Origin of the sequence: Serratia sp. CY31944, from assembly GCF_052169175.1 — a bacterium.
In the GTDB taxonomy this organism is placed as follows: Bacteria; Pseudomonadota; Gammaproteobacteria; order Enterobacterales; family Enterobacteriaceae; genus Serratia; species Serratia sarumanii.
Genome location: NZ_JBJNLG010000003.1, coordinates 1 through 228,241 on the forward strand (window position 1 = coordinate 1; position 228,241 = coordinate 228,241).

Genomic DNA, 228,241 nt, shown 5'->3' on the forward strand with positions numbered 1-228,241 from the left:
TTATATCCGCTCACGCTTGGTATAACAATTAATGGAAAAGATTTCGATATACCTGGGAATATGCTTTCCCTAAAAAATCTTGAATATTTGTTTCAGGTGGTGAGTGGAGGGAAGAGGAATGTGCCAATAAACATGTATATTAAAATGAATAAGCGGCCTTCACGAGATGTTGTGATAAAAAAAGGGGATGTAATAGCAAAGATTGATATGTGGCAAGTAAATAATCAGGTAGGCTGCCCAGAATGTGCTCCTTATAATTGGTTGTTGATCGCTGATAACGACGCTTATTTCGCGACGACCACCTGTACTATCAATGGTGCCAAACAGATGAACATCGATTTTGGGCCGATCAGTCAGGACAATTTCACTACTGGCGTGGAGAGCGCGGTGATTAAGCAGAATCATAACCTTGATTATTATTGTGAGGATTCTAACGCCAGTCAAGATATCGCGGTTCGTTTAGTCGGAAACGCCAGCGGGTTTAGTTCTGAGGTGATTAAAACCTCGAATGAAAACATTGGTATTGCCATGGTGTACAAAGGAAAGATTGTTAAACCTAATGAAATTTTTAATTCTAAAGTTGTGAACGGTATCGGCAGTGATACGTTGACCTTCGTGCCGATAAAAAAGAACGTTCCTTTTAATGAGATAAATACGGGGCCGTTTACCGGTTCTGCAACGTTAGTGTTCAGCGTGCCTTGACTTCTCTCGTAGGGAAGGGGCTTCTTTTATATTAATAGAGGGTTTGGACACTCATCTTTTATATGAAAGCGCATGAGATTTAAAAGGGGAGAGAATGAGCCCAATAAAAATTCTTATTGATGATGAGAACGACTATTTTGCCGTTGGCCTGCGGCTAATTATCGAGGAATATGCGCAGGAGTACGCGAAACGGGTGATTTTTTTAACCTCGGATGACGAAGAACATCCCGATATCGTTTTTGTCTCATCGGCTTTGCGTATCCAGTATTGGCGGGCGCTATGGCGTTATGGCGCCGCATCGCATATTGTAGCGATCAAGGAGCGAAAGTCCGGCATCCATGAAGACCGATCGCTTGTGCTGTTACGCACATGGGGAAGAGAGGCGCTGAGCGCATTGCTGACGAATCTTTTTGCTAATTGTCATGGAGTGATACGCCCATTGGTGTCTCACCCGTTTACTTACCGTGAATGTCAGGTAATCAGTCATCTCCGAAGAGGGATGGATCAATCGCAGACGGCCAGGGAGATCGGCGTCAGTGTAAAAACGGTACATAGCCATAAACGGTCGGTTATGAAAAAACTGATGCTGAATCGCCACCGAGAATTTATGTATTGGTTAATATCGCAAGATGACTAATCTTTTTTTTGAAAATGATGGCTTACTATTTTATCAGTTTTAGAGCTTTCTTTTTCTAACAAAAGGAACTTAAGTGTTTTTTTTGCTTTCTGCAGCAATACTATTTTTATTTAGCCTGTTGTCTTTTTATAAGCATCTTAAATTAGTCAGGAAAAAACGGCTGATTATTAGCCGTCATAAAATTTTATGGTAGGAGACAACGCGTTAAGTTTTAATAAACGGCGAAGCCGGTTTATTCATCTTGGGCACCGGTAAGAAGCGCCGGGGTATTGCTCATTCACACCTGGAAAGGCATTTCCTCGCCGGCGGCCACTTGCTGATTAACCAACAGAATAGGCTAACCAGAGTGTTTTCCGCCTGATACGAGCCCAGGCTGGTATGCTGCACAACAACCTTTCTGCCATTGATGATTGCCTGGCTGTAACCGACCCTGATCACTATCGCTTAACGCATGGCGTACCTGACAAATAATCGAACGCAGTTCGAGGGAGAGTCCGTACTCCAGAAAGCGAAAAACCCGCCATAGGCGGGTTCTTCTGAATAGGGTGACCGGACTAGGACAACCGGCGCTGGCGCCGCGTTGAACAGCGCTTCAGCGCTGGCCCATAGAGTGAGGCCTTGGGCCGAATAATCGAACGCAGTTCGATGGAGAGTCCGTACTCCAGAAAGCGAAAAACCCGCCATAGGCGGGTTCTTCTGAATAGGGCGACCGGACTCGGACAACCGGCGCCTGCGCCGCGTTGAACAGCGCTTTAGCGCTGGCCCGCAGGGTGAGGCCTTTGGCCGAATAATCGAACGCAGTTCGATGGAGAGTCCGTACCTCGGAAAGCGAAAAACCCGCCTTTTGGGCGGGTTCTCTAAATAGGGCGACCGGACTCGGACAACCGGCGCTGGCGCCGCGTTGAACAGCGCTTTAGCGCTGGCCCGCAGGGTGAGGCCTTTGGCCGAATAATCGAACGCAGTTCGATGGAGAGTCCGTACCCCAGAAAGCGAAAAACCCGCCATGGGCGGGTTCTTCTGAATATGGTGCCCGGACTCGGAATCGAACCAAGGACACGGGGATTTTCAATCCCCTGCTCTACCGACTGAGCTATCCGGGCAACGGGGCGCATTAAACCGTATTGGCCGGATGGCGTCAATCGCTTTCTGTCACAAAGCCGATCGGTTGCTCTATTTTCAGGCAGTGAACCCGGGGGAGTGGGGGATTGGAGGGTATTGCCACTCAATAAATATGCATGTAAAACGTGTATTTATACTGTCGTCAAGATGGGTTTTTATAATTTTTTAATTAAATAACAATGCGTTATTGTAAAATCAATGCGCGTTAAACCAAGGCGATTCTTGCTTGAACCCCGCAACGAATCATGCAATCATTGCGCAAATTTTAGCACTCTCCGTTCCCTGACGGTGTTCCCGCTTCTTATAAGCCAGAGGGTTATTGGCATGACTGGTTTTGTTGCTCAAGCGCTGCTGCGCACCAGACATCTGACGCCGCCACCGTTCCGCCGTTGTTTCCTCCGTACGCCATCCGCCCGAATACGCCTGCCGGCCATGCGGTAAGCCGCCTGATGCTCGCTGTTAGGCATGCGTAAAGCCAGCGCTGCGGCCCTGATTTTACTGATGCCTGTCGGACGCTGCCAAGACCAGTTTTCCCGATAGCCGCCTGATGATCGCCGATCATGAGCCGGTCACGCACGCCGCTTATGCTGCCGTGCCCGGGTATCGCTTTTACCGGGATAACCGCGTTATCTCATTACCGTGCCGGTGGCACACCCTCATCCTTCACCGTTTGAGAGTCAGCATGATGAAAGAATTGAAAATCGCGACCAGCGCCAGCCTGGTCGCCACCATTGAGACGCTGCGTCAGATCGTGCGCGTAGAGCAGACGGACTACACCGACGTGGCGGCGGTGGTGGTGTCGGTCGCCGACGTGAACGCCGGCATTCTGGCGCGCTTGCAGGCGACGGGGTTCGACATCCCTACCTTCGTGGCGGTGGAAGGGGACGAGCATCTCTCGCCGGACTATCTGCCGTTCGTCAGTGGGGTCTTCGCGCTGCTGGCCGGCGCCAGCAAGCCGTTCTACATGGCGCAGCTGGAGGCCGCCGCCGACGCCTACGAGCAGGCGCTGCTGCCGCCGTTCTTCAAAACGCTGAAGACCTACGTCGAGATGGAAAATTCGACCTTCGCCTGCCCGGGGCACCAGGGCGGCGAGTTCTTCCGCAAGCACCCGGCCGGCAGGCAGTTCTTCGATTTCTACGGTGAAACCCTGTTCCGTTCCGACATGTGCAACGCCGACGTCAAGCTGGGCGATCTGCTGATCCACGAAGGATCGGCCAAGGATGCGCAAAAGCACGCGGCGCGGGTGTTCAACGCCGATAAAACCTATTTCGTGCTCAACGGCACCTCGGCGGCCAACAAGGTGGTGACCAACGCGCTGCTGACCCGTGGCGATCTGGTGCTGTTCGATCGCAACAACCACAAATCCAACCACCACGGCGCGCTGATCCAGGCCGGCGCCACGCCGGTCTATCTGGAAACCGCCCGCAACCCGTTCGGCTTTATCGGCGGCATCGACGCGTGCTGCTTCGACGAGCGCTACCTGCGTAAGCAGATCCGCGAAGTGGCGCCGGACAAGGCGGCGGCGGCGCGGCCGTTCCGGCTGGCGATCATTCAGCTCGGCACCTACGACGGCACGATTTACAACGCTCGCCAGGTGATCGACACCATCGGCCATCTGTGCGACTACATCCTGTTTGACTCCGCCTGGGTGGGTTACGAAGGCTTTATTCCGATGCTGAAAGAGTGCTCGCCGCTGCTGCTGGAGCTGGACGAACACGACCCGGGCATTTTCGTCACCCAGTCGGTGCATAAACAGCAGGCGGGGTTCTCGCAGACCTCGCAGATCCACAAGAAAGACGACCATATCAAAGGGCAAAAGCGCCACTGCAACCACAAGCACCTGAACAACGCGTTCATGCTGCATGCGTCGACCAGCCCGTTCTATCCGCTGTTCGCCGCGCTGGACGTCAACGCCAAGATGCACGCCGGCCCCGCCGGGCGCCGCATGTGGATGGACTGCGTCAAGCTGGGCATCGAGACGCGCAAACAGCTGCTCAAGCGCTGCTCGCAGCTGAAGCCGTTTATTCCGCTGCAGGTGGCGGGCAAGGACTGGCAGGATCACGATACTGACCTTATCGCCAACGACGCGCGCTTCTTCACCTTCGTGCCGGGGGAGACGTGGCACGGCTTCGAAGGCTATGCCCAGGATCAGTATTTGGTCGATCCGTGCAAGCTGCTGCTGACCACGCCAGGGATTGACGCCGCGACCGGCCAATACACCGAGTTCGGCGTGCCTGCCACCATTCTGGCCAACTTCCTGCGCGAGAACGGCATCGTGCCGGAGAAGTGCGATCTCAACTCGATCCTGTTCCTGCTGACCCCGGCGGAGAACCCGGCCAAGATGGAACAGCTGGTGGAGATGCTGGCGCAGTTCGAGCGCTATGTTGCAGAGGACGCACCGCTGAGCGTGGTGCTGCCGACGGTGTACCGCAAGAACGAACAGCGCTACCGCGGTTACAGCATTCGCCGGTTGTGTCAGGAGATGCACGATCTGTACGTCAGCTTCGACGTCAAACAGCTGCAAAAGGAGATGTTCCGCCAGGATCATTTCCCGCCGGTGGTGATGAACCCGCAGGACGCCAACGTGGAGTTTATCCGCGATAACGTCGAGCTGGTGCCGATCGGCCAGGCGGAGGGGCGCATCGCGGCGGAAGGGGCCTTGCCGTACCCGCCGGGCGTGCTGTGCGTGGTGCCGGGCGAAGTGTGGGGCGGCGCGGTGCAGCGTTACTTCCTGGCGCTGGAAGAGGGCATCAACCGCCTGCCGGGCTTCTCGCCGGAGCTGCAGGGGGTCTACATCGAGAAAAAAGATCACGGCTGGAAGCGCATCTTCGGCTATATGATCAAGCCATAGAAAAAGGGCCGGTTCGCACCGGCCCTTCTCATTTATCCACGCGGAACGCGTTACTTCCTGCGGTAGCTCTTCTGCGCGGTATTCACTTTCACCAGATAGCGGCGCGACTCGGCGGCCGGGTGCTTGGTGGTCAGCGTCTGATACACGTCGCCCGGCTGCATGGCGTTGATGATGCCCACCGCGCGCGTTCTGTCGCTGGAGAACACCCGCAGCACGCTGCCGGCGCCGCCGTTGTAGGCGGTGATCACCGCATAGCGGCGCGAGGTCGGGTTCTGAATGCCGCCCAGGTAGTTGTTCTGCAGGATCGCCAGGTAGGCGGTGCCGGTGTCGATGTTGTTCTCCGGATCGAACAGGTAGCTGCGGCTCGGGGTGCCCCATTTGCCGCGCATCTGGAACACATCCTTGCCGGCGGTGTGCTGCATCACCTGCATCAGGCCCAGCGCGTCCGAACCGCTCACCGCATACGGGTTGAAGCTCGATTCGGTCTGCATGATAGCCAGGATTAGCGACTCGTCCACGCCGTATTTTTCCGACGCCTTGCGCACCATCGGCAGGTATTTGTGCGCACGTTTGTCCAGGTGGTTCGGCACCAGCTGGATGGTGACCGAGTAGATCACGTGCAGGCCGGAGGTGCGTTTTTGCAGCTTGGTCTGCAGCAGGTAATCGGCGAAGTGCGCCGCGCGCCATTCCCAGCGGATCGGCGCGCCCTTGTTATCCAGCACCTGGCCGTACAGGAACGGCTCTTTGCTGATCTGGATATCGTTGGCGTCGGAATAGAGATCGATGGAGCCCGGATCGTCACCCATCAGCAGCGTGCTGATGATCGCCTGGCGCAGGTGCGCGGCCGGATCGGTGGTGGCGATGGTCTCGATGGTAATGGCGCCGGTGTCGAAGTTGATATGGCTGCGGGTTTGGTATTGGTCGGTATATTTGACGTAGTCTTTCGGCCCGGCGATCAGAACTTCGTTCAGACCCCAGATGTTCTCGATGTTGTGGGCGAATTGGCCCATCAGAATGTCGAAGCCGTTGGTATCTTTGATCCAGGCTTCGTTGATATCTTCACTTTTTTTGCCGGAACAGGAGATCAGCAAAGGCGCTATTACGAGCAAAGCTAAAATTTTCTTCATCTTAAAGCCGTTTGGAAGAAGTATAAGAGGATTGAAGCGGGCCAGCGCCTGGCCCCAACAGCGTTATTCGCTCGGCGGCGTATAGCCTTCGATGTGCACGTCGTGCCCTTCGAACAGGAACTTGATCATTTCCTCTTCCAGCAGCTTGCGGTCGTCCACGTTCATCATGTTCAGCTTCTTCTCGTTGATCAGCATGGTCTGCTTCTTCATCCACTCGCCCCAGGCTTCCTTGGAGATCTCGTTGTAGATGCGCTTGCCGACGTCGCCGGGATAAAGCTGGAAGTCCTGGCCTTCGGCGTCGCGCTGCAGGAAAGTACAAAAAATGGTGCGGCTCATGCTAATTCCTCATCGATGGCGCTATCGCCATATAAGTTTTGTTGGATCGGGGGCTGCTTCGCCAGCTGTTGCAACAGGCGATCCACCGGCGCCGCCAGCCCGACCGACGGCGGCTGCGCTAAGTTATACCAGAGACCCGCGCCCTCATCCATGCCGCTGCCCGCCGCGTCGAGCGACAGCCACATCGGCACGATATCGAGGTGGAAATGGCTGAACGTGTGGCGAAACGCGGTCAGCTGTTCCAGGCGCTTGCCTTTCAGACCGCGCTGCTGCAGCCAGAGTTCCAAATCAACGCGCGCGCTGAACTGCGGGAAGCAGAACAGGCCGCCCCACAGCCCCACCGCCGGGCGCTGTTCCAGCCACACGCGCTCGCCGTGCTGCAGCAATAAGAAGTAGGCGGTTTTTTCCGGCAGGGTCTGTTTGGGTTTCTTGCCGGGGTAGTTGGCCCAGCTGTGGTTGGCGTAAGACAGGCAGCCGACGTTGAGCGGGCAGAGTTCACACTTGGGCTTGGAGCGGGTGCAGACCATGGCGCCCAGATCCATCATCGCCTGGTTGAACTGGCCGACGCCCTGCGCCGGGGTGACCTCTTCGCTGATTTTCCACAGCCGGTTTTCGACCTCTTTCTTGCCCGGCCAGCCCTCCACCGCGTAGCAGCGGGCCAGCACGCGCTTCACGTTGCCGTCGAGGATCGGATAGTGTTGGCCCAGCGCCAACGACAGCACCGCGCCGGCGGTGGAGCGGCCGACGCCCGGTAAATCGGCGATTTCTGCGAAGGTTGTCGGGAACTCGCCGCCGTGCTGTGCGACAATGGTCTGCGCCGCCTTGTGCAGGTTGCGGGCGCGGGCGTAATAGCCGAGGCCGGTCCACAGATGCAGCACTTCGTCCAGTGGGGCTTCCGCCAGCGCACGCACGTTGGGAAAACGGGCCATAAAGCGCTGAAAATAAGGAATGACGGTGGCTACCTGGGTCTGTTGCAACATCACCTCGGAGAGCCATACTTGATAGGCGGTTTTTTCCAGCTGCCACGGCAGGGTCTTGCGGCCGTAGCGCTGATACCAGTCAAGCACCACCTGTGCGAATTGTTGTGCTTGCATCATGAGCAGCGTCGTTATCCGGCAGAAAATGAAGCGAGATTGCAGCATAGAGTCATGGTGCTGTAAACCGGAACTTTCCGACGCCGCACGGCGGGTACAGAAGATGAACACTTGCTAAACCAATGTATCTTTGCATAATGCGCGTTTCCCTAATTGGCAGCCAAACAGACAGAAAGCACTATGATTAATGACGTCATCTCCCCGGAATTTGATGAGAACGGCCGCGCGATGCGCCGTATCCGCAGTTTTGTCCGCCGCCAGGGGCGGCTGACCAAAGGCCAGCAGCACGCGCTGGAGAACTATTGGCCGGTGATGGGCGTGGAGTATCAGGCTGACGCTGTCGATCTCGCCGCGCTGTTCGGCCGCGAAGCGCCGACGGTGCTGGAGATCGGTTTTGGCATGGGCGCCTCGCTGGTGACCATGGCGGGCAACAACCCGCAGCAGAACTTTTTAGGGATTGAGGTGCACTCGCCGGGCGTGGGCGCCTGCCTGGCCGACGCCCACGAGGCGAAGCTGAGCAACCTGCGCGTGATGTGCCACGACGCGGTTGAGGTGCTGGAAAACATGATCCCGGACGGCTCGCTGGACATGGTGCAGCTGTTCTTCCCCGATCCGTGGCACAAGGCGCGCCACAATAAGCGCCGCATCGTGCAAACGCCGTTTGTCGAACTGGTGCTGCGCAAGCTGAAGACCGGCGGCGTCTTCCACATGGCCACCGATTGGCAACCTTATGCGGAACATATGTTAGAGGTTATGAACGGGGTCGCAGGCTACCGTAATCTTTCCAGCGATAATGATTACGTGCCGCGTCCGGATTCGCGCCCACTGACGAAATTTGAATTACGCGGCCAGCGCCTGGGACATGGCGTTTGGGACTTGATGTTTGAGAGGAAAGAATAATGGCTAAGAACCGCAGTCGTCGTTTACGTAAAAAGTTGCACATTGAAGAATTTCAGGAGCTGGGTTTCTCCGTAGCCTGGCGCTTCGCCGAAGGCACGTCGGTGGAAGACATCGACAGCACGCTGGATACCTTCATCGATGAAGTGATCGAGCCGAACGGCCTGGCGTTTGACGGCAGCGGCTACCTGCAGTGGGAAGGTCTGATCTGCCTGCAGAAGATCGGCCACTGCACCGACGAGCATCGCGAGCTGGTGAAAAACTGGCTGGAAGCGCGCAAACTGAGCGACGTTAAGGTCAGCGATCTGTTCGATATCTGGTGGGATTGATCGCGCTTGCCCGATGAGCGCGGCTTCGCGCCGCGCCGTTTTATTGATCTAAGGTGCCTTAACGGCGCCTTTGTTTTGCCCGGAGTGTGACCGAGGTGGTAACAACATTGGATAACGCGTTGCTGGAGGAGATCCTGCAACAGGTGCGCCCGCTGATTGGCCAGGGGAAAGTGGCCGACTACATCCCGGCGTTGGCGGAAGTGCCCGCCGATCGGCTGGCGATCGCCGTCTGCACGGTGGACGGCGAACTGTTCCAGGCCGGCGACGCCGCGGAGCGCTTCTCCATTCAGTCGATCTCCAAGGTGCTGAGCCTGACGCTGGCGCTGACGCGCTATCAGGAGCCTGAGATCTGGCGGCGCGTCGGCAAAGAGCCTTCCGGCCTGCCGTTCAACTCGCTGCTGCAGCTGGAGATGGAACAGGGCAAACCGCGCAATCCGTTTATCAACCCCGGCGCGCTGGTGGTGTGCGACATGCTGCAAACCCGGCTCAGCGCCCCCAAACAGCGGATGCTGGAGGTGGTGCGCCAGCTGGCCGGCGAAGACGACCTGGCCTATGACCTGCGGGTGGCGCGCTCCGAGTTCGAACACTCCGATCGCAATGCGGCCATCGCCTATCTGATGAAGTCGTTCGGCAACTTCGAAAACGACGTGATCACCGTCCTGCAAACCTATTTCCACTACTGCGCGCTGCGCATGAGTTGCGTGGAGCTGGCGCGCAGCTTCGTCTATCTGGCCAATCGCGGCCGCGATCTCAGCGGCGAGGCGGTGATCAGCCCGCTGCAGGCCCGGCAGATCAATGCTCTGATGATGACCTGCGGCATGTACGACGGCGCCGGCGAATTCGCCTATCGGGTGGGGATGCCGGGCAAGTCCGGCGTGGGCGGCGGCATCGTGGCCATCGTACCGGATGAGTTGTCGATCGTCGTCTGGTCGCCGGAGCTGGATGCTTCCGGCAACTCGCTGGCGGGAACTGCGGCGCTGGAACTGTTGTCTCAACGTATCGGTCGTTCGATTTTTTAATCCCAATCTGGATGGGAGTCAGGAGAAGCTATGTTGAAGAAAACCGGGTTAGCCTTACTGCTGCTGGCGGCGACTGCCGCGCAGGCCCACGCCGAGTACCAATGCAGCGTTAAACCCCAGGATGATGTGATCATCAGCCCGCAGAGCGTGCAGGTGAAAGGCGCCAGCGGCGACCTGCAAATTTCGCCGGATGGCGACGTGATCCGCAACGGCCAGGCGCTGAGCCTGAACGACAGCCAGCGGCAGAAAGCCTTCAGTTACCAGAGTGCGCTGCGCAAGCAGCTGCCGTGGATCGACGACGGCGCGCAGCAGCACCTGGAGAAAGCCCGTTCGGCGCTGGATAAGGTGATCGTCAAAGAGCTGGGCAGCAACAGCAACGTGCGCAACCGGCTGACCACCCTGAACGGCCAGCTGAAACAGCAGATGAACCGCATCATCGAGCACCGCAGCGACGGCCTGACCTTCCACCACAAGGCGATTGACCAGGTGGAACAGGACGGCCGCAACATCGTGCAGCAGAGCATGGGCGGCGTGCTGCAGGACAGCCTGAACGAGATGGGCGTCAAACAGGCCGCCAACAGCGGCGGCAACCCGCTGCAGGCGATCATGGGCAACCTGGGCGGCTTGCAGAAGGCGATCCAGAACGAATGGAACAACCAGGAGCAGGACTTCCAGAACTTCGGCCGCGACGTTTGCAACCGCGTCACCGCACTGGAAACCCAGCGCAAGGATCTGCTGAAGGCGTTGAAGTAACGGATAGATATCGCATATCCATATCAGAGACGCTGAGGCGAAGCGAAATTCTGGTTGATACCTATCAGGCATTGTTTTTGGAGGCTTGGCATGAGTACGGCTAAACGCGTCAGCTTTGGGACGCGTTGGACGAGGATGTTTCCGTTGAGGGATTGCTGAAGGGGCGTGGCGACGTGACGCATCGCCCTCATAATGCCGCCTGAACATGAAAAAAAGCGCTGATTATTCAGCGCTTTTTTTTACTCGTCGTCCGCCAGGAACAGTTCCAGCAGCGAGTTGAGGAACAGTTTGCCCTTCTCGGTGATCTGCCAGTGCTCCGCGGTTTCTTCCAGATAGCCTTTGGCCAGCGCTTCGTCCAGCTGTGGGCGAATGACGCTTTCCCCCAGCCCGGTGTAGTTGACGAAGTCGGCGCGCGGCGCGGCTTCCAGCAGGCGGAAGCGGTTCATGAAGAATTCGAACGGCCGATCCGCCGCCGCCACCTCATGTTGCTTGTCCATGTAGTCGCCGCGCATAAAGCCGCGCGGGTGCTTGGTCTTGGCGGTGCGCAGGATGCGCCCGTCGCTGAAGGTCACCTTGCCGTGCGCGCCGCAGCCGATCCCCAGATAGTCGCCGAAGCGCCAGTAGTTGAGGTTGTGCTGGCATTGGTAGCCCGGCTTGGCGTAGGCCGAGGTTTCATATTGCTGATAGCCGGCGGCGCTCAGCAGCTGGTGGCCGCGTTCGAAGATGTCCCACAGCGCGTCGTCGTCCGGCAAGACCGGCGGGCGCGAGCTGAACAGGGTGTTCGGTTCGATGGTCAGCTGATACCACGACAGGTGCGGCGGATTGAGGGCGATAGCCTGACGCAGATCGTCCAGCGCCTCTTCCAGCGACTGATCCGGCAGGCCGTGCATCAGATCGAGGTTGAAGCTGCGCAGGCCGAGGCCGGTCGCCAGCGTCGCCGCGCGCTTGGCCTCTTCCGGGCCGTGGATGCGCCCCAGGCGGGTCAGCTTCTCTGCGCTGAAGCTTTGCACCCCGATGGAGATGCGGTTGACGCCGGCGCGCTGGTAGCCACTGAAGCGATCGGCCTCCACGGTGCCGGGGTTGGCCTCCATGGTGATTTCGGCGTCGTCGGCGACGCGAATGCGCGCCCGCACGCCGTCCAGCAAGGCTTGCATCGCCTCGGCGCTCAGCAGGCTGGGGGTGCCGCCGCCGATGAAGATGGTGCTTATCTCCCGGCCGCCGGCCAGCGGCAGGTCGGCATCCAGATCCGCCAACAGATGATCGACATACTCCTGATGCGGCACGTCACCCTTCAGCGCATGGGAGTTGAAGTCGCAGTACGGGCATTTCTGCACGCACCACGGGATGTGGATGTAGAGACTCAGCGGGGGCAGCTTAAGCATTGCGCATGGCTTCCAACATCAGCTTCAGCGCCTTGCCACGGTGCGAAATCGCCCGCTTCTCGTCGCGGCTCAGCTCGGCGGCGGTGCGGCCCAGCTCCGGCACGTAGAAGACAGGATCGTAACCGAAACCGCCTTCGCCGGCGGCCTGTTCGGTGATTTCGCCGGCCCAGCTGCCGTGGAACACCAGCGGCGTCGGATCCTGCGCATGGCGCAGATAGACCAGCACGCAGTGGAATTGCGCGCCGCGCCGGCCCGGCGCCACGTCTTTCAGCGCCGCCAGCAGCTTGTCGAGGTTCTGCCGATCGTCGGCGTCTTCACCGGCATAGCGTGCGGAGTAGATGCCCGGCGCGCCGCCCAGCGCGTCGACCGCCAGGCCGGAGTCGTCGGCGATCGCCGGCAGGCCGGTGACCTGTGCCGCATGGCGCGCTTTCAGAATGGCGTTTTCGATAAACGTCAGCCCGGTTTCTTCGGCGGATTCAACGCCCAGATCGGTTTGCGCGACCACGTCCAGGCCGAAATCGGCCAACAGGTCGGCGAGTTCGCGCACTTTGCCCGGGTTACCGGTGGCAAGAACGACTTTTTGCATAATGACTACCTTGAAAATTATTCGATGAGCGCCGCGACCACGGCGGGGATCTGTTGCGGATTCACGATGCGTAACTGTTTATGCCGCCCCAGTTCGCCTTTCTCGATGGTGACGTTGCTTTTCGCCACTTTGAACTGCTTGGCGATAAACTTGATCAGATGGGCGTTGGCTTGGCCGTCGACCGGCGGGGCGGTGATGGCGACTTTCAGTTCGTCGCCATGCAAGCCGATAATTTGGTCGCGGCTAGCTTTCGGCTGAATATATAGCCTGATCGCCAGCCCGTCCAGCACCGGAGTGACTGCACTCACAGCAGGAACCAGATCTCGCCGAACAGATCCATGCCCAGGTAATTGATCAGATAGAGGATCAGGATCACCACCATGGCGGAAAAGTCGATGCCGCCCATCGCCGGGATGATGCGACGGATCGGCGCCATCAAGGGTTCGGTAAGCTGGTACATTACATAGTCGATCGGGCTGCGGCCCTGGCTTATCCAGCTCATCAGCGCACGAATGATCATCACCCAGAAGATCAGGTAGCCGGCAGACTTCACCAGCGAGATCAGGCCGAACAGCAGGTTATAGGGGCTGAGCGACATCGCGCCGCCCTGGATCAGCAGCAGCAGCGGGTACTTGATGGTCATCAGCAGGAACGCCAGCAGCAGCGAAGCGCTGTCGATGGGCCCCAGCGACGGGATGATGCGGCGCAGCGGGCCGACCACCGGCTGGGTGATCTTCACCACAAACTGCGAGAACGGGTTGTAAAAATCGGTGCGTGTCCACTGCATCCAAATGCGCAGCAACAGCACCATCACGTACAGATCAATAACGGTCTTGACCAGGAAAGTCAGCGTTAGCATGAAGTGGTCCTTCTCCTTAACTCATGGTTATTTAAAATAATTTTTCCATCTCTTGCGCGCGGGAAACGGCGGCCTGCATCGCTTGCGCCACGGTTTCCGGCAGCTGGCGTTCATTGAACACCCGCAGCGCTTCGGCGGTGGTGCCACCTTTGGAGGTCACCTGCTCGCGCAGCGTGCCCAGCGGCGTATCCGGGTTGGCTTCCACCAGCGCGGCGGCGCCGGAAGCGGCCTGCTGCACCAGATCGCGCGCGGTCTGGCTGTCGAAGCCCATACGTTCGGCCTCTTGTTGCATCGCCTCCATAAACAGGAAGAAATAGGCCGGGGCGCTGCCCGCGGCGGCGATCACGCCGTTGATGCCATTTTCGTCATCGACCCAGCAAACTTTACCGACCGACGCCATTAAATCGCCGGTGTAGTCGCGATCCTGCTGGCTGACCTGCGCCGGCGCGTACAACCCGCTCATGCCCTTGCCGACCAACGACGGGGTGTTGGGCATGATGCGCACGATGTCCAGCTTGTCGCCGAGCAGCTGATAGAAACGGCTGACCTGAATACCGGCGGCGATCGACAGCACCAGTTTGCCGCCGAAATCGACCTGCTCGCGCAGCGGTTGGCAAACGTCGGCCATCAGCTGCGGTTTGACCGCCAGCACCACCACGTCGGCCTCGCGCGCGCAGGCGACGTTGTCGCCGCTGCTGACGATGCCGTAGTCCGCTGCCAGCGCGTCACGGTTTTTCGCCGAAGGGGCGCAGACGCTGATGGATTTGGCCGGATAGCCGCCCGCCACCAGGCCGGCGATGATTGCACGCGCCATGTTGCCGGCGCCGATAAAGGTAATCTTGCGATGTTGCATCAAATCCCTCGTCTGTTTGTCAGGCCTGCGAGTAGTCGCGGGCGCCAAAAATTGCGGTGCCGATGCGCACCAGGGTGCTGCCAGCGGCGATCGCCGCCGCCATGTCGTCCGTCATGCCCATAGATAGCGTATCGGCCTGCGGATAACGCTGACGCAGGGCGAGAAATGCGTCGTTCATCTGGTTGAATACCGCCAGCTGCCGCTGATAATCCGCTTCCGGTGCCGGGATGGCCATCAGGCCGCGCAGCGTCAGGTTCGGCAGCGCAGCGATCGCTTCGGCCAGCGCTGGCAGTTCGCTTAACGCGATGCCGGATTTGCTTTGCTCGTCGCTGATGTTGATTTGAATCAGCACGTTGAGCGGCGGCAGGTCGGCCGGGCGCTGATCGCTCAGGCGCTGGGCGATGCGCAGCCGATCTACGGTATGGCACCAGGCGAAGTGTTCCGCCACCAGCCGACTCTTATTGGATTGCAGCGGGCCGATAAAGTGCCACACCAGCTCGCCGCCCTGCGGCGGCTCGGCGAAATGCCGGATCTTGTCTACCCCTTCCTGCACGTAGTTCTCGCCGAAGGCGCGCTGGCCGGCGGCGATGGCTTCTTCGATCGCCGCCACAGGTTTGGTTTTGCTGACTGCAAGCAGGGCAACTTCTTCTGGCGCCCGCGCGCAGTTTTGCGCGGCGGCCGCGATGCGGTTTCTGACATCCTGCAGGTTCTGTTGGATAGTGCTCATTATTGACCCGGGAGAGTGATATGGATATCGATGAATTCGTGGCCCTTAGTGTAAAGCATAATGCTTCCGATCTGCACCTTTGTGCCGGTCATCCGCCGATGTTGCGCATCGACGGTGAACTGCAGCCGCTGGCGGCGGCGCCAACGCTGACGGCGCAAGGCGTGCAGGCCCTCTGCGACGGATTGCTGAATGCGCAGCAGCGCGAGAGCCTGCGGCGGCTGGGGCAGGTCGATCTGGCGCTGCACCGGCCGGGCGGGGAGCGGCTGCGGGCCAACGTTTTTCAGCAAAGCGCGGGGATGTCTCTCGCATTGCGGCGCATCGCCGGGCAGGCGCCCTCGCTTGCCGAGCTGGCGGCGCCGGCCATCGTCCCGGCGTTGCTGCGGCGCGACGATGGGCTTCTCCTGGTCACCGGCGCCACCGGCAGCGGCAAGTCCACCACGCTGGCGGCGATGATCGACGAGATCAACCGGCACCAGCCGCGGCACATTTTGACGCTGGAGGATCCGATCGAATTCCTGCACCGCAGCCGGCGTTCGCTGATCCAGCAGCGGGAGATCGGCCGCGACAGCCACAGCTTCGATGCGGCGTTGCGCGCCGCGCTGCGCGAAGATCCGGATGTGATCCTGCTGGGCGAACTGCGCGATATTGCCACCATTCGGCTGGCGCTCACCGCGGCGGAGACCGGCCACCTGGTGCTGGCGACGTTGCACACCCGCAGCGCGCCGCAGGCGGTGGAACGGCTGGTGGACGTGTTTCCGGCGGAAGAGAAACCCTATGTGCGCGCCCAGCTGGCCGGCAGCCTGCAGGCGGTGATCGCGCAAAAGCTGATGAGGCGGCCCGGCGGCGGGCGAGTGGCGATCTTTGAGGTGCTGACGGCGACGGCGGCGGTCAGCAACCTGATCCGCGAAGGGAAAACCCATCAGTTGGCGAGCGTGTTGCAAACCGGCGCGCAGTCCGGCATGCAAACCTTTGAGCAAGGTTTGCAGCAGCGGATCGACGCCGGCGTGTTGGGGGAGAGTGCGGAGGAGGGAACGGAGGGTTAACCCAGCTGCCGTTCGAACCAGCTTTCGAGGATCACCACCGCAGAGGCGGAATCCACGCTGCCTTTGTCGAGCGCGCGGAAGCCGCCGCGATCGAACAGGTTGGCGCGCGCTTCCACGGTGCTCAGGCGCTCGTCATGCAGATCGATTTGGATGCCGAAGCGGCCGTGCAGGCGGTTGGCGAACTTGCGCGCCTGGGCGGTCACGGGTTGTTCGGTGCCGTCCATGTTCAGCGGCAGGCCGACCACCACCAGATCCGGCTGCCACTCCTTCAGCAGCTTTTCGATTTTCAGCCAGTCCGGCGAGCCGTCCTGCGCTTTGAAGGCCGGCAGGGCGCGGGCGCTGCCGGTCAACTCCTGGCCGACGGCCGCGCCGATGCTTTTGGTGCCGAAGTCGAAGGCGATAATGGTGCGGTTGCTCATCAGGCGTGTCCTGCGTGGTTGGCGATGCTGCGAATGTCGATACCCAGGAGGTTCCCCGCCTCGCGCCAACGGCTGGCGATCGGCGTGCGGAACAGAATGTCGGTGTTGGCTTCGATGGTCAGCCAGGCGTTCTCCAACACCTCCTGCTCCAGCTGGCCCTTTTCCCAACCTGCATAACCCAGCGCCACCAGCACGTCGTCCGGTTGTTCCGGGGTGCCGAGCGTTTCCAGCACGTCTTTCGAGGTGGTGATCATGGTGTTGGGGGAAATTTGAATGCTGGCGCCGAAGCCGTGGCGCGGCGTATGCAGGATAAACCCGCGATCGTCCGCCAGTGGGCCGCCGGCGAATACAGGCTTGTCCAGGCTGATGGCCGGATCGCGCGCAGGCGGCATGATCTTCAGCTTGCTCAATACCGTGGCTACCGTGAACTGCTCCACCGGTTTATTGATCACCAAACCCATGGCGCCTTCTTCGTTGTGCTCGCAGACGTAAATCACCGAGCGTTTGAAGCGAGGATCCTGCAGGGTGGGCATGGCGATCAGAAAATGGTGCTGTAAATTCATGGCGTTAGTATAAGGTAATCAATGGGTGAGAAAATAAACAGCCGCCAGTATGCGGCTATACCCGCCGCCTTTCAAGCCGCGAAAAGGCGGCTTTGGCGGGCGCGATGCTGGATAGCGGGCGGCAGGCCGCCCGCATGCGCATTACTTCGCCGCCAGGCGCTTTTCAATCGCGTCCATCAGCATGCCGGTAATCGAGATCGGGAATGCCGCCTCAATTTCGCGTGCGCAGGTTGGGCTGGTCACGTTGATCTCGGTCAGGCGATCGCCGATCACGTCCAGGCCGACGAAGATCAGCCCTTTCTCTTTCAGCGTCGGGGCGACGGTGCGGGCGATTTTCCAGTCGCTCTCGCTCAGCGGGCGCGCTTCGCCACGGCCGCCGGCCGCCAGGTTGCCGCGGGTCTCGCCCTGCGCCGGAATGCGCGCCAGGCAGTAAGGCACCGGCTCGCCGTCGACGACCAGGATGCGTTTGTCGCCGTCCTTGATCGCCGGCAGGAAGTTCTGCGCCATGCAGAAACGGCTGCCGTGTTCGGTCAGGGTTTCGATGATCACCGACAGGTTGGGATCGTCCTGCTTCACGCGGAAGATAGACGCGCCGCCCATGCCGTCCAGCGGCTTCAGGATGATGTCGCCGTGCTGCTGGTGGAATTTGCGGATGTGCGCGGCGCTGCGGCTGACCAGCGTGTCCGGCGTCAGCTCAGGGAACCAGGCGGTGAACAGCTTCTCGTTGCAGTCGCGCAGGCTCTGCGGCTTGTTGACCACCAGCGTGCCTTTGACCTCGGCGCGCTCCAGAATGTAGGTCGCGTAGATGTATTCGGTATCGAACGGCGGATCCTTGCGCATCAGGATCACGTCCAGATCGTGCAGCGCCAGATCCTGCTCGCTGCCGAAGCTGAACCAGTTTTCCTTGTCTTCCTTCACGCTCAGCAGGCGGGTGCGGGCGCGCCCGTCACCGGCGTGCAGATAGAGATCGTTCATCTCCATGTAGTGCAATTCGTAACCGCGGCGCTGCGCTTCGAGCAGCATGGCGAAGCTGGTGTCTTTCTTGATGTTGATGGAATCGATAGGATCCATCACGATGCCGAGCTTAATCATCTTTTCTCCTTTAACCCAGGTCGCCGAAGCGGACCTGCAGAGCGGTAATGGCGGTGAGCGCTGTGGTTTCGGTACGCAGCACGCGTGGCCCCAACAGAATATCAGTAAATCCGTGGCCGGTGGTCATGGCGATTTCGTCGGCGGACAAACCGCCTTCCGGGCCGATCAGCAGGCGGACGCGGTCTACCGGCTGCGGCAGGGTGTTGATGCTGTGGCTGGCGCGCGGATGCAGGTTGAGCTTCAGGCTGCCGTCTTGTTCGGCGCACCAGGCTTCCAGCGACATCGCCTCGCGGATTTCGGGAATGCGGTTGCGGCCGCACTGTTCGCAGGCGGCGATGGCGATCTTTTGCCATTGCTGGATTTTCTTCGCCAGACGCTCGCCGTCCAGTTTGACGCCGCAGCGCTCGGAAAACAGCGGGGTAATGACGTTGACGCCCAGCTCGATGGATTTCTGGATGGTGAACTCCATCTTCTCGCCGCGCGAGATCACCTGGCCCAGATGCAGGTTGAGCGGCGATTCGATGTCGTCCACGCGGCCGTCGCTGAGGCGCACCAGCACGCTCTTTTTGTCCACCCGAACTATCTCGGCGTCGAACACCTGGTTGCTGCCGTCGAACAGCTGCAGCGCCTGGCCGGCGCTCATGCGCAGCACGCGGCCGACGTGGTTGGCGGCGTCCTCGCTGAGGGCGATCTCCGCCCGATCGGTCAACGGCTGCGGATGGTAAATGCGGGGTATGCGCATGGGTAGTCTGATCCTGACGAAACGGCGCCGTGGGTTGGCGGCGCCATGAAAGATAAAGGCTATAGTAGGTTAGCTTTTCCGCTGCTGACAAGCCTGTTGAATATAGGGGTTGTGGTTGCCCTGCACCTTGGCGATACGTGCTTCACGCTGACATTCCCATTGGCTCACCGGATATTGCCGGTTCCACACCTCGAACAGCTGGGTTTGCTGGCGTGACAGCCGCAGCTGGTAGCGATCGCGCATGTAGAAGTAGGTGCGGGCGATGGCGCCGCGGGCGCGGGCGGGCGGCTCCGCCTGTTTATTCTTGAAGTCCACCTTCATCGGGCATTGCCCGTACTGGCCGGCGCCGCCGTTCCATTGGCTGTACATGAAGTTATTGCGGTCGCCGTTCACTTCGCCGATCGCCGGCTGCAGGTTGTGCAGATCGGTTTCTATCTGGCGATAGGTGGCGTCCTTGTTGCAGTTTTTGCGCCCGCCGTCCTGCCAGCACTGCAGCTGGTGGCCGAACTGCCAGGCCGGCACCACGTGTTCCCACTCGATACGCTGCGCGCGCTGGGCGTTTTTACGCACCTGATAGCCGCAGCCGGCGAGATCCGGGATGCCCTTCTTGCCTTGCCAATCAATGCGGCAGCCGCAGTAAAAACTGCCCGGCGCATCCTGGTTAATCTTGGCCGCCGCCGCCTTGGCCTGAGAAAAGTTATTGATGCCGTGCGCCTGTACGGCGCCTGCGGCGAAAACCGCGATAAACAAAATTCTGCGAAGCATATTCCAAAACAGCTCAAAATTGGAAAAGCAGGCAGGGTAACGGAACTTGCCGGCAGTGGCAAATGGCGATATTTGCTTGTTTTAACGTATAAATCGTTTAACTAAAGGTTCTCGTTAGCGAGAAATTTCAGTTTTTCGCCGCACCGGCGGCAGCGGTATTCGCTTTCGCCGCGCAGCACGCGATTATGGCGGCGGATGGTGAGCTGATGCTGCCCGCAGCCGCAGCGATAGGGGAAGGTTTTGCTTTGCACCGAGGCGGTTTCGAAGCGGTGGGTGCGGCTGGCGGGGGTCAGCAGCACGCTTTCCATCATCCAGCGCCATTCGCGGCCGTGCGGCGCCACCCGGCCGAATTGGCGAAACACCAGCAGGTGCGCCAACTCGTGCGGCACCACTTCATCGATAAACGGCTGTTGGTTTTCCAGCAGCAGCACCGGATTCAGGCGGATTTCCCAGCTTTGCAGCCAGGCGGTGCCCGCGCTGGTGCCGCGTTGCTGATAGACGATACTGGGTTCGGGGAACTCGACGGCAAAATGCCGGCGGGCCAGCTGCAGCTTTTCTCGCAGGCAGCGCATTACCGCTTGTTGCAGCGCGATGGGGATTCTCGGTTTGTTCATTGCGGCCTAGCTTAAGCAATGGAGCGGCGGCTGACAATACGCCCCGCGTAAATCGCATCCGGCGCTTTTTCGCCACATTGATAAGACGATCGCCGCCGATGGATTGTAATCAATGTGTTAACTGCGGGATAATAAAGCGTGCATGATGAGCCTGTACCCGCAGTTCTCACCGAGCAAGGTTGAAACGCCGCCTGTGGTAATCCCTTACGCAAAGAGCGGTTATTTTGCGATTTGGCGCAATAACTGACTGATTAAAAATACGTAAGGTGGAGGCAGTTTTTTGACAAGGCGCCGAGCCGTGCGCCGCAAGTGTGAATTTAACGCAGCTGATGTTGCAAGTGAGAGATCAATGTCGAATAAACCGTTCCACTATCAAGATCCGTTCCCGCTGAAGAAAGACGATACCGAATACTACCTGCTGAGCCGCGACCACGTTTCCGTGAGCGAATTTGAAGGCCAGGAAATTCTGAAAGTTGCCCCTGAAGCGTTAACCCTGCTTGCCCAGCATGCGTTCCACGACGCCTCGTTCATGCTGCGCCCGGCGCACCAGCAGCAGGTGGCCGATATCCTCAAAGATCCGGACGCCAGTGAAAACGACAAGTACGTTGCGCTGCAATTTCTGCGTAACTCAGAAATCGCCGCCAAGGGTATTTTACCGACCTGCCAGGACACCGGTACGGCGATCATCGTCGGCAAAAAGGGCCAGCGCGTCTGGACCGGCGGCGGCGATGAAGCCGCGCTGTCGCGCGGGGTGTACAACACCTACATCCAAGAGAATTTGCGCTATTCGCAGAACGCCGCGCTGGATATGTACAAAGAGGTCAACACCGGCAGCAACCTGCCAGCGCAGATCGATCTCTACAGCGTGGACGGTGAAGAGTATAAGTTCCTGTGCATCGCCAAGGGAGGCGGTTCCGCCAACAAAACCTATCTGTATCAGGAAACCAAGGCGCTGCTGTCGCCGGGCAAACTGAAAAATTACCTGGTCGACAAGATGCGCACGCTGGGCACCGCGGCTTGCCCGCCGTACCACGTGGCGTTCGTCATCGGCGGCACCTCGGCGGAAGCGACGCTGAAAACCGTCAAGCTGGCTTCGACCAAGTATTACGATGGTCTGCCGACCGAAGGCAACGAGCATGGCCAGGCGTTCCGCGATCTGGAACTTGAAGCGGAATTGCTGCAAGAAGCGCAGAACCTGGGTCTGGGCGCGCAGTTCGGCGGCAAATACTTCGCGCACGATATCCGCGTGGTGCGCCTGCCGCGCCACGGCGCGTCGTGCCCGGTCGGCATGGGCGTCTCCTGCTCCGCGGATCGCAACATCAAAGGCAAGATCAACCGCGACGGCATCTGGCTGGAAAAACTGGAGCACAATCCGGGGAAATTCATTCCTCAGGAGCTGCGCCAGGCCGGGGAGGGCGAGGCGATCAAGGTCGATCTCAACCGTCCGATGGCCGAGATCCTCAAACAGCTGTCGCAGTACCCGGTTTCCACCCGCCTGTCGCTGAGCGGCACCATCATCGTCGGCCGCGATATCGCGCACGCCAAGCTGAAAGAACGCCTGGATCGCGGTGAAGGCCTGCCGCAGTACGTCAAGGATCACCCGATCTACTACGCCGGCCCGGCCAAAACGCCGGAAGGCTACGCGTCCGGTTCGCTGGGGCCAACCACCGCCGGGCGTATGGACTCCTACGTCGATCTGCTGCAATCCCACGGCGGCAGCATGATCATGCTGGCGAAAGGCAACCGCAGCCAGCAGGTAACGGATGCCTGCCACAAGCACGGCGGTTTCTATCTCGGCAGCATCGGCGGCCCGGCGGCGGTGCTGGCGCAGCAGAGCATCAAGAGCCTGGAGTGCGTGGAGTACCCTGAGCTGGGCATGGAAGCGATCTGGAAAATCGAGGTGGAAGATTTCCCGGCGTTTATCCTGGTGGATGACAAAGGCAATGACTTCTTCCAGAAGATCCAGGCTGGTCAGTGCTCCAGCTGCCTGAAATAAGCGCGGCCCCCTTCGCCGCCTGCGGGCGGTGAAGGGGATTGTGTAAAGTCCTGTAGCCTGCTGGACGGCGAGTTTTAACCTGTATACCCTACGCGGACAGCACTAAAATTCGACTAATGGAATATCGGCAACAGAAGGCTCGGCAAGCACATGAGTACGCAGGAAAGTCATATCAAGGAATTGCTGGTCTGGATTGAGGATAATCTGACCAATCCGCTGTCGTTGGATATCGTTTCCGCCAAGTCAGGCTATACGAAATGGTATCTGCAGCGCATGTTCAAGAAGCAGACCGGATTATCGTTAGCTTCGTATATCCGCGCTCGCCGCCTCTATCTCGCCGCCTTCGCCTTGCGTTTCACGCAGAAGAGCATCCTCGATATCTCGGTCGAATACCAATTCGATAACCAGCAGACGTTCTCGCGCTGTTTCAAGAAACACTTCGCCGAATCGCCCAGCGTCTATCGCCATGCCCGCAAGCAGGACTTCAGCAATCTGGTGCGTTCGCTGGCGGCCAGCCAGCCGGGCGATATTCAGGTCGAACGCGTCAGCATCGCCAGCGGGCAATACGCCTTTCACGGCAAGCAGTACGCTTATCACCTGGATATCGAGAAGCTGGACAAGTCGCACCTGCCGCAGCGCAGCGCGCTGCGGGCGCAGTTCTATACCTTATTGGGCGAGCGCCCGACGCAAACCTATTCGTTTACCCAACTGGTGCCGGACGGCGAGCGGGTCAGGGTCGATTATACCCTGGGCGTGACGACGGAATACCCGCTGCGCGAAGGCGTGGTGCTGGAGCCGTTGCCGGAGATCCACGGCGAGTTTTGCCGTTTTCGCTATTCCGGCAAGCCGGTGGCGCTCAATGACCACATCATTCAAATCTACACGCAGGTGCTGCCCGAAATGGGGTTGGCCCGCGGAGAGGGGCCGGACATTACGGTGTTCAGCTATTCGCTGAGCGGGAAAGAGGAGCTGCATCTGGAGTTGCAGCATCTGGTGCCGGTGGTGCCGCTGCATTGAGCTCGTCGGCGGCCGGCAGCCGGTTTTTTTGCTGCACGATCGCCGCCATCACCGCCAGGGCGATCTCCGCCGGGGTTTTGCTGCCCAGCGGCAGGCCGATCGGCGCATGGATGCGTTCCAGCTCCTGCGGGGTGAATTCGGCAATCTGCTGCAAACGCTGGCGCCGCCGCGCGCTGTTTCTGAGCGAGCCCATGGCGCCGATGTAAAACGCCGGGGTGTGGATCGCTTCCATCAGCGTCAGGTCGTCCATGCGCGGATCGTGGGTCAGCGCCACGACGGCGGTATTGGCGTGGCAACCCCCTTCCTCAATGAATTTGGCCGGAAACTGACGCAGCAACGTCACGCCCGGTTTCAGCTCGACGGCAAAGTTATCCAGCGCCTCCGGGCGGTTCTCGCACACCAGCACCTCAAACCCCAACGCCACGGCGAAATCGGCGCAGTACAGCGCCACGCTGGACAGCCCGGCGATCAGCAGGCGCGGCGCGGCCGCGATGTGCAGGGTGATCTGCTCGAGCCGGCGTTCGACCTGGGTGGCGCTGGTGAAGTGGCTCTGCTCGAGGCTGTGGCAGGCGTTGGGCAGCGTCAGGCGTTTGATCAACGCGTGATGCCCTTCCAGCGCGCCGGCGATGCGCCGCAGGTAAGCGATGCTGGCTTCACTCGCCGGCAGGTATTCGATCAGCACGTCCAGCACGCCGCCGCAGGGCAGCGCCACGTTGGGCGTCATGCCGCCTTCGCCGTAGCGAATCACCTGGCTGGCCGCCTGATACTCCCCGGCGGCCATGCGGCGCAAAAAATCCTCCTCCACGCAGCCGCCCGACAGCGAGCCGCTGTAGCGGCCATCGCGGGTCGCCGCCATCAGCGCACCCGGCGAGCGCGGCGAAGAGCCGTAGGTGCTGAGCACGGTACATAACCAGACCGGCTGTTGCTGCAGCCAGCTTATCGCCTGGCTGACCACGGTGACGTCAAGATGTTGCATAGGTGAATTTACTCGCTGGCCGGGAGTTGCGATGGAAGATCAATATCCTGCACGACGCCGGGTTGCTCAAGCGGCAGCAGGTGCACTGCCGCGCCTTGCAGCAGTTCACGCGCGCCATTATCGCCGCGCAGTTGGCAAAGGGGTTTGCGCAATAGAGCGGAAAAGCCGACCGGATGACCGGGCTGTTGCGCATAGCAGGGGCGCACGATCGCGTGCTGCCGTAAGGCATCCGCCACCTGCCGGAAAACATCGGCGCCGACGAACGGCATATCGGCCAGGTGAATCAGCCAGCCCTGCCAGTGCGGCGTGGCCGCAACGCCCGCGGCGATCGAGTCGCCGAGGCCCGCGCTGGCGAGCAGGGTGACCGGCACCTGGTTGGCGGCGCAGGCGGCCAGCACCGGCAGATTATCCGGCCGGGTCACCACCTGTACCGGCAGGCCGGAGGCCAGCGCCTGGCGCAGGGTGTGTTCGAACAGCGATCGCCGCTCGCCCGCCGCATCGGCAAATCCGGCGTTCAATTTGTTGCCCCGGCCGCCGGCCTGAATAAAGCGCTCCCCGCGTCCGGCGGCGGTAATGACAATGCCCGTGGTCATGGTTGAAGTCCGTGTTTGCGCAAATTATTTATTAGCCTACAAACTACCTGTGTTTTGTAAATGTTTTTTTGTTGAAAACAGTCTGTTAATCATCACATAATTTTAGTTATAAGCATATGCTTATGACGTCTACGGCAAGGTCGTCAGCGTTTGCGCAACAACACCGCGAACAAAAACCAATTACAAGAAAGACGTGAAGGACTTATTTATGAGCAATTTCAACCCGTCGCGGCGCCGCTTTATCAAAGGCGCCGTGATTGCGGGGGTGTCCGTGTACCTCGCGCCCCTGTACAGCCGCGCCTACGCCGCGCTGTTCGAGCAAAAAATCCTCCAGTCACCCAACTGGGATCCGCAGACCAAACGCGTCCGTTTCCGTATCGATGGCCGCGCCAAGGTGATGGGGCAGAAGGTGTTCGCGCGCGACATCCGCGCGGTGGACATGCCGCACTGGCCGCAGAAACAGGCGCACGCCTTCATTCTTCGCGTCACTAAAGCCGACCGGCTGTTCGAGGGCGTCGATCTGTCGCTGCTGGGGGACGACCTGCAGCCGGATCGCCTGGTGACGGCGGAAGATCTGGCGCGCGACGGCCTGGCCTTCCCGGCGTTCTACGGCGACGACATGCTGCTGCCGAGCGGCAAAACCCCGGCCTATCTCGGCCAGGCGGTGGCGATACTGATCTATCACGACTTCGCCCGTTTCCGCTTCGCCAAGGACAAGCTGAAATTCCGTGAGGAAACCATCAAATACGGCGCGGTCACCGGCCCGCTGGAGCGCGATCCCTGGGGCAGCTTCCGCTATGTGCGGGTGGGGGGCGATCAACCGTTCGACGACGATCGCTTCTCCAGCCTGAAGGACACGCCGATCTTCCCGGTGTCGATGAAAAAACACCTGCCGGTGTGGCCGGAAGGACGCGAGGGCGGCAAGCTGGATCAGGAAGGCATGCGCTATGCGGGCCTGATCGCCGACGAGATGGCCAATCCGCCGGCCGATTGGCTGGTGATGTCGCGCCGCTACACCACGCAGTCGATCGACACCTCGGCGCTGGAGCCGGACAACGCCAACGGCTGGTTCGATGCCGAGACGCAAACGCTGCATCTGGTGGTGCCGACCCAGTCGCCGCAGGAAGTGGCCGACGAGATGCCGCGCATGCTGGCCAAGCGCAACCCGCCGGTGAAACAGCTTATCCTGCACCCGTGCTACACCGTGGGCTACGGCTCGAAAGATCACTACAACTTCCCGTATTACGGCGCGGTGGCGGCGATGTACGGCGACGGCCACCCGGTGCGCCTGGCCAACGATCGCTTCGAGCAGTTCCAGACGGCGCTGAAGCGCCACGCGTTCGACATGAATTACCGCATCGCGGTGAATAAGCAGACCGGCGTCATGCAGTCGTTCCTCGGCGACATGACCGCGGACGGCGGCGGCCGCAGCAACTTTACCCCTTCGGTGGTGATGGTCGGCGCGACCGCCGCCCAGTCGATTTACTACTTCCCGAAAAGCGATCTGTCGTCGGTCGGGCTGGCCTCACGCGCCATCGACGCCGGCTCGGCGCGCGGTTACGGCACGCTGCAGAGCATGGCCGCCACCGAGATGATGGTGGATGAGCTGGCCGCCGAGCTGAAGATCGACCCGATCGAGTTCCGCCTGCGCAACGTGCTGAAATCCGGCATGAAAAACACCCAGGGGGCGATCCCGGCCGGTGCGATCCGCGCCGATGAAGTGCTGGAGAAGGCGGCGAAGCATGAGATGTGGCTCAAGCGCGCCGAACGCAAGGCCGAGTTTGAGAGCCGCCATCCCGGCAAGCGCTATGGCGTTGGCTTCGGCTGCGTGCAGAAAGACTTCGGCACCGGGGCGGAAACCTCGTTCGCCCGGGTAGAGCTGAGCGAAGACGGCCGCATCACGCTGCATCACAGCGGCGCGGAGATGGGCACCGGCATGTCGACCTCGCAGTCGGTGCTGTGCGCGCAGTGGCTGGGAAAACCGGCCGACGAAGCGCATTTCTCGGTCACTGACTGGTCGGTGCTGCCGATGGTCACCAGCGGCGATCCCTACCTGATGTCGCAGGAGGAGCAGGACAAGCTGCAAACCAACCCTAACTGGACGCCGAGCTACTGTTCGCCGTCCAGCGCCAGCAACTCGGCCTATTACTTCTCGCACAGCACCCGCGAAGCGGCGCGCCTGATCTTCGATCACGGCCTGTGGCCGGCGGCGATGGCGCTGTGGCAGGCCGGCATCGGCGGCGGCCAGGCGGCGCCGCTGGTAGTGCGGTGTGAAGATGCGCGTTGGGTCGAAGGCGGCCTGACGGCGGCGGGCATGTCGGTGCTGAGCCTCGAGCTGCTGGCCAAGACGGCCTATCAGATGGGCGGCGTCACCGGCGCGGCGGTGCACGTCTTCAACCGCTGGCAGTGGGCGGAGGCCGATTTCACGCTGAGCGGCAAAAGCGAACGCCTGCCGATCGACGGCATGGCGCTGCGCAACGCCGGCGGCGAATTCAAACCGCTGGCGCGCGGGCAGGTCTACTACCCGCCAACCCAGCGTAACAATGCGGCGGTCACCTACTACAGCGCCGTCGGCACGCTGGCGGAAGTGGCGGTGGATATCGCCACCGGCCAGGTGGAATTGCTGAATCACCATTCGATCATGGAGTGCGGCAACCTGATCGTGCCGGAACTGGTTTCCGGCCAGCTGCAGGGCGGGCTGGCGATGGGGATCGGCCATGCGCTGCACGAATATTTACCGCTGTACGAAGACGGGCCGGGCAACGGCACCTGGAACTTCAACCGTTACCACCTGCCGCGCGCCAGCGACGTGGCGGTGTGGAAGCAGAGTGGCGACATCCTGCCGGCGCTGTCGGAAACCGATCCGCCGAAAGGCATGGCGGAGGTGGTGATGATCCCGATTGTGGCCGCGCTGGTCAACGCCATCGCCGACGCCACCGGCCACCGTTTCCGTGATTTGCCCGTTCGTGCAGAAAATATTCGTGAGGTATTACAATGAGCATTAAAACCCAGCCGATCTCCCTGACCATCAACCAGAAGCAGTACGGCCCAATCGAGGTGCCGGAAGGCCTGATGATGATCGATTTCCTGCACGAATACCTTGACCTGACCGGCTCGCGCCTCGGCTGCGGGCAGGGCATTTGCCACGCCTGCGTGGCAATCGTCGATCACCCGAGCGGCACCAGCGAAGAGGTGCGCACCTGCATCACCGGCGCGCATTTCTTCAACGGCAAGAAAGTGCGTACCGTCGAAGGCCACGCCAGGGTGGACGAGCAGGGCGAGGTGGTTGAACTGTCGCCGATCCAGCAGGCGTTTCTGGAGCACTACAGCTTCCAGTGCGGCTATTGCACGCCGGGCTTCGTCAATGCCGCCACCATTTTCGTGGAAAAGCTCAAGCGTGAACCTATCGCTCGCGAGCAGCTGGAAAGCGCCATCGAGCAGGCGTTGGACAGCCACATCTGCCGCTGCACCGGCTACGTGCGTTACTACGAAGCGGTGCGCGACGTGGTGCTGAAAACGCCGGGCCTGCTGAAGGAGACGGCGCAATGAAAAAACGTCTCGCAGTATTGATTGTGCTGGTGGCGATCGTGGTGATTGCGCTGCTGTGGTGGCGGGAAAACCGCCGTTACGACGGCCCGGTGCAGCAGGTGACCGCCGGCGCCGAACAGATCGCCCGCGGCCGCTATCTGGCGCAGGCCGCCGACTGCGCCGCCTGTCATACCGCCAGCGGCGGGGCGCCGTTGGCCGGCGGCTATCCGCTGGAAACGCCGTTCGGCACGATTTACGGCAGCAATCTGACGCCGTCGGCCGACCACGGCATCGGGCGCTGGACCAGGGACGACTTCTTCCTGGCGCTGACGCAGGGCGTGGCGCCGGGCGGGCGGCACCTGTACCCGGCGATGCCTTATACCTCGTACAAGGGCATGTCGCGTCAGGACGCTGACGACATCTACGCTTACCTGATGACGCGCCCGGCGGTGGACGCGGCCATTCCGGCCAACGAGATGCCGTTCCCGTTCAACCAGCGCATGGCGCTGATCGGCTGGAACCTGCTGTTCCGCAGCCAGGATCCGCTGCCGGCCAGTTCGCAGGGCAGCTCGCCGCAATGGCAGCGCGGCCGCTATCTGGCCGACGTGCTGGGCCACTGTGGCGAATGCCACACGCCGCGCGGCGCGCTGGGGCAGATGGATCTCGCCAAGCCGATGCAGGGCGGCGATCTCGGCCGCTTCATGGCGCCGGACATTACGCCGCACGGCCTGGCGCAGCGCGGCTGGACGCCGCAGGACATCAGCCGCTTCCTCAGCACCGGCCTCGCGCCGCAGGGTTCCGCCTTCAGCGAGATGCACATGGTGGTGGATCTCAGCACCCGGCATTTAACGCCGGAAGACCATCAGGCGCTGGCGCTGTATCTGATGGGCGAGCAGCCGCCGGCGGCGGTGCCGGTGAAAATGGGCCAGGGCAGTGATGCCGGGCGCATGGCCTATCTGGATCAGTGCGCCGGCTGCCACGCCCGCGAAGGCGAGGGCAAACCGCACGTCGCACCGGCGATGCGCGATAACGCCACGCTGCGCCAGGTGGACGGCAAGAACCTGATCGTGTCGGTGCTGGACGGCCTGCCGGCTCAGCAGTTCCCGAACGGCGAAAGCATGCAGAGCATGCCGGGCTTCGGCGAACGGCTGAGCGATGCCGACGTGGCGGAGCTGGTGAATTATCTGCGCGTGACCTGGGGCGGCTTGCCGGCGGACATCACCGCCGAACAGGTGAAAGCGCTGCGCAAATAAGCGGCGTTCAGGCGAAAAAAATGGCCCGCATCAGCGGGCCATTTTATTGCGCGGTCACGGGGTTCAACGGCTGGTGACACCGTCGACGCGTTGGCTGCGCTGTTTGATGGCGTAACCGACGGCCAGGATCGCCACCCACACCGGGATCAGCAGCACCGAGATTTGAATGCCCGGCGTCAGGTACATGATCACCAGGATGCCGGCCATGAACAGCAGGCACAGGTAGTTGCTGAACGGGTACCAGAACGCTTTGAACTTCGGCACCACACCTTCGCGATTTTTAGCGGCGCGGAACTTCAGGTGCGCCAGGCTGATCATCGCCCAGTTGATCACCAGCGCCGATACCACCAACGCCATCAACAGTTCGAAAGCGCGGCCCGGGATCAGGTAGTTAATCAGCACGCACAGCGCGGTGGCGAGGGCGGAAATGCCGATGGCCACCACCGGCACACCGCGGCCGTCGACCTTCAACAGGCTTTTCGGGCCGTTGCCCTGCTGCGCCAGGCCGTACAGCATGCGGCTGTTACAGTAGACGCAGCTGTTGTACACCGACAGCGCGGCGGTGAGCACCACGATGTTCAGCACGGTCGCCACCAGGTTGCTGTTCAGCGCGTGGAAGATCAGCACGAACGGGCTGCCGCCTTCGACCACTTTGCCCCAAGGGTACAGCGACAGCAGAATGGCCAGCGAACCGATATAGAAGATCAGGATGCGGTAGATCACCTGATTGGTGGCTTTCGGAATGCTCTTTTGCGGGTCGTCGGCTTCGGCGGCGGTGATGCCGACCAGCTCGAGGCCACCGAAGGAGAACATGATCACCGCCATCGCCATCACCAGGCCCATGACGCCGTTCGGGAAGAACCCGCCCTGCGCCCACAGATTGGTAACGGTGGCCTCCGGGCCGCCCATGCCGCTGAACAGCAGGTAGGCGCCGAACACGATCATGCCGATAATCGCCACCACCTTGATGATGGCGAACCAGAACTCCATCTCGCCGTAAACTTTGACGTTGGCCAGGTTGATGGCGTTGATCGCCAGGAAGAATACCGCGGCGGAAACCCAGGTGGGGATCTCCGGCCACCAGTACTGCACGTAGATGCCGACCGCGGTCAGCTCCGCCATCGCCACCAGGACATACAGCACCCAGTAGTTCCAGCCGGAGGCGAAGCCGGCGAAGTTGCCCCAGTATTTGTAGGCGAAGTGGCTGAAGGAACCGGCAACCGGCTCTTCCACCACCATCTCCCCCAGCTGGCGCATGATCAGAAACGCGATGAAGCCGCCGATGGCGTAGCCGAGAAGCACTGACGGGCCGGCCATTTTTATTGTTTGAGCGATACCGAGAAATAACCCGGTGCCGATTGCGCCACCTAAGGCGATGAGCTGAATATGGCGGTTTTTCAGGCCGCGTTTCAGCTGGTCACCATGCTGTTGACCATCCATCAATCAAACCCTCTGTCGTTGTGAATGCCCACATACCTGTAAAGCAGTGGTTACGATGTGTGTTTTGTTTTATTTACGGCGTTATAGCTATTAATTCCACGGCGCCGCTACCGTTTGGCAGAGAATAATGTTATGCGCGTCGGTTTGCACCTGCTTTGTCGTGTGAGTGATTAAGATTGCAGCAGTTTAGGAAACAAAATGCGGGTTGTGTGACGGCGGGAGGGATTCAGTGCATGAAATAAGCAACAAATCACATAATGCGCAAAAATAACGTAGATCCGAGCGGCGGCGCGCGTTCAAATAATGAACGAATCACCGTGGCGCTGCTCGCCAAATAGCCATTCATTAAAGCGTCATAACCATGCAATAAAACTTGGGCAAAAAGTTTGCACTCTTCCTTGCGTAAGGTTTGGTAAAAGTTAAATCCCCAACCCGGCGCGTAAATGGTAATACCATCACGGCGTTACCGGTTTGCAGCGGGGTTTTCAGCGGGGTGTTAAAATGTGCGGGTAACCTGATTTCGATCAAGGCCCGTATGGACAGGAGGTGAATACTTTGTTACTTTACCGTCACGTTTTTGAAATTGGTATTACCAATTGACTCCGCGCCATTCGCAGAGAAGAATTCACTCATGGCCTACAGCAAAATCCGCCAACCCAAGTTGTCAGATGTTATCGAGCAACAGCTCGAATATCTGATCCTCGAGGGGACACTGCGCCCAGGCGAAAAACTGCCTCCGGAGCGCGAGCTGGCGAAACAATTTGATGTCTCCCGTCCTTCTCTGAGAGAGGCCATTCAGCGCCTGGAAGCGAAAGGGCTGCTCCTGCGTCGTCAGGGCGGCGGCACCTTCGTGCAAACTAATCTGTGGCAGAGCTTCAGCGATCCGCTGGCCGAGCTGCTGGCCGACCATCCCGAATCACAGTTCGATCTGCTGGAAACCCGTCACGCGCTGGAAGGCATTGCCGCCTATTACGCGGCGCTGCGCGGCACCGATGAAGATCTGGCGCGCATCCGCGACTGCCACATCGTGATTCAACAGGCTCAAGACAGCGGCGATCTCGACGCCGAAGCCGATGCGGTCATGCAGTATCAAATCGCCGTGACCGAAGCTGCCCACAACGTTGTGTTACTTCACCTGCTACGCTGCATGGGGCCGATGCTGGAACAGAACGTGCGTCAGAACTTTGAATTGCTCTACTCGCGCCGTGAGATGTTGGCAAAAGTGAGCAGCCACCGCGCCGGAATTTTTGAGGCGATTGTGGCACGCGAGCCGGAAAAGGCCCGTGAAGCCTCGCATCGCCACTTGGCGTTTATCGAGGAAATCTTGCTGGATCTCAGCCGGGAGCATACTCGGCGCGAGAGATCGCTACGGCGTCTCCAGCAACGCAAGGATTAAGAGCTGTCCTCTTCAGGGTACACCAGCCTGCGGGGGTTAAGTTCGAGGTACTTAGTTAAGTACTTAAGCGGCAACTAAACTGATGGGCCTGTCTTCGTGTGTTTTTGCACAGAGCACAGGAAGACAGGCTCCAAACAAACCATTAGACAGATAAGGAATACCACCATGTCAGAACGTTTAAACAATGACGTGGATCCGATCGAAACCCGCGACTGGCTGCAGGCGATCGAATCGGTCATCCGTGAAGAGGGTGTTGAGCGAGCTCAGTTTCTGATTGATCAGGTATTGGGAGAAGCCCGCAAAGGCGGCGTTAACGTTGCGGCCGGTGCTGCAGCGCACAACTACGTCAACACCATCGCGGTAGAAGACGAACCGGCCTACCCAGGCAACCTGGATCTGGAACGCCGCATTCGCTCTGCGATCCGTTGGAACGCGGTCATGACCGTTCTGCGCGCATCCAAAAAAGACCTGGAGCTGGGCGGCCACATGGCTTCCTTCCAGTCTTCCGCGACCTTCTATGAAGTCTGCTTTAACCACTTCTTCCGCGCACGCAACGAGAAAGACGGCGGCGACCTGGTGTACTTCCAGGGCCACATTTCTCCGGGCGTTTACGCGCGTGCCTTCCTTGAAGGCCGCCTGACCGAAGAACAAATGAACAACTTCCGTCAGGAAGTGCACGGCAAAGGCCTGTCCTCTTACCCGCATCCTAAACTGATGCCGGAATTCTGGCAGTTCCCGACCGTATCCATGGGCCTGGGCCCAATCAGCGCCATCTATCAGGCGAAGTTCCTGAAATATCTGGAACACCGCGGCCTGAAAGACACCTCTGAGCAGACCGTTTACGCCTTCTTGGGCGACGGCGAGATGGATGAGCCGGAATCCAAAGGCGCCATCACCATCGCGACCCGCGAGAAGCTGGACAACCTGGTGTTCGTCATCAACTGCAACCTGCAGCGCCTGGACGGCCCGGTCACCGGCAACGGCAAGATCATCAACGAACTGGAAGGCATCTTCTCCGGCGCAGGCTGGCAGGTGCTGAAAGTGATCTGGGGCGGCCGTTGGGACGAACTGCTGCGTAAAGACACCAGCGGTAAACTGGTTCAGCTGATGAACGAGACCCTGGACGGCGACTACCAGACCTTCAAATCCAAAGACGGCGCTTACGTGCGCGAGCACTTCTTCGGCCGTTACCCGGAAACCGCGGCGCTGGTCAAAGACATGACCGACGACGAAATCTGGGCGCTGAACCGTGGTGGTCACGATCCGAAGAAAATCTTCGCTGCACTGAAAAAAGCGCAGGACACCAAAGGCAAACCGACCGTTATCCTGGCCCACACCATCAAAGGTTACGGCATGGGTGAAACCGCGGAAGGTAAAAACATCGCTCACCAGGTGAAGAAAATGAACATGGAAGGGGTTCACCACTTCCGCGATCGTTTCAACGTGCCGGTTGCCGATGCTGACATCGAAAAACTGCCGTACATCACCTTCGAGAAAGATTCCGAAGAGTACAAATACCTGCACGAACGTCGCCAGGCGCTGAAAGGCTACGTGCCGACGCGTCTGCCGGAGTTCACCCAGAAGCTGGAAATGCCGGCGCTGGAAGATTTCAGCTCGCTGCTGGAAGAGCAGAACAAAGAGATCTCCACCACTATCGCCTTCGTGCGTGCCCTGAACGTGATGCTGAAGAACAAGTCGATCAAAGATCGCCTGGTGCCAATCATCGCCGACGAAGCGCGTACCTTCGGTATGGAAGGTCTGTTCCGTCAGATCGGTATCTACAGCCCGAACGGCCAGCAGTACACCCCGCAGGACCGTGAGCAGGTGGCTTACTACAAAGAAGACGAGAAAGGCCAAATCCTGCAGGAAGGCATCAACGAACTGGGCGCAGCTTCTTCCTGGCTGGCCGCAGCGACTTCCTACAGCACCAACGATCTGCCGATGATTCCGTTCTACATCTACTACTCGATGTTCGGTTTCCAACGTATCGGCGACCTGTGCTGGGCAGCGGGCGACCAACAGGCGCGCGGCTTCCTGATCGGCGGGACCTCGGGCCGTACTACCCTGAACGGCGAAGGTCTGCAGCACGAAGATGGCCACAGCCACATTCAGTCTCTGACCATCCCTAACTGCATCTCTTACGATCCGGCTTACGCGTACGAAGTGGCGGTGATCATGCACGACGGTCTGGTGCGCATGTATGGTGACAACCCGGAAAACGTGTACTACTACCTGACCACGCTGAACGAAAACTACCACATGCCTGCGATGCCGCAGGGTGCGGAAGAAGGTATCCGCAAGGGTATCTACAAGCTGGAAACGCTGGAAGGCAGCAAAGGCAAGGTACAGCTGCTGGGCTCCGGCGCCATCCTGCGCCACGTGCGCGAAGCTGCGCAGATCCTGGCGAAGGACTACGGCGTGGGTTCCGACACCTACAGCGTGACCTCGTTCACCGAACTGGCGCGCGACGGCCAGGACTGCGAGCGCTGGAACATGCTGCACCCAACCGAAACGCCACGCGTGCCTTACATCGCTCAGGTGATGAGCGACGCGCCGGCGGTAGCTTCTACCGACTACATGAAACTGTTCGCCGAACAGGTTCGTACTTATGTGCCGGCCAGCGACTATCGCGTACTGGGCACCGACGGCTTCGGTCGTTCGGACAGCCGCGAAAACCTGCGTCACCACTTCGAAGTCGATGCATCCTACGTGGTGGTTGCTGCTCTGGGTGAACTGGCTAAACGCGGTGAGATCGAAGCTTCTGTGGTTGCCGATGCAATCAAGAAATTCGACATCAACCCGGAAAAAGTTAACCCGCGTCTGGCCTAAGAGGTACTGAATAATGTCTATCGAAATCAACGTACCGGATATCGGTGCAGATGAAGTCGAAATCACCGAGATTCTGGTGAAGGTCGGCGATAAAGTTGAAGCGGAACAATCGCTGATCACCGTGGAAGGCGACAAGGCTTCCATGGAAGTGCCATCCCCGCAGGCGGGCGTGGTGAAAGAGATCAAAGTGGCGGTCGGCGATAAAACCGAAACCGGCAAACTGATCATGATCTTCGAAGCGGCAGGCGCAGCGGAAGCTGCACCGGCGGCGAAAGCGGAAGAAAAACCGGCGGCAGCAGCAGCTGCCCCGGCTGCCGCTGCGGCCAAAGACGTTGCCGTGCCGGACATCGGCGCCGACGAAGTCGAAGTGACCGAGATCCTGGTGAAAGTGGGCGACAAGGTGGAAGCCGAGCAGTCCCTGATCACCGTGGAAGGCGACAAGGCTTCCATGGAAGTCCCTGCGCCGTTCGCGGGCACCGTGAAAGAGATCAAGATCGCGACCGGCGACAAAGTGAAAACCGGTTCCCTGATCATGGTGTTCGAAGTGGCCGGCGACGCTTCCGCTGCGGCCCCGGCTGCGGTTGAAGCTCCTGCCGCCGCTGCAGCGCCTGCGGCCTCTGCGGCCAAAGACGTCGCCGTGCCGGATATCGGCGGCGACGAAGTCGAAGTGACCGAAGTGATGGTTAAGGTGGGCGACAAGGTTGCCGCCGAGCAGTCTCTGATCACCGTGGAAGGCGACAAGGCCTCCATGGAAGTGCCTGCACCGTTCGCGGGTACCGTGAAAGAGATCAAGATCGCGACCGGCGACAAAGTGAAAACCGGCTCCCTGATCATGGTGTTCGAAGTGGAAGGCGCTGCGCCTGCCGCTGCCGCCGCTCCAGCCGCTAAAGCGGAAGCTGCGCCGGCTCCGGCCGCTGCTAAAGCCGCCGCTCCGGCTGCGAAAGCTGACGACAAAGGCGAGTTCGCCGAGAACGCGGCATACGTGCACGCGACCCCGGTCATTCGTCGTCTGGCGCGTGAATTCGGCGTTAACCTGGCGAAAGTGAAAGGCACCGGTCGTAAAGGCCGCATCCTGCGCGAAGACGTTCAGGCTTACGTGAAAGACGCGGTGAAACGCGCTGAAGCGGCCCCGGCCGCTGCCGGCGGCGGTCTGCCAGGCATGCTGCCATGGCCGAAAGTGGACTTCAGCAAGTTCGGCGAGATCGAAGAAGTCGAAATGGGTCGCATCCAGAAGATCTCTGGCGCGAACCTGAGCCGCAACTGGGTGATGATCCCGCACGTGACTCACTTCGACAAAACCGACATCACCGATCTGGAAGCGTTCCGCAAACAGCAGAACGAAGAAGCGGCCAAGCGCAAGCTGGACGTGAAGTTCACGCCTGTCGTGTTCATCATGAAAGCCGTTGCTGCCGCTCTGGAGCAGATGCCGCGCTTCAACAGCTCGCTGTCCGAAGACGGTCAGAAGCTGACGCTGAAGAAATACATCAACATCGGCGTGGCGGTAGATACCCCGAACGGCCTGGTGGTTCCGGTGTTCAAGGACGTGAACAAGAAGAGCATCACCGAGCTGTCTCGCGAACTGATGACCATCTCCAAGAAAGCGCGCGACGGCAAGCTGACCGCGGGCGAGATGCAGGGCGGCTGCTTCACCATCTCCAGCCTGGGTGGCATCGGGACGACTCACTTCGCGCCGATCGTCAACGCGCCGGAAGTGGCTATCCTGGGCGTCTCCAAGTCTGCGATGGAGCCGGTCTGGAACGGTAAAGAGTTCATGCCGCGCCTGATGATGCCGATGTCGCTGTCCTTCGACCACCGCGTTATCGACGGTGCCGATGGTGCGCGCTTCATCACCATCATCAACAACATGTTGTCCGACATTCGCCGTCTGGTGATGTAATGCAAAAGGGGCGCAGCATGCTGCGCCCCTGACGATTCTGTAGCAGTTTTGTCGGATTTTGCATAACTCGACAAAATTGTTGAGACACGGGTCACTCGAACACGCTTTGCAGATTATTAACAATTCTGTAAACTGCTCGCGGTGTAAGCGTCCCGGTGGATGAAGGGCGTTATGAGATCGATTAGCAATAAAAATGACGTCTGACCCGCCGGACAATCAATTAAGAGGTCATGATGAGTACTGAAATTAAAACTCAGGTCGTGGTACTTGGGGCGGGCCCGGCAGGTTACTCTGCAGCCTTTCGTTGCGCTGACTTAGGTCTTGAAACCGTTCTGGTTGAACGTTATTCCACTCTGGGCGGGGTTTGCCTGAACGTGGGATGTATCCCTTCCAAAGCACTGCTGCACGTTGCCAAAGTGATCGAAGAAGCCAAAGCGCTGGCCGAACACGGCATCGTTTTCGGCGAGCCGAAAACCGACATCGACAAAGTGCGCGTCTGGAAAGAAAAAGTCATCACTCAGCTGACCGGCGGTCTGGCTGGCATGGCGAAAGGCCGTAAAGTGAAAGTGGTCAACGGCCTGGGCAAGTTCACCGGCGCTAACACCCTGGTTGTTGAAGGCGAAAACGGCCCAACCACCATCAACTTCGACAACGCCATCATCGCTGCAGGTTCTCGTCCGATCCAACTGCCATTCATTCCTCATGAAGATCCACGCGTGTGGGATTCCACCGATGCGCTGGAACTGAAAACCGTCCCAGAGCGTCTGCTGGTTATGGGCGGCGGCATCATCGGCCTGGAAATGGGCACCGTATACCATGCGCTGGGTTCACAGATCGACGTCGTTGAGATGTTCGATCAGGTTATCCCGGCGGCAGATAAAGACGTGGTGAAAGTCTTCACCAAACGTATCAGCAAGCAGTTCAACCTGATGCTGGAAACCAAAGTGACCGCGGTAGAAGCCAAAGAAGACGGCATCTACGTCACGATGGAAGGTAAAAAAGCGCCGGCAGAACCACAGCGTTACGACGCGGTGCTGGTGGCGATCGGCCGCGTGCCGAACGGCAAACTGCTGGATGCCGGCAAAGCCGGTGTTGAAGTTGACGAGCGTGGCTTCATCAACGTCGACAAACAGCTGCGCACCAACGTGCCGCACATCTTCGCTATCGGCGACATCGTCGGTCAGCCGATGCTGGCGCACAAAGGCGTGCACGAAGGCCACGTTGCCGCAGAAGTTATCGCCGGCATGAAGCACTACTTCGATCCGAAAGTGATCCCATCCATCGCTTACACCGAGCCGGAAGTGGCATGGGTGGGTCTGACCGAGAAAGAAGCGAAAGAGAAAGGCATCAGCTACGAAACCTCCACCTTCCCGTGGGCGGCTTCCGGCCGTGCGATCGCTTCCGACTGTGCAGACGGCATGACCAAACTGATCTTCGACAAAGAAACTCACCGCATCATCGGTGGCGCGATTGTCGGCACCAACGGCGGCGAACTGCTGGGTGAAATCGGTCTGGCTATCGAGATGGGCTGCGACGCGGAAGACATCGCGCTGACCATCCACGCTCACCCGACCCTGCACGAATCCGTGGGCCTGGCGGCGGAGATCTACGAAGGCAGCATCACCGACCTGCCTAACCCGAAAGCCAAGAAGAAGTAATTCTGCTGGTTTGACCGGTTAACAAGCGGCTCCTGACAAGGAGCCGTTTTTTTGCCCAAACTCAGAAAGCGGTTTTTTTGTGGCCGCTGCGCCAAATTCCGATCCCCCTGCTTATATCCATTCTAATTATATGGATATAATGCCCTGCTAGTCCGGCAGCCGATTACGCTGCGCTCAACGATTCAGCAAAGATTTAATGTTGCTTTTATGTGAACGAATTAACAACCGTTTCAAATCCTGATATGCTGGCTGAGCGGAACCGGGCACTGTACCTTACAGTCCAGGACATCGACAGCAGTGCCCCGTCAGGATAGATGGCATCAATATCGCCGTGCGCTCTACCCATCAGTCTTTCATGCTGTAACGCTGTTTGACCGTGTCTGTTTGCCCCAATCACCGTTTCGGGGCCTTTACGGGCCGATCGCCTAGCCACAGAGTGAAACCCCAAGGGTATAAACTCGGTTTGCATATACGCCAGGCACAATAAATGACAATGAGAGCGAGGAGAACGTCGTGCTAGAAGAATACCGTAAGCACGTAGCCGAGCGTGCTGCTGAGGGCATCGCCCCTAAGCCGCTAGACGCCACCCAAATGGCCGCGCTGGTCGAACTACTGAAGAATCCGCCAAAAGGCGAAGAAGAATTCCTGTTAGACCTGCTGATTAACCGTGTTCCACCGGGCGTCGACGAAGCCGCCTACGTCAAAGCAGGTTTCCTGGCGGCCATCGCCAAAGGTGAAGCGACATCCCCCCTGGTTACCCCCGAGAAAGCCATTGAACTGTTAGGCACCATGCAGGGCGGCTATAACATTCACCCGCTGATCGAAGCGCTGGATAACGAAACGCTGGCGCCTATCGCCGCGAAAGCGCTGTCCCACACGCTGCTGATGTTCGACAACTTCTACGACGTGGAAGAGAAGGCCAAGGCCGGTAACCCGCACGCCAAGCAGATCATGCAGTCCTGGGCCGACGCCGAATGGTACCTGTCGCGCCCTGAGCTGGCGGAAAAGATCACCGTCACCGTGTTCAAAGTCACCGGCGAAACCAACACCGATGACCTTTCTCCGGCGCCGGACGCCTGGTCGCGCCCGGATATCCCGCTGCACGCGCTGGCGATGCTGAAAAACGAACGTGAAGGCATCGTGCCGGATCAGCCGGGCAGCGTCGGCCCGATCAAACAGATCGAGCTGCTGAACAAAAAAGGCTTCCCGCTGGCCTACGTCGGCGACGTGGTCGGCACCGGTTCTTCCCGTAAATCCGCCACCAACTCCGTGCTGTGGTTTATGGGCGACGACATCCCGCACGTGCCGAACAAGCGCGGCGGCGGCGTGGTGCTGGGCGGCAAGATTGCGCCTATCTTCTTCAACACCATGGAAGATGCCGGCGCCTTGCCGATCGAAGTGGACGTGTCCGAGCTGAACATGGGCGACGTGATCGACGTTTACCCATACAAAGGTGAAGTGCGCAACCACGAAACCGGCGCGCTGATCGCCAACTTCGAGCTGAAAACCGACGTGCTGCTGGATGAAGTGCGCGCCGGCGGCCGTATCCCGCTGATCATCGGCCGCGGCCTGACCACCAAGGCGCGCGAAGCGCTGGGTCTGCCGCACAGCGATGTGTTCCGTATCGCCAAACCGGTCGCCGCCAGCAGCAAAGGCTTCTCGCTGGCGCAGAAAATGGTCGGCCGCGCCTGCGGCGTCGCCGGCATTCGCCCTGGCGAATACTGCGAACCGAAGATGACCTCCGTCGGTTCTCAGGACACCACCGGCCCGATGACCCGCGATGAGCTGAAAGACCTGGCCTGCCTCGGCTTCTCCGCCGATCTGGTCATGCAGTCATTCTGCCACACCGCCGCGTACCCGAAACCGGTCGACGTGACCACGCACCACACGCTGCCTGACTTCATCATGAACCGCGGCGGCGTCTCGCTGCGTCCGGGCGACGGCGTGATCCACTCCTGGCTGAACCGTATGCTGCTGCCTGACACCGTCGGCACCGGCGGCGATTCCCACACCCGCTTCCCGATCGGCATCTCCTTCCCGGCCGGTTCCGGCCTGGTGGCGTTTGCCGCCGCGACCGGCGTAATGCCGCTGGATATGCCTGAGTCGGTGCTGGTGCGCTTCAAAGGCAAAATGCAGCCGGGCATCACCCTGCGCGATCTGGTGCACGCCATCCCTTACTACGCGATCCAGCAAGGCTTGCTGACCGTCGAGAAGAAGGGCAAGAAAAACATCTTCTCCGGCCGCATCCTGGAGATCGAAGGCCTGCCGGATCTGAAGGTCGAGCAGGCGTTTGAGCTGACCGATGCGTCCGCCGAACGTTCCGCCGCCGGTTGTACCATCAAGCTGGACAAGGCGCCGATCGAAGAGTACCTGAACTCCAACATCGTGCTGCTGAAGTGGATGATCTCCGAAGGTTACGGCGATCGCCGTACGCTGGAGCGCCGTATTCAGGGCATGGAAAAATGGCTGGCGGATCCGCAGCTGCTGGAAGGCGATGCGGATGCGGAATACGCGGCGGTGATCGACATCGATCTGAACGAGATCAAAGAGCCGATCCTGTGCGCGCCGAACGATCCTGACGATGCGCGCCTGCTGTCCGACGTGGCCAACAGCAAAATCGATGAAGTGTTCATCGGTTCTTGCATGACCAACATCGGCCACTTCCGCGCGGCCGGCAAGCTGCTGGATCAGCACAAGGGCCAGCTGCCGACCCGCTTGTGGGTGGCGCCGCCAACCAAGATGGACGCGGCTCAGCTGACCGAAGAAGGCTACTACAGCGTGTTCGGCAAGAGCGGCGCGCGTATCGAGATCCCGGGCTGCTCGCTGTGCATGGGCAACCAGGCGCGCGTGGCGGACGGTGCGACGGTGGTCTCCACCTCGACCCGTAACTTCCCGAACCGTCTGGGCACCGGTGCCAACGTCTATCTGGCGTCAGCCGAACTGGCTGCGGTTGCGTCCCTGCTGGGCCGCCTGCCGACGCCGGACGAGTACCAGACCTATATGGCGCAGGTCGATAAGACGGCGGCGGATACCTACCGCTACCTGAACTTTGACCAGCTGGGGCAGTACACCGAAAAAGCCGACGGCGTGATCTTCCAAACCGCCGTGTAAGCCGCTATATTGCGCAACTGTTTAACGGGAGGCCTTGGCCTCCCGTTTTATTTTGCTCAGTTGCCAACTTTGCGAGCGCTCACTGAGTTAGTCCGCCATTTATGTTTACACTAAGAAAAAGGGCTCAGGAGGGCATGCTATGGATTACGAATTTCTGCGTGACGTCACCGGTCAGGTGATCGTCAGATTTTCGATGGGGCATGAAGCGATTGGCCACTGGATCAACGAAGAAGTCAAAGGCGATTTCAACCTGCTGGACCGGATTGAAGCCGGTGCGGCCGAGGTCAAAGGCAGTGAACGTCAATGGCAGCTGGAAGGCCATGAATATACGCTGCTGATGGATGGTGAAGAAGTGATGATCCGCGCCAATCAGCTGGAGTTCGAGGGCGATGAAATGGAAGAGGGGATGAATTACTACGACGAAGAAAGCCTCTCATTCTGCGGCGTTGAGGACTTCCTGTTGGTGTTGAAGGCCTATCGTTCTTTCATGCTGAAATACTAAGCATCAGGGCGCGGCGTGCCGCGCCCTTTCCATCACAGATGCGGAATATTGCGGCCGTAATAGATTTCCTGCATCTCTTTCCATAACAGATCGGTGATCTGCTTGCGTTCGGCGGCGCTCAGCGCCTCCGGTTCCGCGTTGAACAGGTAGTGCTTCAGATCGAAATCTTTCAGCAACATCTTGGTATGGAAGATATTTTCCTGGTAAACGTTCACGTCCATCATGTGATACAGCGCCTTGATGTCTTCCGACATAAAGTTCTGGATCGAATTGATCTCATGATCGATGTAATGTTTCACGCCGTTCACGTCGCGGGTAAAACCGCGCACGCGATAGTCCATGGTGACGATGTCGGATTCCAGCTGGTGAATTAAGTAGTTCAGCGCCTTGAGGGGCGAAATGACGCCGCAGGTCGAAACCTCGATATCGGCGCGGAAGGTGCATAGCCCGCCTTCCGGATGGCTTTCCGGGTAGGTGTGTACGCAGATATGGCTCTTGTCCAGGTGCGCAACGACCGTGTTCGGCAGCGGGCCGGGATGCTCCGACGTATCGACGTCTTTCGGATCGATCGGCTCTTCGCTGACCAGGATAGTGACGCTGGCGCCCTGCGGCTCGTAGTCCTGACGCGCGATGTTCAGAATATTGGCGCCGATGATCGAGCAGGTTTCGCTCAGGATCTCGGTCAGCCGGTTGGCGTTATATTGTTCGTCAATGTAGGCGATATAGCCGTCGCGGTCGTCCGCGGTCTTGGCGTAACAAATATCGTAAATACAAAAACTCAGGCTCTTGGTCAGGTTGTTGAAGCCGTGCAGTTTTAGCTTATGCAATTTGGGCCACCTCCTTTATCTTCTCGCTTAACGTGTTACGTTCAGGGCATTGAGCAAATATTGCGGCAGGGCAAAACTGCCGACGTGAATTGCCGGGTTGTAATAACGACAGTGTAGGCCGCTTTGGTTAAAGCGCTGTTGCAGAGTAGGCAGATCGCGCTGGCGCAGCGCCGGGTTCTGGCTCGCCCAGGCAAAGGTCATGATGCCGCCGTAATAGGTCGGGATCGCCGCCTGATAGAAGCTGACGTCGGTAAAGTAGCGGCTCAGTTTGGCGTGGCTGTTGACCGCCTCGTCCTGTTGCAGGAAGCAGACGCCGTTCTGCGCGACGAAAATGCCGCCCTCATTCAGGCAGCGGGCGCAGCCTTCATAAAACGCCGAAGTGAACAGGCTTTCGCCGGGGCCGATCGGATCGGTGCAGTCGGAGATGATCACATCGAAGGTTTCGTCGGTTTGGTTCACGAAGTTGACGCCGTCGTCGATCACCAGCTTGAAGCGCGGATCGTCATAGGCGCCGGCGCTGTGGTTGGGCAGGTACTGGCGGCAGAACTCGACGACACCGGCGTCGATCTCGACCATGGTGATCTGCTCCACGCCAGGGTGCCGGCTGACTTCGCGCAGCATGCCGCCGTCGCCGCCGCCGATGATCAGCACTTTCTTCGCCGCGCCGTGCGCCAGCAGCGGCACGTGGGTCAGCATTTCGTGATAGATGAACTCGTCACGCTCGGTGGTTTGCACCACGCCGTCGAGCGCCATCACGCGCCCCAGCACCGGGTTCTCGAAGATCACCAGATCCTGGTGATCGGTCTTCTCGCGGTACAGCACCTTCTCTACCGAGAAATACTGGCCGAAGCCCGTATGCAGCGTTTCGTACCAAATTTCTTTCTGGGTCATGTGCGGGAAACTCCGTAATAACAGCCATGAAAAATCGGCGCAACATCATAGCTAACTCTGCCTGGCGATGCACGGTTGAATTTCAGACAGAGAGAGCGTTAGGCGGGCGGGAAAGGGGAAGGAATTAGTTGGCGTAGGCCAGCAGGCTCAAAGAGTCGCGCGCCAGCGATTTGCACTTCTTGGGCGTTGGAATGGCGATGCCGCTGAGATCGCGATAGCTGTCTTCGCCCAGCGCCTTCATATTGAAGCTGTTGTAGTTGCTCAAATCCCAGCGGTTTTGTTGCGCGAAATAGACGATGGCGCGTTTGATTTGCGCGTTTGGCAAATCGTTGTAGCCGCAATCATTTTTCAAATAAATAAATACCGCCGTCAGATCGGCCAGATCTTCCGCCTCGGATTCATTCAGCGCCAGACTGGCGTTGGAGAAGCCCAGCATCGCCAGCAACAGCATCGATAACGTTGTTTTTTTCATCATGAAATAGGCCTGTTTGTCGTTTGCTGACGTTACCACACTTGCCTGTAAAGGCACCAAATTTTATTGCTGCCGGGCCGGCGTTGCGTTTGCCAGCCATATTCTCTTGATTGTGAGGCATAGCTTAAAATACCGCCAGGAAAGGCTTGACCTTCCGCCAGGGGGAAGGTTTAGGCTGGCGGCATTGAGTTATGTCACTGAGAAAAGGGAGTCAGCGATGTTACGCCGTGATTTTATTAAATTAACCGCCGCACTGGGCGCTGCGAGCGCATTGCCGTTATGGAGCCGGGCCGCCTGGGCGGCCGATCGGCCGGCCCTGCCGGTGCCGCCGTTGTTGACGCCGGACGCGCAGGGAAAAATTGCGCTGGCGCTGCAGGCGGGGGAAACCCGCTGGTTGCCCGGCGCCGCCACCAAAACCTGGGGATTCAACGGCGCGCTGCTCGGGCCGGCGGTGAAGCTGCAGCGTGGGCAGCCGGTGACGGTCGATATCAAAAACGGCCTGGCGGAGGCCAGCACCGTCCACTGGCACGGCCTGGAAATTCCCGGCGACGTCGATGGCGGCCCGCAGGCATTGATCCATCCCGGCGCGACGCGCACGGTGAATTTCACCGTCGATCAACCGGCGGCCACCTGCTGGTTCCACCCGCATACCCACGGTAAAACCGGCAGCCAGGTGATGATGGGGCTGGCGGGGCTGGTGCTGCTGGAAGATGAGGAGAGCGCCAAACTGCCGCTGCCGAAAACCTGGGGGCAGGATGATATTCCGGTGATCCTGCAAGATAAGCGGTTGGGCAAAGACGCACAAATCGAATACCGCCTGGACGTGATGAGCGCGGCGGTGGGCTGGTTTGGCGATCGCATGTTCACCAACGGCGCGCAGTATCCGCAACATTTGGCGCCGCGCGGCTGGCTGCGTCTGCGCTTCCTCAACGGCTGCAACGCCCGCTCGCTGAATCTGGCGGCCAGTGACAACCGTCCGCTGTATGTCATCGCCAGCGACGGCGGTTTCCTGGCGGAGCCGGTGAAACTGACCGAGCTGCCGATGCTGATGGGCGAACGTTTTGAAGTGCTGGTGGATGCCTCCGACGGGAAAGCGTTCGACATCGTGACGCTGCCGGTGAAGCAGATGGGTATGACGCTGGCGCCGTTCGATCAACCGCTGCCGGTGTTGCGCATTCAGCCGTCGCTGGCGCAGGGCATCAAAACCATGCCGGACAGCCTGGTGAAGCTGCCGACATTACCCGCTACCACCGGTATCCAGGAGCGTTGGCTGCAGCTGATGATGGATCCGCAGCTGGATATGCTCGGCATGCAGGCGCTGATGGATCGTTATGGTCACCAGGCGATGGCCGGCATGAGCATGAATCATGGCGCGATGGGCGGTGGAGACATGAAAGGCATGGACCACGGCAACATGAAAGGCATGGAAAAGGGCGGCATGCAGGGCATGGACCACGGCAACATGAAGGGCATGGATCATGGCAGTATGGCCGGGATGGATCACGGCGGCGCGCAGGGTAAAGCCAAACCGTTCGACTTCAGCCACGGCAACATGATCAACGGCAAGGCCTTCGACATGACCAAGCCGATGTTCGCCGCCAAACGGGGCCAGTATGAGAAGTGGACCATTTCCGGCGAGGGCGACATGATGTTGCACCCGTTCCATATTCACGGCACCCAGTTCCGTATCCTGTCGGAAAATGGCAAACCGCCGGCGGCGCATCGCAGCGGCTGGAAGGACACGGTGCGCGTCGAAGGGTGGCGCAGCGAAGTGCTGGTGCGCTTCGACCATCCGGCCAGCAGCGAACATGCGTACATGGCCCACTGCCACCTGCTGGAGCACGAAGATACCGGCATGATGATGGGCTTCACCGTCGGCGAATGATCGCGGCCCGTCGCTCAGGTGGCGGCGCGCTCGCGTCGCCACCGGCGAAAGGCTATGCTAAACTCTGCGCCTTTCTTCCGGCAACTGACCTGAATACTATGAAACACACTGTAGACGTAATGATTTCCGAGCAGGAAGTTAAGACCCGTATCGCCGAACTTGGCCGCCAGATCACCGAACATTACCGCGACAGCGGCAGCGACATGGTGCTGGTCGGGCTGCTGCGCGGCTCCTTCATGTTCATGGCCGATCTCTGCCGCGCCATCGACGTGCCGCACGAAGTCGACTTTATGACCGCCTCCAGCTACGGCAGCGGCATGTCCACTACTCGCGACGTGAAGATCCTCAAGGATCTGGACGAAGACATTCGCGGCAAAGACGTGCTGATCGTGGAAGACATCATCGATTCCGGCAACACGCTGAACAAAGTGCGCGAGATTTTGGCGCTGCGCGGGCCGAAATCGCTGGCGATTTGCACCTTGCTGGACAAGCCTGAGCGCCGTGAAGTGCAGGTGCCGGTCGAATATGTCGGCTTCTCGATCCCGGATGAGTTCGTGGTGGGGTATGGCATCGACTACGCTCAGCGCTACCGTCACCTGCCGTACGTCGGCAAAGTGGTGCTGCTGGACGAGTAATTAATGTGGGGCGCGGCCAGCCGCGCCCGCGGCGGGGTTATATGCCTTTATCCTGCTTCAGTTTGGCTATCGCTTTGCGGTAGCCCATCTCCAGGCTCTCGCGGCTGGTCGCCAGCACTTCCATATCGCGCAGGCGGCCGTCCTGAATGCCGTACACCCAACCGTGGATCATCACCTTCTGGCCGCGCTTCCACGCGGACTGCATGATGGTGGAGTGGCCCAGGTTGTATACCTGCTCAATGACGTTGATCTCGCACAGCATGTCGAAACGCTGCTCCGGCGGCAGCTCGCCCAGCAGCGAGCTGTGCTTGTACCACAGATCGCGAATGTGCAGCAGCCAGTTGTCGATCAACCCCAGCTCCGGGTTTTCCACCGCCGCCTGCACGCCGCCGCAGCCCAGATGGCCGCAAATGATGATGTGTTCGACTTCCAGCACATCTACCGCATACTGCACCACCGACAGGCAGTTAAGATCGGTGTGGATAACGAGGTTCGCCACGTTGCGATGGACGAACAGTTCACCCGGCTCGAGGCCGGTCAGGCGTTCTGCGGGAACGCGGCTGTCAGAGCAACCAATCCATAAGAAGCGGGGCTTTTGCGCCTGGGCTAAACGTTCAAAAAATTCCGGGTCTTCCTGGCTGATGTTGGCCGACCAGGCCTGGTTGTTGGCGATAAGCTCTTCGATTTCTTTCATGGAGGTGATTGACCCGTAACGGACAGATTGCGTTGGGGTAATATAGGGTAAGCGTCACACTTTGGAAATCGGAACAGTGGTGCAGCCTCATTTTCCGCACGGATTCGACTCAGTGAAAACGTCGCCGATGCTAGGATTATCGTTAGTGTTTCAAGCCTCGCAAACAGGGGCGCGGCGGCATACTCATCGTCATAAGGTACTATTTTACATATGAATTATGCACTGGAATTAGCGCAGCTGACCAAGACTTACGCCGGTGGCGTCAAGGCGCTGCGCGGTATCGACCTGAGCGTCGAAGCGGGGGATTTTTATGCCCTGCTGGGGCCAAACGGCGCCGGAAAATCCACCACCATCGGCATCATCAGCTCGCTGGTGAACAAAACGGCCGGCAGCGTGCGGGTGTTCGGTTACGACATCGATAAAGACATCGTCAACGCCAAGCGCCAGCTCGGCCTGGTGCCGCAGGAGTTCAACTTCAACCCGTTCGAGACCGTGTTGCAGATCGTGGTGAACCAGGCGGGTTACTACGGCGTCACGCGGCGTGAAGCGATGGCGCGCGCTGAAAAATACCTCAATCAGCTGGATCTGTGGGGCAAGCGCAACGAGCGCGCCCGCATGCTGTCCGGCGGCATGAAGCGCCGCCTGATGATCGCCCGCGCGTTGATGCATCAGCCGAAGCTGCTGATCCTCGATGAGCCGACCGCCGGGGTGGACATCGAGCTGCGTCGCTCGATGTGGGGCTTCCTGAAAGAGCTGAACGCCCAGGGCACCACCATTATCCTCACCACCCACTATCTGGAAGAGGCGGAGATGCTGTGCCGCAATATCGGCATCATCCAGAACGGGGAGCTGGTGGAAAACACCTCGATGAAGGGGCTACTGGCCAAGCTGAAGTCGGAAACCTTCATCCTCGATTTGGCGGCGAAGAGCCCGTTGCCGAAGCTGGACGGTTACCACAGCCGCCTGACGGATACCTCAACGCTGGAAGTGGAAGTGATGCGCGAGCAGGGGCTGAACGGGCTGTTCACCCAACTGAGCGCGCAGGGCGTGCAGGTGCTGAGCATGCGCAACAAGGCGAACCGCCTGGAAGAACTGTTTGTCACCCTGGTTAACGGCAATGGAGAAAAAGCATGACGCGTTTGTATTGGGTGGCCTTGCAGAGCATCTGGGCCAAAGAGGTGAACCGGTTCGCGCGCATCTGGATCCAGACCCTGGTGCCGCCGGTGATCACCATGACGCTGTACTTCATCATCTTCGGCAATCTGATCGGCTCGCGCATTGGCGATATGCACGGCTTCAGCTACATGCAGTTCATCGTGCCTGGCCTGATCATGATGGCGGTGATCACCAACTCCTATGCCAACGTTGCCTCGTCGTTCTTCAGCGCCAAATTCCAGCGCAACATTGAGGAACTGCTGGTGGCGCCGGTGCCGACCCACGTGGTGATCGCCGGCTATGTCGGCGGCGGCGTGGCGCGCGGCATCTGCGTCGGCGTGCTGGTGACCATCATCTCGCTGTTCTTTGTGCCGCTGCAGGTGCACGCCTGGTGGGTGATTGCGCTGACGCTGCTGCTGACGGCGATCCTGTTCTCGCTGGCGGGGCTGATCAATGCGGTGTTCGCCACCACCTTCGACGATATCAGCCTGATCCCGACCTTCGTGCTGACGCCGCTGACCTACCTGGGCGGGGTGTTCTACTCGCTGTCGCTGCTGCCGCCATTCTGGCAGGCGGTGTCCAAGCTGAACCCCATCGTCTATATGATCAGCGGTTTCCGCTACGGTTTCCTCGGCATCAACGACGTGCCGCTGGCGTTCACCATGGCGGTGCTGCTGGCGTTTATCGCGGTGTTTTACCTGCTGTCCTGGTACCTGATCGAGCGCGGCCGCGGCCTGCGCAGCTGATGGTATCGCGCCCCCACTTTTCCGGTGGGGGCGCTTTTCTTGATTTGGCGCAGGCGGCGCGTAAATCAATAGAATTGCTCAAATAACCGCTAGTTCCCCGTTGTTCAAATCGTGCTATGCTGGCGCTCCACATTTCCTTCACTTTAGTCATTACGCACTCGTAAGTAGAACATCATCATGCGGCCTCAATACACGTTAGCGGCTGGTTTCCTCGGCATTCTGATGTCGTTGGTTTCCCCTGTGAGCCTGGCGAATCTGCTGTCGGAAGACGGCGCGGTAAAATCTGAATACATGGAAGCGCAGCGCGATAGCGAAGTCTATGCGTTGGTGGGCGAGCATGTGATCCCGGTAGGAGAAGTGAAGCGCGGGCAGCTGATCCAGGTGTTCCCGGCGGATGCGGAATACTACGAATTCAAATTCGGGCACGGTACCGGCTTTATCGATAAAGATGACGTGCGCGAACTGAAGAAGTCGCGCAAGGTACAAGACGATCTGGGCGAGCTGAATAAACCGCTGACCAACCAGAATCTGATCACCCAAAAAACGATCGACGTTTATACCGCGGCGGACAAGGACAGCGAGGTCTTGGGCACGCTGGAAGGCAACCTGCGCTATCCGATCATCGGCAAGCTGAAGGATCGCCTGAACAACACCTGGTACGAGGTCAACATCGGCGAGCGGCTGGGGTTTGTCAATGAGCTGGACTGCGAGATAGATAGCGGCATACCGGTGCTGACCTATCATCATCTGCTGAAAAACGAAGAGAACAAGCGCTTTCGCCACACCTCGACCACCACCTCAGACGTGGCGTTCAGCAACCAGATGACCTACCTGAAGCAAGCGGGCTACGACACCATTTCGCTGTATCAGCTGGAAGCCTACCTGAAGAACCAGATCAACCTGCCGGGCAAGGCGATCGTGCTGACCTTCGACGACGGGCTGAAATCGGTTTATCGCTACGCTTACCCGGTGCTGAAGGATTACGGTTTCCGCGCCACGGCGTTCATCATCTCTTCGCGCATCAAACGCCACCCGCAGAAATGGAACCCGGACTCGCTGCAGTTTATGAGCGTCTCGGAGCTGAAGCAGATTCAGGACGTGTTCGACGTGCAGTCGCACACTCACTTCCTGCACCGCACCGACGGCAATCGCCAGCCGATTTTGCTGAGCCGTTCGCTGCACAATATCGAGTTCGATTTTGAGCGCTCGCGCCGCGCGCTGTCGCAGTTTAACCCGCACGTGCTGTATCTGTCCTACCCGTTCGGCGGCTATAACCAGCGGGCGATCCAGGCGGCGCAGGACGCCGGTTTCCATTTGGCGGTGACCACGGTGCAGGGCAAGGTGAAGCCGGGGGATAACCCCTATACGCTGAAGCGGCTGTATATTCTGCGCACCGACTCGATCCAGACCATGGCGGATCGGATAGCCAACAAGCCGGGCACGGTGGTGGTGCAGTAAGGAAGAACGGGCGCGCAAGGCGCCCGTTTTAGTGTCAGGCGACCTGAACCGGCACGGCTTTCGCCTTGCGCTGCAGGTTGTTGTCACCTTCGAAATAGGCGACTTTCGGGTGGTGTTGGCGGGCGTCGGCGTCGGTCATTTGCACATAGGAGCAGATGATCAGTTTGTCGCCCACGCAGGCGCAGCGCGCGGCGGCACCGTTAACCGAAATGATGCGCGAACCGCGCTCGGCGGCGATGGCGTAGGTGGAGAAGCGCTGGCCGTTATCCACGTTGTAAATATCGATCGCTTCATATTCCAGAATGCCGGCGGCCTCCAGGAAATCCTGGTCGATGGCGCAGGACCCTTCATAGTGCAAGTCAGCCTGAGTGACTTTGACGCGATGCAGCTTGCCTTGCAGCATAGTACGTATCATAGCTTTACCTAACTGAATATCGGCCTTCACAGGCGCTGGGGTTGAACATCTCTCCTGCATCCCTGCAATCTCTATCGTCACCGATTGCTCCGCCATTGTCTACCAATGGTCAGCGGCCAAGGGTGACGACAGTATAAAAAACGGCTTACAGCGTCAGGTCGACCTGCTGGTTGTCGATAAGACGCGCCTTGCCCAGCCAGGCGGCCATCAGCACCACCGCCCGTTGGCTGTCCACCGTCAGCGGCTGCAGGCTGTCGGCGTCGCGAATAAACAGTTCATCCGGCGTAAAGCCGGCGGCGCGCAGCTGCTCGGCGGTCTGTTCCAGCAGCGTTTCGATATGGCGCTCGCCATTGGCCAACTGCTGCGCCAGCGCGTTCATGATCTTGCTCAGCTGCGGCGCGACCTTGCGCTCTTCGGCGGTCAGGTAGCCGTTGCGCGAGCTGAGGGCCAGGCCGTCTTTGGCGCGCACGGTCGGCACGCCAACGATGTCGATGTCGTAACCCATGTCCGCCACCATTTTGCGGATCAGCGCCAGCTGTTGGTAATCTTTCTCGCCGAAGCAGGCCAAGTCAGGTTGCACCAGGTTAAACAGCTTGCTGACGATGGTGGAAACGCCGCGGAAGTGGCCCGGCCGGCTTGCGCCTTCCAGGATGCTGGAGATGCCCGGCACGTCGACGTAAGTCTGCTGCTCCAGCCCCTGCGGATAGACTGCAGCCGGGGCTGGCGCGAACACCAGATCGACGCCGCGGCGGGTCAGCTTCTCGCTGTCTTCCTGCAGCGTGCGCGGGTAGCGCGCCAGATCGTCCGGCCGATCGAACTGCATCGGGTTGACGAAGATGCTCACCACCACCACGTCGGCGCGGGCGCGCGCTTCATCGACCAGCGTCATATGGCCGTCGTGCAGGTTGCCCATGGTCGGCACCAGCGCGATGCGTTTGCCTTCCTGGCGCCAGCGGCGGATCTGCTGACGCAGCATCGGCAGGGTTTCGATAATAATCATTGGGTGACTCCTGGAACCATCGCTTAGTTAAAAGAGTGTTCAGCCGCCGGGTAGAGGCCTTGTTCCACTTCCTGAATGTAGTGCTGCACCGCCGTGCGGATATCGCCGCTCTGCGCCAGGAAGTTCTTGGCGAACTTCGGCGTGTGGCCGCCGGTGATGCCGAAGGCGTCGTGCATCACCAGGATCTGGCCGTCGGTGCCGTTGCCGGCGCCGATGCCGATGACCGGAATGGACAGCGCTTCGGTGATCTGGCGCGCCAGCTCGGTCGGCACACATTCCAGCACCAGCAACTGAATGCCGGCCAGCTCCAGATTCTGCGCATCCTGCAGCAGCTGTTTGGCGGCCAGTTCGTCGCGCCCTTGCACCTTATAGCCGCCGAACACGTTGACCGACTGCGGCGTCAGGCCCAGGTGGCCGCACACCGGCACCGCGCGCTCGGCAAGCATTTTCACCGTGTCGCACAACCAACTGCCGCCTTCCAGTTTCACCATGTTGGCGCCGGCGCGCATCAGCTCGGCGGCGTTGGCGAAGGTCTGCTCCGGGGTGGCGTAACTCATGAACGGCAGATCGGCCAGCAGCAGGCAGGCCGGCGCGCCGCGGCGCACGGCGCGCGTGTGGTAGGCTACGTCGGCGACGGTGACCGGCAGCGTGGAGTCGTGGCCCTGCAGCGTCATGCCCAGCGAATCGCCCACCAACAGGACTTTGATGCCTTGCTCTTCAAACAGTTTGGCAAAGCTGGCATCGTAGGCGGTAAGGGTAGCAAACTTGCGTTGCTCCTGTTTGCACTGGCGCAAGTGGGTCACGGTGGTGGGTTTCATCACAACGTCTCCTGAAACGGGGCGTGCGGCTTGCGCAGGCCCAGGCTGCAAAAAAGTGCAGCCATTCTACTGTAACCCGATCGGGGTGGGTAGCGCGGATCGCCATGCTTAAGCGGTTCTTAAGAACCTTGTGGTGCAATGGCGCAATGACTGAAAAGGGATACTCATGCGAATTCTGCTGATCGAAGATGACAAACTGATCGGGGACGGCATCAAGGCCGGGCTGACCAAACTCGGCTTCAATCTGGACTGGTTCACCGACGGCGCCGTCGGCAAAAATGCGCTGGACAGCGCGCCGTACGACGCGGTGATCCTCGATCTCAGCCTGCCGGGCCTCGATGGCCTGGATCTGCTGCGCCAGTGGCGCCAGGCCGGGCAGGACGTGCCGGTGCTGATCCTCACCGCCCGCGATGCGCTGGAGCAGCGGGTCAGCGGTCTGCAAAGCGGCGCCGACGATTATCTGTGCAAGCCGTTCGCGCTGGCCGAAGTGGCGGCGCGCCTGCAGGCGCTGATCCGCCGTCGCCACGGCCAACTGATGCCGCAGCTGACGCACGGCAACGTGGTGTTTGACAGCGCCACCCGCAGCGTGAGCTGCAACGGCGAGCCGGTGACGCTGACGCCGCGCGAGTTGGCGGTGCTGGAGCTGTTTCTGCACAACAAGGGGCGGGTGCTGGCGCGGCCGTTGATTCAGGAGAAGCTGTACAACTGGGACGACGAGGTGAGCAGCAACGCGGTGGAGGTGCATATTCACCACCTGCGGCGCAAGCTGGGCAACGGCTTCATCCGCACCATTCACGGCGTGGGTTACACGCTAGGGGATGCGCCGTGAAGCGTCTCAGCCTGCGGCTGCGTTTGATCCTGATCTTCAGCCTGTTGGCGCTGATGACCTGGTGCACCGCCAGCGTGGTGGCCTGGCTGATGTCGCGCAACACCATCAATGAAGTGTTCGACACCCAGCAGATGCTGTTCGCCAAACGGCTGGCGACCGCCAACCTCGGCGATCTGCTGGCCGATGAAAGCGCGCGCAGCCTGCCGAAAACCAAGAAGCTGGTGCATCACGGCAAGCGTGGCGATCAGGACGACGACGCGCTGGCGTTCGCCATCTTCGATCGCCAAGGCAAGATGCTGCTCAACGACGGCGAGAATGGCGCCGATTTCCTGTTTGACGGGGAGCGTGAAGGTTTTACCGACGGCGAGCGCAAAGGCGATGACGACAGCTGGCGCCTGCTGTGGCTGACCAGCCCGGATGGGCGCTATCGCATCGTGGTCGGCCAGGAGTGGGATTACCGGCGCGATATGGCGCTGGGCATGGTGACTGGCCAGCTGGTGCCCTGGCTGGCGACGCTGCCGGTGCTGATGCTGCTGATCGCGCTGATGGTCGGGCGCGAGCTGCGGCCGCTGCGCGCGGTGGCGGCCGGTTTGCGCCGGCGCGCGCCCGATGACGCGACGCCGTTGGACGCGCGCCAGGTGCCGACCGAGGTGCGTCCGCTGGTGGATGCGCTCAATGCGCTGTTCGCTCGCATCAACGCGTTGCTGGTGCGGGAGCGGCGTTTCACCTCCGATGCCGCGCACGAGTTGCGCAGCCCGCTGGCGGCGCTGCGGGTGCAGACCGAAGTGGTTCAACTGGCGGGGGACGATGCGCCGATGCGCGAGCACGCGCTGGACAATCTTACGGTCGGCATCGATCGCGCCACCCGGCTGGTGGATCAGCTACTGACGCTGTCGCGGCTGGATTCGCTGTCGGATCTGGCCGAACTGGCGCCGATCGACTGGAACGAACTGGTGACGATGACCCTGGCGGAGCAGGATCGGCAGGCCCATGCGGCGGGCGTGACGCTGCGCTATGAACATCAGGGAACGCCGCCGCCGCGTCAGGGGGAAACCTTGCTGCTGTCGCTGCTATTGCGCAACTTGCTGGACAACGCGGTGCGCTATACCCCGCAGGGCGGCGTCGTCACCGTGACGCTGAGCGAACGCTCGCTGACGGTGGAGGACGACGGTCCGGGGGTCACCACGGAGCATCTGGCGCGGCTCGGAGAACGTTTCTATCGCCCGCCGGGGCAGGAGCAAACCGGCAGCGGGCTGGGCCTCTCGATCGTGCAGCGTATCGCCGGATTGCATGGTTTACAGATCGGCTTTGCCAATCGCCCGCCGGGCGGGTTCGTTGCGCGGCTGACGCTGTAGGCGGGTCAGGACTTGGGCTGTGGTTGATGCCACAGCGCCATGCCGTTTTCCGGCACGCGCTTGAGGCAGCTGGCGAGCGGCTCGCCATCGGGGAAAATCAGATCGGGAGCGATTTCCGCCAGCGGGTAGAGCATGAATTCGCGCTCTTTCAGGCCGTAATGCGGCACCGTCAGGCGCTCGGTATGGATCACCTTGTCGCCGTACAGCATGATGTCCAGATCGAGCGTGCGCGGCCCCCAGCGTTCATCCTTGCGCACGCGCCCCTGATTGCGTTCTATCGCCTGGGTATGGTCGAGCAGCTGTTCGGGCGGCAACAGGGTATCCAGCGCCACCACCGCGTTGAGAAAGTCCGGCTGGTTTTGCGGCCCCAGCGGCTTGGTGCGGTAAAACGAAGAACAGGTGACCAGCCGGGTGCGCGGGAGATGCTCCAGCGCCTCCAGTGCGGCTTTAACCTGTTGCAGCGGCTGCGCCAGGTTGCTGCCCAGCGCGATATAAACGCGGATCATTATGCCCCTTCTTTACGCGGTGCCCGGCGGCGAGGGCGGCGTTGACGCGCGCGGCGCGGCGCCGGATCGTCCCCCAGGGTGCTCAGCATGGTTTTCTGCCGCGCCGGCGTGGCGTCCTGGAACTCGCCCCACCACTCGGCCAGACGCAGCATCTCCTGATTGTCTTCCACTTCCGCACGCAGCGCCAGCAGATCATAGGCGGCGCGGAATTTCGGGTGTTCCATCAACTTGTGCGCGCGTTTGCCCTGGCGGCGGGACAGGCGCAGCTGCAGCTGCCAGATATCGCGTACCAGCGTGGTGATGCGTTTCGGGATGGCCAGCGAGCGGCACTGCTCGTCGAGTACGTCGTTCATCGCCAGCGCGAAGGCGTCGTAGTAGGCCAGGCCGCTTTCCTGCGCCAGCTTCTGCGCGTGCTCCAGCAGCGGGTACCACAGCATGGCGGCAAACAGGAACGCCGGGTTGACGCGCATGTTGTTCTGCAGGCGGTGATCGGTGTTCTTCAACACCTGCACCAGAATGCGCTCCATCGGCGTATCGTGGTTCGGCGTGAAGTTGCGGGCGATCAGCGGGAACAGCGGTTGGAACAGCTGGTATTCGCACAGCTTCAGGTAGGTCTGGAAACCGTAACCGGCCTGCAGCAGCTTGAGGGATTCTTCGAACAGGCGCGCCGGCGGGATCTCATGCAGCAGCGAGGCCAGGCGCGGGATCGGCTCGGCGGTCTCTTCGCTGATGCGCATATCCAGCTTGGCGGCGAAGCGCACCGCGCGCAGCATGCGCACCGGATCTTCGCGGTAGCGGGTTTCCGGATCGCCGATCAGGCGAATCACGCCCTGTTTCAGATCGTTCAGGCCGCCGACGTAATCGCGCAGGGTGAAATCCGCCACGCCGTAGTACAGGCTGTTGATGGTGAAGTCACGGCGCTGGGCGTCTTCCTCGATCGAACCGAAGATGTTGTCGCGCAGCAGCATGCCGTTTTGCGCCTGCTGAGACGAGTTCTTGTCGGATTCCGGGTTCTGTTCGTGGTGGCCGCGGAAGGTGGCCACTTCGATGATTTCCGGCCCGAACATCACGTGTGCCAGGCGGAAGCGCCGGCCGACCAGGCGGCAGTTGCGGAACAACTTGCGCACTTGCTCCGGCGTGGCGTTGGTGGTGATGTCGAAGTCTTTCGGCTTTTTGCCGAGCAATAGATCGCGCACGCCGCCGCCGACCAGATAGGCTTCGTAGCCGGACTTGTTCAGGCGGTAAAGCACTTTCAGCGCATTTTCGCTGATGTCTTTGCGGGAAATCGAGTGCTGTTCGCGCGGGATCACGGTCATCGAGTCGTTGCTCTCGGCGATAGGAAAAGGCGGACGCTTGCGCGGCGTTGAGCGGCGGGCAGGGGCGTTGCTGCCGTTATCGGCGGCGCGCGGCTGCGGCGCAGGGCGGCTTGGCGCCGCGGCACGCTCTTCGCGGACTACGTTTTTATCGCCGGCCGCCGCGTCGTCGCGGGGCAGCTTGTCATCGCGGGTCAGTACCTTACGACAGAAGTTGGCTACTCGGGTAAAAATGGTACACCTCGATAGTGACTGATAAAAATGGAGCTAACAAAAAATAGCGGCTAATCATAGCTCACCATGGCTCCTTTGAGAATGCCGGCGTGTTTTCATCCAGAGGGATAGCCTCCTGACGCGGCACGTTTTCCAACCGCCAATGTGCGACCGCCCAGCTCAATAATAATGGCAGGTCAAGATCTTGCCAGCTTTCCGGCAGCGGTTGGCGCAGAAATTTCAGCGCGGCGATCAGCACCGGGCGCGGATCGCCTACGGGCAACGCCGGCGCATGGTTTTGCTTCGACAGCTTGATGCCGTTGGCGCCCAGCGCCAGCGGCAGATGCACATAGGTAGGCACCGGCGTCTGCAGCTGGCGATAGAGGGCAATTTGGCGCACCGTCGGTTCGATCAGGTCGGCGCCGCGCACAATCTCGGTCACGCCCTGAAAATGGTCGTCGATCACTACCGCCAGGTTGTAGGCGAACAGCCCGTCGCGACGGCGAATGATAAAGTCTTCCCCCGCCAGCGCCGGATCGGCGTGCAATTCTCCCTGCAGGCGATCGTGGAACCCGTAAACGGGCGCGGTCTGGCGCAAGCGGATGGCGGCGCCCTGCGGGCCGAGCTGCAAGTCGCGGCAGTGGCCGTCGTACAATCCGCCGATCTGCTGGATGCGGCTGCGGGTGCAGGTGCAGTAATAGCTGAGCCCCTGACGCTGCAACAGATCCAGCGCGGCGCGATAGGCGTCGTGACGTTGGGATTGATAGATGACCTGGCCGTCCCAGTGGAGACCATAATGTTCCAGCGCGGACAGGATGCGAGCGGCGGCGCCGGGGACTTCGCGCGGCGGGTCGATATCTTCGATGCGAACCAGCCACTGCCCGCGTTGGGCGCGAGCCTGAAGGTAGCTTCCCAGAGCGGCAATCAGCGAACCGAAATGCAGATCCCCGGAAGGCGATGGGGCAAAGCGCCCCACATAATGACTTTCTTGCATATCAGAGGGGAGTGGTTCCCTTTTCTCTGTGCGGCGCACGCGGGTGCGCACGCCGCAGCGGTAACAACGGTATTAGCCGGCCATCTGCTTTTCGCGGATCTCAGCCAGCGTCTTGCAGTCGATGCACAGATCGGCGGTCGGACGCGCTTCGAGGCGACGAATGCCGATCTCCACGCCGCAAGATTCGCAGTAGCCGAAATCATCGTCTTCCACTTTCTTCAGCGTTTTCTCGATCTTTTTGATCAGTTTGCGTTCACGGTCACGGTTACGCAGTTCAAGGCTGAACTCTTCTTCCTGAGTAGCACGGTCGGCCGGATCAGGGAAGTTGGCTGCCTCTTCTTGCATATGCGATACAGTACGGTCCACTTCGTCCCTGAGCTGGTTGCGCCACGCTTCAAGAATGCGCTTGAAATGCGACAACTGGGCGTCGTTCATGTACTCTTCGCCCGGCTTCTCTTGGTACGGCTCCACCCCAGCGATGGCGAGAATGCTCAAGGACGAGGTTTTACGGTTTTGCCCTTCTTGCATGTTGCTTCTCCTACATACACACGCACTATCGAATCCCCAATGCGGGGGAAAAACAGGCCGCTATAAATAACAGAAGGAAGGTAGGTTGGCAATTATTCCTGTCGCCCGCTTGACAATCGTGTGAAGGAGGGCGTATTTGGCGATCGTGCTGGCCGGTTGTCTATTTATAGGGACCCGACCGCGCTAATCGATAAAAAACGGCAGCTTATCGCAGAGATAAATACCGTCAGGTGATAACTTTGCCCCGTAGCAAACCACTTCCACTCCCAACTGCCGGACCTGTGCCAACAGCGCCGCATAGCGCTCATCTATATGATGTGCCGGTGCGACCTGCTCAATACCGCTGTGTAACACGGCAAAGAACAACACCGCCCGTTGCCCGCTTTCAACCACGCTGAGCAACTCACGCAGGTGCTTTTGCCCTCTGAGCGTTACCGCATCAGGAAAGTAACCACGTTGTTGTTGCAGTAATGTGACTGACTTAACTTCAATATAGCAGTTAACCCGATTTTCTGCCTGTAATAACAAATCGATACGGCTGTTTTCACCGCCGTATTTCACTTCGCCGCTGATTTTACTGTAACCGGATAATTCATTGATTAAATTGTGTTCAATTGCCTCGCGCACCAGCGCGTTGGCGCGCAGGGTGTTGACGCAGATCCAGTGCCCCTGTTGGGTATGGGTCAGTTCCCAGCTGTGGGCGTATTTGCGCTTGGGGTTGTCCGACGTGGAGTACCAAACGGTGTCGCCGGGCGTGGCGCAGCCGGTCATGGCGCCGGTATTGGCGCAGTGCAGCGTAAAGGTTTCCCCTTCCGGGGTGATCACGTCCGCCAGAAAGCGTTTGTAACGTTTTATCAGCGTGGCGGAACGCAGCGGTGGAGAGAAAATCATGCGGATGCCTGCGTGGCCAGCGGCCACTGTTCGAGGTGTTGGTAACGGGTGCGCCCGTTTTCGAACACCGACTCATACAAGGAAAAGGCGTCGGCGCTGAACGCCCAGCCCGGCGTCGCCGGCGGGATCGCCACCGGCTGGGTGGCGGCGCGCAGCAGCGTGATGTGCGGATGGAACGGCAACGCGCTTTGATGGCAGCCGCTGCGGGCGGCCTGCGAACGCAGCAGTTCGGCCAGCTGCAATAGCCCGCGCGGCGCGCGGCGGGTGCCGAGCCAGACCACGCCGGGGCGCGGCCAATGGCCGAGATCGTCGAGCCGCATGCTGAAGCCGGGTTGCACGATGCGGCCGGCAAGTTTGCGCAGCGCCAGCTCTTTCTGCGCGGTGACTTCGCCGAGAAACGCCAGCGTCAGGTGCAAATTAGCCGCCGCCACCGGCCGGCCGGCCTCCGGCGCAAACGCCTCGGCGCGCCAGCGGATCACCTGCTGTTGCAGGGCATCAGGCAAGGACAGGGCGAAAAACAGGCGGCGCGAATTGGACATGGGGGCTCGGTAAATAATGACAAATCCGTCAGGAACAGATTTGAATGCGGCTTGCAGCGGCCTCGCGCGAAGCGGGACGCCTGGACGAGCTCCGTACTATAGCTAACGGCGCCGCAGTTTGAAAGGCTACGGGGGCAAAGCTAATGCTACACTGTACGCCGTTTAACGTTAACCACCACGGAGAGTTCAGTGTCTTCATTGCCCGTCAGCGCGGTGCTTGATGAGTTGCTGGCTGCGTTGCAGTCCGCTCCTCAGGTACTGTTGCACGCCCCGACCGGCGCCGGTAAATCCACCTGGTTGCCGCTGCAGATCCTGGCTAAGGCCGGGTTGCCGGGGCGCATTATCATGCTGGAGCCGCGGCGGCTGGCGGCGAAAAACGTCGCTTATCGCCTGGCGCAGCAACTGGGGGAGGAGCCCGGCCAGACCGTGGGCTACCGCATGCGCGCCGAGAGTAAAAGCGGGCCGCAGACCCGGCTGGAAGTGGTGACGGAAGGCATTCTCACCCGCATGCTGCAGCAGGACGCCGAACTGCAGGGCGTGTCGCTGGTGATCCTCGATGAGTTCCACGAACGCAGCCTGCAGGCCGATTTGGCGCTGGCGCTGCTGCTCGACGTGCAGCAAGGGCTGCGCGACGATCTGAAACTGCTGATCATGTCGGCCACCCTGGACAACGCGCGCCTGTCGCAGCTGCTGCCGGCAGCGCCGGTGGTGGTGTCCGAGGGGCGCAGCTTCCCGGTTGAACGTTTATATCAGCCGTTAGCCAGCCATCAGCGGCTGGAGGATGGTGTAGCGGCGGCGGTGAAGCGCCTGCTGGCCGAACAGCCGGGGTCTTTGCTGCTGTTCCTGCCGGGCGTGGCGGAGATCAATCGGGTGCTGGAGCGATTGACCGGCGAGGTGGCGAGCGATACCGATCTTTGCCCGCTGTATGGCGCGCTGCCTCTGGCGCAGCAGCAAAAAGCGATTCAGCCGGCGGCGGTTGGCCGCCGCAAGGTGGTGCTGGCGACCAACATCGCTGAAACCAGCCTGACGATCGAGGGCATTCGGCTGGTGGTGGACAGCGGCCTGGAACGCGTGGCGCGTTACGACGTGCGCAACGGTTTGACGCGGCTGGCGACGCAGCGCATCAGTCAGGCCTCGATGGTGCAGCGCGCCGGGCGCGCCGGGCGTCTGGAGCCGGGCATTTGCTGGCATCTGTTCGCCAAAGAACAGGCGGAGCGCGCGGCGGAACACGCCGAACCGGACATTTTACAGAGCGATCTCACCGGCTTTTGGCTCGAGTTGCTGCAGTGGGGTTGCCACGACCCGGCGCAGCTGACCTGGCTGGATGCGCCTCCTGCCGCCGCATTGGCGGCGGCCAGGGCGCTGTTGCACCGGCTGGGGGCCACGGATGACGGTGGCAAACTTACCGCACCGGGGCGCCAGATGGCCGCGCTGGGATGCGAGCCGCGGCTGGCGGCGATGCTGACCGCCGGCGCGGCGCTAAGTGCCGACGGCCTGGCGACGGCGGCGTTGCTGGCGGCATTGCTGGAAGAACCGCCGCGCGGCGGGCAGATGGATATCGGCTACTGGCTGAGCCGCCCGCAACCGAACTGGCGGCAGCGTGCCGCGCAGTTGGCCAAACGCCTGCCGCAACGTGCGGGGCAAGTCGACGTCGATCTGGCCCCGCGGCTGTTGGCGCCGGCGTTTACCGATCGCATCGCCCAGCGCCGAGGCCAGGACGGCCGCTACCTGCTGGCCAACGGCATGGGGGCGGCGATGAATCAGGACGAGGCGCTGTCGCGCGCGCCCTGGCTCATCGTCCCCAGCCTGTTGCAGGGCCACAATAGCCCCGATGCGCGTATCCTGTTGGCGTTGCCGGTGGATATCGACGCGCTGGCGGCGCAGCTGCCGGCGATCGTCATGCAGCGCACGGCGGTGGAGTGGGATGAAGAGAAGGGCACGCTGCGCGCCTGGAAGCGCCAGCAGATCGGCCGTCTGACGCTGCGCGCCCAGCCGCTGGCCAAACCGGCGGACGAAGAGCTGCAGCAGGCGCTGCTCGATTGGGTGCGTGCGCAGGGGCTGGCGGTGCTCAACTGGGAGGGCGCCGCCGAACAATTGCGGGTGCGCCTGCAGTGCGCGCAAGCCTGGTTGCCGGAGGCGGAATGGCCGGCGATGGATGAAGAGCCGCTGCTGGCGGCGCTGGAGCAGTGGCTGTTGCCGTCGCTGAACGGCGTGCGCGATCTGCGCGGCTTGAAGCAGGTCAACATCGCCGAGGCGCTGTCCCGCCTGCTGGACTGGCAGCAAAAGCAGCGGCTGGATAATGCGCTACCCACTCATTACACTGTGCCGACCGGCAGCCGCCTGCCGATCCGTTATGAGGCCGGCAAACCGCCGGCGTTGGCGGTGCGTTTGCAGGAGGTGTTCGGCGAGCAGCGCAGCCCGATGTTGGCGGAGGGTCGCATCCCGGTGGTGCTTGAGTTACTCTCACCGGCGCACCGGCCGTTGCAAATCACCGGCGATCTGGCGGCCTTCTGGCAAGGCGCCTACCGCGAGGTGCAAAAAGAGATGAAGGGCCGCTACCCGAAACACGTTTGGCCGGACGATCCGGCCACGGCGGTACCGACGCGCCGAACGAAGAAATATCAGTAGGCCGCGATCATTCAAGGTTTGGAATTCAGATGTTTCTTCTGGTCAGCGCTGCGGCGTAGGCACAGATTAAGCGACTAATCATGGCCGGCAGTGTCGGCAAGCTCGGAGAACAACAGCCATGGCTGGGGATGACCGCGAGCCCATCGGGCGCAAAGGAAAACAACCAAAAAACACCGCGTCGCGCAAGCCGCCGCGCCGTCGCCGAGACGACGATTATGACGATTACGAAGAAGACGAGTATGACGATGATGAGTATGAAAAGGAGGAGGAACGCATGCCGCGTAAGGTAAAAGCGACTCCGCCGCGTAAAAAACGCCGCTGGCTCGGCCTGATTATCAAACTGATCCTGGTGATCGCCGTCCTGTTGGCGATCTACGGCGTCTATCTGGATTCCCAGATCCGCAGCCGCATCGACGGCAAAGTCTGGCAGCTGCCGGCGGCAGTGTACGGCCGCATGGTCAACCTGGAACCGGGCATGCCGTACAGCAAGAAGGAAATGGTCAACCTGCTGGAAGGTATGCAGTATCGCCAGGTCAGCCGCATGACGCGTCCGGGCGAGTTTACCGTGCAGGCTAACAGCATCGAGATGCTGCGCCGCCCGTTCGATTTCCCGGATGGTAAAGAAGGGCAGATCCGCGCCCGTCTCGATTTCCAGAACAACCGTCTGGCTAAGATCGAAAACCTGGACAGCGGCCGCAGCTTCGGCTTCTTCCGCCTCGATCCGCGCCTGATCACCATGCTGCAGTCGCCAAACGGTGAACAGCGTCTGTTCGTGCCGCGCGCCGGTTTCCCGGATCTGTTGGTGGATACGCTGATCGCCACGGAAGACCGCCACTTCTATGAGCATGACGGCATCAGCCCGTATTCCATCGGCCGTGCGGTGCTGGCCAACCTGACCGCCGGCCGTGCGGTGCAGGGTGGCAGTACCCTGACGCAGCAGCTGGTGAAGAACCTGTTCCTGACCAACGAACGCTCGCTGTGGCGTAAGGCCAACGAAGCCTATATGGCGCTGCTGGTCGATTACCGTTACAGCAAGGACCGCATTTTGGAGCTGTATCTGAACGAGGTGTACCTCGGCCAGAGCGGCAGCGACCAGATCCGCGGTTTCCCGTTGGCCAGCCTGTACTACTTCGGCCGTCCGGTGGACGAGCTGAGCCTCGATCAGCAGGCGCTGCTGGTCGGCATGGTCAAGGGCGCGTCGCTGTATAACCCGTGGCGTAACCCGAAACTGGCGCTGGAACGCCGCAATCTGGTGCTCAAGCTGCTGCAGAACCAGGGCGTGATCGACGGCGAGCTGTATGACATGCTGAGCGCGCGTCCGCTGGGCGTGCAGCCGAAAGGCGGCGTCATTACGCCACAGCCGGCCTTTATGCAGATGGTGCGTCAGGAGCTGCAGACCAGGCTGGGCGATAAGGTGAATGATCTGTCCGGCGTGAAGATTTTCACCACGCTGGATCCGGTGTCGCAAGACGCGGCGGAAAAAGCGGTCGAAGACGGCATCCCGGCGCTGCGCGCCGCGCGTCACGTGCAGGATCTGGAAGCGGCGATGGTGATCGTCGATCGCTTCAGCGGTGAAGTGCGCGCCATGGTCGGCGGCGCCAATCCGCAGTTCGCCGGTTTCAACCGCGCCATGCAGGCGCGCCGCCTGGTCGGCTCGCTGGCCAAGCCGCCGACGTACCTGACCGCGCTGTCCGAACCGGATAAATACCGCCTCAACACCTGGCTGGCGGATGCGCCGCTGTCGCTGAAACAGCCGAACGGCGCCGTCTGGCAGCCGAACAACTATGATCGCAAATTCCGCGGTCAGGTGATGCTGGTGGATGCGTTGGCCAACTCGCTGAACGTGCCGACGGTGAACCTCGGCCTGTCGGTGGGGCTGGATCAGATCAGCGCCACGCTGCAACGTCTGGGCATCCCGAAAGCGGAGATCAACCCGGTGCCTTCGATGCTGCTGGGCGCGATCGGCCTGACGCCGATGGAAGTCGCGCAGGAGTACCAGACCATCGCCAGCGGCGGTAACCGTGCGCCGCTGTCGGCGGTGCGTTCGGTGATCGCCGAAGACGGCACGGTGCTGTACCAGAGTTTCCCGCAGGCCGAACGCATGGTGCCGGCGCAGGCCGCTTACCTGACGCTGTACGCGATGCAGCAAGGCGTGGCGCGCGGGACGTCCCGCTCGCTGTCGGTGAAGTTCCCGAACTACAACCTGGCGGCGAAAACCGGTACCACCAACGATCTGCGCGACAGCTGGTTCGCCGGCATCGACGGCAAGGAAGTGGCGATCGCCTGGGTGGGGCGCGACAACAACGGCCCGGCCAAGCTGACCGGCGCCAACGGCGCGTTGACCCTGTATCGTCGTTATCTGGAAAACCAGACGCCGCTGCCGCTGATGCTGCAGCCGCCGGAAGGCATTAACCAGATGAGCATCGACTCTGCCGGCAACTTTATCTGCGGCGGCGGCAGCTGGCGCACCATCCCGGTTTGGACCGACAATCCGCAGGGATTGTGCCAGGCCAGCCAGGCGGCGGTGCAGCAACAGCAGCAACCGGCGGCGGGTGAGCAAAAAGATGGCGATGGCGTCGCCGGCTGGATCAAGGATATGTTCGGCCAGTAATCGCTACCGGGGCGTCGGCCCCGGTGAAAATTTTTTCTTTGTTATTAAGCCCGTAACCTTGGTTGCGGGCTTTTTTTATTTTTCCGCTCGTTTTATTCCCCTGTGAATTGCATGGCTAAGCGCCTAATCCTTAACCTATTTGCCCCATGAATTCGGCTTGCAGTTTAATTTGGCTTCTGCATAAAATGCGACGCTTATAATAATTATTATCGTTTACATTCTTCATTTAATAATTCATCAGAGAAATCAACTATGCCGACCAAGCGTCTTTCGTCATCCGCGGCCAAGCAGGGCCGTACCCCCGTCAGCGCGTTAGCGATCACCGTCGCTGCGGCGTTGGGCATGCTGGCGATGCCGGCTTTTTCCGCTGACGCCAAGTCGGCCGCCAAGGAAGACACGATTACCGTTGTGGGCGGCAGCAATACCGCCCAGCAGGAAAGCGCCTGGGGGCCGGTCGGCACCTATGTCGCCAAACGCAGCGCCACCGGCACCAAAACCGATACGCAGTTGGTAAAAACACCGCAATCAGTGTCGGTTGTGACACGTGAGCAGATGGACATTTTACAGCCAACCTCCGTCAAGGAAGCTCTGGGGTACACACCTGGGGTGATGGTCGGTAGCCGCGGTAGTTCCAACGTATATGATGCAGTCTACATTCGCGGTTTTGGTTCAGTTAACCAGAATGAATATCTGGATGGATTGAAGCTGCAGGGGGACTACTTTAACGAAGCCTCTATTGATCCCTATTTCCTGGAGCGTGCAGAAGTTTTACGTGGCCCTTCTTCTGTGTTGTATGGTAAGAGCAGCCCTGGCGGAATCGTTTCTCTAGTGAGTAAGCGTCCAACGAATGAGCCTATTCGTGAAGTGCAGTTTAAAATGGGCACTGACAGTCTGTTCCAAACTGGTTTCGACTTCAGCGATGCGTTAGATGAAGAGGGTAAATATGCGTTCCGTCTGACTGGATTGGCGAAAGATGCTAATGACCAGCAGAACATGGCTAAAGTAAAACGCTATGCTGTTGCTCCATCATTCAGTTGGCAGCCAGATGATCATACTAATTTAACCTTATATTCTTACCTGCAAAACGATCCTAATATGGGCTACTACGGTTGGCTGCCAATGCAAGGAACGGTGCAACCTGCACCTTATGGCAAGCTGCCCGCTAATTTCAATGAGGGTGAGAAGAGCAACTTTTATTCCCGCCAGACGCGAATGTTTGGTTACAGTTTCTATCATGACTTAAATGATACTTGGACTGTGCGTCAAAACTTACGGTATATGCAACTGCATACCAATCAAAATAATGTCTATGGTAATGGAGTTGCAGCCGATAACGTCACTTTAAACCGTAACTATATCGTTTCTAATGAGCGGCTGAACAACTTCAGTGTGGATACTCAAGCTCAGGCTAAGTTCGCTACAGGCCAGGTGGAACATACGTTACTGAGTGGCGTAGATTTCATGCGCATGAGCAATGATATTGAGGGCGGTTGGGGTATTGCAAGTACGCTTAACCTTGCCAACCCACAATTCGGTAATTATACAAAAGGTGCATTGAATCGTACTAGTAAAGTCGATGGGCAACAGCAAATCGGTATTTACATGCAAGAGCAGGCCGAATGGAATAATTGGATTCTGACAGCCGGCACTCGTTACGATTGGGCCAAAAGTACGGTCGAAGATCGTGTTGCAGACAGTTACAGTAAGCAAAAAGATCACCAGTCTACAAATCGTATTGGTCTTAACTATCTATTCGATAATGGCATTTCTCCATATGTCAGCTATGCACAGTCCTTCGAGCCAAACGTGGGGGCTGCATATGGCGGTAAAGCTTTTGTTCCATCCAAAGGGGAGCAATATGAAGCTGGTTTGAAGTTCATGCCTAAAGATAAACCAGTTTCTGCAACCATCGCGATCTATCAACTGACTAAGTCGAACAATCTGGTAACGGACGTTCAACACGCCAATGAAGGCTGGTATCAGCAGCAAACGGGGAAAATTCGTTCACGGGGCCTTGAGTTGGAAGGCAAAGCTGCATTGAATGCCAACGTTAACCTATTGGCTTCATATACTTATACCAATGCAGAGTATACTGAGGACACCACGAATAAAGGTAATACGCCAGCTATCATTCCTAAACATATGGCATCTCTGTGGGGAGATTATACTTTCCATGAGACGGCGTTGAGTGGTCTAACCTTTGGTGCGGGTGTTCGTTATACGGGGTCATCATTCGGTGATGAAGCCAATACTTTTAAAGTGCCGGCTTCTACCGTGTGGAATACCGTACTTAAGTATGACTTGGCTCGTTTTAACTTGCCGGGTTCTTCGATCGCTCTTAACGTGAACAACCTGTTTGATAAGCAATATGTGTCCAGTTGCTTTGCTACATATGGTTGTTTCTGGGGCGCAGAACGCCAGGTGGTCGCCACCGCAACCTTCCGTTTCTAACCGGATAGCCGGGGCGGCACTGCGTCGCCCCGGACAAAGCAGGATCTATGCAGGACAAACTTCTTAATCCCGGCGCGACCTTCGCGCTGGATAACGCCAGCTTCGCCGTCCCCGGCCGGGTGCTGTTGCAACCGCTGTCGCTCAGTTTTCCCCAGGGCAAAGTCTGCGGCCTGATCGGCCATAACGGTTCCGGTAAATCCACCCTGTTGAAACTGCTCGGGCGGCATCATGCGCCCAGCGGCGGTCAGGTCTTGCTCAATCGGCAGCCGTTGGCGCAGTGGGACAGCAAATCCTTCGCCCGCCAGGTGGCCTACCTGCCGCAGCAGTTGCCGGCGGCGGAAGGCATGACGGTGCGCGAGCTGGTGGCCGTCGGCCGCTATCCGTGGCACGGCGCGCTGGGGCGTTTTGGCGCCAACGATCGCCAATTGGTGGAGGAGGCCATCGCGCTGGTGGGGCTGAAGCCGTTCGCCAGCCGCTTGGTGGACAGCCTCTCCGGCGGCGAGCGCCAACGCGCCTGGCTGGCGATGATGGTGGCGCAGGACAGCCGCTGCCTGCTGCTTGACGAACCGACCTCGGCGCTGGACATCGCGCACCAGGTCGAGGTGCTGGCGCTGATCCAGCGCCTGAGCCGCGAACGCGATCTCACGGTGATCGCCGTGCTGCACGACATCAACATGGCGGCACGCTACTGCGACCATCTGGTGGCGCTGCGCGGCGGTGAAATGATCGCCCAGGGCGGCCCGCTGGAACTGATGCAGGGGCCGGTGCTGGAACAAATTTACGGTATTCCTATGGGCACGTTGCCGCACCCGAGCGGCGGCGCGCCGGTGAGTTTTGTCTACTGATGTTCTCTGCATTCACTTCTTCTCACGATCCGCTGCGCCGCCGTTTGTTGATGGCGCTGGCGCTGTCGCCGCTGTTGGGCTCGTTGCCCGGCCGAGCGGCGGATGCGCCGCCGGATATCGCCCGCGTTGCGGCGCTGGAATGGCTGCCGATCGAACTGCTGTTGGCATTGGGCGTGACGCCGCTGGCGGTGGCCGATGTGCATAACTACAACCTGTGGGTGGCGGAGCCGAAGCTGCCGGCGACGGTGGTCGACGTCGGCCAGCGCACCGAACCTAACCTCGAACTGCTGCAGCAGCTTCAGCCTTCGCTGGTGTTACTGTCGCAAGGCTATGGCCCAACGCCGCAAAAAATCCAACCCATCGCGCCAACCATGAGCTTTGGCTTCAACGACGGCAGCGGCAAACCGCTGACCGTCGCCCGCCAGTCGCTGATGGCGCTGGGGCAACGATTGGGCATAGAAAGCCGCGCGGTACAGCACCTGGCGCAGTTTGACCGCTTTATGCAGGACGCGCGTCAGCGCCTGCAAAGCTACACCCGGCAACCGCTGCTGCTGTTTTCGCTGATCGACACGCGCCATGCGTTGATCATCGGCCAGAAAAGCCTGTTCCAGGAGGCGATGGATCAACTGGGCATCCGCAACGCCTGGCAGGAAGAAACCAATTTCTGGGGCACGGCGGTGGTGGGCATTGAACGGTTGGCCACGGTGCGTAATGCCCGGGTCATCTATCTCGATCACGGTAATCAGGCGATGATGGACAAGGTCAGCGCGACGCCGCTGTGGCAGTCGTTGCCCTTCGTGCGGCAAAACCAGCTGCGGCAGGTGCCGGCGGTGTGGTTCTATGGCGCTACGCTGTCGACGATGCGGTTTTGCCGCCTGCTGGCGCAGGCTCAGGAGAGTGCGTCATGAGTTCGGGCATCCGGAAATTGCCGCTGACGCTGATCCTGCTGTTGCTGGCGGCGGCAGGTGGCCTGACGATATACAACCTGGCGCAGCAGCTGCCGCCGGCGCAATGGGCGCGGGCGCTCAGCGCGCCGGACATCGACGACGTGCGGCAAATGCTGTTCCATTACAGCCTGTTGCCGCGGTTGACGGTGTCGCTGTTGGCCGGCGCCGGTCTGGGGTTGGTCGGCGTGCTGTTCCAGCAGGTGTTGCGCAATCCGTTGGCGGAGCCGCCGACGCTCGGCGTCGCCGCCGGCGCGCAGCTTGGCCTGACCATCGCCACGCTGTGGGTGCTGCCGGGAGGTGAGTTTACCCGCCAGTTGGCCGCTATGGTGGGCGCGATTGTGGTGGGCGGGCTGGTGTTCGGCGTCGCCTGGGGCAAACGGATGTCGCCGGTCACGCTGATTCTGGCCGGGCTGGTACTGGGGCTGTACTGCGGCGCGGTCAACAGCCTGTTGGCGCTGTTTAATTACGATCAGCTGCAGGGCATGTTCCTGTGGGGCACCGGCGCGTTGAACCAACAGGACTGGAGCGCCGTGCAGTTCCTCCTGCCGCGTTTGCTGGTGGCTGGCCTGTTAGCGGCGCTGTTGCTGCGCCCGCTGACGCTGCTGGGGCTGGACGACGGTGTGGCGCGCAACCTGGGGTTAGGGCTGTCGATGGCGCGCTTCTGTGCTTTGGGGGTGGCCATCATCTTCAGCGCCATGTTGGTGAGCGCGGTGGGCGTTATCGGCTTTATCGGCCTGTTTGCACCGCTGATGGCGAAGATGTTGGGGGCTCGCCGCCTGGCGCACCGCATGATGCTGGCGCCGCTGCTGGGGGCGCTGTTGCTGTGGCTGACCGATCAGGTGATGCTCGGGGTAACGCAGGTGTGGCACGAGATCCCGACCGGCGCGGCCACCGCGCTGTTCGGCGCGCCGCTGCTGCTGTGGCTGCTGCCGCGTTTGCGCAGCGCCGCCACGCCGCCGCCGATGAACCTCGGCGACAAGGTGCCTGCCGAACGCGGGAATCTGCCCGGCTGGATCCTGGTGGGCGGCCTCGTGTTGCTGATCGGCCTGGCGCTGGCGCTGATGCTGGGCAAAAATGCCGGCGGCTGGCACTGGAGCCTGGGCGTGGAACTGGACGCTCTGCTGCCGTGGCGCTGGCCGCGGGTGTTGTCGGCGCTGGCGGCGGGCATGATGCTGGCGGTCGCCGGCACGCTGATCCAGAAGTTGACCGGCAATCCGATGGCCAGCCCGGAAGTGTTGGGCATCAGCTCCGGCGCCGCTTTTGGCGTCGTGATGATGCTGTTTATGGTGCCGGGCGACGCCTTCGTGTGGCTGCTGCCCGCCGGCAGTCTGGGAGCGGCCGCCACGTTGCTGATCATCATGATCGCCGCAGGCCGCGGCGGTTTCTCGACCGAACGCATGCTGCTGGCCGGTATCGCGCTCAGCACAGCCTTTACCACCGTCATCTTCCTGCTGTTGGCCAGCGGCGATCCGCGTATGGGGGGCTTGCTGACCTGGCTCTCCGGTTCGACCTATTCGGTGGAACCGGCGCAGGCGCTGCGCACCGCGCTGATCGCCGCCGGATTGCTGGTATTGGCGCCGCTGTGCCGCCGTTGGCTGACCATCCTGCCGCTCGGCGGCGCCACCGCCCGTTCGGTGGGCATTGCGCTGGCGCCGGCGCGGTTGAGCATTCTGTTGCTGGCTGCCACCCTGACCGCGATGGCGACTCTGACCGTAGGGCCGCTGAGCTTTGTCGGGCTGATGGCGCCGCATATGGCGCGCATGCTGGGCTTCCGCCGCGCGCTGCCGCAAATGGTGATCGCCGCGCTGCTGGGCGGCTTGCTGATGGTGTTTGCCGACTGGTGCGGACGGATGCTGCTGTTCCCGTATCAGATCCCCGCCGGGTTATTGGCGACCTTTATCGGTGCACCGTACTTCGTGTATCTGTTGCGTAAGCAGACCTCGTAAGCGGCGTCTCGGCTGCGTTTTCTCTGTCATCAAAGGCTCAGCGTTGCTGGGCCTTTTTTTATTTTTCATGATGTTGCAAGGCGCTGCGAACGGATGCGCAAAAACGATATTGCGTGCGAAAAGGAACGCGAGGCGTGGCGGTGAGATGAATATACTGCGGGCGGGTGCTCTGGATCTTTGTCTCTGGAGCTTCTGCGAAAGGTACAAAGAGAAAAGCCCCGAGTCGATATCCATCAACCCGAGGCCTACTCTAACGCGTCACAACGTTAAGTTAGCCTCTTACCCGCCGCGAGGCAAGGAGAAGAAGGCATGATGCCGAACAAACGCAGCCCGTTAAAACTGGTGATTATTTGTGTCACTGTAATATCACTGGCATGGATAACCCGCAGCACGCTGTGTGAGCTGCGGATCCGAGCGGGCACTACGGAGGTTGCGGCCATTTTGGCTTACGAATCCGAACGGTAAGGCAACCCGGCGGCGGGGGCTTTGCCTCCGCTTGCCGGCAGTCGATGCGTTGATCCAAGAGCACCCATCCGCTCAAAAAAAAACGGCGAGCCAGGGCTCGCCGTTTTCATGTTGATGTCGGGGCTTATTTCAGGCCGGCGGCATCGCGCAGCAGCGCGGCTTTGTCGGTCGCTTCCCACGGGAAGTGCTCGCGGCCGAAGTGGCCGTAGGCAGCGGTTTCGCGGTAGATCGGCTGCAGCAGATCCATCATCTGGATCAGGCCATATGGGCGCAGATCGAAGAATTCGCGCACCAGCAGCGTCAGCTGTTCGGTTGGCACTTTCTCGGTACCGAAGGTTTCCACCATGATGGAGGTCGGTTCCGCTACGCCGATAGCGTAAGACACCTGGATTTCGCAACGATCGGCCAGGCCGGCGGCAACGATGTTTTTCGCCACGTAGCGTGCCGCGTAGGCCGCGGAACGGTCAACCTTGGACGGATCCTTACCGGAGAAGGCGCCGCCGCCGTGGCGCGCCATGCCACCGTAGGTGTCGACGATGATCTTACGGCCGGTCAGGCCGCAGTCGCCCATTGGGCCGCCGATAACGAAACGGCCGGTCGGGTTGATGTGGTATTTGGTGCCCGCCGTCAGCCATTCCGCCGGCAGGACCGGTTTGATGATCTCTTCCATCACCGCTTCTTGCAGATCTTTCAGCGCGATGTCTTCGGAATGCTGGGTGGACAGCACCACGGCGTCGATGCCGACGATTTTGCCGTCGTCGTACTGGAAGGTCACCTGGCTCTTCGCGTCCGGACGCAGCCACGGCAGGGTGCCGTTTTTACGCACTTCGGACTGGCGCTGCACCAGACGGTGCGCGTAGGTCACCGGGGCCGGCATCAGCACGTCGGTTTCGTTGGTGGCGTAGCCAAACATCAAGCCCTGATCGCCGGCGCCCTGCTCGAGAGGATCGGTACGGTCAACGCCCTGATTGATATCAGGGGATTGTTTGCCGATGGCGCTCAATACTGCGCAGGAGTTGGCGTCAAAGCCCATGTCCGAATGAACGTAGCCGATCTCGCGCACGGTCTTGCGGGTGATCTCTTCGATATCGACCCAGGCGCTGGTGGTGATTTCACCGCCGACCAGCACCATGCCGGTTTTCACGTAGGTTTCGCAGGCGACGCGCGCCTTCGGATCTTGTTCCAGGATGGCGTCGAGGACGGCATCGGAGATCTGATCGGCGATTTTATCGGGATGTCCTTCGGAGACGGATTCGGACGTGAAGAGGTGTTTAGCCATTGTGTTCTTTACCTTGCATAAGACGGGTTAGAAATTACTGCACAGCGCTGGAGATCCGGCATCAAAGCGAAGGGTCTTCCGCTGATGGCGCGAGATGCATCCTGCAACGCCCCTCAGGCAAAGCCGTTAAGCAGTTTATCAGTTAACCAGTATAGATGGATTAACATCTGGACGTCTATTTTAGGTCAGGGTTTAGCCAGATTGCCAGTAATTTTTTGCGCTTTCGCTCTTTTGCGCAAACGGGTTGGCGCCATTTTCATCGCTTGAAACAGTTTTCGGCGAATTTTCATTTTGCTTTTTCACCTGCTTATCGGTATAAACTGCGCGCGCGGTTCATTTGCTGCACAGTACGGCGGTCTTGAGTGGGGGAAGGCGCGATAAACTTCCGCTTTGCATTCGCCGCCGTTGCGCTATTATCCGTCGCAGGCGTTCGCCGTGAGCGCCGCCGCTTCATCGAACGGTCACGTTCTTACACTATTTTAGAGGCTTGGTCGTTCACTCCGAACGGCGCGCGTGGAGGTGGTTGGATTAATGATCCGTTGTCTACCGGTTGTTGGTTCCCAACAGCAGTGCCGTTCTGGCGCACATTCTTCTGCTATTTCCCGTCTTGTCTCTTTGTCACTTACCAGGTGCGATAAACACTTGGCCGCTACTCAGGATTCTCGGGCCGGCTAACGGTCGTCTGAAGAACTGAACAAGGGTAGCCTGCAGCCTTCCTGTGGGATGTTTCTTGGCCCGATTCACGAGGTTTGAACAGGGTGTCTTACAATTATATGAGTGATAAACCGATCGCTGACCGCGAACGGCGGTTCTCTTCGCTGCCGCCAGCGCGGCTTGTTGGGTTGTTCTCGCGGGTGGTAGCTGCGATAGTGGCTGACGGTTTCGTCAGTGCGGAATGTGAGGCGAACCATGTCTGATGATCTGTTGATTCACCGCCCGCCGGTTGCGGGCGAGTCTTTATCTTTGCGCTCCATGCAGGAGGTTGCCATGAATGATCGTAATGCCAGCAAGATGCTGCGTACTTATAACGTCGCCTACTGGGGCAACAATTACTATGACGTCAACGAGCTGGGCCATATCAGCGTGTGCCCGGACCCGGATGTCCCGCAGGCGCGCGTCGATCTGGCAGAACTGGTGAAAACGCGCCAGCAAGACGGCCAACGTTTGCCTGCGCTGTTCTGCTTCCCGCAGATCCTTCAGCATCGCTTGCGTTCGATCAACGCCGCGTTCAAACGCGCGCGTGAGTCTTTCGGTTACCAGGGCGGCTATTTCCTGGTGTATCCGATCAAGGTGAACCAACATCGCCGCGTGATTGAGTCGCTGGTGAACTCCGGCGAACCGCTGGGGCTGGAAGCCGGCTCCAAGGCCGAGCTGATGGCGGTGCTGGCGCATGCCGGCATGACCCGCTCGGTGATCGTCTGTAACGGCTATAAAGATCGTGAATATATTCGCCTGGCGCTGATCGGAGAAAAACTGGGGCACAAGGTGTACCTGGTGATCGAGAAGATGTCCGAGATCAACCTGGTGCTGGAAGAGGCTGAGCGGCTGAACGTGGTGCCGCGCCTGGGCGTGCGTGCGCGCCTGGCGTCGCAGGGCTCCGGCAAATGGCAGTCGAGCGGCGGCGAAAAATCCAAGTTCGGTCTGGCGGCGGTGCAGGTGCTGAAGCTGGTGGAGACCCTGCGCGAAGCGGGCCGTCTCGACAGCCTGCAACTGCTGCATTTCCACTTGGGCTCGCAGCTGGCCAACATTCGCGATATCGCCACCGGCGTGCGCGAATCGGCGCGCTTTTACGTTGAACTGCACAAGCTGGGCGTAAACATTCAGTGCTTCGACGTGGGCGGCGGCTTGGGCGTCGACTACGAAGGCACCCGCTCGCAGTCCGACTGCTCGGTGAACTACGGCCTGAACGAATACGCCAACAACGTGATTTGGGGTATCGGCGATGCCTGTAACGAACACGGCCTGCCGCACCCGACGGTGATCACCGAGTCCGGCCGCGCCGTGACCGCTCACCATACGGTGCTGGTTTCCAACGTGATCGGCGTCGAGCGCAACGAATTCAGCGAACCGTTGCCGCCGGAAGCCGACGCGCCGCGCGCGCTGGAAAGCATGTGGGAAACCTGGCTGGAAATGAACGAGCCGGAGAACCGCCGCTCGCTGCGCGAATGGCTGCACGACAGCCAGATGGATCTGCACGACGTGCATACCCAATACGCGCACGGCATGCTGGATCTGACCAAGCGCGCCTGGGCCGAGCAGCTGTATCTGAACATCTGCAACAAGATCCAGCAGCAGCTCGATCCGAGCAATCGCGCGCACCGTCCAATCATCGACGAGCTGCAAGAGCGCATGGCGGACAAGTTCTACGTCAACTTCTCGCTGTTCCAGTCGATGCCGGATGCCTGGGGTATCGATCAGCTGTTCCCGGTGCTGCCGCTGGAAGGGCTGGATAAGCCGCCGGAAGGCCGTGCGGTGCTGCTCGACATCACCTGCGATTCCGACGGCACTATCGACCATTACGTCGACGGCGACGGCGTGGCGACCACCATGCCGATGCCGCCGTACGATCCGGAGAACCCGCCGGCGCTGGGCTTCTTCATGGTCGGCGCGTACCAGGAGATCCTCGGCAACATGCACAACCTGTTCGGCGACACCGCCTCGGTTGACGTGTACGTGTTCCCGGACGGCAGCGTCGAGACCGAGTTGTCCGACGAGGGCGACACCGTGGCGGACATGCTGGAGTACGTGCAGCTCGATCCGGGTGCGCTGCTGGCCAAGTTCCGCGATCAGGTCAAAGAAACCGATCTGGACAGCGAGCTGCAGGCGCAATTCCTGGAAGAGTTTGAAGCCGGCCTGTACGGCTACACGTATCTGGAAGACGAGTAACTGCCCTCTTCAGGGGGGCGATATCGGCCCCCTTGAAGCATGGATAAAATGCGGCCATAATCAGCCGTATCGGTAGCACCGAAACAAACATCGAACAAATCCCTTTCTCGTCGGGCTAACGACGCGGGAGGGATTTTTTTTTGTAACGGCCCGGCGTCTGCGCCCGGCAACTTGTTGAACTACGAGGGTTTACTATGAGCACCTTAGGCCATCAGTCCGATAATTCATTAGTGTCCAACGCCTTTGGTTTCCTGCGCTTTCCGCTGAACTTCATGCCTTACGACAGCGATGCAGAGTGGGTCATCACCGGCATTCCGTTTGACATGGCGACCTCCGGTCGCGCTGGCGGCCGTCACGGCCCGGCGGCTATTCGTCAGGTGTCCACCAACCTGGCCTGGGAAGGCAACCGCTGGCCGTGGAGCTTCGATCTGCGCGATCGGCTGAACGTGGTTGACTGCGGCGATATCGTGTTCAACTTCGGCGACGCGCAAGACATGAGCGACAAGCTGCAGGCGCACGCGGAGAAACTGCTGAAGGCCGGTAAGCGCATGCTCTCGTTCGGCGGCGACCACTTCGTGACCCTGCCGCTGCTGCGCGCGCACGCCAAGCATTTCGGCAAGCTGGCGCTGGTGCACTTCGACGCCCACACCGATACCTACGCCAACGGCAGCAAGTTCGACCACGGCACCATGTTCTACCATGCCCCGAACGAAGGCTTGATCGATCCGCATCACTCGGTGCAGATTGGCATCCGTACCGAGTTCGATCATGACAACGGTTTTACCGTGCTGGACGCCGCGCAGGTGAACGATCGCAGCGTGGACGACCTGCTGACCCAGATCAAGGGCATCGTCGGCGATATGCCGGTGTATCTGACCTTCGACATTGACTGCCTGGATCCGGCGTTCGCACCGGGCACCGGCACGCCGGTGATCGGCGGCCTGACCTCCGATCGCGCGCTGAAGCTGGTGCGCGGCATGCAGTCGCTGAACATCGTCGGCATGGACGTGGTGGAAGTGGCGCCGGCTTATGACCAGTCCGAGATCACCGCGCTGGCCGCGGCGACCCTGGGCCTGGAGATGCTGTACCTGCAGGCGGCCAAGAAACACGCCTGACGCCAGGCCACTCTTCGCTGAAAAAGCGGCTCCCATCGTATGGAGCCGCTTTTTTTATTTCATTTGTCGCCATCCGCGCTGCCCTTTTCAGTCCGTTGCAACGCCTTTGCGCAATCCTGCGCAGAAATGAAACTGAGTCAGAGAAAAGGAAACGGGACAACGGAGAGGATGAATATACTGCGCGCGGGTGCTCTGGATCTTTGTATCTGGAGCCTGCGTGAAAGGTACAAAGAGAAAAGCCCCGAGTCGATATCCATCAACCCGAGGCCAACTCTAACGCCAGACAACGTTAAGTTAGCCTCTTACCCGCCGCGAGGCAAGGAGAAGAAGGCATGATGCCGAACAAACGGAGCCTGTTAAAATTGGTGGTTATTTGTGCCACGGTAATATCACTGGCATGGATAACTCGCAGCACGCTGTGTGAGCTGCGGATCCGATCGGGCAATACGGAGGTTGCGGCCATTTTGGCTTACGAATCCGAACGGTAAGGCAACCCGGCGACGGGGATGTTCCCCGTCTGCTGGCTGTTGGCGTCCAGATCCACGAGCACCCTCTCAACGCTTTCGGTTTTCCGCCGCACAGGGCAGAGAAACGGGTTTATGCCCGCTTCATCTGCTGTGCCAGCAACATGCGGCCAAACAGCGCGCCGCCCGCCAGCAGCGTCAGCAGCTGCGAGGCGATCAGCACTGCAAAGCCTGAAGACACCTTGCCCTGGCTGGCCATCACCATGCCCATCGCCATCGGCACAAACGCCGAGAACAGATTGCCGATGCCGTTGATCAGCCCATAGGCGCTGCCGACCGCCTCCGGCCGCGCATAATGTTGCAGCAGCGTGGGTATCGCCGCGCCCTGCGCCCCCCAACAGGCGTTGGCCGCCAGCAGGAAGAAGGCGATCCAGCCAAGCTGATGGCTGTGCATCACGCCATAAATGCACAGCGCGGTCGCTGCGCCGCCGCAGACGAAGATCAGCGGCGCCTGATAAGGGCGGATACGATCGAGCAATACGCCACCGAGGTATTTGGAGGCGATGCTGACGATGAAAGGCAGCGCGGCCATCCAGCCCATCTGTTTGATGGAAAAACCCTTTTCATCGGTCAGATACGCCGGCAGCCAGGCGCTGGAGCCCCACAGGTAGCTGAGCGTGGCGATCTCGATCAGCAGGATCCAGCAGAGCATCGGCGTGCGCCAGGCCAGTGCAAAGGTGCGCCAGACGCGGCTCAGCACCGGTTGCGGATCGGCAGGGCGTGAAGATGAGGATAAGGGGAGCGGGTGAACGAACAGCCGCACCAGCGCCAGCCCCAGCAGCAGGTTGAGCAGCGCCAGCAGGTGAAACGACATCGCCCAACCGAAGTGCGCCATCAGAAAACTCACCAGCGGAAAGCCGAGCACCAGCCCCAACGAAACGCCCAGCGCGCTGACCGCGTTGGGCTTGCCGCGCTCGTCGGCGGCGAAATGGTCGCCGATGTACATGGTCTTCAGCGAGAACAGCGGCCCTTCGCTGACGCCAAGCAGCGCGCGCACCACGCACAGCAGCATCAGCGACCCCGCCAGCGGCGAGGCGGCGGTGAGCAGCGCCCACAGCACCACGCTCAGCGTCAGCGCGCGGCGGTAGCCCATCAGCGTTTCCAGAAACGGCGTCAGCAACATGGCGGACAGCCCGTAGCCGAGCAAAAACACCGTCATCAGCGTGCCCTGGTGAGCGCGGTCACCGCCAAGTTGGAAGTGTTGCAGGAAGTCGGGATTGACCAACATCACGGCGATATTGACCCGATCCGCATAGGCGATAACGATCAGAAACAGCAGGGCGATCACTCCAAACCAGCGTTGACGTTGTTGCACGGCGCGTTCCTCAGTGCGAGCGGTTGACGAATTCAGGCAGCAGCAAACTCACCCGAGGATGCCAGTTAGCGCAAACGCGGGGGATGAGGCTGATTGATGTAAATTTATTGTTATCAAATAGGGTGTGAAAGACAGAGAGAAAACACTTTTACGCGCAATGCGTCGTCGGAATCAACGCGTTTTTTGCCATAAATTAGCAGGGGAGCGCACAACTGACATAGGTTTTTCATATCGGTGCATTATTTCGTGATCCTTCCCGCATTTGTCATTTTTAAACAACCTTTCATTAACATTTGCCGTTCCGCTCGCTTGACGAAAGTTTCGCCATACTTATAGTGAATGTATTAAATAAGAAACTGAGTTTCATATATGAAACAATCAGATAGAGGATAAAAGCAATGAGCTGGAAGAATGTGTGCGAAGTGTCTCAGGTGAAAGAAGATTTTCCTTTTTCCGGCAAAGTGGAAGGAAAAGAGATCGGGGTATACCTGCTCGACGGTAACTACTACGCGCTGGAAGACGTCTGCCCGCATGCCTATGCCTTGCTCAGCCAGGGGTTTGTAGACGACGGCAAGGTTGAGTGCCCGCTGCACGAAGCGCTGTTTGACGTGCGCACCGGCCAGTGCCTGCGCGAGCCGGGCGGCCGCGATCTGCAAACCTATCCCACCCGGGTGGTCGACAACCAAATCCAGATCACCTTTATCGCGGAGGAGTAATCATGCAGCACATCACCGATTTCAATCCCTGGCTGCCGGACACCCAACAGGTGACGCCGGCCCGCGAAGGCGGCAACGGTCAAATCCATCAGCCGGGCCAGTTCCGCAATGTCATCTGGCAAAACCGCGCCCGGGTGCCGGACGGTTTCGAAACCGCCCTGGTGGCGGCGCTGGAAACGATCTTCGATCAGGGCGCGGAAGAGCTGGAGCAGATCGTCAGCGCGTTGAATCAGCGCCGCCTGTTCGATCGCAGCGGCCAACCGTGGAATGAGGCGACGTTCCGCGAATTCCTTCACGTTAACGGTTTCTGAGCCACATCCGGGAGAAGACAATGACAGCAAATACAACATCCTCCGAACAGAGCTTGCAGGACTATCTTGACCAGGGGCTGCGCGGCATGTGGTATCCGGTGCTGGCCAGCTGGGAAGTGGGCAACAATCCGGTCGGTATCACCCGTCTGGAGCAGCAAATCGTGGTGTGGCGCGACGGTGAAGGCCAGATCCACGCGCTGGAAGACCGCTGCCCGCACCGCGGCGCGCGGCTTTCCATGGGGTGGAACCTCGGCGATCGCATCGCCTGCTGGTATCACGGGGTGGAGGTCGGCGGCGACGGCACGGTGAAAGACGTGCCGGCGGTGGATCGTTGCCCGCTGGTGGGGCAAAAATGCCTGCGGTCTTACCCGGCCAAAGAAGCCTACGGCGCGGTGTTCCTTTATTTCGGCGTGACGGCGGATGAAGCGCCGGCGGAGCTGACTTTCCCGCAAGAGCTGGCGGACGAAGCGTCGTACAGCAATTTCCTGTGCACCGCCAGCTGGAACTGCAACTACCAATACGCCCTGGAAAACGTGATGGATCCGATGCACGGCACCTACCTGCACTCCTCCTCGCACTCGATGGCGGAAGGGGACCGCAAGGCGGATATGGGGCTGGAGCCGACCGACAGCGGGTTTATCTTCAAGAAAAACGGCCAGATTGGCGTCAACTTCGACTGGGTGGAGTTCGGCAACAGCGGCGCGTATTGGATGCGCCTGTCGATCCCGTACAAAAAGCGCTTCGGGCCGGGTGGTCACTTCTGGATCATCGGCATGGTGGTGCCGGAAGACAAGGATCACTGCCGGGTATTCTTCTGGCGCATCCGTAAGGTCAAAGACTGGCAGCGCGACATGTGGCGCTTCATGTACCGCAACCGCCTGGAATCGTTGCATTGGGACGTGCTCGAGCAGGATCGCATCGTGCTTGAAAATATGGCGCCTAACGCCCGCGGCCGCGAATACCTGTACCAGCACGACGTCGGCCTTTCGCGCCTGCGCCGCCTGATGCAAAAAGAGGCGCAGAAACAGCTGGCGACGCTGCGCGAGCGGGAGGCGGCGCAGTGAACGGCCTGTTGAACGGCAAACGCATCGTGGTCACCGGGGCAGCGCGCGGCCTGGGCTACAGCTTCGCCGCCGCCATCGCCGCCGCCGGCGCGCAGGTGGTGATGTGCGACATTCTGGCGGATGAGCTGGCGGCGAGCGGCGCCGCGCTGCGTGAGCAGGGCGCTCAGGTGGAAATGCAGACCATCGATCTAGCGTCACCGGATTCGATCCGTTCGGCGTTCGAGAAGATCGCCGCAGGCGGCGGAATCGACGGCCTGGTGAACAACGCGGCGTTGGCGACCGGCGTCGGCGGCAAAACCATGATGGAATACGATATCGATCTGTGGGATCGGGTGATGCAGGTCAACGTGCGCGGCACCTGGCTGGTGAGCCAGGCGGCGGTGCCGCTGCTGGCGCGCAGCCCGCACGCCAAGATCGTCAACGTGGCGTCGGACACTGCGCTGTGGGGCGCGCCGCGCCTGATGGCCTATGTCGCCAGTAAAGGCGCGCTGATCGCGATGACCCGCTCGATGGCGCGCGAGCTGGGCCCGCAGGGGATCTGCGTCAACGCCATCGCACCGGGCCTGACGCGGGTGGAAGCCACCGAGTATGTGCCCGCCGAGCGCCATCAGCTGTACGAGCAGGGGCGCGCGCTGGCCGGGGCGCAGCACCCGGACGATGTGAACGGTACGGTGCTTTATCTGCTGTCGCCGCTGGCGGATTTCGTCACCGGCCAACTGCTGCCGGTCAACGGCGGCTTTGTATTCAACTGACGGCCCGCAGGGCTGGCGCACAGCGCAGGAGCGAGAGATGGCGGACGAGCAAGCATGTAAGTATCTGATCCCGGGGCTGGATCGCGGGTTGCAGTTGCTGCTGGCGTTTGGCGAGCAGCATAAGGAAATGACCTTCGCCGAGTTGCATCGCCTGGTCGATATGCCGAAGGCCACCGCCTACCGCGTGGTGCAGACGCTTGAGCACCTGGGCTTTCTGGAGCGCAATCCGCGCACCAACACCTTTGCGCTCGGCATCAAGGTGCTGCGCCTCGGCTTTGAATACATCGCGTCGCTGGACGTGGCGCAGGCCGGCCAGCCGGTGATTGAGCAGCTGCGCGATCGCAGCCAGTGCAGCAGTCATCTGGCGATCCGCGATGGGCGCGACGTTATCTACATCGCCCGCGTCAGCGCCGCCGGTTCGCAGATCAATCAGGTCAGCGTCGGCACCCGCTTGCCGGTGCACCAAACCTCGCTCGGCCGCATGCTGTTGACCAGCGCCACCCGCAGCGAGTTCGAACAACTTTATCCGGACGCGCAGCTGCCGGGCAATGCGCCGGGCACCCCGGCGGATCGCGAAACGCTGTGGCAGATGGTGCAGCAAGACAAAGCGCGCGGCTATGTGATCGGCGAATCGTTCTTCCGCCACGGCATCTCCTCGATCGTCTACCCGATCTTCAACCGCGAGCAGCGGGTCGAGGCGGTGGTCAGCATCATGGTGCCGTCCGATGAGATCCCGAAAGCGGATCGCGAGCGGCTGCGCATGGAAGTGCGCGACGCGGCGGAGAAAATTTCCGGCTTCCTCGGCGCGCCGCCGCAGGCCAACGTCGGCTAACCGACAGGACCGACTCTTTTACTCAGGCAGGGATAAGGCCCGTAGCAAACAGGGGCCGGGGTTCACTCATGCCTGAAAACCGTATGCAGCGAGAACGTGAGGCTGAACAATGAGCGTAATCGGAATCGAAAAACTGGAGTTTGGCGTCGAAGATCTGCCAACCTGCGAAAAATTCATGCAAGACTTCGGCCTGCAGCCCGCCACGCAACATTGGGGCGAACCGCAGCGCGAATTCACCACCCTGAGCGGGGCGCGTGTCGTCCTGTATCCGTTGCAAAGCGCGGCGCTGCCTGCGGCGTTTGAGGGCGGTTCTACCCTGCGCCGCATGACCTGGGGCGTGGCCTCGCCCGCCGAGCTGGCGCGCCTGCAGCCGCGTTTGGCGTTGATGCCCGGCTTCCGGCAGGTGGGAGAAGAGCTGGAATGCCTCGATCCCAACGGCATGACGCTGCGCTTCGTCGTCAGCCGCCAGCAGGCGGTCGAGGTGCCGGTCACGCCGATCAACCAATGGGGTGACGTGCGCCGCATCGATCAACCCAGCCCGGTCTATGCGCAGGCGCAGCCGATCAACATCGGCCACGTGGTGTTCTTCGTTGAGGATCTGGCGGCGACCGAGCGCTTCTACCGCGAGCTGTTGGATTTCCAGGTTTCCGATCGCTATATCGATCGCGCCGTCTTCCTGCGTACCCAGGCGCGCGGCGGCCACCATAACCTGTTCCTGCTGAAGCTGCCGAACCGCCCACGCGGCCTGAACCACGTGGCGTTCACCGTGCGCGATATCCACGAAGTGATCGGCGGCGGCATCGCCATGAACAAGGAGAAGTGGAGCACCTTTATCGGCCCCGGCCGCCACCCGATCTCCTCGGCTTATTTCTGGTACGTCAACAGCCCGACCGGCGGGGCGTTCGAGTACTACACCAACGACGATTATCTGACGGAAAACTGGCAGCCGCGCGAGCTGGAGCATTCGTTGGTCTCCTTCACCGAATGGGCGGTAGAGGGCGGCATCGATCACGACACGCGCCGTCAGCATAAAAAGGCGGAGGCGTTATGAACCGGCCGGAACACGCGGGCATCGTCATCGTCGGCGGCGGCCAGGCCGGGGGCTGGGCGGCCAAGACGCTGCGCGATCGCGGTTACAGCGGCCGGCTGACGGTTGTCAGCGACGAACCCTACGATTTTTACGAGCGGCCGCCGCTGTCGAAAGCGGCGCTGCTGAATGCCGAGGCTTCCCTCAGCCGACTGTTCAGCGAACAGGCGGTGGCGGAGCTGAATATCGACTGGCGTCGCCCGCTGCGCGCCGAGTCCATCGATGCAGAACAGCAAATCGTTACGCTCAGCGACGGGCAACGGCTGCAGTTTGAGCAGTTGCTGATCGCCACCGGCGGTCGGCCGCGTTTGCCGGGCGCCGCCTGGGCGCAGCACCCGCGTGTGATGACGCTGCGTTCCTGGGACGATGCGGCTCGGTTGCGGCAGGGCCTGCAGGGTTGCCGCCGCCTGGCGATCGTTGGCGGCGGTTGGATCGGGCTGGAGATCGCCGCTTCCGCGCGCCGTCTCGGCGCCGAGGTGACGGTGTTTGAACGCCAGCCCGCGCTGTGCATGCGCAGCGTCGGCGCCGACGTTTCACAGGCGTTGCTCGAACTGCATCGCCGGCAGGGCGTCACGGTGCTGTGCGGCTGCGGCGAGATCTCGCTGGAAGATCGCGACGGCGCCGCCTGGATCGGCAGCGAAGTCAGCGATCCGCAGGCCTTCGACCTGGTGGTGGTGGGGATCGGCGTCGAGCTGAATCTCGAACTGGCGCGCAGCGCCGGGCTGGCGATCGAGTCCGGCATCGTGGTCGACGGCCAGGGGCGCACCAGCCATCCGGCGATCTTCGCCGCCGGCGACGTGGCGCGCCACCCGACGCTTGGCCTGTGCCTGCAGTCCTGGGCCTACGCGCAAAATCAGGCCATCAGCACCGCCTGCGCGATGCTCGACGCCTTCGCCGCACCGTATGACGACGTGGCCTGGCTTTGGTCGGATCAATACGACGCCAATATCCAGATCCTCGGCGTGCCGAGCGGCGGCGTGCACCATGTGGTGCGCCGCACGCCGCAGTCGCAGGTGTTCTTCACGCTGAACGCCGATCGGCAGCTGGTGCAGATGGTGGCGTTCAACGATGCGCGCACCATCAAGCTCGGCAAGCGTTGGCTGGCGAGCGGCCGGGTGCTGGATCCGCAGCAGCTGGCGGATGCGGAGTTTTCTTTGATGGCGTTGAAATAACGCCCGAACCTCGGGAGCGTTTTATGACTACGCAAGACATTGACGCCCGCGCTGGACGGGCGGGGGAAGCCGTTGCCGAAAATCCGCAGCAGCGGGTGCGCTGGTCGGTGCCGATCGCGCTGTTCGCCTGCGTGCTGCTGGCGTTTTTCGACAAGATCAGCATCGCGGCGCTGTTTTCCGATAGTGAGTTTCAGCAGGCGTTGGGCATCGGGTTTGACCCGGCGCGGCTGGGTTTGCTGATGAGCGCGTTTCTGTTCTCCTACGGCATTTCCTCGATGCTGCTCAGCGGCATCGGCGATCGGCTTAATCCGGTCAAGGTATTGATTGGCATGATGGTGGTGTGGGGCGTGCTGATGGTGTTGATGGGGATGACGCGTTCCTACCACGCCATGATGACGCTGCGCATTCTGCTCGGCATCGCCGAAGGGCCGCTGCTGCCGATGGCCTACGCCATTATTCGTCAGGCCTTCCCGCCGCAGCTGCAGGCGCGCGCCACCATGCTGTGGCTGCTCGGCACGCCGCTGGGCGCCGCGCTTGGCTTCCCGGTCACCCTGTACATCCTCAATACCTTCGACTGGCAGGCCACCTTCTTCTTTATGGCGTTTCTGACGCTGCCGGTGATGTTGCTGGTGCTGTTCGGCATGCGCCACCTGAACGTCGCGCGCCCGGCGGCAGCAACCAAGCCGGCGGTGTCCGAACGCAAACAGCATCGCCGCGAGCTGCTGCGCAGCCCGCACTTTTGGATGATCTGCCTGTTCAACATCGCCTTCCTGACCTACCTGTGGGGCATGAACGGCTGGTTGCCGAGCTATCTGATCAAGGGGAAAGGCATTCATCTGGAGCATGCCGGTTACCTCTCTTCGCTGCCGTTCATCGCCATGCTGCTCGGCGAAGTGCTGGGCGCCTGGCTGTCGGACAAGCTGGATCGGCGCGCGCTGGCCTGTTTCCTGTCGCTGTGCGGCGCCGGCCTCGGTCTGGCGGTGGTGCTGCACCTGCAGGGCACCTACAGCGTAATCGCCGCCATGGCCTTCAGCACCTTTATGTGGGGCGCCGGCGCGCCGAATATTTTCGCGCTGTTGGCGAAGGCGACCAGCAGCAAGGTCAGCGCCACCGCCGGCGGCATCTTCAACGGGTTGGGCAATTTTGCCGGCGCGCTGGCGCCGGTGCTGATGGGGGCGTTGATCGCCGCTACCGGCAATATGGATAACGGCCTGCTGTTCCTGGTGGTGATGGCTTTCGTCGGCTGCCTCATTCTGCTGCCGTTACTGAGAAAGTACTGATTAATCAATCGATTCAACAGAGGAGTGACAACATGTCTCAGGTTGAGAACAAAGCCGGCGTTAAGCCGCAGGATCTGTCGATGGAAAACTGGGTGGAGTCGCGCATCGCCCGTTTCGAAGGCCGTAAATACGACTGGAACGCGCTGAAATTCCAGGCCGACTTTGACCCGAAATACCGCCGCGCGCAGATGCGCTACATCGGTACCGGCGCTACCGGCGTGGCCAGCGACGCCAACACCATTCCGGCGGGCAACTTCACCTTCTCCACCATGGTGCTGCCGTCGAAGTGCGAGGGCCCGCTGCACCTGCACGACGACGTGGAGGAAGTGTTCTTCATGCTGAAAGGCAGCATCACGCTGATGATTCAGGATGGGGAAGAGTATTACGAGACCAGGCTGAAAGAGCGCGATCTGATCTCGGTGCCGGCGGGGGTATATCGCGGCCTGTTCAACCACGGTGAGGAAGAGGCGCTGATGTGCGTGATGCTCGGCACCGCCAAGCCGGAGATCCCAACCTATCCGGCGGATCATCCGCTATCCAAAGTGAAGCGCAACTGATGAATGGCCTGGCGCAACGCCAACGGGCGCGCTGCGGGGCGTATACCCTGAGCTGGCGCGAGGCCGGGCAGGGGCGGCCGGTGGTGTTGCTGCACGGCATCAGCTCCGGATCGGCCTCGTGGGTCAAGCAGCTCAACGATAGCGGCCTGACGGATGGCCACCGTCTGTTGGCGTGGGACGCGCCGGGCTACGGCGGCAGCCTGCCGTTGGCGGATCCGCAGGCCGATGCCGCCGGTTATGCGGCGGCGTTGGCGGCGCTGATAGATGAGCTGCAGCTGGCGCAGCCGCTGATCGTCGGCCATTCGCTGGGGGCGCTGATCGGCAGCGCCTATGCCGCCGGCTATCCGGACGGGTTATGCGGATTGGCGTTGGCGGATCCGGCGCAGGGCTATGCCGCGGCGCCGGAGGAAAAACGCCGGCAGGTCTATGGCCAGCGCCAACAGATGATAGAGACGCTGGGGCCGGTGGGCTACGGCGAGCAGCGGGCGGCGGCCTTGCTGCGTGAAGGGGCGGATCCGCAGAACATCGCCTGGGTGCGCAACGGCATGCAGCAGCTCGATCCCGACGGCTTTCTGAGAGCCGCCTGGATGCTGGCCAACGACGAGATCGGCCGCTATCTGGCGCGCTATCGCGGCCCGCTGGAAGTCTGGTGCGGTGAGCAGGATCGCATTACGCCGCCGGAGAAGGCGGCCGAGCTGGCGCGTGAGCAGGACGCGACGCTGCGTTTGATCGCCGCCGCCGGCCATGCCAGCTACCTCGACGCGCCGGCGTGTTTCAACCGCTATCTGCGGGACTTTACGGGAGCAATCCAACGATGAATTTTCAGCTTGAAAACCGGGTGGCGGTGGTGACCGGCGGCTCGTCGGGCATCGGTTTCGAAACCCTGAAGCTGCTGCTGGCCGAAGGGGCGAAGGTGGCGTTCTGCGGCCGCGATCCGGACAAACTGGCCGGCGCGGAGGCCAGCCTGCGTGCGGACTTCCCGCAGGCGGAGATCCTGGCGCTGCGCTGCGACGTGCTGGACGCGCAGCAGGTGGCGCAGTTCGCCGCTCAGGTGACGGCGCATTTCGGCGGCGTGGATCTGCTGATCAACAATGCCGGTCAGGGCTTCGTCGCCCATTTTGACCAGACGCCGCGCGAAGCCTGGCTGCATGAGGCCGAGCTGAAGCTGTTCGGCGTGATCAACCCGGTGCAGGCGTTCTTACCGGCGCTGGAACGGTCGGCGATCGCGTCTATCACCTGCGTGAACTCGCTGCTGGCGCTGCAGCCGGAAGAACACATGATCGCCACCTCGGCGGCGCGCGCCGCGCTGCTCAACATGACGCTGACGCTGTCGAAAGAGCTGGTGGGCAAAGGCATTCGCGTTAACTCGATCTTGCTGGGGATGGTGGAGTCAGGCCAGTGGCGCCGCCGTTTCGACGAGCGCAGCGATAAAGATCAAAGCTGGGAACAGTGGACGGCGGCGATCGCCGAACGGCGCGGCATCCCGATGAAGCGCCTGGGCAAGCCGCAGGAGCCGGCGCAGGCGCTGCTGTTCCTCGCTTCGCCGCTGGCTTCCTTTACCACCGGCGCGGCGCTGGACGTATCCGGCGGCTTTAACCGCCATGTGTAGCAGGGGCCGATGAAGATGAAGAAGATCATGATGATTGGCTACGGCGCGATGGCGAAGGAAGTGATCGCGCGTTTGCCGGAAGGCGTGGAGGTCGGTTGGATCCTGGCGCGCGCGGCTCATCATGCGGCGATCGCCGCGGCCTTTGGCGGGCGGGTGCAGGCGCTGACCCATCCCGAGCAGTGTTTGCAGCGGCCGGATCTGGTGCTGGAGTGCGCCAGCCAGCAGGCGGTGGCGGAGTTCGGCGAAGCGGTGCTGCAGCGCGGTTGGCCGCTGGCGCTGATCTCGACCGGCGCGCTGGCGGACGCCGCATTGCAACAGCGGCTGCAGCAGGTTTGCCGCCGCCATCACGGGCAGCTAATCGTGCTGTCCGGTGCGGTGGCGGGGATGGATGGGCTGGCGTCGGCGCGCGAAGGCGGGCTGGAGAGCGTGACCTATCAGGCCAGCAAAAGCCCGGCCAGCTGGCGAGGCAGCCCGGCGGAGCAGCTGATCGACCTCGATGCGGTGAGCGAAGCGCAGGTATTTTTTGAAGGCTCGGCGCGCGAAGCGGCGCGTTTGTTTCCGGCCAATGCCAACGTGGCGGCCACCATTGCGCTCAACGGCTTGGGGATGGACGCCACCCGGGTGCGCCTGCAGGTCGATCCCGCCACCCGGCGCAATACCCATCGTCTGCAGGTATGCGGCGACTTTGGCGAATTTCACATCGAGCTGAGCGGTACCCCGCTGGCGAGCAATCCCAAAACATCAACCCTGGCGGCGCTGAGCGCGGTACAAGCCTGCCGCCGTCTGGTGGACGGCGGTTTTATTGCCTGAACGGCAGGAGCGGAGCATGGAACGATTGAATATTTTTGTCGCCGGGCGCTGGCGTGAAGGGCGTGGCGAAGAGATGGCTTCGGTATTCCCGGCCGACGGCAGCGTCAACGCGCGGTTGCGCGCCGCCAACGTCGAGGACGTGAACGAGGCGGTGGAAGCGGCGGAGCGCGCCTGGCGCGCGCCGGAATGGCGCGGGCTGGTGCCGCATCAACGCGCCTCGATCCTCTACCGCGTCAGCAACCTGATCCTGGCGCAGCAGGAGCAGTTGGCCGAGCTGCAAACCCGCGATAACGGCAAGCCGCTGGCCGAGACCCGTGGGCTGGTGGCCAGCGCGGCGGCGACCGCGCGCTACTTTGCCGCCGCCTGCGAGGTGTTGGAAGGCGAGTTGCCGACCCCGCGCAGCGCTGAGGTGATGACGCTCAGCCAGTACCAACCGATGGGGGTGATCGCCGCCATTACGCCGTGGAACTCGCCGATCGCCAGCGAAATGCAGAAGGTGGCGCCGGCGCTGGCGGCGGGCAACGCGGTGGTGCTTAAACCGGCCGAAGCCACGCCGTTGATGGCGCTGAAGCTGGCCGAGCTGTTCGAACAGGCGGGCCTGCCGGCCGGGCTGCTCAGCGTGTTGCCGGGCAAAGGTTCGGTGATCGGCGAGGCGTTGGCGCGCCATCCGCTGGTGAAAAAGATCGCCTTTACCGGCGGGACCAGTACCGGGCGCCATTTGGCGCACATCGCCGCCGACAAGCTGATCCCCACCTCGCTGGAGCTGGGGGGCAAATCGCCGACCATCGTGCTGGAGGACGCCGATCTGGAACAGGCGGCGCGCGGCATCTGCTACGGCATCTTCAGCTCCGCCGGCCAGGCGTGCATCGCCGGTTCGCGGCTGTTCGTGCATCGTTCGCTGTATCAGCCGCTGCTGGCGCGTTTGACCGAACTGACGGCGGGGCTGCGCATCGGCAACCCGCTGGTGCCGGGCGTGCATCTCGGCCCGCTGATCAGCGCCAAACATCGGCAAAGCGTGGCGGACTACGTGGCGCTGGCGCGGCAGGAGGGCGGCCGGGTGATCATCGGCGGCGAAGCGCCGGCCGATCCGCTACTGGCGAGCGGCAGCTATTACCTGCCGACCATTATCGAAGGCTTGAACAACGACGCCCGCGTTTGCCAGGAAGAGATCTTCGGCCCGGTGCTGGTGGCGCTGCCGTTCGACGACGAACAACAGCTGACTGAACAGGCCAATGACTCGGTGTACGGCCTGGCGGCCGGCATCTGGAGCCGCGACTTCCCTCGTGCGATGGCGCTGGCGGAGCGGCTGGAAACCGGCACCGTCTGGGTCAACACCTACAAAACGTTCTCGATTTCCACGCCGTTCGGCGGCTTCAAGGAGAGCGGGCTGGGCCGCGAAAAAGGCCTGAACGGCATCAAGGCCTACATGCAGCAGAAAAGCGTGTATCTGGCGCTGAGCCATCAGGTGAATCGCTGGAGCGACTAGGCCGACACCTCTACGCATAACCCTAATAACGACTACCCTAAGAAGGCAGATGATGAGCGATAAAATCACGGTTGGCGAGGCGATAGCCCGGACTCTGGAACAGTACGCGGTGTCGGCGATGTACGGCATCATTTCGATTCATAATCTGCCGATCGCCGATGCGGTGGGGCAGCGCGATAAAATTCGCTTCGTGCCGGCGCGCGGCGAAGCGGGGGCGGTCACCATGGCCGACGCGCACGGGCGCTTCTCCGGCCTGGGCGTGGCGTTGACCAGCACCGGCGCCGGCGCCGGCAACGCGGTGGGGGCGATGATTGAGGCGCTCAACGCCAACACGCCGCTGCTGCATATCACCGGCCAGGTGGAAAAAGCCTATCTGGACGCCGACGCCGGTTTTATTCATGAAACCCGCGATCAGCTCGGCTTCCTGCGCGCCTGCTCCAAACGCGCTTACCGGGTCAATTCGCCGGAGCAGGCGGTGGCGGTGATCCAGCGGGCGATCCTGGATGCGCAAACCGTGCCGTGCGGCCCGGTGGCGGTCGAGATCCCGATCGATATTCAAAGCAGCCTGGTTTCCCGTTCGGTGCTGACCGAGCCGTTGGCGCCGGCGCCGCTGCCGAAGGCGGACGATGCGGCGGTGGAACGGCTGCATCAGCGGCTGAAACAGGCCAAGCGTCCGCTGCTGTGGTTGGGGGGCGGCGCCTTGGCCTGCGGCGACGCGGTGCGCAAGCTGGCGGACGCTGGCGTAGCGGTGATCTCCAGCACCCACGGGCGCGGCATTCTGCCGGACAGCCATCCGCGCAGCCTGCGGGCGTTCCATAACTCACCGAGCATCGAAGCGATCCTGACGCAGTGCGATCTGACGCTGGTGGCCGGTTCGCGCCTGCGCAGTAATGAAACCCGCACCTGGACGCTGCCGCTGCCGCGCCCGCTGGTGCAGATTGACATCGATCCGGCGGCGGCCAACCGCAACTATCTGGCCGATGAACAGATCAACGGCGACTGTGCGGCGCTGCTGGCGGCGCTGGCGGCGCGGCTGAGCCCCGGCGAGAAGGTCAACGCCGAGTGGGATGCCGAGATCGCGGGGGCGGTGCAGCAGGCGGAGAGCGCGCTGCGCCAGCAGTCCGGCGAATACGCCAAACTCAACGATGCCATCGACGCCGCGCTGCCGCAGGACGGGTTGCTGGTACGCGATATCACCGTTTCCGGCAGCGTCTGGGGCAGCCGTCTGTTCCGTGCCATCTCGCCGCTGTGCAACATTCACTCGCTGGCGGGCGCCATCGGTATGGGGCTGCCGATGGCTATCGGCACCGCGATCGCCAACCCGCAGCGCAAGGTGGTGGGGCTGGTGGGCGACGGTGGTCTGGCGCTGGGCCTGGGCGAGCTGGCGACCATGGCGCAGGAACAGGTGAACATCACCCTGATTATCATGAACGACGGCGGTTATGGCGTGATGCGCGGCATTCAGGACAAGTACTTCGCCGGGCGTCAGTATTACAACGAGCTGCATACGCCGGCCTTTACCCAGATCGCCGAAGCGATGGGGTTGAAAGCCTGGAAGGTGGACGCGGCGTCGCAGTTCAACGGCGTGCTGGCCGAGGCGATCAACTACCCGGGGCCGTCGGTGGTCGAGGTGGACATGAAGCAGGTCGGGCCGCTGACCTTCGCCGGGCCGCCGCAGAAGACGCTGTATTGAGACGATAAAAAACGCCCGGCGATTGCCGGGCGTTCTCGTGGTTATTTCTCTGCCGCGATGCGATCGCGAATGTGCTGAGCGCGCGCTTGGGAAGACGGGTGATCGTCGAACATGCTGCTCTGACGGCCGGCTTCCATCTGGGCCAGTTTTTCGAAGCTGGTGGCCAGGCCATTCGGATCGATGCCGCGCTTTTTCAGCAGATCGAACGAGTAATCATCCGCTTCGCTTTCCTGCTTCTGCGAGAACTGGGCGCTGACCAGCTTTTCGCCGATGTCTGCCAGCTGCGACTGCGACAGCGAGCCGATGACGCCCCCGGCGGAGGACGCCGCGGTGCGCAGCGCCACGGTGCCGTAAGCCACCTGCATCGCCTTGCGGGTGTGGCCCAGCGCCACGTGGCCCATTTCATGGCCCAGCACGCCTTCGACTTCGTTGTCGTTCATCATGTCCATCAGGCCGCTGTAGACGCGGATGCAGCCGTTGGCCATCGCCCAGGCGTTGACGTCTTTGGTCACGTAGACCTTGTAGTTGGCCGGGGTGCCGTTGATGTTGTCGCCCAGCGCTGCGGCGATTTTGTTGAGACGCTTGGCGTAGGTGCTGTCGGCCGGCGCGATTTGTGCCTTGCTGTCCATCTCGGCGCAGGATTTATCACTCAGGGCCTTAACGTCGTCGTTGCTCAGGGTCGCCGCCTGGAACGCCTGCGCGCCGGACTGCATCAAGGTTTCGGTATTCAGGTTTTGACAGCCGGTTGCCAGGGTGGCAATGCCCAACGCAATCAAAGAGGTACGGATCTTCATAACGCCATCTTCCTGTGAAGGTAACAAGGTAAAAAAGTCATTTTGCTTGGAGGAAATCTTGTTGCAAGAGCCTAGTGTACGCCAGCCGGGGCGAGAATAGTGTTATTCCGAAAAAGCGTCCAATCGTGCTAATAAGTGGTGAACTCGCTCTCATTTGGCATTAGGGATTGCCGTTGTGATGTGGAGTCTGAGAAAATAGGGAACTTGACTGCTTTTTTTATCCGACCTGGAGTAAAACATGTCCTCTCGTAAAGAGCTTGCCAACGCCATCCGCGCACTCAGCATGGACGCCGTACAAAAAGCCAATTCCGGCCACCCCGGTGCCCCTATGGGCATGGCGGACATCGCCGAAGTCCTGTGGCGTGACTACCTCAACCACAACCCGACTAACCCGCACTGGGCTGACCGCGACCGTTTCGTGCTCTCCAACGGCCACGGCTCCATGTTGATTTACAGCCTCCTGCACCTCACCGGCTATGACCTGCCGATGCGCGAGCTGGAAAACTTCCGTCAGCTGCACTCCAAAACCCCGGGCCACCCGGAGTATGGCTACACCCCGGGCGTTGAGACCACCACCGGCCCGCTGGGCCAGGGCATCGCCAACGCCGTCGGCTTCGCCATCGCCGAACGCACCCTGGCGGCGCAGTTCAACCGCCCGGGCCACGACATCGTTGACCACCACACCTACGCCTTCATGGGCGACGGCTGCATGATGGAAGGCATCTCGCACGAAGTCTGCTCTCTGGCCGGTACCCTCAAGCTCGGCAAGCTGACCGCTTTCTACGATGACAACGGCATCTCCATCGACGGCCACGTCGACGGCTGGTTCACCGACGACACCGCCCTGCGCTTTGAAGCCTACGGCTGGCACGTGGTGCGCAACGTCGACGGCCACAACCCGGACGCCATCAAGGCCGCGATTGAAGAAGCCCGCAAGGTGACCGACAAGCCGTCGCTGCTGATGTGCAAGACCGTTATCGGCTTCGGTTCGCCGAACAAGGCCGGCACCCATGACGTGCACGGCGCCGCGCTGGGCGCCGCCGAAGTGGCCGCCACCCGCGAAGCGCTGGGCTGGAAATACGCCGCCTTTGAAATCCCGCAGGACATCTACGCCCAGTGGGACGCCAAAGAAGCCGGTCAGGCCAAAGAAGCGGCCTGGAACGACAAATTCGCCGCCTACGCCAGGGCCTTCCCGGAGCAGGCTGCCGAGTTCAAGCGCCGCATGAACGGCGAGCTGCCGGCCGACTGGAAAGCCGACGCCAAGGCGTTCGTGGAAAAACTGCAGGCCAACCCGGCCAACATCGCCAGCCGCAAGGCGTCGCAGAACGCGCTGGAAGCGTTCGGCAAGGTGCTGCCGGAGTTCCTGGGCGGCTCTGCCGACCTGGCGCCGAGCAACCTGACCATGTGGTCAGGCTCGAAAGCGCTGAACGTTGACCCGGCGGGCAACTACATTCATTACGGCGTGCGCGAGTTCGGCATGACCGCCATCACCAACGGCATCGCGCTGCACGGCGGCTTCCTGCCGTACTCGGCGACTTTCCTGATGTTCGTGGAATACGCCCGCAACGCGGTGCGCATGGCGGCGCTGATGAAGCTGCGCAACGTGTTCGTCTACACCCACGACTCCATCGGTCTGGGCGAAGACGGCCCGACCCACCAGCCGGTGGAGCAGCTGGCGAGCCTGCGCGTGACCCCGAACATGAGCACCTGGCGCCCGTGTGACCAGGTGGAATCGGCGGTGGCGTGGCAGTACGGCATCGAGCGCAACGACGGCCCGACCACGCTGGTGTTCTCGCGCCAGAACCTGACCCAGCAGCCGCGCACCGCAGAGCAGCTGGCGAACGTGTACCGCGGCGGCTACGTGCTGAAAGACTGCGCGGGCACGCCGGACGTCATCCTGATTGCCACCGGCTCCGAAGTGGGCATCACGGTGGAAGCGGCGGACAAGCTGACCGCGGCGGGCCGCAAGGTGCGCGTGGTGTCGATGCCGTCGACCGACGCGTTCGACAAGCAGGATGCGGCGTACCGCGAGTCGGTGCTGCCGGCGGCGGTAACGGCGCGCGTGGCGGTGGAAGCGGGTATCGCGGACTACTGGTACAAGTACGTGGGGCTGAACGGCGCCATCGTGGGCATGACCACCTTCGGTGAGTCGGCACCGGCGGAGCAGCTGTTCGCCGAGTTCGGCTTCACCGTGGACAACGTGGTGGCCAAGGCGCAGGCGCTGCTGAAGTAAGCGGCCTGGCGCCAGCCGATAAGAAAGCCGGTCATCGTGACCGGCTTTTTTTATGGGCGTAACCCGCGGTTACGACGCGGCGTTGGCGCTTTCGACGCTGCGCAACCGGTCGTAAGCCGCCGCCAGCAACAGCACCAGCAGCGTAGGCTGCAGCCAGACCAGACCTTGTTCGGCCAGCGGCAGCTTATCGAACCAGGCGGGCAGCAGGCCGCTGAAGCTGGAGGCCTTCAGGCCGTCGGCGAGGCCAAACACCAGGCTGGTGGCGATCACCGGCGCGAAGACGCGCTTGGCGCTGCGCCAGCGGTTCTGGCTGAAGCTGAGTAACACCAGCGCGATGCAGGGCGGGTAGATCGCCGTCAGCACCGGCAGCGAGACGCGGATCAGATTGGCCAGCCCCATGTTGGAGACCAACATGGCGAAGAGGGCGAGGATAACCACCAGCGTGCGGTAAGAGAGCGGCAGGTAGCGGGAGAAAAAGTCCGCACAGGCGCAGGTCATGCCGACCGCCGTCACCAGGCAGGCGATGAACATCAGTACCGCCATAAAGACGCTGCCCAGATCGCCAAAGGTGTGTTGCACATAGGCGTGCAGGATCGCCGCGCCATCCTGAGCGCCACTCTCGACCAGGCCGCCGCTGCCGGCGCCGAGCTTGAACATGCAGATATAGACCAGCGTCAGGCCGACGCCGGCGATCAGGCTGGCCCACAGGGTGTAGCGCAGCAGCAGGCCGCTGTCGCTGACGCCGCGCGAGCGGGCGGCAGTGACGATAATCGAGCCGAACATCAGCGCCGACAGCGTGTCCATGGTTTGATACCCCTGCACGAAGCCGGTGGAAAACGCCGCTGCCTGATAGCTGCCGACGGCGGAGACCGGTTCACCGGCGGGCCAAACCAGGGCGGCGATGCCGAGCGCGGCCAACGCCAGAATTTTCAGCGGCGCCAGAATATGGCCGACGTTATCGAGCAAGCGGCCGGGATACAGCGAGACGATCATCGCCAGGGTAAAGAACAGCAGGCTGTAGATGAACTGCGGCAGGGCGCCGTCGCCGGTGAAGGGCGCGATGCCGAGGGCGAAAGAGACATTGGCGGTTCGCGGCGTGGCGAACAGCGGGCCGAGCGCCAGATAGCAGACGGTCGCCAACAGCAGGCCGGCGGTGCGGCCGATGGGGCCGGTCAGCAGGCTGATGCTGCCGCCGACGCGCGCCAGCGCGATCACGGCGATCACCGGCAAGGCGACGGCGGTCACCATAAACCCGAGGGCGGCCGGCCACAGATGCTCGCCGGACTGCAGTCCCACCAGCGGGGGGAAAATGATGTTGCCGGCGCCGACAAACAGGGCGAAGGTCATAAAGCCCAGGGCGATAATGTCTTTCGGGGATAAATTCTTGGTCATAACGGTATGGCACTGCCTGTATTCATGAAATAAACGGCCTGGCTGCGGATGGAGAACCGCAGAAGGGCAGGCGCAGGGGGCCGCGAGCGCCCGCAAAATTTTCGTCCGGCAGGATATAATAATTCGGCGACAAAAACCTGATTAATCCAGCGCTGTTTATCCTGGCGTGAACCGGCCGCATAGAGGGATCATGGCGGCCGGCCCGGCAGGGCTTTAGCTTGCGCGCGCCACCCTGTTTATCGACAGGGGGATTTCGATATGCGGTTTGAAAGAGTCATAGGCGAAAGAGACATGGCCGTCTTCGACCGGTTTGCGGGTGAAAAAGATCGGCATATCGCGGGTTGAATGCCGGCGTTTGTCCTGAAGCTTCCAAGATCGCCATCGTACAGCGAATTCGCCTGCTGCGGCGCTCTCGCCTGGCCGAATAGTCTGCAACAGAAAGTGCCGTAAAGCCCGCGCTGCCGGGCTTTTTTGTTGGCTAAAAAACGCCCAGCCTCACAAAATCGAAAGATAACAAAGCAACGCCGTTGCCTCGTTGTAGTTATTAACTATATGTTAATTTTTGGTTTATTAAATGTGATCATGGGATGGATGATGATGAAAAAAATCAGCGCGACCGTAGCTGCAATCACCTTACTGGGCTCCGTTTCCGCCTATGCGGCCTTCCCGGCGGGCTACCCCGCCGACTATCAGAAATGGGTCGACGGCGCGAAGAAAGAAGGCAAGGTGGTGATTTACTCGACCACCGACACCAAGGCGGCGGCGCCGCTGATCCAGGGGTTCGAGGCGTTGTATCCGGGCATCAAGGTGGAATACAACGACATGAACAGCACCGAACTCTATAACCGCTTCATCAGCGAGCAGGCGGCCGGCGGCACCAGCGGCGACGTGGTGTGGAGCTCGTCGATGGACACCATTTTGAAACTGGCGGGCGATTACGCGCAGGAGTATGCCTCCCCTGAGCAGGCCCAGCTGCCGAAATGGGCGGTATGGCAAGATAAAGTGTATGGCACCACCTATGAGCCGGTGGTGTTTATCTATAACAAACGCCTGATCCCGCAAGGCGATGTGCCGGATTCGCACGCGGCTCTGGCCAAGCTGATCGCCGGCCAGACGGACAAATTCAAGAAGAAAGTCACCACGTACGACATCGAAAAATCCGGCGTCGGCTTCATGCTGTCGGTGCAGGACTTCAAGGCCGATCCCAACTACTTAAAAACGCTGGCCGACGTGGCCAAGGGCGGGTTGGCGGTGCAATCCTCCACCGGCACCATGATGGAGCGCGTCTCCTCCGGTGAAAACCTGATCGGCTTCAATATCCTCGGTTCGTACGCCGAGGCCCGCGCCAAGAGCGACCCGTCGCTCGGCATCGTCTATCCGAAAGACTATACCCTGGTGCTGTCGCGCGTGAGCTTCATCAGCAAAGAGGCCGGCAACCCTAACGCCGCCAAGCTGTGGTTCGACTACGTGCTGTCGGAGAAAGGGCAAAGTATTCTCGCCAATCAGGCGGATATCCCCTCGATCCGCAACGACATCGAAGGCAAGAACGACATCGACGGCATGACCAAGCTGTTGGGTAACGCGCTCAAGCCGATCCCGGTCGACGACAGCCTGCTGGAATATCTGCAGCCGGCCAAACGCCTCGACTACATCAAACAGTGGCGCGCCGCCGCGGCGAAATAACAGGGACTGCATTCGGACGCGCGCCTGTCGCAGGGGTGCGCGCCCTTTGGTCGTCGTTTACAACCATAGGGAGCATTTATGCAAGCATGGCGCAGAAAGTGGCAGAGCCTGCCGCGCGGCCTGGTGGTGTTGATAACCGCGCTGGTTATCTATGTCCCCCTGTCGTTTATCATCATTCAAAGCTTCCTTTCGGCACCGTTTTTCTCTCCCTCCAAGGTCTTCAGCCTGGAGGCCTTCGAGTTCATCTTTACCGATCCGGATTTCTACAAGGCGCTGAAAAGCGGCTTTATTCTGGCATTCGGCCTGGTGATCATCGCCATCCCCCTCGGCGGCATTTTGGCTTTCCTGATGGTGCGCACCGATCTGCCGGGGCGGCGGATCATCGAACCGCTGATTCTGGTGCCGATCTTCGTGTCGCCGATGGTGCTGGGTTTCGGTTACGTGGTGGCGGCGGGGCCGGTGGGTTTCTTCTCGCTGTGGGCGCAGGCGCTGCTGGGCTTTGTGCCGTGGAACATCTATTCGATGGCCAGCATCGTGGTGATTGCCGGATTGACGCACGTGCCCCACGCGTATCTGTACATCTCCTCGGCGCTGCGCAGCGTGGGCTCCGACGTTGAAGAAGCGGCGCGCACCGCCGGCGCCACGCCGCTGCAGGTGATGACCGCCGTCAGCCTGCCGATGGTGCGGCCGTCTATCCTGTACGCCGGGGTGCTGCTGTTCTTCCTCGGGCTAGAAGTGTTCGGCCTGATGCTGGTGCTGGGGGATCCGGAGGGCAATCTGGTGCTGGCGACCTACCTGTACCAGTTGACCAACAAGCTGGGCACGCCGTCTTACCACCTGATGGCGGCGGTGGCGGTGGTGCTGATCTGCATCACCATTCCGCTGGTGATGCTGCAGCGCCGGCTGATGCGCACCGCCAACCGCTTCGTTACCGTCAAGGGCAAAGCCTCGCAGGCCCGCGCGCTGCCGCTGGGCAAATGGCGCTGGGTGGCCGGCGCGGTGGTGGTGTTCTGGCTGACCGTGACCATCGGCGTGCCGCTGATCGGCGTGGTGCTGCGCGCCTTTATCTCCAACTGGGGCGTGGGCGTGTCAGTCTGGGACGAGCTGTCGATCAACACCTTCCGCACCATCTGGGCGCAGCCCAACCTGCTGCGCGCCATCGTCAACTCAATGGCGATTGGGGTGATTGGCGGGGCGCTGGCGGTGGCGTGCTACCTGTTCATCGGCATCGCCATGCACCGCAAGCCGGATGGCGCCACGCGCTTCCTCGATTACAGCGTGCTGGTGCCGCGCGCTGTGCCGGGGCTGCTGGCCGGTCTGGCATTCCTGTGGGTGTTTCTGTTCCTGCCGATGTGGCTGGACAAATCGCTCAAGGAGGGCTGGCTGTCGGCGCTGCCGATGGCCGAGTGGCTGCGTGCTAACTGGATTGTCTGGCTGCGTTCGCTGCGCAGCACCATCTTCAGCGTCTGGCTGGCGTACACCGTGGTGTGGATGGCTTACGGCCTGCGGCTGATCTCTTCCACGCTGCTGCAGGTGGGGCCGGAACTGGAGGAGGCGGCGCGCAGCGCCGGCGCCAGCCGTGGCCAGATCACCCGCCACGTCACCATTCCGCTGTCGCGCTACGGCCTGATTGGCTCCTGGCTGCTGATGTTCCTGATTTTTGAACGCGAATATTCTACCGGGGTGTATCTGCTGTCTCCGGGCACGGAAACCATCGGCTCGATGCTGGTTTCCCTGTGGGCCGCGGGCGCTATCGATATCGTCGCCGCGCTGTCGTTCATCAATATCCTGCTGGTGGTGCTGGGGCTGGGGATTGCCTTGCGCTTTGGAGTGAAATTACATGATTGAACTTTCGGTAGAGAATCTGCATTTGACCTATGGCGACAACCCGGTGTTGAAAGGGGTGTCGATGGATCTGAAACGGGGCGAAGTGGTCTCGCTGCTGGGCCCGTCGGGCAGCGGCAAAACCACGCTGCTGCGGGCGGTGGCCGGGCTGGAGAAACCGAGCCAGGGGCGGATCGTCATCGGCAACAGCGCGGTGTACAACGGCAGCGCGCGCAGCGAAATTCCCGCCGAAGAGCGCAACCTGGGGCTGGTGTTTCAGTCCTACGCGCTGTGGCCGCATAAAACGGTGTTTGAGAACGTCGCTTACCCGCTGAAGCTGCGTAAGATCGCCTCGGCGGAAATCACCCAGCGGGTGCAGGCGGTGCTGGATCAGCTCGGGTTGGGGCATCTGGCCAAGCGCCATCCGCACCAGCTATCCGGCGGCCAGCAGCAGCGCGTGGCGATTGGGCGTGCGCTGGTCTACAACCCGCCGGTGATCCTGCTGGACGAGCCGCTGTCCAACCTTGACGCCAAGCTGCGCGAAGAGGCGCGGGTATTCCTGCGCGAGTTGATCATCAAGCTTGGCCTGTCGGCGCTGATGGTGACCCACGATCAGAACGAGGCGATGGCCATCTCCGATCGCATCCTGCTGCTCAATAACGGCAAAATCGAACAGCAGGGCACGCCGCAGGAGATGTACGGTTCGCCCACCACGCTGTTCACCGCCGAGTTCATGGGCAGCAACAACCGCTTGCCGGGCAAGGTTGTCGCGCTGGAAGGCGACCGGGCGCGCATCGAAGGCAAGGATTGGGCGCTGTGGGGCAAAGCGGGCGCAGGCGTGCAGGTCGGCCAGGAGGGCTCGGCGGTGATCCGCGTGGAGCGCGTGCGGTTGGGCGAAGATCCGCAGGGCAACCAGCTTGAGCTGCCGCTGCTGACCAGCATGTATCTCGGCGATCGCTGGGAATACCTGTTCCGCACCGTGGCCGAGGATTTCGTGGTGCGCGCCTATGGCCACGAAGCGCGCGATCGGGCGCTGTGCCGGCTCTCCCTGCCGGCCGAGCATCTGTGGATATTCCCGAAAGCCTAATCAGGACGCCCGCAGGCGCGGGCGTTCCGTTTACAGATCCAGCACCAGCCGGCTGCCTTTGGCGCGCGAGCAGCAGATCAACAGGGTTTGCTGCGCCGCGCGCTCTTCGTCGCTGAGATACTGATCGCGGTGATCGGCTTCCCCCTCGACGATGCGGGTTTCGCAGGTGCCGCAAATGCCTTCGCGGCACAGGCACTCGACCCTGGCCGCCTTGCTGTTTTCCAGCGCCTGCAGGATGGTCATGTCTTCCGCCACTTCAAGCTCAATACCTGAGCGGGCCAGCACCAGCGTAAAGGCACCGCCCGCCGTGTCTTCAGCGGCGAAGGCTTCGCTGTGCAAGCGAGCGGCGTCGATGCCCAGTTCGGCGGCGGTCCGGTAAACCGCTTCGTTCAGCGCCGCCGGGCCGCAGACGTAGATATGGGCGCCGGGCTCCACGTCGGCCAGCGTGCGCGCCAGATCCAACCGGCCGTTAAGACTGGAGACATGGCAACTGACGTTGTCGGTGAACGGTGCTTGCGTCAGCTGTTGCTGGAAGGCGTTGTGTTCCTCGCTGTGGAAGCAGTAGTGAAGATGATAGCGTTGCCCGCTGCGCTGCAGCTCGTGCAGATGGGCCATAAACGGCGTGATGCCTATGCCGCCGGCGATCAGCACGTGATGCTGCACCTCGGGCGCCAGCGCGAACAGGTTATTGGGGGTGCTGATGGTCAGCGTATCGCCGATCGCCAGCCGATCGTGCATGAAGTCGGAACCGCCTTTGGAAGGGGACTCACGGCGCACGGCGATCTGGTAACGGTCGAGCTCGAACGGTGAGCTCAGCAGCGAATAGGCATTGCTGTAACGCTGCTCGCCGTCCTGCATTTGCACGATGATGTGGCTGCCGCCGCTGAAGGCGGGCAGCGGCCGGCCCTGAGGATCCGCCAGGGTAAAGCGCTTGACCTGCGCGGTGACGGGGTCGATGTCGACGACGCGAACATCAAGCATCTGATAGCTGGTCATTTATTGGCTCCAAAGCGCGGGCGTCCCCGCGCATGAAAAAGTTATACCGCCTGGCACAGGTATTTGAGCTCCAGATAGTCTTCGATGCCGTATTCGGAGCCTTCACGCCCCAGACCCGACTGCTTCACCCCGCCGAACGGGGCTACCTCGTTGGAGATAAGGCCGGTATTGATGCCGACCATGCCGTACTCCAGCCGCTCCGAAACGCGCCAGATGCGCGCCGCATCGCGGGTGTAGAAGTAGGCGGCCAAGCCGTAGATGGTGTCGTTGGCCTGGCGGATCGCCTCGGCTTCGTCATCGAACGCCACCAGCGGCGCGACCGGGCCGAAGATCTCTTCTTCCAGCAGCAGCGAGCCGGGCTGCACGTCGCCCAGCACCGTCGGCGTGAAGAAATTGCCGCCCAGCGCGTGCGGCGTGGCGCCGGTCAGCACCCGAGCGCCTTTGCTCAGCGCGTCATCGAGCAGCTCCAGCACCTTGTCGCGCGCCTTGCGGTTGATCAGCGGGCCGATCTGCACGCCGGGCTCGAAGCCGTTGCCGACCTGCAGTGCCGCCACCCGGGCGACAAACTTCTCGGCGAACTGCGGGTAAACGCCGCGCTGCACGTAGAACCGGTTGACGCAGACGCAGGTCTGCCCGGCGTTGCGGTATTTGGCGATCAGCGCGCCCTCCACCGCGGCATCGATGTCCGCATCGTCAAACACGATGAACGGCGCGTTGCCGCCCAGCTCCAGCGACACTTTCTTGATGGTGTCCGCGCTCTGGCGCATCAGCAGCCTGCCCACCGGCGTGGAGCCGGTAAAGCTCAGTTTGCGCACCTGCGGGTGGCGGGTCAGCTCGGCGCCGATCGCCTGCGAGTTGCCGGTCACCACGTTGAATACCCCGGCGGGAATGCCGGCGCGCTCAGCCAGCTCGGCCATCGCCAGCGCCGAGTAAGGGGTTTCGTTAGCGGGTTTGACCACCAGCGTGCAGCCGGCCGCCAGCGACGGCGCGGCCTTGCGGGTGATCATCGCCGCCGGGAAGTTCCAGGGGGTGATCGCCGCGCACACGCCAATGCCCTGCTTCAGCACCATCAGGCGTTTATCGCCGCTCGGCGAGGGAATGATGTCTCCATTGGTGCGTTTGGCCTGTTCGGCGAACCATTCGATAAAGGAGGCGGCGTAGCGGATCTCGCCCAGCGATTCCGCCAGTGGCTTGCCTTGCTCCAGCGTCATCAGGCTGGCCAGATCCTGCTGGTGTTCCAGCATCAGTTCGAACCAGCGGCGCAGCAGCTGCGCGCGCTGTTGTGCCGGCAGCGCGCGCCAGCCTTCCAGCGCCTGCTGGGCGGCGTCGATCGCCCGTTGGGTTTCGGCCGTCGCCATGTTGGGCACGCTGCCGATGCGTTGGCCGGTGGCGGGATCGCTCACCGGCAGGATTTCCTGGTTGTCGGCGTCGCGCCATTGGCCGTTGATGTAGGCCTGTTGGCGGAATAGCGCCCGATCGGAAATATTCACGAGAACCTCACAAGTCAGGGGGAGGGGGCTCGTGGGCCCCGTCGCATCAGGGTTGATAAACCTGCGCCAGCAGGTTGTGGAAGTGGGCGATGCCGTGCTCGCTGACGCCGCTGCCGGCGCCGTCGGCCATGATGCGCCCCTGGCCGCGATAGCCGCGCGATTTGAGGCCTTTTTGCACGCTCTCCACCAGCCGCAGATCTTCCGGGCGGAACACGTCGCGGTACCAGTCGATCAGTTTGAGCTGTTCGTCGCTCAAATCGGCGTTGGTGAAGTAAATGTCGTAGTGCTGCAGGGTGGTTTCCGCATCGACCGGGAACTCATAGATCACCGTCATCATGCCTTCCAGCGGCGGCATGTTGAACATGGTGCACGGCCACAGCCAGATGCCGTGGAAGCTGGCTTCTTTACCCTCTTCAAACTTGAACGACTGCTCGGAAGGGCGGGCGTAGCCGAACTGCAGCGTCCAGTTGCCGTGCAGGGTGTGCCAGTAGCGGTCGACCTGCACCGAGTCGGCGAAACCGGGGTGTGCCGGGCCGCAGTGGTAGCACTCGAGGTAGTTGTCGACGATGTTCTTCCAGTTGGCCGGGGTACGGGTGACGAAGCGCGCCGCCAGTTTGAGATCGTCTACCTGCGGGCAGGCTTCGCGCACTTTGGCGCCGAGGCCCGGCAGCTGGTCTTCCACCGTGCCGGCCTGCGAGTCCAGATTGACGTAAATAAACCCGGCGTACTCTTCGACCCGCACCGGCATCAGGTGCGAGTTTTCCTTATCGAAGTTCTGCACGTTTTCGCAGTTGCGCGCGTGCGCCAGTTCGCCGTCCAGCTTGAACGCCCAGGCGTGATAAGGGCAGGTGATGACGTTTTTCGCCCGGCCGTCGCCCGCCAGCAGCTGGTGGCCGCGGTGCGGGCAGACGTTGTAAAAGGCGCGCAGCACGTTGTCGCGGCCGCGCACCACCAGAATGTTTTCACCGATGATCTCGCGGGTGATGTAGTCGTTCGGTTCGGCGAGCTCGCTGCGGTGCGCCACGCAGATCCAACTGGTGGCGAACACCTGCTCTTTTTCGTGCTCGAACGCCGCCTGGTGGGTATAGAACCGGGCCGGAATGGTGTAAGCCTCGCGGGCGTCGGCGCAGAAATCTTTCGGTAAGGTAAATTCAGGGATCAGAGTGCTCATAAGTTAACCTTCCTCTTTTCTTATTGTCATTTCGCCATAGGGCGCGGTTGATACGACGATGGAGCGGAGAGTTCGGCGGCCGGCGGCACCTCGGGCAGCGCCGGCGCGCTGCTTTCGATCAGGTGCGCCGGGATGGCCGCGTAGTCCTGCTTCAGCCAGCGGGTGAAGCCGTAGGTTTTCACCAGCAGCACCAGCAGGAACGGCAGCGCGGTCAGGATCACCGTGGTTTTCATGGTGTCCAGCGAGGCGCCGGTGAACAGGATCGACAGCGGGATCAGGGTGATCACCACGCACCAGAACAGGCGCAGCATCGGGCTGGGATCTTGCCCCTCCTGCAGGTTGCGGGTGCTGGTGGCGGCCATGGTGTAGGCCACCGCGTCCATGTGCGAGGCCAGGAAAATGATCATGATGAACAGATAGGCGGCCAGGAACAGCTTGCCGAGCGGCAGCGCCGTCAGCAGCATCTGCACGGCGGTTTCGCCGCCTTGGGTGCTGAGGATCTCCGGCACGTTGAGCTGCCCGCTGATGAACTGGTGCATGGCGTAGCTTTCCAGCGAACCGAAGAAGAACCAGCAACCGAGGGTGCTGCCGAGCAGCAGCGCCCAGATCACCTCTTTAATCTTGCGGCCGCGCGAGACGCGGGTGACGAACATCGCCACGCCCGGGGTGTAAGAGATCCACCACAGCCAGTAGAACACCGTCCAGCTGCGGCTGAAGCTGCCGTCGCCCATCGGATCGGTGAACAGGCTCATCTGCAGGAAGTTTTGCGCCGTCAGGCCGATGGCGTTGATGGTGTTGTTGATGGTGAACTCGGTGGGGCCGACCAGCAGCACCAGCCCGGCGAAGGCGAATGCGCCCCAGCCGACCATTTTGCTCAGGCGCTGCATGCCGCCGTCGATGCCGATGTAGGAGCTGAGGCAGAAGATCACCGCCGCCAGCAGGATCACCGTCGCCTGCACCGCGAAATTGTCAGGGATGCCGGTCAGCGCCGTCAGCCCGCGGGTAAAGGTGGAGGCGGTCAGCACCAGCGAAATGGTGAGGGCGCCGACGGTGGCGACTAGGAAAATCAGATCCACCATCCGCCCGATCGGGCCGTTGGCGCGCACGCCGGTGATGGCGGAAATGATCCCCGACAGGCTGAGCCCTTTGTTCTTACGCACGTGGAAATGGTAGGCCATGATCAGCGAGGCGAGGGCGTAGGTCGCCCAGGCGCTCAGGCCCCAGTGGAAAAAGGAGTAGCTGATGCTGTATTCCAGCGCCTTCGGGGTACGCGGCGCGATGTTCAGCCCCGGCGTCTGGTAGTAATACGCCCATTCCATCACCCCCCAATACAGGGTGGACGAGCCCAGGCCGGCGCAGATGAACATGAACAGCCAGGCCAGCGTGGAGTATTGCGGTTTGCCTTCGCCGAGGCGGATGTTGCCGTATTTGCTCAACGCCAGATACAGCACCACCAGCAGGGCGATCAGCACCAGGATTTGAATGGTTGAACCGAACAGCCGGGTGACGCCGTTGAAAATGGTGTTGGCGATAAGCGCGGATTGAGCCGGAAAGAGCATCAGGCAAATGGCGATCAGCGCAATACTGCACAGGCTGATGGCGATGAGCGTGACATCCTTTTTAGGGTTGCTCTGCATGGGAGTGAACTCCTGTTATCGGTGGTGGGCCGGTGCGCGAAGCGTAGGGTGCGCCCGGGCCTTATTGGTTTGAACCCTTTGTTTTGTTACACCGCGAGGAGTAAACGCCCCGGCAGAACGCCGCCGAGAATATTTACTCTTCATTAACATTTTCGAGTGTGCACAAATTACAGGAGGGCCACAATTGGGGCATCTGTAAAAGGATAAAACACAGTATGTAAACAATTTGTTGTGATCTTGGCCGGGGTATTGGCGTGCTTTCTGCGGTGGTTTTCAGCGGATTTGCGGCGGCGATCGAAGCGGAAAAACGGACGTGGCAAAGCAGGGCGCGAAAGGGCGCCCTGCGCAGGAAAACCGGCGATGCTTAGCGTTGCAGCAGGGCGGCGATCGCCTGGCCAACTTGCTGGGTGGAGGCATCGCCGCGCATGTCAGGCGTGCGCGGCCCGTCGGCGATGATGCGCTCGATCGCCTGCAGGATGCCGTCGTGCGCCTGGCGGTAACGGGCATCGCCGTCGCCGAGGAAGTCCAGCATCATCGCGCCGCTCCAGATCATGGCGATCGGGTTGGCGATGTTCTTGCCGAAAATGTCCGGCGCCGAGCCGTGCACCGGTTCGAACAGCGACGGGAAGTTGCGCTCCGGATTCAGGTTGGCCGACGGCGCAATGCCGATGGTGCCGGTGCAGGCCGGGCCGAGATCCGACAGAATATCGCCGAACAGGTTGGAGGCCACCACCACGTCGAAGCGTTCGGGGTTCAGCACGAAGCGCGCGCACAGAATATCGATGTGCTGTTTGTCCCAGGCGATGTCGGGGTACTGGCGCGCCATTTCCGCCACGCGCTCGTCCCAGTACGGCATGCTGATGGCCATGCCGTTGGACTTGGTGGCGGCGGTCAGGCGTTTGCGCGGGCGCTGCTGCGCCAGCTCAAAGGCGTACTTCAGGATGCGGTCCACGCCCTGGCGGGTGAAGACTGATTCCTGGATCACCATTTCGCGCTCGGTGCCTTCGAACATCCGCCCGCCGAGCGAGGAGTATTCCCCTTCGGTATTTTCGCGCACCACGTAGAAATCGATGTCGCCCGGCTGCTTGTTTGCCAGCGGGCAGGGCACGCCGGGAAACAGCCGCACCGGGCGCAGGTTGACGTACTGCTCGAAGTCGCGGCGGAATTTCAGCAGCGAACCCCACAGCGAAATGTGATCGGGCACCGTATCCGGCCAGCCGACGGCGCCGAAATAGATGGCGTCGAAGCCCTTGAGCTGCTCAAACCAATCGTCCGGCATCATCTGGCCGTGGTGCTGGTAGTAGTCGCAGCTGGCCCACTCGAAGGTGGCGAACTCCAGCGACAGATCCCAGCGCGCCGCCGCCGCCTGCAATACCCGTATGCCTTCCGGCAACACTTCCCGCCCGATACCGTCCCCGGGGATAGCGGCAATCTTGTAAGTTTTGCTCATACAGAGGTCTCATTTGTAGGTAGGGGAGATTGACAACACTCTTATCCTATAATTGACTAACTGTTAATCAATCTCGAAAACGGTGAAACATAAAACACGAATCATGAACAATATGCCGATCCTGAGTGACCTGCGGGTGTTCGTGCTGGTAGCGCGCCGCGCCGGGTTTGCCGCCGCCGCCGAAGAGCTGGGCGTGTCGCCGGCCTTTATCAGCAAACGCATTGCGTTGCTGGAGAAGGCGCTGGACGTGTCGCTGCTGCATCGCACCACGCGGCGAGTGGCGATCACCGAGGACGGCGAGCGCATCTACGAATGGGCGCAGCGCATTCTCAACGATGTCGATCAGATGATGGATGAACTGTCCGAGGTGCGTCAGGCGCCGCAGGGCATGCTGCGCGTGGTCAGCAGCTTCGGCTTCGGCCGACGCTTCGTGGCCCCGGCGCTGTCGGCGCTGGCGCGGGAGTATCCGCAGCTGGAGCTGCGGCTCGACGTGTCCGATCGGTTGGTGGATCTGGTCAGCGAAGGGTTCGATCTGGATATCCGCATCGGCGACGATATCGCCCCCAATTTGATCGCGCGCAAGCTGGCGGACAACCAGCGCATCCTGTGCGCTTCGCCGGCGTATCTACAGCGCCACGGCGTGCCGAAAAGCGTGGCGGAGCTGGCGGGCCGCACCTGCCTGGTGATCAAGGAGCGCGATCACCCGTTCGGGCTGTGGCGGCTGCAGGGGCCGGGCGGCGAAGAGACGGTGAAAGTGACGGGGGCGCTGGCGTCGAACCACGGCGAAATCGTGCATCAGTGGTGCCTGGACGGGCAGGGCGTCGCGCTGCGTTCCGCCTGGGACGTGAAAGAGAACATCGACAGCGGCCGGTTGGTGCACATTCTGCCGGAGTATTTTCAGCCGGCCAACATCTGGGCGGTGTACGTTTCCCGGCTGGCAACGTCGGCGAAAGTGCGGGTGACGGTCGAATTTTTGCGCGACTATTTCCGCGAGCACTACGGCGAAACGGGGCCAGCGAGTGAAAATCCGCCGCGGCCTTGAGGCCAAAAACGTGCGCCAGATCATCTTATGCTCGTAAAACTCCCCTCCGTTACTTGTGGAACTGTTGCACCTGTTCCTTTTGCCAAAACTTTGGTTTATGCTCAGCTGAAGCGTTTCAGTTGAAGCACTCTTCGACAGAAATGCCGATGTGACGGCGGCGAAAAGCCGCTGAAGCGCAGGAATAATGCAAACGCGGCGATTCACAGCGGGCGGTGCGATCCACTACTCTATGCGGGTTAGTGAGACAACCAGTCAGCGCCGGCCCGGCGCCGGTGAGTCAGCCCGGCGGGACGGCCCTTTTTCAGGAGCAGCATGACCATCCGCATAGCGATAAACGGCTTTGGCCGCATCGGCCGCAGCGTATTGCGCGCACTGTACGAATCGGGACGACGGGCGGAAATCTCCGTGGTGGCGATCAACGAGCTGGCGAACGCCGAGGGCATGGCTCATCTGCTGAAGTACGATTCCAGCCACGGCCGCTTCGCCTGGGATGTGCGGCAAGAGTGCGACACGCTGAGCGTCGGGGACGACGCGATTCGCCTGTTGCATCAGCCGGCGGTGGAGCAGTTGCCCTGGGGCGAGCTGGGCGTCGACGTGGTGCTGGACTGCAGCGGCGTGTACGGCAGCCGGGCGGATGGCGAAGCCCATCTGGCGGCGGGGGCGAAGAAAGTGCTGTTCGCCCATCCGGGCGGCAACGATCTGGACGCCACCATCGTGTTCGGCGTCAACCATCAGACGCTGTTGGCGGAACATCGCATCGTGTCCAACGCCTCGTGCACCACCAACTGCATTATTCCGGTGATCAAGCTGCTGGACGACGCCTACAGCATCGAATCCGGCACCGTGACCACCATTCACTCGGCGATGAACGATCAGCCGGTGATCGACGCGTATCACGCGGATTTGCGGCGCACCCGCGCGGCGAGCCAGTCGATCATTCCGGTCGACACCAAGCTGGCCGCGGGCATCACCCGTATCTTCCCGCAGTTTTGCGATCGCTTCGAGGCGATCTCGGTGCGCGTGCCGACCATCAACGTGACGGCTATCGATCTCAGCGTCAGCGTGAGCGCCGCGGTGAAGGTGGCGGAGGTCAACCAGCTGTTGCAAAAGGCCGCACGGGAATCATTTCGTGGTATAGTTGACTACACGGAATTACCATTGGTCTCGATCGATTTTAACCATGACCCGCACAGCGCTATCGTCGACGGTACGCAGACCCGGGTCAGCGGGCAGCACCTGATAAAGACCTTGGTCTGGTGCGACAATGAATGGGGCTTTGCCAATCGGATGTTGGATACAACACGGGCAATGGCCGCCAGCGGTTTCTAGTACGGCGGCGCCGGCGTGATTGGCGCGCTGCTCAGGCAATTTTATAGAGATTCAATAAAGAGGGTTCACCATGTCTGTAATTAAGATGACCGATCTGGATCTGGCGGGTAAACGCGTACTGATCCGCTCCGATCTGAACGTGCCGGTAAAAGACGGTAAAGTGACTTCCGACGCGCGTATCCGCGCTTCCCTGCCGACTATCGAAGCTGCGCTGAAGCAAGGCGCCCGCGTGATGGTAACCTCCCACCTGGGTCGTCCTACCGAAGGCGAGTACAACGAAGAATTCTCCCTGCTGCCTGTTGTTAACTACCTGAAAGATCACCTGAAATCCCCAGTGCGTCTGGCGAAGGATTATCTGGATGGCGTCGACGTCGCCGAAGGCGAACTGGTGGTGCTGGAAAACGTCCGTTTCAACAAGGGCGAGAAGAAAGATGACGAAACCCTGTCCAAGAAATACGCGGCGCTGTGCGACGTGTACGTGATGGACGCGTTCGGTACCGCGCACCGCGCGCAGGCTTCCACCCACGGCGTGGGCAAGTTCGCGCCTGTCGCCTGTGCCGGCCCGCTGCTGTCCGCCGAGCTGGAAGCGCTGGGCAAGGCCCTGGGCAACCCGGCCCGTCCGATGGTCGCCATCGTGGGCGGTTCTAAAGTCTCCACCAAACTGACCGTGCTGGATTCCCTGTCCAAAATCGCCGATCAGCTGATCGTCGGCGGCGGCATCGCCAACACCTTCGTGGCGGCGCAGGGCAACAACGTGGGCCAGTCCCTGTACGAACCTGACCTGATCCCGAACGCGCAGAAACTGCTGGAAACCTGCGACATCCCGGTTCCGACCGACGTGCGCGTCGCGACAGAGTTCTCCGAAACCGCGACCGCGACCGTGAAGCAGGCCAACGAGATCCAGGACAACGAGCAAATTCTGGATATGGGCGACGTCTCTGCCGAGCGTTTGGCCGTTATCCTGAAGAACGCCAAGACCATTCTGTGGAATGGCCCGGTTGGCGTATTCGAGTTCCCTAACTTCCGTAAGGGCACCGAAATTGTCGCCCGCGCGATCGCCGATAGCGACGCTTTCTCTATCGCTGGCGGCGGCGACACTCTGGCAGCCATCGATCTGTTCGGTATCGCTGACAAAATTTCCTACATCTCCACCGGCGGTGGCGCATTCCTGGAATTCGTTGAAGGGAAACCGCTGCCTGCAGTCGTGATGCTGGAAGAGCGCGCTAAGCAGTAATTCAGACAACGGGAGGCGAAAGCCGCCCGTTTGTTTTATACCGCGCGGCTCACGCTGCGCGGCGTGAAAACATCGATTTACATCCATCTACGGCCGACGAAACAGGACAAAGTAACATGTCTAAAATTTTTGATTTCGTAAAACCGGGTGTCATCACGGGTGATGACGTTCAGAAAGTCTTCGCAGTTGCTAAAGAGAACAACTTTGCGCTGCCAGCGGTAAACTGCGTGGGTACCGACTCCATTAACGCAGTGCTGGAAGCCGCGGCTAAAGTGCGCGCGCCGGTCATCGTTCAGTTCTCCAACGGCGGCGCCGCGTTCATCGCCGGCAAAGGCGTGAAGACCGATGTGCCTCAGGGCGCAGCGATTCTGGGTGCCATCTCCGGCGCACACCACGTTCACCAGATGGCTGAACACTACGGCGTGCCGGTGATCCTGCACACCGACCACTGCGCGAAGAAACTGCTGCCATGGCTGGACGGCCTGCTGGACGCTGGCGAGAAGCACTTCGCCGCTACCGGCAAACCGCTGTTCTCTTCTCACATGATCGATCTGTCTGAAGAGTCTCTGGAAGAAAACATCGAGATCTGCAGCGCCTACCTGAAGCGCATGGCCAAAATCGGCATGACGCTGGAAATCGAACTGGGCTGCACCGGCGGTGAAGAAGATGGCGTGGACAACAGCCATATGGACGCTTCCGCACTGTACACCCAGCCGGAAGACGTGGCTTACGCGTACGAAAAACTGAACGCCATCAGCCCGCGCTTCACCATCGCTGCCTCCTTCGGTAACGTGCACGGCGTGTACAAGCCAGGCAACGTCAAGCTGACCCCGACCATCCTGCGTGATTCTCAGGACTACGTGTCCAAGAAATTCAACCTGCCGCACAACAGCCTGAACTTCGTGTTCCACGGCGGTTCCGGTTCTACCGACGCAGAGATCAAAGAGTCTGTGGGTTACGGCGTGATCAAGATGAACATCGACACCGACACCCAATGGGCGACCTGGGACGGCATCCTGCAGTACTACAAAGCGAACGAAGCTTACCTGCAGGGCCAGCTGGGCAACCCGAAAGGCGCCGATCAGCCGAACAAGAAATACTACGATCCACGCGTATGGCTGCGCGCAGCGCAGACCAGCATGGTGACGCGTCTGGAGCAGGCCTTCAAAGATCTGAACGCGGTAGACGTTCTGTAATCTTCGGCACCTGTTGCACGATGCAAAAGGCTCCCTGCGGGGAGCCTTTTTCGTTTTCAGCCCAGCAGGCCGGCGCCGACGTTGATAGACAGGCCCAGGATCAGCATGTTGAACACGAACGAAATAACCGACTGTACGAGCGCGATTTTACGCACCTCCGCGGCGCCGACCGCCACGTCGGCGGTTTGCGACGCGACCGCGATGGTGAAAGAGAAGTAGGCGAAGTCCAGATAGGTCGGCTCGGTGAGATTGCCGGGAAACAGCAGCGGCAAAGGCTCCTGCTGCGCACCCTGGCGATAAAATTGATGGGCGTAGTGCATGGTGAAGGCGGTCGGCAGCAGCAGCCAGGAGACCGCCAGCGTTCCGCCGGTTAACGCCAGATGCAGGGTTTTCAGCGAGTCGCTGGCCTGTTTGGCGCTGCTCAATTCGAACAGGATCGCCAGAATGCTCACCAGACAACCGAAACTGACCAGCGCCAACACCGTGCTGGCGCTTTCATCCTGCCGCCGGGCGATCTGGCGAATGTGCTGCGGCGTGCTGACCAGCATCAGTCGCCAGAGAAACAGCAGGTAGAGCCAGGCCAGCGTATTCCAGCCGATCATCAAGCGCTGCAGCAACGAGAGCTGGGCGGGCAGCAGCAGAAAGCACAACAGCCCGGCGCCGACGGAAAACAGCAGCCTGGGCCGCACTTGCCAATAATGTTTGAGCGAAGAGCGAATGTGCATGAAGAACGGATCCCTTGTCGTGAAATGGCCAAAGCGCTGTTTTCAGCATAGAAGAAGCGGCGAGCGGTTTCGGCTATTTTTAACGCTGACGGTTGGCATGAGCCTTTAATGTTGGTTACCCTTAGGCGGTGGTTTCCGACTGGCTGCCGAGGCCAGTGTATTTTTGCGAGTTTCTCCCGTTAGGGACTGAGTTAGGACGACACGAATGAAAGATTTGAATGTAGTAGACGGCATCAACGGTGCCGGCAACTGGTTGGTGAAGAACCAGGATCTGTTGATCCAGTACGCGGTGAATATCGTCGCCGCCATCGTTATCCTGATCATCGGTTCGATCGTGGCCCGCGTGGTCGGTAATGCGCTGAACCGCGTGATGAAGCTGCGCGGCATCGACGCCACGGTGGCAGACTTCCTGGCGGCGATCGTGCGCTACGGTGTGCTGGCGTTCACCTTCATCGCCGTGCTGGGGCGTGTCGGCGTGCAGACCACCTCGGTGATCGCCGTGCTGGGCGCCGCCGGTTTGGCCGTCGGCCTGGCGCTGCAAGGTTCGCTGTCCAACTTCGCCGCCGGCGTGCTGCTGGTGATCTTCCGTCCGCTGCGCGTGGGGGAATATGTCGATCTGGGCGGCGTGGCCGGTACCGTCGATCAGGTGCAGATTTTCTCCACCACCCTGCGTACCGCAGACAACAAAACCATCGTGGTGCCGAACGGTAAAATCATCGCCGGCAACATCATCAACTATTCTCGCGAGCCGAACCGCCGCGTGGATATCGTGGTAGGCGTGGCCTACAACGCCGATATCGACGTGGTGAAGAAGGTGCTGGGCGATGTGATCGCCGCCGACAAGCGCATCATGCACGCCAAAGGCGTGACCGTGCGTCTGAACGAGATGGCGCCGTCTTCCCTGAACTTTGTCACCCGTTCCTGGACCACCAACGCGGAATACTGGAACGTGTACTTCGATCTGATGGAAAACTTCAAGCGCGCGCTGGATGCCCACAACATCGGCATTCCGTTCCCGCAGATGGACGTGCACCTGTATCGCACCGAAGACGCTTCCGCCAAGGCGGAATAACAGAGAAGGGGGCCTTGGCCCCCTTTTTCATTACAGGCCGAGACGTCTCCAAGGGCGTCTCGGCCTTTTCTTTTCCGCGAGTTCAGGCGCCGGCGACCGGCTTGGCGAGCGGTGCGCGGCGGCGCAGGCTGAGGCGATAGAGCAGGAAGATGGCGCCCGCGCCCAGCAGCGCCGGCAGCGCCAGCCAGAGGAAGAACACTTCCGCCGAGCCGGCGGCGGTCATCATCCAGGCGCCGAGCATCGAGCCGACGATCGAGCCGAAGCGGCCATTGGCCATGGCCCAGCTGACGCCGGTGACGCGGGCCGCGGTCGGATAAAGGGTGGCGGAAACCAGATTCAGGCCGTTCTGCGCGCCGGCCACGCCGAAGCCTATCAGGAACACGACGGCGGCCAGCGTGTAGACGTCGCCCATCAGATACCCGGTCGCGCCGATCACCAGCGCGGCCCCCAGGTAGGAGACGGCCAGCACGCGGTAGGGCCCGATCCGGTCCATCAGCAGCGCCATCAGGATGGCGCCCAGGGTGCCGCCGAGCGGCACCATCGCCCCGATGCGCGAGGCGTGGACGATATCGTAACCGGCGTCTTTAAGTATCGTCGGCAGCCAACTGGTAAGCAGGTAGAACACGAACAGCGAGCAGAAGAACGCCGCCCACAGCAGCAGGGTGCGCGCGGCGCGCCCTTCGATAAACAGGTGCGAGATCGGCGACTTGGCCTGTGCCGGGCGCTCGTCATCGACAATGGTTATCCCCGTCCAACGTTGGCCGGTGATACGCTCGACCACCCGGCGCAGCCGATCGGCATGCCTGGCGCTGGCGGCCATAAAGCGCACCGATTCGGGCATCTGCCAGGCCAGCAGCGGCAGCAGCGCCAATGGCGCGATGCCGCCGACCAGCAGCACTCCGCGCCAGCCAAATGCAGGAATGATCTGCCCGGCCAGCAGGCCGCCCAGGGCCAAGCCGGCGGTAAAGCCGCTCCAGCTCAGGGTGACCATTAGCATGCGGCGGCGCGCCGGTGAGTACTCCGAGCTGAGGGTGATGCAGGTCGGTATCGCGCCCCCGAGGCCAATGCCGGTGATGAAGCGCAACAGGGTCAGGGATTCGATCGAATGCGTATAGGCCGAAGCCAGGGTGCAGCCGCCAAATACCAGCACCGCGACGAGCAGCACGCGTTTGCGGCCGATGGCGTCGGCGATCGGCCCGAACAGCAGGCTGCCGATCAGCAGGCCGAACAACCCCGCGCCGAAGGCGGGGGAGAGCTGCGAGGGCTGCAGGCCCCACTCTTCGCGCAGCGCCGGGGCGATATAGCCGATGATGGCGGTATCGAACCCGTCCAGCAGGGCGATCAGGAAACACAGGGTGAGGATGAGGATTTGATAAGGCGAGATCCTGGCGCGATCGATAATTTCGCTGATGCGAGCGGTATCTGGGCTCATGAGGGTTCCACTGTTATTAAGCTGGTGTGGGCTGGCTGAGGGGCCGTTCAGGCCGCTGTGGCTGGCATCGCGTAGAAATCCGAGTATACACCAGAGCGGGGGCGTTGCGGGGAGGGGGAGTCGATGATCATCGTCCGCCGCAGGAGGCTACTGCGGCGGGCGATGGCGCGATTATTTGGCCAGCAGTTCTCGGCGCACGATCTCGGCGCCGGCACTCAAGGCATTCAGCTTGCCGCTGGCGACCTGACGAGGCAGGGGAGCCATGCCGCAGTTGGTCGACGGATAGAGCTTGTCGGCATCGACAAACTGCAGCGCTTTGCGCAGCGTAGCGGCCACTTCCTCCGGCGTCTCAACGGTATGATTCGCCACATCAATGGCGCCGACCATCACTTTTTTGCCGCGAATCAGTTCCAGCAGATCCATCGGGACGTGCGAGTTATGACACTCGAGCGAGATAATATCGATGGTAGACGTTTGCAGCTTAGGAAACGCCTCTTCATATTGCCGCCACTCTGAGCCCAGCGTCTTTTTCCAGTCGGTATTGGCCTTAATGCCGTATCCATAGCAGATATGCACCGCCGTTTCACACTTAAGCCCTTCAACGGCCCTTTCCAGGGCGGCGATGCCCCAGTCATTCACCTCGTCAAAGAACACGTTAAATGCGGGCTCATCAAACTGAATAATGTCGACGCCGACGGCCTCGAGCTCTTTGGCTTCCTGATTGAGGATCTTGGCGAACTCCCAGGCCAATTTTTCGCGGCTTTTATAGTGGTTGTCATAGAGCGTGTCGATCATGGTCATCGGCCCCGGCAGGGCCCATTTAATCGGCTGCTTGGTCAGCTGGCGTAAAAATTTGGCGTCTTCAACGAAAACGGGCTTTTGGCGCGCCACCGCACCCACGACGCTCGGCACGCTCGCCTCATAGCGATTGCGGATTTTAACCACTTCGCGTTTCTCGAAATCGACGCCGCTGAGGTGCTCGATAAACGTCGTGACGAAGTGTTGGCGCGTTTGCTCGCCATCGCTGACGATATCGATGCCAGCCTGTTGTTGTTCAGCCAGCGACAAACGCAAGGCGTCCTGTTTTCCTTCGATTAATTCTTCATTTTGCAATTTCCAGGGCGACCACAGGGTTTCCGGTTGGGCCAGCCAGGAAGGTTTAGGCAAGCTGCCGGCGGTCGAGGTAGGGAGCAATATTTTCATAATAGATGACCTGTATTTGAGTGAATCAAAGCGCGTAGTGAGCAGACCATTGCTCAAGAATGGGCTTGTAGGGTTTGATAAATTGCTCTTCCGTAAATTTCCCCTGCTCAATCGCTAACTGGCTACGCTCTTCGCGATCGTAAACAATCTTGGTTAATGAATAGTCCTGGTTATTCAGGCTTGGCTGATAGCATTGCCCCGCCGCCGAGTTGGCATTGTAAATTTCAGGCCGATAGATTTTTTGGAAGGTCTCCATCGTGCTGATGGTGCCGATCAGCTCCAGATCGGTGTAATCGCTCAGCAAATCCCCGGGGAAATAAAACGCCAGGGGCGCGACGCTATTTTTCGGCATGAAATAGCGCACCTGCAGGCCCATTTTTTTAAAATACCGGTCGGTCAGCGAAGCGCCGTCTTGCCGATACTCGTCGCCCAACACCGGATGTTGATTGCCCGTCCGATGATAGGTGTCTTTGCTGGACACGCTGAGGCAGATCACCGGCGGTTTGCTGAAATTCTCATGGTATTCGTTTGAATTGACGAAGTGCTTAAAGATATTGCCGTGCAAATCGCCGAAATCATTCGGGATAGTGAATTCCGCCGTGTTTTTATTGTGCGCCGGCAGCAAGACGCTAAAGTCATAATCGCGCACGTAAGACGAGAAATTGTTCCCGACGATGCCCTCAATTCGCTTTTGCGTTTTTTTATCGATGATGTTGGTTTTCAGGATTTCGATCACCGGGAAGCTGGCGCCCTGATCTTCAACGCGCATCTCCACCGAAATGATGTCAAGCTCAACCGAATAGCGGTCGGCCTTGGGGTTATCCCAATGCGCCAACGAATTGAAGCGATTGTTAATCATCACCAGCGTGTTGCGCAGGTTCTCCCGGCGGTTTTCCCCTCTGGCCAAATTGGCGAAGTTGGTGGTGATACGCGTACTTTCAGAAGGGTTATAGTCTTCATCGAAAGAACTGCTCTTAATCGTAAAGGCAAAGTCTCTATTCATCGTCTTATAGCATCCTGTTATATGATATGAAGGCTGGATTTATCCATTTCTTTCAATGGGTTGTTTTTCTCTTTTTTTATTCAGCCGATTTCATATTGTCTGTCGTTAATGAGGTCTATTTTTGCCAGAGTCCCGGTGGGAGTGAAAGAGACTTAATTTCATTACCACATGAGCGCTATTCATGATCTGGCGTTCGGGCCGGTTGGCCGCCGTCGCCCTGCGGCGCAAACCGCCAACGTACCGGGCCGGCAACCTGGTGCAGCCTGAAAAATTACGGGTATAATCCCCCCATGATCCCACGGCTTCAGACACGAACATGACAAAACTCACCTTACAAGAGCAGATGCTCAAAGCGGGCTTGGTAACCAGCAAGAAAATGGCCAAAGTCCAAAGAACGGCTAAAAAATCACGCGTTCAGGCCCGCGAGGCCAGAGAGGCGGTGGAAGAGAATAAAAAGGCGCAGCTTGAGCGCGATAAGCAGCTGAGCGAGCAGCAAAAGCAGGCCGCGCTGTCCAAAGAGTACAAGGCGCAGGTGAAACAGCTGATCGAAATGAACCGCATCGTTCTGGCGAAAGGCGATATCGGTTTCAACTTCACCGACGGTAACCTGATCAAGAAAATCCTGGTGGATAAGGCGACGCAAACCCAGCTGATCAATGGCCGCCTCGCCATTGCACGCCTGGTGGTCGAGAACCGGGAAGAGTGTGAATACGCGATTATCCCCGCGAGCGTCGCCGATAAAATCGCGCAGCGTGATGCGGCCAGCATTGTGCTGCACAGCGCGCTGAGTCAGGAAGAACAGGATGAAGACGATCCGTACGCCGACTTTAAAGTGCCCGACGATTTGATGTGGTAAGCCGCGTTCAGAACGGCGCGGCGTGACGAGCGGCGATCCGCTCCCCGCTAATGGGGTGCACAAAGTCCAGCTCGCTGGCGTGCAGCATCAGCCGCGGCGTCTGTTCGGTACCTGGCAGCCGTCGCCCGCCATACAGATCGCAGCCTAAAATAGGGTGGCCCAACTGCCGGCTGTGAATACGCAGCTGGTGGGTGCGCCCGGTCTCCGGGATGAGCTGCACCCGCGTCAGCGGCAGCGAGATCCCGTCCTCCGCTTCACGATAAAAACGCTCGACGACCCGATAGCGGGAGCGGGCGGGCTTGCCGTGGAGGGCGCAAATCGACATCAGCGGGAACAGCGCCGGATCTTTGGCGATCGCCGCGTCTATTACCCCTTCGTTATCCGCCAGATGGCCGCACAGCAGCGCGCTGTACACTTTGCCGACGGTGCGCTCGCTGAACTGCCGGCAGAGTGCGGCGTTGACGGCCTTGTTGCGGGCCACCACCATCAAGCCGGACGTGCCGAAATCCAGGCGGTGCACCAGGGTGCAGCCGGGGAAGGTCTGTACCAGCCGATGGTGTACCGAATCGAGATTCTGCGGATTCTTGCCCGACAGGCTGAGCAGCCCGGCCGGCTTATTGATCAGCACCAGATGATCGTCCTGATAGAGGATCTCTATTTGGTCATGGCATGGTGGGGCGATAAAGGTATCGGTGACAGTAGACATCGGGCGGCCGGCTGGAAGGTGGGTGCGGATGATAGCGAATTTTTCGCCGATGGGCGAATGCGGTTATCGTTATCACTGCGCCTCATGCCCGCTGGCACCCGATGCGGCAAAGCATCGGGCGCAACGGTTATGGCCCCGGCGCTCTACTGCCCGTAGTAGGCGTTTTGGCCGTGTTTGCGCAGGTAGTGTTTGTCCAGCAGTTCGCGCTGCATGCTGTGGATGCCCGGCGTCAGCTGGCGTGAGAAAATGCCCATGTAGGCAATTTCTTCCAGCACCACCGCATTATGCACCGCATTGTGGGCGTCTTTGCCCCAGGCGAAGGGGCCGTGGGCGTTGACCAGTACCGCTGGGATAGCGTTGGGATTGATATCGCGCCGGCGGAAGGTTTCGATAATCACCTTGCCGGTTTCCAGTTCGTAATCGTGCTCAATTTCATCCTGGGTCATCAGGCGCGTGCAGGGGATGGCGCCATAAAAATAGTCGGCGTGGGTGGTTCCCCAGGCGGGGATGTCCAGCCCGGCCTGCGCCCAGATGGTGGCGTGGCGGGAATGGGTGTGGACGATGCCGCCGATATCGGCAAATTCGCGGTACAGCGCCAGATGGGTGGCGGTGTCCGACGACGGTTTCTTTGCCCCTTCGACGGTGCGGCCGCTGGCCAGATCGACCACCACCATATCCTCCGCCGTCATATGCTCGTATTCAACGCCGGAAGGCTTGATCACCACCAGGCCGCGTTCGCGATCCACCGCGCTGACGTTGCCCCAGGTAAAGGTCACCAGCTTATGGCGCGGCAGATCGAGATTGGCCTCCAGCACCTGTTGTTTTAACTGAGTCAGCATGTCATGCCCCCTTGTTGCATTTTCTGTTCGATCCAGCGGCGGGCCTGAACGATCTCGGCCACCGGCTCCTCGGCTTTTTCTGTCCACATCTCAATCAGGAATGCGCCGCGGTAATTGAGGCGCTGTAGCGTGCGAAACACCTCGACGAAGTCGACGCAGCCTTCGCCAAACGGCACGTCACGGAATTGCCCCGGCGAAGCGGCGGTGACCGGGTAGGTGTCTTTCAGGTGAATGGCGGCGATGCGATCGATGCCCAGCTCCAGCTCGCGCGGCACGTCGTTGCCCCAGGCGCTGAGGTTGCCAACGTCTGGATACACCGTGAACCACGGCGAGGCCAGCAGGGCGTCCCAGGCTTTCCATTTACCGATCGAGTTCATAAAGGCGGTATCCATAATTTCCACCGCCAGCATCACCTGGGCGGCGGCGGCACGTTCTACCGCCCACTGCATGCCTTCGCTAAAGCGCGCCAGCGTCCCCTCGTCCTGCTCTTCGTAATACACGTCGTAGCCGGCCAGCTGGATGGTGCGGATACCGACGTCTTGGGCCAGCTTAATGGCCTGTTCCATCACGTCGAAGGCGCGCTGGCGCAGCGCCGGATCGTGGCTGCCAAACGGAAAGCGCCGGTGGCCGGAGAGGCACATCGACGGGATGCGGATGCCGGTTTCCAGCATGGCGTCCACCAGCGCCAGGCGCTGCGCTTTGCTCCAGCTCAGGCGCGCCAGGCGTTCATCGCTTTCGTCCACCGACATTTCGACGAAGTCGAAGCCGCAGGCCTTGACCAGCGCCAGGCGTTCGGGCCAGCTCAGGTGTTTCGGCAGCGCTTTCTCGTAAATCCCCAACGGGTGCTGACGCATATCATGATCTCCAGATGTCATCGATGGCGGTGCGGAACTGCCTGGCGGCCGCCGGCGGATCCCCGGCTTCGGCCAGCGCGCGGCCGGCGATAAAGGCGGTGACGGCGATCTCTTTAAACAGCGGCAGGTCGGCGGGCGTAATGCCGCCGGTCACCGACAGTTCGATGCCCAGATCGGACAGCGCCTTCATCCGATCCAGATCCTGCCGGCCCCAGGTTTGCCCGCTGGCCTGCGCGTCGCGGCCGCGGTGATAGATCGCCTGGCGAATGCCGAGGCCGCGCCATTGCCGTGCATCCTCCAATGTCCAGCGGCCGAACAGTTCGATCTGGATTTCACCGCCGTGACGCTCGGCGACCTCCCGCGCGCTGGCCATGGTGGCCAACGGCGCGGCGCAGATCACCGTCATCCAGTCCGCGCCCTGGCCGAAAGCCTGCTCGGCCAGCGTCGCGCCGGCGTCGGCCACCTTGAGATCGGCCACCAGCGTGTGCTGCGGGCAGCGCTCGCGCAGCGCGCTAACCGCCTGAATGCCGGCGCTGATGCACAAAATGGTACCGGCCTCGATGATGTCCACATGGGGGCTGAGGGTCTCGGCGGTGCGCAGCGCCGTATCCAAACGGGTTTGATCGAGCGCCAACTGCAGGCGCGGTTTCGTGCTCATGGAGCCTCCTTGTTGGCGGGCTGCAGATTTTGCAATGCAGCAATCAGTGCCTGATAACGTTGGTGTTTGTTGTCGTAAGCTTCAGCGGCGGCCGCATCTGGCAGCAGCCGCTCGATACGCGGCGCCAGCCGGTGCTGGGCGGCGGTGAAATCGTTGAAGGCGCCGCTGCCGACCATGGCCGCCATCGCCGCGCCCAGACAGCCGGTTTCTTCCACCTGCGGCAGCTCTACCGGCAGGCCGCTGACGTCGGCGAACATTTGCATCCAGGGGAGGGATTTGGCGGGGCCGCCGGTCACGCGCAGCGCCTGCGTCTCAGGGAAACGCCGGCGCATGCGGTTAAGGTGCGTCATGTGGCAGAACACCACGCCCTCGTAGATCGCCTGCACCAGGTGCTCGCGCTGGTGGAAGGCCTGCAGGCCGTAGAAGCTGGCGCTCAGCCCCAGGCCGGCGTTGGATCCATACAGGAAAGGGGCGAACAGCAGATCGCCGGCGGCTTTCGGCAGGGCGGCGACCCAGCGGTTAAGCTGGCCGTAGTCCTGCAGCCCCCATTGGCGACAGAACCATTCCAGGTTGGCGGCGGACGTGGGGCTGGCTTCATGCACGATGTATTGGCCGCTTTCGGCGTGGCGGCCATAGACAAAGGGATGATCGAAACCCTCGACGATGGCGTCGGTGATGCCGCTGGTGACTGACCAGGTTCCCATCACCGCATTGAGCCGGGTTTCGTCCTGCAGGCCGGCGCACAGCGCGGTGGACACCACGTCGAACAGCCCACCGACCACCGGGGTGCCGGTTTGCAGGCCGGTGATGGCCGCGGCGTTTGCCGCGACGCGCCCGGCGATATCGGCCGAACCGACAATCGTCGGCAGGGCGGGCATGATGTCGCCGATACCCAGCAGCTGCGCCAGCGCCGGGTCATAGTGTCCGCTGCGCATCTGATACAGGTTGGATTCGGAGATATTGGTTTCTTCGCAGGCCAGCTCGCCGGTCAGGCAATAGCGCAGGTAGTCGTGCGCCATCAGCACGCTGCCGATGCGGGCGTAACGTTCCGGCTGATGCCGCTTCAGCCAGCGCAGCAGCGAGACCGGGTGCCCGGTCCACAGCGTTTGGCGCGTTTGCGGATACAGCGCCTGCGGCACGCCCTGTCGCTGCCATTCCTGCACCAGCGCCAGCGCGCGCTGATCGGAAGAGAGCATGGCGTTGCCCAGCGGCTGCCCCTGCTTATCCAGCAGAAATGCGCCCTTGCCCTGCGCCGAGATGCCGATGGCCTGGATGGCGCCGGCGGCGACGCCGCTGGCGGACAGCACTTCACGGATCACGTCGGCGGCGGTGCGCCACAGCGATGCCATATCGCGCTCGGCCCAGCCGGGCTGCGGCGCGACGATCGCCAGATTGCGCCGCGCAACGCCGTGTTCATGGCCCCGGCGGTCGTATAATCCCGCCTTGATGAAGGTGCCGCCGCAGTCGAGCCCCAGCCAATATTCCATCATTCGTTCCTCGTGCCGTGGTCGCATTTATTGGGCAGCATCAACGCCAGCACGGAGGCGAACGCCAACGAGGCCGCCAGGCTGTAGACGCCGACATCCTTACTGAACAGGCTGATCAGGACGCCGACCATATACGGGCCGCAAAAGCCGCCGAGGTTGCCCAGCGCATTGATCACGCCGCGCGCGCCGCCGGCCACTTCGGCGTTGAACAATTTGGGCGGGATGGTCCAGAACACCCCGGCTGCCGCCTGAATAAACACGCCGCAGCCGACCAGCGCAGCGTAAGACCACCAGACGTGATCCTTCAGCAGCACCGACAGCGCCATGCAGGCGGCAAAGCAGGCCAACGGCAGGGCGACGAAGACTTTGCGCTTGCCGGTGCGATCGGAGAGGGTGGAGATGATCAGCATGCCGAAGATGGCGCCGATATAGGGCAGGATAGCGAGCAGGCCCACTTGCTCCATATCGCCGTGGGTCAGCCCTTTCAAAATGGTCGGCAGCCACAGGGTGTAGCCGTAGATACCGGTCTGGTAGAAGAAATTCACCAGGATCAACTGCCACATGATCCGGTCGCCCAGCACCCGGCGCAGCGAGGCGTTGCGCACCGTTTTTCCTTTGATCAGCAGCTGTTCGTCGTGCAGGGTCTTCACCAGATATTCTTTTTCCGCCTGCGAGATCCATTTGGCCTCTTGGGGCCGGTTGCTGATGGTGAAGTACCACAGCGCCATCACCACCAGCGACAGAGCCCCCTCCACCAGGAACAGCATGCGCCAGTCCCAGGCGGTGATGATCCAACCCGACAGCGGGGCGGTGAGGATGCCGGCGATCGGTACGAACATGATGACGATGGCGTTGGCGCGGCCGCGCTCCTTATCCGGGAACCAGTTGCTGATCATGGTCAGCACCACCGGCAGCATGCCGCCTTCGGAAACGCCGAGGGCGAAGCGCAGGAACAGCAGCTGGTATTGGTTGGTGACCAGGCCGGTCAGCACCGAGATCACCGCCCAGGCCAACAGTGACCAGCCGATGAATTTCTTGCCGTTGCCGTATACCGCCAGCTTGCCGCCGGGCACCTGCAGAAACAGGTAACCGATGAAGAAAATGCCGCCGGCCAGCCCGGCCATCGAGGCGGTGATGCCGAGTTCGTCATCCATGCCGCCGGGCATGGCGAAGGCGATATTGACCCGGTCCATGTAAGAAATGATGCAGGTGATGAGGATCGGCGGCACGATCCTCAGCCAGCGGAGCTTGGGTATCGCCTGGCTTTGGCTGACGGAAACGGAGGCTGTATTCATAAGGACCTCTTTCGATGTTCGCTTTTTTGTAGGGTCGGGCGTTATTGTTTTGCTTGGTTTGAGCGCAAGGGCGCCCGCACAGGCCCCATGGACCGGTGTTGTTATCGTTACGGGTGTTGCGGCCGATCAGGCGCTAAACGACGCCAGCGGTATCTTCACCACCACCTTGCGTATCGCGCAGGGGCGCTGGTTAATGCAGGCCGGGCGATGCACGTCCTGCGGAAAAAATACCGCGAAGTTGCCGGGTTGCATCGTGAGCCAGGATTCGTCGGCCACGTCCTGATAAAACAGGATGTCGCGCTGCGCCAGCAGCTCCTGATGAACGACGTTGTCGCCGCTGTCCGCCGCTACGCCGATAAGCTCGGTGCCGCTGACCAGAAACTGCACGTCGACGTTTTGCCTATGCACTTCCGGGCGCAGCGCATCCGGTGGTTGGGTATGCAGATCCAGCACTTGCACCACGTAGCCGGTGGCGGGATCTTCATAACGCCCTGCGGGCAAGACGCTGAAATCGGTGCGTTGCAGATAGGCGACGGCGTTGGCGACCGGCGTCGGATACTGCTCGGGCGCGGTGTTGGCGATGTGGCCGAATATCATGATGATCCTCCCGTTACAGCGCCTGAATGCGCGCCCAGACTCGTTCGTCAATCGGAATGCCGTCGCGCAGGTTTTCTTCCAGAATGCGCGGGAAGTTGTGGCCCGGCAGGCGAATGGCGACGTCGGGGTTGTCCCTTTCGGCGCTGGTGACGTAGTCCATGATGCGCTGCAGTTTTTGATCGCGGCTGTCGCCGTCGATCAACCGGTCTATCTCAATCGCGATGAACACCTGCGAGACGCCGTATTCGTCGTGGTGATCTTCCGTCACTTCCGCCACCGAGGCGCCGCCGGACAGCAGGGTAGCGATCATGTCCAGCACGATCGACAGCGCCGATCCTTTCCAATACCCCATCGGCAAAATGCGCCGGTTCTCTTCGATGGTGGCCGGATCGCGTGTCAGGCGGCCGTCGTTGTCGAAGCCGCCGTCCACCGGCAGGGTTTTGCCCGCCAGCCGGTTCAGCTCCAGCGCGCCGTAGGAAAACATCGACATCGACATATCCACCATGGTGATCGGGTTGCCGGGCACGGCGACGATCAGCGGGTTGGTGCCGATACGGCACGTTTTGGCGCCCCACGGCGGCATCACGGCGATCGAGTTGGTCCAGCAAATGCCGATATAGCCTTTCTCCGCCGCCTGCCAGCCGTAACCGCCGCCGCGCATCCAGTGGTTGGCGTTGCGCAGCGCCACCAGGCCGATGCCATGATCGTCGGCTAATTGCATGGCGCGATCCATCATGCGGCGGGCGGTAAGGTTGCCGATGCCCTGGTGCGCATCCCATTGCTCGATCGCCCCCAGAGACAACAGTTTGCTGGGTTCGGCGTCCGGCACGATATCGCCGGCGTCCAACTGCTGAATAAAGCGCGGAAAGCGGTTAACGCCGTGGGAGTAAACGCCGCTGGCGGTGGTGTCGGCGAACATGCCGGCGCAGTCGTCGGCGGTGTGTTCCGCCACGCCGCGCGCCAGCAGCACGCGTTTGAATTGCTGTTTTAACTCGCTGTAACTCACTCTCATGCCGGTTCTCCGCCTGTGCGAATCGTCTGTTTTTGGTTCGCTAAATTTCAGTATGCGAAATTGCATTTCAAATAAATGCTATCCCGGCGGTTCAGGGAAGTCAAAGCAAGGGGGAGTAAAATTATTCATGAAAAACATGACGTTAAAATTGAATGGTGATTTTGTGATCGCCGCCACGTTTTGGTGGGAATGACGTGCTTCAGACGCGACAAAGCAGGGCGGATCGAAACCCACCCTGCGTCTTGCGAGGCCCCGGCTAACCGCGGGTGTTCAGCATCATGCGGTAGAGCGAGGTCGTGGCGGTGATATAGAGCTCATCGCCGTTCGGGCCGCCGAAGGTACAATTGGAGACGCGTTCCGGCACGCTGATTTTGTCGATCTGTCGCCCCTGTGGATCAAAGACCAGCACGCCGTCGGCGCAGCTGCAAAACAGATTGCCGGCCCGATCGACGCAGAAGCCGTCCGGGAAACCGGGCTCCACCGTCGCGAAACGGCGGCCGGCTTCCAGCTCGCGGCCGTTGACCGCATAGACGCGCAGCTCGCGGCGGCCCAGCGTCGGAAAATCCACAATCGACATGTCCGCAACGTACAGCCATTTTTCATCCGGTGAAAACGCCAGGCCGTTCGGGCGCTGCAGGTCGCAGGCGGCGATGGTCAGCGAACCGTCGCGCGGATCGAAGCTGTAGAGATAACAGCCGATCACTTGGCTTTCCGATTTGTAACCCTCTTCGTCGCCGATGATGCCGTAGGGCGGATCGGTGAACCATAGGGTGCCGTCGGAGCGCACCGCCACGTCGTTCGGCGAATTAAAGCGCTTGCCGTCGACGCGATCGATTAACAAGTGCACCTCGCCATTGCTTTCGGTGCGGCTAATGCCGCGCCGCCCGTGTTCGCAGCTGATCACGCGCCCCTCGCCGTCGCGCGCATTGCCGTTGGCGTAGTGAGACGGCGAGCGGTATAGGCTTAGCTCACCCCGGCGCGACCAGCGGAACATGCGATTGCCTTTCACGTCGCTGAACACCACCGCATCCTCCTGCGGCAGCCACACTGGCCCCTCGGCCCAAATCGCCGGTGAGCACAAACGCTCGAGCCGGGCGTGCGTGCGCAATGAATCGCCGTTCACTTCACGCCCCAGATTGCTTTGTAATGGCCCTGATAACCGTTTTGCGGGTCATACAGGTTATTGGCGCCGCCGTCGGCGGCGATATTGTCGCGGGTGACCAGATGCGCCGGGGTGACGTAGCCGGAAGGCGGCTGCTTGGCGAAGGCGCGGTTGAATTCGTCCAGCAGTTGCCAACCGTGCAGCTTCAAGGGTTCCGGCACCGTCGCCGACTGGCTATCGCCCGAGCGGATACGCTGGTAGGCGGAGATTGAACCGTCGCCGGCCGACACGTTGTAAGGCGCGTTCTTGCCGCCTTTGCCGGCGGTCTTCAGCGCCGGCGCCATAAAGTCGAAGTACAGATCGTTGATCGCCAGCGCATATTGGAATTTGTCGCCGTACTTCTGCAGCAGGCTGAAGGTCATCGCCGGCATGCGGTTGGCGGTATCGGCCAGCGGCGTGTCGATGAATTCCAGCAGCGTGCAGCCGCTGCATTTGGCGATCTCTTCTTTCATGACGTTGGCCTTGTCCAAGGCGATTTGGTACAGCGAGTCGGTGAAGATCAGCACGCTCGCCTTGCCGCCGGACTGCACCACCGCGTATTGCGCGGCGATGCGCGCCACTTCGTTGGAGTCCGACGTGACGTTATAGAACACGTTGTATTTGGCGATGGGGCCCGGTTCCGGCACCGCATGCCAGGCGGTCAGCACGATACCCTGCTGCACGGCCTTTTTCAGTGGGATCTTGGCGACGTTAGGGTTCCAGCCGCCGATCACGATGCCGTCCGGCTTTTGGGCGATGGCCTGATTGAGCGATGCCAGCTGATCTTTCACCGAGCCGCCGCCGTCGAGCGTTTCCAGCTTCCAGCCGGCGGCTTTCGCCGCTTCGCTCAACCCCTGTTGCACCCCTTGCACGCCGCCGTTCTTCATGTCGGAGGCGATAAAAATGATCTTCTTGTTGGCCTGCAGCTGCGGGCCGCTGGTGGGGCCGTCCCACTGGGTGGCGCTGGCGGTGGCCTTCGCGACGGCGGCGGTGGCCTGATCGAGATAGGCGTCGGCCCAGGCCGGCGATGCGGCGAGCAAGAATGTGGTGAACCCCGGTAACAGCCAAATGCGTTTCATGGTGTGCTCCTGGTTTAAGGGTGGGTCGCTGTCTGATTGTTGTTGTCAGCCGGCGTCGCCTGGCTGCGTTGTACCGCTTTCTGATTGAGCAGCCGGCGGCGTTGGGCATAGCCGGCCAGGGTGATCGACAGCAACAGCGTCGCGCCGTTGAACAGCGGCTCGACCCAGAATTCACCGCCGAACTGCTGAATGCCGGCGATGCCGATAGCCAGAATGGCGATGCCGACCACGGTGCCCCAGACATTGACGCGCCCAGGGCGAATGGTGGTGCTGCCGAGGAAGGCGCCGACCAGCGCCGGCAGCAGATAGTCCATGCCGACGCTGGCCTGGCCGACGCCCTGTTCGGCGGCGATCAACACGCCGCTGAAACCGGTGAGCACGCTGGAGGCGATGAAAGCGCCGATGGTGAAGCTGTTGACCGAGATGCCGTTCAGGCGTGCCGCCGCCGGGTTGCCGCCCACCGCATACATGCAGCGGCCGAGCGGGGTATGTTCGGTGATGAGCCACAGCACCACCGCGACGATCAGCACGTAAAACGCCACGATCGGAATGCCGGCGATCTCGGTGTGGTGCAGCGCGATAAAGGCATCCGGCAAGTCGCCGACGATCTGCCGCCCGCCGGAGTGCCACAGGGCAATGGCGTACAGCACGGTGCCGGAGCCGAGAGTGGCGACGAAGCTGTCGATATCGGCCAGCGCCACCAGAATGCCGTTCAGCAACCCGTACAGCGCCGAGATCGCCAGCACCGTCAGCACCGCCATCTGCCAGGAGAAGCCGTATTCCACCTGCAGCGTGATCGCCAGGATATGCCACAGCACAATGCCGAAACCGACGTTAAGATCGATCTTGCCCACGATCATCGGGATGGTCGCCGCCAGCGCCAACAGGGCGATTTTGGCCTTGCTCGACAGGATCGCCTGCAGCGTCAGCATCGACGCGAAAGAGGGAGTGATCAGTGAGAACAGCACGACCAGCGCGACGCACAGCAGCAGCAGGCCATAGCGGGTGAGAACCTGCATCAGCCAGGGGCCGGCGCCGTCCTGCGCCAGACTGACGCGCTGCTCCAGCGCGGTTGATTTAACGGATGTTTTAGACATGGCCTACCTCGGATTCTGACGTGATTGCGACGCTTTCCCCGGTGCTGGCAGAGGCCAGCTCCAATAAATTGGCGAATGACACCTGCTGATTTTTCAGCTCGCCGACCACTTTCCCGCGGTTGAACACCAGCGCGCGGTTGCAAATATGGGCGATCTCCTCGAAATCGTTGGAGATCACCAGCACCGCCACGCCTTCCGCCAGGGATTTATTCAGCAGGTGGTAGATTTCCGCTCGCGCGCCGACGTCCACGCCGGCGGTGGGATCTTCCAGGATCAGCAGCGGCGCCCCCAGGTGCATCCAGCGCGCCATCACCACCTTTTGCTGGTTGCCGCCGGACAGCGCGCTGATATCGATATTGACGTCCTTGGGGCGCACGTCGAACAGCTGCACTTTCCACCAACTGGCGCCGATCTCCGCTCGCCGCCCGTAGCGGGAGAGCAGCCGGTGGCCGCTGGCGCAGGGGTTGATAAACAGGTTTTCACGCACGCTCATCGACATCACCAGGCTTTCGCCGGTGCGATCGCCCGCCACCAGCGAAACGCCGCACGCCATCGCCTGCTGCGGGGAGCTCGCCTGATAGGGCCGATCGCGAAACCGAATCGCGCCGCCGTCGGCCTGGCGCAACCCGAACAGCAGCCGGCCAATCTCTTCTTGCCCGGCCCCGCGCAGGCCGGCCAGTGCCAGCATCTCGCCCGGCTGCAAATCGAAGCTCACCGGGCCGATGTCGCCTACCGTGACGCTATCGAGCTGCAGCACCGGCGGACGATGTTCCGGTAGCGGTTCGCGCTGATCGTCCGCCATCGCTTCACCGACGATGGTTTGCACCAGATCGCGCAGCGAGTAGTCGGCGGTGCGGCCGCCGGCGACATAGCGCCCGTCGCGCATTACGCAGACCCGATCGGCGATTTCGATCACTTCGTCCAGGCGGTGGGTGACATAAATCATGCCGACCTTTTTGGCGCGCAGCCGGTTGATCACGGCGAACAGATGGCGCACGTCGTTGGCGGGCAGGGAGGCGGTCGGTTCATCCAGCACCAGCAGCTCGGCGTTGACCGCCACCGCGCGGGCGATCGCCAGCAGCGATTTTTCGGTGCGCGACAGTTCGAAGACGCGCGCATCGGGATCGAGCGCGATACCGACGTCTTGCAGCGCCTGCGCCGCCCGGCGGCGAATGGCGCGCCAGTCGATCAACCCAAAGCGGCGGGGAAACCCCATCACCAGCGCCATGTTCTCCGCCACCGTCATCCATTCAATCAGGCCGAGATCCTGATGAATAAAGGCGATCGGCTGGCGGCTGGCGCTTTTTATCGCGGCGGCGGAGGCGATGCTTGCGCCCTGAAAACGAATATCGCCGCCGTCGCGCGGGTAGACGCCCGCCAGCACTTTGATCAGCGTCGATTTGCCGGCGCCGTTTTCGCCCAGTAGCGCCAGAACCTCGCCCGGCATCACCTGCAGGCTGACGTCGTTGACCGCCACGTTGCCGCCAAATCGCTTGACGATGTGGCTGAGGGTAAGGATGGGTTGTGCCGCATTATCGATAGTCATGTGATGCGCCCCTGGTGTTGTGCCCATGCGACGATGCCGGGCAAATCAGCTAAACCGCTGGTGAGTATCTGGTCTTTAAATTTCAATATACGAAATTCAATTTCAAAAATAATATGACGTTCGTTGCGCTAAATCAAAGGCGATTAGGTTTTAATTGTTTTTATTAAACAATGGGTTATTTTTTGCTTTGCGGAAGTGTGACCGATGGCTCACTTCAATGCGGGGGAAATATTGCGGATTTTTGGCCCGCTGCGGACAATGAAACGGCGTTCCGTCTTCACGTGATGCAGGCCTTGGGGTAACATGCCCGGCAAAGAGCCTGCTGACTTCGCCGCAGCGCCGGTTGGCGGTTCGACACTGGAGAGATTTTCGCTATGAGCCTGAAAGCCGTCGACGAGAAAGATGACAAGAAAGACAAACCGCTGGGCAGCCAAAGCCTGTTCCGCGGTTTGCAGTTGATTGAGATCCTGAGCAATTTCCCCAATGGATGCCCACTGGCGCATCTGTCCGAGCTGGCCGGCATGAACAAGAGCACGGTGCACCGCTTGCTGCAGGGGTTACACACCAGCGGCTATGTGACCCAGGCGCCGTCGCCGGGCAGCTACCGCCTGACCACCAAGTTCATTTCCATCGGCCAGAAGGCGCTGTCGTCACTCAATATCATTCACGTGGCCGCGCCGCATTTGGAACAGCTGAACCTGGAAGTGGGGGAGACGGTCAACTTCTCCAGCCGCGAAGACGACCACGTCATCCTGATCTACAAGCTGGAGCCGACCACCGGCATGATGCGCACCCGCGCCTATATCGGCCAGCATATGCCGCTGTACTGTTCGGCGATGGGTAAAATCTTCATGGCCTACGGCAACGACGATTACCCGGCCCACTACTGGCAGAGCCATCAGCAGGAGATTCAGACGCTGACGCGCAATACCATCACCGAGCTGCCGAAAATGTATGAGGAACTGGCCGATATTCGCCAGCGCGGTATGGCGATGGATCGCGAAGAAAACGAGCTGGGGGTCTCCTGCGTGGCGGCGCCGGTATTCGATATTCAACAGCGCGTGCCCTATGCGGTGTCTGTTTCTCTGCCGACCGCCAAGCTGCAGCAAATCGGCGTCAAAAGCCTGATTAAACCGGTGCTGGCCACTGCGCAACGCATCTCGCAGGAGCTGGGGTTCGTCACACCGATTTAAGTATTAGCATCTCTGATACTGGATTAGAAACATCAATTTCACCTAATGATCGCTTCCTCGTATGATGCGCGTGTTGACCGACACGCGCCCTCGTCCGGCGCCTTTTATCATTCGAGGAATCTCCCATGTTAGCCGTCTTCCTGCAGGGTTTTGCCCTGAGCGCCGCCATGATCTTGCCGCTGGGCCCGCAGAACGTATTCGTGATGAATCAGGGCATTCGCCGCCAGTATCATTTGATGATCGCCTCGCTGTGCGCGTTGAGCGATATCGTGCTGATCTGCGCCGGTATTTTCGGCGGCAGCGCGTTGCTGACCCGCTCGCCGCTGCTGCTGGCGCTGGTCACCTGGGGCGGGGTGGCGTTTCTGCTGTGGTACGGCTGGGGCGCGTTCCGTTCCGCCTTCAGCCCGCAACCGGCGCAGGCCGCGGCGCAGGAGCTGGCGCAGAGCCGCTGGCGCCTCGTGGTCACCATGCTGGCGGTTACCTGGCTGAACCCGCACGTTTATCTGGATACCTTTGTGGTGCTCGGCAGCCTGGGCGGGCAGCTGACGGCGGACGTGCGCTCCTGGTTCGCGCTCGGCGCGGTCAGCGCGTCGGCGGTGTGGTTCTTCGGGCTGGCGCTGCTGGCCTCCTGGCTGGCGCCGTGGCTGAACACCCAGCGGGCGCAGCGCATCATCAACGCGCTGGTCGGGCTGGTGATGTGGGGCATCGCGCTGCAGCTGGCCTGGCAGGGGGCAAATTTATAAGAATTTGCCACTAATCCGAATTCAAAACGCCGCGCGATATGCTACGTTTGATGCCAGGAATCCGGCGGTTCTCACAGGGAAAAGCCGGCGATCAGAGACAGCCTGTCATTAAGGAGACACTGTGAAGCTAAAAGCATTGGCTATGGCCGCAATGGTCGGATTAGGGACGTTACCGATGGCGCTGCAGGCGGCTGAAGTGCCTGAAGGGCCGCACGTCGTCACCTCCGGCACCGCCAGCGTGGACGCCACGCCGGATATCGCCACCCTGGCGATCGAAGTGAGCGTTTCCTCCAAAGACGCCGCCCAGGCGAAGAAGCAGGTAGACGAGCGCGTAGCGCAGTACTTTGATTTCCTGCAGAAAAATAACATCGAGAAGAAAGACATCAGCGCCGCCAACCTGCGCACCCAGCCGGAGTACGACTACCTGAAAACCGGCGAGTCGGTGCTGAAGGGCTACCGGGCGGTGCGTCAGGTGCAGGTAACCCTGCGTCAGTTGGACAAGCTGAACGAGCTGCTGGACGGCGCGCTGAAATCCGGCCTGAACGAGATCCGCGCGGTGGAGCTGGGCGTCGCCAAGCCGGACGTGTATCGCGAGCAGGCGCGGCAAAAAGCGATCGAGAACGCGACTCAGCAGGCCGAATCCCTGGCCAAAGGCTTCCACGCCAAGCTGGGGCCGGTGTACAGCATTCGCTACCGGGTCGCCAACTACCAACCGATGCCGGTGGCGCGGATGTATAAGGCGGCGGGTGCGGCGGCGGAAAGCGACGCGGCGCAAACCTATGAGCAGCAAAGCATTCACTTCGACGATCAGGTGGATGTGGTGTTCGAGCTGCAGCGCAACGCCGCGCAGTAAGGTGTTCGTGTTGAAGAAAAGGTTCGCCGCGGCGAACCTTTTTTCGTTTTAATCCTGGCGCAGCACCTGGTGGCCGTGTTCCAGCAGCGCGTCGGTCACTTTGCGCATCATGCGGCTTTCCGGCGCGAAGCGGTGCCAGTACAGCATGCGGCGCTGATACAGGCCCGGCGTCAGATCGATCAGCTCACCGGATGCCAGCTCCTTTTCGATCTGCAGATGCGGGATCATACAGCAGGTGGTGCCCTGACGCGCCAGCTGCACGAAGGCTTCCGACGAGTTCACGATATGGCAGGGCACGCTGCCCGGCGACAGATCGAAGTTCTGCTGCAGGAATGCCTGGTGCATGTCGTCGAGATGGTCGAAGGCCACCGCCGGCGCTTTCAGCAGCGCGGAGCGGGTGACGCCGCTCGGGAAATAGCGCTCGGCGAAGGCGCTGGAGGCCACGAACAGGTAATCCAGCGCCCCCAACCGATCCACCAGGCAGCTCGGCAGCGGCTGCGGCTGAATACTTACCGCGCCCACCACCTCACCGCGGCGCAGCCGCTCCTGGGTGCGGGTTTCATCTTCCACCTGCAGATTCAGGCGAATGGGGGAATCCGCCAGCACCGGCTTCAGCGCCGGCAGCAGCCAGGTTGCCAGACTGTCGGCGTTGACCGCCAGCGACAGCAGCAGCGGCGTATCGACGCCGGTGTCGTTGCCCAGCCACTCTTCTTCCAGCAATTCCACCTGATGCAGCAGCGCCAGCAGCTTTTGCCCTTGTTCGGTCGGGCGCGGCGGCACGGTACGGACCAGCAGCGGTTGGCCGAACAGGTTTTCCAACTGTTTGATGCGTTGGGATACCGCCGATTGCGTGATGCAGAGTTTTTGAGCGGCGCGCTCGAAGCCGCGCTCACGGATCACCGCGTCCAGCGCTTGCAGCGTACGATAGTCTGGGCGTTTCATCGGAAAGATATCCCTTAAATTAGAATGATACCGGCACTATGCCACATTTTGCGCGCGGCGCAGGTGGAAAAATCACGCCCCCGTCTCGCCGCTAAGCGGCTAAAAATGCGGGCTGCGGCAAATAAGTGTGATCCTGCCGGCGTGAAAAACAGCGTTTTACCCTATAATACGCACACGTTTTCGTACAGAGGCAAGGGACATATTATGACGCAGGATGAACTGAAAAAAGCGGTGGGCTGGGCAGCGCTGGAATACGTGACGCCGGGCACCATCGTCGGGGTCGGCACCGGTTCTACCGCCGCCCACTTTATTGACGCGCTGGGCTCCATCAAGCACCAGATCGAAGGCGCGGTATCGAGCTCCGACGCCTCCACCGCCAAGCTGAAAAGCCTCGGCATCCATGTGTTCGACAGCAATGAAGTGGACTCGCTCGATATTTATGTAGACGGCGCGGACGAAATCAACGGCCATATGCAGATGATCAAAGGCGGTGGCGCGGCGCTGACGCGCGAGAAGATCATCGCCGCCATCGCCAAGAAATTTATCTGCATCGTCGACGCCAGCAAGCAAGTGGACGTGCTGGGCAAGTTCCCGCTGCCGGTGGAAGTGATCCCGATGGCTCGCTCTTACGTGGCGCGTGAGCTGGTGAAACTCGGCGGCCTGCCGGAGTATCGCCAAAACGTGGTGACCGACAACGGCAACGTGATCCTCGATGTGCATAACTTGAGCATCACCGACGCCATCGCGCTGGAGAACAAGATCAACGGCATCGCCGGCGTGGTGACCGTGGGGCTGTTCGCCAACCGCGGCGCGGACGTGGCGCTGGTCGGCACCCCGGAAGGCGTGAAAGTGGTCAAATAAACCTCCGCCGTTTGTGGCCCGGTAGTGCCGGGCCGCATAATTCTTCGGTTAAAATATCTTTTCTGAAAAACGGCAAATTTGGTGACTTATGTCACATTGTGAAAACTGACTCCCCAAAGCTTCTGCCGAAAACTTTCCCTATGGCATTTTCTGCCGTAAACCGCCATCAACGCTGCGCCTTGTCCTGCCGGGCAGGCAATCGTTTGTATTGCCGCCCGCGTTATTTTTGTTATGTTGGATGGGAGCTGTGTCGTCACAGCCGCTTCTGAAGTCTGAACATAGGGTCGGGTAAATGGCAAAAGTATCATTGGAGAAAGACAGGATTAAATTCCTGTTGGTGGAAGGGGTTCATCAGAGCACGGTCGATAATTTACGTGCCGCCGGTTATACCAACATCGAATACCACAAGGGTGCGTTAGACACCGAATCGCTGAAGGCATCCATCCGCGATGCGCACTTCGTCGGCATCCGATCGCGTACGCATCTGACCGAAGAGGTGTTCGCCGCCGCAGAAAAACTGGTGGCGGTGGGCTGCTTCTGCATCGGCACCAACCAGGTTGATCTGAAAGCGGCGACCAAGCGCGGTATTCCGGTCTTCAACGCCCCGTTCTCCAATACCCGATCCGTGGCCGAAATGGTGCTGGGCGAGCTGCTGTTGATGCTGCGCGGCATTCCGGCCGCCAACGCCAAGGCGCACCGCGGCGTGTGGCACAAACTGGCCGTGGGCTCCTACGAGGCGCGCGGCAAAAAGCTGGGCATCATCGGCTACGGCCACATCGGCACCCAGCTGGGCATTCTGGCCGAAGGGCTGGGCATGAAGGTGTTCTTCTACGACATCGAGAACAAGCTGCCGTTAGGTAACGCGCAGCAGGTGCGCCATCTGTCCGATCTGCTCAATATGAGCGACGTGGTGACGCTGCACGTGCCGGAAACGCTGGCCACCAAGAACATGATGGGGGCGGAAGAGCTGGCGCTGATGAAACCGGGCGCCATTCTGATCAACGCCTCGCGCGGCACCGTGGTGGATATTCCCGCGTTGTGCGACGCGCTGGCCAGCAATCACCTGGCGGGCGCGGCGATCGACGTCTTCCCGGAAGAGCCGGCGACCAACAGCGATCCGTTCAACTCGCCGCTGTGTGAGTTCGACAACGTGCTGCTGACGCCGCACATCGGCGGTTCTACGCAGGAAGCGCAGGAGAATATCGGCGACGAAGTGGCCGGCAAGCTGGCGAAATACTCCGACAACGGATCGACTCTGTCTGCCGTCAACTTCCCGGAAGTGTCGCTGCCGGCGCATGGCCCGAACGCCAGCCGCCTGCTGCACATCCACGAAAACCGCCCGGGCGTGCTGACGCAGATTAACCAGATCTTCGCCGAAGAGGGGGTTAACATCGCCGCACAGTATCTGCAAACCGGGCCGGAAATCGGCTACGTGGTGATCGACATCGAAGCGGAAACCGCACGCGCCGACGCCGCGCTGCAGCGCATGAAGGCCATCGACGGCACCATTCGCGCCCGTCTGCTGTTCTGATTCGGCGGCTCGCCGCAACGAAAAAGGCCGGAGCGATCCGGCCTTTTGCTATTTGGGCTCGTGCCACGCCCAGCTGCAGAGCGGGGTGAGGATTTCCGGCAGCGGGATATCCCAGTGCTCGGTCGGCAGGTGCTCCACCTGCTGGCAATCATGGGCCAGGCCGATAGGATAGGGGCCGCCGCTGCGCCAGTTTTGCAGGGTGCGATCGTAAAAGCCGCCGCCCATGCCCAGACGCTGCCCGGTATGATCGAACGCCACCAGCGGCGTCAGCACGACGTCCAGCTCGCCCAGCGGCAGCACCTGGCGCACATCGAGGCGCGGTTCGAGAATATTGAAGCGATTGCGCACCAGCGGCGTTTCCGGCGCATAGCGCAGGAACAGCAGGTGGCCAGGGCTGAACGGGTGCAGCACCGGCAGGTAAACCCGTTTGCCGAGCGTCCACAGTTGCTCGATCAGCGGCCCGGTGTCGAGTTCACCGTCAAACGACAGGAATACCGCGATGCTGTGCGCCGCCTTAATGTGCGTATGCGCGACGAGGCGCTCGGCTATCTTGTCTGCGGCAAAGCGTTGCTGGCCCGGCGTAAGCTCGCGCCGACGTTGGCGTATGAGTTGACGAATGGCTTGGCGCTGCTGCGCGAATTGGGGTTGAAAAGGCATCGTATCAGGCTTGCTCAGTGTGGCGTTCAGCACACATAAACCGCTGAGAAGGGGAATCTCCGAGATGCCGTCGCAGGCTGTAACCCTTGAACCCATGGTTCAAGGTGAACATGCCGTCGCAATCTTAAGGCTTCTCGGCGCACCGAGCGTGCTCACCGATCGCGGAGCAACACATTCTGTTTGTACTAAATATCGGCTCAGGGGACTGGCCCGCTGGCGAACATCTCAGAGAAATTTTGTACTCGTTGCCGAAACTGTGATTTCAACAACTTAAGTTATTCGAATTGTGCATCCTGACGTTCAGAGATGCGACCTTGTTCAAGCAACGCTTGTTCAATGGTCTGCTGCAGCATCCGTATGCGTTGTTCCATATTGGACGCATAGTCACGGGTTTTCAACCGTTCTTGAGCAAGTTCGTGACAGACGTTCAATGCCGCGATGAAAACCAGTTGCTCAGTATTGGAGACTCTAGTGCGAACTTTAAGATCTTGCAACCGTTGGTTAAGATCGTCCGCCGCCATATTCAACGCATCTTGTTGTTCTGGCGGGCAATTGACTCTTAACGAGCGGCCAAAAATTTGAATATCTACCGGTTGTGCAGACATGCCACCTTCCTGCCTAAATTTCGCGCCAGCCTTGTCCGCCCTGGCCGGGCCGTCAAAGCGGGCGCCACTATATATACCTCGGTACCAAGATACAACCCCTTTTTCAGTACCTGGTTGTAATCTACTGTGGCGCACATTGCCAGTCAAAAAAGGGTTTCAAAATGCGTATTTACCGCACTTTCGTCACCCGCCGGCGCAGTGTGAAACCTGCCACATCGCGATTATAACTAGCCACTGAGGTGTCGCGCTTATCTGGTATAGCGACGGACCTTGGTGGTAGCATAACACGAACTTATCCTGCCAACGATGACGAATGCGCATGTCTATACAGAATACATTTCCAAGTTACCAATCTTTGACCGTGGCCCTCAACCAGCAGTCGGTGGCGCTGACCGCGGCAGAAATGCACGGCCTGATCAGCGGCCTGCTGTGCGGCGGCAGCCGTGATGCCGGCTGGCAGGCGCTGGTGCACGATCTGACCAACGAAGGCGTCGCCTTCCCGCAGGCGCTCAGCCAACCGCTGCAACAGCTGTATGAAGTGACACGCGAAACGCTGGAAGACGACGAATTCCTGTTCCAACTGATGTTGCCGGAAGGGGAAGCCGTCAGCGTGTTCGATCGCGCCGACGCGCTGGCCGGTTGGGTCAACCACTTCCTGCTCGGGCTGGGCATGATGCAGCCCAAGCTGGCCCAGGTGAAAGACGAAGTCGGTGAAGCGATCGACGATCTGCGCAACATCGCGCAGCTGGGCTACGACGAAGACGAAGATCAGGAAGAATTGGAGCAGTCGCTGGAAGAAGTGGCGGAGTATGTGCGGGTTGCCGCCATCATGTGCTACGGCGAATTCACCCGTCACAAGCCAACGGCGCCGGAAAACATCAAACCGACGTTGCACTAAACGTCCTATCGGCCCTCCGCCGGCGATGCGGATGGCATGATTTCAGGAGAAGGTAATGACTCAGCAGGAATTCAACAACCGCCGTCAGGCGCTGTTGGCGAAAATGGCGCCGGCCAGCGCGGCGGTTATTTTCTCTGCGCCGGAAACGACGCGCAGTGCAGATTCAGACTATCCCTATCGGCAGAACAGCGACTTTTGGTACCTGACCGGCTTCAATGAGCCGGAAGCGGTGCTGGTGCTGATCAAAAGCGACGAAACGCACAACCACAGCGTGCTGTTCAACCGGGTGCGCGATCTGACGGCGGAAATCTGGTTTGGCCGCCGCCTGGGGCAAGACGCCGCGCCGGCGAAGCTGGGCGTGGATCGCGCGCTGCCGTTCGATGAAATCAATGACCAGCTGCACCTGCTGCTCAACGGCCTGGACGTGGTCTACCACGCGCAGGGCGAATACGCCTATGCCGATCAGATCCTGTTCGGCGCGTTGGACAAGCTGCGCAAGGGGTTCCGCCAGAATCTGCAGGCGCCGGCCACCGTGACCGACTGGCGGCCGTGGCTGCATGACATGCGCCTGTTCAAATCGCCGGAAGAGCTGGCGGTGATGCGTCGCGCCGGTGAGATCAGCGCGCTGGCGCACACCCGCGCGATGGAAAAATGCCGCCCGGGCATGTTCGAATACCAGCTGGAAGCGGAAATTCACCATGAATTCACCCGCCTCGGCGCCCGCTACCCGTCTTACAACACCATCGTCGGCAGCGGCGAAAACGGCTGTATCCTGCACTACACCGAGAACGAGAGCCAGATGCGCGACGGCGATCTGGTGCTGATCGACGCCGGTTGTGAGTACCAGGGGTATGCCGGCGACATCACCCGCACCTTCCCGGTCAACGGCAAGTTCAGCAAGCCGCAGCGCGCGGTGTACGACATCGTGCTGGCGTCGCTGCAGCGCGCTTTGGAACTGTTTAAACCCGGCACCAGCATCCGCGAAGTCAACGACGAAGTGGTGCGCATCATGGTGGTCGGGCTGGTGGAACTGGGCGTATTGAAAGGTGAAGTCGATCAGTTGATCGCCGAGCAGGCGCACCGGCAGTTCTTCATGCACGGGCTGAGCCACTGGCTGGGCCTCGACGTGCACGACGTCGGCCACTACGGCACGCCGAGCCGCGATCGGCTGCTGGAGCCGGGCATGGTGCTGACCGTGGAACCGGGGCTGTACATTGCGCCGGATGCGGACGTGCCGGCGGAATACCGCGGCATCGGCATCCGCATCGAGGACGACATCGTGATCACCGCCGACGGCAATGAAAATCTGACCGCTACCGTGGTGAAAGACGCCGATGCCATCGAAGCGTTGATGGCGGCGGCAAGGTCATAAAATGAGCGTAATTATCGTTGGTGGCGGTATGGCGGGCGCGACGCTGGCGCTGGCTATCTCGTCGCTTACTCAGGGAAGAATGGCGGTGGATCTGGTCGAGGCGACTCGGCCGGATGACCGCAGCCATCCGGGCTTTGACGCCCGCGCCATCGCACTGGCGCAGGGCACTTGCCAACAGCTGGCGCGCATCGGCGTTTGGCCGGCGCTGCGCGACTGCGTTACGCCGATCGCTCAGGTGCACGTCAGCGATCGCGGCCACGCCGGTTTCGTGAATCTGCAGGCGCAGGATTATCAGGTCGATGCGCTTGGCCAGGTGATCGAACTGCATGACGCCGGGCAGCGGCTGTTTGCGCTGCTGGCGAAGGCGCCGGGCGTTACGCTGCACTGCCCCGCGCGGGTGGTGGACGTGATTCGCACCGCCGAGCGGGCGGAAGTACAACTGGATACCGGTTTGCGCCTGCGCGGGCAACTGCTGGTAGCGGCCGACGGTTCGCGTTCGGCGCTGGCGCAGGCCTGCAACGTGCAGTGGCGGCAGGAGGACTATCCGCAGTTCGCCACCATCGCCAACGTCACCACGGCGGAAGATCCGCAGGGGCGCGCCTTCGAGCGTTTTACCCGCTACGGGCCGCTGGCGCTGCTGCCGATGTCGCAGGGGCGCAGTTCTTTGGTGTGGTGCCATGCGCGCGAAGATCGCGCCCGGGTGGATGCCTGGGACGACGAGCGTTTTATCGCCGAGCTGCAACAGGCCTTCGGCTGGCGGCTGGGGCGCATCCTCAAGGCCGGTAAACGGCACAGCTATCCGCTCAGCCTGCTGACCGCCGATCGCCATGTCAGCCATCGTCTGGCGCTGGTGGGCAACGCGGCGCAGACGCTGCATCCGATCGCCGGGCAGGGGTTCAACCTCGGTCTGCGCGACGTGATGTCGCTGGCGGAAACGCTGGCAGAAGCGGTGAACAGCGGCGAAGACGCCGGTGGTTATGCGCTGCTTAGCCGCTATCAGCAGCGGCGGCAAAACGATCAGCAGGCGACGATCGGCGTGACCGACGGATTGATCCGCCTGTTCGCCAACCGGTATGCCCCGCTGGTGGTCGGCCGCAACCTGGGGCTGATGGCGATGGAGCGTTTGCCGGCGGTGCGCGACGCCTTCGCCAAGCGTACGCTGGGCTGGGTGGAACGTTAGACACAGAATCGGGCGCCCTGTGGCGCGCCCAAAACGCGGCGCGGCAAGGCGTCGCGCGTTATTTAAGGAAATCGAGCAGCATGCAATCATTTGACGTGATTATCGCCGGTGGCGGTATGGTGGGGCTGGCGTTGGCCTGCGGCCTGCAGGGCAGCGGGCTGCGCGTGGCGGTGCTGGAGCAGCGCCAGCCGGATATGGCGCCGCCGTCGGAGCAGCCTGCGCTGCGGGTCTCCGCCATCAATGCCGCCAGCGAGCGTTTGCTGCAGCACATCGGCGTGTGGGACGACATTCTCCAGCTGCGCGCCAGCGCCTACAACGCGATGGAAGTGTGGGATCGCGACAGCTTCGGCAAAATCGCCTTCCGCGGCGACGAGTGCGGCTTCAGCCATCTTGGCCACATCATCGAAAACTCGGTGATCCAGCAGGCGCTGTGGAAACGCGCCGAAAGCCTGTCGGACATCACGCTGATTACCCCGGCCGCGCTCAAGCAGGTGGCGTGGGGCGAGAACGACGCTTTCGTCACGCTGGAGGATGGCCGCATGCTGACCGCCCGCCTGGTGATCGGCGCCGACGGCGCCCAGTCGTGGCTGCGCCAGCACGCCGACATTCCGCTTACCTTCTGGGATTACCGCCACCATGCGCTGGTCGCCACCATTCGCACCGAAGAGCCGCATCAGGCGACGGCGCGGCAAATTTTCCACGGCGACGGCATTCTGGCGTTCCTGCCGTTCAACGATCCGCATTTGAGCTCCATCGTCTGGTCGGTGACGCCGGAAGACGCCGAGCGGCTCAAGCAGCTGGAACCGGCGCAGTTCAACCGCGAACTGGCGATGGCCTTCGACATGCGCCTGGGGGCTTGCAGCCTGGAAAGCGAACGGCTGGCGTTCCCGTTGACCGGCCGCTATGCGCGCAGTTTCGCCGCGCACCGCCTGGCGCTGGTGGGCGATGCGGCGCATACCGTGCATCCGTTGGCCGGGCAGGGCGTGAATCTGGGCTTTATGGACGCCGCCGAGCTGATTTCCGAACTGCGCCGCCTGCAGCGGCAGGGCAAGGATATCGGCCAGCACCTCTATCTGCGCCGCTATGAGCGCCGCCGCAAACATGGCGCGGCGGTAATGCTGGCCAGCATGCAGGGGTTCCGCGAACTGTTCGACGGCAACCACCCGGCCAAAAAGCTGCTGCGCGACGTGGGCCTGCGGCTGGCGGATAGCCTGCCGGGCGTCAAGCCGAAGCTGGTGCGTCAGGCGATGGGCCTGAACGATCTGCCCGAGTGGCTTGCTTGACATCCTGCCTTCTGCGAGCCCTCCGCGGGCTCGCGCTTCTCGCCTTATGCCATCGTCTTTCCTTATATAACCCTTCATTTGAAATAATCTAATTTCAGCCGCTTTTTATCATTACTTTTTCTAATTCCATGTTCGGTTATCAAAAGTCGGAATCTCATGTACGGCCGCCGGTTTGTTATATAACTTCGGAGTTTTGCCGCTTTAATTGTTAATTTTGTGCCTTAAAGCGCATTTTTCCAGTGAAAAACTCTGCACACTAACCCGGCATTTTACCGCCCCGGAACGGCGATGAGCCTATTTTAACTTATGGTTAATGTGGTCGTTCGGTGATAAGTTCGAGGGAAAGGTATCGTTTGCGTCACGGCGGTTGCACGCGGTTTTCGCCCGTCCCGGCGCAGCATTTGTGTTGAGCAGTCAGTGCGCCATGGCGATCGGGCCGCGAGCCAGGCTCCGCCGCATTGCGTGGCAGCACCCTAACTTCTAGCGACGAGTGGAAAGAGGGAAAAGATGGCAAAGCAAACCCCACTGTACGACCAGCACGTGGCGTGCGGTGCGCGCATGGTAGACTTTCACGGCTGGATGATGCCGCTGCACTACGGCTCGCAGCTTGATGAGCACCACGCGGTGCGTCAGGATACAGGCATGTTCGACGTGTCTCACATGACCATCGTGGATCTGCACGGCGCCCGCACCCGCGAGTTCCTGCGCTACCTGCTGGCGAACGACGTCGCCAAACTGACCCAACCCGGCAAAGCGCTGTACACCGGCATGCTGAATGCCTCCGGCGGCGTGATTGACGACCTGATCGTTTATTTCCTCACTGAAGACTATTTCCGCCTGGTGGTGAACTCCGCCACCCGCGACAAAGACCTGGCCTGGATCGAAGAGCACGCTGCGCCGTATGGCGTCGCGCTGACGGTGCGCGACGATCTGGCGCTGATCGCGGTGCAGGGCCCGCAGGCCAAAGAGCGCGCCGGCACGCTGTTCACCCCGGAACAAAAAAGCGCGGTTGAAGGCATGAAGCCATTCTTCGGCGTACAGGCCGGCGAGCTGTTCATCGCCACCACCGGTTACACCGGCGAGGCCGGTTATGAGATCGCGCTGCCGAAAGCGCAGGCGGCGGATTTCTGGCAAAAATTGCTGGCCGCGGGCGTCAAGCCGGCCGGTCTGGGCGCGCGCGACACGCTGCGTCTGGAAGCGGGCATGAACCTCTACGGGCAAGAGATGGACGAAGGCGTTTCACCGCTGGCCGCCAACATGGGCTGGACCATCGCCTGGCAGCCGGAAGATCGCCGTTTCATCGGCCGCGAAGCGCTGGAACAACAGCGCGAGCAGGGTACCGAGCAACTGGTCGGCTTGATCATGACGGAAAAAGGCGTATTACGTAATGAGCTGCCGGTGCGTTTCACCGACGCGGCGGGGCAAACCCACGAAGGCGTGATCACCAGCGGTTCGTTCTCTCCGACGCTGGGCTTCAGCATCGCGCTGGCGCGCGTGCCGGCGGGCATCGGCGAGCAGGCCATCGTGCAGATCCGCAACCGTGAAATGCCGGTCAAAGTGACCAAGCCCGGTTTCGTCCGCGCCGGCAAGCCGCTGACAAATTGATTTTTTATTGATTGATTCTTTTATTTCTTCGAAGGAGTAACCGGCGATGAGCAATGTGCCAACAGAATTGAAATACGCATCCTCCCACGAGTGGGTTCGTGCAGAAGGTAACGGCGTTTACACCGTAGGCATCACCGAACACGCGCAGGAACTGCTGGGCGATATGGTGTTTGTCGATCTGCCGGAAGTGGGCCGCCGCGTCGCCGCCGGTGAAGATTGCGCTGTGGCGGAGTCCGTCAAGGCGGCGTCGGACATTTACGCGCCAATCAGCGGCGAAATCGTGGCGGTGAACGGCGAGCTGGAAAGCTCCCCGGAGCTGGTCAACAGCGAACCTTACGGTGACGGCTTCCTGTTCCAGATTAAAGCCACCGACGAAGGCGAGCTGGCGAACCTGCTGGACGCCGCGGCTTATCAGGCCTCGATCGACGAGTAATCGTGACCACGCCCCAGGCCTTTCGGCCGGGGCGTTTTAGTTACCGTTCAAGCTATATCCCGTATCACGCAAGCATTCAGGAATTTGTAGCAATGACCCAGACACTCAGCCAACTCGAACACAGCGAAGCGTTCATCGAACGCCACATCGGCTCTTCTGCGGAACAACGCCAGGAGTTGCTGGCAGCGGTGGGCGCTCGCTCGCTCAGCGCGCTGATCCAACAGATCGTGCCGGCGGACATTCAGCTGCCGGGGCCGCCGCCGGTCGGCGACGCGGCGACCGAACACCAGGCGCTGGCTGAGCTGAAGGCGATCGCCTCGCAGAATCAGCGCTACAAATCCTATATCGGCATGGGCTACAGCGCCGTGCTGACGCCGCCGGTGATCCTGCGCAACATGCTGGAAAATCCGGGCTGGTACACCGCTTACACCCCTTATCAGCCGGAAGTGTCGCAGGGCCGTCTGGAAGCGCTGCTGAACTTCCAGACCGTGACCCTCGATCTGACCGGCCTGGATCTGGCTTCCGCTTCGCTGCTGGATGAAGCTACCGCCGCCGCCGAAGCGATGGCCTTGGCCAAACGCGCCAGCAAGCTGAAAGACGCCAACCGCTTCTTCGTGGCTGACGACGTGCATCCGCAGACGCTGGACGTGGTGCGCACCCGCGCCGAAACCTTCGGCTTCGACGTCATCGTCGATAAAGCGGAAAAAGTGCTGGAGCTGGACGGCGTGTTCGGCGTGCTGCTGCAACAGGTGGGCACCACCGGCGAGCTGCACGACTACAGCGCGCTGCTGGCCGAACTGAAATCGCGCAAAATCATCACCAGCGTGGCCGCCGACATCATGGCCCTGGTGCTGCTGACAGCGCCGGGCAAGCAGGGCGCCGACGTGGTGTTCGGCTCCGCGCAGCGCTTCGGCGTGCCGATGGGCTACGGCGGCCCGCACGCCGCCTTCTTCGCCTGCCGCGACGAGTTCAAGCGCTCGATGCCGGGCCGCATCATCGGCGTTTCCCGCGATGCCGCCGGCAACACCGCGCTGCGCATGGCGATGCAGACCCGCGAGCAGCATATCCGCCGCGAGAAGGCCAACTCGAATATCTGTACCTCGCAGGTGCTGTTGGCCAACATCGCCAGCCTGTATGCGGTATATCACGGCCCGCAAGGGCTGCAGCGCATCGCCGGGCGTATCCATCGCCTGACCGACATTCTGGCTGCCGGGCTGCAGAAGGCCGGCCTGACGCTGCGCCACAACACCTGGTTCGACACCCTGACCGTTGAAGTGAAAGACAAAGCGGCGGTGCTGGAACGCGCGCTGAGCTTCGGCATCAACCTGCGTACCGATATCCACGGCGCCGTAGGCATCACGCTGGACGAAGCCACCTCGCGCGAAGACGTGCAGACGCTGTTCGCACTGCTGGCCGGCGACAACCACGGCCTGGACATCGACGCGCTGGACGCGGCGGTGAGCAAGAGCAGTCAATCGATCCCGGCCGCCATGCTGCGTCAGGATCCGATCCTGACCCACCCGGTATTCAACCGCTATCACAGCGAAACCGAGATGATGCGCTATATGCATCGCCTGGAGCGCAAAGATCTGGCGCTGAACCAGGCGATGATCCCGCTGGGCTCTTGCACCATGAAATTGAACGCCGCGGCGGAAATGATCCCGATCACCTGGCCTGAATTCTCCGAGCTGCACCCGTTCTGCCCGCCGGAGCAGGCTGCCGGCTACCAGCAGATGATCGGCCAACTGTCTCAGTGGCTGGTGCAGCTGACCGGCTATGACGCGGTGTGCATGCAGCCGAACTCCGGCGCGCAGGGCGAATACGCCGGCCTGCTGGCGATCCGCCGCTACCACGAAAGCCGCAACGAAGCGGGCCGCCACGTCTGCCTGATCCCGAGCTCCGCGCACGGCACCAACCCGGCATCCGCCCAGATGGCGGGCATGAGCGTGGTGGTGGTCGCCTGCGACAAGAACGGCAACATCGATCTGCACGATCTGCGCGTCAAGGCGGAGCAGGCGGGCGAAGAGCTCTCTTGCATCATGGTGACCTACCCGTCGACCCACGGCGTGTATGAAGAAACCATCCGCGAAGTGTGCCAGATCGTGCATCAGTTCGGCGGCCAGGTGTATCTGGACGGCGCCAACATGAACGCCCAGGTGGGCATCACCACGCCAGGCTATATCGGCGCGGACGTTTCGCACCTCAACCTGCATAAAACCTTCTGCATCCCGCACGGCGGCGGCGGCCCGGGCATGGGCCCGATCGGCGTGAAAGCGCACCTGGCGCCGTTTGTGCCGGGCCACAGCGTCGTGCAGATCGACGGCGTAACCACCCAGCAGGGCGCGGTCTCCGCGGCGCCGTTCGGCAGCGCCTCCATCCTGCCTATCAGCTGGATGTACATCCGCATGATGGGCGCGGAAGGCCTGAAGCAGGCCAGCCAGATGGCGATCCTGAACGCCAACTACATCGCTACCCGCCTGAAAGACGCCTATCCGATTCTGTATACCGGCCGCGATCACCGCGTGGCGCACGAATGTATCCTCGATATTCGTCCGCTGAAGGAAGAGACCGGCATCAGCGAAATGGACATCGCCAAGCGCCTGATCGACTTCGGCTTCCACGCGCCGACCATGTCGTTCCCGGTGGCGGGCACGCTGATGGTCGAGCCGACCGAGTCGGAAAGCAAAGTGGAGCTGGATCGCTTTATCGATGCGATGCTGGCGATCCGCAGCGAGATCGACCGCGTCGCCAAAGGCGAATGGCCGCTGGAAGACAACCCGCTGGTGAATGCGCCGCACGTGCAGGCTGAGCTGGTTAACGACTGGCAGCATCCGTACAGCCGTGAGCTGGCGGTGTTCCCGGTGGCCGGTGTGCGCGAGAACAAGTACTGGCCGAGCGTTAAGCGTCTGGATGACGTGTACGGCGACCGTAACCTGTTCTGCTCTTGCGTGCCGATGAGCGACTACGAATAACACGTTCGGCAAAGTTTGTGTTCGGGGGACACCGCATCATGCGGTGTCCCTTTTTATTTTATTGCGGCCTATTCTTTCCCGTACGTTCCCACGATTTGAGGAGTCACCATGCAAGCGGCAATCGTAACAGCGCTGGGGCAAGCCCCGGTTTTCGGCACCTTTGAGGAGCCTCAGGCGCAGGCGAATGAAGTGCCGATCGACGTTCTGGCGGCCGGCATCAAACAGCTGGATCGCGCCACCGTCGCCGGCACCCATTACTCCAGCCCGAAGCAGTTGCCGATCGTACCCGGCACCGACGGCGTGGGCCGGACGGCCGACGGGCAACGGGTGTATTTCGCCTCCTTCCGCCGCCCTTACGGCGCGATGGCTGAGCGCAGCGTCGCGTCATGGACGGTGCCGGTGCCGGAGGCGGTGGACGACGCCACGGCGGCGGCGCTGATCAATCCGGCCTTCGCCGCCTGGCTGCCGCTGCGCTGGCGGGCGGATCTGCAGCCCGGTGAAACGGTGCTGATCATCGGCGCTACCGGCACCTCGGGCAAACTGGCGGTCGCCGCGGCGCGTCAGGCGGGAGCCGGGCGCATCGTTGCCGCCGGCCGTCGGCTGAGCGTGCTGGAAGCGTTGGGCGTGGATGCCACGGTGGATCTGAGCCTGCAGGGCGAGGCGCTGACGCAGGCCTTCGCGGCGGCGGCGGGGCCGGGCGGTTATCAGGTGATCGTCGATTATATCTGGGGCCCGGCGACCGAAGCGCTGCTCGCGACGCTCAATAATCACGATCTCTCGTCTTACGCCGGCGGGCGCGGCATTCGCTTGGTCAACGTCGGCTCGATGGCCGCGCCGGACATCCGGCTGCCGGCGGCGGTGCTGCGCAGCAATCAGCTGCAGATCCTCGGCAGCGGCACCGGCAACTTCCCGCCGATCCCGGAGATGCAGCGCTACGCGACCGAAATTCTGGCGCTGGCGGCAACGGGCGCGCTCACTATCGAGACGCAGGAGCACGGGCTGGCGGAGATCGCCGAGGTATGGGATCTGAACAAGAAAAGCGACGTGCGTTCGGTGATACGCATCGCCCGCTAAGTTCCTGCCGCTAGCAAGGGGCAGACCAGGTGAATATCCTCCGGCTCGCGGGCGAACAGCTCGGCATCCGGGCGCTCGATGAGCCGGCACCCTTGCGCCAGATAGAAGTCTACGGTGCTTTTGTTGGGGATGGAGGAGACGTACAGCCCGGCGGCGCCTTCTTGCGCCGCCTGACGCAGGCAGAGCTGGAACAGCTGCTTGCCTAACCCCTGGCCGCGTTTGTGCGCGCTGACATAAAAGAACAGCAGCTGGCGCAGATCCCGCTGCGGGCCGCGCGGCTCGGTGTCCAGTGCCGCCGCCGCCACGATCTCCTCGCCTTCGAAGCGCGCGAAAAACGCGCCGCCGCGATCGAAGCAGGCTTCGTGGATCGGCGTATAGGTTTCCCGGTCGTGCGGATCCCAACCGCGCACGTCGTAGTAGTCCGGGTAGGCTTGCAGCTTACCGTCCTGCAGGCGATACAGGGTGTCGATGATTTCGCTGCGGTCAATATCCCATAGTCGGTCGAGTTGCTGCCGTTGCAGCAGGACAGGGGCGCTCATGATCGTTGTTCACTCTCAGTCTGTGGCCGGTAACTTTCCGGCAAATCGATAATAAAACCGATGCCGCGATCGTCGAGGCCTTCGGTGACGCGCAGCTGCGCGCCGATCTTGTCGGCCAGGTTCCGGGCGATGGCCAATCCCAGTCCGCTGCCGGTCTGCTGCGTGCCGGGCACGCGGTAAAAGCGTTCAAACAGGCGCGGAAGGTGCTCTTCGCTCACTCCGGGGCCGTTGTCGCGCAACGTAATATAGCAGCCGAGCGGTGCCAGCGAACGGATATGGGCTTCGATGCGGCTGCCGGGCGGCGCGTACTTGAGTGCGTTGTCCAGCAGGTTGGTGAAGATGGCGATCAGCGCATGGCGATCGGTGGTTACCACCACGTCCTCGCTGCCGTCGAGCGAGAGTTCCACATCCTTTTCCAGCGCATAGGGGACGTGCTGCGCGATGCATTTTCCGATCTCTGCGTAGATGTCCACCGCCTCGATTTTCAGCGGAAAATCTTCCGCCTCCAGCTTGGCCAGGTTGATCAGCTGGCGCGACAGCGACGCCGCGCGATCCAGCCCCTGCTGCATGTCGCCGATGATCTCCCGGCGCTCCTGCTGCTCGCTGACCTGGGTCAGCAGATGCAGCTGCGCCAGCACGGCGGCGATCGGCGTGCGCAGTTCGTGCGCCGCATCGGCCATAAAGCGTTTCTCGCGCTGATTGGCGGCGTCGATGCGTGCCATCAGTTTGTTGACCTCCACCACCACCGGCCGGATTTCCTGATACTGCTCGCTGACATTGATCGGCGATAGGTTGCCCGGCTGGCGATCGGAGATGGTGCGGGCGATCTGGCGCAGCGGCCGCAGGCTGAAATAGGCGGTAAATAACAAGGTGACGATGATGGCTGCCAGAATGCCCAGCAGCGGTACGGCGGTGCTTTCCGCCGGATTGCCGAACTGCGTGGTGCGATCGTTGAACGATTCGCCGACGATGACCCGATACTGACGCTTTTCGCTCCAACTGCCGGCGAGATGCCAGTTGGCGCCGGCGTATTTAACGGAGCCGGACAGCACCGAAGGCGGCAGGCGCAGCGGTTCTCCCTGCGTCAGCGAACTGTAAAGCATCCGGTTGTCCCGATCGTAAACCACGAACAGCGGGTGATAGTCGATTTGATCCTGCATGCCATTATTGATGGAATCAATGTACATGCCTTCAATGGTCTTGATGATGCCGAGATAATCGATATTGTCAGTGCCGGTTTCATCGAGAATATTGGCGATGCCTGCGGCGACGATACGTTGCTGATTATCGAAATATTTCTCCATGTCGGGGTAATACCAATATTTCACCCAGGCGACGAGGAGCCCCCACAATAATAAAATGGCCAGCACCTGGAAAATAATGGTGCGCATAAAGAAGGATTTAAAACCGATCATGCCGCTACTCTTTCTTCAGCAAATAACCAATGCCGCGTACGGTAATAATCCTTTCTTTACCGATCTTGCGCCGTAAATTATGCATGTGCACTTCCAGCGAGTTGCTTTCCACACTGTCGCCGTGGCCGAACAGCCGCTGCTCCAACACCGCTTTGCGCACCACGGTGCCGGCGCAGCGCATCAGTTCGTGCAACAGGTGATACTCTTTTTTCGACAGCATCAGCAGCTCGTTATCCAGCGTCACCTGATGGTTGACCGGATCGAGATACAGCGTGCCGAGGCTCCAGGTTTGCGAAGCAAAGCCGGCCATACGCCGGTTGACCGCCTTGACGCGCGAGATGAGTTCGAGTAGCGCAAAGGGTTTGGCCAGAAAGTCGTCCGCGCCGGAGTCCAGGCTGTTCACCAGGCTTTCGATGCGGTCGCGAGCGGTCAGGATGATGATCGGGATATTTTGCCCGGCGGCCCGCCAGGCGATCAGCTTCTGCAAACCGTCGCCGTCCGGCAGCGTGAGATCCAACAGCATCAAATCGAACCCGCCGGATGAAAGTTTATTTTCCGCGTCGGCGAGCAGGCGCACCCAGCATAAATTAAAGCCGGCCAGCTCCAATGCGCGGCACAGCGCCTTGCCTAATTGCAGGTCGTCTTCCACCAACAGTATGTTCACGTTTTTTCCGCTGAGATCTTTGAGTCGCGCTTATCTAACTATAACGTTGACGGGAAGACAACGGGGAAACCTGCACTGCCTGCACGTTCTTAAGCAAACCTTAATCTGGCTTTAATCTCGCGTTAAGGGAGCAAGAGGGAATTTCAGTTATTTTGCTGCCATTCGATACCACAACAGAAGGAGCGAAACATGCTGACTGACGGTTCCCCGCCCGCGGGCACCTCGCGGCGGCTGATATATGCAGGCGTGGCGGCCGTGCTCGTTCTGTTGATGCTGTCTTTTCGCGGCGACACACAGAGCCATGGCCATAGCGGCCTGCATGCTGCCGGCTTGCAACGGATGCATCAGGTGACGACGCCGGACGCCTACGGCTGCGTCAAAGCGCGCATTAAAAAGCAGCTGCGGCGCCTGGCTCAGCTTTAAAGCGTTTTTTAGAGCGCGGCTCTATACTCTGACGGGCAAACGGGGCGCCTGCGCGCAGGCCGCTGTGTTGATATCGCCAACCAGAGAAAAACAATATGACGACAGTGGCATTGGTCACAGGCGCGAGCCGGGGAATTGGTCGCGCGACCGCTTTGCTGCTGGCCCGGCAGGGCTATGCGGTGGGTGTGAATTACCTGCGCGACGAAAGCGCGGCGCGGCAGGTGGTGGCGGAGATTGAGGCGCAGGGCGGCAAGGCGCTGGCGTTGCAGGCCGACGTGGCCGACGAGGCGCAGGTGATGGCGATGTTCGCTACGCTGGACGCCGGGCTGGGCACGCTCAGCGCGCTGGTCAACAATGCCGGGATTCTGTTCCAGCAGGCGAACATTGAACAGTTGACCGCCGAGCGCATCAATCAGGTGCTCGGCACCAACGTGACCGGTTACTTCCTGTGTTGCCGCGAGGCGGTGAAGCGCATGGCGCTGCGCCATGGCGGGCAGGGCGGCGCTATCGTCAACGTTTCCTCCGCGGCGTCCCGGTTGGGGGCCGCGGGGGAATACGTCGATTACGCCGCCTCGAAAGGCGCCGTCGATACCCTGACCATCGGGTTATCGCGCGAGGTGGCGGCGCAGGGCATCCGCGTCAACGGCGTACGGCCCGGATTCATCTATACCGAGATGCACGCCAGCGGCGGCGAGCCCGGCCGGGTGGATCGCGTGAAGGACAGTTTACCGATGCAGCGCGGCGGGCAGCCGCAGGAAGTGGCGGAGGCGATCGCTTGGCTGCTGTCTGACGCTGCGTCTTACGTGACCGGCACTTTTATCGAGGCAGCAGGCGGGCGTTGAATGCATGAGGGGGTTTTGACATCCCGTCGTGCGGAGTGTATTTTGATTAAATAACAATCAAAATGTAGTTACAAAAATGTATTTTTATTTTGAATGGAATCAGGATAAAAATCACAGCAACCAGCGTAAACACCGCGTCAGTTTTGAGATTGCGCAACGGGTTTTTCTGGATCCCAACCATTTGGCCGTGCTGGAAAGGATTGAGGATGGAGAAGAACGCTGGCAAACGCTCGGTATGGTCGGCTCCTGTTTGTTGCTGCTGGTGGCACATACGACGACCGAAACGGATGTCGAAGGCGATGCCGTAGAGATCGTGCGCATCATTTCAGCACGCAAGGCCGATGCCAAAGAGAGGGGAAGATATGAAGCGCAAAAATTCAGCCAAAAATCTGGCGCATAGCGTACTCCCTCCGTTGACGGAGGAGCAGAAAGCGCAAATTGCTTCACTGAGCGCGCTGCCGGATGAGGATATCGATTATACCGATGCCCCGGCCCTGGGTGAGGAGAAGTGGCAGGCTGCGGTTCAGGGGCGTTTTTATAAACCGATGAAAGTATCGAAAACCATCCGAATCGATGCGGATGTGTTGGCCTGGCTTCAGCGGCCAGGCAAGGGCTATCAGAAACGCCTGAACGCTGTGCTGCGTGAGGCGATGTTGAAAGAGCATGAGCACGAGGAATAATTTGTGTCAGGTGGTGGCTAACGGTCCGGTGAGATTCTCACCGGATTTTTTTGCTGTTTTTTAAGGCAACGTCTACCAACGTCGGCCACCTCTCGACGGAGCTCGGTCAAAACTATAAAACGGTCATTCCGTGGAACGTGAAATGTGACCGTTTATCTCCTGCTCATCGGCAGAACAGGGTCATCATAACTATTCCCGGTAATATCCTGCGCCGCGGGGTTACCCGTCGTGCAGCAGCGCGCTGCGGAATGACAAGATATGCGCCTGCGCGGCCTCGGCGGCGGCGGCGCTGTCTTGTGCGGCCAACGCGGCGATAATTGCCCGGTGTTCGTCGATCACTTCGCGCATATGCCCTTCCCGCGACAGGGTGCTGGCCCAAAAACGCTGCGCCCTGGCGTGCAGCACACTCAGGATATCCGCCAGCATGTTATTGCCGGCGATCTGCGCCAGCTCCTGGTGAAACTCATGATCGAGTGTCATCATTCGCACTCTATCTCGCTCCTGGCTCGCGGCTTCGATTTGCCGATTGAGTTCGGTCAGCGTCGCGATTTGCCTCTCGGTAATCCTCTGGCTCGCCAGCTGCATGCACAGCATCTCGTTAGCCAGCCTTACTTCGATCAATTCCAACGCATCGTCCATCGACAACGGTGAAACCATCACGCCTTTGCGCGGGATGACCTGCAGTAACCCCTCGTTGGCCAAGCGGTGGATTGCCTGATTGATCGGCGTTCTGCCCATATCCAGATCGTTCATCACCTGCGCGGTATTGAGATATTCGCCCGGCTTGTAGCTGAGTGTGACCAGCGCCTGTTTGAAGCGCCGGTAGGCCAGCTCGTTCAGTGAGACGCCGGCTTCTTCCGTCATCGGGCGCTGCGGGCTTTCTGCGTCAACAGTCTTCACGTTTTGCTCCTGCAAGAAGAAAGTTTTTAGACATAGTACACAAAAACATGGCATGAAAATCGCTTATTTGGTAACTAAAGATATAGTGAAATTTCACAGTGTTTTAACAAGAGGGACGAAACTGCCATGAGACTGACCTTCACTTTACCTGAATCCCGCGGCGCGGCGACGTTGAATGTTGAGATTGATCATCTGGTGATCGCCGGTTGGACCGGGCGCGATCGCGAAGCGATCTTGCACCATATTCGTGAATTGGCCGAGCTGGGCGTGCCCCAGCCCAGTGCAATCCCCCTGTTTTACCGCGTTGCCGCCAATCAGTTGAGCCAGCAAGAGACCATTGAAGTCATTGGCAACGCGACGTCCGGCGAAGCGGAGCCGCTGATTTTTGCCCATCGCGGCGAGCTGTTCGTGTCATTGGCGTCCGATCACACCGATCGTCAACTCGAAGCGCACAGCGTGGCGCTGTCGAAACAGATTTGCGTTAAACCGGTGGCGCGAGCCGCCTGGCCGCTGCAGGAGGTGCTGGAACATTGGGACAGTTTGATCTTGCGTTCGTGGATCAAGGAAGAGGGCGAATGGCGATTGTATCAACAGGGCAGCCTTGCCGCGCTGCGTACGCCCGGTGATTTGCTGGAGCGTTACTTCACCGGTATGCAGCCGCCGGAGTGCGGGCTGGCGCAACCGCAAACGCCCGACGGGTTGGCGATGACTTGCGGCACGGTAGCGGCGATCGGCGGCATTCGACCGGCCGGCGAGTTTCGCATGGAACTGGTGGACGATGTGCTTGGGCGCACCATCAGTCACGGTTATCGCAGCATTGAACTGCCGGTGGTGGCGTGATGAAAAAGCTGACGTTGATGCAGGCCAGCGCCGGCCTGGCTAGCGGTGAGTTCACCGCAGCGCAGCTGACCGCCGCCGCTTTGGCGCAGATCGCCGATGAGCGGGGAGAGGGGGCGCGCGCGTTTACGCGAACCTACGCCGAGTGGGCGCAACGGCAAGCGCAGGCCTCCGATCGGCGGCGTGCCGCCGGCTCGCCGCTGTCGGCGCTGGATGGCGTGCCTGTCTCAATCAAGGATCTGTTTGACGTGGTCGGTGAGGTGACCACGGCGGGCTCGCGCGTGTTAGCCGACGCGCCGCCCGCGGAAAAGCACGCTGCGGTAGTGGAACGGCTGTTGCAAGCCGGCGCGGTGGTGGTGGGCAAAACGACGATGACGGAATTTGCCTATTCCGGGCTGGGCATCAACCCGCATTACGGGACGCCGGCCAATCCCTGGGAGCGCCAGGCGGCACGCATTCCCGGCGGCTCCTCTTCAGGTGCGGCGGTGGCGGTGGCCGACGGCATGTGCCTGGGCGCGATTGGCAGCGATACCGGCGGGTCGGTACGCATTCCCGCCGCGCTGTGCGGGTTGACCGGGTATAAACCCACTGCACGGCGCATCAATGACGCGGGCTTATTGCCGCTGTCGCCTTCGCTGGATTCGATCGGCGTGATTGCTCATGACGTCGCCAGCTGTATTGCGCTGGACGCACTGATTGCCGACAGCCCGCTGCGGGTGCCGCAAAAAAGCTTGGCGCAGGCGCATTTTGCCGTGCCGCAAACGGTGGTGCTGGATGAACTGCAGCCGGCGGTTGCCGAGGCATTCCAGCGCAGCCTGCAATGCCTGTCTCAGGCGGGGGCGCAGATTGAATTCATTCCCGCTACGGCGTTCGCCGAACTGGCCGCATTCAATGCCAACGGTGGTTTCACCGCGTTGGAGTCCTGGCGCTGGCATCGGGCACTGATCGGTGAACGGGGCGATGGCTATGACCCGCGGGTGCTGTCGCGCATTCGCCGCGGCGCATCCCTGGGCGACGCCGATCTGCAGCTGTTGCAGCGGCAACGCGCCGACTGGCAGCGGCGGGTTACGGCGGAGCTGCAGAGGTTTGACGCTCTGCTGATGCCGACCGTGCCGATGGTTGCGCCAACTATCGGCGAGCTGGCGGCGGATGATGCCTACTTCCGTTGCAACGGACTGATGCTGCGCAATCCCGCGATCGTCAATTTCCTCGACGGCTGTGCGCTGTCCTTGCCCTGCCAGCGGCCGGGCGCCGCGCCGATCGGCCTGATGCTGGCGGGCTTGCCGATGTGTGATGAGGCGCTGCTGGGATGGGCGCTGGCAATCGAACGCCGTCTTGCCGAGGCGTGATTTTCCGGTGGGCGCAGGCCTGCCTTTTGAGATGACCAGGAGAATATCCATGAACGATTCCCCGAACGGAATGCTGTTTGTCGCGACGGATGTCGCCACGCAGGATGATGCGGATTTCAATCGCTGGTATGACCGCGAACACGTGGAGGAGCGGGTGCGGGTGCCCGGCTTTTTATCCGGCACACGCTATCGGGCATTGCAGGGCGGGCGTCAATATTTGGGGCTGTATAAAACCGAATCGTTGGCCAGTTTTACCTCCGAAGCCTATCGCGCCGCGTTTCAACACCAAACGCCTTGGTCGGTGGCCAGCCTGGAGAAAATGCGTGATCCAATGCGCCGGGTGTGTGCGGTGGAGGCGGTCACCGGCCAAGGGTGCGGCAGTCATCTCTGTATCTTCGTGCTGCCGTCGGCGGCATCGGAAGCGCTGCATGCCCGCATCTTGCAACTGGGCGCGCGGCTGGCTGAACAGCCTGGCTTTGTGCGCAGCAGCCTGTTAACGCCGGATGCCGAACTCAGTTCCCCGCTGCCGAAAGAATCGCGAGAAAACCGCCGAATGCTGCCGATGCTATTGATCGAAAGCAGCGACGCCGAAGCCGGCCTGCGTTTAAGCGAGCAGGCCGCTGAAGCGCTGAACATGCCCGCCGCCGATGCCTGGCACTATGCCCTTGGCTGGCAACTGACCGCACAGGAGCTGACATTATGAACGCATACACCACTGAAACGGCACAGGCTGCCGCGCCGGCCGCAGAAAGTGCCGCCGCACCGCCCAATACCGGCAAGCTGGCGGCGGCCAGCTCGATCGGCACGGCGTTGGAATGGTACGATTTCACCGTCTACAACATCATGGCCGCGTTGATTTTCAACCATGTATTCTTCCCATCGTTCGATCCGCTGGTGGGCACGATTCTGGCGTTCTCCACTTACGCGGTGGGTTATGTTTCCCGGCCGATCGGTGGCATCGTGTTCGGCCACCTTGGCGATGTGTTGGGGCGGCGCTTTGTGCTGGTCACCACGCTGGTGATCATGGGCGTGACCACGGCGCTGATGGGATTGTTGCCCGGCTATGCCAGCTGGGGGATTTGGAGCCCGTTGCTGCTGGTGACGCTGCGCTTTATTCAGGGCATTGCGCTGGGCGGAGAATGGGCGGGGGCGGTGCTGTTGTCGATGGAACACGGTAAGCCGCATCAGCGCGGGCGCAACGCGTCCTTTGCTCAGGTAGGGCCGTCCTGCGGTTCGCTGATCGGCACCGGCCTGATTACGCTGGTGACGTTGGCGATGTCGGCGGACGATTTCCAGCAATGGGGCTGGCGGATCCCGTTCCTGCTGAGCCTGGTGCTGGTCATCTTCGGTTTGTGGCTGCGTCGGGGGGTGGGTGAGACGCCGGCATTTTTGCAACTGGAGGCGTCGAAAGATGTTACGCAGTCGCCGATCCGCGAAGTCTTCACGCAGCACATGCGTCCACTGCTGATCGCCGGCGGATCGCGTATCGGCTCTGACGTGCTCTATGCGTTGGTGGTCGTGTTCACGTTGACCTACGTCACCACCGTGCTGAATCTGCCGCGCCCGCTGGCGCTGGGCGCCACCATGCTGGGGGCGATAGGCAACGCCGTCGCGGTACCGCTGTTTGGCGCATTGTCGGATCGCTTCGGCCGTCGCCCGGTGTATATCGGCGGTGCATTGGCGGCGATCGCGTGGGCGTTTGCATTCTTCGTCCTGCTCGACAGCAGTCAACCGGTGTTGATCTGCACGGCAGTAGTGATCGGGCTGTTGATCCATGCGGCGATGTATGGGCCACAGGCGGCCTTCATCACGGAACAGTTCCCGACACGGGTGCGTTATGCCGGATCGTCGTTAGCCTATACCTTGGCGGGGATTATCGGTGGCGGCTTTGCCCCGCTGATCATCACTTCGTTGTTTAAATCTTACGACAGCACGCTGGCGATTTCCGCCTATGTCGCGTTGGCTCTGCTTATCACGCTTTGGGCGGTATGGGCGGCGCGGGAAACGGTGCATAAGCCGCTGTAAATAGAATGCCGGGCTACTTTAGGCCCGGCGTTCGGTCAAAACCACAAAAACGGTCATTAACGGTCATGTTGCGGAACGTGGAATTGTGACCGCTTACCGTTTCTCTCCTGTCTGCCTAAGACGCACACACATCATAACTGCCTGTTACTCCACACTTTCGTAATTATTCATTTCATTTCCTTCCCGATTTTTTTGACAACTATCACACCGCGATCGTTGACCGGTCGCGGGGCGATACGCTTTGCGTCTGCGCGCAAAACGCGGCGCGGCAAATCGATATCGTAATCATCGTCCTGGAGGAGAAAAGAAACATGCTGCCTGTAGAACGTCATCGCTTTATCACCGAAGTCTTGAGCCAGCGCGGCCGCGTGATGGTGCAGGAGGTGGCGCAGCTGTGCCACATCTCTATCGAGACGGCGCGGCGTGATCTGGCCTTGCTGGAACGGCGCGGCCTGCTGCTGCGCAGCCACGGCGGCGCGGTGTTCGTCGAGCCGCCGGCGGTGGAGAAAACCTATGTGCCCGCCGAGATAGACCAGGGGGAATCTTTCCGCCAGCGCAGCAACGAGGCGCCGGAGCAGAAAACGCGCATCGCCAAACGCGCGCTGGAATTTATCGCGCCGGGGGATTGTCTGCTGCTGGACAGCAGCTCCACCAGCTGGTTTTTGGCGCGCCAACTGCCGGATATCTCGCTGGTGGTATTGACCAACTCGCTGCACATCATCCAGACGCTGGCCTGCAAGGCCAACGTGCGCACCATCGGACTGGGGGGCGAGTATTCCGCCAAGTATGAGGATTTTATCGGCGTGCTGGCGGAGCAGATGCTGAAGGAGTTCGTGATCAACAAGCTGTTCTTCTCCTGCCACGGCATCTGCCAGGACGGCGGCATCCGCGAGAGCAACGAGCACCATGCGCGGCTGAAGCAGCAGATGCTGCTGGCGTCGGAGCGCAAGTTCCTGCTGGTGGACAGCAACAAGTTCGGCCGCCGCTCGTTCGCGCGCATCTGCCACTACCGGGAGATAGATACCTTAATCACCGATCGGCTCAGCGACGACGAATTTCGTCAGGAACTGGCCTGGAACAACGTCGACGTGATTGAAGTTTCACCCGCCGCGAAAAGGGCGGCGCGATAACAACAACGAAACCCCCTTATTTACAGCCAACACTTGTGGAGAGAGAACAATGAAAAAATCCGTACTGGTCGGTCTGTTTGCCTCGCTGCTGCTGTCGCTATCCGCGCAGGCGGCGGACAAGCTGAAAATGGGCGTGGTGGTGAAGATCGGCGGCATTCCGTGGTTCAACGCCATGGAGGCCGGCATCAAAAGCGAAGGCGCCAAACGCGGCATCGACGCCTGGATGGTCGGGCCGACGGCGGCGGATCCGGCGCTGCAGGTGCGCGCCATCGAAGATCTGATCGCGCAGAAGGTGGACATCATCGGCGTGGTGCCGAACGACGCCCGGGTGCTGGAGCCGGTGCTCAAGCGCGCGCAGGAGGCGGGCATCAAGGTGATCGTGCACGAATCCCCCGGCCAGAAGTACGCCGACTGGGACTTTGAGCTGGTGGACGCCTCGCAGCACGGGGTCAACCACATGAAAGCGTTGGCCACCTGCATGAAAGAGCAGGGCAAGTACGCGGTGTACGTCGGCAGCCTGACGGTGCCGCTGCATATCACCTGGTCGGACTCGGCCATCAACTACCAGAAGCAGCACTACCCGAACATGCAGCTGGTGGGCGACAAGTTCGGCGTGGGGGAATCGCTGGATGACAGCGTGCGCACCACCAACGATTTGATGGCCAAATATCCCGATCTGAAAGGCGTGCTGGCGTTCGGATCGCAGGGGCCGATCGGCGCCGGGCGCGCGGTGCTCAACCGCGGCAAAAGCAACGATATCTGCGTCATCGGGCCGTTCAGCCCGGGCCAGGGCGCTTCGCTGGTCAATCGCGGCGCCATCAAGGGCGGTTACATCTGGAACCCGATGGTGGCGGGCGAAGTGTTCGTGCGCATCGCCGACATGATGCACAAGGGAGAAAAGATCACCGACGGCATGACCATCGAAGGCATGGGCAAGGTGCAGGTGGATGCACAGCAGCACACCATTCTCGGCAACGCCACCGAAAGCCTGGATAAGCAAAACCTGCCGAAGCTGGTGAAGATGGGGCTGTAATCATGGCGATTTCCGGCAATACGGCAACCCAGGGCGCGCCGCTGATCGCGCTGCAACAGCTGTCGATGACCTTTGGCGGGCAGCGTGCGCTGAACGCTATCTCGCTGGCGCTGATGCCGGGGGAAGTGCACTGCCTGGCCGGCACCAACGGCTGCGGCAAGAGTACGTTGATCAAGGCGATCGCCGGCGTGTATCAACCGGACGACGGCAGCCGCATCACCATCGACGGGCAAACCTTCGGTCGGTTGTCGCCGGATCAGGCGCGCGCCTTCGGCATTCAGGTGATCTACCAGGATCTGTCGCTGTTTCCCAACCTGACGGTGGCGGAAAACATCGCCTTCGAGCACAACCTGCATGGTTTGCTGGGGTGGCATCGCCCGGCGCGGCTGCGGCGCACCGCCGAGCGCCTGCTGCAGGAGCTGAGTTTCCATCTGGATCTCGACAAACGGGTGGCGGAGCTGCCGATCGCCCAGCGCCAGCAGGTGGCGATCTGCCGCGCGCTGGTGGCGGAGGCGCGGCTGGTGATCATGGATGAACCGACCGCCTCGCTGACCCGCACCGAGGTCAATCAGCTGCTGCGCACGGTGGATTACCTGAAAGCGAAAGGCATCTGCGTGGTGTTCGTCAGCCACCGGCTGGACGAGGTGCTGGAGATTTCGGATCGCGTCACGGTGATCCGCGACGGCAACAAGATCGGCACCTGGCCGGCGGCGGAGATCACCGGCGATCGTCTGACCGAGTTGATGACCGGTCTGAAGCTGGACTATCGCCTGAAGTCACCGAGCATGAATAAGGATCGGGTGCTGCTGGAGGCGGATCGCCTCAGCCGCACCGGGCAGTACCAGGACGTGAGCTTCCGGCTGCATCAGGGCGAGGTGCTCGGTCTATGCGGGCTGCTCGGCTCCGGGCGCACCGAGCTGGCGCTGAGCCTGTTCGGCATGACTCGGCCGGACAGCGGCAAGCTCTACCTCGACAGCAAACCGGTGCGCTTTCGCGGCCATGAGGACGCGATCAAGGCCGGCATCGGCTACGTCTCGGAGGATCGCCTGACGCTCGGCCTGGTGCAGCAACAGTCGGTGGCGGACAACGCGGTGCTGACCATTCTCGATAAGCTGCGCGGGCGTTTTCGCCTGATTGACGACTACCGCAAGAATCGCATCGTCGCGGAGTGGATCGCCAAACTCGGCGTGCGGGTGGCGGATCCGGAGCAGGCGGTTTCGACGCTGTCCGGCGGCAATCAGCAAAAGATCGTGTTGGCCAAGTGGGTGCTGACCCAGCCGCGGATCCTGATCCTCGACTCGCCGACCGTCGGCGTCGACGTCGGCGCCAAGGCCAGCATCTACCAACTGATCCATCTGCTGGCGCAGGAGGGGATCGCCATTTTGCTGATCTCCGACGAAGTGCCGGAGGTGTATTACAACTGCGATCGGGTGCTGCACTTCAGCGGCGGCAGCGTGATCGGCGAGTACCTGCCGGGGCAGGTGAGCCAGCAACAGCTGGCGGAGGCGGTCAATGCGTAGATTCAGCCTGAAACCGCGCGGCAACGAAGGCTACCTGGCCTGGGTACTGCTGCTGACGGTCATCGTCTTTTCGCTGCTCAGCGAGCAGTTTTTAACGGTGCAAAACCTGCTCGATCTCTGCGAAAGCTATGCGGTGAGCGGCATCTTCGCCCTCGGCCTGTTCGTGGTGCTGGTGACCGGCGGCATCGATATCTCCTTCGCTGCGGTGGCCTCGGTGGTGCAGTACCTGATCGCCACGCTGGCGACCCATTACGGCCTGGCCAGCCCGGCGGGCAGCATTCTGCTGGCGTTGGCGATCGGCGCCGCGCTGGGCATGGTTAACGCGCTGCTGATCTACTGCCTGCGCATCGTCTCGATCATCGTCACCATCAGCATGCAGGCGTTGTTGTTCGGCATGCTGATGTGGCTGACCAACGGCCGCAGTCTGTACGCGCTGCCGGACTGGTGGACGCTGCCGCGCAGCGTGCTGCCGTTCCAGCTGGGTGAACAGAGCTATCAGCTCGGTTTGCCGACGCTGGTGATGCTGGCGGTGGCGCTGCTGACCTGGCTGCTGCTGAACAAGACGCACCTCGGGCGCCAGCTGTTTGCCGTCGGCGGCGATGCTGAATCGGCGCGGCGCATCGGCATTCGCGTCGGCCTGCTGCACCTGTTCGCCTACGGCTATCTGGGCGTGATGGCGGCGATCGGCGGCCTGGTGCAGGTGTACCGCATGGGCGAAGTGGTGCCCAACGCGCTGGTGGGCGGTGAGCTCGACGTACTGGCGGCGGCGGTGCTGGGCGGCGCCAGCCTGAACGGCGGCAAGGGCAGCGTGATCGGCACGCTGATGGGCGTATTCCTGATCGGCGTGCTGAAAAACGGCCTCAACCTGATCGGCGTGTCCAGCTACTTCATGAACGTGGTGATCGGCCTGGTGATCGTCGCGGCGATCACCGTCACTCACTACAAGAAACGCAAAGAAACCGACGTCGGTTTCGCCTGAGGAGCGCCTGATGGGCAACTACCTGAAATTTCGTCCGGACGGCACCGCCGTCGGCCTGTTGGCGCTGCTGCTGGCGGTGGTGCTGGCCTTCAGCCTGCTGATGCCGGGGCGCTTCTTCAGCGGCGCCACCTTCACCAGCGTGGCGTTCCAGCTGCCGGAGCTGGGCCTGCTGACCCTGGCGATGTTCATCCCGATCCTCAGCGGCGGCCTGAACCTGTGCATTATCGCCAGCGCCAACCTGACCAGCCTGCTGATGGCCTGGCTGTTCATCAGCTATCTGCCGCCGGACGCCGGGCTGGGGCTGCAGGCGCTGTGGCTGGTGTTGGCGCTGGCGGCGGCGATGCTGCTGGCCGTGACGATCGGCGCGGCGACCGGCGCGTTGGTGGCCTACGTCGGCGCGCATCCGATTCTGGTGACGCTGGCGACCATGACTACGGTCAACGGCATCGGCATCTACCTGACGCGCGGCGCGGCCCTGAGCGGCATGCCGGAGATCGTGCGGTTTATCGGCGCCGAGCGCGTGCTGGGCGTGCCGGTGCCGCTGTGGATCTTTCTGGCGGTTGCCGTGCTGCTGGCGCTGTTCTTGCAGAAAACCCGGCTCGGCAAATGCATCTACATGAGCGGCAGCAACATCAACGCCACCCACTTCAGCGGCGTGAATACCCATCGGGTGCTGATCGCCATTTACACCCTCTCCAGCCTGCTGTGCGTCATTGCCGGGCTGGTGATGATGGCGCGCTTCAACTCGGCGCGCATGGGCTACGGCGACTCTTATCTGCTGCTGACGGTGCTGGCGATCATTCTGGGCGGCACCGATCCGTTCGGCGGTTTTGGCCGGGTCAGCGGCGTGGTGCTGGCGCTGATCGTGCTGCAGGTGATCGCCACCGGTTTGAACCTGATGAACGTCAGCCCGCACTTCAGTCTGGCGATGTGGGGCGCGGTACTGATTGCGGTGCTGGCGCTGAAGTTTTTCCGCCATCGCTATCGGCAGCGGCGGGCGATGCGCCGCAGCGCGGCCCAGGCCAGAGCCGCGGCAGGCCACTGATCCTTTTTCCCTTTTGCGCAGGATAACGCTAATGAAATACCAGATTTCACCTTCACTGATGTGCATGAACCTGATGGATATCCGGCAGCAATTGGCGGTGCTGAACCGCCGCGCCGATATGCTGCATATCGACATCATGGATGGGCACTACGTTAAAAACATCACGCTGTCGCCGTTCTTTATCGAACAGATCCGCCCGCACACCTCGTTGCTGCTGGACGTGCATCTGATGGTGGAGAACCCGACCGATTTTATCGACCCGATCGCCCGCGCCGGCGCGGACTTTATCTGCCCGCACGCTGAAACCATCAACCGCGACGCGTTCCGGGTGATCAACCAGATCCGCGCGCTGGGCAAAAAAGTGGGTGTGGTGCTGAACCCGGCTACGCCAGTGGAGTTTATCCGCCACTACCTTCATCTGCTGGATAAGATCACCGTGATGACCGTCGATCCGGGCTATGCCGGGCAGCCGTTCATTCCCGAAATGCTGGAAAAGATCCGCCAGTTGCGCGATCTGAAACGCCAACAAAACCTGAGCTATCTGATCGAGATCGACGGATCCTGCAATCAGCGCACCTACCGCGATCTGATGGGCGCCGGCGCGGAAGTGTTGATCGTCGGCAGCTCCGGGCTGTTCAACCTCGATCCGGATCTGGAGACGGCATGGGAAAAAATGCTGGATCAGATGCGGCAGGCGGCCTGAGGCGGGGGACATGATGCGGCATTTTCTTGGCGTTGACGTCGGCGGCACCAACACCCGCCTGCTGTTGATGGATGATGACGGCGAGTTCAGCGGGTACCGCAAGATAGCGACCGCCGATTGGGCACGGCAGGCCGATCCGCTGGTGGCGTTGGGCCGCCTGATCGCCGGGCATTGCCAGGATCGTCAGGTGGCGCAGGTGATGCTCGGGCTGCCGGGGATCCTCAGCCGCGATCGCTCGCGGGTGCTGTCGCTGCCGTTCATTCCGGCGCTGGATGCCCAGCCGGTGGCGGCGCTGTTGGCCGATTTGCTGGCGCTGCCGGTGCGGATGGATAAAGACGTCAATCACCTGCTGTGGTGGGACTTGCAGCAGCTGCCGGCGCTGCCGCAGGTGGCGGTGGGGCTGTATTTGGGCACCGGCATGGGCAATAGCCTGTGGCTGAACGGCGATTTTTACCACGGGGCGCACGGCGCCGCCGGCGAGCTGGGGCACATTCCCTGGCCGGGCCATCAGGGCGAGTGCCCGTGCGGTAAACGGGGCTGCGTCGAGAGCCTGACCTCCGGCCACTGGCTGACCGGCTGGGCGCGCGCCAACGCGGCGCAAACGCCGTTCGAACGGCTGTTCGAACGCCACGGCGATCATCCGGATCTGCGGCGCTTCGTCGAACGATTGGCGCAGACCATCGCCATCGAAATGAACGTGCTCGATCCAGAGCGACTGATGCTGGGCGGCGGCGTGATCGCCATGAGCGGTTTCCCGTTGGCGCAGCTGGAGCACGAGATCCGCCGCCATCTGCGCGGGCCGCAGCCGGCGCAGGGGCTGGCGATCTCCGTCAGCCGCCTGACCGATGAAACCGGCAGTAAAGGCGCCTGCCTGGCCGCCTGGCGCCATTTCCAATTGAGCAGGGAGTACCCGCAATGAAAGGCAAAGTCTGCGTGTTCGGTTCGTTCAACCTGGATATCGTCGCCGGCATGGCGCGCTTTCCGCAGCCCGGCGAATCGCTGATCGCCCGCAACAGCATGATGGGGGCGGGCGGTAAGGGGGCCAACCAGGCCACCGCCGCGCTGCGCGCCGGGGCGCGGGTGCATTATATCGGCAAGGTGGGGCGCGACGACTTCGGCACCTTTGCCCGGCGCCATCTCGCCGCCGCCGGTTTCGATGCGGTGACGCTGTTCTCGACCGGCGATTGCCCGACCGGCAATGCGCTTATCTATGTTGCCGGCGAGGAGGCGGAGAACATGATCGCCGTCGATCCTGGCGCCAACCTGACGGTCAGCGAAGATGAGGTGCGCCAGTGCCGGCCGGCGATCGCGGCGGCGGATATTCTGTTGACCCAGCTGGAGAACAATCTGCCGGCGATTGAGCAGGTGATCGCCATCGCCCGCGAGGCGCAGACGTTCATCATTCTCAACCCGGCGCCGTTTCAGCCGGTGCCGGACAGCCTGTTGGCACAGGTCGATATGCTGACGCCCAACGCCACCGAGTGTACGTTGCTGACCGGCGTGCCGGTGCGGGATGTGGCTTCGGCGCGCCAGGCGGCGCAGGTGCTGCATGCCAAAGGCATTCGCTTACTGATCGTGACCTTGGGCACGCAGGGGGCGTTGTTCTCGGACGGGGAAAACAGCGAGCTGATCCCGGCGTTTCCGGCGCAGCCGAAAGACACCACCGGCGCGGGCGATGCGTTTAACGGCGCCCTGGCGGCGCAGCTGGCGAATCAGGTGCCGTTAGCCGATGCGGTGCGCTTCGCCGCCGCTTACGCGGCGATCTGCGTGGAGCGCGCCGGGGCGGCGGGATCGATGCCGAGCTATGAGGAGGCGTTGGAACGCCAGCGGGCGTTCGCTTGACGTTGACGGGCTGCGGCGAAGAGGCGGCAGCCCGGTTCACTTACTTCAACCAGCCTTTGCGCTGCGCATCCCGCAGGTGTTGCTCCATGTGGTGCCACAGCTCGGGGTGCACGTCGGCGATCGATGCATTGCGCGCCAGCACCTGCTCCAGGCTGATGCCGTTTTCCACCCAGCTCTGGCCTTCATTGTGCAGGTTCATCAGCATCGGCATGGTGCGATCCAGCAGCAAGGCGAAGCGTGCATCGGCGCTTTCGCCATCTTCATATTCTTGCCATAAAGCGGTGAAATACTCGCGCTGAGCCTCCGGCAACATGCCGAACAGGCGGCGCGCCGCCGCCACTTCCTGATCGTGGATCGCCGCGCGGGCCGCCAGATCGTAGACCAGCACGTCGCCGGCGTCGATTTCCACAATGTCATGCAGCAGTGCCATCTGGATCACGCGCTGAATGTCTACGTCAGCACCGGCGTAGGGCGCCAGGCTCATGGCGGCGATGGCGAAGTGCCAACTGTGTTCGGCGGAGTTTTCCTGGCGCTGGGTGCCCAGCACTTTGGTGCGGCGTTGCACGCCTTTCAACTTATCGATTTCCATCAGGAACTGGATGACCTGGGTCATTGTGCCGAAATCTAACGCGGGTACAGCGGATGACATGGTGTAAACCTCAAGGTGGGTGGGGTAAAGCCTGACGATTGTAGACCACCGGGCGGGCGATTTCGATGGTTACACGCGTTCACATTTTTATTTTAGCGTACACGTGTACACTGGAATTATTCTCAGTTAAGCTGCTTTGCGTTAATTTCGCACAAAGCAGGGCATTTTGAGGGGTTGCGCGTTATGGGGAAAACGGACGTAGTGAAAGCCGGGAGCAATAAGATTGTCGCTGCGGCTTATCCGTGGGCGGAAGAGATCGCCAACAGCATCAGCCACGGCATCGGGCTGGTGTTCGGTATCGTCGGCCTGGTGTTGCTGCTGGTGCAGGCGGTGAATACCGGCGCCGATGCGACGGCCATCACCAGTTATAGCCTGTACGGCGGCAGCATGATCCTGCTGTTTCTCGCTTCCACGCTGTACCATGCGATCCCGCATCAGAAGGCCAAGCATTGGCTGAAAAAATTTGACCACTGCGCCATTTATCTCCTGATTGCCGGGACTTACACCCCGTTTTTGCTGGTGGGGCTGGATTCGCCGCTGGCGAAGGGCCTGATGGCGGTAATCTGGGGGTTGGCGCTGCTCGGCGTGTTGTTCAAACTGGCCTTCGCCCACCGTTTTGAAGCCCTGTCGCTGGTGACCTACCTGACGATGGGCTGGCTGTCGCTGATTGTGATTTATCAGCTGATTACGCGGCTGGAGGCCGGCGGCGTCACGCTGCTGGCGATTGGCGGGGTGGTCTACACCCTGGGGGTGATTTTCTACGCCTCCAAGCGCATTCGCTTTGGCCACGCCATCTGGCACGCCTTCGTGCTCGGCGGCAGCGCCTGCCATTTCATGGCGATCTACCTCTACGTCTAAACGTTATCGCTACGTCTGAATGCGTATTGAACGGGCGCCTCTTTTGTTTTAAAAAAGAGGCGCTTGCTTCTTTCGGGTATCCAGCAAGCCCGTTCTTTCATTTCTGAGCCCGCATACTCTTTCTCTAAACTTTGTTCAGGACTCATCACGATGATCGTTCGCTTATCCAAAGCGCTGCTGGTCTGCGCTATCGCTTTGTTCGCTTCGCTGGTGGCCTTCGGCAATATCACCGATTACGGCTCCAACTTCGCCTTCGTGCGCCACGTCTTTATGATGGACACCATTTTCCCCGACGCCACCATCGGCTACCGTTCGATACAAACGCCGTGGCTGCATCACGCCGGCTATATCTTCATCATTGCGCTGGAGAGCCTGACCGCGCTGCTGTGCTGGATCGGCGGCCTGCGCTTGCTGTGCGGCCTGAAACTGCCCGCTAAAGCTTTCAACGGCCGGAAAAAGCTGGCGGTAGTGGGGCTGACGCTGGGCTTCCTCACCTGGCAGGTCGGCTTTATGTCGATTGGGGGCGAGTGGTTTGGCATGTGGATGTCGAAACAGTGGAACGGCGTGCCCGATGCGTTTCGCTTCTTCGTCACCATCATTCTGGTGCTGATTTATCTGGTGCAGCGCGACGGGGAGTTGGACGAGTAACGAAGACGGCCGCAGGCAGGGCGCCTGCGGCCGACAGATTATTTCTCTTCGGCCAGCGAATACGGCAGCGGTTTGATCGCCAGCTGGCTGGCGGCATCCTCGCGCACCCGCAGCTTGCTGTCGGCGTCCAAATCGTTGTTCATCACCACCTGTACCCACAGCGTGCCGTCGGCCAGTTGGCTTGACGCCAGCACGGTGCCGGTGCGGCGCCAGTTTTCACCCAGCTGCAGCTCCAAATCTTCCGCCGCCTGCGGGGCGCGGGCGGCCTTACCTTCCAGCCAGTAGAGCGCACGCTTGTTGGCGCCGCGGAATTTGGCGCGCGCCACCATCTCCTGACCGGTATAGCAGCCTTTGCTGAAGCTGATGCCTTCCAGCGCCTGCAGGTTGGTGGCCTGCGGGATCAGCTGCGCGCTGTTGGCGGCGTCGATAACCGGATAACCGGCCTCGATCTCCAGCGCAAGCCACTGGCCGCTGTCATTCAGTTCCGCCTGGTCATGCAGTTTGCCGATCAGCTGTTCGGCCACGGCGGGGCGGGTCACCAGCAGAAAACGTTCCGCCGGCGCATTGAAGTGCAGAATCGTGGTCTCGCCGTCCTGCACCACCGGGTGCTCGGCGCTCGGCAGCGTGGCGAACAGATCCGCCAGCGCGGCGCGCGCCTGGAAACCGGCGACGCCCAGCAACACCGCGTCGTTATCGGCGGCGATGGTGACTTTGGAGAACACCGCGTATTTTTTGATTTCCGCCAGCTGGCTGTCCAGCACGCTGCGGCGTTCCAGATAGGCGAAGCCTTCGCCACGGTGGAACAGACGCAGGTTGCTCCACATTTTGCCCTTGGCGTCGCAGTGGGCGCACAGCACGTGTTGATCGGCCGCCAGCGCGTCGATGTCCGCCGTCACCTGACCCTGGAGATATTTCACCGTGTCCGGCCCGTTCAGCGTCACCAGCGCCCAATCTTCCAGCGAGATCAGCGTCAGGGGCAGATGGGTGGAAGCGGAGGGCTGACGGGGTGGGAATGGAATGTTATGCGCCATAGTAAGTTCCTGCTCAACGTTTAGCTTACCTGAAGGGTATTGAACCCATGGTAAAAGAGGCGGCGGGCTTTGCAAACTGTTATTCGCGCCGCGGCGCCGGGGTGCGCTTTTTTTGGCATTTTGCGCTTTATTACGCTTTCCGCAGCAAAGCGCCTTCCCGGCGTGTATGTCAAATTGTTACTCTATAGGCTTGCGGCCAGGGCACCCTTGCAGACAGATCCCCGGCTGATGGAATTATATTGCGACGGCGTTGCCATACAGTGTGTCATTTGAACCCTGCGCTGGCGCTGCCGCGCTGAAAAGAGGTGAGTCATAACAACATGGATATTAACAACAAAGCACGTATTCACTGGGCTTGCCGCCGTGGCATGCGCGAGCTGGACATCTCCATCATGCCGTTCTTCGAGTACGAATACGACAGCCTGAATGACGCGGACAAGGCGCTGTTTATCCGCCTGCTGGAGTGCGACGATCCCGATTTGTTCAACTGGCTGATGAATCATGGCGCGCCGCAGGACGGCGAGCTGCAGAGAATGGTGACCCTGATCCAAACGCGAAATAAAGACCGTGGCCCAGTGGCGATGTGATATCCGCATTTCCTGGCGCACCCAGCTGTTTTCACTGTTGACCCACGGCGTGTTGATCCTGCTGATCCTGATTTCGCCCTGGCCGGAAGGTTTTGGCCCGCTCTGGCTGGTGCTGCTGACGCTGGTGGTGTTTCAGTGCATTCGCAGCCAGAAGCGCATCGCCGCGGCGCAGGGCGAGCTGCGGCTGCTGGCGGACCGGCGCTTCAGCTGGCACGGCCGCGAGTGGCGGCTGGCGAAAAAACCGTGGATGCCGGGTTACGGCATGCTGCTGACGCTGCTGCCGATGGAGGGCAAAAAGCGCCGCCGGCTGTGGCTGGCTTCCGACTGCATGAGCAAAGAGGAGTGGCGCCACCTGCGGCAGCTGTTGCTGTATCCGCCGGCGGGTGACGGCGAGGATCCCTGATGAAACCCGTACTCTGGTTGGTGGAGGATGAACCCAGCATTGCCGATACGCTGGTTTACACGCTGGAGAGCGAAGGCTTCGAGGTGCGCTGGTTCGAACGCGCGGAACCGGCGTTGCAGGCGCTGGCGCAAGGCGCGCCCGCGCTCGCTATCCTCGATGTCGGTTTGCCGGACATCAACGGCTTTGAATTGTGTCGCCGCCTGCTGGCTCAGGCGGCCGACCTGTCGATTCTGTTTCTCACCGCCCGCAGTGATGAAGTGGATCGCCTGATCGGGCTGGAGATCGGCGCTGACGACTATGTCGCCAAGCCGTTCTCTCCTCGCGAGGTCAGCGCGCGGGTGCGCACCATTTTGCGTCGCCTGCACAAGCAGCAGCGCCTGCAGCAGAGCGCGCCCTACCATTTCGGCGCTTTCGCGCTCGACGAAGACGCGGCCACCATCTCCTACCATCAGCGGCCGCTGCCGCTGACCCGTTACGAATACCTGCTGCTGAAGACGCTGCTGTTGGCGCCCGGACGGGTGTTCTCGCGGCAGCAACTGATGGAAAGCGTTTGGGCGCAGGCGGAAGAAAGCCTGGATCGCACCGTCGATACCCACATCAAAACACTGCGCGCCAAGCTGCGTGCGGTTGAACCCGGTGAACCGCCGATCCACACCCACCGCGGATTGGGCTACAGCGTGAGCCGCCAGCCATGAAAATTGGCCTGCGCCTGCTGCTGGGGTACTTTCTGATCGTAGCGGTGGCCGGGTACTTCGTGCTGAGCATTTTCGTCCAGGAAGTGAAGCCCGGCGTGCGGCGCGCTACCGAAGGCACGCTGGTGGACACCGCCAACCTGCTGGCGCAGATCGCCCGTCAGGACATGCAGCGCGGCGATGCGGCGCATGGCCAACTGGCGCAGGCGTTTACGCAGCTGAATCAGCGGCCGATCGGCGCCAACATTTCCGGCATCCGCAAGGACCGCAGTGAATACCACGTCTATCTTACCGATGCCCAGGGCCGGGTCATCTTCGATTCCGCCGGCCGCGCGCAGGGGCAGGATTATTCGCGCTGGAATGACGTTTATCGAACGCTGCGCGGCCAGTACGGCGCCCGCAGCACCCGCAGCGACCCGCAGGATGAAAACAGTTCGGTGATGTATGTGGCCGCGCCGGTGATAGAACAAGGGCGCATTATCGGCGTGCTCACCGTGGGTAAACCCAACAGCACCATGGCGCCGGTGATCAAGCGCAGCGAACGGCGCATTCTGTGGGCCGGCGCGTTGCTGCTGGGGATCGCTCTGCTGATCGGGGCGGTGTTCGTCTGGTGGATCAACCGGTCGATAGGCCGGCTGGTGCGTTATGCCGATGGGGTGGCGCAGGGCGAAAATGCGCCATTGCCCAAAGTGGGCGGCCGGGAACTGACCCAGCTGGCGCAGGCGCTGGAGAGCATGCGCCTGAAGCTGGAAGGCAAAGCCTATATCGAACAATATGCGCATGCCCTGACGCATGAGCTGAAAAGCCCGCTGGCGGCGATCAGAGGCGCGGCGGAGCTGTTGCAGGAGTTGCCGCCGCCGGAAACCGCTCGGCGTTTTCTCACCAACATTGAGCAGCAAAGCGCGCGCATCCAACAACTGGTGGATAAACTGCTGGTGCAGGCGCGGCTGGAGAGTCGGCCAGAAATGGAGACGGCGCCCATCGCGATCGCGGCGTTGATCGACCAGACGGTGGTGGGCAAAGAGGCGCAGGCGACGCAGCGCGGCGTCAGGTTGCGGCTGGAGGCGCTGGCGGAGGTGACGCTGAACGGCGATGCGTTGCTGATCAGCCAGGCGCTGACCAACCTGCTGGACAACGCGATCGACTTTACCCCGCCGGGCGGTTGCGTCAGCGTGCGAGGCGAACGGCGGGAACAGCATTACTGCATCAGCGTTTGCGACGACGGCAGCGGCATTCCTGACTATGCGTTCGATAAGGTGTTCGAACGTTTTTATTCGTTGCCGCGCGCCGAACGGCCAAAAAGCAGCGGGCTGGGGCTGAACTTCGTGCAGGAGGTCGCCCGTCTGCATCATGGCGGCATTCACCTGCGCAACCGCCGGCCGCACGGGGTGGAAGCGACGTTCATGTTATCGCTGTGACTTCACCTTCCCTTCACATAACCACATTCTGATTTCACCTGCGGGTTTTATCGTGGCCTCATTACCTACGAGGAGCGAGCATGATGAAATCGGTACTTTTCTGGAAAATAACCACGCTGCTGGGATTGATGGTGGTGATGTTGATCCCCATCGCCCAACTGATGAGCGTGATCGACGAACGCAGCGGCTATCGGCAAAGCGTGGTCGGGCAGGTGAGCGAAAGCACCAGCGGGGCGCAGCGCGTGCTCGGCCCGTTGATTGTCATTCCTTATGTTGAACGAGAAGAAAAAAAAGACGAGAAAGGACAAACGGTGGTGCAGCGGGTGCAGCATCACCGCTATTTGCTGCCGGAGTCGCTTCAGGTGCAGGGGGCGCCGAATGTGGAAGTGCGCAAGTTGGGCATTTATCAGACGCAGGTTTACCAGGGGCCGCTGAATTTCAAGGTGCGTTTCGGCCAGCCGGAGCTGGCGGATTTGCAACGCGCCAACGTGACCGTCGGCCAGCCGTTCCTGCTGGTGGCACTGAGCGATTCTCGCGGCATCAAGAGCATTTCCCCGCTGGCAACGCCGCAGCCGGTGGCGTTTGAGCCGGGCACCGGCGTGGGATCGTTGCGCCAGGGGATCCACGCACCGCTGACGCTGGCGGCGCTGCAACAAAAAGCGGGGCTGAGCGCCGACTTCACCCTGACGCTGGCGGGCACCAGCAGCCTGTCGCTGGTGCCGCTGGGGCGCAGCAGCGAGCTGCAGCTGCAAAGCAACTGGCCGCACCCGAATTTCCTCGGCAACTTCCTGCCGGACGAACGCAAGGTGACGGAGCAAGGGTTTAGCGCTCGCTGGCGCAGCACCTGGTTCGCCAACAACATCAACAGTGCGTTCCATTACGATGATGGCATTATCGACGAGGACAAGCTGCCGGCCTTCAGCGCCAGCCTGGTTGAACCGGTCGATCACTATCAGTTGACCGAGCGCGCGGTCAAATACGCGCTGCTGTTTATCGGGCTGACATTTATGGCGTTTTTCCTGTTCGAAACCCTGACCGGGCTGCGGGTGCACCCGATTCAATACCTGCTGGTCGGCGCGGCGCTGGTGTTGTTCTACCTGATTCTGCTGGCCTTCTCCGAACACCTGGGATTCGCTCTCGCTTACCTGGCGGCCAGCATCGCCTGCAGCGGACTGATCGGCTTCTACCTGAGCGCCGTGCTGCGCGGCAAGCTGCGCGGTGCGCTGTTCGCCGCGAGCCTATTGCTGTTGTACGGCGTGCTCTATTTGCTGCTGCAGTCGGAGGACAATGCGTTGGTGCTGGGGGCGGGGCTGCTGTTCGCCATTCTGGCGGGCATTATGCTGTTGACGCGCAAGTTGGACTGGTATCAGGTGGCCGATCCGGCGCGTCTGGCAAAGGAAACGCCGGCCGGCGAAGACGAGCCACGCTTCCGTCTGTGGAAATAAGCGGGGGAAATCGGGCGCGTTGAGCGCCCGATAGCGGCTACAGCAGCGGCTCCATTTCCAGCAGGATCTGTTCGCACCATTGCTGCAGGCGCTCTTCGCTCAGATCGTATTGATTGACCTCATCGAGCGCCAGGCCGACGAAGTGTTTGCCGTCGGCGCTCAGCGGTTTGGGGCTGGTGAACTCGAAGCCCTCAGTTGGCCAGAAGCCGATGAACTGCACGCCCAGCGGCGCGATGTGATCGTGCAGCATGCCCAGCGCGTCAAGGAACCACTCACCGTACCCGAGCTGATCGCCCATGCCGTACATGGCGACGATTTTGCCTTTCAGATCCAGCGCCGGCAGCTGCGGCCAGATCGCTTCCCAGTCTTCCTGCAGTTCGCCGAAATCCCAGGTCGGGATGCCGAGGATCAGTATGGAATAGTCCTCCATCAGCTTGGGAGAGACGTCTTTCAGGTTGTGCAGGTCGACCAGGTCTTCACCCAGAATCTCACGGATTTTTTCTGCCGCCATCTCGGTGTAGCAGGTGCTGGAGCCGTAAAACAGACCAATCTTCATGTGTAAACCGTTACGTTGCCGTTTAGAGAATTGCAGCGAGTATACCTGATTTGCGTCGGCTTAAGGCATAATGGCGCGGGTGGAAATGCAACAAAGAGAGGACCGCGTGCAACAGCAAGACCATGCGCTGATTGAACAATTCCTGGATGCGCTGTGGCTTGAGCGCAATCTGGCGGAAAATACGCTGGCCTCCTACCGGCTGGATTTGCAGGCGCTGGGCACCTGGCTTGGCCAGCAAAACACCGCCTTGCTGCAGGCGCAGGCGTTGGATCTGCAGGCGTTTCTCGCCGAGCGGGTGGACGGCGGCTACAAGGCCACCAGCTCCGCGCGTTTGCTGAGCGCCATGCGCCGCCTGTTTCAGTACCTGTACCGCGAAAAGCTGCGCGCCGACGATCCCACCGCGCAGCTGGCGTCTCCCAAGCTGCCGCAGCGTTTGCCGAAGGATTTGAGCGAGGCGCAGGTCGATGCGCTGCTGCAGGCGCCCTGCGTCGATCAGCCGCTGGAACTGCGCGACAAGGCGATGCTCGAAGTGTTGTACGCCACCGGGCTGCGGGTTTCCGAACTGGTGGGGCTGAGCATCAGCGACGTCAGCCTGCGGCAGGGCGTGGTGCGGGTGATCGGCAAGGGCAACAAGGAGCGGCTGGTACCGCTGGGCGAAGAGGCGGTCTACTGGATCGAAAATTATCTGGAGCACGGCCGCCCGTGGCTGGTCAACGGCCAGACGCTGGATGTGCTGTTCCCCAGCACCCGCTGCCAGCAAATGACCCGACAGACGTTCTGGCATCGCATCAAACACTATGCCATCCTTGCGGGCATCGACAGCGAGCGTCTGTCGCCGCACGTGTTGCGGCACGCGTTCGCCACCCATTTGCTGAACCATGGGGCCGATCTCCGTGTCGTACAGATGTTGTTAGGGCACAGCGATCTCTCGACCACGCAAATTTATACTCATGTAGCGACCGAACGACTGAAACAGCTACATCAACAGCATCACCCGCGCGCCTGAGCGGCGGGTTCGAAAGGATTGGAACAATGAAAAAAGGTTTAATGCTGCTCTCTCTGCTGGTGGCTTCGGTGACCGGCGCCGCCCATGCCGATGACGCGGCGATCAAAAAAGCGCTCGCCAGCCTGGGCATCCAGCAGGCGGACGTGCAGCCTTCACCGGTCAACGGCCTGAAAACCGTGCTGACCGACAGCGGCGTGCTGTACGCCTCCGAAGACGGCAAGCACATTCTGCAGGGCCCGCTGTTCGACGTCAGCGGCAAAGAGCCGGTCAACGTGACCAACCAACTGCTGGGCAGCAAGATGGACGCGCTGAAAGATCAGATGATCGTCTACAAGGCGCCGAAAGAGAAACACGTGATCACCGTGTTCACCGACATCACCTGCGGTTACTGCCACAAGCTGCATCAGCAGATGAAAGAGTACAACGATCTGGGCATTACCGTGCGTTACCTGGCATTCCCGCGCCAGGGGTTGGCTTCCCAGGCTGAAAAAGACATGCAGTCTATCTGGTGCACCGCCGACAAGGCCAAGGCGTTCGACGCCGCCATGAAGGGCGATGCCGTTTCTCCGGCGACCTGCAAAACCGACATCAGCAAGCATTACGAGCTGGGCGTGCAGTTCGGCATTCAGGGCACGCCGGCGATCATCCTGGAAAACGGCATGATGATCCCGGGCTATCAGGGGCCGAAAGAGATGGCCGCTATGCTGGATGCGCACCAGGCCGCCACCAAAGCCGGTGGTTAATCGCCGGTGAGTATCAAAACGCAACTACGTCGCCGCCCGGCGGCGGACGACACGCATCTGCCCGCCAGTTTGCCGCCGCTGCTGCGCCGGCTTTACGCCCTGCGCGGCGTGCAGGCTGAGCAAGAGCTGGAACGCGGCGTCAAGGGCATGCTGCCATGGCAACAGCTGGACGGCATCGACGACGCCGTCAGCCTGCTGCAACAGGCGCTGGCCGACGGCCGCCGCATCATGGTGGTGGGCGATTTCGACGCCGACGGCGCCACCAGCACCGCACTGACGGTGCTGGCACTGCGCAGCATGGGCGGCGCCAGCGTCGACTACCTGGTGCCGAACCGCTTCGAAGACGGCTACGGCCTGAGCCCAGAAGTGGTGGAGCAGGCGGCGGCGCGCGGCGCGGAGCTGATCGTCACCGTCGATAACGGCATCTCCTCCCACGCCGGCGTCGACGTGGCGCACGGCAAGGGCATGCAGGTGTTGGTGACCGATCACCACCTGCCGGGTGAGACCCTGCCGGCGGCCGAAGCGATCGTCAATCCTAATTTGCGCGGCTGCGGTTTCCCGTCCAAATCGCTGGCCGGGGTGGGCGTCGCGTTCTACCTGATGCTGGCGCTGCGCGCCCGGCTGCGGGACAGCGGCTGGTTCGAACAGCGCGCGCTGGCGATGCCCAATCTGGCGGAACTGTTGGATCTGGTGGCGCTCGGCACCGTGGCCGACGTGGTGCCGCTGGACGCCAACAACCGCATTCTGGTGTATCAGGGGTTAAACCGCATCCGTGCCGGCAAATGCCGTCCGGGCATCCGCGCGCTGCTTGAGGTGGCCAACCGCGATGCCCGCCAGCTGGCGGCCAACGATCTCGGTTTCGCTCTCGGCCCGCGTCTTAACGCCGCCGGCAGGCTGGACGACATGTCGATCGGCGTGGCGCTGCTGCTGAGCGATGACATCGCGCAGGCGCGTATGCTGGCCAACGATCTCGACGCGCTGAACCAGACGCGACGCGAGATAGAGCAGGGCATGCAGGTGGAAGCCCTGCAGCTGTGCGACCAGTTGGAGCGCACCAGTACCGAGCTGCCTTACGGGCTGGCGATGTATCACCCGGAATGGCACCAGGGCGTGGTGGGTATCCTCGCCTCACGTATCAAAGAGCGTTTCCACCGCCCGGTGATCGCGTTCGCGCCTGCGGGCGACGGCATCCTGAAAGGTTCCGGCCGTTCGGTGCCTGGCCTGCACATGCGCGACGCGCTGGAGCGGCTGGATATGCTGAACCCCGGGCTGATGATGAAGTTCGGCGGCCACGCGATGGCGGCCGGGCTGTCGCTGGAAGAGGCTAGGTTCGACGAGTTCCGCCAGCGCTTCGGCGAGCTGGTGGGGGAATGGCTCGATCCGGCGATGCTGGAAGGGGTGATCTGGTCTGACGGCGAGCTGGCGATGCAGGAGCTGTCGCTGACGACGGCGGAGCTGCTGCGCGAGGGCGGCCCGTGGGGCCAGGCGTTCCCGGAACCGACCTTCGACGGCAAATTCCGCATCCTGCAGCAGCGGCTGGTGGGCGAGAAACACCTGAAGCTGATGGTGGAGCCGCTCGGCGGCGGCCCGCTGCTCGACGGCATCGCATTCAACGTGGACACCACGCTGTGGCCGGACAGCAGCGTGCGCGAGGTCGAACTGGCCTACAAGCTCGACGTCAACGAGTTCCGCGGCAACCGCAACGTGCAGCTGCTGATCCAGCATCTTTGGCCGCGCTGAGGCGAAATTGAACACAATTCGGGGATTGGGCTCTCCAATCCCCCGCATCCTTCCCGATCGCCACAAAAACTGACCAACTCGCTATAAACTGCCGCCCGGATCCGTTAGAATTAGCGGTTCCAATGGCATTCCGCCATCGACGACATCAACGTAAAAGAACGAAACCATGTTTGAAATTAACCCGGTAAAAAACCGAATTCAGGACCTGTCCGAGCGGACTGCGGTTCTTAGGGGGTATCTTTGACTATGATGCCAAGAAGGAACGCCTAGAAGAAGTCAACGCCGAGCTGGAGCAGCCGGACGTTTGGAACGAGCCGGAGCGCGCACAGGCGCTCGGCAAAGAGCGCGCCGCGCTGGAAGCCATCGTTGAAACCATCGATCAGCTGGAGCAGGGCGGCGAAGACGTCGGCGGGCTGCTGGAACTGGCGGTGGAAGCCGACGATGAAGAGACCTTCAACGAAGCGGTCGCCGAGCTGGATCAGCTGATGAGCAAGCTGGATCAGTTGGAATTCCGCCGCATGTTCTCCGGCGAATACGACAGCGCCGACTGCTACCTGGATATCCAGGCCGGCTCCGGCGGCACCGAAGCGCAGGACTGGGCCAGCATGCTGCTGCGCATGTACCTGCGCTGGGCCGAAGCCAAGGGCTTCAAGACCGAAGTGATCGAAGAGTCCGACGGCGACGTCGCGGGCCTGAAATCTGCCACCATCAAGATCATCGGCGACTACGCGTTCGGCTGGTTGCGCACTGAAACCGGCGTTCACCGCCTGGTGCGCAAGAGCCCGTTCGACTCCGGCGGCCGTCGCCACACCTCGTTCAGCTCGGTGTTCATCTACCCGGAAGTCGACGACGATATCGATATCGAAATCAACCCGGCGGATCTGCGTATCGACGTGTACCGCGCCTCCGGTGCGGGCGGTCAGCACGTTAACAAAACCGAATCCGCCGTACGTATTACTCACCTGCCAACCAACATCGTGGTGCAGTGCCAGAACGATCGTTCTCAGCATAAGAACAAGGATCAAGCGTTTAAACAGCTGCGAGCCAAGCTGTACGAGTTTGAGATGCAAAAGAAAAATGCTGATAAGCAGACGATGGAAGACAACAAGTCCGACATCGGCTGGGGCAGCCAAATCCGTTCTTACGTGCTGGATGACTCCCGCATCAAGGATTTGCGCACCAACGTCGAAACGCGTAACACGCAGGCCGTACTGGATGGCGACCTGGATAAATTCATTGAGGCAAGTTTGAAAGCCGGGTTATGAGGAATAGAAATGTCTGAACAACAAGTACAGGGCGCCGATCAGGCGCTGGATCTCAATAACGAACTGCAGTCCCGCCGCGAGAAACTGGCCGGCCTGCGCGAGAACGGCATTGCGTTCCCGAATGACTTCCGTCGCGACTCCACCTCCGACAAACTGCACGCCGCGTACGGCGATAAAGACAACGAAGAGCTGGAAGCGCTGGGCGTAGAAGTGACCGTCGCCGGCCGCATGATGACCCGCCGCATTATGGGCAAGGCATCCTTCGTCACGCTGCAGGACGTGGGCGGCCGCATTCAGCTGTACGTCGCGCGCGACGATCTGGCTGAAGGCGTGTACAACGACCAGTTCAAGAAGTGGGACCTGGGCGATATTCTCGGCGCACGCGGCAAGCTGTTCAAAACCAAGACCGGCGAACTGTCGATCCACTGCACCGAGCTGCGTCTGCTGACCAAAGCGCTGCGCCCGCTGCCGGACAAATTCCACGGCCTGGCGGATCAGGAAACCCGTTACCGCCAGCGTTACCTGGACCTGATCGCCAACGAAGAATCGCGCAACACCTTCAAGGTGCGTTCGCAGGTGATGTCGGCTATCCGTAACTTCATGGTGGAACGCGGCTTCATGGAAGTCGAAACCCCGATGATGCAGGTGATCCCGGGCGGCGCGTCCGCGCGTCCGTTCATCACCCACCACAATGCGCTGGATATCGACATGTACCTGCGCATCGCGCCGGAACTGTATCTGAAGCGTCTGGTGGTTGGTGGCTTTGAGCGCGTATTCGAAATCAACCGCAACTTCCGCAACGAAGGCGTTTCTCCGCGTCACAACCCAGAGTTCACCATGATGGAACTCTACATGGCTTACGCGGATTACAAAGACCTGATCGAGCTGACCGAGACGCTGTTCCGCACCCTGACCGAGAAAGTGCTGGGCACCTCTCAGGTGCAGTACGGCGACGAAGTGTTCGACTTCGGCAAGCCGTTCGAAAAGCTGACCATGACCGAGGCGATCAAGAAATACCGCCCGGAAACCGATCTGGCTGACCTGGCCGACATGGGTAAAGCGGTGGCCATCGCCGAATCCATCGGCATCAAGGTTGAGAAAAGCTGGGGCCTGGGCCGCGTCGTGACCGAGATCTTCGAAGAAGTGGCGGAAAGCCATCTGATTCAGCCGACCTTCATCACCGAGTACCCGGCTGAAGTGTCGCCGCTGGCGCGCCGCAACGACGTTAACCCGGAAATCACCGACCGCTTCGAGTTCTTCATCGGTGGCCGTGAAATCGGCAACGGTTTCTCCGAGCTGAACGACGCCGAAGACCAGGCACAGCGCTTTGCCGATCAGGTGAACGCCAAAGACGCCGGCGACGACGAAGCGATGTTCTACGACGAAGACTACGTCACCGCACTGGAGCACGGCCTGCCGCCGACCGCCGGTCTGGGCATCGGTATCGACCGCATGGTGATGCTGTTCACCAACAGCCACACCATCCGCGACGTGATTCTGTTCCCGGCGATGCGCCCACAGAAATAATTCCGTTTAGCGTGAAACCACCGGTGCAGGCAACTGCGCCGGTTTTTTTCGCCCACCGGACTTAACCGCTTAAAACATCGACAGTTACGCGCCATCTCCGCTTGCCCGCCGCCGATAACCGGTTATAATGCCTGTCGCACACCGATGCGGGTGTAGTTCAATGGTAGAACGGCAGCTTCCCAAGCTGCATACGAGGGTTCGATTCCCTTCACCCGCTCCAGCACTCCCTCTTGAAAACATCCTGATTCTTCGAAACGTTATCCCGAACCAATCCTTTGCTCATAAAGCGCTGTTTCTGTTTGTCCGCCATTCCAACCGCATCATCAGCACTGTGGTGAAGAAAGCGGGGCAAAAAAATGCCGCCCCTGGGGACGGCATGTCGCTCTTTAGCGCACCAGATGCAAGAAATGCAGGTGTTTCTCGTACTGGTCAAGAATATCGTTGATCAACTGCTCCTGATTCCAGCCCATGACATCGTAGTTCTGGCCGCCTTCTTTCAGGTAGATCTCCGCGCGATAATACTTGTGCTGCTCGGCTTGCTGTTCATCGTTATCCAGCCCGGCGAGGGCGAACGTCGGCGAACTGTAGCCGCGCAGTCTGACTTCATAGATAAAGTTAAGCTCATCGCCCAAATCGACCTCGAAACGAATGCGGTCTTCCGCGGTGGCGTTGATGCTGCTGAGCGTGTTTTGTTTACTCAGCTCTTCCTGCACCAGCGTCATGGCCGGTTGGATGACCTCGTCCATAAAGCGCTTAACCAGCGAGCGTTTTGGCAGATAGGCGATATTGCGCAGCCTGCGCTGCCAGGGAATGGGGTTGCGGGCGGCGGTGGGGGCGATGGTGGCCATATTTTGGCTGTCGCGCTTGGTCAGGTCGCGGCGCAGGGCCTTAAGCAAGCCGTAAATGGAGACCAGCAAGATGGCCGAGAACGGCAATGCGCTGGCGATGGTGACGGTTTGCAGCGCGCTGAGCCCCCCGGCGATCAGCAAGGCGATGGCGACGATGCCCATCAGCGACGCCCAGAAAATGCGTTGCCAAACCGGCGTGTTGCTGGAGCCGCCCGAAGCCAGCGTATCCACGACCATGGCGCCGGAATCGGCGGAGGTGACGAAAAAGACGATAACCATCGCCATGGCGATAAACGAAAGCACGCTGGAGAACGGGAAATGCTCCAGGAAGTTAAACAACGCCAGCGCCACGTCTTGTTGTACCGTAGCGGCGAGGTCTGTCGCGCCCTTTTCCATGATGAGGTAAATGGCGCTGTTGCCGAACACCGTCATCCACATGAGGGTGAAGCCGGCCGGGACGAACAGCACGCCCGTGACAAATTCGCGGATGGTTCGGCCGCGGGAAACTCGTGCGATGAACATACCGACGAAAGGCGACCAGGAGAGCCACCACCCCCAATAGAGCAGCGTCCATCCGCCTAACCAGTTGCTGGATTTCGGCTCATAGGCATACAGGTTGAACGTCTTGCTGACCAACTCGGACAGATAGCCGCCGGTATTTTCCACAAAGGATTTCAACAGCAGAACGGTTGGCCCCAACAGCAAGACCAAGGCCAGGAGCAACAGCGCCAGGCCAAGGTTCAGCTCCGACAGAAAGCGTATGCCTTTCTCCAGCCCTGAAACCACGGAAATGGTGGCCAGCCCGGTAATCACCACGATCAATATCACCTGAACGGTTTCGTTGATCGGCACGCCAAACAGGTGGTTAAGCCCGGCGTTGACCTGCAACACGCCATAACCCAGCGAGGTCGCGACCCCGAATACGGTGCCGATGACCGCGAAGATATCGACGGCGTGGCCGATAGGGCCATAAATGCGGTCGCCGATGATCGGATAAAGCGCAGAGCGCAGGGTCAACGGCAGGCCATGCCGATAGCTGAAGAAGGCCAGAATCAACGCCACGATGGCGTAGATCGCCCAGGCGTGCAGCCCCCAGTGGAAAAAGGTCAGGCGCATGGCCTGTTTGGCCGCCTCGACGCTCTCGGGCGTGCCGACCGGCGGCGAAAGATAGTGCATAACCGGTTCTGCCACGCCGAAGAACATCAGGCCGATGCCCATCCCCGCTGAAAACAGCATGGCAAACCATGAGTGGTAGCGAAAATCGGGTTGCGCATGATCGGGGCCGAGTTTGATGTCGCCGTAGCGGGAAAGCCCCAGAAACGTCACGCTGAGCAAAATCAGCGCCACGGCCAAAATATAAAACCAGCTGGCGTTGGTGAAGATTTGTTGCTGCAGAAGTTTGAAGTTCTTGTCAGCGACGTCGGGGAAAAAGGCGGCGAACGCGACCAGAAGAAAAATGAGGACTGCAGAGGTGAAGAATACCGCTTTGTTGATATGGCTTTGCGGATTTTTTAGGGGGGTGTCTTTCTCACTCATAAATTAATTTATTCCATTTGTTTGATTATCGCCCTGAATGGAGGAGAGGTGTAACCTGTTATATCGTAGCAAAATAGTCAGGCTGTCGGTGTCGGTCAATAGGGCGGAATTACCGCTGCCTGAGTGCGGTAATTCCGAGTTATTCCGTGTTGCCGTTAGTTAAATAAAAATGCCAATAACCCCGTCACCTTATTTTTATTTTCCCATCCTTCCAATTTCATGCAGGCATTAACGTGTTCTGTTCTGCGCATTGCATTGCTGTCCGAGGGAAAGGCGCCGCCACCGGCGTTGGGGATCTCCGTGCCGTTGATAGTCATGGAGGAGAAGGCCGGTGAGCTGGCGTGCAAAGACAGGCTGACGGGATAGCGCTGTTCAGCTGCTTGCCGGCAGCTGGCTCTGGCTGCTTCCAGGGGCGTCGGGGTTGCCGTTTGCGCTTCCCATTTCTCCGGCGTGGCGCAGGAAGACATCATCAACGCGGCGGCGATAACTGCATATTTTCGCAAAGTAAAAATCCATTTCTAAAATAAAACCCCCTGGATTCTACCCCCGGCGTTGCGCGATGGGCAGCGTTGGTGAAGGCGTCTGTTGTTTGACCGATATGGCCTGCGAAAGATGTGGCACTGTGCGGCCCGCTCAATAAGCTGAGCGGGCCGATGTGGCGAGTTAACTGAGGATATCTTCGGCGATCACCTTAAACAGCGTGTCTATTTCGCCCTGGGTGTTGTAGTGCATCATGCCGATGCGCAGCACGCCGCCGTCCTGTAACCCCAACTGCTGGATCAGGCCCAGCGCATAGAAATGCCCGCTGCCGGCGCAGATGTTGTGCTGCCCGAGATGACGGGCGATTGCGTCAGGCGTCTGGCCGCTGAAGGTCAGGGCGAAGGTTGGCGTGCGGCGCGCGCTGTCCGCCTGTGAATGGCCGTAGAGCCGCACGCCGTCGAGTTGCTGCAGCCGTTGCAAAAAGTGGCGGCACAGCGCCTCTTCATGCTGGTGGTAGGCGGCGAAACTCTCCTGCAAGCGCAGCCTTAACGGCGCGCCGGGCGTGCCCCACTGCGCCAGATAGTCGATCGCCGCCGCGACGCCGGCCAGCGCCTCGAAGCTTTGCGTGCCGGTCTCGAAACGGCCGGGGCCGACGTCGGTGGCCGGCTCGACTTTATATGGCCGCAGGCGTTGCAGCCACTGCGGCGCAAGGTAGGCCATGCCGACGTGCGGGCCAAAGAACTTGTAGGCGGAGCATACCAGGAAATCACAGCCCAGCGCCTGCACGTCGATCAGGTTGTGCGGCGCATAGTGCACGGCGTCGATATACACCTGCGCGCCGACCCGATGCGCGGCTTCGATGATGGTTTTGATATCGACGATGCTGCCGGTGACGTTGGAGGCGTAGCTGACCGCCACCAGGCGAGTGTTGGCGTTGATGCGTTCACACACCTTTGCGGCGTCGAGAGAACAGTCTGCGCTCTCCAGCGGTATCTGATGCACCACGGCTCCTTTGTCGGCGGCAGCCTGCTGCCAGCTGGAGACGTTGGCGTAGTGATCGAGCGCGGTGACGATGACCTCATCGCCGGCCTGCCAGTCGCGGCTGATGATGCGGCTGAGATGGAAAGTCAGCGTGGTCATGTTCATGCCGAAGACAATGTTGTCGGGCGACGGCGCATTTAACAAGGCGCGCACCGATTCTCGCGCCTGGCCCATCACCTCGCCGGTGACCCGGCTGGAGAAGTAGTGGCCGCCCAGGTTGGCGTTGTATTTCCCCAGGTAGTCCGTCATTTTTTCCAGCACGCCCCGTGAAACCTGCGCTCCACCGGGGCCGTCGAAAAAGATCGCCGGTTTGCCGTCGATTTGCTGAGACAGGGCGCTGAACTGGCGTCGGGCGAGCTCGGGCGTAAAGGTCATGCTTTCTCTCCCCGCGCGGTGAGGACGAAGAGATCCAAATGGCCTTCCTCAGTTGGGTTCACGGCGTTGATCGGCGTGGCGTTGTGCCACAGTTTGCTGTCCGCCAGCAGCACGGCCTCACCGTCCGCCAGCGCTTTTTTAAAGAAGGGATCGTGGTGGCTGTCGTCGTACAGCATGATTTCACCGCCAACGATGTTGTGCCGGTGAATGGCGATCATCGCGATATGGTCGAAACCGTCCTGGTGAATGCCTTCCGGCGCCACCTGGGTGTCTTTCTCGATGGCGACCACGCGCATCTGATGGATCTCAATCTCGGCGCCTTCCGGCAGCTCGTTGCTTTCTGCAAACAGGTTGCACATCTCCGCCATGCCGGCGCTCTGCAGTACGGCGCTGTCGATAGGCTCGAAGCGGCGCACCACGTTGCCCTGGAAGTGGTTGATCTGATCGGACTGCATGAAGGTGCGTGGCCCCACTTCGGCGACGTTGGGGTTGAGGTATTTAACGACCGAATAACGGCGCAGGCGATATTTGCCGTCGGCGTGTTGCGTGTGGGGCAAGGAGGAAAACGAAGGCATCAGTTGTTGGGTGGCTTGCGGGCTTAGTACAGTCATACTTATTACGTTTTCGTGTTTCTGTAACATAATCACCTCTAATAATAATAATTTCTGATGTTGTAGGGGGTAATTCGATTGAATTGTAGACGACTCTATAACCAACGCAATTTGGCGGTGGCGAGGTGTGACGGCGGTCGTAAAGTGGGGTGAACGCGGAGAGATAAAGTAGCGAAAAGTCGGCGGGCTCTACGATGAAACGGCGCGGCAGCTTGCCCGCACCGACAGGTATGAAGCGATGAGCGCGCGGCCCTTATGTTTAGAACGTCTCGAAATACAGCTCGCGCAGCAGCCAGGATATTTCGTTATTGGTGCGGTTCAGGACGTCTATTCTGTGAACCCCTATCGCTTCTGCGCGCAGGTCGAGCAGCAAGTTGCGAATCTGCCGGAATAACGGGGTTTGCGGGTTGGGTCTGGCCAACTGTTGACCACACAGTTTGATACCGGCGTCGCAGCCGGTGGCGATGTCCGTCAGGCAGCATGGACAGGTGGTTTTTTGGCGCGCCATATTGCGGCATTGTTGCCCGATTACCTGATTGAAGTGGCGTAATTGCAGGCAGACTTCCCGCGAGTTCAACGGGTTGGAATGGGTTGTCATCGGTTTCAGCTCCCTTGTCTGCGCCTATATTGGCACTTACCGATGAAGATAACCACGGACAAGCAGAGGGGGTATCGCCTTGTTTTATCTGCAAACAACCAAAGCGATGAGGCCCGCGGCGGCGGGCCGGTAACGTCAGGCGCGTTTAAACAGATTCGCCGCCTGGAACAGCGCAAAGGAGCTGACCAGCATCTCGATGCCGACGATCGCCGTCACCAGCGTGACCGACGCCGCCGGGCCTGAGCCGATCAGCATCCAGGCGATGATCAAATCGAGCACGCCGATAACGAACTGCAGCCAGTTGCCCGGCAGCCCGCGGCGCATGTAGCCCGCCGCCAGGCGCGCGATACCGCCGAGCGCGAACAGCACGGCGAGGTACACCGCCAGCGCCAGAATGCCCGCCAGCGGGCTGGCGATGAACACATAGCCGATAATCAGGTAGGCCACACCCAGCAAAATGCCGCCGATCATCGGCCAGGTATTCTGCGCCCGGTTGGCGATCATGGCGATAATCAGCCCGGCGCCGCTCAACAGCAGCAGGATGCCGACTACGATGCTCAGCGCCGCGCCGGAGGCGAAAGGATTGACCAGGCACAGTATGCCGCCCGCCAGCAGCAGGAAGGCGATGATCAGCAGGGTAGTGCGTTGCTTTTTGAGCAGTTCTTCGCTCAGGAGGGGCAGATTATTGCGGTCGAGGTTCAACATGATAGTTCTCCATTTTGCGTATTACGATCCTGAAATCTATGACTGTCGATTACTAGCATAGTCGCCATTGGGGATATAAGAGAAAATGCCGCGGCAGTAATGGGTCGAAAAATCGCCTGCTATCCATTGAATTCATCAACAATGAAATCAATTAATACTCTGACAGCGGGAGGCAGGCCTTGTCGGGTGGGGTAAATGGCGACAATTTTATGCGCCTCCACAGACCAATCGTCGAAAACGGTTTTCAGGCTTCCTGCCATCAACTCTTGCTCCGCCAGCGCCAGCGGCAAAAAACCAACGCCGACGCCGCCCACCAAGGCATCTTTTATCAGGCGAATATCGTCGCACACCAGGCATGGATCGCTGTTGATTTTGATCTCGCGCTTGGCTTGACGAAATGTCCAGGTAGCCTGGATGTGTGAAGACAGCCAGCCAAGCGTGGGCACTTTCGATAAATCCGCAGGTTTGCTTAAAGCATATTTGTCGAATGCTGATGCGCTCACCATAAATGCAGAAGGTATGGTGCAAATGGTCCGCATAACCAGATTGCTGTTTTTGGGCACGTCGGTGACAATTTTTAATGAGATATCATACCCTTCGGCAATGATATCAACATCTCTGTTGAATATCTTTACATGCAGACTGACCTCGGGGTACTGCAACATGAACTTGGTTAAAATAGCTGGCAAGCCAAGATCAATAAGCATGTTTGAACATGTTATCCTTATTTTTCCCGTGGGTTTTTCGATTTTATTAATAATGAAATTATCCGCCTCTTCAGCGGCGGTGAGCATTTTTATACAGTAGCGATAATATTCCTTTCCGATATCGGTAATCATTATTTTTCGGGTTGAACGTTGAATTAACCTGACGTTAAGCCTCTTTTCAAGATTGGATATCTTTCTGGACAGCATGGATTTTGATATGCCGAATTTCTTGCTGGCGGCAAGAAAACCACCACATTCAACCACTTTGGCAAACATAAACATTTCATTGAAATCTATCATACAAATCTGATCTTCCCATTGGTGAAATACTCATTCCCAATTTTCTTACTGTTTATCCTGTCGATTCATTGCTAGTTTGAAAAGTGAAGATTTCATTGCATGGTAAATATTTGAAATGCTTCAAACCATCAGAATTTGATGATATGGCGCCGGGCGCGTTGAAATATCTCTGGTCGTTACGACGAGTTAGCCGCCGACCGGCGCTTAAAAAATCGCCACAAGGTTTCAGGATGAATAAGTGAGGATATATGAGCTCTCCAGCCAACTTTAATAATCAACGCCCGGTGATTAACCCTGCCGATGCGGCAATGCTGCTTATCGACCATCAAAGCGGTTTGTTTCAAACGATCGGTGATATGCCGATGCCTGATCTGCGCCGCTATGCGACAGCGCTCGCCAAAATCGCCACTCTGGTGAAAATGCCTGTCATTACTACCGCTTCCGTGCCGCAGGGGCCAAATGGGCCATTGATTCCGGAAATCCACGAAAGTGCGCCCCATGCGCAGTATGTCGCTCGCACCGGACAGATAAACGCCTGGGATAACCCGGATTTCGTTGCGGCGGTGAAAGCCACGGGCAAAAAACAGTTGATCATCGCAGGTACGATCACCAGCGTTTGTATGGCTTTCCCGGCGATCAGCGCAATTGACGCCGGTTATCAGGTGTTTGCCGTGGTTGATGCCTCCGGCACCTATTCCAAGATGGCTCAGGAAATCACCTTGGCTCGCGTGGTGCAAGCCGGGGCGGTGCCGATGGATACCGCCGCCGTCGCGTCGGAAATTCAGCAAACCTGGAATCGCGCGGATGCGGCTGAATGGGCAGACGTTTACACCTTAATCTTCCCGAACTATCGCTTGCTGATTGAAAGCTACAACAAAGCGCAGGATGTGATTAAGAAAAACGAGATCCTGGACTCGCAGCGTTGAAACGTCCTTTGCCTGCTCGTTTTTCGCTTGGCGCCTGAGGGCGCCATTTTCGTGCTGTTTATCTCCCCCCTTTATCCCCCTTTTTTGACTGACCCGGCGCAAATGTTACACTGTGCGGCTGACGCGTATCAGAACCGAAACGACGACTGGGGACAGGATTTGAGCACAGGAAGCAAACTGGCAGGGTGGCGCCGCGTGGCGGTGTGTTTGGCATTGGGGCTGCTGTTGGCCGGGTGTTCGGGCAAAAACACCTATAACCGCGACTATGACAAACTGCCGAAGGGCAGTTATTCCGGCAAAACCTATACCGTCAAACGGGGCGATACGCTGTATTACATCGCCTGGATCACCGACAGTGAAGTCAGCGAGCTGGCCAGAATCAACAAAATTCGTCCGCCTTATAGCCTCGAGGTGGGGCAGAAACTGCGGCTGAGCGGCAGCGCGCCGGCCAAAACCGCCGCTACGCGCCGTAAAAAGTCGTCTTCCGCCGCAATCGTCAAACAAACGCCGCCGCCGGGCGCTTCCCGCTGCTGGCGCTGGCCGACCAGCGGTCGGATCGTGCAGGCATACTCCAATTCCGACGGCGGCAATAAGGGCATCGATATCGCCGGCAAGCGCGGCCAGCCGATCTACGCTTCCGCCAAGGGCAAAGTGGTGTACGTCGGCAATCAGCTGCGCGGCTACGGCAATCTGATCATGATTAAGCACGGTGAGGACTTCATTACCGCCTATGCGCACAACGACACCACGCTGGTGCGCAACGGTCAGGATGTGAAAGCGGGGCAGAAGATCGGCACCATGGGCAGCACCGGCACCGATTCGGTATTCCTGCACTTCCAGATCCGCTACCGCGCCACTGCGCTCGATCCGCAGCGTTATCTGCCGCCGCAGGGATCGTCGCCGTCCTGTTGACGTCAGTCAGGCTCCGTGAGGAGCCTGACTTTTGTTACTTCAGCGGCAGGTAAAGATCGGTCACCAGTTCATATTCCGCCACCTCGTGCACAAAGTTGTGGTAGTGGAAATAGAGCGGAAAATCGCGCGGTTCCTCGCCGCTGTTCGGCAACCACTCGCTGTAGAGATAACGAGCGCTTTCAGACAGCCCATCCAGCGAGCCGTGATGGCGCAGCACCGCGCAGCGTCCGGCCGGCAGCGTGCTGTTCACCACGCCGAAGGCGTTGTCTTCGGGGATCGGCGCAGTGACCTCGCCGCAAATGAAGAAGCGGAAGTCCTGCGCTTCGGTGGTGGCCGGATCGTGCGGTGCGATGCCGTAAGTGCGGCTGCTTCTGACCGGCGACAGGCCGCTGGTTTTGCGCCACTCGATAAAGCGTGCGGCGGTTTCGTTGACCAGCGCGGACGGGCCGCGATGTTCGATCATCGCCACCGGCGTGGCCGGGAAGTCGACAATGTCTACCTTCATGGGTTGTTTCCTTGTGTGTTTCGGCTCGGGAAAGCGCTGCTGCCAATCGATCCAGGCCGGCCGTTTGCGAAACTGGCTTGGCGTTTGGCTGAACGCCTGTTTGAAGGCGCGGCTGAAGGACTCCGGGTTTTGAAAACCGGCGTCCAGCGCGATGTCAATCACCGGCTCCAGCGGGTTATACGCCAGGCGGTACGAGGCGCGTTTGAGCCTCATCCACTGGATATAACGCCACACCGAGATGCCGCAATACGCGCTAAACTGGCGTTGAAAGTGAAAGCGCGAAAAGTGGGCCACTTCGCTCAGTTTTTCGACGGTGAGCGCCTCGTCCAGGTGGCGGTCGATATAGTCAAAGACCTGCGCAAAGCGCTTTGCATACGTCTGGGTCATGTGATTGTCTCCTCCATGCCTGAACTTTGCCCGAGCCGCCGCCGCTTCTCCTGACGGATGATGCTGAGTTGCCGCCGCAGGAAAACGGGATGGCTGCGGCGTTCGCCGCCGGCCAGGCCAAACTCATAACCCCCGCGCGGCCGTGCGCCGCGATCCCGACCGAGAAGATGAATATTACATGATGGATCGTTCCCGTTTGCTGAAATTCCTGCTGCCCTACCTGTGGCCGAAAGACAACCCGCGGCTGCGCGCGTATCTGGTGGTGGCCTTCGTGTTCATGGTGGCGGCCAAGGTCAGCACCACGCTGGTGCCGCTGGCCTACAAAGCGATGGTCGATGCGCTGAGCGGTGAGACGGCGAAAATGCTGGCGGTGCCGCTGGGGCTGATCGTCGCCTACGGCGTGGCGCGGGTGGGCGGCGCGCTGTTTGAGGAACTGCGCAACGTGATGTTCATTCACGTCAGCCAGAACGCCACGCGCCTGCTGGGCGTGCGGGTGTTTCGCCAGCTGCATGCGCTGAGCCTGCGCTTCCATCTGGAGCGCCAGACCGGCGGGCTGTCGTTGTCCATCGAGCGCGGCACCCAAGCGGTGTCCACGGTGCTGTCGCGGCTGCTGTTCTCCATCGTGCCTATCCTGTTCGAGCTCTCGCTGGTCACGGCGATCATGTGGCACATGCTGAACGGCTGGTTCGCGCTGGCGATCCTGACGACGGTCGGCTGCTACATCCTGTTTACCGTGCTGGCGGTCAGCTGGCGCACCCGCTTTCGCCGCGAGCTCAACAAGGCCAACGCCGACGCCAACAGTAAATCCATCGACAGCCTGCTGAACTATGAGACCGTGAAGTACTTCGGCAATGAAGAGTTCGAGGCCGAGCGTTTCGACCTGTCGCGCCGGCTGTACGAATACGCCGCCATCAAGAACCAATTCAGTTTTACGGCGATCAACCTGGGGCAAACCGCCATTATTTCGATCGGGCTGATCGTGATGATGGCCATGGCGGCGCAGGGCATTACCCAGGGGAGGATGACGGTCGGCGACTTCGTGCTGGTCAACGCCTATCTGCTGCAGCTGTATCAGCCGCTGAACTTCTTCGGCTTTATTTATTCCGAGGTGCGCCAGGCGCTGATCGACATGGAGAACATGTTCGATCTGCTGCAAGAAAAGCGTGAGATCGTCGATAGCCCGGATGCGCAGCCGCTGCGTCTCGATCGCGGCGAAGTGCGGTTCGACGCGGTCAGCTTCGGTTACGACACGCGGCGGCCGATCCTCAAGCAGGTGAGTTTTACCATTCCGGCGGGCCACACGGTGGCGGTGGTTGGCGCCTCCGGCGCGGGCAAGTCCACGCTGTCGCGCCTGCTGTTCCGTTTCTACGACGTGCAGGGCGGCGCCATTACCCTCGACGGCCAGGACATTCGCCAACTGACCCAGGCCAGCCTGCGGCAGGCGATCGGCATCGTGCCGCAGGATACGGTGCTGTTCAACGATACGCTGCGCTACAACATCGGCTACGGCAAAACCGACTCCAGCGATGAAGAAATCGAGCGGGCGGCGCGGCTGGCGCATATCCATGATTTTATCGTCGGTTTGCCCGACGGTTACGACACCCGGGTGGGCGAGCGCGGGCTGAAGCTGTCGGGCGGTGAAAAGCAGCGGGTGGCGATCGCGCGCACCATTCTGAAAAATCCGGCCATCCTGGTGTTCGACGAGGCGACCAGCGCGCTGGATACCCAGACCGAGCGCGAAATCCAGGGGCACCTGCGCGAGGTAAGCCGCAACCACACCACGCTGGTGATCGCCCACCGGCTCTCCACCGTGGTGGACGCCGATGAAATCATCGTGCTGGAGGCGGGGGAGATCGTCGAGCGCGGGGGGCACGAGGCGCTGCTGGCGGCGAACGGCCGCTACGCCGCGATGTGGCAAACCCAGTACAGCGAAGAGCAGGAGCCACACTGACGGAGGCGGTCACGCCGCCGATGGCGCGGCCTTGAGCCGTTGTATCACGTAGTCGCAGGCGATACGGCAGTCCTGCTTCAGGTCCGTCTCGTCGCCGGCCAGGCTGCCGCGCAGCCAGAGCCCATCGATCATCGCCGCCAGCCCGCGCGCCGCGTCGCGCGCCTGCGGCAGCGGCAGCTCGCGGCGGAACTGGCTGCAAATATTGGAATAGAGCCGCCGATCGTTGGCGCGCTGCAGGCGGCGCAGCACCGGCTGATGCATGCTGGCGGCCCAGAAGTCGAGCCAGGCGCGCATGGACACGGCATTGGTTTGGCTGGGGTGGAAGTTGCCCTGGATAATGGCGAACAGCTGTGACTGGCTGTCGCTTGCCGCCTGCGCGCGGCACTCGGCCACCGCATCGCGCAGGTCGCGCAGGATTTTGCGCATGGTGGCGCTCAGCAGCCCCTCTTTATCGCCAAAATAGTGGCTGACGATGCCGGTCGACAGCCCGGCTTCTTTCGCCACCTGAGACAGGGTGACGCCGGCCAGCCCGACGACGTTAATGGTCTCGAAGGCGGCGTTAATCAACTGCTCCTTACGCTGTTCCGGAATGTCTCTTCGGTACATATTTTCCTCAACTGATAGGCCAATCACACTTTGGATTTGATTGATTGAACGGTCAATCAATACTCTATATGCTGCGAAAATGTCAAATAAATGGCGATAATATGTTAACTAAAAGTTGCATTGAAATCGTCTGTCTTTCGCATCATGGAAGCCTGCCAATGACAACAAAAACTCCCCCATCGCTTGACGAAGAACCTGTCAGATTGAATGTTCCGGTATTTTTCGGCTCGGCGGCGGTGATCCTGCTGCTGGGAACGCTGGTCGTTCTGTTCCCCTCCGCCAGCAAACTGTGGCTAAACGCCGCGCAAAGCTGGGTCGCCGACGTATTCGGCTGGTACTACATGTTATTGATGGTCGCCTGCATGGCATTCGTGTTCTGGCTGGCGCTGTCGCGCTTTGGCCATATTCGCCTCAGCCAGGATGACGAGCCGCCGCAGTTCAGCTATCCCTCGTGGGTGGCGATGCTGTTCTCGTCGGGCATCGGCATTGCGCTGGTGTACTACGGCGCCTATGAGCCGCTGGATCACTTTCTGTCGCCACCGGAAGGCAGCGGCGGCACCGTGCAGGCGGCGCGACAGGCGATGGCGCTGACCTTTTTGCACTGGGGGCTGCACGGCTGGGCGCTGTATGCGCTGATCGCCACCGCGCTGGCCTATTTCGCCTATTGCCGCGGCCTGCCGCTGGCGCTGCGTTCTGCGCTATACCCGATCTTCGGCGAGCGCACCCACGGTTGTGTCGGTCATCTGGTGGACAGCTTCGGCATTCTGGTGACGGTGATTTCGATGGTGACCAACCTGGGGATCGGCGCGTTGCTGGTGAACTCCGGGCTGTTTTATCTGTTCGACATCCCGCAAAGCACCGGCGTGCTGCTGGCGCTGATCGTGGTGATGATGGTGGTGGCCACGCTGGCGGCGGTCACCGGCGTCGAGAAGGGCATCGCCATGCTGTCGAACATCAACGTCGGCTTCCTGTGCCTGCTGCTGCTGTTCGTGTTTTTGGCCGGGCCGACGCTGAACCTGCTGAACGGCATGTTGCAGAACCTCGGCGATTATCTTACCTCGCTGGTCAGCCGCAGCTTCGATATGTATCTGTACGGCAAGGCGCGCCAGTGGCAGGGCGCCTGGACGCTGTTCTACTGGGCCTGGTGGGTGGCGTGGGCGCCGTTCGTCGGGCTGTTCATCGCGCGCATCTCCAAAGGGCGCACTATTCGCGAACTGATTTTCGGCGTGCTGCTGATCCCGCTGGGCTTCACGCTGGCGTGGCTGTCGATCTTCGGCAATACCGCCATCAGTCTGGTGCTGGAAGGCGGGCAGGCGATCCTGGGGCAGGTGGCGCAAAGCGATCCGCCGATGGCGGTGTTCAAGCTGTTCGAATACTTGCCCTATACCCAACTGACCGCCGGCTTTGTGGTGGTGATCAGCTTCGTGCTGTTCCTGACGCCGGTCGATTCCGGCACGCTGATGATAGCCAACCTCTCCTGCCAGGGCGGCTCCGCCCATGATGACGCGCCGGCCTGGCTGCGCGTGTTCTGGGCAGCGGTCACCACGTTGGTATGCGCCGGCTTGCTGTACGCCGGCAGTTTCAGCGCGATGCAGACCGCGGTGGTGCTGTGCGGCCTGCCGTTCTCGGCGGTGATCGTGCTGTACATGATCAGCTTGCGCAAGGATCTGCGCCGGTACGCCATGAAGCCGGCGCTGCCCTGAGGCGGTTTATTCGCCCGCGCGCGGCCGGTGATGCACGTACTCGACAATCGTGCCGTCCGGCAGGCGCGCATTGAAACAGGCGCCGGTGGGCACCTCCACCGGGCCGAAGAAAATCTCGGCGCCGGCGGCCAGCAGCCGCTGGTGGTAGGGATAAATGTCATCGACCAGCAGCGTGCCGACGGTGCTGCGGAAAAGGCGCAACTGCTCTTCCGCCCCTTCCAGGATCAGAAACGGCCCCACCGCCGCCAATACCAGCCGATGCTCGGGAAAATCGAAGCGCATGTCCGCCGTTACGCCGTGCAACTGCTCGTAAAACGCGATGGCGCGGTCGATTTCGCCTTCGCCAACGTAGACCCGAATCAGCACGCGCGGCTCACGCAGCGATGAAGAGTCGGCGGTTTTGCGCCAGAAACCGGCTTTTGTCAGTGCTGTCGTCATGTTCATCTCCTTGCTCGTTGCCTGCCGCTTATCATGCCGTTGTTTTCCCATCCGGGGTTGGATCGAGTTGGCATAAGCTAGCCGCGCCGGTAATAACCCGCTACCAGGGCGTTAAGGGGCGGTCTGTTTGTGATTCCTGTCACGGCCTGCGCTTTTATTATTATTCAGCATTGATAATGTCATTGCGTGATTATTGATTAACACAATGGAGTTAATGGTTCTCGTTATAGCCGCTATAAAGCAAACGGATTCAAATAATAAAGAGGGCGGGGTAATGCGGCTGATGAAAAGGGAAATGCCGTCCATTTATAAGCAGGAGTTAAGTTTTATTTATTAACCTGTTTATAAATCAGCGCGTTTTGGCTTTTTCGATAAAAGTAAAAAGTGCCGCTTAATTTTATTTAAATCAGTAAAAACAGAATGTTGATTTATTTTCATGTCATTCGCGTTCTGTGAAAAATACCTGAATTGCCTCTCCGTCACCGTTTTCAACGGCTGTTTGACATGCCCGTAGCTTGAGATAAGTTTATATCATTAACATGTTAATGAGTTGTTATCGTGACCGATGGCCAATATCTCTCTTGGCCGAGCGCTCAACCGACTTATGCCATGGCCGCTCGCCATTTATAAGTTAACTTATGGACCAATGACGCTATGAATAATTCGCCAGGACAGCGCTCGCGATTGAGCGAAGAGAACCGATTGCTGATCATTTTGTTTTTCGTTTTCGGCTGCGTGTTCGTCGATCGTCTGACCATCTCTTTTCTGTTTCCGATGATTGCCGCCGATTTGAAGCTGAGCAACGTGCATCTTGGCACGCTGTCGGCGGTGCTGGCATTGACCTGGGCGCTATCTGGCGCGGGGCTGGGGGCGATTGCCGATCGCTTTAATATCCGCAAACCGATGCTGATCCTGTCGATCCTGGTGTTTTCACTGTTCTCCGCGCTGTCGGGGCTGGTCAGCGGCTTTGCCATGTTATTGATCTTCCGCGCGCTGATGGGGATCGCCGAAGGGCCGGTGCTGCCGATCGCGCAATCGCTGATGGTGGAAAAATCGCAGCCGCAGCGCCGCGGCTTCAATATGGGGCTGATCCAGGGGGCGGCGCCGGGATTGTTGGGCGGTATTATCGCGCCGCCGCTGATCATCTATCTGGCGCAGAAGTGGGGCTGGAGCATGGCGTTTCACCTGACCGCCGTGCCGGGCATCATTCTGGCGTGGCTGATCTATCGTTATGTGAACGGCAAGAAGGATCCCGCTTTCAGCGCCGCGCCGGCGGCCGACAAGGCGGCGAACAAAGGCGCTTACGGCGAGCTGTTTAAAATCAAGAACGTAGCGCTGTGCATTCTGATCTCCTGCGTGTTCGTCACCTGGTTCATGATCATCATTACCTTCACCCCCAACTTTTTGGTGACCGACCGTGGCTTCAGCGAGGGCACGATGGGCGGCATCATGAGCGCCATCGGCGCTGCCTGGGTGTTTTGGGGCGTGGCGGTGCCGGCGATTTCCGATCGCCTTGGCCGCAAGCCGACGCTGATCTTCTTTTCGCTGCTGGCGGTGTGCTGCCCGCTGTTCCTCAGCTACGTCGATAACCCGTGGCTGCTGGGCGTGCTGGTGTTCCTGTCTTATACCGGCCTTGGCTGCTTCACGCTGTTTATGGCTACCATCCCGTCTGAAACGGTGTCGCCGGCCCGCATCGCGACCGCGTTGGGGCTGGTGATGGGGATTGGCGAGGTGATTGGCGGCTGTCTGGCGCCGTTTATCGCCGGGCTGATCGCCGATCGCTATGGGCTGGTCAGCGTGATGTGGCTGGCGGCTACCGGCGCCGTGTGCGCCGGCGTACTGAGTTGTTTTCTCGATGAAACTGCACCTGCGGTGGTGAGTCGCAGAGCGGTGAAACCGGCGGGCGTCGCCGACGTTTGAGGCGGTTTTCATCCCATTCAATCAAGGAGAGCGAAGATGTCAGCAGAACAATCCGTACTGAATCAGAATGCCGAACCGGACTGGAAGAATTACGACGATTTTGCGCGCGGTATCGACACTAACCGACTGCCGGGCACCCAGGATTGGCGCGGCAAAACGCTGCAGATCGCTTTTGAAAGCAGCGGGGAAATCACGTTGCGCTTCAGCGCCGATCGGCAGCGGGTGCTGTGGGCCTGGGGCGGGGAGAACGGCGAGGACGCTTACGAAGAGGTGCAAACCTCCGCCGCGCGCTATTTCTTCAATATTCCGCTGCAGTCGCCGGGCAACGAGTGCCTGACGCTGGTACTCAATCGTGACAGCGGCCGGGCGCTGCTGGTGCGCAGCACGCTGTTGCCGGAACAGACGGTGGAAAAGAGGTCCCGCCTCAAGCAAAGCTTCCACGTCGGCCGGATTGTCGGCGCCACGCCGGGTGGCGTCGCGCCCCATCTGACTCGCGAGCTGATCGGCTATCGCACGCTGAACGTCTACAGCCCCAACCACTATTACGAACATTTCTATGTCAACACCGAGCGCTACGCCTGGCAAAACCTGCGCGGCGAACAATTCGGCCACGGCGACATGGACTACGCCACCTACTACAAGTTTGAGGACGAGATGTTCCTGTTCACCTTCCGGGAAAAGATCATCCCGGTGTGCTCGGTGTTCTTCTTCGACTTTATTTCCGGGCGCTGCACTGGCACCTTCCTCGGGCTGGACGCCGCCGGCCGGGTGTTGGTGTCACCGGCCGGTGCCTTCATCAGCAAGATGAGCTATAACGCCTACCCGGAAGGCGTGCAGCCGCTTTGATTCAGGCGTTTCTGACCAGCGATCCGGCGTTGATATCCGCGATGGTTTTCGCGCCGGTGAGCGTCATGGCGACGCGCATTTCCTTGTCGATCAGATCCAGCAAGTTAGCCACCCCGGCTTCGCCGGCCGCCGCCAGCGCATAGACGAAGGCGCGCCCCAGCAGCACGGTGTCGGCGCCCAGCGCGATCATGCGCACTACGTCCAGGCCGCTGCGGATGCCGGAGTCGGCCAGCAGGGTAATGTCGCCTTTCACCGCGTCGGCGATCGCCGGCATGGCGCGCGCGGTCGACAGCACGCCGTCCAGCTGGCGGCCGCCGTGGTTGGAGACGATGATGCCGTCGGCGCCGAAGCGCACCGCGTCTTTGGCGTCTTCCGGATCGAGAATGCCTTTGATGATCATCGGGCCGTCCCAGAATTCACGGATCCACTCCAGATCTTTCCAGGAAATCGACGGATCGAAGTTGGCGCCCAGCCAGCCGATGTAGTCTTCCAGGCTGGTCGGTTTGCCGCGGTAGGCCGAGACGTTGCCCAGATCGTGCGGCTTGCCGAGCAGGCCGACATCCCAGGCCCACTGCGGATGCGCAAACGCCTGCAGCACGCGGCGCAGGGCGGCGTTAGGGCCGCTCATCCCCGAGTGGGCGTCGCGGTAACGGGCGCCGGGCACCGGCATGTCGACGGTGAACACCAGCGTTTTCACGCCGGCGGCCTTGGCGCGCTCCAGCGCATTGCGCATAAAGCCGCGATCTTTCAGCACGTAGAGCTGGAACCACATCGGCCGATCGATCGCCGGCGCCACCTCTTCGATCGGGCAGACCGACACGGTGGACAGCGTGAACGGAATGCCTTTTTTGGCCGCGGCGCGCGCGGCCTGCACTTCGCCGCGGCGGGCGTACATGCCGGTCAACCCTACCGGTCCCAGCGCCACCGGCATCGCCAGCTGCTCGCCGAACAGCGTGGTCTGCAGGCTGAGTTCGGACATATTGCGCAGCACGCGCTGGCGCAGGGCAATATCGGCCAGATCTGCGGTATTGCGCTTCAGCGTATGCTCCGCGTAGGCCCCGCCGTCGATGTAGTGAAACAGAAACGGCGGCAGTTTGGCCTGGGCGGCGGCCCGGTAGTCGGTTGACGCGGAGATGATCATAGTGTTTACCTTCTTGTCTTGCTTGCGATAACGAGTGGTTAGTCAGAGCGTGAGGATCGCCGCCATACCGGCCGCAATCCCGCCGTACGCCAGCATCGGCAGTACGGTCTTTCTGATGATTTTGCCTTCGGCGTTACCGATCCCGAGGATCGAACAGACCGCGATAATGTTGTTCAGGCACACCATATTGCCCATGGCGCCGCCGACGGACTGCAAGGCCAGCGTCAGGTTGACGTCAAGGCCACTGCTCTGGGCGATCGATTGCTGAATGCCGCCGAACGTCAGGTTCGAAACGGTATTGGAACCGGAGAAGAACGATCCCAGCGCGCCGAGGAACGAAGAGAACAGCAGCCAGCTCTCGCCGGTCAGCGCCGCCAGTGCTTTACCGATCAGGATCACCGGCGCGTTGTCGCCGCCCTGCATCATCAGGTTGACCATCACCAGCGCGCCGAACAGGGCGATAAAGGGCCGCGCGATGCGCCCGCCGGTTTCGCTGAACATTTGCCGCACCTGGCCGCCATTCAGACGGAACAGCGGAATACACAGCAGCACCACCAGCAGGAACGGGATCAGCGCCGGGACATACAGCGTTTTGTAGCCGGCGGCGGCGGAGGTGCCCAGCACCTGCTGCAGTTCGACGATCAGCGCCCGGCTGATGCGCAGCTCCCCGAGCCAGCCGAGGTTTTCCTGCCACAGCAGCGCGGTGTTGTTGAGCAAGGCTTTAAGGCCCAGCTGGTGGACGCGCGTCACTATCAGGATAGCAATCAGCAGCAGGGTTGGGGTCATGGCCTTGACCACCTGCATGAACGGCACCGCCTGCCCGGCGCTCTGCGGTTTGTCGCTGCGGGCGAGGCCGATGCCGCCGCGTGCCAGCAGCACCGACAGCGCCAGGCCGATGGCGCCGCCGACCAGCGCCGGGAATTCATAGTTCACCTGGGCCAGCAGCAGATAGGGCAGGGTGCAGCTCAGCACGCTGAGCAGGATAAACGGCAGGTTGCGGCGGATATCCTGCCAGGAAACGATAAAGCGCAGCGCCAGCAGAGGAATGACGAAGCCGGCGACAAAATGGATCAGCGCGGTCTGCCGGCCGATCTCCAGCAGGCTGGCGTCCGACAGGCCGAGGTTGGCAAAGCCGAACCAGGTGGGGGTGCCCACGGCGCCGAAGGAGACCGGCACCGAGTTCATCACCAGTGTCAGCAGGGCGACGCGCAGCGGGTTGAAGCCCAGCCCGACCAGAATCGGCGCGGCGATGGCGGCCGGGGTGCCGAAGCCGCTGGCGCCCTCAATCATAAAGGCGAACGCCCAGCCGATAATCATCAGCTGGGCCACGGGATTGGGGCTGATGGTTTCCAGCCAGCGGCGCACCACGTTCTCCGCGCCGCTTACCTGCATCAGTTTGTTGAGCAGGATGGCGCCGGCGATGATGGTGATCGGCGTCAGCGTCGATACCAGCGCGGTGATGATATTGGCATGCAGCAGCCGCAGCGAGGCATCGAACCACAGGAGCTGTACGGCGTAGACCACGGCGGCCGTCAGCGGCAGGGCGAGATAAGAGGGCACGCCATTCCTTTTGGTCATCATCCAAATCAGCAGGACGATGGGCGCAATACTGAAAAACAGGGGCATAAGATCCTCAGGGTTATTATTTTTATGGGCAGAGATATGTAGCTGAAAGGTTAATTAGCGCAACATTTTCATTCTAATCACAACGTCGACGACGATGCCATGCGGTATTTTTTTAACATCGGCGAACGGCGCCGGCGGTGGAAAATTGGCCGGTAGAAGGGGATGAATTAACTGCTTAAAAATCAGATTGATAGAAAGTATTATTGTGTGATGAATGCGCAGGCTCACATTAATTAAGCGGTAATGTTCAATAGATTATGTCCAAAAATGCCGTAATCTCCGCGGCCTTTTGCGGCCGCGGGGAAATAATCAGCGAGGAAAATTCAAAAATAGTGGCTGATATTTTGGTAGGAACCGATGATATGCTCGATCAGCAGACGGGTTTTTAACGGCAGATTGCGGGTGTAAGGATAGACGGCGTAAATGCCCAATACCTTGCCGCAGTGGCCGGCCAGGATCTCCGTCAGTTTGCCGTCCTGCAAATCTTCATACACCATGCAGCGTGGCACCATGGCGATGCCGTGGCCGCCGATCACCGCTTTGCGGATCGCCCGCGCATTGTTGGCCGACAGGTTGCCGTTAACCTGCAGCTCGTAGATGTCGTTGCGCCCCGGCCGCTTCATCAGCCAGTTGGCGGTGCCGCTCTCCTGATAGGTGTAGGTCAGACAGTTGTGGCCGAGCAGGTCTTCGGCGCAGCGCGGTTCCGGGTGGCTTTCCAGATACCCCGGCGAGCAGACGATCACCCAGCGGGAATCGAAGATCGGCCGGGCAATCAGGCTCGAATCCGGCATGGTGCCGGTGCGGATCGCCAGATCGATGCCTTCTTCCACCAGATCGGCAAAGCGATTTTCCAGCCGCATCTCGACTTTCAGGCTGGGATGCAGAGCGCAAAATTCCGCCACGCTCTCGCTCAGCAGCAGCTCGCCCGAAATGGTCGGCACCGACATGCGAATGGTGCCGGTCAACTCTTCGCTCTTTTCGCTGACGGCGTACAGCGCCTCCTGCACTTTGGCGCCAATCTCTTTGGCCTGCTGGTAGAGCGCCTGGCCGCTTTCGGTCAGCGTCAGGCTGCGCGTGGTGCGGTACAGCAGACGGGCGCCCAGCGATTTTTCCAGCCGCCCGATGCGTTTACTGACCACCGAGCTGGTGATGCCGGCGCTCTCCGCGGCCTTGCTGAACGAGCCGCAGTCGACGATCAGGGCGAACAGAATCAGGTCGTTGGCGTATTCGTGGGTGGCGAGCATGGGCATCCTGTAGAGTGAGAGTCCTTTTGTCCCAGTGTAAATCCGGCGCGCCAGGAAGCAATCTTTTCAGCGTGTCGCACGTCGTCACCAACTGGTCGGATCTGAATTTTTCTTATTTGTTTTTTCATTTTACTGAGAATTATCCTTTTTTATTTTTCTTGCTGTAACCGGTTTTAGTCTACTTTTCTTGTTTTTAGTCTTATTTAAATTGGAATAGTCCTGTAATCGAGCGTTACTTATTCGATTAACTTTAACTTGCAGTGTAAATAATTGTATTGATCTGCTCGTTTGGGATGGCTATGCTTTTTCCCGAAGCGCTCTCATTGTTATTGGTTAAATAGTTTTGAAACGTATTGAAGGATTGCTCTGTCTGCCGACAGGGTAATGGGTAGTGTGTTTATGTTTTAATATAAATAAGGATATTGTAATGAAAAAAATCAATCTGTCAGAAGCGGAAAACATCGTCGGCGGTACTTTTGTTTGTACCAAGGAATTTGCCTGGGTGGGCAGCGGCAACAACCGCACCTGCCAGCTGGTGAAAACCTGTGCGAACAAATTCGGTGGCGTACAGAAGTCTTATTACCCGGCGCCGGTAGCAAGCTGCCCGTCTAACCCAACCACGCCAAGCTGATGCGGGTTGACCCCCTGCATTTAGATTAGCGGTGGGCAGGCGGGCAGCGTTCGCGCTGTCCCGCCTGATACCGGCGAAAAAGTCGTCTTACGTTCTCATTATTTACGGCATTAACTCTTTTTCATGTATTCACTCTGCTGGGTGAATATTAATATATGCGCAGGATGCGTCCGTTATGTATAAACGTCCCTTGCTTTTTATCGGCTACACGCTCGTTATTATTTTTGCCTCTTCTTTTTTGACCGCATTTTATTTTCAACATTACGTCATGCAACCGGCGGAGGCGGAAAGCCTGAGTTTTATCTCCCCGGAAAAAATCGAACAAAGCCCGTTGCAAGACGATAATACCATTGTCGAAGTCTTCTCTTACGCCTGCCACTATTGTGAAGTCAACGAAAGCGGCGTGGCAGAGCTGGAAAAACGTTTGCCGGCGGGCGCCAAATTGGTGCGCTTGCACCTCAGTGACGACAGTCAAGCCGGCATGGCGGCCTTTGCGCCCCTGTTCGCCACGCTGACGATCATGGGGATCGAAGCACAGCATCGCCCCGCCGCTTATCGCGCCATTATCAAAGAAAACCTCAACCTGGCGGACGACAAGCAGCTCAGCGCCTGGCTGACGGCCAACGGTATCGATGAGGCTGCCTATCGGCAGGCCAGAGAGTCAGAGCGGGTCAAGGCGTTGTTGGCGCATATGACGGCGGTGAGCCGCTATTACCAGATCAACGCGACCCCCAGTTTTATCGTCAATCGCAAATGGCTGGCGCTGCAAGATCGCGAGTTTTCCGCTTTCAGCCGGCAGTTGCTGTCGCTGTTGCAGCACGATAAACCGCTGGCCCCCTGATGCGCCTGCTCGCGGTTCGGGGGTATTTGGCCTGGCGCAACGGCCTGGACGCGATGGCCCGCTTATCGGCTGCCGGTGCCGGGATGGGCAACCGCCTGACGTGTGCCCTGCTGCGGCGCGTGGACTATCGCCTGTGGCTGGCGGTGCGCCGGCGGTTGAGGGGAAGCAGGCCGCAGCGCCGCTTTCGCCACCGGCATGCGGTAGCGCTGGCGAACCGCCAAAGCCTGTTGGGTGAAGGCAAGCTGGACTTCGCCTGGCTGATGCAGCGGCGGCAGTGGCTGGACATGGCGGCGGTCTCTGCCCGCAATGCGGCGTTGATGAGCCATTTGGCGCACTGTTCCGCGCAGCTTGATCAGGTCGTGGAACCGCTGCATCGCGCGGGCGTGCCGGTGCTGCTGGCGCCGATGCATACGGTCTCCGACGTGTTGGCGACGCTGGTCGGCGCGGGCGTTTATCCCGGGCGGGCCACGGTGATCGTTTCCGGCGATGTGCAGGCGTTTGCGCAGCGATCGCCGGAAGACGAATGGCGGCAGCGGCTCGACTATTGCTCGATTCACGACGATCCGCGGCACATCGCCGGCACCTTGTCGCAGGCGATGCTGGAAGCGGCGGAACATAGGCGCAACATCATCCTCTTCCCCGATATCACGCCGGATTACACCCTGCACAGCAATCAGGATGTGGCGGCCAAATTGGCCTGCCATCTGTTCGGCCGGCCGGCGCATTTGCACAGCGGCATCGTTCGGCTGTCCCGGGCGTTGCGGGCTCAGGTGGTGTTCTATTCGCTTTATTTCGATCGCGGCATCCGCATTCACATTGAAGAACCTGTCGCCGCAGATCGGGTCGGCCGCGCCATGCCGGCGATCGTCGAGCGAACCCTCCGGCGGCATGCGGATGATTGGTTGCTATGGCATTCGCACTCTTTATTTTTTATTAACGAATAAGTCAGGGATATCACAACGTATGGAAAACACCCTTCCTACGCCGGTCTTGCAGAGCGAAATCAATGAGTGCGGGCTGGCCTGCATCGCCATGCTGGCGGAAACTCAGGGCATTCGCGCACCGTTGACGGAGCTGCGGGAGCGTTATCCCGCTTCGCAGCACGGCACTTCGCTGGCGACGCTGTGCGCCATTTTGGGAGAGCTGGCGCTACCGGCTTATCCGGTGGCGTTCGAGCACCGGGATCTGGCGGCGCTGCCGTTACCGGCCATTTTGCATTACGGCGCGGGCCACTATGTGTTATTGGCGTATCGCCAGGGGGGGTACGTGTGCGTAATGAACCCGGCGTTGGGGCAGCAGCTGCTGCCGTATGCTGCCCTGAAAGCGGAAATCAGCGGTTATGCGTTGGTGCTGGATCGCGATGATTTGCCGGCCACCGTCCCGGCCCGGCGCAGCCACCGCCGCCGCGCTTTCGCCAGCTTAAGCCTGAAGGATACCGCCGGCATCGCCGGCATCTATCGCCTGGCGGCGATGACGTTTTTTATCTCACTGACGCTGTTCATCATGCCGATGATGGTCGCCAGCGCGATCAATCAGGTGTTCGCCATGGCCGGCGAGGTCGCGTTCCCCTACGCCTATTATCTGCTGGCGTTTGTGGCGTCCACGGCGTTGGCGCTGATTGCGCGCACCCTCACCGAACGCTTCATCAAAAATTTCGTGTTGTTGCACGGCGCCGCCGGTTTTTCTCGCCTGCTGGAAAACTCACTCAATTTCTTCAGCAAGCGCGCCCCCGGCGAGATCTTCAGCCGTTTCACCAGTTGGCAGATGGCCGCCGGCCAGAAAATCGAACTGGACAACGGCCTGCGCACCGACTGGATCATCGGCGCTATCGCGCTGGCGGTGATGTGCTACCTGAGCCCGATGCTGGCGCTGGTGCCGGTTGTCGGCGTGCTGCTGATGGGGGCGGTCAGCGTATGGGCCATCTACCGCGATCGGCATTACACCCAGCAGCTGCAGGTGCGAGGCGCGGTGCAAAATGACTTCATCCTGGAAACCATCCAGGGGTTTTCGACCATCAAATCAGCCGGCCTGGCCGGCCAGCGGCAGGAAGGGTTCGCCGAACATGCCCGCTCGCTGTTCAATTGCCTGCAGCAGCAAAAGATCTATGAACAGATAAAAGGCAGCATTTACCAGCTGATCGGCAGTCTGGAGATGGTGTTGTTCATGCTGCTGGCGTTGCCGCTGCTCAAGGAGGGCGAGCTCAGTCTGGGGGCATTCTTCGCCTACAGCTTTTTGCGCGAAATCTTTACTTCGTACAGCAGCAAGATCTTTTTTGCCGTTTTGCAGAAAAACCAGCTGCACGTCATCGATGAACGCGCGCGGGATCTGTTTCCTGCGGTATCCGCTCGGGCCCAGTCTGCGGACGAAAGCGTGAGCCATTTTGACGCGCGGTTGGCGTATCGGGGGGTGGCCTTCGCTTACGACGCTGGTCAACCGGTGTTGCGCGATTTGTCGCTGACGCTGGAGCGTGGCGAGTGCATCGCCATTTGCGGCGGTTCCGGCGCGGGCAAGAGCACGTTGCTGAAGGTGCTCGCCTGCCTGCTGACGCCGCAGCAGGGGGAGCTGACGCTGGATGGGCGCGTACTGGCAAGTGCCGCCGCGCAGCGGCTGTTCTTCCTGCAAAGCCAGGAGGACATTCTGTTCAACGCCTCGGTGTTGCAGAACATCACGCTGTTCGCGCCGTCGGCGCCGGGCCAGCAACGGCAGGTGGAACAGGCGTTGCGCAGTTTGGGGCTGGCGGACGCGGTGGCGCAGCTGCCGGGGGGCGTGAACGCCCTGGTGCGGGAGAGCCATGCCGGGCTGTCGCTGGGGCAGCGGCAGCGTCTGTTGCTGGCGCGCGCCATGTACAGCCGTTGCCCGGTGTTGGTGCTGGACGAACCGACGGCGAATCTGGATGAAAAGACCGCGGCGGCGGTGATGTCGGCTCTGGTGGCGCATTGCCGTGAAAACCGTAAAACCCTGGTGACGGTCACCCATAATCCGCGGCTGTTGCCGTTATTCGATCGGGTCTTGCGCATGTCGCAGGGGCGGCTGGTGCCTGAATCCACCGACGACGCCAGGAAGAATGATTGTGCAGAGGTGGAGTGAGGTGCCCGGAAAGAGACGCTGGCGGCGAGTGGCGTTGGCGATGGTCGTTTTGGCGGCGTTGCTTGGCTGGCTGTCGTTGCTGAATCGGCCCCCTGACACGCAACCACCGCAAACGGCGCGCGTCGAGCGCGGGGACATCGAAAAAAGCGTGTTGGCGACCGGGATTCTGAAACCGCTTCGGCAGGTGAACGTGGGCGCGCAGGTCAACGGGCAGTTGAAAAAACTGTATGTCAAACAGGGTGACAGAGTGATCCAGGGGCAGCTGTTGGCCGAGATCGATCCGACGCTGCAGCTTAACGAGCTGCGCAAGTCACAGGCTGAATTACGCAGCGCGCAGGCGCAGAAACTGGCGAGCCAGGCACAGCTGAAGCAGTATCAGCTGGAGCTGAAGCGGCAAAGAGCGCTGGCGCGAGACCGCGCCGGCGTGGCCAGCGATTTGGAAAAAGCGCAGGCGCAGCACGACGCGCAACTGGCGCAGTTGAAAGTGAACGAGTCGCAGATCGTCCAGGCCGAAGTGGCGCAGGAAACCGCCAGGGCCAATCTGGCTTTTACCCGTATTACCGCCCCTATCGACGGCGAGGTGCTGGGCATCGTTACCCAGGAAGGGCAAACCATCGTCTCGTCGCAAAGCGCGCCGACCATTTTGGTGATGGCAGACGTGGATACCATGATGGTGCATACCCGCATATCGGAAAATGACATCTTGCAGGTGAAGACGGGGCAGCCGCTGTGGTTTTACGTCGCCGCCGATCCCAGCCGCCGATATGAGGGGGCCATGGGGGCGATACAGCAGGCGCCGGCGGAGGCGCTGGAAACCGACCCGCTGGGCAGGAACTCAAGCCAGCAAACGGCGGCGGTGTATTACAACGGCGTGTTTGCCGTCGCCAACGGCGAGCGTCGATTGCGCACCTCGATGACGGCGCAGGTATTCATCATGACCGAACGCGCACAGGGGGTGGTGCGGGTACCGATGGCTGCGCTGGGCGCGGCATTGGATGAAGGAAGCTATCAGGTCAAGGTGCTGGAAGGCGGGCAAACGGTGGTGCGCCGCGTGCGTATCGGTACCCGCGATCGCCGCTATGCCGAAGTGTTGGAAGGGCTGAACGCAGGAGAGCAGGTGCTGCTGGAGCAACAGCCTGATGTGGAGGAGGGCGCTGATGTCAGTTAACACCGCTCCCATCATTGCGTTGGATAACGTCTCGCGCGAGTTTCAGGCGGGGGAGCAGAAAATTGCGGTCCTCAAGCGCATTTCCCTGAGCATTCAACGGGGGGAAATGGTCGCTATCGTCGGCGCCTCCGGTTCCGGGAAATCGACGTTGATGAACATCATCGGCTGTCTGGACAAACCTTCTCAGGGCGACGTGCACATCAACGGGGTGGCTATTGGGCAAGCCGACGCCGATCGCCTGGCGCAGCTTCGCAGTCGGCATATCGGCTTTATCTTCCAGCGCTATCACCTGATGCCCTATCTGACCGCCGGTGAGAATGTGGCGATCCCGGCGTTGTATACCGCCATGCCGGCCGCCGAACGCCGCCTGCGGGCAGCGCATTTGCTGGCCCGGCTCGGGTTGGCGCAGCGCGGCGGTCATCGTCCGGCGCAGCTTTCCGGTGGGCAACAGCAGCGGGTCAGTATTGCTCGCGCCCTGATGAACGGCGCGGAAATTATTTTGGCCGACGAACCGACAGGTGCGCTGGATAGCGCCAGCGGTCAGGCGTTAATGACCATTTTGCACGAGCTGAACGCTATCGGGCATACCGTCGTCATCGTGACACACGATCGGCGGATCGCCGAACAGGCGCGGCGGATCATTGAGATCGGCGACGGCGAGATCGTGGCGGATCGTCGCCATGAAGCCTCCCGACATCTTTCTACGTTCGAGCGACCGCTGGCGGCGCCGCTGAAACGCATGGCGCCGGGCGCGGCGTTGAAAGAGGCCGTCGGCATGGCCTGGCGGGCATTGCTGGGGCACCGGGTCCGGGCATTGCTATCGATGCTCGGCATCATTATCGGCATTGCGGCGGTGGTCTCCGCCATCGCCATCGGAGAAGGCACGCGGCGTAATATTCTCAAGGAAATCAGCCAGCTTGGCACCAGCACGCTGGAGATTCGCCCAGGCCTCGGGTGGGAGAAACCGCGGCCCGACCTTGCGCGCTCGCTGAGCGAGTGGGATGCCGCATTATTGGCGGCGCTGCCTTACGTCGACAGCGTTTCGCCGGTGATCGGCACCCAACTGCTGGCCGTTCGCGAAGGCAAACAGGTGCCGCTTGCCGTGATGGGCGTCGGCGAAGGGTATTTCCGCACGCAGGGCATTCGCCTGCTTTCCGGCGGCCTGTTTACCGCGCAGGATCTGAGTGAGCGCGCACCGGTAGCGGTGATTGATCCCTTGCTGAAACAGGCGCTGTTTGCTTCCCGGCAAGACCCTATAGGCGCGGTAGTGCTGATCGCGGGCGTGCCTTATCGGGTGATCGGCGTCGCGCAGCGCCGCGGCGCTCAATACGCCGGCTCTCAACCGCTTGCCTGGCTGCCCTATACCTCCCTGACCGGCCGCATCGCCGGCGATATGCCGCTGGAATCCATTGTGATGCGAGTGAATGAAAAACTGACGCTGGAAGAGGCAGGACGGGATGCGACCCGGCGTTTGATCGTAGAACACGGGCGGCGTGATTTCTTCACGTTGACCGACGATCAGCTGACGCAATCCATTCAGCGCGCCTCAGGCTCCATGCAACTGTTGATTACCGCGATTGCCGCCATCTCGCTGCTGGTGGGCGGTGTGGGGGTGATGAACATCATGCTGGTCTCGGTGACGGAACGGACCCATGAGATCGGTATTCGAATGGCGGTGGGCGCCGCCGAGAAGGACATTATGCGGCAGTTTTTGATTGAGGCGGTGGTGATCTGCAGCCTGGGAGGCATGTTGGGGATCGCCTGCGCCGCGCTGGTCAAAGGGGTTCTGAGCGGATTGGCGCCGCAGGTGACGATGATCTTTACCTGGCCGCCGTTGCTCCTGGCCTGCGGATTTTCGGCGTTGATCGGTGTCGGGTTCGGGTTCTTACCGGCTCGCACCGCCGCGCGCCTGCAGCCGGTGGAGGCGCTGGCGCGAGAATGAGCCGACTTTGGGTTTACGGGCTGGTGATGCTGTCGCTGAGCGCCTGCGGAGGGCGGCCGATCGACGCCACGGCGCCACCGTCGTTGCCGCCGCAGTGGCGCGTGGTCGATGAGCGTTCCGGTTCGCTGCGGGCGGGCGTCGCCTGGTGGGAAAACTTCAATGATCCGCAACTCTCCTCGCTGATCGATGGCGTGCTGATCGCGAATCAGGATTTGGCGCTGGCCGGATTGCAGTGGCGCGAGGCCATGTTGGAGGCCGGATTAACGGAGGGCAACTTGACGCCGGATTTCACCGCCAGCCTGAGCGGCCGCAATACCCGAGCGTTGCGGGGCGCGTCTACGCCGCAGGAAAGCTACCGTGCAGGGCTTTCTCTGAGCTATGAACTGGATTTATGGGGCAAGCTGGCGCGCATTCGCGAACAGGCCGAATGGCTGGCCGTCGCCTCGGAGTTGGATCGGCGCAATACCGCGTTGACCTTGATCGGTGCTACCGCGCGCGGGTACTGGCAGATTGCCGACTTGAATCAGCAAGTCCTCCATCAGCAACAGGCGCTGGCGATCGCGCGTGAAACTTTGCGGCTGGTGGCGGCACGTCACACCGCCGGCGACGTTGGCCGATTCGAGCTGTTGCAGGCGGAGCAAAGCTTGTTGGCGCGAGAGAATCAGCTGCATGAGCTGGAGCGGCAGCGGGAAGATGCGCGTAACTCGTTGGCACTGTTGTTCGGGCGATCGCCGCTGCTGCGCTATAGCGAACGGCGTTCGTTGCCGCTTGACGAGGTAGCTGTCGCGCAGCGTCAGCCGGCGTGGGTGATTGCGCGCCGGCCGGATGTTCAGGCGGCAGAACGCCGTCTGAGAGCGGCGCTGGCCGGTGCCGAGGCGGCAAGATTGAGTTTTTATCCGGCGCTGAGCCTGGTGGCCGGGTTGGATGCCGGCAGCGGACTTTTCCGCCAGTGGTTCAGTGAACCTTCTCGCTCGCTGGGCGCCACGTTGACGCTGCCGTTTATCGAATGGCGCAAGATGCGCTTGTCCAGCGACAAAGCGGCGTTGCAGGCGCAGCGGGCGGAGATTCAATTTCGCGATGCGGTCTACCGTGCGCTGGCCGATGTGGACAACGCCATGCGACAACGCCTGGAAGCACAGCGGCAAATCGGCAATCAGCGGTGGCATCTGGCGATGAGCCGACAAGCCGTGGCGTTGGCGCGACATCAATACCAGGCTGGTTCCGTTGCGCTGCAAACGCTGCTGGATGCGCAAGAGGCGGTGTTGGCCAGCGAGAATTCGCTGTCGGCACTGCAATTCCGCTATCTGAACGCCACGATGCAACTCTGGCTGGCGCTGGGCGGCAACGAGGCTTTCGCATCCGGGCAAGGAGAATAAGCATGGAGAAAACAAGACGCGTAGTGGTTACCGGTTACGGTGCCGTCACCGCGCTGGGGGGCAATGCGCAGCAAAGCTGGCAGGCTATCATGGCCAGCCGTCTGGCCTATCGTTATCACGATAAATCGGCGGCGGGGATCCACGCGCGCTTTTTTGCTTTGCTGGAGGCCGAACCGCCGCTGGAGGGCGTTGCCGCGCGGGTAAGCCGCCGCTTGCCCAGATTCGCCAGACTGGCGCTTGCCGCCGCCGCGGAGGCGATCGAAATGGCGTTTTCATCCAGTTTTGTGGGGCCCGCGCACTTTTATTCGTCGTTGGAGTGCGGAGCGATTATCGGCAGCGGCTGGGGCGGCCAGGATGAGATCATGCAAAACAATGCGGACTATCTGCAATCCGGGCTGGGGCAGCTGTTTGGCTGTTTTCACGCGATGCCGAATATCGCGACCGCCATATGCGGCCAGCATTGGTTGCTACGGGGCTATCAAGGCTCGCCGGCGGCGGCCTGCGCGACCGGCGGCATCGCGATTGGCGATGCGTTTGAGGTGATACGCTGCGGCCGCGCTTCAATGATGCTGGCCGGTGCCTCGGAGTCGCTGCGCGGCAACGGCGCGATCTGGAATATGGATGCGTTGCGTTTGTTGAGCCGGGAGCAAAAGGATATCACCAAAGCCAGTTGCCCGTTTAGCCGGGAACGCAACGGTTTCGTCCTGGCGGAAGGGGCCGCCGTATTATGCCTTGAGGAACGGGAAGCGGCTTTAGCGCGCGGTGCGACGATTTTGGGCGAAATCAAAGGATACGGCAACTTTTCAGACGCTTTTGATCTTACCGCGCCGTCGAAGGATCCTCAGGCCAAGGTGAAAACCCTACGACGGGCTTTGGAGCAGGCGGGGCTCGGCAGCCATGAAATCGACTATATCAATGCGCATGGCACGTCTACGTTGCAAAACGACGTGAACGAAACCGAGGCGATCAAGGCGGCGCTGGGGCGCGATGCCTATCGCACACCGATTTCCAGCACGAAATCTTATACCGGGCACCTGCTTGGCGCATCCGGCAGCTTTGAGGCGATCGTCTGCCTGCAAGCGTTACAGCAGCAAATGATGCCGGCAACCTGCCATTTGCACGAAACCGATCCCGCATGCGATCTCGATTATATTCGCGAAGGACATCGGCATGGTCGTCTGCGTAATGTCATGAGCCTCAGTTTCGGTTTCGGCGGCGCCAATGCGGCGCTGGTATTTGGCAATCACTATGAATAACGGTAGAACGTATGGAAAAATATCATCGGTTATATGAGACGATTTGCGGCATGTTGCATGAAGCCCGAGGGCTGGAGAGAACGTTGCTGTCGGCAGACATGCCGCTACAGCAGCTTGGGCTGGACAGCCTGGATTATATGGAGCTGATGTTGTTGGTTCGGCGAGAATTCGGCATTACGCTCACTGCGGAAATGCTTATCGAGCATCCTGAATTGACCCTCGGCGAATTGTGCCACCTGATAACCCGTCAATAATTTCATCCCCCCAGGCGATCGCTTGCTAGGGTCTGGCCTGGGTTTTTCGTCTGTCGTAACGTCCATTTCATTCTTTTCGCATCCTGCTTCACTCAGTTATCGATATCCATAAATATTAATGCTTATCCGTCAGGTTAATATGGCCAGAGATGGCGTTTTTTTATTCAATCTTTGGCGGTGTTATGAATGATGAGTGTTAATTATGTGGCGATGTTTTTTAGGAATATTCTTTGTTTTGCCGGTTAATTTATCAATCTCACTCTACATCGCGCTTGTAAGTGATAATGCAAGCTAAAGAAAATAGGGGCAGTGCGGCCTCATTATTTATGATACGGCCGGAATGCTGCGCAGATTATTCACGATAGCGATTCTTAGGGGCGATTGATGGCCGCGAGAATAACGGTTGTCGCGCTGTTCGCATTCGGCAAATCCGCTATACTCCGCGCTGGATGCAGGAACCTATCCATATGTCAGGGGCTGCCCTGAGTGTCCATTGTGGTGATGTAAAAGGAAAATGACAGCCACATTTTTCCTATCAAAGTAATGAGGTTGTATGTCTAATCGTAAACATCTGACGCCTTCTGAAGTGGAGAGACTGCTTGAGGTCACGCTGCATGGAAAGAATCCAGAACGCGATTATTGTTTGATTTATATGTGTTTTATTCATGGGTGCCGCGCCAGTGAAATAGGGGGATGGCGTTTGTCGGATATCGATCTGGAAGGCGGTAATATCTATGTGCATCGGTTGAAAAATGGTTTTTCCACCGTGCATCCGCTTTATCTGCGCGAAAGACAATGTTTGCGGCGCTGGTTGGATAAACGTCAGCGGCACCGCTGGGCCGATCAGGAGTGGCTGTTTCTTTCCAATCGCGGCGGCCGCCTGTCGCGTCAACGTATTTACGGGTTGATTCGCCATTACAGCAAGGTGGCTAAATTGGAGGTCAATGCGCACCCGCACATGCTGCGGCATGGCTGCGGATTTGCATTGGCGGATCGCGGTGTCGACACCCGTTTAATTCAGGATTACCTCGGGCACCGAAATATCCAGAATACGGTGATTTATACCGCCAGCAATGCGCAGCGCTTCAAGGAAATTTGGTAAGTGTGATTTAAGTTAATAACGTTAAGGAGTCACTTTGAACTAAACTGAAACATACTGTAAGGACGCGTAAAAACAATGTCAATATTCCCATGCCTTCTTTCCAGGATAAAGATAAATATCATTTAAAAACAATGTGTTGTGTTTTTTTTGCATGCTGTGTCATCCCTGAAAATCTAAGTAAAATCCTACTCAAAACCCCACGAGTTTAAATCACTGCGTTATCACCTCGGTTTTTTAGTCTGATTTATCAGTTATTCATCAATTGGTTGGTTTTAAATTCCAACAAATGTCTGTTTATTGGTTTAAAAATCCAAAGGAGTCACTTTAGTTCAAAATGAATCGTTTGGGTGAATAAGCCAGAATCCATCAATCAACTTGGCTTAAGACGTTTCCCATTCATGGAACTAAATAAAAGGAATGACATTAAGGATATGTCGGAAATAAACCCATGCACATTTTGCATAATTTTAAGGAAAGTAGGATGAAAAAGAATCTGTTGGCTGTAGCTATATTGACCGCGTCCGCATTTACCACTTCTGCATTTGCCGCCGACGGCGCGCTGAATATTACTGGCACCATCACCGATCAGTCTTGCACCGTCGATGCGGATTCCAAAAACAAGCAGGTCGCTCTGGGCAAGATCGCCAAAGAAGCGTTCACCCTGTCTAAAACTGCCGGCGCCAAGGCGTTCAATCTGGTGCTGAAAAATTGCCCGGCCACCGTCACCGGCGCCACCGTGCGTTTTGACGGCACTCAGGTGCAGGGGCAGTCCGGGCTGCTGCAACTGACCGGCGCCGGCACCGCCGGGGTCGCGGGCGGCATTGGCGTGCAACTGCTGGACGACGGCAGCAACGTGTTAAATATCGGCAACGATTCCCGCGTCTATACCCTGGCAGAGAACAAAGACAACGTTCTGGGCTTTGTTGCGCGCTATTTCGCTTATGACAACGTTTCCGTCGGTAGCGCCAACGCTACGGCCAACTTCACCATCGTTTATCAGTAAGGCCATGCCGTTACGGCGGCGGAACAGTTAGAAAAATGAGCCAGAGAGCGTGTTCTCTGGCTCTTATTCATCGGTGATGGAAACGGGAAGAAAGAGAATGAAAGCGGGATACTTTGTGCTGACGGCGGCGTTGCTGATGACGCTTTGGACTCCGGTACGGGCCGGTGTAGTAGTGGGGGGAACGCGCCTGATCTACGACGGCGGCAAAAAAGAGTCTGCTCTGAATATCAGTAATCCGGATGCGATGCCTTATCTGATCCAATCCTGGGTCGATGCGCAAGAAGGCGATAGCGCGAAAGCGCCTTTTATCATTACACCGCCGCTATTTCGTTTGGATGGCGGCCAAAATAACCTGCTGCGCGTGGTACGTGCGGGCGGCAATTTACCGACGGACAGAGAGTCGCTGTATTGGCTGAATGTGAAGGCGATCCCCTCGGTGGAAAAGAAAGAAAATACCCTGCAAATCGCCATCAAGACCCGTATCAAGTTGATTTACCGCCCGCAGGGGCTCACCGGCAATCTGGAGGAGGCGGCCGGTAAAGTGACGTGGCGGCGCAGTGGCGATCGTCTGCAGGTGACCAACCCTTCACCCTACTATCTCACCTTTTTCAATTTGAAGCTGAATGGCCGCGCCATTACCGGCAACACCATGGTAGCACCGCAGGCAAGCGCCAGTTTCCCGTTGCCGACGGCGAATGGCGCAGGAGGCGGTCTGAGCTGGCAAATCATCAATGACTATGGCGGCACCGGCCAGACCTTCACCAGCACATTATAACCGGGCTGCGGTACGTGTTTTTTGCTCCGGAATAACGCTGGAGCAGGTGTTCGGCTTACCTGGCTTTTCGTCGGGCCGAGCCAATCGGGACAGGGAGTTAAAAGGATGAATAACCCGAATTGCATTGGTTTACCAGGGGCGCGATCGGTTCTTGCCGGCCTGATATCTTGCCAGGTGGCGCTGCTGAGCCCGATCGGCACGGCTTATGCGCGCGATTATTTCAACCCGGCGTTGCTGGAAATCGATAATCCGGCGCTGCGCGGCGCCGATCTCTCCGTATTTGAGGAGAACAGCAGCCAGGCGCCCGGGAACTATCGGGTCGATCTTTACCTGAACGGCGAACAGATAGACAGCCTCGACGTCGAGTTCCGGCTTATGCCAGGGGCCGGCGGTAAACAAACGCTGCAACCTTGTTTCAGTACTGAGAAATTGGCTGAATTGGGCGTGAGGGTTGCCATGTTTCCGGCGATGGTGCCTGGGGAGAGTTGCGTCAATTTGGCGCTGGCCATTCCACAAGCCTCTTCGACATTCCTGTTCAATCAGTTGAGGCTGAATTTGAGCATCCCGCAGGCGGCGCTGCGCTTGAATGCGCGCGACTACGTTTCCCCGGATAAATGGGATTCCGGCATACCGGCGCTGTTGGTCAATTACAATTTCAGCGGCGCCAATAGCCAGATGCGCGCCAGCGAACGGCAAAACAACAATAACTATTACCTCAATCTGCGCTCGGGCATCAACTGGGGCGCCTGGCGCCTGCGTAACTATTCGATCTGGAATCATTACTCCGGTGGTTCTTCTTCCTGGCGCTCAATCAATACCTACCTGCAGCGCGATATCGTTGCGTTGCAAAGCCGCCTGACCCTGGGTGACAGCACAACATCCAGCGATGTGTTCGATAGCGTGCAGTTCCGCGGCGGGCAGTTGGCCTCTGAGGACGATATCCTGCCGGACAGCATGAAAGGGTACTCGCCGGTAGTGCGCGGGATCGCACGCACGAATGCGCAAATCATAATCCGGCAAAACGGCTACGTGATTTATCAAAGCTATGTGCCGCCGGGGGCGTTTGAAATTTCCGATCTGTATCCCACGGGTGGCAGCGGCGACCTGAATGTAAACGTGCGTGAGGCAGACGGCCAGGAGCAGCATTTTGTGGTGCCGTACGCCGTGGTGCCGGTATTGCAGCGCGAAGGGCGGTTTAAATACAGCCTGACCAGCGGGAAATACCGGTCATACAGCGGCGGCGTTGATGAACGCCCGTTCAGCCAGGCAACCGGGATCTACGGTTTGCCTTGGGGGGCCACGTTGTATGGCGGCGTGCAGGCGGCCAGTAAATATCAGTCTTTGGCGCTGGGATGGGGGCAGAACATGGGGGCGGTAGGCGCGCTGTCTGCCGATGTCACCCAAGCCTGGACCAAGCAGGAAACCCGGCCGAAGGAACAGGGGCAATCATGGCGTCTGCGTTACGGTAAAAACTTCATTGAAACCGGCACCAACTTTAGTTTGGCCAGTTACCGCTACTCCACGCGCGGCTTTTATAGCCTGCAGGAGGCGCTGGAGAGCTATGGCGGCAACAGCGCCGTCTATAGCGATCACAAGAAGAGCCGCGCCGAGCTGACGATGAGCCAAAGCCTGTGGGAGCGGGGAGGAACGCTGTCGCTCAGCCTGTTTAACGAAGACTACTGGGATAACAATCGCCGTTCGCAGTCTGTCAGCCTCAGCTACAACAACAGCTGGGAAGCGGTCAGTTACGGGCTGAATTACACGTTCAACCAGAACGGTTACGACAGTAACGGCAATCGCAGCAGTATTCGTGACCATATCGTGGCTTTCAACGTCAGCGTACCGCTCAGCAAATGGCTGCCGGGCAGCTACGCCACCTACAGTATGAACGCCAGTCGCAATGGTGCCACCAGCAACAACCTTGGGTTGAGCGGTACGGCGTTGCCGGGAAACAACCTGAACTACAGCATCAGCCAGGGCTATACCGGCAGGGATGTGGGGGCGAACGGCAATATTCAGGCGGATTATAAAGGCTCTCTCGCCGAGTTGAACCTGGGGTACGGCTACGATCGCCATCGCCGGCAGGTGAACTACGGCGTGCAGGGCGGCGTTCTGGTGCACCAAAACGGCATCACGCTTTCCCAACCGCTGGGCGATACGGTGGCGTTGGTGCAGGCGCCTGGTGCTTCAGGGGTGAATGTCCTGAACCAGACCGGAGTCAGCACCGACTGGCGCGGCTATGCGGTTGTGCCTTACCTGACGCCTTACCGGCGCAATATCGTCGGATTGGACGGTGAATCTTTCGCAGAGGACGTCGACATGACGCTGAGTAGCCAAACGGTGATCCCAACTCGCGGCGCCGTGGTGCGCGCCCGCTTTAATCCGGACGTCGGTGCCCGCGTGTTGCTGACCTTGCTGACGCGCAGCGGCGCTCCGGTGCCGTTCGGCGCCACCGTCAGCACTCTCAACAGCCCCTCTGACAATGCAGCCATCGTCGGTGATGGCGGCCAGGTTTATCTGGCTGGCCTGCCGGATAGCGGGCGGTTGCGGGTTAAGTGGGGCAATGACGCGGCTCAGCAATGTCAGGCCAACTATCAATTGGCTAATCAGCCCGAGAGCGGTGGGATTCGCCTCGTTAACGGGCAGTGTTTATAAGGTGCATATGATGGCGACAGGAATATCGATTCAACGAGGGATCATCGTCGGTGGGCTATTGGCGTGCGCAACGTTGGGCGCACCACAGGTGCAGGCGGCTTTCGGGCAGTGTGTTCCTATTTCGGGGACCCATGGGTTTTCATTCCTTTTTTCCCCGGTTTTAACCGACCCGTCGCAAAACGTGGTGGGGCGGATTATTAAGAATGCTGACGGCGGCAACTGGAATTTGCCCGGTTCTTATCGGGTGAAGTGCGAATGTCAGACGCGTACGGCGTCTTATGTCACCGCCAAAATGCTGCTGAGCGAGCCGGTATTCAGCAGCGGGGGGTTAACGTATTACGCGTTGAATGAATACCTGGGCGTGGCCAGCGAAGTTTTCGTTGCGGGGTATCGCAACGCGTTTATTGCCGCACCGTTCACCAATGAGTCTAACTTTAAGACCGATATGGATGGTGATGACGAATCCTGTGCCAGCACGCCCTACAACAGCGGTGCTCGCGGGCGAATTCATCTGTATTTCCGCCGCCCTTTCGTTGGCGTGACCACAATCCCCAGCACCCGCCTGGTAGACACCTACGTCTCCGTGGTGAGCGGGGTGAAAAGCGATGTGCCGGTCTCCACTATCTCCATGAGCGGCACCGTCACCGTGCCGCAGAGCTGTGAAATCAGTCCGCAAACGGTCACGATCGATTTTGGCGATATCTTGACGTCGAATATTCAAACCAAGGGGGCGATGGCGTCCGGCGTCACGCCAGAAGAGAGAACGTTGACGCTGGCTTGCCGCAATATTTCCGCCGGCGTCAAGGTCAGCCTGTCATTTCGCGGTGAGGCGGACGGCAGCATGCCCGAGGCTCTGAAGACCAGCAATCGCGACATTGGCGTGATGATTAAGGATATGCAGGGCAATGTTATTCGGCCTCAGAGCGGGCGCTTGCCGATCGATAACTTCCAATATCCCAACCAGAGTGGCAGCTCACGGATCAGCGTATATCCGATCAACACCACCGGCCGACCTCCTGCCGTGGGGCAGTTCAATGCAACGGCGACCATTCAGGCAGAAATTCAATAACGGATTTTTCAACGGTAGCACGCCGGGGGCCCGGCGTTAAACGAGAAGGAGCAGATTATGGGGAAGGTTTTTAGCGGTATTGGCTGTAAATTGGCGCTGGCGGGCCTGTTTCTCCTGGCGATGCCGTCGGCGCATGCCGTATCAAAAATAGTGATTACCGGCAACATCAAAGCGGCACCCTGTGAAATCGACGGCGCGAACGGCACGGTTTCGGTCAATCTGGGGGACGATATTTCTGCCGCCGTACTGGCGACCTCCGGTGCCTTTAGCCCGTGGGTGGAGTTCCCTTTGACGCTAAAAAACTGCCCAAGCACCACCACGTCGGTCGTCGCAACCTTCAGCGGAACGGCTGCGGATGAAGGTGCCAGCTTGTACAAAAGCACCGGCAGTTCTCGCCGAGTGCAAATTGAATTGCAAAATAGCCAGGGGGCAAACCTGGGCAATGGCAAGAGTATGGCCCAGTTAGTTAATCGGGCGACGAATGAAGCCAAATTCAATTTGCGGGCGCGGGCATTCAGCGTCAATGGCGGTTCAACGCCCGGTTCGATAGAAGGGGCTCTGCAGGTCACTTTCGTCTATCAGTAGACAAAGGGCTGTCCTAGATGGAAGGTTAACGACAGATTTAAGGTGATGATATGAATATTAATTATCCCTATGGAACAACCTTGGCGGCCGGCAATGCGGCGACGGGGGCCGTGGCTATCATGGAGCCTTGCCCCCTCACGGCGTTGGGGATGAGAAACCGATTGATTGAGTCCTGCGGTCTACAGCCCGACAACGTTCGACAGGTGACGAACCTGGTGGCGCTGAGAGCCTTATTCACTCAGCACACGCATCGTTTACTGGTGATGGATTTGTGCGGCAAATCAGAATTGGTATTGGACGGCTTCAGGCTGATTGCCGATGTGCGTGAAAGCTCGCCGGACACCGCGATAATTATTTGTACGGCATTGGATGAGCCCAGGCTGCTGCGGCAACTGATCGCATCCGGCATCCGCGGCCTGATGTTGAAGCAAGAGCCGGCCATTGCGTTGACTCATTGCGTCCAACAGGTCTTGGCGGGCTGCAGCAGTTTCAGCCATCGGGTGCGTCAGCGTCAATTGCATGAGGCGACAGCCGACAAGCCTCTGACGGCGAAGGAACTGGATGTGCTGACCCAGTTGTTTTCCGGCAAAAGCGTGACCAGCGTGGCGTTAACGATGTGCCGTGATATTCGCACCGTCAGCACGCATAAACGCAATGCGATGTTGAAGTTGGGATTTCACAGCGATGGGGAATTGTATCTTCAGGGGAAATGGATGGCTGCGCAAGGTTCGTCTTTTGTTCGCTAGGCAAGCGTGCGATGCCTCTGGGGTAAGCAAGCATAGGAGCAGATTATGCATTCATGGCGTCAGCAGCCGCTGAACATAGCATTAATGGACAGATGCCCATTAACGCTGGAGGGGTTGGCGAGTTTTTTAAAAACGCTGCCAACCCAGGCAAAAGTCGTCGTAAAGGAAACCAGCGTCCGCGCGGTGGCGGATAGCGTGGTCTATCAGCAGGCTGACGTGCTGATTAGCGAGATGGATGGTGAAGATGAAACGGTCGCTCAGGGCAGGGAAACGTTGCTTGCCTTGTGCACGCAGTTGCCCGAATTGCGGGTGATCGTCTATACCCGTTGCCAGAATGCAGAAGAGGTGGGGCGTCTGTTGAACCAGCCCAATATCAGCATCGTAGCCAGAGATGACGCTTTGCCGCTGGTGGCGGAGTTTTTTAATCGCGTGCTGCTTGGGGAACGCGTGTTGAGCCCGCAGATAGGCGCTTTTCTGGCGCCCTCCGTTAGCGGAGAGGAGGCGGCAACGCGAAAGTTGACCCGCTGTGAGAGCGACGTCTTGGCCTTTTTGTTCAACGGAATGAGCCTGCGGCAAATCGCCGAGTTGCAACGGCGCAGCATCAAGACGATCAGCGCACATAAATGCAGCGCCATGCGTAAACTGCAGGTGAAGAATGACAGCGAACTGTTTTCTCTGCACGGCAATATTGCGCGGCAATTGGGGGGGAAATGGTCAAAAGGCACCTAACCTTTAATGAAACGGTATGGGCTATGATTTATCGGCAGGCTTGCCGTTAAAAGCTTACCCAGCGTGGCCTATCCCTGGCGCTGATGCATGAAAAGCAGCTCGGCGTTAAAATATTGCTGAGTAAGCCGTTGATGACGTGCCGGGCTGCCTCTCCCATCTGAATATTGCATTGCACTCGATGTGTTGTTTAACGGAGGACGGGGCTGCGTAATTATTTTCGTCGTGAGGTTAAATGTTGATCGTGCGGAATCGCTCAACGTTGGTCGCGGTGTAAATCACCGTATTCTGGATATTTTTGTGCCCTAAATAATCCTGAATCAAACGCGTATCGATCCCTTTATCCGCAAGGGCGTAACCGCAGGAATGTCGCAACATGTGAGGATGGACCTGAACGCTAATGCCGGCCATCTCGCCATACATTCTCATCAACCGATAGAGCTGCTGACGTGATATCTGCCCGCCGTGGCGCGACAGGAATAGCCATGGCGCTTCAGCGTCAGGATAGTTCGTCCGTTGGGCCAGCCAGTTTAACAGCGCTTGCCGTTCTCGCGGTTGAATGGGGTGCTGAACGGAAAACCCGTTTTTCAACCGGGATATATGGATCCTATTGGAGGTAAGGTCAATATCCTGAAGGCGCAATGCACGCAGTTCGCTAACCCGCAAGCCGTGAATAAAGCACATTAATAGTAAACAACGATCTCGAATGCTATTTTTTCCTTCATGCACAGCGGCTATCAGTTGCTCAATTTCAACCTGACTAAGAAACTTCCTTTTTTTCATTTTCCTTTCCTGCGTCTTAGATGTTGGCGATTTCTATTATGACGCTTTATTAAAGCATTGGAACATAATAGGCGGCAAAGAAAATAAATAATTTCATTTGTGAATGCATGGGTTTTTATTGTTTTATTTTTTAAGTGAATGGCTTTTTGATTAATATATGTTTATTTAATTTATTTCGGGAAGCTATTTAATCAGCGAATATTGAGCGTCCTGTAAGAGCCGTATGGAAATTTTGCCACCGTCAGATGGCCACGGGGATACCGCCTCTCTCAGAACGGTGCTTGATAAACTGTGTTGAGAATTCGTCTTGATCTCATTCTCACGCCGCTTACAATGCCTGCCAGATCGCGACTTCAGAGGTTTTTTCATGGAACTGCTACGGGTGGTTTATCACCAGTATCGTTGGCCATTTCTGGCTGTCATGGCGTTGACCATGGCCAGCGCCGGCTTAGGTATCGGTATCATTGCTTTTATCAATCAATACCTGATGGATGCCGACGGCGATGCCTTGGCCGTGCTGCCGGTGTTTCTCGCCCTGTTGGCATTGTTGATAGCGGTCACCTTGGGTTCGCAATTGGCGCTGACGACATTGGGCCATTACTTCGTCTATCGCCTGCGTGGGCAGTTAGTGAAGCGCATTTTGGATACCGATATTGAACGCCTCGAACAATTGGGCAGCGCCTCATTGTTGGCCAGCCTGTCCAGCGATATCCGCAATATCACCGTCGCCTTCGTGCGCCTGCCTGAACTGGTACAAGGGGTGATTTTAACCCTGGGGGCAGCGGCCTATCTGGGGTGGCTATCGCCGAAAATGCTGGCGGTCACGGCAGTCTGGGTGGCGGTGACCGTCGTGGGCAGCGGCTGCCTGGTATCACGGGTTTATCGTCATATGGCTAGTTTGCGTGAGTCGGAAGAACGTCTCTATCATCGTTATGAGTCGGTGATTGACGGCCACAAGGAACTGACGTTGAACCGCAAGCGGGCGCAGGCGCTGTACGAACAGGCCTATCAGCCCGATGCGCAAGCTTATCGCCACCACATCATTCGCGCCGATACCTTCCATTTGAGCGCGCTCAACTGGTCAAACATCATGATGTTGGGCGCGATTGGGCTGGTGTTCTTTATGGCCAACAGTCTGGGATGGGCGGACTCGGCGGTGGCCGCCACCTATTCACTGACGCTGCTGTTTTTGCGCACGCCATTACTGCAAGCGGTCGGAGCGTTTCCGACGCTGGTCAGCGCCGAAGTGGCCTTTAACAAGCTGAAGACGCTGCGCCTGGCCGAGTATCAACCGGCGTTTCCTGCCGCCGTTGGTCGCCCCTGGCAGACGCTGGAGCTGCGCGACGTGGTTTTTCACTATGCAGATACCGAACAGCAGCCCGGTTTTGCCGTCGGGCCGCTCAATCTGACGCTGCGGCGTGGTGAGCTGGTCTTTCTGATCGGCGGCAACGGCAGCGGCAAGTCAACGCTGGCGATGTTGTTGACCGGGTTGTACCGGCCGGTGAGCGGCCATATCGTTCTGGATGGCGTCGCACAGAGCGCAGCGGATATGCCGGACTACCGGCGGCTGTTTTCGGCGATTTTCACCGATTTTCATCAGTTCGATCGCTTGCAAGGGCCGGAAGGCGGCGAACCGGATGCGGATCTGGTCGCCATCTGGCTCGAGCGGTTGAATATGAAAAGCAAACTGCAGTTTGACGGCACCAGGGTGACCAATCCGCAACTGTCGCAGGGGCAACGCAAACGTCTGGCTTTGCTGCTGGCGGTGGCGGAACAGCGCGATATCTTGCTGTTGGATGAATGGGCCGCGGATCAGGATCCGCAATTTCGGCGCACTTTCTATCGTGAACTATTGCCGGAGCTGCGCGCGATGGGCAAAACGGTGTTTGCCATCAGCCATGACGATCACTATTTCGAACACGCCGATCGGTTGCTTGAGATGCGCTCAGGCCATTTACGTGAGCTGACCGGCAGCGAACGTGAACACGCCAGCCGGGATTCCGTCAGCAGAATCGGTTAACTCACGCCGGCCCGAGCGAGACCAAAACGGGCCGGTGCTTCTCTCCGCATGATCCCAGTACATCGCTTCATTTTCTCCCCCGTCTCCAGCGCTGCCTGTTGCCGATTTGGCTTACGGCCAGTCAAATAATTGATAGTTGAATTATTTACCAGTGGTTTAATTTCGACCTTCCAAGGTATGGCACACTGCACCTTCGTTCGCCTATCAATACAAGTTATCGCCTGCCGATAACAGTGATATCCACGGTGTCGTTCTTACTGAGGCGGTGATGCAGGCCTATGGCTGGCAGCTGTTTTTTAAATTTCCATAGGAAAAAGCTACTTTATTGATCGTTAAAATAGATCGATAATCACGGTTTGAATGGTTTAATCTATTGGTTGAGGGCGCTGTGGTGAGCAAGGATGGATCAGATATCAAACGTAGAGCATGGCTGTGTGTATTTATCGGTAGCGGGCTGTTCTGGCTGTTAACCGCCGCCGTGATTTACTGGTTACTGAGTTAGCAGGTTAAGCAGGAAGGCGATTCGTGAACAAGAAGCAGGCTAAAAACCGTGAGGGCGCTGAGCGTCGCGCACAGTCCAAAATTCCGCCGTCATGGGTGCTGAGCGATGAGCAGCGCGCCTTTATTGAAGACTTATGGCAGGATACCGACTCTGAGCCGCCGCGGCCCCCATCGCGCAGCCGCGTTAGCTGATCACGCGGCGGCGGCCGGCCAGCGCGCCGAACAGCATTTGCAAGACGGTCAGGCACAGCAGGGCGATCAACGGCAAACGCCAACCTGCCGTCAGATCGTGCAGCAGGCCGAATAGGGTGGGCCCCAGCGCCGCCAACAGATAACCGACGGATTGCGCCATACCCGACAGCAGCGTCGCCTGATGATGATGTTGGCTGCGCAATCCAAAGAACGACAGCGCCAGCACCAGCGAACTCCCCGCCCCCAGTCCGGCAAACGTCAGCCACACCAGTGAACTGGCGGGTTGCACCAACAATCCCCCGACGCCGATAAAGATCAGCAGCGAGCTGCCCAGCGCTATCGCCCGTTGATCGTGTGCGCGCGGCAAAATCACCACCATGACAAAGTTGGCGACGATGGCCACCACCTGGTAAATGAACAGCTCGAAACCTGCCTGCTGAGCTGAGGTGCCGTAGCTGGCGGCAAAGGCGCTGAACCAGCCGATGATGGTGTAGAAGGCGATCGATTGCAGCCCCATGAACATCGCCACTTGCCAACCCAGCGCGCTGCCCCAGGGAGAGCGATAGCGCTGTGGCTCCGTCGGCTGCGGCGCTTTGGCGGCGGGAGTGGCTGAGCGTCGCAGCTGCGGCAGCCACACCAGCAGCGCCAGCAACGCGGGCAACCCCCAGCACAGTAAGGAGAACCGCCAGCCGAGGTCGGCCAGGGCAGCCAGCGGCACCGCCAGGCCGGAGGCGATGGCGGCAACCAGCGACATCACCGCCGCATAGGCGGCGATCATCGCGGCGGCGCGATGCGGGAAATCTCTTTTCACCAGCGTCGGCAGCACCACGTTGGCGAAGGCGATGGCGGCGCCGATCAGGATGCTGCCCGGCCAGAGCATGGCGTCTTGCGGCAGGGAACGCAGCGCGATGCCGCAGACCAGCAGCGCGAGGGCGAGACCCAGGGTGCGCTCGATGCCGATGCGTTTCGCCAGCGCCGGAGTCAATGGCGAGAGGATGGCGAACAGGATCAGCGGCA

The 228,241-nt window shown here is 60.4% G+C and carries 207 protein-coding genes, 2 tRNA genes, 1 other RNA gene and 1 pseudogene (1 of these 211 cut by a window edge); 128 read left to right on the forward strand and 83 right to left on the reverse strand.

Annotated features, from left to right (window positions below):
• Both ACJ8IN_RS04065 and ACJ8IN_RS04070 read left to right on the forward strand, forming a co-directional pair.
• The coding region (locus tag ACJ8IN_RS04065; protein WP_442519483.1) for a fimbrial protein at window positions 1–702 on the forward strand (702 nt) is incomplete at its 5' end.
• Window positions 703–796: 94 nt separating this feature from the next.
• Complete coding sequence (locus ACJ8IN_RS04070; RefSeq protein WP_047570529.1) at window positions 797–1,339, forward strand: helix-turn-helix transcriptional regulator; 543 nt, start codon at window positions 797–799, stop codon at window positions 1,337–1,339.
• A 1,024-nt stretch (window positions 1,340–2,363) separates the two neighbouring features.
• Here the strand turns inward: ACJ8IN_RS04070 and ACJ8IN_RS04075 are convergent.
• Window positions 2,364–2,439: transfer RNA gene (locus ACJ8IN_RS04075), tRNA-Phe, on the reverse strand.
• 704 nt (window positions 2,440–3,143) lie between these two features.
• Between ACJ8IN_RS04075 and speF the strand changes: the two genes are divergently transcribed.
• Entirely contained in the window at window positions 3,144–5,309 is a 2,166-nt protein-coding gene (gene speF / locus ACJ8IN_RS04080; RefSeq protein WP_308326043.1) for an ornithine decarboxylase SpeF, read from the forward strand.
• A gap of 50 nt (window positions 5,310–5,359) precedes the next feature.
• Here speF and mltC read toward each other — a convergent pair whose 3' ends face one another.
• From mltC to mutY, 3 genes are all read right to left on the reverse strand, one after another.
• On the reverse strand, window positions 5,360–6,436 hold the full coding sequence (mltC, locus tag ACJ8IN_RS04085) for a membrane-bound lytic murein transglycosylase MltC (RefSeq protein WP_060453169.1): 1,077 nt from the start codon (window positions 6,434–6,436) through the stop codon (window positions 5,360–5,362).
• 63 nt (window positions 6,437–6,499) lie between these two features.
• Complete coding sequence (locus tag ACJ8IN_RS04090) at window positions 6,500–6,772, reverse strand: oxidative damage protection protein (protein WP_004937404.1); 273 nt, start codon at window positions 6,770–6,772, stop codon at window positions 6,500–6,502.
• On the reverse strand, window positions 6,769–7,869 hold the full coding sequence (gene mutY, locus ACJ8IN_RS04095; protein ID WP_223182207.1) for an A/G-specific adenine glycosylase: 1,101 nt from the start codon (window positions 7,867–7,869) through the stop codon (window positions 6,769–6,771). Before mutY ends, ACJ8IN_RS04090 begins: the two co-directional genes overlap by 4 nt.
• Window positions 7,870–8,046: 177 nt before the next feature.
• Between mutY and trmB the strand changes: the two genes are divergently transcribed.
• From trmB to ACJ8IN_RS04120, 5 genes and pseudogenes are all read left to right on the forward strand, one after another.
• A complete protein-coding gene (trmB, locus tag ACJ8IN_RS04100; protein ID WP_004937410.1) occupies window positions 8,047–8,766 on the forward strand; it encodes a tRNA (guanosine(46)-N7)-methyltransferase TrmB in 720 nt (239 codons plus the stop codon).
• Window positions 8,766–9,092 carry a YggL family protein gene (locus tag ACJ8IN_RS04105; protein ID WP_025304256.1) on the forward strand — a complete coding sequence of 109 codons (327 nt, stop codon included), beginning with the start codon at window positions 8,766–8,768 and terminating at the stop codon, window positions 9,090–9,092. Before trmB ends, ACJ8IN_RS04105 begins: the two co-directional genes overlap by 1 nt.
• A gap of 95 nt (window positions 9,093–9,187) precedes the next feature.
• The gene (gene glsB / locus ACJ8IN_RS04110) at window positions 9,188–10,111 is read left to right on the forward strand and encodes a glutaminase B (protein WP_033638578.1); all 924 of its coding nucleotides are present in this window, start codon (window positions 9,188–9,190) and stop codon (window positions 10,109–10,111) included.
• Window positions 10,112–10,141: 30 nt separating this feature from the next.
• The gene (locus ACJ8IN_RS04115; protein WP_033635949.1) at window positions 10,142–10,864 is read left to right on the forward strand and encodes a DUF2884 domain-containing protein; all 723 of its coding nucleotides are present in this window, start codon (window positions 10,142–10,144) and stop codon (window positions 10,862–10,864) included.
• Window positions 10,865–10,980: 116 nt separating this feature from the next.
• Window positions 10,981–11,067 (forward strand): annotated as a pseudogene (locus ACJ8IN_RS04120) (DUF2442 domain-containing protein); the annotation flags it as partial.
• Window positions 11,068–11,103: 36 nt separating this feature from the next.
• Here the strand turns inward: ACJ8IN_RS04120 and hemW are convergent.
• From hemW to ACJ8IN_RS04150, 6 genes are read right to left on the reverse strand one after another with little or no spacing between them, the layout of a single operon-like run.
• Window positions 11,104–12,246 carry a radical SAM family heme chaperone HemW gene (gene hemW / locus ACJ8IN_RS04125; RefSeq protein ID WP_308326034.1) on the reverse strand — a complete coding sequence of 381 codons (1,143 nt, stop codon included), beginning with the start codon at window positions 12,244–12,246 and terminating at the stop codon, window positions 11,104–11,106.
• On the reverse strand, window positions 12,239–12,832 hold the full coding sequence (locus tag ACJ8IN_RS04130; RefSeq protein ID WP_033635946.1) for an XTP/dITP diphosphatase: 594 nt from the start codon (window positions 12,830–12,832) through the stop codon (window positions 12,239–12,241). The genes hemW and ACJ8IN_RS04130 overlap by 8 nt, the downstream gene beginning before the upstream one ends.
• A 17-nt stretch (window positions 12,833–12,849) precedes the next feature.
• The gene (gene yggU, locus ACJ8IN_RS04135) at window positions 12,850–13,140 is read right to left on the reverse strand and encodes a DUF167 family protein YggU (RefSeq protein WP_004948014.1); all 291 of its coding nucleotides are present in this window, start codon (window positions 13,138–13,140) and stop codon (window positions 12,850–12,852) included.
• Window positions 13,137–13,691, reverse strand: a complete 555-nt coding sequence (locus ACJ8IN_RS04140; protein ID WP_033635944.1) for a YggT family protein — start codon at window positions 13,689–13,691, stop codon at window positions 13,137–13,139. The genes yggU and ACJ8IN_RS04140 overlap by 4 nt, the downstream gene beginning before the upstream one ends.
• Before the next feature lie 31 nt (window positions 13,692–13,722).
• The gene (gene proC, locus ACJ8IN_RS04145; RefSeq protein WP_060425101.1) at window positions 13,723–14,544 is read right to left on the reverse strand and encodes a pyrroline-5-carboxylate reductase; all 822 of its coding nucleotides are present in this window, start codon (window positions 14,542–14,544) and stop codon (window positions 13,723–13,725) included.
• 19 nt (window positions 14,545–14,563) lie between these two features.
• Window positions 14,564–15,271, reverse strand: a complete 708-nt coding sequence (locus tag ACJ8IN_RS04150; protein ID WP_308326033.1) for a YggS family pyridoxal phosphate-dependent enzyme — start codon at window positions 15,269–15,271, stop codon at window positions 14,564–14,566.
• A 20-nt stretch (window positions 15,272–15,291) separates the two neighbouring features.
• On the opposite strand from ACJ8IN_RS04150, the gene ACJ8IN_RS04155 reads away from it, so the two are divergent.
• Window positions 15,292–16,314, forward strand: a complete 1,023-nt coding sequence (locus tag ACJ8IN_RS04155) for a type IV pilus twitching motility protein PilT (protein ID WP_060425099.1) — start codon at window positions 15,292–15,294, stop codon at window positions 16,312–16,314.
• On the opposite strand, the gene ruvX is transcribed toward ACJ8IN_RS04155, so the two are convergent.
• The 6 genes from ruvX to ACJ8IN_RS04185 all read right to left on the reverse strand — a co-directional run bounded on the left by ruvX (window position 16,311) and on the right by ACJ8IN_RS04185 (window position 20,509).
• Window positions 16,311–16,733, reverse strand: a complete 423-nt coding sequence (ruvX, locus tag ACJ8IN_RS04160; protein ID WP_015379046.1) for a Holliday junction resolvase RuvX — start codon at window positions 16,731–16,733, stop codon at window positions 16,311–16,313. The genes ACJ8IN_RS04155 and ruvX overlap by 4 nt on opposite strands.
• Complete coding sequence (locus tag ACJ8IN_RS04165; RefSeq protein ID WP_033635940.1) at window positions 16,733–17,296, reverse strand: YqgE/AlgH family protein; 564 nt, start codon at window positions 17,294–17,296, stop codon at window positions 16,733–16,735. The genes ruvX and ACJ8IN_RS04165 overlap by 1 nt, the downstream gene beginning before the upstream one ends.
• A 141-nt stretch (window positions 17,297–17,437) precedes the next feature.
• Window positions 17,438–18,388: a glutathione synthase gene (gene gshB, locus ACJ8IN_RS04170; RefSeq protein WP_033635939.1), complete on the reverse strand. Its 951-nt coding sequence runs from the start codon at window positions 18,386–18,388 to the stop codon at window positions 17,438–17,440.
• 10 nt (window positions 18,389–18,398) lie between these two features.
• Window positions 18,399–19,130, reverse strand: coding sequence for a 16S rRNA (uracil(1498)-N(3))-methyltransferase (rsmE, locus tag ACJ8IN_RS04175; RefSeq protein WP_033649590.1), 732 nt, complete (start codon window positions 19,128–19,130; stop codon window positions 18,399–18,401).
• A 69-nt stretch (window positions 19,131–19,199) separates the two neighbouring features.
• Window positions 19,200–19,895 carry a deoxyribonuclease I gene (gene endA / locus ACJ8IN_RS04180; protein ID WP_033649591.1) on the reverse strand — a complete coding sequence of 232 codons (696 nt, stop codon included), beginning with the start codon at window positions 19,893–19,895 and terminating at the stop codon, window positions 19,200–19,202.
• 101 nt (window positions 19,896–19,996) lie between these two features.
• Complete coding sequence (locus ACJ8IN_RS04185; RefSeq protein WP_060436648.1) at window positions 19,997–20,509, reverse strand: SprT family zinc-dependent metalloprotease; 513 nt, start codon at window positions 20,507–20,509, stop codon at window positions 19,997–19,999.
• 349 nt (window positions 20,510–20,858) lie between these two features.
• Here ACJ8IN_RS04185 and fumA point away from each other — a divergent pair, with 349 nt between their 5' ends.
• A complete protein-coding gene (fumA, locus tag ACJ8IN_RS04190) occupies window positions 20,859–22,505 on the forward strand; it encodes a class I fumarate hydratase FumA (protein WP_033649593.1) in 1,647 nt (548 codons plus the stop codon).
• 150 nt (window positions 22,506–22,655) lie between these two features.
• Window positions 22,656–23,522: a helix-turn-helix domain-containing protein gene (locus ACJ8IN_RS04195; protein WP_033654667.1), complete on the forward strand. Its 867-nt coding sequence runs from the start codon at window positions 22,656–22,658 to the stop codon at window positions 23,520–23,522.
• Here the strand turns inward: ACJ8IN_RS04195 and ACJ8IN_RS04200 are convergent.
• Window positions 23,446–24,498, reverse strand: a complete 1,053-nt coding sequence (locus ACJ8IN_RS04200) for an XdhC family protein (protein WP_308326032.1) — start codon at window positions 24,496–24,498, stop codon at window positions 23,446–23,448. The two genes, ACJ8IN_RS04195 and ACJ8IN_RS04200, sit on opposite strands and share 77 nt — an antisense overlap.
• 8 nt (window positions 24,499–24,506) lie before the next feature.
• The gene (locus tag ACJ8IN_RS04205; protein ID WP_033649596.1) at window positions 24,507–25,091 is read right to left on the reverse strand and encodes a nucleotidyltransferase family protein; all 585 of its coding nucleotides are present in this window, start codon (window positions 25,089–25,091) and stop codon (window positions 24,507–24,509) included.
• Between the two features lie 208 nt (window positions 25,092–25,299).
• Here ACJ8IN_RS04205 and ACJ8IN_RS04210 point away from each other — a divergent pair, with 208 nt between their 5' ends.
• From ACJ8IN_RS04210 to ACJ8IN_RS04220, 3 genes are read left to right on the forward strand one after another with little or no spacing between them, the layout of a single operon-like run.
• A complete protein-coding gene (locus tag ACJ8IN_RS04210) occupies window positions 25,300–28,089 on the forward strand; it encodes a xanthine dehydrogenase family protein molybdopterin-binding subunit (RefSeq protein WP_308326031.1) in 2,790 nt (929 codons plus the stop codon).
• On the forward strand, window positions 28,086–28,640 hold the full coding sequence (locus tag ACJ8IN_RS04215) for a (2Fe-2S)-binding protein (protein WP_033635931.1): 555 nt from the start codon (window positions 28,086–28,088) through the stop codon (window positions 28,638–28,640). Before ACJ8IN_RS04210 ends, ACJ8IN_RS04215 begins: the two co-directional genes overlap by 4 nt.
• Complete coding sequence (locus ACJ8IN_RS04220) at window positions 28,637–29,872, forward strand: cytochrome c (protein ID WP_308326030.1); 1,236 nt, start codon at window positions 28,637–28,639, stop codon at window positions 29,870–29,872. Before ACJ8IN_RS04215 ends, ACJ8IN_RS04220 begins: the two co-directional genes overlap by 4 nt.
• Before the next feature lie 63 nt (window positions 29,873–29,935).
• Here ACJ8IN_RS04220 and ACJ8IN_RS04225 read toward each other — a convergent pair whose 3' ends face one another.
• The gene (locus tag ACJ8IN_RS04225) at window positions 29,936–31,312 is read right to left on the reverse strand and encodes an amino acid permease (RefSeq protein WP_033635929.1); all 1,377 of its coding nucleotides are present in this window, start codon (window positions 31,310–31,312) and stop codon (window positions 29,936–29,938) included.
• A gap of 631 nt (window positions 31,313–31,943) precedes the next feature.
• Here ACJ8IN_RS04225 and pdhR point away from each other — a divergent pair.
• The 6 genes from pdhR to yacL all read left to right on the forward strand — a co-directional run bounded on the left by pdhR (window position 31,944) and on the right by yacL (window position 42,705).
• On the forward strand, window positions 31,944–32,708 hold the full coding sequence (gene pdhR / locus ACJ8IN_RS04230) for a pyruvate dehydrogenase complex transcriptional repressor PdhR (RefSeq protein ID WP_004937490.1): 765 nt from the start codon (window positions 31,944–31,946) through the stop codon (window positions 32,706–32,708).
• A 165-nt stretch (window positions 32,709–32,873) separates the two neighbouring features.
• Window positions 32,874–35,537 carry a pyruvate dehydrogenase (acetyl-transferring), homodimeric type gene (gene aceE, locus ACJ8IN_RS04235; RefSeq protein ID WP_060423004.1) on the forward strand — a complete coding sequence of 888 codons (2,664 nt, stop codon included), beginning with the start codon at window positions 32,874–32,876 and terminating at the stop codon, window positions 35,535–35,537.
• Between the two features lie 13 nt (window positions 35,538–35,550).
• A complete protein-coding gene (aceF, locus tag ACJ8IN_RS04240) occupies window positions 35,551–37,434 on the forward strand; it encodes a pyruvate dehydrogenase complex dihydrolipoyllysine-residue acetyltransferase (RefSeq protein ID WP_308326029.1) in 1,884 nt (627 codons plus the stop codon).
• A gap of 233 nt (window positions 37,435–37,667) precedes the next feature.
• Entirely contained in the window at window positions 37,668–39,092 is a 1,425-nt protein-coding gene (gene lpdA, locus ACJ8IN_RS04245; RefSeq protein ID WP_004937500.1) for a dihydrolipoyl dehydrogenase, read from the forward strand.
• 513 nt (window positions 39,093–39,605) lie between these two features.
• A complete protein-coding gene (gene acnB / locus ACJ8IN_RS04250; RefSeq protein ID WP_033635927.1) occupies window positions 39,606–42,203 on the forward strand; it encodes a bifunctional aconitate hydratase 2/2-methylisocitrate dehydratase in 2,598 nt (865 codons plus the stop codon).
• 139 nt (window positions 42,204–42,342) lie between these two features.
• Window positions 42,343–42,705, forward strand: a complete 363-nt coding sequence (gene yacL, locus ACJ8IN_RS04255; RefSeq protein ID WP_004937507.1) for a protein YacL — start codon at window positions 42,343–42,345, stop codon at window positions 42,703–42,705.
• 32 nt (window positions 42,706–42,737) lie between these two features.
• Here yacL and speD read toward each other — a convergent pair whose 3' ends face one another.
• The 3 genes from speD to ACJ8IN_RS04270 all read right to left on the reverse strand — a co-directional run bounded on the left by speD (window position 42,738) and on the right by ACJ8IN_RS04270 (window position 44,895).
• Window positions 42,738–43,532: an adenosylmethionine decarboxylase gene (speD, locus tag ACJ8IN_RS04260; protein ID WP_004937510.1), complete on the reverse strand. Its 795-nt coding sequence runs from the start codon at window positions 43,530–43,532 to the stop codon at window positions 42,738–42,740.
• 27 nt (window positions 43,533–43,559) lie between these two features.
• Window positions 43,560–44,423, reverse strand: coding sequence for a polyamine aminopropyltransferase (gene speE, locus ACJ8IN_RS04265; RefSeq protein WP_041036651.1), 864 nt, complete (start codon window positions 44,421–44,423; stop codon window positions 43,560–43,562).
• A gap of 124 nt (window positions 44,424–44,547) precedes the next feature.
• Entirely contained in the window at window positions 44,548–44,895 is a 348-nt protein-coding gene (locus ACJ8IN_RS04270; RefSeq protein ID WP_004937515.1) for a YacC family pilotin-like protein, read from the reverse strand.
• A gap of 217 nt (window positions 44,896–45,112) precedes the next feature.
• Between ACJ8IN_RS04270 and cueO the strand changes: the two genes are divergently transcribed.
• Entirely contained in the window at window positions 45,113–46,780 is a 1,668-nt protein-coding gene (gene cueO, locus ACJ8IN_RS04275) for a multicopper oxidase CueO (RefSeq protein ID WP_060428800.1), read from the forward strand.
• Window positions 46,781–46,878: 98 nt separating this feature from the next.
• A complete protein-coding gene (hpt, locus tag ACJ8IN_RS04280; protein ID WP_048234659.1) occupies window positions 46,879–47,415 on the forward strand; it encodes a hypoxanthine phosphoribosyltransferase in 537 nt (178 codons plus the stop codon).
• A 37-nt stretch (window positions 47,416–47,452) separates the two neighbouring features.
• Here hpt and can read toward each other — a convergent pair whose 3' ends face one another.
• Window positions 47,453–48,109, reverse strand: coding sequence for a carbonate dehydratase (can, locus tag ACJ8IN_RS04285; RefSeq protein ID WP_033635923.1), 657 nt, complete (start codon window positions 48,107–48,109; stop codon window positions 47,453–47,455).
• Between the two features lie 210 nt (window positions 48,110–48,319).
• Between can and ACJ8IN_RS04290 the strand changes: the two genes are divergently transcribed.
• From ACJ8IN_RS04290 to ACJ8IN_RS04300, 3 genes are all read left to right on the forward strand, one after another.
• Complete coding sequence (locus tag ACJ8IN_RS04290; protein WP_033635922.1) at window positions 48,320–49,243, forward strand: ABC transporter ATP-binding protein; 924 nt, start codon at window positions 48,320–48,322, stop codon at window positions 49,241–49,243.
• On the forward strand, window positions 49,240–50,010 hold the full coding sequence (locus ACJ8IN_RS04295; RefSeq protein WP_033635921.1) for an ABC transporter permease: 771 nt from the start codon (window positions 49,240–49,242) through the stop codon (window positions 50,008–50,010). The genes ACJ8IN_RS04290 and ACJ8IN_RS04295 overlap by 4 nt, the downstream gene beginning before the upstream one ends.
• Before the next feature lie 177 nt (window positions 50,011–50,187).
• On the forward strand, window positions 50,188–51,468 hold the full coding sequence (locus tag ACJ8IN_RS04300) for a polysaccharide deacetylase family protein (RefSeq protein WP_033635920.1): 1,281 nt from the start codon (window positions 50,188–50,190) through the stop codon (window positions 51,466–51,468).
• A 34-nt stretch (window positions 51,469–51,502) separates the two neighbouring features.
• On the opposite strand, the gene panD is transcribed toward ACJ8IN_RS04300, so the two are convergent.
• The 3 genes from panD to panB all read right to left on the reverse strand — a co-directional run bounded on the left by panD (window position 51,503) and on the right by panB (window position 53,701).
• On the reverse strand, window positions 51,503–51,883 hold the full coding sequence (gene panD, locus ACJ8IN_RS04305) for an aspartate 1-decarboxylase (protein WP_004937544.1): 381 nt from the start codon (window positions 51,881–51,883) through the stop codon (window positions 51,503–51,505).
• Window positions 51,884–52,028: 145 nt separating this feature from the next.
• Complete coding sequence (panC, locus tag ACJ8IN_RS04310) at window positions 52,029–52,883, reverse strand: pantoate--beta-alanine ligase (RefSeq protein ID WP_047570564.1); 855 nt, start codon at window positions 52,881–52,883, stop codon at window positions 52,029–52,031.
• A gap of 23 nt (window positions 52,884–52,906) precedes the next feature.
• A complete protein-coding gene (gene panB, locus ACJ8IN_RS04315) occupies window positions 52,907–53,701 on the reverse strand; it encodes a 3-methyl-2-oxobutanoate hydroxymethyltransferase (RefSeq protein ID WP_041036647.1) in 795 nt (264 codons plus the stop codon).
• Between the two features lie 166 nt (window positions 53,702–53,867).
• Between panB and qseB the strand changes: the two genes are divergently transcribed.
• Together qseB and qseC are read left to right on the forward strand one after the other, a co-directional pair.
• Window positions 53,868–54,530 (forward strand): quorum sensing response regulator transcription factor QseB, encoded by a 663-nt coding sequence (gene qseB / locus ACJ8IN_RS04320; protein WP_004937550.1) that lies wholly within the window; start codon window positions 53,868–53,870, stop codon window positions 54,528–54,530.
• Window positions 54,527–55,885: a quorum sensing histidine kinase QseC gene (gene qseC, locus ACJ8IN_RS04325; protein ID WP_308326028.1), complete on the forward strand. Its 1,359-nt coding sequence runs from the start codon at window positions 54,527–54,529 to the stop codon at window positions 55,883–55,885. Before qseB ends, qseC begins: the two co-directional genes overlap by 4 nt.
• 5 nt (window positions 55,886–55,890) lie before the next feature.
• Here qseC and folK read toward each other — a convergent pair whose 3' ends face one another.
• The 6 genes from folK to thpR all read right to left on the reverse strand — a co-directional run bounded on the left by folK (window position 55,891) and on the right by thpR (window position 60,869).
• Window positions 55,891–56,391 (reverse strand): 2-amino-4-hydroxy-6-hydroxymethyldihydropteridine diphosphokinase, encoded by a 501-nt coding sequence (gene folK / locus ACJ8IN_RS04330; RefSeq protein WP_107227021.1) that lies wholly within the window; start codon window positions 56,389–56,391, stop codon window positions 55,891–55,893.
• Complete coding sequence (pcnB, locus tag ACJ8IN_RS04335; protein WP_373275765.1) at window positions 56,391–57,938, reverse strand: polynucleotide adenylyltransferase PcnB; 1,548 nt, start codon at window positions 57,936–57,938, stop codon at window positions 56,391–56,393. The genes folK and pcnB overlap by 1 nt, the downstream gene beginning before the upstream one ends.
• A gap of 61 nt (window positions 57,939–57,999) precedes the next feature.
• Window positions 58,000–58,911, reverse strand: coding sequence for a tRNA glutamyl-Q(34) synthetase GluQRS (gluQRS, locus tag ACJ8IN_RS04340; RefSeq protein WP_442519484.1), 912 nt, complete (start codon window positions 58,909–58,911; stop codon window positions 58,000–58,002).
• 72 nt (window positions 58,912–58,983) lie between these two features.
• A complete protein-coding gene (dksA, locus tag ACJ8IN_RS04345) occupies window positions 58,984–59,439 on the reverse strand; it encodes an RNA polymerase-binding protein DksA (RefSeq protein ID WP_004937569.1) in 456 nt (151 codons plus the stop codon).
• Between the two features lie 183 nt (window positions 59,440–59,622).
• On the reverse strand, window positions 59,623–60,330 hold the full coding sequence (gene sfsA, locus ACJ8IN_RS04350; RefSeq protein WP_004937572.1) for a DNA/RNA nuclease SfsA: 708 nt from the start codon (window positions 60,328–60,330) through the stop codon (window positions 59,623–59,625).
• Window positions 60,327–60,869: an RNA 2',3'-cyclic phosphodiesterase gene (gene thpR / locus ACJ8IN_RS04355; protein ID WP_033649609.1), complete on the reverse strand. Its 543-nt coding sequence runs from the start codon at window positions 60,867–60,869 to the stop codon at window positions 60,327–60,329. Before thpR ends, sfsA begins: the two co-directional genes overlap by 4 nt.
• 189 nt (window positions 60,870–61,058) lie before the next feature.
• On the opposite strand from thpR, the gene hrpB reads away from it, so the two are divergent.
• The 7 genes from hrpB (at window position 61,059) to ACJ8IN_RS04390 (ending at window position 72,762) form a co-directional block, all read left to right on the forward strand.
• The gene (gene hrpB, locus ACJ8IN_RS04360; protein ID WP_190296719.1) at window positions 61,059–63,497 is read left to right on the forward strand and encodes an ATP-dependent helicase HrpB; all 2,439 of its coding nucleotides are present in this window, start codon (window positions 61,059–61,061) and stop codon (window positions 63,495–63,497) included.
• A 118-nt stretch (window positions 63,498–63,615) separates the two neighbouring features.
• Window positions 63,616–66,108, forward strand: a complete 2,493-nt coding sequence (mrcB, locus tag ACJ8IN_RS04365) for a bifunctional glycosyl transferase/transpeptidase (RefSeq protein ID WP_060428806.1) — start codon at window positions 63,616–63,618, stop codon at window positions 66,106–66,108.
• Between the two features lie 252 nt (window positions 66,109–66,360).
• Window positions 66,361–68,559, forward strand: coding sequence for a ferrichrome porin FhuA (gene fhuA / locus ACJ8IN_RS04370; RefSeq protein WP_060425083.1), 2,199 nt, complete (start codon window positions 66,361–66,363; stop codon window positions 68,557–68,559).
• A gap of 47 nt (window positions 68,560–68,606) precedes the next feature.
• Window positions 68,607–69,404 carry a Fe3+-hydroxamate ABC transporter ATP-binding protein FhuC gene (gene fhuC / locus ACJ8IN_RS04375; protein WP_033649613.1) on the forward strand — a complete coding sequence of 266 codons (798 nt, stop codon included), beginning with the start codon at window positions 68,607–68,609 and terminating at the stop codon, window positions 69,402–69,404.
• Entirely contained in the window at window positions 69,404–70,312 is a 909-nt protein-coding gene (gene fhuD, locus ACJ8IN_RS04380) for a Fe(3+)-hydroxamate ABC transporter substrate-binding protein FhuD (protein ID WP_060428808.1), read from the forward strand. The genes fhuC and fhuD overlap by 1 nt, the downstream gene beginning before the upstream one ends.
• Window positions 70,309–72,297, forward strand: a complete 1,989-nt coding sequence (fhuB, locus tag ACJ8IN_RS04385; protein ID WP_308326026.1) for a Fe(3+)-hydroxamate ABC transporter permease FhuB — start codon at window positions 70,309–70,311, stop codon at window positions 72,295–72,297. The genes fhuD and fhuB overlap by 4 nt, the downstream gene beginning before the upstream one ends.
• A gap of 312 nt (window positions 72,298–72,609) precedes the next feature.
• The gene (locus tag ACJ8IN_RS04390; protein WP_039567912.1) at window positions 72,610–72,762 is read left to right on the forward strand and encodes a Hok/Gef family protein; all 153 of its coding nucleotides are present in this window, start codon (window positions 72,610–72,612) and stop codon (window positions 72,760–72,762) included.
• A 124-nt stretch (window positions 72,763–72,886) separates the two neighbouring features.
• Here ACJ8IN_RS04390 and metK read toward each other — a convergent pair whose 3' ends face one another.
• Complete coding sequence (gene metK, locus ACJ8IN_RS04395; protein WP_033654692.1) at window positions 72,887–74,041, reverse strand: methionine adenosyltransferase; 1,155 nt, start codon at window positions 74,039–74,041, stop codon at window positions 72,887–72,889.
• Window positions 74,042–74,950: 909 nt separating this feature from the next.
• On the opposite strand from metK, the gene speA reads away from it, so the two are divergent.
• From speA to ACJ8IN_RS04410, 3 genes are all read left to right on the forward strand, one after another.
• On the forward strand, window positions 74,951–76,927 hold the full coding sequence (gene speA, locus ACJ8IN_RS04400; RefSeq protein ID WP_033649617.1) for a biosynthetic arginine decarboxylase: 1,977 nt from the start codon (window positions 74,951–74,953) through the stop codon (window positions 76,925–76,927).
• Window positions 76,928–77,121: 194 nt separating this feature from the next.
• Window positions 77,122–78,042 (forward strand): agmatinase, encoded by a 921-nt coding sequence (gene speB / locus ACJ8IN_RS04405; RefSeq protein WP_004937606.1) that lies wholly within the window; start codon window positions 77,122–77,124, stop codon window positions 78,040–78,042.
• A gap of 335 nt (window positions 78,043–78,377) precedes the next feature.
• Window positions 78,378–78,530 carry a Hok/Gef family protein gene (locus ACJ8IN_RS04410; RefSeq protein ID WP_033638576.1) on the forward strand — a complete coding sequence of 51 codons (153 nt, stop codon included), beginning with the start codon at window positions 78,378–78,380 and terminating at the stop codon, window positions 78,528–78,530.
• A 109-nt stretch (window positions 78,531–78,639) separates the two neighbouring features.
• Here the strand turns inward: ACJ8IN_RS04410 and ACJ8IN_RS04415 are convergent, their stop codons facing one another.
• Entirely contained in the window at window positions 78,640–79,881 is a 1,242-nt protein-coding gene (locus tag ACJ8IN_RS04415) for an MFS transporter (protein ID WP_060425287.1), read from the reverse strand.
• Between the two features lie 398 nt (window positions 79,882–80,279).
• On the opposite strand from ACJ8IN_RS04415, the gene ACJ8IN_RS04420 reads away from it, so the two are divergent.
• The 14 genes from ACJ8IN_RS04420 to ACJ8IN_RS04485 all read left to right on the forward strand — a co-directional run bounded on the left by ACJ8IN_RS04420 (window position 80,280) and on the right by ACJ8IN_RS04485 (window position 93,250).
• The gene (locus ACJ8IN_RS04420) at window positions 80,280–80,597 is read left to right on the forward strand and encodes a non-heme iron oxygenase ferredoxin subunit (protein ID WP_004937614.1); all 318 of its coding nucleotides are present in this window, start codon (window positions 80,280–80,282) and stop codon (window positions 80,595–80,597) included.
• A gap of 2 nt (window positions 80,598–80,599) precedes the next feature.
• Entirely contained in the window at window positions 80,600–80,908 is a 309-nt protein-coding gene (locus tag ACJ8IN_RS04425; protein WP_004937617.1) for a recombinase-like helix-turn-helix domain-containing protein, read from the forward strand.
• 20 nt (window positions 80,909–80,928) lie between these two features.
• Window positions 80,929–81,972, forward strand: a complete 1,044-nt coding sequence (locus ACJ8IN_RS04430) for an aromatic ring-hydroxylating oxygenase subunit alpha (protein ID WP_033649620.1) — start codon at window positions 80,929–80,931, stop codon at window positions 81,970–81,972.
• Window positions 81,969–82,724 (forward strand): SDR family oxidoreductase, encoded by a 756-nt coding sequence (locus ACJ8IN_RS04435; protein ID WP_060425284.1) that lies wholly within the window; start codon window positions 81,969–81,971, stop codon window positions 82,722–82,724. Before ACJ8IN_RS04430 ends, ACJ8IN_RS04435 begins: the two co-directional genes overlap by 4 nt.
• Before the next feature lie 37 nt (window positions 82,725–82,761).
• Window positions 82,762–83,556 carry an IclR family transcriptional regulator gene (locus ACJ8IN_RS04440; protein WP_004937625.1) on the forward strand — a complete coding sequence of 265 codons (795 nt, stop codon included), beginning with the start codon at window positions 82,762–82,764 and terminating at the stop codon, window positions 83,554–83,556.
• Window positions 83,557–83,665: 109 nt separating this feature from the next.
• Entirely contained in the window at window positions 83,666–84,607 is a 942-nt protein-coding gene (locus ACJ8IN_RS04445) for a VOC family protein (protein WP_060425283.1), read from the forward strand.
• Window positions 84,604–85,815: an NAD(P)/FAD-dependent oxidoreductase gene (locus ACJ8IN_RS04450; RefSeq protein WP_060425281.1), complete on the forward strand. Its 1,212-nt coding sequence runs from the start codon at window positions 84,604–84,606 to the stop codon at window positions 85,813–85,815. The genes ACJ8IN_RS04445 and ACJ8IN_RS04450 overlap by 4 nt, the downstream gene beginning before the upstream one ends.
• A 23-nt stretch (window positions 85,816–85,838) precedes the next feature.
• Window positions 85,839–87,095 (forward strand): MFS transporter, encoded by a 1,257-nt coding sequence (locus ACJ8IN_RS04455; protein WP_033635897.1) that lies wholly within the window; start codon window positions 85,839–85,841, stop codon window positions 87,093–87,095.
• 32 nt (window positions 87,096–87,127) lie between these two features.
• Window positions 87,128–87,652, forward strand: coding sequence for a cupin domain-containing protein (locus ACJ8IN_RS04460; RefSeq protein WP_004937634.1), 525 nt, complete (start codon window positions 87,128–87,130; stop codon window positions 87,650–87,652).
• Window positions 87,652–88,470: an alpha/beta fold hydrolase gene (locus ACJ8IN_RS04465; protein ID WP_308326023.1), complete on the forward strand. Its 819-nt coding sequence runs from the start codon at window positions 87,652–87,654 to the stop codon at window positions 88,468–88,470. Before ACJ8IN_RS04460 ends, ACJ8IN_RS04465 begins: the two co-directional genes overlap by 1 nt.
• The gene (locus ACJ8IN_RS04470; RefSeq protein WP_049235414.1) at window positions 88,467–89,261 is read left to right on the forward strand and encodes an SDR family oxidoreductase; all 795 of its coding nucleotides are present in this window, start codon (window positions 88,467–88,469) and stop codon (window positions 89,259–89,261) included. Before ACJ8IN_RS04465 ends, ACJ8IN_RS04470 begins: the two co-directional genes overlap by 4 nt.
• A 15-nt stretch (window positions 89,262–89,276) precedes the next feature.
• Complete coding sequence (locus tag ACJ8IN_RS04475; RefSeq protein ID WP_033635893.1) at window positions 89,277–90,071, forward strand: aspartate dehydrogenase; 795 nt, start codon at window positions 89,277–89,279, stop codon at window positions 90,069–90,071.
• Window positions 90,072–90,087: 16 nt separating this feature from the next.
• A complete protein-coding gene (locus ACJ8IN_RS04480; protein WP_033635892.1) occupies window positions 90,088–91,557 on the forward strand; it encodes an aldehyde dehydrogenase in 1,470 nt (489 codons plus the stop codon).
• Window positions 91,558–91,609: 52 nt separating this feature from the next.
• On the forward strand, window positions 91,610–93,250 hold the full coding sequence (locus tag ACJ8IN_RS04485; protein WP_033654701.1) for a thiamine pyrophosphate-binding protein: 1,641 nt from the start codon (window positions 91,610–91,612) through the stop codon (window positions 93,248–93,250).
• 41 nt (window positions 93,251–93,291) lie between these two features.
• On the opposite strand, the gene ACJ8IN_RS04490 is transcribed toward ACJ8IN_RS04485, so the two are convergent.
• Window positions 93,292–94,044 (reverse strand): M48 family metallopeptidase, encoded by a 753-nt coding sequence (locus ACJ8IN_RS04490; protein ID WP_033635890.1) that lies wholly within the window; start codon window positions 94,042–94,044, stop codon window positions 93,292–93,294.
• Between the two features lie 238 nt (window positions 94,045–94,282).
• Here ACJ8IN_RS04490 and tkt point away from each other — a divergent pair, with 238 nt between their 5' ends.
• Window positions 94,283–96,277 (forward strand): transketolase, encoded by a 1,995-nt coding sequence (gene tkt / locus ACJ8IN_RS04495; RefSeq protein WP_041036605.1) that lies wholly within the window; start codon window positions 94,283–94,285, stop codon window positions 96,275–96,277.
• Window positions 96,278–96,346: 69 nt separating this feature from the next.
• Here the strand turns inward: tkt and brnQ are convergent, their stop codons facing one another.
• Window positions 96,347–97,669 (reverse strand): branched-chain amino acid transport system II carrier protein, encoded by a 1,323-nt coding sequence (gene brnQ / locus ACJ8IN_RS04500; protein ID WP_047570604.1) that lies wholly within the window; start codon window positions 97,667–97,669, stop codon window positions 96,347–96,349.
• A gap of 594 nt (window positions 97,670–98,263) precedes the next feature.
• Here brnQ and ACJ8IN_RS04505 point away from each other — a divergent pair.
• The 3 genes from ACJ8IN_RS04505 (at window position 98,264) to ACJ8IN_RS04515 (ending at window position 102,263) form a co-directional block, all read left to right on the forward strand.
• A complete protein-coding gene (locus ACJ8IN_RS04505) occupies window positions 98,264–99,352 on the forward strand; it encodes an ABC transporter substrate-binding protein (RefSeq protein ID WP_060424098.1) in 1,089 nt (362 codons plus the stop codon).
• Window positions 99,353–99,430: 78 nt separating this feature from the next.
• Window positions 99,431–101,200 carry an ABC transporter permease gene (locus ACJ8IN_RS04510; protein ID WP_033635883.1) on the forward strand — a complete coding sequence of 590 codons (1,770 nt, stop codon included), beginning with the start codon at window positions 99,431–99,433 and terminating at the stop codon, window positions 101,198–101,200.
• Window positions 101,193–102,263, forward strand: coding sequence for an ABC transporter ATP-binding protein (locus tag ACJ8IN_RS04515; RefSeq protein WP_060424096.1), 1,071 nt, complete (start codon window positions 101,193–101,195; stop codon window positions 102,261–102,263). Before ACJ8IN_RS04510 ends, ACJ8IN_RS04515 begins: the two co-directional genes overlap by 8 nt.
• Window positions 102,264–102,293: 30 nt before the next feature.
• Here the strand turns inward: ACJ8IN_RS04515 and ACJ8IN_RS04520 are convergent, their stop codons facing one another.
• The 5 genes from ACJ8IN_RS04520 to ACJ8IN_RS04540 all read right to left on the reverse strand — a co-directional run bounded on the left by ACJ8IN_RS04520 (window position 102,294) and on the right by ACJ8IN_RS04540 (window position 109,007).
• Window positions 102,294–103,259 carry a PDR/VanB family oxidoreductase gene (locus ACJ8IN_RS04520; RefSeq protein WP_060424095.1) on the reverse strand — a complete coding sequence of 322 codons (966 nt, stop codon included), beginning with the start codon at window positions 103,257–103,259 and terminating at the stop codon, window positions 102,294–102,296.
• A gap of 41 nt (window positions 103,260–103,300) precedes the next feature.
• Window positions 103,301–104,749, reverse strand: coding sequence for an NAD-dependent succinate-semialdehyde dehydrogenase (locus ACJ8IN_RS04525; RefSeq protein ID WP_060424094.1), 1,449 nt, complete (start codon window positions 104,747–104,749; stop codon window positions 103,301–103,303).
• Between the two features lie 46 nt (window positions 104,750–104,795).
• Window positions 104,796–105,920: an aromatic ring-hydroxylating oxygenase subunit alpha gene (locus ACJ8IN_RS04530; RefSeq protein ID WP_033635879.1), complete on the reverse strand. Its 1,125-nt coding sequence runs from the start codon at window positions 105,918–105,920 to the stop codon at window positions 104,796–104,798.
• A 26-nt stretch (window positions 105,921–105,946) separates the two neighbouring features.
• Complete coding sequence (locus ACJ8IN_RS04535) at window positions 105,947–107,557, reverse strand: BCCT family transporter (protein ID WP_060424092.1); 1,611 nt, start codon at window positions 107,555–107,557, stop codon at window positions 105,947–105,949.
• Between the two features lie 364 nt (window positions 107,558–107,921).
• A complete protein-coding gene (locus ACJ8IN_RS04540; protein WP_033652189.1) occupies window positions 107,922–109,007 on the reverse strand; it encodes a tartrate dehydrogenase in 1,086 nt (361 codons plus the stop codon).
• Window positions 109,008–109,089: 82 nt separating this feature from the next.
• On the opposite strand from ACJ8IN_RS04540, the gene ACJ8IN_RS04545 reads away from it, so the two are divergent.
• The 4 genes from ACJ8IN_RS04545 (at window position 109,090) to fbaA (ending at window position 113,808) form a co-directional block, all read left to right on the forward strand.
• Window positions 109,090–110,049, forward strand: coding sequence for a LysR family transcriptional regulator (locus ACJ8IN_RS04545; RefSeq protein WP_275428462.1), 960 nt, complete (start codon window positions 109,090–109,092; stop codon window positions 110,047–110,049).
• Between the two features lie 312 nt (window positions 110,050–110,361).
• The gene (gene epd, locus ACJ8IN_RS04550) at window positions 110,362–111,378 is read left to right on the forward strand and encodes an erythrose-4-phosphate dehydrogenase (protein ID WP_004931582.1); all 1,017 of its coding nucleotides are present in this window, start codon (window positions 110,362–110,364) and stop codon (window positions 111,376–111,378) included.
• A gap of 70 nt (window positions 111,379–111,448) precedes the next feature.
• Window positions 111,449–112,612: a phosphoglycerate kinase gene (gene pgk, locus ACJ8IN_RS04555; RefSeq protein WP_025160206.1), complete on the forward strand. Its 1,164-nt coding sequence runs from the start codon at window positions 111,449–111,451 to the stop codon at window positions 112,610–112,612.
• A gap of 116 nt (window positions 112,613–112,728) precedes the next feature.
• Window positions 112,729–113,808: a class II fructose-bisphosphate aldolase gene (gene fbaA, locus ACJ8IN_RS04560; protein WP_025304179.1), complete on the forward strand. Its 1,080-nt coding sequence runs from the start codon at window positions 112,729–112,731 to the stop codon at window positions 113,806–113,808.
• A 56-nt stretch (window positions 113,809–113,864) separates the two neighbouring features.
• Here fbaA and ACJ8IN_RS04565 read toward each other — a convergent pair whose 3' ends face one another.
• Window positions 113,865–114,533, reverse strand: coding sequence for a DUF1345 domain-containing protein (locus ACJ8IN_RS04565; protein ID WP_033635872.1), 669 nt, complete (start codon window positions 114,531–114,533; stop codon window positions 113,865–113,867).
• Between the two features lie 205 nt (window positions 114,534–114,738).
• On the opposite strand from ACJ8IN_RS04565, the gene mscS reads away from it, so the two are divergent.
• The gene (gene mscS / locus ACJ8IN_RS04570) at window positions 114,739–115,605 is read left to right on the forward strand and encodes a small-conductance mechanosensitive channel MscS (RefSeq protein ID WP_033635871.1); all 867 of its coding nucleotides are present in this window, start codon (window positions 114,739–114,741) and stop codon (window positions 115,603–115,605) included.
• Between the two features lie 82 nt (window positions 115,606–115,687).
• On the opposite strand, the gene ACJ8IN_RS04575 is transcribed toward mscS, so the two are convergent.
• The 3 genes from ACJ8IN_RS04575 to ACJ8IN_RS04585 form a co-directional block, all read right to left on the reverse strand.
• On the reverse strand, window positions 115,688–117,037 hold the full coding sequence (locus tag ACJ8IN_RS04575; protein WP_060452071.1) for an MFS transporter: 1,350 nt from the start codon (window positions 117,035–117,037) through the stop codon (window positions 115,688–115,690).
• A gap of 171 nt (window positions 117,038–117,208) precedes the next feature.
• Entirely contained in the window at window positions 117,209–118,240 is a 1,032-nt protein-coding gene (locus ACJ8IN_RS04580) for a methionine synthase (RefSeq protein WP_308326022.1), read from the reverse strand.
• Window positions 118,241–118,265: 25 nt separating this feature from the next.
• Window positions 118,266–119,243, reverse strand: a complete 978-nt coding sequence (locus tag ACJ8IN_RS04585) for a DUF1852 domain-containing protein (RefSeq protein WP_033635868.1) — start codon at window positions 119,241–119,243, stop codon at window positions 118,266–118,268.
• A 316-nt stretch (window positions 119,244–119,559) separates the two neighbouring features.
• On the opposite strand from ACJ8IN_RS04585, the gene ACJ8IN_RS04590 reads away from it, so the two are divergent.
• Complete coding sequence (locus tag ACJ8IN_RS04590; protein WP_025160208.1) at window positions 119,560–120,099, forward strand: DUF2058 domain-containing protein; 540 nt, start codon at window positions 119,560–119,562, stop codon at window positions 120,097–120,099.
• Window positions 120,100–120,106: 7 nt separating this feature from the next.
• Here ACJ8IN_RS04590 and ACJ8IN_RS04595 read toward each other — a convergent pair whose 3' ends face one another.
• The 12 genes from ACJ8IN_RS04595 to ACJ8IN_RS04650 all read right to left on the reverse strand — a co-directional run bounded on the left by ACJ8IN_RS04595 (window position 120,107) and on the right by ACJ8IN_RS04650 (window position 132,410).
• Complete coding sequence (locus tag ACJ8IN_RS04595; RefSeq protein WP_060424084.1) at window positions 120,107–120,805, reverse strand: RluA family pseudouridine synthase; 699 nt, start codon at window positions 120,803–120,805, stop codon at window positions 120,107–120,109.
• Window positions 120,806–120,948: 143 nt separating this feature from the next.
• Complete coding sequence (gene araD, locus ACJ8IN_RS04600) at window positions 120,949–121,644, reverse strand: L-ribulose-5-phosphate 4-epimerase (RefSeq protein WP_033649413.1); 696 nt, start codon at window positions 121,642–121,644, stop codon at window positions 120,949–120,951.
• Window positions 121,638–122,498 carry an L-ribulose-5-phosphate 3-epimerase gene (locus tag ACJ8IN_RS04605; RefSeq protein WP_060424082.1) on the reverse strand — a complete coding sequence of 287 codons (861 nt, stop codon included), beginning with the start codon at window positions 122,496–122,498 and terminating at the stop codon, window positions 121,638–121,640. Before ACJ8IN_RS04605 ends, araD begins: the two co-directional genes overlap by 7 nt.
• 1 nt (window position 122,499) lies before the next feature.
• A complete protein-coding gene (gene ulaD / locus ACJ8IN_RS04610; RefSeq protein WP_033649415.1) occupies window positions 122,500–123,156 on the reverse strand; it encodes a 3-keto-L-gulonate-6-phosphate decarboxylase UlaD in 657 nt (218 codons plus the stop codon).
• Entirely contained in the window at window positions 123,153–124,643 is a 1,491-nt protein-coding gene (locus tag ACJ8IN_RS04615) for an FGGY-family carbohydrate kinase (RefSeq protein WP_060424080.1), read from the reverse strand. Before ACJ8IN_RS04615 ends, ulaD begins: the two co-directional genes overlap by 4 nt.
• Complete coding sequence (locus ACJ8IN_RS04620; RefSeq protein WP_308326021.1) at window positions 124,643–125,938, reverse strand: MFS transporter; 1,296 nt, start codon at window positions 125,936–125,938, stop codon at window positions 124,643–124,645. The genes ACJ8IN_RS04615 and ACJ8IN_RS04620 overlap by 1 nt, the downstream gene beginning before the upstream one ends.
• A 126-nt stretch (window positions 125,939–126,064) precedes the next feature.
• Entirely contained in the window at window positions 126,065–126,535 is a 471-nt protein-coding gene (locus ACJ8IN_RS04625) for a YhcH/YjgK/YiaL family protein (protein ID WP_060424075.1), read from the reverse strand.
• 13 nt (window positions 126,536–126,548) lie between these two features.
• Window positions 126,549–127,547, reverse strand: coding sequence for a 3-dehydro-L-gulonate 2-dehydrogenase (gene yiaK, locus ACJ8IN_RS04630; protein ID WP_060424073.1), 999 nt, complete (start codon window positions 127,545–127,547; stop codon window positions 126,549–126,551).
• A gap of 256 nt (window positions 127,548–127,803) precedes the next feature.
• The gene (locus ACJ8IN_RS04635) at window positions 127,804–128,670 is read right to left on the reverse strand and encodes an SMP-30/gluconolactonase/LRE family protein (RefSeq protein WP_308326020.1); all 867 of its coding nucleotides are present in this window, start codon (window positions 128,668–128,670) and stop codon (window positions 127,804–127,806) included.
• The gene (locus tag ACJ8IN_RS04640) at window positions 128,667–129,767 is read right to left on the reverse strand and encodes an ABC transporter substrate-binding protein (protein ID WP_308326019.1); all 1,101 of its coding nucleotides are present in this window, start codon (window positions 129,765–129,767) and stop codon (window positions 128,667–128,669) included. Before ACJ8IN_RS04640 ends, ACJ8IN_RS04635 begins: the two co-directional genes overlap by 4 nt.
• Before the next feature lie 14 nt (window positions 129,768–129,781).
• Window positions 129,782–130,864 (reverse strand): ABC transporter permease, encoded by a 1,083-nt coding sequence (locus ACJ8IN_RS04645; RefSeq protein WP_308326018.1) that lies wholly within the window; start codon window positions 130,862–130,864, stop codon window positions 129,782–129,784.
• Window positions 130,857–132,410, reverse strand: a complete 1,554-nt coding sequence (locus ACJ8IN_RS04650) for a sugar ABC transporter ATP-binding protein (RefSeq protein WP_060427166.1) — start codon at window positions 132,408–132,410, stop codon at window positions 130,857–130,859. The genes ACJ8IN_RS04645 and ACJ8IN_RS04650 overlap by 8 nt, the downstream gene beginning before the upstream one ends.
• Before the next feature lie 374 nt (window positions 132,411–132,784).
• Here ACJ8IN_RS04650 and ACJ8IN_RS04655 point away from each other — a divergent pair, with 374 nt between their 5' ends.
• The 3 genes from ACJ8IN_RS04655 to ACJ8IN_RS04665 all read left to right on the forward strand — a co-directional run bounded on the left by ACJ8IN_RS04655 (window position 132,785) and on the right by ACJ8IN_RS04665 (window position 135,199).
• Window positions 132,785–133,603: an IclR family transcriptional regulator gene (locus ACJ8IN_RS04655; RefSeq protein ID WP_033649427.1), complete on the forward strand. Its 819-nt coding sequence runs from the start codon at window positions 132,785–132,787 to the stop codon at window positions 133,601–133,603.
• A gap of 125 nt (window positions 133,604–133,728) precedes the next feature.
• Window positions 133,729–134,346, forward strand: a complete 618-nt coding sequence (gene argO, locus ACJ8IN_RS04660) for an arginine exporter ArgO (RefSeq protein ID WP_025304159.1) — start codon at window positions 133,729–133,731, stop codon at window positions 134,344–134,346.
• A gap of 121 nt (window positions 134,347–134,467) precedes the next feature.
• Window positions 134,468–135,199: an oxidative stress defense protein gene (locus ACJ8IN_RS04665; RefSeq protein ID WP_025160209.1), complete on the forward strand. Its 732-nt coding sequence runs from the start codon at window positions 134,468–134,470 to the stop codon at window positions 135,197–135,199.
• 48 nt (window positions 135,200–135,247) lie between these two features.
• On the opposite strand, the gene ACJ8IN_RS04670 is transcribed toward ACJ8IN_RS04665, so the two are convergent.
• Window positions 135,248–136,141 (reverse strand): LysR family transcriptional regulator ArgP, encoded by an 894-nt coding sequence (locus tag ACJ8IN_RS04670; protein ID WP_033635863.1) that lies wholly within the window; start codon window positions 136,139–136,141, stop codon window positions 135,248–135,250.
• 204 nt (window positions 136,142–136,345) lie between these two features.
• Here ACJ8IN_RS04670 and rpiA point away from each other — a divergent pair, with 204 nt between their 5' ends.
• Window positions 136,346–137,002 (forward strand): ribose-5-phosphate isomerase RpiA, encoded by a 657-nt coding sequence (gene rpiA, locus ACJ8IN_RS04675; protein WP_025304157.1) that lies wholly within the window; start codon window positions 136,346–136,348, stop codon window positions 137,000–137,002.
• A 292-nt stretch (window positions 137,003–137,294) separates the two neighbouring features.
• Entirely contained in the window at window positions 137,295–138,533 is a 1,239-nt protein-coding gene (serA, locus tag ACJ8IN_RS04680; RefSeq protein ID WP_025304156.1) for a phosphoglycerate dehydrogenase, read from the forward strand.
• A gap of 48 nt (window positions 138,534–138,581) precedes the next feature.
• Here serA and ACJ8IN_RS04685 read toward each other — a convergent pair whose 3' ends face one another.
• From ACJ8IN_RS04685 to zapA, 3 genes are all read right to left on the reverse strand, one after another.
• A complete protein-coding gene (locus tag ACJ8IN_RS04685) occupies window positions 138,582–139,190 on the reverse strand; it encodes a 5-formyltetrahydrofolate cyclo-ligase (RefSeq protein ID WP_039567918.1) in 609 nt (202 codons plus the stop codon).
• 52 nt (window positions 139,191–139,242) lie between these two features.
• A non-coding RNA gene (gene ssrS, locus ACJ8IN_RS04690) (6S RNA) lies at window positions 139,243–139,425 on the reverse strand.
• Window positions 139,426–139,465: 40 nt separating this feature from the next.
• Entirely contained in the window at window positions 139,466–139,795 is a 330-nt protein-coding gene (gene zapA, locus ACJ8IN_RS04695; RefSeq protein ID WP_004931621.1) for a cell division protein ZapA, read from the reverse strand.
• Between the two features lie 319 nt (window positions 139,796–140,114).
• Here zapA and ACJ8IN_RS04700 point away from each other — a divergent pair, with 319 nt between their 5' ends.
• The 8 genes from ACJ8IN_RS04700 (at window position 140,115) to ACJ8IN_RS04735 (ending at window position 150,612) form a co-directional block, all read left to right on the forward strand.
• A complete protein-coding gene (locus ACJ8IN_RS04700) occupies window positions 140,115–140,693 on the forward strand; it encodes a YecA/YgfB family protein (protein ID WP_033635861.1) in 579 nt (192 codons plus the stop codon).
• A gap of 55 nt (window positions 140,694–140,748) precedes the next feature.
• Window positions 140,749–142,065 (forward strand): Xaa-Pro aminopeptidase, encoded by a 1,317-nt coding sequence (gene pepP, locus ACJ8IN_RS04705; RefSeq protein ID WP_041036580.1) that lies wholly within the window; start codon window positions 140,749–140,751, stop codon window positions 142,063–142,065.
• A 1-nt stretch (window position 142,066) separates the two neighbouring features.
• On the forward strand, window positions 142,067–143,245 hold the full coding sequence (ubiH, locus tag ACJ8IN_RS04710) for a 2-octaprenyl-6-methoxyphenyl hydroxylase (protein ID WP_308326017.1): 1,179 nt from the start codon (window positions 142,067–142,069) through the stop codon (window positions 143,243–143,245).
• 80 nt (window positions 143,246–143,325) lie between these two features.
• Entirely contained in the window at window positions 143,326–144,528 is a 1,203-nt protein-coding gene (gene ubiI, locus ACJ8IN_RS04715; RefSeq protein WP_060428903.1) for an FAD-dependent 2-octaprenylphenol hydroxylase, read from the forward strand.
• Between the two features lie 507 nt (window positions 144,529–145,035).
• Window positions 145,036–146,133 carry a glycine cleavage system aminomethyltransferase GcvT gene (gene gcvT / locus ACJ8IN_RS04720; protein WP_308326016.1) on the forward strand — a complete coding sequence of 366 codons (1,098 nt, stop codon included), beginning with the start codon at window positions 145,036–145,038 and terminating at the stop codon, window positions 146,131–146,133.
• 46 nt (window positions 146,134–146,179) lie between these two features.
• Entirely contained in the window at window positions 146,180–146,566 is a 387-nt protein-coding gene (gcvH, locus tag ACJ8IN_RS04725; protein ID WP_047570623.1) for a glycine cleavage system protein GcvH, read from the forward strand.
• A gap of 92 nt (window positions 146,567–146,658) precedes the next feature.
• A complete protein-coding gene (gene gcvP / locus ACJ8IN_RS04730) occupies window positions 146,659–149,538 on the forward strand; it encodes an aminomethyl-transferring glycine dehydrogenase (RefSeq protein WP_033635855.1) in 2,880 nt (959 codons plus the stop codon).
• Window positions 149,539–149,646: 108 nt separating this feature from the next.
• Window positions 149,647–150,612 (forward strand): quinone oxidoreductase family protein, encoded by a 966-nt coding sequence (locus ACJ8IN_RS04735; protein ID WP_060424062.1) that lies wholly within the window; start codon window positions 149,647–149,649, stop codon window positions 150,610–150,612.
• On the opposite strand, the gene ACJ8IN_RS04740 is transcribed toward ACJ8IN_RS04735, so the two are convergent.
• Genes ACJ8IN_RS04740 through ACJ8IN_RS04750 form a run of 3 tightly spaced genes read right to left on the reverse strand, consistent with a single transcriptional unit; the run spans window position 150,609 to window position 153,230 of the window.
• Window positions 150,609–151,151 carry a GNAT family N-acetyltransferase gene (locus tag ACJ8IN_RS04740; protein WP_060424061.1) on the reverse strand — a complete coding sequence of 181 codons (543 nt, stop codon included), beginning with the start codon at window positions 151,149–151,151 and terminating at the stop codon, window positions 150,609–150,611. The genes ACJ8IN_RS04735 and ACJ8IN_RS04740 overlap by 4 nt on opposite strands.
• Window positions 151,148–152,566, reverse strand: a complete 1,419-nt coding sequence (locus ACJ8IN_RS04745; protein WP_033635852.1) for an ATP-binding protein — start codon at window positions 152,564–152,566, stop codon at window positions 151,148–151,150. Before ACJ8IN_RS04745 ends, ACJ8IN_RS04740 begins: the two co-directional genes overlap by 4 nt.
• Before the next feature lie 4 nt (window positions 152,567–152,570).
• Window positions 152,571–153,230: a response regulator gene (locus ACJ8IN_RS04750; protein ID WP_033654056.1), complete on the reverse strand. Its 660-nt coding sequence runs from the start codon at window positions 153,228–153,230 to the stop codon at window positions 152,571–152,573.
• A 189-nt stretch (window positions 153,231–153,419) separates the two neighbouring features.
• On the opposite strand from ACJ8IN_RS04750, the gene ACJ8IN_RS04755 reads away from it, so the two are divergent.
• From ACJ8IN_RS04755 to ACJ8IN_RS04770, 4 genes are all read left to right on the forward strand, one after another.
• Entirely contained in the window at window positions 153,420–153,653 is a 234-nt protein-coding gene (locus tag ACJ8IN_RS04755; RefSeq protein ID WP_047570628.1) for a hypothetical protein, read from the forward strand.
• A 95-nt stretch (window positions 153,654–153,748) separates the two neighbouring features.
• On the forward strand, window positions 153,749–154,495 hold the full coding sequence (locus ACJ8IN_RS04760; protein WP_047570630.1) for an SDR family oxidoreductase: 747 nt from the start codon (window positions 153,749–153,751) through the stop codon (window positions 154,493–154,495).
• Window positions 154,496–154,571: 76 nt separating this feature from the next.
• The gene (locus ACJ8IN_RS04765; protein WP_308326014.1) at window positions 154,572–154,895 is read left to right on the forward strand and encodes a BrnT family toxin; all 324 of its coding nucleotides are present in this window, start codon (window positions 154,572–154,574) and stop codon (window positions 154,893–154,895) included.
• A complete protein-coding gene (locus ACJ8IN_RS04770) occupies window positions 154,858–155,175 on the forward strand; it encodes a BrnA antitoxin family protein (protein WP_033635847.1) in 318 nt (105 codons plus the stop codon). The genes ACJ8IN_RS04765 and ACJ8IN_RS04770 overlap by 38 nt, the downstream gene beginning before the upstream one ends.
• 219 nt (window positions 155,176–155,394) lie before the next feature.
• Here ACJ8IN_RS04770 and ACJ8IN_RS04775 read toward each other — a convergent pair whose 3' ends face one another.
• The gene (locus ACJ8IN_RS04775) at window positions 155,395–156,039 is read right to left on the reverse strand and encodes a GntR family transcriptional regulator (protein ID WP_170929847.1); all 645 of its coding nucleotides are present in this window, start codon (window positions 156,037–156,039) and stop codon (window positions 155,395–155,397) included.
• Window positions 156,040–156,201: 162 nt separating this feature from the next.
• Here ACJ8IN_RS04775 and ACJ8IN_RS04780 point away from each other — a divergent pair, with 162 nt between their 5' ends.
• The 12 genes from ACJ8IN_RS04780 to rbsK all read left to right on the forward strand — a co-directional run bounded on the left by ACJ8IN_RS04780 (window position 156,202) and on the right by rbsK (window position 168,538).
• The gene (locus ACJ8IN_RS04780; RefSeq protein ID WP_033635845.1) at window positions 156,202–156,915 is read left to right on the forward strand and encodes a DUF2848 domain-containing protein; all 714 of its coding nucleotides are present in this window, start codon (window positions 156,202–156,204) and stop codon (window positions 156,913–156,915) included.
• On the forward strand, window positions 156,915–158,261 hold the full coding sequence (locus tag ACJ8IN_RS04785; RefSeq protein WP_060424056.1) for an amidase: 1,347 nt from the start codon (window positions 156,915–156,917) through the stop codon (window positions 158,259–158,261). Before ACJ8IN_RS04780 ends, ACJ8IN_RS04785 begins: the two co-directional genes overlap by 1 nt.
• A gap of 49 nt (window positions 158,262–158,310) precedes the next feature.
• On the forward strand, window positions 158,311–158,964 hold the full coding sequence (locus tag ACJ8IN_RS04790; RefSeq protein ID WP_060424054.1) for a DUF4286 family protein: 654 nt from the start codon (window positions 158,311–158,313) through the stop codon (window positions 158,962–158,964).
• Window positions 158,961–160,286 carry an MFS transporter gene (locus tag ACJ8IN_RS04795; RefSeq protein WP_060424052.1) on the forward strand — a complete coding sequence of 442 codons (1,326 nt, stop codon included), beginning with the start codon at window positions 158,961–158,963 and terminating at the stop codon, window positions 160,284–160,286. Before ACJ8IN_RS04790 ends, ACJ8IN_RS04795 begins: the two co-directional genes overlap by 4 nt.
• Before the next feature lie 311 nt (window positions 160,287–160,597).
• A complete protein-coding gene (locus ACJ8IN_RS04800; protein ID WP_004931653.1) occupies window positions 160,598–161,416 on the forward strand; it encodes a DeoR/GlpR family DNA-binding transcription regulator in 819 nt (272 codons plus the stop codon).
• Between the two features lie 49 nt (window positions 161,417–161,465).
• Window positions 161,466–162,449, forward strand: a complete 984-nt coding sequence (locus tag ACJ8IN_RS04805) for a substrate-binding domain-containing protein (RefSeq protein WP_060424050.1) — start codon at window positions 161,466–161,468, stop codon at window positions 162,447–162,449.
• A 2-nt stretch (window positions 162,450–162,451) separates the two neighbouring features.
• Window positions 162,452–163,969: a sugar ABC transporter ATP-binding protein gene (locus ACJ8IN_RS04810; protein WP_060424049.1), complete on the forward strand. Its 1,518-nt coding sequence runs from the start codon at window positions 162,452–162,454 to the stop codon at window positions 163,967–163,969.
• On the forward strand, window positions 163,962–164,948 hold the full coding sequence (locus ACJ8IN_RS04815; RefSeq protein WP_033635839.1) for an ABC transporter permease: 987 nt from the start codon (window positions 163,962–163,964) through the stop codon (window positions 164,946–164,948). The genes ACJ8IN_RS04810 and ACJ8IN_RS04815 overlap by 8 nt, the downstream gene beginning before the upstream one ends.
• Before the next feature lie 10 nt (window positions 164,949–164,958).
• Complete coding sequence (locus ACJ8IN_RS04820; RefSeq protein WP_047570645.1) at window positions 164,959–165,993, forward strand: ABC transporter permease; 1,035 nt, start codon at window positions 164,959–164,961, stop codon at window positions 165,991–165,993.
• A gap of 31 nt (window positions 165,994–166,024) precedes the next feature.
• On the forward strand, window positions 166,025–166,696 hold the full coding sequence (alsE, locus tag ACJ8IN_RS04825) for a D-allulose 6-phosphate 3-epimerase (RefSeq protein ID WP_033635837.1): 672 nt from the start codon (window positions 166,025–166,027) through the stop codon (window positions 166,694–166,696).
• A gap of 10 nt (window positions 166,697–166,706) precedes the next feature.
• Window positions 166,707–167,615, forward strand: a complete 909-nt coding sequence (gene alsK, locus ACJ8IN_RS04830; RefSeq protein WP_060431436.1) for an allose kinase — start codon at window positions 166,707–166,709, stop codon at window positions 167,613–167,615.
• Window positions 167,612–168,538 (forward strand): ribokinase, encoded by a 927-nt coding sequence (gene rbsK / locus ACJ8IN_RS04835; protein WP_197846824.1) that lies wholly within the window; start codon window positions 167,612–167,614, stop codon window positions 168,536–168,538. The genes alsK and rbsK overlap by 4 nt, the downstream gene beginning before the upstream one ends.
• A 40-nt stretch (window positions 168,539–168,578) precedes the next feature.
• On the opposite strand, the gene ACJ8IN_RS04840 is transcribed toward rbsK, so the two are convergent.
• Window positions 168,579–169,187, reverse strand: a complete 609-nt coding sequence (locus ACJ8IN_RS04840; protein ID WP_047570649.1) for an HD domain-containing protein — start codon at window positions 169,185–169,187, stop codon at window positions 168,579–168,581.
• Between the two features lie 183 nt (window positions 169,188–169,370).
• Here ACJ8IN_RS04840 and trhA point away from each other — a divergent pair, with 183 nt between their 5' ends.
• Together trhA and ACJ8IN_RS04850 are read left to right on the forward strand one after the other, a co-directional pair.
• Window positions 169,371–170,045 (forward strand): PAQR family membrane homeostasis protein TrhA, encoded by a 675-nt coding sequence (gene trhA, locus ACJ8IN_RS04845; protein WP_060432491.1) that lies wholly within the window; start codon window positions 169,371–169,373, stop codon window positions 170,043–170,045.
• Between the two features lie 150 nt (window positions 170,046–170,195).
• Window positions 170,196–170,693: a DUF2165 family protein gene (locus ACJ8IN_RS04850; RefSeq protein WP_033649451.1), complete on the forward strand. Its 498-nt coding sequence runs from the start codon at window positions 170,196–170,198 to the stop codon at window positions 170,691–170,693.
• Between the two features lie 38 nt (window positions 170,694–170,731).
• On the opposite strand, the gene ygfZ is transcribed toward ACJ8IN_RS04850, so the two are convergent.
• Window positions 170,732–171,724, reverse strand: a complete 993-nt coding sequence (gene ygfZ / locus ACJ8IN_RS04855) for a tRNA-modifying protein YgfZ (protein ID WP_308326013.1) — start codon at window positions 171,722–171,724, stop codon at window positions 170,732–170,734.
• A gap of 320 nt (window positions 171,725–172,044) precedes the next feature.
• On the opposite strand from ygfZ, the gene sdhE reads away from it, so the two are divergent.
• From sdhE to creD, 5 genes are all read left to right on the forward strand, one after another.
• On the forward strand, window positions 172,045–172,311 hold the full coding sequence (gene sdhE / locus ACJ8IN_RS04860; RefSeq protein WP_004931679.1) for an FAD assembly factor SdhE: 267 nt from the start codon (window positions 172,045–172,047) through the stop codon (window positions 172,309–172,311).
• The gene (locus ACJ8IN_RS04865) at window positions 172,292–172,714 is read left to right on the forward strand and encodes a protein YgfX (protein ID WP_033649453.1); all 423 of its coding nucleotides are present in this window, start codon (window positions 172,292–172,294) and stop codon (window positions 172,712–172,714) included. Before sdhE ends, ACJ8IN_RS04865 begins: the two co-directional genes overlap by 20 nt.
• The gene (creB, locus tag ACJ8IN_RS04870) at window positions 172,714–173,409 is read left to right on the forward strand and encodes a two-component system response regulator CreB (RefSeq protein WP_308326012.1); all 696 of its coding nucleotides are present in this window, start codon (window positions 172,714–172,716) and stop codon (window positions 173,407–173,409) included. The genes ACJ8IN_RS04865 and creB overlap by 1 nt, the downstream gene beginning before the upstream one ends.
• The gene (gene creC / locus ACJ8IN_RS04875) at window positions 173,406–174,824 is read left to right on the forward strand and encodes a two-component system sensor histidine kinase CreC (protein WP_308326011.1); all 1,419 of its coding nucleotides are present in this window, start codon (window positions 173,406–173,408) and stop codon (window positions 174,822–174,824) included. The genes creB and creC overlap by 4 nt, the downstream gene beginning before the upstream one ends.
• Window positions 174,825–174,904: 80 nt before the next feature.
• A complete protein-coding gene (gene creD / locus ACJ8IN_RS04880; RefSeq protein ID WP_041036554.1) occupies window positions 174,905–176,269 on the forward strand; it encodes a cell envelope integrity protein CreD in 1,365 nt (454 codons plus the stop codon).
• 37 nt (window positions 176,270–176,306) lie between these two features.
• On the opposite strand, the gene fldB is transcribed toward creD, so the two are convergent.
• Window positions 176,307–176,825 (reverse strand): flavodoxin FldB, encoded by a 519-nt coding sequence (fldB, locus tag ACJ8IN_RS04885; protein WP_033635825.1) that lies wholly within the window; start codon window positions 176,823–176,825, stop codon window positions 176,307–176,309.
• A gap of 106 nt (window positions 176,826–176,931) precedes the next feature.
• On the opposite strand from fldB, the gene xerD reads away from it, so the two are divergent.
• The 6 genes from xerD (at window position 176,932) to ACJ8IN_RS04915 (ending at window position 183,326) form a co-directional block, all read left to right on the forward strand.
• Window positions 176,932–177,831, forward strand: a complete 900-nt coding sequence (xerD, locus tag ACJ8IN_RS04890; RefSeq protein WP_033638574.1) for a site-specific tyrosine recombinase XerD — start codon at window positions 176,932–176,934, stop codon at window positions 177,829–177,831.
• A gap of 26 nt (window positions 177,832–177,857) precedes the next feature.
• A complete protein-coding gene (gene dsbC / locus ACJ8IN_RS04895) occupies window positions 177,858–178,574 on the forward strand; it encodes a bifunctional protein-disulfide isomerase/oxidoreductase DsbC (protein WP_033654072.1) in 717 nt (238 codons plus the stop codon).
• A gap of 6 nt (window positions 178,575–178,580) precedes the next feature.
• Window positions 178,581–180,314, forward strand: coding sequence for a single-stranded-DNA-specific exonuclease RecJ (recJ, locus tag ACJ8IN_RS04900; RefSeq protein ID WP_442519485.1), 1,734 nt, complete (start codon window positions 178,581–178,583; stop codon window positions 180,312–180,314).
• 166 nt (window positions 180,315–180,480) lie between these two features.
• Window positions 180,481–181,579 (forward strand): peptide chain release factor 2 gene (gene prfB / locus ACJ8IN_RS04905; protein WP_096242572.1). Its coding sequence is split into 2 segments (ribosomal slippage): window positions 180,481–180,555 and window positions 180,557–181,579, totalling 1,098 coding nucleotides; the frame shifts between segments, so codons are not numbered across the junction.
• Between the two features lie 9 nt (window positions 181,580–181,588).
• Window positions 181,589–183,106 (forward strand): lysine--tRNA ligase, encoded by a 1,518-nt coding sequence (lysS, locus tag ACJ8IN_RS04910; protein ID WP_033649459.1) that lies wholly within the window; start codon window positions 181,589–181,591, stop codon window positions 183,104–183,106.
• 146 nt (window positions 183,107–183,252) lie between these two features.
• Window positions 183,253–183,326: transfer RNA gene (locus ACJ8IN_RS04915), tRNA-Gly, on the forward strand.
• A 166-nt stretch (window positions 183,327–183,492) separates the two neighbouring features.
• On the opposite strand, the gene ACJ8IN_RS04920 is transcribed toward ACJ8IN_RS04915, so the two are convergent.
• The 7 genes from ACJ8IN_RS04920 to ACJ8IN_RS04950 form a co-directional block, all read right to left on the reverse strand.
• Complete coding sequence (locus tag ACJ8IN_RS04920) at window positions 183,493–185,490, reverse strand: BCCT family transporter (RefSeq protein ID WP_033635821.1); 1,998 nt, start codon at window positions 185,488–185,490, stop codon at window positions 183,493–183,495.
• Between the two features lie 155 nt (window positions 185,491–185,645).
• The gene (locus ACJ8IN_RS04925) at window positions 185,646–185,960 is read right to left on the reverse strand and encodes a hypothetical protein (protein WP_033638573.1); all 315 of its coding nucleotides are present in this window, start codon (window positions 185,958–185,960) and stop codon (window positions 185,646–185,648) included.
• A 193-nt stretch (window positions 185,961–186,153) separates the two neighbouring features.
• Window positions 186,154–187,386, reverse strand: a complete 1,233-nt coding sequence (locus ACJ8IN_RS04930; RefSeq protein WP_308326009.1) for a cysteine desulfurase-like protein — start codon at window positions 187,384–187,386, stop codon at window positions 186,154–186,156.
• Window positions 187,383–187,997: a 2OG-Fe dioxygenase family protein gene (locus ACJ8IN_RS04935; RefSeq protein WP_223182037.1), complete on the reverse strand. Its 615-nt coding sequence runs from the start codon at window positions 187,995–187,997 to the stop codon at window positions 187,383–187,385. The genes ACJ8IN_RS04930 and ACJ8IN_RS04935 overlap by 4 nt, the downstream gene beginning before the upstream one ends.
• 259 nt (window positions 187,998–188,256) lie before the next feature.
• Complete coding sequence (locus tag ACJ8IN_RS04940) at window positions 188,257–188,595, reverse strand: hypothetical protein (protein ID WP_033654075.1); 339 nt, start codon at window positions 188,593–188,595, stop codon at window positions 188,257–188,259.
• 135 nt (window positions 188,596–188,730) lie between these two features.
• Window positions 188,731–189,300 carry an HdeD family acid-resistance protein gene (locus ACJ8IN_RS04945; protein WP_033654076.1) on the reverse strand — a complete coding sequence of 190 codons (570 nt, stop codon included), beginning with the start codon at window positions 189,298–189,300 and terminating at the stop codon, window positions 188,731–188,733.
• Between the two features lie 119 nt (window positions 189,301–189,419).
• Window positions 189,420–190,283, reverse strand: coding sequence for a LysR substrate-binding domain-containing protein (locus ACJ8IN_RS04950; RefSeq protein ID WP_060424035.1), 864 nt, complete (start codon window positions 190,281–190,283; stop codon window positions 189,420–189,422).
• 272 nt (window positions 190,284–190,555) lie between these two features.
• On the opposite strand from ACJ8IN_RS04950, the gene ACJ8IN_RS04955 reads away from it, so the two are divergent.
• The gene (locus ACJ8IN_RS04955) at window positions 190,556–191,233 is read left to right on the forward strand and encodes a hydrolase (RefSeq protein ID WP_308326008.1); all 678 of its coding nucleotides are present in this window, start codon (window positions 190,556–190,558) and stop codon (window positions 191,231–191,233) included.
• Window positions 191,234–191,392: 159 nt separating this feature from the next.
• Window positions 191,393–192,145: an amidase activator ActS gene (gene actS / locus ACJ8IN_RS04960; protein WP_033635813.1), complete on the forward strand. Its 753-nt coding sequence runs from the start codon at window positions 191,393–191,395 to the stop codon at window positions 192,143–192,145.
• A gap of 34 nt (window positions 192,146–192,179) precedes the next feature.
• Here actS and ACJ8IN_RS04965 read toward each other — a convergent pair whose 3' ends face one another.
• Entirely contained in the window at window positions 192,180–193,037 is an 858-nt protein-coding gene (locus ACJ8IN_RS04965; protein WP_033635812.1) for an AraC family transcriptional regulator, read from the reverse strand.
• 181 nt (window positions 193,038–193,218) lie between these two features.
• Here ACJ8IN_RS04965 and ACJ8IN_RS04970 point away from each other — a divergent pair, with 181 nt between their 5' ends.
• Window positions 193,219–194,988, forward strand: coding sequence for an ABCB family ABC transporter ATP-binding protein/permease (locus tag ACJ8IN_RS04970; protein ID WP_308326157.1), 1,770 nt, complete (start codon window positions 193,219–193,221; stop codon window positions 194,986–194,988).
• A 9-nt stretch (window positions 194,989–194,997) separates the two neighbouring features.
• Here the strand turns inward: ACJ8IN_RS04970 and betI are convergent, their stop codons facing one another.
• Window positions 194,998–195,594 (reverse strand): transcriptional regulator BetI, encoded by a 597-nt coding sequence (betI, locus tag ACJ8IN_RS04975; protein ID WP_033649464.1) that lies wholly within the window; start codon window positions 195,592–195,594, stop codon window positions 194,998–195,000.
• Window positions 195,595–195,752: 158 nt separating this feature from the next.
• Here betI and ACJ8IN_RS04980 point away from each other — a divergent pair, with 158 nt between their 5' ends.
• The gene (locus ACJ8IN_RS04980) at window positions 195,753–197,297 is read left to right on the forward strand and encodes a BCCT family transporter (RefSeq protein ID WP_033654079.1); all 1,545 of its coding nucleotides are present in this window, start codon (window positions 195,753–195,755) and stop codon (window positions 197,295–197,297) included.
• Between the two features lie 6 nt (window positions 197,298–197,303).
• On the opposite strand, the gene ACJ8IN_RS04985 is transcribed toward ACJ8IN_RS04980, so the two are convergent.
• Window positions 197,304–197,735: a VOC family protein gene (locus ACJ8IN_RS04985; protein WP_047570672.1), complete on the reverse strand. Its 432-nt coding sequence runs from the start codon at window positions 197,733–197,735 to the stop codon at window positions 197,304–197,306.
• A gap of 702 nt (window positions 197,736–198,437) precedes the next feature.
• Here ACJ8IN_RS04985 and ACJ8IN_RS04990 point away from each other — a divergent pair.
• Both ACJ8IN_RS04990 and ACJ8IN_RS04995 read left to right on the forward strand, forming a co-directional pair.
• Window positions 198,438–199,655, forward strand: coding sequence for an MFS transporter (locus ACJ8IN_RS04990; protein WP_077791400.1), 1,218 nt, complete (start codon window positions 198,438–198,440; stop codon window positions 199,653–199,655).
• 36 nt (window positions 199,656–199,691) lie between these two features.
• Window positions 199,692–200,501 carry a MoaF C-terminal domain-containing protein gene (locus ACJ8IN_RS04995; protein ID WP_060424030.1) on the forward strand — a complete coding sequence of 270 codons (810 nt, stop codon included), beginning with the start codon at window positions 199,692–199,694 and terminating at the stop codon, window positions 200,499–200,501.
• Window position 200,502: 1 nt separating this feature from the next.
• On the opposite strand, the gene lldD is transcribed toward ACJ8IN_RS04995, so the two are convergent.
• The 3 genes from lldD to ACJ8IN_RS05010 all read right to left on the reverse strand — a co-directional run bounded on the left by lldD (window position 200,503) and on the right by ACJ8IN_RS05010 (window position 204,512).
• Entirely contained in the window at window positions 200,503–201,642 is a 1,140-nt protein-coding gene (gene lldD, locus ACJ8IN_RS05000) for an FMN-dependent L-lactate dehydrogenase LldD (RefSeq protein WP_060424028.1), read from the reverse strand.
• A gap of 42 nt (window positions 201,643–201,684) precedes the next feature.
• Window positions 201,685–203,268, reverse strand: coding sequence for an L-lactate permease (locus tag ACJ8IN_RS05005; RefSeq protein ID WP_060424027.1), 1,584 nt, complete (start codon window positions 203,266–203,268; stop codon window positions 201,685–201,687).
• 323 nt (window positions 203,269–203,591) lie between these two features.
• The gene (locus tag ACJ8IN_RS05010; RefSeq protein ID WP_033654085.1) at window positions 203,592–204,512 is read right to left on the reverse strand and encodes a LysR family transcriptional regulator; all 921 of its coding nucleotides are present in this window, start codon (window positions 204,510–204,512) and stop codon (window positions 203,592–203,594) included.
• 427 nt (window positions 204,513–204,939) lie between these two features.
• On the opposite strand from ACJ8IN_RS05010, the gene ACJ8IN_RS05015 reads away from it, so the two are divergent.
• From ACJ8IN_RS05015 to ACJ8IN_RS05095, 17 genes are all read left to right on the forward strand, one after another.
• Entirely contained in the window at window positions 204,940–205,143 is a 204-nt protein-coding gene (locus tag ACJ8IN_RS05015) for a DUF4762 family protein (RefSeq protein WP_033635804.1), read from the forward strand.
• A gap of 175 nt (window positions 205,144–205,318) precedes the next feature.
• Window positions 205,319–205,984, forward strand: a complete 666-nt coding sequence (locus ACJ8IN_RS05020) for a DsbA family protein (protein WP_033649473.1) — start codon at window positions 205,319–205,321, stop codon at window positions 205,982–205,984.
• The gene (locus ACJ8IN_RS05025; RefSeq protein ID WP_060424023.1) at window positions 205,984–206,928 is read left to right on the forward strand and encodes a hypothetical protein; all 945 of its coding nucleotides are present in this window, start codon (window positions 205,984–205,986) and stop codon (window positions 206,926–206,928) included. The genes ACJ8IN_RS05020 and ACJ8IN_RS05025 overlap by 1 nt, the downstream gene beginning before the upstream one ends.
• A gap of 19 nt (window positions 206,929–206,947) precedes the next feature.
• Window positions 206,948–209,071, forward strand: a complete 2,124-nt coding sequence (locus ACJ8IN_RS05030) for a peptidase domain-containing ABC transporter (RefSeq protein ID WP_060424022.1) — start codon at window positions 206,948–206,950, stop codon at window positions 209,069–209,071.
• A gap of 40 nt (window positions 209,072–209,111) precedes the next feature.
• Window positions 209,112–210,239, forward strand: coding sequence for an efflux RND transporter periplasmic adaptor subunit (locus ACJ8IN_RS05035; protein ID WP_060424020.1), 1,128 nt, complete (start codon window positions 209,112–209,114; stop codon window positions 210,237–210,239).
• The gene (locus ACJ8IN_RS05040; protein WP_060424018.1) at window positions 210,229–212,181 is read left to right on the forward strand and encodes an ABC transporter permease; all 1,953 of its coding nucleotides are present in this window, start codon (window positions 210,229–210,231) and stop codon (window positions 212,179–212,181) included. The genes ACJ8IN_RS05035 and ACJ8IN_RS05040 overlap by 11 nt, the downstream gene beginning before the upstream one ends.
• Window positions 212,178–213,557 carry an efflux transporter outer membrane subunit gene (locus ACJ8IN_RS05045; protein ID WP_060424017.1) on the forward strand — a complete coding sequence of 460 codons (1,380 nt, stop codon included), beginning with the start codon at window positions 212,178–212,180 and terminating at the stop codon, window positions 213,555–213,557. The genes ACJ8IN_RS05040 and ACJ8IN_RS05045 overlap by 4 nt, the downstream gene beginning before the upstream one ends.
• Before the next feature lie 2 nt (window positions 213,558–213,559).
• A complete protein-coding gene (locus ACJ8IN_RS05050) occupies window positions 213,560–214,813 on the forward strand; it encodes a beta-ketoacyl-[acyl-carrier-protein] synthase family protein (RefSeq protein ID WP_033649479.1) in 1,254 nt (417 codons plus the stop codon).
• Between the two features lie 11 nt (window positions 214,814–214,824).
• Window positions 214,825–215,067: an acyl carrier protein gene (locus ACJ8IN_RS05055; protein ID WP_033649480.1), complete on the forward strand. Its 243-nt coding sequence runs from the start codon at window positions 214,825–214,827 to the stop codon at window positions 215,065–215,067.
• A gap of 553 nt (window positions 215,068–215,620) precedes the next feature.
• Window positions 215,621–216,169, forward strand: a complete 549-nt coding sequence (locus ACJ8IN_RS05060) for a tyrosine-type DNA invertase (protein WP_033635795.1) — start codon at window positions 215,621–215,623, stop codon at window positions 216,167–216,169.
• 481 nt (window positions 216,170–216,650) lie between these two features.
• Complete coding sequence (locus tag ACJ8IN_RS05065) at window positions 216,651–217,172, forward strand: fimbrial protein (protein ID WP_047570688.1); 522 nt, start codon at window positions 216,651–216,653, stop codon at window positions 217,170–217,172.
• A 97-nt stretch (window positions 217,173–217,269) separates the two neighbouring features.
• Window positions 217,270–217,947 carry a fimbrial biogenesis chaperone gene (locus ACJ8IN_RS05070; protein WP_033635793.1) on the forward strand — a complete coding sequence of 226 codons (678 nt, stop codon included), beginning with the start codon at window positions 217,270–217,272 and terminating at the stop codon, window positions 217,945–217,947.
• Window positions 217,948–218,052: 105 nt separating this feature from the next.
• Window positions 218,053–220,602: a fimbria/pilus outer membrane usher protein gene (locus ACJ8IN_RS05075; protein WP_101427305.1), complete on the forward strand. Its 2,550-nt coding sequence runs from the start codon at window positions 218,053–218,055 to the stop codon at window positions 220,600–220,602.
• A gap of 10 nt (window positions 220,603–220,612) precedes the next feature.
• A complete protein-coding gene (locus tag ACJ8IN_RS05080) occupies window positions 220,613–221,671 on the forward strand; it encodes a fimbrial protein (RefSeq protein WP_223479863.1) in 1,059 nt (352 codons plus the stop codon).
• 57 nt (window positions 221,672–221,728) lie between these two features.
• Window positions 221,729–222,256: a fimbrial protein gene (locus ACJ8IN_RS05085; protein WP_033649482.1), complete on the forward strand. Its 528-nt coding sequence runs from the start codon at window positions 221,729–221,731 to the stop codon at window positions 222,254–222,256.
• A gap of 50 nt (window positions 222,257–222,306) precedes the next feature.
• Window positions 222,307–223,002, forward strand: a complete 696-nt coding sequence (locus ACJ8IN_RS05090; RefSeq protein ID WP_033649483.1) for a response regulator transcription factor — start codon at window positions 222,307–222,309, stop codon at window positions 223,000–223,002.
• Window positions 223,003–223,047: 45 nt separating this feature from the next.
• Complete coding sequence (locus tag ACJ8IN_RS05095; protein WP_049232261.1) at window positions 223,048–223,731, forward strand: response regulator transcription factor; 684 nt, start codon at window positions 223,048–223,050, stop codon at window positions 223,729–223,731.
• 228 nt (window positions 223,732–223,959) lie between these two features.
• Here ACJ8IN_RS05095 and ACJ8IN_RS05100 read toward each other — a convergent pair whose 3' ends face one another.
• The gene (locus tag ACJ8IN_RS05100; protein WP_161764798.1) at window positions 223,960–224,511 is read right to left on the reverse strand and encodes a tyrosine-type DNA invertase; all 552 of its coding nucleotides are present in this window, start codon (window positions 224,509–224,511) and stop codon (window positions 223,960–223,962) included.
• A 367-nt stretch (window positions 224,512–224,878) separates the two neighbouring features.
• On the opposite strand from ACJ8IN_RS05100, the gene ACJ8IN_RS05105 reads away from it, so the two are divergent.
• A complete protein-coding gene (locus ACJ8IN_RS05105) occupies window positions 224,879–226,531 on the forward strand; it encodes a multidrug ABC transporter permease/ATP-binding protein (RefSeq protein ID WP_308326006.1) in 1,653 nt (550 codons plus the stop codon).
• 388 nt (window positions 226,532–226,919) lie between these two features.
• Window positions 226,920–227,033 carry a YmiA family putative membrane protein gene (locus tag ACJ8IN_RS05110; RefSeq protein WP_049232362.1) on the forward strand — a complete coding sequence of 38 codons (114 nt, stop codon included), beginning with the start codon at window positions 226,920–226,922 and terminating at the stop codon, window positions 227,031–227,033.
• A gap of 183 nt (window positions 227,034–227,216) precedes the next feature.
• Here the strand turns inward: ACJ8IN_RS05110 and ACJ8IN_RS05115 are convergent, their stop codons facing one another.
• Window positions 227,217–228,241 carry the 3' portion of a CynX/NimT family MFS transporter gene (locus ACJ8IN_RS05115; RefSeq protein ID WP_060436999.1) on the reverse strand. 196 nt of this gene lie beyond the right edge of the window, so only the last 1,025 of its 1,221 coding nucleotides appear in the window; the start codon falls outside the window, past its right edge — the gene reads right to left on this strand; it ends in the stop codon at window positions 227,217–227,219.

Bases quoted from the DNA above. Each gene is read 5' to 3' on its own strand.
- dksA (WP_004937569.1), bottom strand. From the start codon at position 59,439: ATGCAAGAAGGGCAAAACCGTAAAACCTCGTCCTTGAGCATTCTCGCC.
- mscS (WP_033635871.1), top strand. From the start codon at position 114,739: ATGAAAGATTTGAATGTAGTAGACGGCATCAACGGTGCCGGCAACTGG.
- ACJ8IN_RS04760 (WP_047570630.1), top strand. From the start codon at position 153,749: ATGACGACAGTGGCATTGGTCACAGGCGCGAGCCGGGGAATTGGTCGC.
- ACJ8IN_RS05080 (WP_223479863.1), top strand. From the start codon at position 220,613: ATGGCGACAGGAATATCGATTCAACGAGGGATCATCGTCGGTGGGCTA.
- ACJ8IN_RS04070 (WP_047570529.1), top strand. From the start codon at position 797: ATGAGCCCAATAAAAATTCTTATTGATGATGAGAACGACTATTTTGCC.
- ACJ8IN_RS04195 (WP_033654667.1), top strand. From the start codon at position 22,656: ATGAGTACGCAGGAAAGTCATATCAAGGAATTGCTGGTCTGGATTGAG.
- ACJ8IN_RS04535 (WP_060424092.1), bottom strand. From the start codon at position 107,557: ATGCAGAGCAACCCTAAAAAGGATGTCACGCTCATCGCCATCAGCCTG.
- ACJ8IN_RS05050 (WP_033649479.1), top strand. From the start codon at position 213,560: ATGGAGAAAACAAGACGCGTAGTGGTTACCGGTTACGGTGCCGTCACC.
- ubiH (WP_308326017.1), top strand. From the start codon at position 142,067: ATGAGCGTAATTATCGTTGGTGGCGGTATGGCGGGCGCGACGCTGGCG.
- ACJ8IN_RS04205 (WP_033649596.1), bottom strand. From the start codon at position 25,091: ATGACCACGGGCATTGTCATTACCGCCGCCGGACGCGGGGAGCGCTTT.
- ACJ8IN_RS04580 (WP_308326022.1), bottom strand. From the start codon at position 118,240: ATGAAAATATTGCTCCCTACCTCGACCGCCGGCAGCTTGCCTAAACCT.
- ACJ8IN_RS04165 (WP_033635940.1), bottom strand. From the start codon at position 17,296: ATGAATTTACAGCACCATTTTCTGATCGCCATGCCCACCCTGCAGGAT.
- ubiI (WP_060428903.1), top strand. From the start codon at position 143,326: ATGCAATCATTTGACGTGATTATCGCCGGTGGCGGTATGGTGGGGCTG.
- fldB (WP_033635825.1), bottom strand. From the start codon at position 176,825: ATGAAGATTGGTCTGTTTTACGGCTCCAGCACCTGCTACACCGAGATG.
- ACJ8IN_RS04115 (WP_033635949.1), top strand. From the start codon at position 10,142: ATGTTGAAGAAAACCGGGTTAGCCTTACTGCTGCTGGCGGCGACTGCC.
- creD (WP_041036554.1), top strand. From the start codon at position 174,905: ATGATGAAATCGGTACTTTTCTGGAAAATAACCACGCTGCTGGGATTG.
- yacL (WP_004937507.1), top strand. From the start codon at position 42,343: ATGGATTACGAATTTCTGCGTGACGTCACCGGTCAGGTGATCGTCAGA.
- ACJ8IN_RS04770 (WP_033635847.1), top strand. From the start codon at position 154,858: ATGAAGCGCAAAAATTCAGCCAAAAATCTGGCGCATAGCGTACTCCCT.
- cueO (WP_060428800.1), top strand. From the start codon at position 45,113: ATGTTACGCCGTGATTTTATTAAATTAACCGCCGCACTGGGCGCTGCG.
- zapA (WP_004931621.1), bottom strand. From the start codon at position 139,795: ATGTCTGCACAACCGGTAGATATTCAAATTTTTGGCCGCTCGTTAAGA.
- ACJ8IN_RS04515 (WP_060424096.1), top strand. From the start codon at position 101,193: ATGATTGAACTTTCGGTAGAGAATCTGCATTTGACCTATGGCGACAAC.
- ACJ8IN_RS05095 (WP_049232261.1), top strand. From the start codon at position 223,048: ATGCATTCATGGCGTCAGCAGCCGCTGAACATAGCATTAATGGACAGA.
- ACJ8IN_RS04655 (WP_033649427.1), top strand. From the start codon at position 132,785: ATGAGCCTGAAAGCCGTCGACGAGAAAGATGACAAGAAAGACAAACCG.
- brnQ (WP_047570604.1), bottom strand. From the start codon at position 97,669: ATGACCAAGAATTTATCCCCGAAAGACATTATCGCCCTGGGCTTTATG.
- gcvH (WP_047570623.1), top strand. From the start codon at position 146,180: ATGAGCAATGTGCCAACAGAATTGAAATACGCATCCTCCCACGAGTGG.
- ACJ8IN_RS04645 (WP_308326018.1), bottom strand. From the start codon at position 130,864: ATGTCTAAAACATCCGTTAAATCAACCGCGCTGGAGCAGCGCGTCAGT.
- ACJ8IN_RS04490 (WP_033635890.1), bottom strand. From the start codon at position 94,044: ATGAAGATCCGTACCTCTTTGATTGCGTTGGGCATTGCCACCCTGGCA.
- rpiA (WP_025304157.1), top strand. From the start codon at position 136,346: ATGACGCAGGATGAACTGAAAAAAGCGGTGGGCTGGGCAGCGCTGGAA.
- ACJ8IN_RS05105 (WP_308326006.1), top strand. From the start codon at position 224,879: ATGGAACTGCTACGGGTGGTTTATCACCAGTATCGTTGGCCATTTCTG.
- ACJ8IN_RS04850 (WP_033649451.1), top strand. From the start codon at position 170,196: ATGATCGTTCGCTTATCCAAAGCGCTGCTGGTCTGCGCTATCGCTTTG.
- ACJ8IN_RS04225 (WP_033635929.1), bottom strand. From the start codon at position 31,312: ATGGATGGTCAACAGCATGGTGACCAGCTGAAACGCGGCCTGAAAAAC.
- ACJ8IN_RS04295 (WP_033635921.1), top strand. From the start codon at position 49,240: ATGACGCGTTTGTATTGGGTGGCCTTGCAGAGCATCTGGGCCAAAGAG.
- ACJ8IN_RS04440 (WP_004937625.1), top strand. From the start codon at position 82,762: ATGGCGGACGAGCAAGCATGTAAGTATCTGATCCCGGGGCTGGATCGC.
- ACJ8IN_RS04575 (WP_060452071.1), bottom strand. From the start codon at position 117,037: ATGAGCCCAGATACCGCTCGCATCAGCGAAATTATCGATCGCGCCAGG.
- ACJ8IN_RS04150 (WP_308326033.1), bottom strand. From the start codon at position 15,271: ATGAGCACTATCCAACAGAACCTGCAGGATGTCAGAAACCGCATCGCG.
- thpR (WP_033649609.1), bottom strand. From the start codon at position 60,869: ATGTCCAATTCGCGCCGCCTGTTTTTCGCCCTGTCCTTGCCTGATGCC.
- ACJ8IN_RS04615 (WP_060424080.1), bottom strand. From the start codon at position 124,643: ATGGAATATTGGCTGGGGCTCGACTGCGGCGGCACCTTCATCAAGGCG.
- metK (WP_033654692.1), bottom strand. From the start codon at position 74,041: ATGGCTAAACACCTCTTCACGTCCGAATCCGTCTCCGAAGGACATCCC.
- ACJ8IN_RS04805 (WP_060424050.1), top strand. From the start codon at position 161,466: ATGAAAAAATCCGTACTGGTCGGTCTGTTTGCCTCGCTGCTGCTGTCG.
- ACJ8IN_RS04930 (WP_308326009.1), bottom strand. From the start codon at position 187,386: ATGACCTTTACGCCCGAGCTCGCCCGACGCCAGTTCAGCGCCCTGTCT.
- ACJ8IN_RS04430 (WP_033649620.1), top strand. From the start codon at position 80,929: ATGACAGCAAATACAACATCCTCCGAACAGAGCTTGCAGGACTATCTT.
- ACJ8IN_RS04140 (WP_033635944.1), bottom strand. From the start codon at position 13,691: ATGCTAACGCTGACTTTCCTGGTCAAGACCGTTATTGATCTGTACGTG.
- ACJ8IN_RS05010 (WP_033654085.1), bottom strand. From the start codon at position 204,512: ATGCTCGCCACCCACGAATACGCCAACGACCTGATTCTGTTCGCCCTG.
- ACJ8IN_RS04445 (WP_060425283.1), top strand. From the start codon at position 83,666: ATGAGCGTAATCGGAATCGAAAAACTGGAGTTTGGCGTCGAAGATCTG.
- lldD (WP_060424028.1), bottom strand. From the start codon at position 201,642: ATGATCATCTCCGCGTCAACCGACTACCGGGCCGCCGCCCAGGCCAAA.
- ACJ8IN_RS04220 (WP_308326030.1), top strand. From the start codon at position 28,637: ATGAAAAAACGTCTCGCAGTATTGATTGTGCTGGTGGCGATCGTGGTG.
- ACJ8IN_RS05005 (WP_060424027.1), bottom strand. From the start codon at position 203,268: ATGCCCCTGTTTTTCAGTATTGCGCCCATCGTCCTGCTGATTTGGATG.
- ACJ8IN_RS04820 (WP_047570645.1), top strand. From the start codon at position 164,959: ATGGGCAACTACCTGAAATTTCGTCCGGACGGCACCGCCGTCGGCCTG.
- ruvX (WP_015379046.1), bottom strand. From the start codon at position 16,733: ATGAGCAACCGCACCATTATCGCCTTCGACTTCGGCACCAAAAGCATC.
- speA (WP_033649617.1), top strand. From the start codon at position 74,951: ATGTCTGATGATCTGTTGATTCACCGCCCGCCGGTTGCGGGCGAGTCT.
- ACJ8IN_RS04950 (WP_060424035.1), bottom strand. From the start codon at position 190,283: ATGTTTGCCAAAGTGGTTGAATGTGGTGGTTTTCTTGCCGCCAGCAAG.
- ACJ8IN_RS05090 (WP_033649483.1), top strand. From the start codon at position 222,307: ATGAATATTAATTATCCCTATGGAACAACCTTGGCGGCCGGCAATGCG.
- ACJ8IN_RS04460 (WP_004937634.1), top strand. From the start codon at position 87,128: ATGTCTCAGGTTGAGAACAAAGCCGGCGTTAAGCCGCAGGATCTGTCG.
- gluQRS (WP_442519484.1), bottom strand. From the start codon at position 58,911: ATGCAAGAAAGTCATTATGTGGGGCGCTTTGCCCCATCGCCTTCCGGG.
- fhuA (WP_060425083.1), top strand. From the start codon at position 66,361: ATGCCGACCAAGCGTCTTTCGTCATCCGCGGCCAAGCAGGGCCGTACC.
- sfsA (WP_004937572.1), bottom strand. From the start codon at position 60,330: ATGATTTTCTCTCCACCGCTGCGTTCCGCCACGCTGATAAAACGTTAC.
- ACJ8IN_RS05085 (WP_033649482.1), top strand. From the start codon at position 221,729: ATGGGGAAGGTTTTTAGCGGTATTGGCTGTAAATTGGCGCTGGCGGGC.
- ACJ8IN_RS04290 (WP_033635922.1), top strand. From the start codon at position 48,320: ATGAATTATGCACTGGAATTAGCGCAGCTGACCAAGACTTACGCCGGT.
- qseB (WP_004937550.1), top strand. From the start codon at position 53,868: ATGCGAATTCTGCTGATCGAAGATGACAAACTGATCGGGGACGGCATC.
- ACJ8IN_RS04200 (WP_308326032.1), bottom strand. From the start codon at position 24,498: ATGCAACATCTTGACGTCACCGTGGTCAGCCAGGCGATAAGCTGGCTG.
- ACJ8IN_RS05035 (WP_060424020.1), top strand. From the start codon at position 209,112: ATGGTCGTTTTGGCGGCGTTGCTTGGCTGGCTGTCGTTGCTGAATCGG.
- ACJ8IN_RS04475 (WP_033635893.1), top strand. From the start codon at position 89,277: ATGAAGAAGATCATGATGATTGGCTACGGCGCGATGGCGAAGGAAGTG.
- ACJ8IN_RS04745 (WP_033635852.1), bottom strand. From the start codon at position 152,566: ATGATCGGTTTTAAATCCTTCTTTATGCGCACCATTATTTTCCAGGTG.
- ACJ8IN_RS04565 (WP_033635872.1), bottom strand. From the start codon at position 114,533: ATGCACATTCGCTCTTCGCTCAAACATTATTGGCAAGTGCGGCCCAGG.
- ACJ8IN_RS04520 (WP_060424095.1), bottom strand. From the start codon at position 103,259: ATGACCAGCTATCAGATGCTTGATGTTCGCGTCGTCGACATCGACCCC.
- ACJ8IN_RS04935 (WP_223182037.1), bottom strand. From the start codon at position 187,997: ATGACTGTACTAAGCCCGCAAGCCACCCAACAACTGATGCCTTCGTTT.
- ACJ8IN_RS04765 (WP_308326014.1), top strand. From the start codon at position 154,572: ATGTATTTTTATTTTGAATGGAATCAGGATAAAAATCACAGCAACCAG.
- ACJ8IN_RS04800 (WP_004931653.1), top strand. From the start codon at position 160,598: ATGCTGCCTGTAGAACGTCATCGCTTTATCACCGAAGTCTTGAGCCAG.
- pepP (WP_041036580.1), top strand. From the start codon at position 140,749: ATGACTCAGCAGGAATTCAACAACCGCCGTCAGGCGCTGTTGGCGAAA.
- ACJ8IN_RS05015 (WP_033635804.1), top strand. From the start codon at position 204,940: ATGAAAAAAATCAATCTGTCAGAAGCGGAAAACATCGTCGGCGGTACT.
- alsE (WP_033635837.1), top strand. From the start codon at position 166,025: ATGAAATACCAGATTTCACCTTCACTGATGTGCATGAACCTGATGGAT.
- ACJ8IN_RS04980 (WP_033654079.1), top strand. From the start codon at position 195,753: ATGACAACAAAAACTCCCCCATCGCTTGACGAAGAACCTGTCAGATTG.
- trhA (WP_060432491.1), top strand. From the start codon at position 169,371: ATGGGGAAAACGGACGTAGTGAAAGCCGGGAGCAATAAGATTGTCGCT.
- ACJ8IN_RS04840 (WP_047570649.1), bottom strand. From the start codon at position 169,187: ATGTCATCCGCTGTACCCGCGTTAGATTTCGGCACAATGACCCAGGTC.
- ACJ8IN_RS04735 (WP_060424062.1), top strand. From the start codon at position 149,647: ATGCAAGCGGCAATCGTAACAGCGCTGGGGCAAGCCCCGGTTTTCGGC.
- panB (WP_041036647.1), bottom strand. From the start codon at position 53,701: ATGAAACCCACCACCGTGACCCACTTGCGCCAGTGCAAACAGGAGCAA.
- ACJ8IN_RS04780 (WP_033635845.1), top strand. From the start codon at position 156,202: ATGAGACTGACCTTCACTTTACCTGAATCCCGCGGCGCGGCGACGTTG.
- pdhR (WP_004937490.1), top strand. From the start codon at position 31,944: ATGGCCTACAGCAAAATCCGCCAACCCAAGTTGTCAGATGTTATCGAG.
- ACJ8IN_RS05075 (WP_101427305.1), top strand. From the start codon at position 218,053: ATGAATAACCCGAATTGCATTGGTTTACCAGGGGCGCGATCGGTTCTT.
- fumA (WP_033649593.1), top strand. From the start codon at position 20,859: ATGTCGAATAAACCGTTCCACTATCAAGATCCGTTCCCGCTGAAGAAA.
- hemW (WP_308326034.1), bottom strand. From the start codon at position 12,246: ATGCTTAAGCTGCCCCCGCTGAGTCTCTACATCCACATCCCGTGGTGC.
- ACJ8IN_RS05020 (WP_033649473.1), top strand. From the start codon at position 205,319: ATGTATAAACGTCCCTTGCTTTTTATCGGCTACACGCTCGTTATTATT.
- gcvP (WP_033635855.1), top strand. From the start codon at position 146,659: ATGACCCAGACACTCAGCCAACTCGAACACAGCGAAGCGTTCATCGAA.
- ACJ8IN_RS04970 (WP_308326157.1), top strand. From the start codon at position 193,219: ATGGATCGTTCCCGTTTGCTGAAATTCCTGCTGCCCTACCTGTGGCCG.
- betI (WP_033649464.1), bottom strand. From the start codon at position 195,594: ATGTACCGAAGAGACATTCCGGAACAGCGTAAGGAGCAGTTGATTAAC.
- ACJ8IN_RS05060 (WP_033635795.1), top strand. From the start codon at position 215,621: ATGTCTAATCGTAAACATCTGACGCCTTCTGAAGTGGAGAGACTGCTT.
- panD (WP_004937544.1), bottom strand. From the start codon at position 51,883: ATGATACGTACTATGCTGCAAGGCAAGCTGCATCGCGTCAAAGTCACT.
- folK (WP_107227021.1), bottom strand. From the start codon at position 56,391: ATGATCCGCGTTTATATCGCGCTGGGCAGCAACCTGGCGCAGCCGCTG.
- argO (WP_025304159.1), top strand. From the start codon at position 133,729: ATGTTAGCCGTCTTCCTGCAGGGTTTTGCCCTGAGCGCCGCCATGATC.
- ACJ8IN_RS04925 (WP_033638573.1), bottom strand. From the start codon at position 185,960: ATGATGTCTTCCTGCGCCACGCCGGAGAAATGGGAAGCGCAAACGGCA.
- aceE (WP_060423004.1), top strand. From the start codon at position 32,874: ATGTCAGAACGTTTAAACAATGACGTGGATCCGATCGAAACCCGCGAC.
- speE (WP_041036651.1), bottom strand. From the start codon at position 44,423: ATGACCCAGAAAGAAATTTGGTACGAAACGCTGCATACGGGCTTCGGC.
- ACJ8IN_RS04510 (WP_033635883.1), top strand. From the start codon at position 99,431: ATGCAAGCATGGCGCAGAAAGTGGCAGAGCCTGCCGCGCGGCCTGGTG.
- ACJ8IN_RS04685 (WP_039567918.1), bottom strand. From the start codon at position 139,190: ATGCCTTTTCAACCCCAATTCGCGCAGCAGCGCCAAGCCATTCGTCAA.
- ACJ8IN_RS05070 (WP_033635793.1), top strand. From the start codon at position 217,270: ATGAAAGCGGGATACTTTGTGCTGACGGCGGCGTTGCTGATGACGCTT.
- ACJ8IN_RS04480 (WP_033635892.1), top strand. From the start codon at position 90,088: ATGGAACGATTGAATATTTTTGTCGCCGGGCGCTGGCGTGAAGGGCGT.
- ACJ8IN_RS04670 (WP_033635863.1), bottom strand. From the start codon at position 136,141: ATGAAACGCCCAGACTATCGTACGCTGCAAGCGCTGGACGCGGTGATC.
- proC (WP_060425101.1), bottom strand. From the start codon at position 14,544: ATGCAACATCGCAAGATTACCTTTATCGGCGCCGGCAACATGGCGCGT.
- ACJ8IN_RS04410 (WP_033638576.1), top strand. From the start codon at position 78,378: ATGCCGAACAAACGGAGCCTGTTAAAATTGGTGGTTATTTGTGCCACG.
- creB (WP_308326012.1), top strand. From the start codon at position 172,714: ATGAAACCCGTACTCTGGTTGGTGGAGGATGAACCCAGCATTGCCGAT.
- gshB (WP_033635939.1), bottom strand. From the start codon at position 18,388: ATGATTAAGCTCGGCATCGTGATGGATCCTATCGATTCCATCAACATC.
- mrcB (WP_060428806.1), top strand. From the start codon at position 63,616: ATGGCTGGGGATGACCGCGAGCCCATCGGGCGCAAAGGAAAACAACCA.
- ACJ8IN_RS05055 (WP_033649480.1), top strand. From the start codon at position 214,825: ATGGAAAAATATCATCGGTTATATGAGACGATTTGCGGCATGTTGCAT.
- fhuB (WP_308326026.1), top strand. From the start codon at position 70,309: ATGAGTTCGGGCATCCGGAAATTGCCGCTGACGCTGATCCTGCTGTTG.
- trmB (WP_004937410.1), top strand. From the start codon at position 8,047: ATGATTAATGACGTCATCTCCCCGGAATTTGATGAGAACGGCCGCGCG.
- gcvT (WP_308326016.1), top strand. From the start codon at position 145,036: ATGGCAAAGCAAACCCCACTGTACGACCAGCACGTGGCGTGCGGTGCG.
- hpt (WP_048234659.1), top strand. From the start codon at position 46,879: ATGAAACACACTGTAGACGTAATGATTTCCGAGCAGGAAGTTAAGACC.
- aceF (WP_308326029.1), top strand. From the start codon at position 35,551: ATGTCTATCGAAATCAACGTACCGGATATCGGTGCAGATGAAGTCGAA.
- ACJ8IN_RS04620 (WP_308326021.1), bottom strand. From the start codon at position 125,938: ATGAATACAGCCTCCGTTTCCGTCAGCCAAAGCCAGGCGATACCCAAG.
- ACJ8IN_RS05100 (WP_161764798.1), bottom strand. From the start codon at position 224,511: ATGAAAAAAAGGAAGTTTCTTAGTCAGGTTGAAATTGAGCAACTGATA.
- ACJ8IN_RS05045 (WP_060424017.1), top strand. From the start codon at position 212,178: ATGAGCCGACTTTGGGTTTACGGGCTGGTGATGCTGTCGCTGAGCGCC.
- ACJ8IN_RS04155 (WP_060425099.1), top strand. From the start codon at position 15,292: ATGGATATCGATGAATTCGTGGCCCTTAGTGTAAAGCATAATGCTTCC.
- lysS (WP_033649459.1), top strand. From the start codon at position 181,589: ATGTCTGAACAACAAGTACAGGGCGCCGATCAGGCGCTGGATCTCAAT.
- ACJ8IN_RS04650 (WP_060427166.1), bottom strand. From the start codon at position 132,410: ATGACTATCGATAATGCGGCACAACCCATCCTTACCCTCAGCCACATC.
- ygfZ (WP_308326013.1), bottom strand. From the start codon at position 171,724: ATGGCGCATAACATTCCATTCCCACCCCGTCAGCCCTCCGCTTCCACC.
- ACJ8IN_RS04775 (WP_170929847.1), bottom strand. From the start codon at position 156,039: ATGACGGAAGAAGCCGGCGTCTCACTGAACGAGCTGGCCTACCGGCGC.
- ACJ8IN_RS04700 (WP_033635861.1), top strand. From the start codon at position 140,115: ATGTCTATACAGAATACATTTCCAAGTTACCAATCTTTGACCGTGGCC.
- yiaK (WP_060424073.1), bottom strand. From the start codon at position 127,547: ATGAGAGTGAGTTACAGCGAGTTAAAACAGCAATTCAAACGCGTGCTG.
- ACJ8IN_RS04390 (WP_039567912.1), top strand. From the start codon at position 72,610: ATGCCGAACAAACGCAGCCCGTTAAAACTGGTGATTATTTGTGTCACT.
- ACJ8IN_RS04740 (WP_060424061.1), bottom strand. From the start codon at position 151,151: ATGAGCGCCCCTGTCCTGCTGCAACGGCAGCAACTCGACCGACTATGG.
- speF (WP_308326043.1), top strand. From the start codon at position 3,144: ATGAAAGAATTGAAAATCGCGACCAGCGCCAGCCTGGTCGCCACCATT.
- ACJ8IN_RS04210 (WP_308326031.1), top strand. From the start codon at position 25,300: ATGAGCAATTTCAACCCGTCGCGGCGCCGCTTTATCAAAGGCGCCGTG.
- ACJ8IN_RS04425 (WP_004937617.1), top strand. From the start codon at position 80,600: ATGCAGCACATCACCGATTTCAATCCCTGGCTGCCGGACACCCAACAG.
- ACJ8IN_RS04450 (WP_060425281.1), top strand. From the start codon at position 84,604: ATGAACCGGCCGGAACACGCGGGCATCGTCATCGTCGGCGGCGGCCAG.
- ACJ8IN_RS04995 (WP_060424030.1), top strand. From the start codon at position 199,692: ATGTCAGCAGAACAATCCGTACTGAATCAGAATGCCGAACCGGACTGG.
- pgk (WP_025160206.1), top strand. From the start codon at position 111,449: ATGTCTGTAATTAAGATGACCGATCTGGATCTGGCGGGTAAACGCGTA.
- ACJ8IN_RS04485 (WP_033654701.1), top strand. From the start codon at position 91,610: ATGAGCGATAAAATCACGGTTGGCGAGGCGATAGCCCGGACTCTGGAA.
- endA (WP_033649591.1), bottom strand. From the start codon at position 19,895: ATGCTTCGCAGAATTTTGTTTATCGCGGTTTTCGCCGCAGGCGCCGTA.
- mutY (WP_223182207.1), bottom strand. From the start codon at position 7,869: ATGATGCAAGCACAACAATTCGCACAGGTGGTGCTTGACTGGTATCAG.
- alsK (WP_060431436.1), top strand. From the start codon at position 166,707: ATGATGCGGCATTTTCTTGGCGTTGACGTCGGCGGCACCAACACCCGC.
- lpdA (WP_004937500.1), top strand. From the start codon at position 37,668: ATGAGTACTGAAATTAAAACTCAGGTCGTGGTACTTGGGGCGGGCCCG.
- ACJ8IN_RS04625 (WP_060424075.1), bottom strand. From the start codon at position 126,535: ATGATATTCGGCCACATCGCCAACACCGCGCCCGAGCAGTATCCGACG.
- ACJ8IN_RS04815 (WP_033635839.1), top strand. From the start codon at position 163,962: ATGCGTAGATTCAGCCTGAAACCGCGCGGCAACGAAGGCTACCTGGCC.
- serA (WP_025304156.1), top strand. From the start codon at position 137,295: ATGGCAAAAGTATCATTGGAGAAAGACAGGATTAAATTCCTGTTGGTG.
- ACJ8IN_RS04965 (WP_033635812.1), bottom strand. From the start codon at position 193,037: ATGACCCAGACGTATGCAAAGCGCTTTGCGCAGGTCTTTGACTATATC.
- ACJ8IN_RS04940 (WP_033654075.1), bottom strand. From the start codon at position 188,595: ATGACAACCCATTCCAACCCGTTGAACTCGCGGGAAGTCTGCCTGCAA.
- ACJ8IN_RS04215 (WP_033635931.1), top strand. From the start codon at position 28,086: ATGAGCATTAAAACCCAGCCGATCTCCCTGACCATCAACCAGAAGCAG.
- fhuD (WP_060428808.1), top strand. From the start codon at position 69,404: ATGTTCTCTGCATTCACTTCTTCTCACGATCCGCTGCGCCGCCGTTTG.
- ACJ8IN_RS04455 (WP_033635897.1), top strand. From the start codon at position 85,839: ATGACTACGCAAGACATTGACGCCCGCGCTGGACGGGCGGGGGAAGCC.
- can (WP_033635923.1), bottom strand. From the start codon at position 48,109: ATGAAAGAAATCGAAGAGCTTATCGCCAACAACCAGGCCTGGTCGGCC.
- sdhE (WP_004931679.1), top strand. From the start codon at position 172,045: ATGGATATTAACAACAAAGCACGTATTCACTGGGCTTGCCGCCGTGGC.
- tkt (WP_041036605.1), top strand. From the start codon at position 94,283: ATGTCCTCTCGTAAAGAGCTTGCCAACGCCATCCGCGCACTCAGCATG.
- ACJ8IN_RS04470 (WP_049235414.1), top strand. From the start codon at position 88,467: ATGAATTTTCAGCTTGAAAACCGGGTGGCGGTGGTGACCGGCGGCTCG.
- ACJ8IN_RS04105 (WP_025304256.1), top strand. From the start codon at position 8,766: ATGGCTAAGAACCGCAGTCGTCGTTTACGTAAAAAGTTGCACATTGAA.
- ACJ8IN_RS04640 (WP_308326019.1), bottom strand. From the start codon at position 129,767: ATGAAACGCATTTGGCTGTTACCGGGGTTCACCACATTCTTGCTCGCC.
- ACJ8IN_RS04530 (WP_033635879.1), bottom strand. From the start codon at position 105,920: ATGAGCACTCTGATCCCTGAATTTACCTTACCGAAAGATTTCTGCGCC.
- rsmE (WP_033649590.1), bottom strand. From the start codon at position 19,130: ATGCGCATACCCCGCATTTACCATCCGCAGCCGTTGACCGATCGGGCG.
- ACJ8IN_RS04590 (WP_025160208.1), top strand. From the start codon at position 119,560: ATGACAAAACTCACCTTACAAGAGCAGATGCTCAAAGCGGGCTTGGTA.
- ACJ8IN_RS04945 (WP_033654076.1), bottom strand. From the start codon at position 189,300: ATGTTGAACCTCGACCGCAATAATCTGCCCCTCCTGAGCGAAGAACTG.
- ACJ8IN_RS05040 (WP_060424018.1), top strand. From the start codon at position 210,229: ATGTCAGTTAACACCGCTCCCATCATTGCGTTGGATAACGTCTCGCGC.
- ACJ8IN_RS04270 (WP_004937515.1), bottom strand. From the start codon at position 44,895: ATGAAAAAAACAACGTTATCGATGCTGTTGCTGGCGATGCTGGGCTTC.
- ACJ8IN_RS04465 (WP_308326023.1), top strand. From the start codon at position 87,652: ATGAATGGCCTGGCGCAACGCCAACGGGCGCGCTGCGGGGCGTATACC.
- ACJ8IN_RS04920 (WP_033635821.1), bottom strand. From the start codon at position 185,490: ATGAGTGAGAAAGACACCCCCCTAAAAAATCCGCAAAGCCATATCAAC.
- ACJ8IN_RS05065 (WP_047570688.1), top strand. From the start codon at position 216,651: ATGAAAAAGAATCTGTTGGCTGTAGCTATATTGACCGCGTCCGCATTT.
- ACJ8IN_RS04130 (WP_033635946.1), bottom strand. From the start codon at position 12,832: ATGCAAAAAGTCGTTCTTGCCACCGGTAACCCGGGCAAAGTGCGCGAA.
- araD (WP_033649413.1), bottom strand. From the start codon at position 121,644: ATGCTGACTCAGTTAAAACAACAGGTGCTGGAGGCCAATCTCGATCTG.
- ACJ8IN_RS04755 (WP_047570628.1), top strand. From the start codon at position 153,420: ATGCTGACTGACGGTTCCCCGCCCGCGGGCACCTCGCGGCGGCTGATA.
- epd (WP_004931582.1), top strand. From the start codon at position 110,362: ATGACCATCCGCATAGCGATAAACGGCTTTGGCCGCATCGGCCGCAGC.
- ACJ8IN_RS04605 (WP_060424082.1), bottom strand. From the start codon at position 122,498: ATGCGTCAGCACCCGTTGGGGATTTACGAGAAAGCGCTGCCGAAACAC.
- ACJ8IN_RS04795 (WP_060424052.1), top strand. From the start codon at position 158,961: ATGAACGCATACACCACTGAAACGGCACAGGCTGCCGCGCCGGCCGCA.
- ACJ8IN_RS04540 (WP_033652189.1), bottom strand. From the start codon at position 109,007: ATGAGCAAAACTTACAAGATTGCCGCTATCCCCGGGGACGGTATCGGG.
- ACJ8IN_RS04955 (WP_308326008.1), top strand. From the start codon at position 190,556: ATGAGCTCTCCAGCCAACTTTAATAATCAACGCCCGGTGATTAACCCT.
- panC (WP_047570564.1), bottom strand. From the start codon at position 52,883: ATGATTATTATCGAAACCCTGCCGATGCTGCGTCAGCAGATCCGCCGC.
- ACJ8IN_RS04585 (WP_033635868.1), bottom strand. From the start codon at position 119,243: ATGAATAGAGACTTTGCCTTTACGATTAAGAGCAGTTCTTTCGATGAA.
- ACJ8IN_RS04505 (WP_060424098.1), top strand. From the start codon at position 98,264: ATGATGAAAAAAATCAGCGCGACCGTAGCTGCAATCACCTTACTGGGC.
- mltC (WP_060453169.1), bottom strand. From the start codon at position 6,436: ATGAAGAAAATTTTAGCTTTGCTCGTAATAGCGCCTTTGCTGATCTCC.
- ACJ8IN_RS04790 (WP_060424054.1), top strand. From the start codon at position 158,311: ATGAACGATTCCCCGAACGGAATGCTGTTTGTCGCGACGGATGTCGCC.
- ACJ8IN_RS05025 (WP_060424023.1), top strand. From the start codon at position 205,984: ATGCGCCTGCTCGCGGTTCGGGGGTATTTGGCCTGGCGCAACGGCCTG.
- ACJ8IN_RS04300 (WP_033635920.1), top strand. From the start codon at position 50,188: ATGCGGCCTCAATACACGTTAGCGGCTGGTTTCCTCGGCATTCTGATG.
- speB (WP_004937606.1), top strand. From the start codon at position 77,122: ATGAGCACCTTAGGCCATCAGTCCGATAATTCATTAGTGTCCAACGCC.
- creC (WP_308326011.1), top strand. From the start codon at position 173,406: ATGAAAATTGGCCTGCGCCTGCTGCTGGGGTACTTTCTGATCGTAGCG.
- fhuC (WP_033649613.1), top strand. From the start codon at position 68,607: ATGCAGGACAAACTTCTTAATCCCGGCGCGACCTTCGCGCTGGATAAC.
- ACJ8IN_RS04985 (WP_047570672.1), bottom strand. From the start codon at position 197,735: ATGACGACAGCACTGACAAAAGCCGGTTTCTGGCGCAAAACCGCCGAC.
- ACJ8IN_RS05030 (WP_060424022.1), top strand. From the start codon at position 206,948: ATGGAAAACACCCTTCCTACGCCGGTCTTGCAGAGCGAAATCAATGAG.
- ACJ8IN_RS04420 (WP_004937614.1), top strand. From the start codon at position 80,280: ATGAGCTGGAAGAATGTGTGCGAAGTGTCTCAGGTGAAAGAAGATTTT.
- dsbC (WP_033654072.1), top strand. From the start codon at position 177,858: ATGAAAAAAGGTTTAATGCTGCTCTCTCTGCTGGTGGCTTCGGTGACC.
- fbaA (WP_025304179.1), top strand. From the start codon at position 112,729: ATGTCTAAAATTTTTGATTTCGTAAAACCGGGTGTCATCACGGGTGAT.
- ACJ8IN_RS04090 (WP_004937404.1), bottom strand. From the start codon at position 6,772: ATGAGCCGCACCATTTTTTGTACTTTCCTGCAGCGCGACGCCGAAGGC.
- ACJ8IN_RS04785 (WP_060424056.1), top strand. From the start codon at position 156,915: ATGAAAAAGCTGACGTTGATGCAGGCCAGCGCCGGCCTGGCTAGCGGT.
- ACJ8IN_RS04185 (WP_060436648.1), bottom strand. From the start codon at position 20,509: ATGAACAAACCGAGAATCCCCATCGCGCTGCAACAAGCGGTAATGCGC.
- rbsK (WP_197846824.1), top strand. From the start codon at position 167,612: ATGAAAGGCAAAGTCTGCGTGTTCGGTTCGTTCAACCTGGATATCGTC.
- ACJ8IN_RS04810 (WP_060424049.1), top strand. From the start codon at position 162,452: ATGGCGATTTCCGGCAATACGGCAACCCAGGGCGCGCCGCTGATCGCG.
- ACJ8IN_RS04595 (WP_060424084.1), bottom strand. From the start codon at position 120,805: ATGTCTACTGTCACCGATACCTTTATCGCCCCACCATGCCATGACCAA.
- ulaD (WP_033649415.1), bottom strand. From the start codon at position 123,156: ATGAGCACGAAACCGCGCCTGCAGTTGGCGCTCGATCAAACCCGTTTG.